The organism is Pseudomonas pergaminensis (assembly GCF_024112395.2).
Classification (GTDB): Bacteria; Pseudomonadota; Gammaproteobacteria; order Pseudomonadales; family Pseudomonadaceae; genus Aquipseudomonas; species Aquipseudomonas pergaminensis.
This window is the reverse complement of sequence record NZ_CP078013.2, coordinates 3,212,864-3,443,549: the sequence shown is the minus strand read 5'-3', so window position 1 is coordinate 3,443,549 and position 230,686 is coordinate 3,212,864. Positions and strand designations below refer to the sequence as shown.

Genomic DNA, 230,686 nt, shown 5'->3' with positions numbered 1-230,686 from the left:
GCATAGAAGCTATCGTCATCGGCGCCTCCGCCGGTGGCGTGGAGGCGCTGCTGACAATATTTGGCCAATTGCCCGCAGACTTCGGCTTGCCGATCATCACCGTATTACACCTGCCGGACGAACGCCGCAGCCAATTGGCCGAGGTATTTGACCGTCGGGTTGCCATGCCGGTGGTGGAGGCGCGGGACAAGGAAGTGCTCAAGCCCGGCACCCTGTACTTTGCCGGCCCCGGTTATCACCTCTCGGTGGAGCAAGACCGCAGCCTGTCCCTGAGCCAGGAAGACCGGGTGCACCATTCGCGGCCGGCGATTGATTTCCTGTTTGAATCCGCCGCCGATGCCTACGGCAAAGGCTTGATGGCGATCCTGCTGACCGGTGCCAACCATGACGGCGCCCGCGGCCTGGCTCACGTCAAGCAGCAGGGTGGTACCACCGTCGTGCAAGAACCCACTGAAGCACGTGTCGCTGTCATGCCACGTGCAGCCCTGGCGCTGCATACACCTGACCACATTCTGACGTTGAGCCACATTGGCTCATTGCTGGCTTCCCTGGAATATTCCCCATGTTAAGTACTGTCCAGGCCAAACTGCTGATCGTCGACGATCTGCCGGAAAACCTGCTGGCCCTCGAAGCGCTGATCAAGCGCGAGGACCGCCAGGTGTTCAAGGCATTGAGCGCCGACGAGGCCTTGTCCCTGTTGCTGGAGCACGAGTTCGCCATGGCGATTCTCGACGTGCAGATGCCCGGCATGAACGGGTTCGAGCTGGCCGAATTGATGCGCGGTACCGAAAAAACCAAGAACATCCCGATTGTGTTCGTCAGCGCCGCCGGCCGCGAACTCAATTACGCCTTCAAGGGCTACGAAAGCGGCGCCGTGGACTTCCTGCACAAGCCGCTGGATATCCACGCGGTGAAGAGCAAGGTCAATGTGTTCGTCGACCTGTACCGCCAAAGCAAGGCCATGAAGCTACAGGTCGAAGCCCTGGAGCGCAGCCGTCGCGAGCAGGAACAGCTGCTGGCACGCCTGCAGGCCACCCAGGCCGAGCTGGAGCAGGCCGTGCGCATGCGTGACGATTTCATGTCGATCGTTGCCCACGAAGTGCGCACGCCCCTCAACGGGCTGATCCTTGAGACCCAGCTGCGCAAGATGCACCTGGCCCGCGACAACGCCGCCGCGTTCACCCTGGACAAAATGCATGCCATGGTCGACCGCGATGAACGCCAGATCCAGAGCCTGATCCGACTGATTGAGGACATGCTCGACGTATCGCGCATCCGCACCGGCAAACTGTCAATACGCCCGGCGCGTTTTAACCTGACACAACTGGTGAGCAACCTGGTGGAAAACTTCGCGCCCCAGGTCGCGGCGGCGGACTCGACCATGACCCTGGTGGCCGATGGGCCGGTGGAAGGCAACTGGGATGAGTTCCGCATCGAGCAGGTGGTCACCAACCTGCTGACCAATGCCCTGCGCTACGGGGCCAAGAGCCCGGTAGAGGTGCGCGTGTACAGCGAACACGGCGAAGCCCGTGTGGAAGTGCGCGACCACGGCATTGGCATCAGCGAAGACAACCAGAAGCGTATTTTCCAGCAGTTCGAACGGGTTTCCGCCAGCCAAGTGGCGGCGGGCCTGGGCCTGGGGCTGTTCATTTCCGAGCAGATCGTTGCGGCCCACGGTGGCGCTATCGAGGTCGAGAGCCAGATAGGCGAGGGCGCCTTGTTTCGGGTGTGCCTGCCCTTGCAGGCGTCGACATGAAATCAATCGTCACCTCGACGCAACCTCTGCGTGACCCCATGGTCGTAATTGCAGCAATTGACCGGACAAAGGCTTCCCATGAGTGAAGATGCACAAGATGTCGTTCTGATCGTCGAGGACGATGAATCCATTATGTTTGTGCTGGGTGAATACCTGGCGGGCCTGGGCTATCGGGTGTTGAAGGCAATCGATGGGGAGCAGGCCTTTGAAATCCTTGCCTCCAAGCCACACCTGGACCTGATGGTCACCGATTACCGTTTGCCCGGCGGGATTTCCGGGGTGCAGATCGCCGAGCCCGCGCTGCTGTTGCGGCCGGAATTGAAAGTGATCTTCATCAGTGGTTACCCGCAGGAAATTCTCGACTGCAACAGCCCGATCACGCGCAACGCGCCGATCCTGGCCAAGCCGTTTGACTTGGATACGCTACAAGAGCACATCCAGCGCTTACTCGCGTGATGTCCTGCGCCTGATACATCCGGTCATGCTTTAACGCGCACTCCGTGGATTCATGACCCTCGTTTTCTTCACTCAGTACGACCACTTTCTGCCTTCAGTGCCCTGAAGGCTCGATGAGTTTATCTGAGGCCGGAAATCGAAATGATCACTGTGAATATGCGCTCACCGGACTTTTCCGTGAGCCCGCCACTCCCAGCGGACGCGCAACCTGTATCGAACACCCCGCCGAGATCGACGCCCGCGCTGCAAACCGCTGTCACTTCCCGCCCCAAACGCGCCATTCAACCCCCTGTGAACGCGTCTTTGCAGGCAAGGGGGCAGGCGGTATCGCCGGACAATAAAAACGTAGAGCATTTTACGCAGGCGGTGCTGACAGGCCTCGACCAGCAACTTCCATTGTTCAGGGAGCAGAAACGCCTGAACCCTCCGGGGATGACGCAAGAGCAGGTGGACCAGCAGTTCAACGAGCGTATCGCGAATCTCCTCCAGGTCCACACAATGGAGGTCGAACCGAGCTCGACCTACGCGCAGTTCAATAGGCTTGGAGCGGGGGATAAGGTCACCCTCAAACAGTTTATCCAGGATCACGGCTGGAACCTGCCCACCGATTTTGACGCGTTGAAGAACCTGTTGAGCTACGTCCGACGAGCCCCCCTCCCGACGCAAACATTGGGTGATTACGGCGGAGCGATGTCCTGGTTGCAACCGCCGTCCCACGAGCAGCTACTGGCGGTGTACTACCACCCGGTGCAAGCACTGGAGCTGCCCGCTGACTCGGAACTGTTTGGTTTGCTGACACGCACGCTGCGACTGAGCGAGGCTGAGGCCGCCGAACCCGGACGCGTGATCAGCGCATTGATCAATTCGCCGGCGGCCCAAGAGGTCGGGCGTGTAATGCGCGCCAAGGTTGACGCGGGTTCAACGCCCGGCAGCGATACCGATTGGCTCCTGGCGGGATTGCAAGTCTCGCTCGACCGAGAGAGCTTGCTGGGCAGCGTACAACCGCCACCGCGCAATCGAGTGGCGGGTTTTGACCTGGACGACAGCCGCTTCTGGGGTCAACCCGCCTCGACGGTCGTTGCCGGTTTGACCGAACATCTCATGACCCGCAGCCGAGCCAGCGAAGCCATGGCACCGGCTGCGGCCCACTTGTTACTCGCGCGCAAGGCCCCGCAGTTCTTGGTCAGGGATATCCCGCCCGGGGTCGTTTATGGCTCCCACAGCTGGGTCAGCCTATGTACGGCAGTCGCGCGCATCGAGGCCCAGTCGCCTGGCAGTGTCGCGACAATGAGCTATGCCCAGGTCATGGCGTTCGATGACATTGCACCGGTCACGCGCGCCGATCAACGCGTTGCCCAACAGGCCCAGGACTTTGCAATCATCGACTGGGCGGTTTGCCGAGGCATCCTTCCTGCCAGCCCGACTGACGACCATTCCCCCGCGCAGATGTCGCGCATACGCAAGGCCTTCGATGAAGAGGTGCTCCGGCTGTCCCGGGCCTCAGTGATCAAGCGTTCCGATATCCCCGATCGTAAACAGATGACACTGGATTGGCTCAAGGAAACTTTTGGCGCCGATACTGACTACGAAAAAAAATGTATTTACCGCAAACCGCGTGACAAAGATGAGCCTGGGCCTTATTCCGTGGTGGACCTGGCGGTTGAGGGCAAGTTGCTGGATGCACCTCAAGTCATTCCCCCAAGGAACGCATTTCGCGCAGCCCCAATACCCCGAGTCGTGACCGCGCAATGGGCGTCGAACGATCCAGGTGTACCCATTGCCCAGATCGTCAATCAAGCGAAAACCCTGAACCTGCCTGACTTCAACCAGCAATTCGAGACGAAGGTCAACGAGCATCTGGATCAACTGGAAATCAGCTCGTTTGACGCCATCGTGTACATGCTCACCCAGTTGCCCTTGAAGGACCGCGAATTCATTGAATATGGCAAGGTCGAGGTCTACCGTGAGGAGTTGATCCACCATCAATCCAAGTCTCTTCCGGATTGGCGCCGTGGCCAGCCGGACGGGCAGAAACCTTTGCTGGTCCGTGCCCAACACGAGGACGAGTTCAGGGTTTACGAAGTCAATCCCAATCAACACAAGATCATCCGCAGGCCTGACCTTGAGAAAGATTTCCCGGTTGGCCATCGGGCCTTCGAATACCGATTCGAGGTGCACCCCAGGCCGCTTGATGATGACAAGATCTCGGTCACGACCTATGCCGACATTCCAGCTGATCGACGTTATATAGAAAAAGTGTCGACCCAGCCGGAGGACGCGCAGCTTTTCGCCGAACAACGCGATACTTCGGGTGTTCCCCAGACCTACCACAGCGACCGAACCTTTCGTATTGCGCAACTGGTGCGGGACAATATGTACGATCAGGTGCGAAAGAAGATCGTCAGGGAGACCAGGGGCCTGACGACCTTTGAAAGTGAAATACCGCCCATTCGAAAGATTCGCGAATTTATAACCGGGCTGATCCCGCTCTATGGGGCCATTACCAAGTTCAATCGCGGCGATGTCGACGGCGGCATTCAAGACCTGTTTTTCGATACGCTGGGCTTTGGCGTTGCCGGCGCTTCGGCGGCGGGACGGGTGGCGCGTGCAGTCAGTGGTGTTGGCTCCACGGCAGCCAAGGCCTGGAGTGTCGGCCGGATCCTTGGGCGTAGCGCTGTCGGGGCGTTGAGCCCGATTCCTGGCGTCGAGGATGCCGTCGCGAGCGTGGGCCGTGCAAGCGCGCACCGCTTCAGGGCGGTGATAAATCAGGTACGCGGCACTGCGGGGCACTATGACGTGTTTAAAGCCAGTCGAGCCTACGACGCCGCCGCGATGGGGGTATATAAGGTCAATGGCGACGTCGTCCAGGGTATTGCCGTGTTGCACAACGGAAAATGGCACGCCTACAGCCCCGCAGGTGGACAGCGCGCGGTGGATGACTTTACGCCCTCATTGCGGGCCACTGACGAGCGATTGCAAAGCTGGCAAGGCGCCGCGCCGGCTCTGTCCGAACCGTCCCGGCGCATTCGCGAAAACTTCAGGGCGCTCGAACAAAAGCTCAGGAACGGGCCGTCCAGCACCGCATTCAATAACGGCTACAACGCGGGTGACCCCTATAGCATCAAGGGCTTTTCCTCCCGGCTGAATGCCGAGCAGGTCATGAAGTTGGCACAGACCGACGGCCTGACGGCGGCGCAGGTTGGCGCCCTGGTACGCCAGCGCGAGCGCCTTGCCGTCCAGCATGCCTTCAGTGGAGTACAGCAGGCGCAGTCGCTCATTGATGCGGCGGGTGGCACATTCACCGCCAATCCCCAGCTGTTTTACCTCAGTCAGGTGGATTCACTGTCCCAAGGCCAATGTGCCGCGCTCTCCAAGATCATGGCCTCGGCGCTCGAGCAGGGCAAAGGTCAAACGCTGATTGAAAACATGTTCAGCGCCGCCGCAAAACCGACTCATCCAGCCTCTGTAACCTTTACCAAGACACTGCAGGACGTACAGAAACAGGTGAGCACCCCGGCCGTGTTCCACGCCGGCAACCCAGTGCGGCAAGTATCCCACGATGAGCTGATCGCCGAGCTGGGCCGCGCCACCACGTCCACGACCCTGATGATCGGTTCACCGGGTCACGCGATGATGGCGGGCGTGAAGGTTGATGGCGTGAACAAGCAGTTCTTTTTTTATGACCCGAACCTGGGCCTTGCCACGTTTCCCACCCAAAGCGCCATGAACGAAGGCCTGCAAGCCCTGTTTACCCAGAAAAAGCCGGCCACCCCTTATCGCACCTACAGCACCCACCCTGACAAGCTCGAGTTCAGGGTCAGTACCCATGACGAAGGGTGGACGAGCAAAGCGAGCGTGCACGACGGCCCCGTCAAGCAGCTGTACGAGGCGCCAATTGATACGTCCACGACGCAGAGTGGCCAGCAGTTGCTCGCGGGTTCACCGTTGGTTCCGGAGAAGGTTTATGTACCGGTCACCGAATCGGCACAACGCCTGGATGCCAATTCGATCCTGTATACCCGGGGAATCAGCGATTGCACGGCATTGGTGGTGCTGACCGACCTGAAGGATGGGATCTACCACAAGCGTACGTTGATCCACCTGCAAGGCGGCGTCGCCGACCCAGCGATGTTGCCACTGTTGAAACAGCTGGACGCGTCGTTGGCCAATGGCGGCAAGGTAATCTTCGTTGGCGGTGATAACGCCCGCAGCGCGCAGGGGTTGGCCAGTTCATTGAAACAAACACTCGGCGATCAACAGCCGCTGTTGAGCATCATCAACAGGCAGCCGCAGTCAACGGTCATTGCCACAGCGTCCGGCATTGATATAAAGCCGGATGGTACATTCGAGCTGATCGAAGGCGGGTATCCGCCCCAAGTGCTGGACGCAGCCATGAAGAAACAGGTCTACGATCGAATCGATTGAACCCAATGAGGGAAGGGGACTTGCGGCGCGAGTCCCCGTTTCAGGCCTTGATCATCTCGCGCACTTTCGCTGTCAGCAGGTCGAAGGTAAATGGCTTGGTGATCAGTTGCATCCCCGGATCAAGAAACCCACCGCGCACTGCCGCATGTTCCGCGTAGCCGGTGATAAACAGCACTTTAAGGTCAGGTCGAATCTGCCTGCCAATTTCCGCCAGCTGGCGTCCGTTCATGCCGGGCAGCCCCACGTCGCTGATCATCAAATCGATACGCTGGTCGGACTCGAGGATCGGCACAGCCGAACTGCCGTCTCCGGCTTCGACATACCCATACCCCAATTCCTTCAACACTGCGCTCACCAGGACGCGTACGGCAGGGTCATCCTCAACGATCAGTACGGTCTCGCCCGCATTGGCAAAGGGCAGCGCCGCAGGGTCGACAGTTGCGGGGGCAACGATGTCACCGACAAACCGAGGCAGGAACAGGCTGACAGTCGTGCCTTTGTCGACTTCGCTGTGGATGGTCACATGGCCATGGGACTGGCGGACAAACCCGTAGATCATCGACAGGCCCAGGCCCGTGCCCTGGCCAATGGGTTTAGTCGTGAAGAAAGGATCGAACACACGGCCCATGACATTCTCTGGGATGCCACAGCCGGTGTCGCTAACGCTGAGTTCCACATAATCGCCCGGTTTCAAGGTTCCATAGGCGGCGGTAAACACGCTGTCGAGGTGGCGGTTGGTGGTTTCTACGGTCAGGCTACCGCCATTGGGCATGGCATCCCGGGCATTGATCACCAGGTTGAGCAGGGCGCTTTCCAATTGATTGGGGTCCGCCTCGGCCGTCCACAGTTGATCGCTCAGGCGCATGTCCAACTTGATGCTTTCGTTGATGCTGCGTTGCAGCAGCTCGCCCATGGAGGTGACCAACTGGTTGATCTCAACCGGTTTGGAATCCAGCGATTGGCGGCGGGAGAACGCCAGCAAGCGATGAGTGAGGCCGGCGGCACGGTTAGCCGAGGTGACGCCCAGGTCGATCAGGCTGTCGAGGTCGTCCAACTTGCCACGGGACACACGCCTTCGCAGCAGCTCCAGGCTGCCGATGATGCCGGTGAGCATGTTGTTGAAGTCGTGGGCGATACCGCCGGTCAACTGACCGACGGCTTCCATTTTCTGGGATTGGCGCAAAGCCTCTTCATTGCTGCGCAGTTGCGCCGTGCGTTCTTCTACCTGCTGCTCAAGCGTCTCCAGGGTGCGTTGCAGGCGCAGTTCACTTTCGCTGAGGTCGATCAGGCGGTCGCGGGCGTCGTATTGCCGGCGGCGGCCGCGCAGGGCGGCGCTCACCTGGCTGATCAGCGTCACCGGGTGGAAGGGGCGCTCCAGGAAGGTTACGTTGCCGAGCAAGCCGCTGAGATGGGATGAGCCATTCTGTTCTCTGCCGCCGTGATGGGTCATCAACACGATGGGCAGGTCCGACCAGGCCGGTTGCTGGTGCAAGTACTCCAACAGCGGTTCCAGATTGACACCACGCAGCGCCTCGGCAGCGATGATCAGCAGCCCGGCGCCATCATCGAGTGCCTCGCACAATGCCTCCAGGTTGCTGGCGACGATGCCGGCATACCCGGCTTCGTTGAGCATCATCAGCGCCAACGAGCCATCGCGGCCCATCGGTGCCAGTACGATCGCCCGCTCGGAGACTGGAAGTAGGCCCGTCACACGCCCTCATCCTTGAGCAAGGGGGAGCCGGCGCCCATGTAGGTCGGGATGCCGCGCAGTACGCCCTGGAAGTTATCCAGCGGCTCGCCCACCGTCATGCCCTTGCTGCCGATGCGGTATTCACGAATCGTGGCTTCGTGGGTACCGGTCCGTTTCTTGATGATCGAGATGGCGCGGCGCACCTTGCCCAGCGCTTCGAAGTAGCGCAGCAGAATGACCGTATCCGCCAGGTAAGTGATATCGACGGGGGCCTGCATATCGCCGACCAGGCCGTGTTGCGCCACCGTCATGAACGTCGCCGCGCCGCGCCGATTCAGGTACAGCAGCAACTCGTGCATGTGCAGGATCAGCGCGTTTTCTTCGGGCATGGCGGCTTGGTAGCCGTTGATGCTGTCGATCACCACTGTCTTGATGCCACGCTCGTCCACGCAACGGCGCACGCGGTGTGAGAACTCACCGGGTGACAGTTCGGCGGCATCGACCTGTTCGATCAGCAGGTTGCCGGTTTCCTGCAGGGCCGCGAGGTCGATCCCCATGTTTTTCATGCGCTCGAACAACAGCCCCAGTTCTTCATCGAAGATAAAGAGCGCTGCTTTCTCACCCCGCGCCACGGCGGCAGCGGCGAAGATCATCGAGATCAGCGACTTGCCGGTACCGGCAGGGCCGAGGATGAGGCTGCTGGAGCCAGTCTCGACACCGCCGCCCATCAGTGCATCCAGCGCGGCAATGCCGCTGCTCAAGGTCTCGCGCTGGTAACCGCCCCGATGCTCGGCCGCTACCAGGCGCGGGAACACATGAACGCCGTCCTGCATGATGGTGAAGTCGTGAAAACCGCCACGGTATTTCTGGCCACGGTACTTCACCACCCGCACACGCCGGCGCTCGGCGCCATAGTTGGGCGTCAGCTCTTCCAGGCGGATCACGCCATGCGCCACGCTGTGCACGGTTTTGTCGAGGGATTCGGTGGTCAAGTCATCCAGCAACAGGACAGTGGCGTCGTAGCGCACGAAGTAGTGCTTGATCGCCAGGATCTGCCGGCGATAGCGCAGCGAGCTTTGGGCCAGCAGGCGGATTTCCGAGAGGCTGTCGATGACCACGCGGGTCGGTTTGACCCGTTCTACCACTTCAAAGATCTGCCGGGTGGCCTCGCCCAGTTCCAAGTCGGAGGAATACAGCAGGCTTTGTTGGTGGTCGGCGTTGAGCAGGCTTTCGGGTGGCGTCAGTTCGAAGATATGAATGTTTTCATCCAGGTCCCAGCCGTGGGACTTGGCGCCTTGTCGCAATTCGCGTTCGGTTTCCGACAGGGTGATGTACAGCGATCGCTCGCCGTTCCTGGCCCCTGCTTGCAGAAAGTGCAGGGCGACCGTGGTCTTGCCGGTGCCGGGCTCACCTTCCAGTAGGAACAGGTGGCTGCGCGAGAGTCCGCCAGCAAGAATGTCATCAAGACCTTCAATGCCAGTGGCCGCTTTTTCGGATAATTGCGCTGTGGATGTAGACAAGAAGTGCCCTCAGGTCACATACGAGTAGAGGATGCACGCCCATTAGGACGCGCCATGTTCTCTTGACCGTAGCGGTTTGCGGCGGTTCAACCTGTTGCGGGAGAAATGAGGCCTGGACCGCGTTTTACAAAAAATTGTAAGCCCGCCTACAAGCCTTGCTGTAAGGCGGGATCGTCCGGGTTCTGCTGTTCAAGTTGCGCCAATAGCACCTGAACGTTCTGCAACTGGCCGCTTTCTTTCCAGTAATTGACCAGCAATACCCGCGCCTTTCGGTTGGCCGGGTGGCGCTGGATGATGTCTTCGAGTTGGCGCTGGGCGGCTTCCAATTCCTGCTGGGCGTGCAGGGTCGTGGCCAGGTCGTAGCGATAATCCTGGTTGTCCGGCTCCAGCTCCACCGCCTTGGACAGGCCAAGCAGCGCGTACGGACGTTCGCCATGGTGCAACAGCCACATGCCCAGGGCGTGTTGCAGGTAGGCCGACTCGGGGTGCGCGGCCAGTTGGCGCGCCAGCAGTTGGCGGGACTCGTCGGTCTTGCCCTGTTTGTCCAGCAGTTCGATCTGCGAGACGACGGCTTGCAGGTTGTCCGGTTGCAGGCGCATGGCCTGTTCCAGGGCGTTTTGTGCGTCTGGCAACAGGGCGCTGTGGATGTACAGGCGCGCCAGTTGAATCCAGCCTTCTGCGGTTTCAGGCTGGGCCTTGAGCTTTTTCACGAACTCATCCAGTACTTGCTGCAACGGCCCGAAGTACAGGCCCAGGGTATCGGGAGACAAGCCAAGCAAGGCATTGGCGGCGGCAAAGCGGACCTCCTGCTCGGGGTCATCCAGCACCGGGCCGAGCAGCAGCGTGCGCTGGCCGGTCGGCACCAGGCCGACAATGCTGTGGATGGCCGCTTCACGCACCCGCGGTGAGTCGCTGGCCAAGTCTTTGTCCGCCAGCTTCAACGCCTGGGGGCTGGGGTAGTTGGGCAATTCGGCATGCAACGCCGCGCGGCGCTCGGGCGACAGGTCCGGCCGGCCCAGTTGCTGATACAGCACGCGCGCTGCGCCGGGCTCACCGTTACGCGCCTGTTTCAAGGCTTTCGAATAGCCATGGGCAATGGCGGGCGCTACGGCCACCGGGGTGGTGCGGGAGAAATACCAGGTGATCAATACGATAAACAACAGGGCGCACAGGCCGATGAGGGAGTAACGGCGTGACTTTGACATGCAGGCGTCCGAAAGCTTGGGCAGCTAATACAAAGCCATCAGCTTCGGCCAGACCACGGCAGGTGTCAAACCCGCGTCAGGTGAGCACGTACTCCACCGGCTCGAGGGGCGGCGGCAGGTCGGTTGCGCCGAGGGCCGCCAAGACCTCGCGTTCCAGGGTACGCAGGATGGCATTGCAGGGCAGGTCGTTCTCGTCGAAACCGAACGGGTCCTCAAGGTCATCGCCGATTTCATCGAGGCCGAAGAACGTGTAGCTGACGATGGCGGTAAACACTGGCGTCAACCAGCCCAGCGGCTCGGCCATGGCAAACGGCAGCAGGATGCAGAACAGGTAAATGGTGCGGTGCAGCAGCAGGGTGTAGGGGAAGGGCAGTGGCGTGCTCTTGATCCGCTCGCAGGAGGCCTGCACTTGGCTGAGGCTGACTAACCGCGCTTCCAGCTGAGTGTAGCGCCATTCGCTGATCACGCCTTGCCCGGCCAGTTCGGAAAACCTGGCGCCCACCCGTTGCAGCAGGTTGTCGGGAAGGTTGGGGTGATTGGCCTGGAAGGTACTCCAGGGCGTTATCGCCTGGGCTTCATCTTCATGGCGCAAACGCGCGATCAGGCCGTGGGCGAAGCCGCACAGGCTGCGCAAAAGGCTCGCGCGTTCGACCGGGTCGCCAAGCACCTGGGTTTCGCGGATGAGCGAGCGAACATCGATGACCATCTGCCCCAATTGCTTGCGACCTTCCCACCATCGGTCATAGCAGGCGTTGTTGCGAAAGCTCATAAAGATCGACAACGACAACCCAAGCAAGGTGAACGGCGTGGCGTTGACCTTGGAGAAATACGCCGGGTGCAGGGTTTCCACCAGCACGATCACTGAGGCCAACAAGGTCACCAGCAGGCTGCGCAGGGCAATGCGTTTGGCGATCGAGCCCTTGAGGGAAAACAGGATACCCAGGAGGTTGGGTTTGGGGCGGACTATCATTCAGGGGCAGGCTTCTTGGGGGGTGCAGCCGCTCAGGTTAGGAGCAAGTATCGCTGGCGTCCAATCGCTTGGGCTGACCGGTTGATCGGCGAGGTCGATGACTGGCCAAAACAGTCAGGCAGGTTGAAGGCTTTGACCATTGCCGCTACCGCGCTGCGGGGCGACTATTTCGACGATTCGGACCGTTCAAGGGAACAACAATGCAGATTGAAAACAAGATTTTCCTGGTCAGCGGTGGCGCATCGGGCCTCGGCGCGGCGACTGCCGAGATGCTGATCGCCGCCGGCGCCAAGGTGATGCTGGTCGACCTGAATGCCGAGGCCGTGGCCGCCAAGGCCAGGCAGCTGGGCGACAACGCGCGCAGTGCCGTCGCGGATATCAGCCAGGAAGCCGCTGCCGAAGCCGCTGTGCAGGCCACGGTCGCAGCTTTTGGCGGCCTGCACGGGCTGGTCAATTGTGCCGGCGTGGTGCGTGGCGAGAAAATCCTCGGCAAGAACGGCCCTCACGCTCTGGCGAGCTTTGCCCAGGTGATCAATGTCAACCTGATCGGCAGCTTCAACCTGTTGCGCCTGGCGGCCGCTGCCATCGCCGAGACCGAGGCAAATGCCGACGGCGAGCGCGGCGTGATCATCAACACCGCCTCGGTGGCGGCGTTCGACGGGCAGATTGGCCAGGCAGCGTATTCCGCGTCCAAGGGCGCCATCGCCAGCCTCACACTGCCGGCCGCGCGCGAGCTGGCCCGCTTTGGTATCCGTGTGATGACCATCGCCCCGGGTATTTTCGAAACGCCGATGATGGCCGGCATGACCCCGCAAGTGCGCGACGCCCTGGCCACCGGCGTGCCATTTCCGCAGCGCCTGGGCAAACCTGCCGAATACGCCGCACTGGTGCGGCACATCATTGAAAACAGCATGCTCAACGGCGAGGTGATCCGTCTCGACGGTGCCTTGCGCATGGCGGCCAAGTAAGGAGGATGACCCATGACTGATCCAATCGTAATTGTCAGCGCGGTGCGCACGCCCATGGGCGGGTTCCAGGGCGACCTCAAGGGCCTGACCGCGCCGCAACTGGGCTCTGCCGCGATTCGCGCCGCCGTCGAGCGTGCCGGCATCGCTACTGACGCCGTGGATGAAGTGCTGTTTGGCTGCGTGCTGCCCGCCGGCCTCGGCCAGGCGCCGGCGCGCCAGGCGGCCTTGGGCGCGGGGCTGGACAAATCCACGCGTTGCACCACCCTCAATAAGATGTGTGGCTCGGGCATGGAAGCGACCATCCTGGCCCATGACTCGCTGTTGGCCGGCAGCGTCGACGTGGTGATCGCCGGGGGCATGGAAAGCATGTCCAACGCTCCGTACCTGCTGGACCGCGCACGCAGCGGTTACCGCATGGGCCACGGCAAGGTGCTCGATCACATGTTCCTCGACGGTCTGGAAGACGCCTACGACAAAGGCCGCCTGATGGGCACCTTTGCCGAGGACTGCGCCCTGCATAACGGCTTTAGCCGTGAAGCCCAGGACGCCTTCGCCATCGCTTCGTTGACCCGTGCGCAAGAGGCGATCACCCATGGCAGCTTTGCCGCGGAAATCGTGCCGGTGCAGGTCACCGTGGGCAAAGAGCAAAAAACCATCCAGCATGACGAACAGCCGCCCAAGGCCAAGCTCGACAAGATCAGCAGCCTGAAGCCGGCCTTCCGCGAAGGTGGCACTGTAACCGCCGCCAACTCCAGCTCGATTTCCGACGGCGCGGCGGCCTTGCTGCTGATGCGTCAGTCCGAGGCGCAAAAACGTGGCCTCAAACCCTTGGCGGTTATCCATGGGCATGCCGCGTTTGCCGATGAACCGGGGCTGTTCCCGGTGGCGCCAGTGGGTGCGATTCGCAAACTGATGACCAAGACCGGCTGGAACCTGGGCGAGGTCGACCTGTTCGAGATCAACGAAGCCTTTGCCGTGGTCAGCCTGGTCACCATGAGCAAGCTGGAAATCCCTCATGCCAAGGTCAATGTCCATGGCGGTGCCTGCGCGCTGGGTCATCCGATCGGCGCCTCCGGTGCGCGGATCCTGGTGACCCTGCTCTCGGCCCTGCGCCAGAAAGGCCTCAAGCGGGGTGTCGCCGCGATTTGCATCGGCGGTGGTGAAGCCACGGCCATGGCCGTCGAATGCCTGTATTAAGGAGCCCAGATGCTGCCCAATGACGAACAACTGCAAATCAGCGACGCGGCCCGGCAATTTGCCCAGGAGCGCCTGAAGCCCTTTGCCGCCGAATGGGACCGCGAGCACCGCTTCCCCAAGGAAGCCATCGGTGAAATGGCCGAGCTGGGCTTTTTCGGCATGCTGGTGCCGGAACAGTGGGGTGGTTGCGACACCGGTTACCTGGCCTACGCCATGGCCCTGGAAGAAATCGCCGCCGGTGACGGTGCGTGCTCGACCATCATGAGCGTACACAACTCGGTGGGTTGCGTGCCGATTCTCACGTTCGGCAGCGACCACCAGAAAGAGCACTTCCTCAAGCCCCTGGCCAGCGGCGCCATGCTCGGCGCCTTCGCGCTCACCGAACCCCAGGCCGGCTCCGATGCCAGCAGCCTGAAAACCCGCGCGCGCCTGGAAGGCGACCATTACGTGTTGAACGGCTGCAAACAATTCATCACCTCCGGGCAGAACGCCGGGATTGTGATTGTGTTTGCCGTGACCGACCCTGCAGCGGGCAAGCGCGGGATCAGCGCGTTTATCGTGCCGACCGACTCGCCGGGCTACAGCGTGGCGCGGGTCGAGGACAAACTCGGCCAGCATGCGTCGGACACCTGTCAGTTGCTGTTTGAAGACGTGAAGGTACCCGTCGCCAATCGGCTGGGGGAGGAGGGCGAAGGCTACAAGATCGCCTTGGCCAACCTCGAAGGCGGCCGCGTGGGCATCGCCTCGCAAGCGGTGGGCATGGCCCGCGCCGCTTTCGAAGCGGCCCGCGACTATGCCCGCGAACGCGAAAGCTTCGGTAAACCTATCATCGAGCACCAGGCCGTGGCCTTCCGCCTGGCCGACATGGCCACGCAAATCGCGGTCGCCCGGCAGATGGTGCATTACGCCGCCGCCCTGCGCGACAGCGGCAAGCCGGCGCTGGTGGAAGCCTCGATGGCCAAGCTGTTTGCCTCGGAAATGGCCGAGAAAGTCTGTTCGGCCGCCTTGCAAACCCTCGGCGGTTACGGTTACCTGAACGACTTTCCCCTGGAGCGGATCTACCGCGACGTGCGGGTCTGCCAGATTTACGAAGGCACCAGCGATATCCAGCGCATGGTCATCTCACGCAATCTCTAAGGAGCCGATACATGAGTTACGACACCATTTTGCTCGACGTGCAGGGCCGTGTCGGGTTGATTACCCTCAATCGCCCGCAAGCCTTGAACGCCCTGAACGCGCAACTGGTCAGTGAGTTGAATCAGGCATTGGACAGCCTGGAAGCCAACCCTGAAATCGGCTGCATCGTGCTGACCGGCTCGAAAAAAGCCTTCGCCGCCGGCGCCGACATCAAGGAAATGGCCGAGCTGACCTACCCGCAGATCTACCTCGACGACCTGTTCAGCGACAGTGACCGCGTGGCCAACCGCCGCAAGCCGATCATTGCCGCCGTCAACGGCTTCGCCTTGGGCGGCGGTTGTGAGCTGGCATTGATGTGCGACTTCATCCTGGCCGGTGACAACGCCAAGTTCGGCCAGCCGGAAATCAACCTCGGCGTCCTGCCAGGCATGGGTGGCACCCAGCGCCTGACCCGCGCAGTGGGCAAGGCCAAGGCCATGGAAATGTGCCTGACCGGGCGCTTTATCGACGCGGTGGAAGCGGAGCGCTGCGGCATCGTCGCGCGTATCGTGCCGGCCGATGAGTTGTTGGAAGAAGCCTTGAAAGTCGCGGCCCTGATCGCCGGCAAATCGGTGCCCATCAGCATGATGGTCAAGGAAAGCGTAAACCGCGCCTTCGAAGTCAGCCTGTCGGAAGGCGTGCGCTTTGAGCGCCGCGTGTTCCATGCAGCGTTCGCCACCCAGGATCAAAAAGAAGGCATGGCCGCCTTCGTCGCCAAGCGCGCCCCCGAGTTCAAGGATAAGTAACGCGGTTGTGTGAACACTAGAGCTCAAATGTGGGAGCGGGCTTGCTCGCGAAGGCGGTGTTTCAGTCGACATCTTCATCACTGATCCACTGCCTTCGCGAGCAAGCCCGCTCCCACATTGATTTTGCACTGTGTCAATTAAAGCTGGTAGTGCTTGAGCTCCCTGGCAATCACCATCCGCTGAATCTCGCTGGTCCCTTCGTAGATTTGCGTGATCCGCGCATCCCGGTAGTAACGCTCCACCGGGTAATCCTCCAGATACCCATACCCGCCGTGAATCTGCATCGCCGACGAGCAAACCTTCTCGGCCATTTCCGAGGCAAACAGCTTGGCCTGGGACGCTTCCGACAAGCACGGCTTGCCGGCACTGCGCAGTCGCGCGGCGTGCAGGATCAGCAAGCGCGCGGCATTCAGTTGGGTTTGCATGTCGGCCAGCAGGTTGGCCACGCTTTGGTGTTCGATGATCGCCTGGTTGAACTGCACACGATCACGGGCATAGACCAGCGCCGCTTCAAACGCTGCACGGGCGATGCCCAATGCCTGGGCGGCAATGCCGATGCGGCCGCCTTCGAGGTTGGACAGCGCAATTGCCAGGCCCTTGCCACGTTCACCCAGCAGGTTGGCCTCGGGCACGGTGCACTGGTTCAACGTCACCGCGCAGGTGTCCGAGGCGCGGATGCCCATCTTGTGTTCGGTGCGATCCACCACAAACCCCGGCGTGGCCGTGGGCACCAGAAACGCGGAAATGCCTTTCTTGCCCAGGTCAGGGTCGGTGACGGCAAACACGATGGCCAGTTTGGCGCGCTTGCCATTGCTGACGAACTGCTTGGCACCATTGAGTACCCACTGGCCGTCGCGCAATTCGGCGCGGGTGCGCAGGTTATGCGCTTCGGAGCCGGCCTGGGGTTCGGTCAGGCAAAAGGAGCCGATTGCTTGGCCGCTGGCGAGGTCTGCCAACCAGGTTTGTTTTTGTTCATCTGAGCCGTAGTTGAGGATTGGCCCGCAACCCACTGAATTATGGATACTCATCAGTGCGCCCGTGGCCCCGTCACCGGCGGAAATTTCTTCCACGGCGAGGGCATAGGCGACGTAATCGACGTAGGTGCCGCCCCATTCTTCCGGCACCACCATGCCCAGCAGGCCCAGTTCACCCATCTTCGCCACCAGGGCGTCATCGATCCAGCCGGCTTTTTCCCAGGCTTGGGCGTGGGGCGCGATTTCTCCACGGGCGAAGTCACGTGCCATGTCGCGGATCATCACTTGTTCTTCTGTGTATTCAATGTCTTGCATGGCTTATCTCGCAACCTTCTCGAAGTGATGAAAGAAGCTCTCCACATGGCTGAGGGCCAGCCCATGCAGGGTCGGCGGGTTCCAGCGCGGGCTCTTGTCTTTATCGATAATCAGCGCGCGGACACCTTCGATCAGGTCACCGCGTTCGAACCATTGGCGGTCCAGGTGCAGCTCCAGGGCAAAACACTGTTCCAGCGGTAGACGGCGGCCACGGCGCAGCATCTCCAGGGTCACGGCCATGGCCAGCGGCGAGCGCGTTTGCATGAGGCTGGCGGTGCTCAGGGCCCATTCGTGGCTGTCGGCGACGGTGACTTGCTGCAATTGCTCGACGATGCTCGGTACATCCGGCAGCGCGAAGAAGTGGTCGATGGCAGGGCGCAAGGCAGCCAGCGGCGCATCGGGCAATTGTTGCACCGCAAGCTTGGCGAGCACGCCTTGCAGGTCCTTGAGCGGCGAGTCGTGCCATTGCAGGCCATCAAGTTTCTGGTCGAGGTCGACGAGCTTGTGGCTGTCGAGGTACCAGTCAGCCAGCCCGCAATACAACGCATCGGCGGCGCGGATCTGCACCCCGGTCACGCCCAGGTAAATCCCCAGTTCGCCGGGAATACGCGGCAGGAAGTAGCTGCCGCCCACATCGGGAAAATAACCGATGGCCACTTCCGGCATCGCCAGGCGGCTGCGCTCGGTCACTACACGCAGATCGGCGCCTTGCACCAGCCCCATGCCGCCGCCCAGGACAAACCCGTCCATCAGTGCCAGGACCGGCTTGCGGTAATGGTGGATGGCCAGGTCCAGCGCGTATTCCTCGACGAAGAAGTCCTGGTGCAGGGTGTCGCCGTTTTTGAAGCTGTCATACAGCGAGCGGATATCGCCGCCGGCACAAAAGGCTTTCTCGCCGGCGCCGCGCAGCACCACGGCGTACACCTGCGGGTCCTCGGCCCAGGCCTGCAACTGGGCAGTCAGGCTGCGGACCATCTGCAGGGTAATGGCATTCAAGCCGGCGGGGCGATTGAGGGTGAGGTGGCCGATATGGTTACGGACCTCGGCGAGGACTTCGTCCTGAAGTGTTCCGGCGTGGCTTGCTTCGGTTGTAACCTGAGCAGTCATCGATAACTCCCTGCTTTTATTGTTCTTTATCAAGATGTTCGCGAACGAACCCTCTCGCGATCGTACCAGTGCAAATTTGCCCAGTACAACCTTCAATCATGCAGGTCGTTTTTGCATTTATGCAGGAGTAGGTGAGGGCCTCAGGGCACCCGACTGGCCAGCACTTCACCAATACTACGGCGCCGGGCATGAGTTTGCGCCGCGTGGATCAATTGCTCCAACTCGGTGGGCGCCACGTCGTAGAACTGCTCCATTTGTGCCAGCGCCAGTTTCAGATCGGCGGCGGTGATTGCAGGGTCTACTGCGGCCGTGGGGGCCAGGGTTGGCGCCGGTGATTCCGCTGCGCCTTTGGGATAGCGCATGCGCGTGGCGTTGTTGTAAGCCAGGGCGCAGCTCAGCAGGGCACCGGCACCAAGCAGCACCGCGCCCAGCTCGTACCAGCCCAGGGCGGCGGAGGCGGGGTCGGCCAGGACCAGCGTCATGGCCAGGCCACCGGCCGGCGGGTGCAGGCAGCGCAACCAGCACATCAGCACCACTGTCATGCCCGCCGCCAGGCACGCGCTGCCCAGGGACGGGCCAAGCACGCGGTTCACCAGCAATGCCACGACGCCCGCGCACAGGTAGCCGCCGATGATCGACCAAGGCTGCGCCAAGGCACCGGATGACACGGCGAACAACAACACCGCCGAAGCGCCGAGGGGGCCGAGCAGGTGCAGGGCCACGTCCATGCCAAAGACGTGGGAGCACAACCAGACACTGAATAGCGTGCCCAGGGCCATACCAATGGCGGCACGGCTCCATTCAGTCGGACGGGTGTTGATAGCAGCGGGGAACCAGCGAGCGAGCATTGAGGGGGATCCATAAACAGCGGGCAAAAAAAAGGCTTGTCTGGTTGCCCGGAAAAGCCCTTTGAAAGTTCCTACATTTGGGGGAAGGAACACGTGCAGTGTGCCCGCCTTGATAACGTCGTGCCAATGCATATTAATGATAGTTGAATGCAAAATTAATGAACTGTGGGGTGGTTTAACCGGAGGGCAAGCAGCGAACCTTACCCAGCACGCGGTTATTGACGTGTTCGTCCAAGAAGCGTCGCTGCAGGTCTTCCTGTAGCCCAGGCTCACTGGCCAATGGCCCTTTCAACGCCACCAGGGCATCGCGCAACCCCATCAACCGATCGAGCGAGGGCATGGGCAGGTATCCGATATGCACCTGATCACTGCGCGAGAGAACCGGGGAATCAAGCGATACATCATCTGGCACGGCATTCTCCTTCAACGTCCTTGTTGTAACCCATCACCTGTGGCGGTACGTGAATACCGCACCGGGGCGAGTTTACAGCCCGGTTTTAAGCGCAGGAAAGCGAAATGGCACCAGTCATTACGTAAAGCTGTGTAGGAGTTTTCCGTGCCGGCAGCGCCGGCACAGGGCTCAAGGTTGCGGGGTTTTGGCCAAGTGCAGCAGCACGTAAGGGTTACGGTCAAACTCCCCGGCCAGGGTCGGGGTGATGGAGCGAAAGCGCGGGTCCTGCAAGCCTTCATAATCGGCTTCGCTCATCACCAGCCAGGCGGGTCCCTGAAGGGGCTTGAGGTCAGCCGCCTTCTGGGTAAACAACGGGACCTGGTCGCAATCGAGGTTGACCATGTATTTGATCGCCTTGGCGTCTTTGCCCAACCCATGCAGCACCACCGGCGCCCGTTCTTGCATGACGTGCTCGTGCACCTCCAAGGTAAAGGTGCGGGTGTCGTAGACACTGCGCTCCAGGGGTTCGACCACGAAGATATAAGTGCCCCACACCGCCAACACGGCCGCAAAAGCAGGCCCGACCAGGCGCACCTGCGACTTGAACAGCGCCAGCACTGCCAAGACCTGCAGCACCCCGAGCACACCGAACACCCACCCCAAATGACTCAATTGCTCCGGGTAACGCGGCCGCGCAATCAGCAGGCCGGCGATCAACAGGGTCGGCAACAGGGTCCAGATGCCCAGCATCAGCCCGCGCAACCAGGCAAAGAGCCGCCCGTGTGCCACCTGGAACGGATACGCGGCAATGATCGCCGCCATGGGTAACATCGGCAGCACGTAGCGTGCCTTTTTCGATTGGGGAATCGACAGCCCCAGTATGACCAGCAACCCGGCCGCCGCGCAGTACCACACCAGTTGCAACGCCGGCCCCGGCGCACGCCGCCCGCTGATTACCATCGCCAGCAGCACCAGCACGGCCAGCGGATACGCCATGGCGTAGTTGCCCAGGGAACTGGTGAAGTAATACAGCACACCGCTGGAGCCCTCGCTGCCATCCATCCGGCCAAGGAACTGCATGCGGATCACGTCCTGCATGAACGCCTCGCCGCCGCTCAGCTTGGCCATCAACAGCAACAGCCCAACACAGGCCACCAGCAGCGCCAGCGCGATCAAGCCGAAGCTGAACAGCTGGCGCCATTGCCGGTTGATCAGGTAATAGCTGCACAGCACGCCGGTCGGAATGACCAGGCCAATCGGCCCACGCACCGCAAAACCGACGATCAGCAGGAGGAACAACCAGGGCAGGCGTTTACCCGCGCCGAAGTGGTCATGGGCATAGCCCAGGTAGAACACCGCCAAAGCGATTGCGGCCAGCATCTGGTCGAGGGACACGGAGCGGGTTTCGCTGATAAAGGTACTGCTCAGCAACAACAGCGCGATGCTCAGCAGGCCCCAGCGCTGGGAGTAGGGTGCCGTGAGGCGGTACACCAGGATGACGATCACCGCCGACGCTATCGCCGTGGGCAACCAGGCCGTGAGGCTGGTGACCTGGCCGGTAGGCAATGACAGCAGCCACGTCAACAGCGTCGAGGTCGCCAGGTAATCCGCATAGGGCTGCCCGTACGTGGTGGGGAAAAAGCCCGGACCATGGCGCAGCATCTCCTGGGCGAACAGCACGAAGCGGGAGTCGAAGCCGATAATCGCCTGGTGCCAGCTGCCGGCGATAAACAGCAACAACGCCAGCAACCCCAGACCGAGGGATTGCCGGCGGATCGTTGGGTTTAACAGGGACGGTTGAGCTTTGTTCACGTCTCAGGCTTCCACGGCCTGTTTTGCCTCTTGAGCCACCCACTGCTGCTGGGGAATCGGCAACTGGCAGGAGTCGCCACGCCCGATCGGGTAGTACTGGAAGCCTTTGCGCGCCAGGCGTTCACCGTCGTAGAGGTTACGGCCATCGAAGATCACTGGGGTTTTCAGGCGCTGGTGGATCAGGTCGAAGTCTGGCGCCTTGAACTGTTGCCATTCGGTGCAGACGATCAGTGCATCGGCGCCACCCAGGGTGGATTCCGGCGTGCCCATCAGCATCAGCCGTGGATCATCGCCATAGATACGCTGGGTTTCCTGCATGGCTTCCGGGTCGAAGGCGCGCACATTGGCGCCGGCGGCCCACAAGGCCTCCATCAGCACACGGCTGGGTGCATCGCGCATGTCGTCGGTGTTGGGCTTGAACGCCAGGCCCCACAAAGCAAAGGTTTTGCCGCGCAGGTTGCCCTTGAAGAACGCATTGATGCGTTCGAACAGTTTGCTCTTCTGGCGCTGGTTGATGGCTTCCACCGCTTCAAGCAAGTCGCTGGAGCAGTTGGCCTGCTTGGCGCTGTGGATCAGGGCGCGCATGTCCTTGGGGAAGCACGAACCGCCATAGCCGCAGCCAGGGTAGATAAAGTGGTAACCGATGCGCGAGTCGGCACCGATGCCCAGGCGTACGGCTTCGATGTCCGCCCCCAGGTGCTCGGCCAACTCGGCGATCTGGTTGATAAAGCTGATCTTGGTCGCCAGCATGCAGTTGGCGGCGTATTTGGTCAGCTCGGCGCTGCGCAGGTCCATGAAGATGATGCGGTCATGGTTGCGGTTGAACGGCGCGTACAGGTCGCGCATCACATCGCGCACTTCTTCGCGCTCGCAGCCGATGATAATGCGGTCCGGGCGGCGGCAATCGGCCACGGCCGAGCCTTCCTTGAGGAATTCCGGGTTGGAGACGATATCGAACTCCAGGTGCCGGCCCGCCAGGTGCAGGGCTTTTTCGATATGGGCGCGCAGGGTGTCGCCGGTGCCGACGGGCACGGTGGACTTCTCCACCAGGATCACCGGCTCCTTGCGGTGACGGGCGACGGCATCGCCCACCGACAGCACGTACTTCAGGTCCGCCGAACCGTCTTCATCCGAAGGCGTGCCCACGGCGATAAACAGCACTTCGCCGTGTTCAACGGCCAGTTTCTCATCAAAGGTGAAGTGCAGGCGCCCGCTCTCCAGGTTCTCCTTCACCATGGCCGCCAGCCCCGGCTCGAAAATGCTCACATGGCCTTGCTGCAGCAGCTTGACCTTGTTCTGATCGACGTCCATGCAGATCACATCGTGACCGACTTCGGCTAATACGGTGGCCTGTACCAGACCGACGTAACCACTACCAAATACACTGATTTTCATGGGACATTCCTGGGACTTGTAGCGCTAGCACGACGAGAGTTGATAACCAGCACACCGAGGATGACCAAAGCCACCCCGAGGGTTTTTGAAACGGAAAAAGCTTCGTTGAACACCGGCAGGCTGGCCGCCAGCAGGTACACCAAGGCGTAGCTGATGCTCAACAGCGAATAGGCACGGCCCAGTGGCAGGTGCTTGAGTGCACCGAGCCAGCAGAGCATCGACAGCGCGTAGGCCAGGATCGCCAGGGCCACCATGCCGAGCGCGCTCAGGTCGATGCTGTTGTGGTTCAGCGCCTCCAGCCAGTCACTGGGCAGCGGCAGGCGCGTCATGCTCCAGCGCATGCCCAGTTGGGCGGCACTCACCAGGCCGACGCTGCCCAGGGCCAGGGCAAAGCCTTGCACCCGGCTCATACGTGGCGCCCCAACAGCACGACACCGCCGATCACCAGCGCCACCCCCAGCCAATGACGGCCGTCGACGGGCTCATGAAAGACAAACCGCGCCACCAGCGTGACCAGCACGAAATTCAGGCTGAGCATGGGGTAGGCAATGCCCACCTCCAGGCGCTGCAGCACCAGTAGCCACACCAGCAAGCCCAGACCCAGGCACACCAGCGCCGACCACAACCACGGCGAGCGCAGTTTCAACGCCCAGCCATCCGGCAGGTCACGCCAGCGTTCCACGGCGAACTTCTGCGACACCTGGCCCATGCAGGTCAGCAGGCACGCGGCCAATAACAGCAGCAGGGTGATCAAGGCGTCACCTGCGGGAAGATCAGGATCACGATATTGCCTTGCTCATAGCGCTTGCCATCGGTGGGCAGCAGCGCCACTTCGGCGATTTCATCGTCGCCTTTGACCCGCATCACCACGCCGACCGCACCGTTTTTACGCGCTTCGCTCATCCACTGCTGGACCTGAGTGGTGTCCACCTTGTGATGGCCGGCGTCCGGGTAGGCCAGGCCGTATTTGACTTCACCGACGGTGTTGTAGAGCGTCACGTCCGGCCGCGCCAGGCGCCACGACAGCGCCGACGCCGCGCCCAGGTCATTGCTGAGCAGGGCGGTCGCGGGTTGCAATTCGGGGAGGTGGTCGATGATGAATGCGTCAGGCGTCTTGTTGTACACCACCGAGTGCGGCAAGGCGGCCGGCAGCAACGCGACCATCAGCCAACTGCCGAGGATCGGCGCCGCCCATAGGCGCAACGGCTGGGCAGCTTGCAGCAGGTTGACCAGGATCCAGCCGAACAGAAAGGTGAACACCAGCACCAGGCTGAAGGTTTCCTGCCCATGTTCATACACCGGCTTCTTCAGCTGGAACCAGCTCAGCGCCAGCAGCACCACCACGCCAATGACCAGGTTCAGCCAGCCGTTGATACGCAATGCGCGGTAGCGGCCCTGGGCCAGTTTGTCGGCCAGGGTATGGCCCATCAGCAAGGCCAGCGGCAACAGGCACGGCATGATGTAGGAGGGCAGCTTGCCCTTGGCCAGGCTGAAAAACGCCAGGGGCATCAGCAGCCACAGCAACACAAAGCCGATTTTTGCACCGCGTTTGTCCTGCCAGGCCTGTTTGAAGGTGGACGGCAACAGCGCCACCCACGGCAGGCAGAACGCGACCAGCAGCGGCAGGTAATACCAGAACGGCTCGGCGTGCTGGGCATCGTCGCCGGCAAAGCGCTGAATGTGCTCGTGCCAGAAGAAGAAGTTCCAGTAGTCGGGCTCTTGCAGGTGCACAGCCAGCGCCCATGGCAAGCTCACGACGATTGCCACGACCACCGCGACGACGCCGTAACCGAGTAATTCACGAAAGCGCTTTTGCCAAATGGCGTAGGGCAGGGCGATCAACACCGGGAGCAGCCAGGCCAGGAACCCCTTGGTCATGAAGCCCATGCCGCAAGCAAACCCCAACAGCGCCCAGGCGCCGAGCCGTCCATTACGGGTGGTGCTGTCAAAGCAAAACCACAGGGCCACGCCGGTCAGGTTGACCCAGAAAGTGAATTGCGGGTCGAGGTTGGCATAGCCACCCAGGGCCGCGACGCTGACAAAGCTCATGTACAGCACGGTGCTGATCAGGCTTTTCTGCGGGTCATTCCAGAGCCGGCGCGACACCAGGTACACCAACAGGATGCTCAGACCGGTGCTCAACGCCGACGCAAACCGCACACCGAACAGGTTCTGCCCGAAGATCGCCTGCCCCAGCGCGATCATCCAGTAGCCCGCTGCGGGTTTCTCAAAGTAGCGGATGCCCATGAAGTGCGGCGACGCCCACTTGCCGGTCAGCAGCATTTCCTGGCTGATCTGCGCGTAACGGGTTTCATCCGGGATCCACAGGCCGTGGGTAGCCAACGGCAGCAGGTAGAACACGCCAAACGCCAACAGGAGCAGGGGCAAGGCCCAACGGCGGATCATGCCTGTTGCACTCCGAGCCAACCCTCACGCCCAGGCAAGGCGCCGCGCACCAGGTGTTGCTGGGGCAGGGTGGTCAGGTCGGCGGGCAACAACTCGCCCATGGGTTTGAAGTCAATGCCGCGCTGCCCCGCCTGGGCAAGCAACTGGCGAAAATCATTGGCCATCAGAATCCCTTCTACTTCTGCGTGGATCGTGTAGACGTTGAGTTTCGACGCGCCAAAGCGGTCGAGGATGAAACCATTGAAGTCTTTGGCAGCCACCACCGGCCCGACGACTTCGTCGAAGGTCGGCAGGTCCACCGGAATCTGTGGGGTGCCCGCGCTGCCATCGGCCAGGGTTGGACGAAACAGGCTGGTGCCCCGGCAATCGCTGTTGTAGCGAAAATTGAAGCCTTGCTTGGCGTGCACCACGCGTTCATCGGCGCGCCAACCGGCGGCCGCTGAACAGTCGATACGTTCGCCAAGGATGTCGCTCAGGGTCTCCACGCCGCGTCGAATCTGCTCGACCAGCTGCGCTTCGCTCCAACGCCCGGTGTTGGCTTGCCAGCCATGGTGATCCCAGGCGTGCAGGCCGACTTCATGCCCGGCCGCCTTGGCCTGGCGCATCAAGTGCCCCAGGTCGCGGCCGATCGGCTTGCCCGGCCAGGCGGTGCCCGCCAGCAGGATATCCAGGCCATACAGGCCCACAGCGTTGGAACGCAGCATCTTCCACAGGAACTGCGGGCGGATCAGGCGCCACAAGTGGCGCCCCATGTTGTCCGGCCCGACGCTGAAGAAGAACGTCGCCTTCACCCCTGCTTCATCCAGAGAATCGAGCAACCGTGGCACACCTTCACGGGTGCCGCGGTAGGTATCGACGTCGATGCGAAGACCTGCCTGCATTACTTCTTATCCGCTATTTCAAGCATGGCTTCGCGCAGGAAGAAGTCGAGCGTATTGCCGATGGTTTCGCTCATTTCCACGGTCGGCTCCCAGTTCAGCAGGCGCTTGGCGTTTTCAATGCTTGGCTTGCGGTGCGCCACGTCCTGGTAACCGGTGCCGTAGAACGCCTTGCTTTCCACGTCGCGGAAACCGGCGAATGGCGGGAAGTTGCCGCGCAGCGGATGCGCTTCGAACTGACGCAGCAGCTCTTCGCCCAACTGGCGGATGCTGGCTTCGTTTTCCGGGTTGCCGATGTTGATGATCTGGCCGTTGCACGCGTCATTGTCGTTATCAATGATGCGCGCCAGGGCTTCGATGCCGTCGGCGATGTCAGTGAAGCAACGCTTCTGCTCGCCGCCGTCGAACAGGCGGATCGGCGTGCCTTCCACCAGGTTCAGGATCAGCTGGGTGATGGCGCGGGAACTGCCGATACGTGCCGAGTCCAGGCGGTCCAGGCGCGGGCCCATCCAGTTGAACGGACGGAACAGGGTGAAGTTCAGGCCCTTGGCGCCGTAGGCCCAGATCACGCGGTCCAGCAGTTGCTTGGAGACGGAGTAGATCCAACGCTGCTTGTTGACCGGGCCGACGACCAGGTTGGAGGTGTCTTCGTCGAAGTACTGGTCCTGGCACATGCCATAGACCTCGGAGGTCGACGGGAAGATCACGCGCTTGTTGTACTTGACGCAGTAGCGCACCAGCTTGAGGTTTTCCTCGAAGTCCAGCTCGAACACGCGCAGCGGGTTACGGGTGTATTCGATCGGCGTGGCAATGGCCACCAGCGGCAGGACCACGTCGCACTTCTTGATGTGGTATTCGATCCACTCGGTGTGGATGCTGATGTCGCCTTCCACGTAATGGAAGTTGGGGTGGCTGCGCAGGCGCTCGATGGCGTCGGAGCCGATGTCCAGGCCGTAGACTTCGTAGCGGTCGTCACGCAGCAGGCGTTCGGACAGGTGGTTACCGATAAAGCCGTTCACGCCGAGGATCAGCACGCGGGTACGGCGTGGCTTGCGCCCGGACTCGGCGCCGCGCAGCACGGAACCGTCGACCAGGCCCAGCTCGTTGGCCAGGGACGGGCCGGCCAGGTACAGGCCGTTGTCGTTGCGCTGGCCAGACTTGATCACCAGGGAGTCTTCACCGCAGGCGATGCGCAGCGGGTTGACGCTGATCACACGGCCCGGCGCCAGGCCTTCGTTGCCCTTGACCACTTCGGCTTGCCACACGATCAGCTTGTGCTCGCCCACGGCGCAGAAGGCACCCGGGTAGGGTTGGGTCACGGCGCGCACCAGGTTGAACAGTTCTTCAGCGGGTTTCTTCCACTCCAGCTTGCCGTCGGCAGCGGTGCGGCGCCCGAAGTAGGTGGCCTGGCTTTCGTCTTGGGCAGTTTCCGCCAGTTTGCCTTGGGCCAATTGCGGCAGGGCATCGCGCAGCAGGTTGCTGGCGGCGTCGCGCAGTTTGGCGTGCAGGGTCAGGCCGGTGTCGCTGCGTTCGATGATGACTTTCTGTTGGGCCAGGATCGCGCCGGCATCCGCGCGCTTGACCATGCGGTGCAGGGTCACGCCGGTTTCGGTTTCGCCGTTGACCAGTACCCAGTTGGCCGGTGCGCGACCACGGTATTTAGGCAGCAACGAGCCATGCAGGTTGAACGCGCCTTTGCGCGCGGTGGCCAGCAGTGGCTCGCTCAGCAGGTTGCGGTAGTAGAACGAGAAAATGTAGTCCGGGCTCAGCTTGGCGATGCGCTCGATCCACAGCGGGTGGTTGGCGTCTTCCGGGGCGTGTACCGCAATACCGTTGCGCGCGCACAGTTGGGCCACGGAACCGTAGAAGTTGTTTTCCTTCGGGTCATCGGCATGGGTGAATACAGCAGCAATTTCGTAACCGGTATTGAGCAGCGCTTCGATGCCTGCACAACCAATATCGTGATACGCGAATACAACAGCTTTTGAACTCATGTTTAGACCTGATCAGCAGAAGTAGAGGTATGGGAGGACACCAGGCCGTCGACAACGACCACGGGAGCCGGTGCTGCCGGTTGGTTGCGCAGCACTTTTTCGATAAAGAAGCGCGGGCGGGCACGCACGTCGCTGTACATGCGGCCAAGGTATTCCCCCAGCAGCCCCATGCCGATGAACTGGCCACCGGTGAACACGAACAGCACCGCGAACAGCACGAACAAGCCATCGCCCGCCCAGTCGGCACCAAAGGCCAGGCGCATGACGATCAACGCCAGGGCGAACAGCATGCCCAGCGCCGCCAGGCTGAAACCGACGATGGACAGCAGGCGCAGCGGGGTGGTGGTCATGCAGGTCAGCAGGTCGAACATCAGGCTGATCAGGCGCATGGCGCTGTATTTGGATTCGCCGTGTTCACGCTCGGCGTGGTGCACCAGGATCTCGGTGGTGTGACGGGCGAAGCCATTGGCCAGGATCGGGATAAAGGTGCTGCGTTCGCGGCAGGCGAGCATCGCGTCGACGATGGTGCGGCGGTAGGCGCGCAGCATGCAGCCGTAGTCGGTCATGGCCACGCCGGTGGAGCGTTGCACGGCGAGGTTGATCAGGCGCGAAGGCCAGCGGCGAAAGGCCGAGTCCTGGCGATTGTTGCGCACGGTGGCAACCACGTCGTAGCCCAGGGCAGCTTGCTCGACCAGGCGCGGGATTTCTTCCGGCGGGTTCTGCAGGTCGGCATCAAGGGTGATCACCACTTCGCCACGGCACTGTTCGAAACCGGCCATGATCGCCGCATGCTGGCCATAGTTGCGGTTGAGGATCACCGCCACCACGTTGCTGCCTTCTTCAGCGGCGGCGTCTTCCAGCAATTGGGCCGAATTGTCGCGGCTACCGTCATCCACCAGGATGATTTCGTATTCGTAGGCCAGTTGCTTGCAGGCTGCCGTCGTACGACGCAGCAATTCAGGCAGGCTCTCTTGTTCGTTGTAGACCGGGATGACGATCGACACACAATGAATAGGGTAGGGTTTCAAAGATTCATGACCTCGGGGTTAGAGCAACTTGGAGCGTGGCAACAGCAGCAATCATTGGGCAAAAGTCCAGGCCGCAGGTTAAAGAACGGCGACAAAGATGAAGCGTAATCAAGAGGTTAGACGATATAGCGCGGTTTGCTATGAAGTGCTGTGTTCAAGATTAAGCGCAAAAATGTGGAACCGATATGAAAGGCAGATGAAAAACTCGTTTATTTGACAGGTAGACAGCTAGGGTTCAGCTAGGCAACTAACGGGCTGCGAACTTTAGTTGGCCAGCGAAATAGGAACGGTCTGCCGGGCATTTGGTTCAACTTGGGCGTACGCGCCGAGCCATCGAATTTTAGTGAAGAATCTTCTCTGCAATGCGCCCCAAGTGCCGGTAAAGTAAGCCGTCTCTTGCCAGGGTGATCGGATGAATAGCGTGCAGCTTTTACGCGGCCAGTTGCGGCCTGCTTTGATGGGATCGTTGATGGGGTTGTTGATGAGCGTGGCGTGTGTCACCACGGCCCAGGCCGATGACGGCGTGGCGCTGACCAGCATCGACCAAGTGCCGGACGGTGTGGAAGTGCGCGGCAAGCAGATCGCGGCCTACACCTGGGACGACAAGCAAGGCAAGAACCTGCTGGTGCTCGCCGAGCAAGTCAGCGAACGCGACGACGACGGCACCCAATCGGCATTCGTGTATGCGGCGCAATACCTGATCGACGGCAACCGCCCCAAACGCGTGTGGATGCTCTACGACGACGTGCAGCATTGCGAATTCGACGCCGCGCTGCGTTTTGACAGGGCTGCGACCAAGGTCACTGACCTCGCCGGCGATGGCATCACCCAGGCTACCGTGGGCTATTCGCGGACCTGCACCAGCGATGTCAGCCCTAATGAATTCAAGCTGATCATGCATGTCGGCAAATCGCAGAAGTACCGCCTGCGCGGGGTCGACCGGTTCGGCGCGGCCTGGTGGGACGAAGAGGCCGGCGCCTTGCGCGGCATGCCGCTGCCCAAGGATTGCAGCGTGGCCGGCCAACAGGCGCTGGTCAGCCAGTACAAGGAACAGGGTACCGAGTTGCCGCTGCCAGGCTGTTATGGGGACGAGAAGGACTTTGCGAAGGCGCCGGACGCGTACCTGACGTTCATGCGCCAGCACTGGTTCGCGCTGATGCAGAAGCAGGACAGCGAGTGGAGCCAGACCCAGGTCCAGCCACAAGAGCCCACCGATGAAGACGACACGGCCCCATGATTTTGTGCGAGGGCCGGTCCTGGGGTAGACTCGGCCTTCGCCAATTCACTAAATAGCTCGATTAAACAAAGGCTTGTTCGAGTTATTTAATCCAAAGGCTGATCTACCTTGACTGAGTCTATCCGCAACCCGCTGACCCTGTACCTCACCCGCCTGGCGCCCTCCAGCCAGCTGACCATGCGCTACGTGCTGCAAGATGCGGCCGACCGCCTGGGCTTTGAAGATATCAACCTCGAAGACATCGACTGGCACCTGCTGCAACCCGAACACGTGATCGCCCTGGTCGCCGCCTTGCGCGAGGACGGCTATGCGCCGAACACCTCTTCGCTGTACGTGAATGCGGTGCGTGGGGTGATGAACGAAGCCTGGCGCCTGAACCTGATCAGCCAGGAACACCTGTTGCGCATGCGCACCGTCAAGGCTGCGCCGGGCACCCGCTTGGGCCAGGGCCGCAACCTGCGACGCAGCTTGATCCGCGAAATGATGGAAGTCTGCGCCGCTGACCCACGGCCCCAGGGCCTGCGGGACGCGGCGGTGATCGGCATTCTCTACGGCTCGGGCATGCGCAAGTCGGAGTCGGTCAACCTCGACCTGGCGCAGATCAATTTCGAAGAGCGCAGCTTGCGGGTGATCGGCAAGGGCAACAAGGAGCTGATCAAATACGCGCCGGACTGGGCGTTCGCCAAGCTGCAGGCGTGGCTGGCGTTTCGGCGCGCGCAACTCAAGGAAGGCGAGGTGGATGACAGCTTCCTGTTCAACCGCATCCGCCGCGGCAGCCACATCACCCGCGAGCGCATCACCAAGCATGCGATCTACTACATCGCCCGCCAGCGCGGTGAGCAGGTGGGCGTGAAGATCATGCCCCATGACTTTCGCCGTTCGTTTATCACGCGGGTGATCGAGGAGCATGACCTGTCGATCGCGCAAAAACTGGCACATCACACCAATATCCAGACCACCGCCAGCTATGACGTGCGCGACGACAATGAGCGGCGCCGGGCGGTGGATCGGTTCGATCTGTAGGATTGGCCAACACAATCCCTGTGAGAGCCGGGCTTGCCCGCGATGCAGCGACCTCGGTAGCTCAGTTGTACCGAGGTGATGCAATCGCCGGCAAGCCAGCTCCCACATTTGGATCGCGCACTTGCAGTTGGGCAGCCGCCTTTACAGGCAAGTCTGCTCCCACAGGGGGGGGCAAGGATTAGAGGATCGGCTTGCCGCCAGTCACCGCATATCGCGAACCCGAGATGTAGCTGGCTTCATCCGAGGCCAACAGCACATAGATCGGCGCCACTTCCACCGGTTGGCCCGGACGCCCCAGCGGGGTTTCGCTGCCGAAGCTCTGCACATCCTCATCCGGCATGGTTGCCACAATCAGCGGCGTCCAGATCGGCCCCGGTGCCACACTGTTGACCCGAATCCCTTTGCTACCGAGCAACTGCGCCAAGCCACCGGTGAAGTTGGCGATCGCACCCTTGGTGGCGGCATAGGCCAGCAGCGTCGGCTTGGGCATGTCGGAGTTGACCGAGCTGGTGTTGATGATCGAACTGCCGGCCTTCATATGTGGCAAGGCCGCTTTGCAGATACGAAACATCGCCGTGATGTTGATATCGAAGGTCTTCACCCATTCCTCGTCCTCGATGTCCTCAAGGGACTCGTGGGTCATCTGGAACGCGGCGTTGTTCACCAGCACGTCGATGCGACCGAACTGCTCGACGGTTTTATCCACCAACGACTGGCACACGCTTTTCTGCGCAATGTCACCGGGCAGCAACAGGCATTGGCGACCGGCCTCTTCGACCCAGCGTGCGGTTTCCTGGGCGTCTTCATGCTCGTCCAGATAAGCGATGGCCACGTCGGCGCCTTCACGGGCAAAGGCGATAGCCACCGCGCGCCCGATGCCGCTGTCGGCACCGGTGATCAGCGCGATCTTGTTGGCGAGTCGGCCGGAGCCCTTGTAGCTTTTCTCGCCGCAGTCGGGGTACGGGTCCATTTTTTTCTGCGCACCTGGAACAGCTTGGGCTTGAGGGGCGAAGGGCGGGCGAGGATAGTCAGTCATATCAATCTCCATAGCAGTGCAAAGGGGCTATGGGGTTAGTAGTTACATGCCGGGCGATAGTTGTAACGGATGCCGCTGAAGCCCGACGAGTGGTTGGCTTTAAGCTTATGCATAAACGGTATTTCCACCGCCGCCATTAGACTTCTTAAGATCACGTCATAACTCGTTATGACAAGTGACCTTGATGAACGATTCCAGCCTCTCTCCACTGTCCAGCATTCCCCTGCATGCCCAACTGCGCGACCTGTTGCGCAGTCGCATTCTCGACGGCGAATACGCGCCCAACACTCAAATGCCCTCAGAAAGCGAGTTGGGCGTGCGCTTCAAAGTCAGCCGCATCACCGTGCGGCAGGCATTGGGCGACCTGCAGAAAGAGGGCTTGATCTACAAGATTCATGGCAAAGGCACGTTTGTGTCCAAGCCCAAGGCCTACCAGAACGTCAGCACCTTGCAGGGGTTGGCCGAGTCGATGACCGAGCGCGGTTATGAAGTGATCAACCGCTTGCGCAGTTTTCGTTTCGTGCCGGCCGACAAGCAGGTGGCCGAGCGCCTGGGCGTGGAGGAGGGCACCGTGGTTGCGCAGATCAAGCGGGTGCGCCTGATCAACCGAGAGCCGGTGTCGCTGGAAATCACCTACCTGCCGCAACCCCTCGGCGAGCGCCTGGAAAAGGCTGACCTGGTCACCCGCGACATCTTCCTGATCCTGGAAAACGACTGCGGCCTGCACTTGGGGCATGCGGATGTGGCCATCGACGCCGTGCTGGCCGACAGCGACCTGACCCAGGCGCTGAACGTGGAACCGGGCTCGCCGATCATGCATATCGAGCGCTTGACCCATACCGCCGACGGCCAGCCGGTGGACTTTGAACACCTGTATTACCGTGGCGACGCCTTCCAGTATCGCCTGCGCATCGACCGTGAACGAGGAAGCCGCCCGTGAGCCGCACAACCCTGGAGCTGGAATACGACATCGTAGTGATCGGCGGCGGCACAGCCGGGCCGATGGCGGCGATCAAGGCCAAGGAAGCCAACCCGGCGCTGCGTGTGTTGCTGGTGGACAAGGCCAACGTCAAGCGCAGCGGTGCGATCAGCATGGGCATGGACGGGCTGAACAACGCGATCATCCCCGGTCACTCGACGCCTGAGCAATACACCAAGGAAATCACCATCGCCAACGACGGCATCGTCAACCAGGCAGCGGTGTACGCCTATGCCACCCACAGTTACGAGACCATCGAGCAGTTGGACCGCTGGGGGGTGAAGTTCGAAAAGGACGAGACCGGCGACTACGCGGTGAAAAAGGTTCACCACATGGGCGCCTACGTGCTGCCGATGCCCGAGGGCCATGACATCAAGAAAGTGCTGTACCGCCAGCTCAAGCGTGCCCGGGTGACTATCACCAACCGCTTGGTGTGCACGCGCTTGCTGACTGACAGCGAAGGCGCGGTCAACGGCGTGATGGGCTTTGACTGCCGCACCGCCGACTTCCAGGTGATCAAGGCCAAGGCTGTGATTCTGTGCTGCGGCGCGGCGGGCCGGCTGGGCTTGCCGTCGTCGGGCTACCTGATGGGCACCTATGAAAACCCTACCAATGCCGGCGACGGCTACGCCATGGCCTACCACGCGGGCGCCGAACTGGCGAACCTGGAGTGCTTCCAGATCAACCCGTTGATCAAGGATTACAACGGCCCGGCCTGCGCCTACGTGACGGGCCCGCTGGGTGGCTACACCGCCAATAACAAGGGTGAGCGCTTTATCGAGTGCGACTACTGGAGCGGCCAGATGATGTGGGAGTTCCATCAGGAACTCGAAAGCGGCAATGGCCCGGTGTTTCTCAAGCTCGACCACCTGGCCGAGGAAACCATCCAGAACATCGAAACCATCCTGCACAGCAACGAGCGCCCGAGCCGTGGCCAGTTCCACGCCAACCGGGGCACCGATTACCGCAGCGACATGGTCGAGATGCACATCTCCGAGATCGGCTTTTGCAGCGGGCATTCGGCCTCCGGCGTGTGGGTGAACGAGCGTGCCGAAACCTCGGTGAAAGGCCTGTATTCGGCCGGCGACATGGCGGCGGTGCCGCATAACTACATGCTGGGCGCGTTTACCTACGGTTGGTTTGCCGGTACCAACGCCGCCCAGTATGTGGTGGAGAAAGAATTCAGCGCGGTAAACACCGAGCAAGTCGCAGCAGAACAGGCCCGCGTCTACGCGCCGCTGGACCGCGAAACCGGCCTGCCGCCGGCGCAGGTCGAGTACAAGCTGCGGCGTTTCGTGAACGATTATCTGCAGCCGCCCAAGGTCACCCGCAAGATGGAAATCGGCCTGCAGCGCTTCAGCGATATCCAGCGCGACCTCGACCAGATGAAAGCCCACAACCCCCACGAACTGATGCGCGCCATGGAAACCAGCGTGATCCGCGACTGCGCTGAAATGGCCGCCCGCGCTTCGCTGTTCCGCGCCGAGAGCCGCTGGGGCCTGTACCACCATCGCGTCGATCACCCGCTGCGCAATGACGCCGACTGGTTCTGCCATTGCCACCTGAAAAAGGGCGATGACGGCCAGATGGTCAGCTTCAAGAAACCCGTGGAGCCCTACGTCATTCCGTTGGACGCCGAAGAAATGCAAGCCTACGACCGCCTGCGCGTGGGGGCTGATGCGGCCTGAAGCTCAATCTCTGGTGAACGGGCTTCCTGTGGTGAGCGGGCTTCTGTGGTGAGCAGGGCAAGCCCACTCACCACAGAAGCCCGCTCACCACAACAATCAGCACAACCACAAAGTGCTAAGGACACCGTGAAATGGCCTACCAACCCCAGGAAATATTTTTTCGCTCCAACGCGCCGGTGACGATCGACGAAGACAAGTGCATTGCCGAAAAAGGCTGCACGGTGTGCGTCGACGTCTGCCCGATGGACCTGCTGGCGATCAATCCCGCAACACAGAAGGCGTATATGGCGTTCGACGAATGCTGGTACTGCATGCCGTGTGAAAAGGATTGCCCCACAGGCGCGGTCAAGGTCGAGATCCCGTACCTGCTGCGCTGAGCGTGTCGACTCCAAGCCATCCGCCAACACCGGACGCCAACGCCGTACCCCCCTCGTTTCCCACCGCGCCAGATCGCGGCGGAGACGATGCCTATAACCATGATTCGAGGGGAAACACCCAATGTTCTTGCGCGCAACTTTGGCCGGCCTGGTGCTGGCTTCCTTGAGCCTGTCGGTACAGGCACAGACCATCCGGGTCGCCATCGGTACCCAGGACACCACCATCAACTGCGTCGCTGGCGGCTTGCTGATCCGCGAGCTGGGCCTGCTGGACAAGTACTTGCCCCATGACGGCAAGTACAAGGACGCCACCTATGATATCCAGTGGAAAAACTTCACCAGTGGCGCACCGCTGACCAACGAAATGGTGGCCGGCAAGCTCGACTTCGGCGCCATGGCCGACTTCCCCGGCGCCTTCAACGGCGTGGCGTTTGAGGGCGCTGGCAAGCACAGCCTGTTTATCAGCGTGCTGTCGGGCAATATCAAAGGCAGTGGCAATGGCATTGTGGTGCCGACCGAGTCCAGCGCCCAGTCGTTGGCCGACCTGAAGGGCAAGACCATTTCGGTGCCGTTCGCGTCCACCGCCCACGGCATGCTGTTGCGGGCGGTCGCGGCGCAAGGCTGGGACCCACTCACGGATGTGAACATCATCGCCCAGGCGCCCGAAGTGGCGGGTTCGGCGCTGCAAGCCAACAAGATCGAGGCGCATGCCGACTTCGTGCCGTTTGCCGAGTTGTTCCCCAACCGGGGTTTCGCCCGCAAGATCTATGACGGTTCGCAGTCCAACACCCCGACCTTCCACGGCGCGCTGGTGGATGAAAGCTACGCCCGCCAGTACCCGGAAGTGGTCGCCGCCTACCTGCGTGCGACTATCGAAGCCAACCAGTTGCTGGCGGCGGAACCGGAGAAATACAGCGAACTGATCGAAAAAGTCACCGGCGTCGAAGCCGAGGTCAGCTACCTGTTCCACGGCCCGCTTGGCGTGCAAACCCGTGACCTGAGCTGGAAGCCGGAATACCGCCAGGCTGTCGGCACCGCCATCGACACCCTCAAGCTGCTGAAAAAAGCCGACCGTGGCCTCGACCTCACTACCTTTATCGATGACCAGTACATCCGCGCTGCCTTCAAGGCGTCCGGCCTGGACTATCAGGCGCAGCTGGGCAATTACGCCCAGGCCCCGCTCAAGGCCAACGACGCCTTGACCGGCAAGCCCATCACCGACTGGAAACACGTGGCGCAAATCTGGGTGAAAGGCGAGCCCAAGGTGCGTGACTACGCGTCTGCCGAATCTGCGTTCAGTGCATTGGCCCGTTTGAAAAAAGACGGCAAGGACGTGCGTGCCGTCTACGCCCAGGCCGAAGACAGCGGCATCAAGCTGCTCGCCAACCAGGCGTGGTTTGCCAGTGATCGCCAAGGCACGTTGAGTGCATTCCTGCTCAAGGGCCAGGCGCAGCAGTTCGCGGATGCCCAGGGCGGCAAGGTGTTTGACTTCACCACGGCCGGCGCGCAGGCCGTGGTCGGTCGCTGAGAGGAATAGGCCCATGTCGACTGCTGCTTATCGCTGGTTGCCGCGCACAGCGTCACTGCTGGTGTGCCTGTTGTTCTGGCAACTTGCTGCCAGCCACCACTGGAACCTGTGGCTGGTGACCTTTGCCAACGTACCCACCCCAGGCGCCGTGCTGGAGGCGGCGCTGGGGTTGGCGGACTCGGGCAAGCTGGCCCGGCATTTAAGCGCGAGCCTGACCCGGGTGTTCGAAGGTTACCTGGCGGCAGTGCTGGTGGGGGTTGGCTTGGGCATCGCTATCGGTCGTTCGAAATGGGCTGAAGATGTGCTGCTGCCACCCCTGGAAGTCATCCGACCGATTCCGGCGGTGGCGTGGATACCGTTGGCGATCCTGATGTTTCCATCGTCGGAGCTGTCGATGGTGTTCATCACCTTTACCGGTGCGCTGTTTCCGATCCTGCTCAATACCGTGCACGGCGTCGAGGGCGTCGATCCACGGTTGATTGCTTCGGCACGCAGCCTGGGGGCAGGGCGGGGCGCGATCCTGCGGGAAGTGGTGGTGCCGGGCGCCGCACCCAGCATCATCACCGGCCTGGCCATTGGCATGGGTACGTCGTGGTTCTGCCTGGTGACGGCGGAGATGATCTCCGGACAGTTCGGCATCGGCTATTACACCTGGGAGTCATACACCATCCAGAACTATGCCGACATTGTGGTTGGCATGCTGTTGATCGGCGTGCTGGGCATGGGCAGCAGTTGGCTGGTCAAGCGCCTGGGCGCCGTGTTCACCCCTTGGCACCGTTCGCGAGGTAAAGCCTGATGGAAGGTCGGATTGAAATCAGCGGTTTGTCCATTGTCCTGGGCGAACAGGCGCAGGCATTCGAGGCAGTCAAGGCACTGGATTGCAGGATCGAGCCGGGGCAATTCGTGTGCATTCTCGGCCCGTCGGGCTGCGGCAAATCGACCTTGCTTGGCGCGTTGGCCGGCCACCTGGTGCCGAGCCAGGGCACGTTGCAAATGGACGGGCAGCCAGTGGTCGGCCCGTCCCAGCAACGCGGCATGGTGTTCCAACAGCACACGTTGTTCCCGTGGCGCAGCGTGCGCGAGAACGTCGCGTTCGGTTTGAAGATGCGCGGCGTGGCCAAGGCTGAGCGGTTGGCCGCAGCCGACGAGATCCTGGCCCTGGTCGGGCTTGAAGGGTTTGCCGAGCGTTGGCCGAACCAGCTGTCGGGCGGCATGCAGCAGCGCGTGGAAATCGCCCGGGTGCTGGTCAATCGCCCACGCCTGTTGCTGATGGACGAGCCGTTCGGCGCGCTGGACGCGCTGACGCGCATGAAGATGCAGGCCTTGCTGCTGGATATCTGGACGCGCATTCGCACCACGGTGGTGTTCGTCACCCACGATATTGATGAGGCGCTGTTCCTGGCCGATCGCATCCTGGTAATGAGCCCGCGCCCGGGGCGCATTATCGAAGACTTCTCGCTGGACTTTGCGCGGCCGCGCCATACCGAACTGATGACCACCCCCGAATTCACTCACCTCAAGCGTCATTGCCTGGAACTGCTGCACCATGAAGATGGCCGCCAGTTGCCACGCCTGAACCCGCTCGGGTTGCCCACCGATCATTCAACACCGCGATTTGCCATATGACCTATAACCTGGAAATAGAAGCCCTGCGCCCGCGCCTGCAAGCCCCGGACGCCGGCATGCGCCGCATTGCCCTGATCGACTTGGCTGACCTTGAAGACCCCGACGGCCTTGAATGGCTGGTGGACAGCCTGCGCAACGATCCCTCTGTGGACGTGCGTGCCCAGGCCGCCACCTTGCTGGAAGCCTGGGAAGAAACCGAGGTGGTGCAGGCGTTGTGCGAGGCGCTCACAGATGCCGAACCGCCCGTGCGCGAGGCGGCCGCCCAGAGCCTGAGCGTATTGAAAACCGCCGAGGCGGGGGCATTGCTGTTGCCCTGGACCGAGCATGCCGATGTGAGCGTGCGCACCGCGATATTCCGCGCATTGCGCGAGCTGCGCCTGGCAGCGGCGGCGCCGGCGGCCTTGCTGGCATTGGCGGACGCCGACGCGGGTATCCGGCGTGAAGCGGTGGGCGTGCTGGGGTGGCTCAAGCACCTGCCTGCGCTTGAAGCCCTGGCGACCTTGGCCAGCAGCGATCCCGACACAGAGGTCCGCCGCGCTGCCACCGGCGCCCTGGGGTTGGCGAACGATGACCAGGTTCTACCGGCGCTGCACCAGGCGTTGCTGGACCCGGCCTGGCAAGTACGGGAGGAAGCCGCAACCACCTTGGGCAAAGTCGGCAGCCTCAATGCGGGGGATGCGCTGGTCGAAGCGCTGACGGACGAGTACTGGCAGGTTCGCTTGCGGGCGACGCGCAGCCTTGGCCGCCTGCGTTATCTCCCGGCGCTAGGGGCGTTGATCCAGACCCTGGGCCACAGCATCAGCAACCTGCGCAAGGAGGCCGCCCTGGCACTCGGCGAATTGGGCGATCGCCAGGCGTTGGCGGCGTTACGTGATGCAGCCGACGATGGCGACCCGGAAGTGCGCAAGGCCGTGCGGATAGCCTTGGCGCAGCTGCAATGACCGCCGCGCCGAACGCCATTGGCAAAGGCCGCGACGGCCGTCTGCGCCTGGAGTGGGCCGACGGTGCCCAATGGATCGAGCATGCACGCCTGCGCCGTGCATGCCCCTGCTCGCAGTGCCGGGCGTTTCGGCTACGGGGCAGCCCACCGATGGTGTCGGACGCGGTGAGGGTGGTGGAGGTCCACCCTCAGGGTTATGGCGTGCAACTGGTGTTCAGCGATGGCCACCAGCGCGGGATTTATCCGTGGGCGTACCTGGCGCAATTGGGCAGCGATCAGGAGGAGGGCGGGGCGCTCGCCAAGTGAGCCGGTAGACGGCGCAGCGTCCACAGCGTGGTGAGCATCGCCGCGACAGCGCACAGTGCGATGCCGATTAACATCGGCGCGGGTGTGTGATCGGCGAACACACCGACCAGCGTCATGGACACGGCGGCGGTGATCATCTGGATCGCTCCGAGCAAGGCCGAGGCAGAACCCGCCGCCGCGCCATGATCCTCCAACGACAACACGCCCGCTGCGGGCAGCAACAGCCCGAGAAAACCGAAGCCGATAAACAGCAGCGTCATGGTCAAGGCCAGGCTGTCGACCCACAGCGTGGTGGCCGCCAGCACGGTCATGACCGCCGCCACGGCTACCACCGACCAACGAATCAGCGGCGCGAGGCCAAAGCGCGCACTGAGGCGTGCAGTGAGTTGGCTCATGGCGAAAAACGAGGCGGCATTCAGCGCAAACCCCAGGCTGAATTGCGTTGGCGTCAGGCCGTAATGCTCGATGTACACGAACGGCGCACTGCCGATAAACACGAAGAAGGTCGCCAGGCCAAAACCGCATACCACTGACAACCCGATGAATACCGGGTCACGCAGCAACGCGCCGTAGCTGCTGAACGCGTTGCCCAGGGTCTTGCCCAGGCGGCGCTCGGCCGGATGGGTTTCGGGCAGTTGCACGATGGTCATCACCAGGCACGCCACGGCCACCACCGCCAACACGGCAAACACTTCACGCCAGCTCCACAACGAGATCACCAGGCTGCCGGCGAGCGGCGCCAGGATCGGTGAGACACTCATCACCAACATCAGCAAGGCCATGAGTTTCGCGGCTTCATGCCCGGTGTAGAGGTCCCGCACGATGGCGCGCGGAATCACCATGCCCGCGCACGCGCCAAACGCCTGCAGGGCACGAAAGGCGATCAGGGTTTCGATGGTCGGCGCCAGGGCGCAGCCAACACTGGCCAGCGCAAAAATCACCAAGCCGGCGTAGATCGGCGGCTTGCGCCCGAACACATCACTGATCGGCCCGTAGAACAGCTGGCACACGCCAACGATGACGAAGAACACCGTGAGGCTCATCTGCACCAGTGCCGGCGAGGCGTGCAGGCTCGCGCCCAGGGTCGGCAAGGCGGGCAGATAGATATCGATGGCAAAGGGGCCGACGGCGGTGATCAAGCCCAGGAGGAGGGCGAGGTGGGCGATGCTTCGAGACATGGAATTTCCGGCGCCATCAAGGGATCGGCCAGCTTAGTGAGCCGACCGTGGGTATACAAGGTGACGATTACACAGTTGTTACATTTTCGTTCGGCGTAGCCTTGGCAACCGTTTCCCTTGCGTGCCCGCGCAAGGGAAACGCGCAGATCCCCTGACTTGGGCTTCACTAATAGCCAACTGTTGCCGATAACGGTAATAGACGCTCAAGCGGTTGGGTTCCCAGCCGCCTGTCCAGGCCATGGGGATACCTGCATGACGATCAAATTGCGCTTGATGTTGTTGATTGCGACCGGATTGCTGACCGCCTTGATCATGAGCCTGGCCGGCTACCTGGGAAACACCCGGATGGGCACTGCGGTGTATGGCAGCGAACTCAGCATGACCGTGCTGCGTAACCATATGGAAGCCGACATGATGCACGACGCCCTGCGCGCGGACGTGCTGTCGGCGATGCTGGTGGGCTTGGGCAAGAGCACCAGCAGCAAAGCGGAGGTCAACAGCTCGTTGCAGGAACACGCCGAGCATTTTCGCCAGGTGCTCGCGGACAATCTCAAGTTGCCGCTGGACGATGCGCTCAAGGCCAGCCTGGAAAAAATCCGCCCCAGTCTGGATAACTACATCGCCACCGGCGAGCGCATCGTCGCCCTGGCACTCGACAATCCCGACGCCGCCCGCGGTGAACTGGGGACGTTCAACGCGGCGTTCAGCCAGCTTGAAGACCAAATGGCGTCGCTCAGTGAGCAGATCGAGAACAACACCCAGCAGGCCAGTGCCGGCACTCGGCAGAGCATCAGCAATGCCAACCTCACCTTGGGCGTGGTGCTGATCGCCAGTCTGCTATTACTGTTGGCACAGGGGCGGTGGGTCATGCTCAGCATCATGGGGCCGCTGCACACGGCCAGCCGCATTGCCGAGAGTATCGCCCATGGCAACTTGAGCGAAACCATTGTCGAACCCCGCCGCAAGGATGAAGCCAGCGCGTTGATTCGCAGCCTCGCCACCATGCAACGCGACCTGCGCGGCATGATCGAAGTGGTGCGCAGCAACGCCCACGGCGTTAACGGCATGAGCGAACAACTGAGCCACGGCTGCCATGAAGTCGCCGGCAGCAGCCAGCAACAAAGCGCCGCAGCCAGTACCATGGCCGCTGCCGCGAGTGAAATGACCGCCAGCATCGAGGAAATCACTCGGCATGCCGGGCGCGCCTCAGAGATGGCCAACCAGGCACAAATCCTGGCCAAGGACGGCGGCCGGGTGATTCATCAAGTGGTCAGCGACATGGATGGCATCGCCCGTTCCGCGCAGCAATCGGCCCAGGTGATCCGTACGCTGGACAAAGAGTCTGAGGCAATTTTCAGCATTATCCAGGTGATCAAAGGGATTGCCGACCAGACCAACCTGCTGGCCTTGAACGCCGCCATCGAGGCCGCCCGCGCTGGCGAGCAGGGGCGCGGTTTTGCGGTAGTCGCCGATGAAGTGCGCAGCCTTGCCGGGCGCACCAGTGCTTCGACCCAGGAGATTGCCAGCATGGTGGGGCGCATCCAGCAAAGCACGCGGGAAGCGGTCACCAGCATGGAGGAGGGCGTAGCACAGGTCGATAAGGGCATGGCGGTGACCGCCGAGGTGGAGCGAGCAATTCGCGAGATTCTCCAAGCCACGTTGAATACCACCGAGATGGTCAACGATATCTCCCGCACCATCGGGGAGCAGAGCCTGGCCAGCAATGAAATTGCTCACCAGGTGGAGATGATTGCGGGGATGTCGGAGAGTAATAGCCGGGTCATTGGCCAGACAGCGTCGACAACAGACGAGTTGTCCAGCCTGGCAGGCCAGCTGTCACGGTCCGTCGATCGCTTTAGGCTGTAACCTATTGATTTAACTCAACTAAATAGTCATTTAGTTGAGTTGGCAATCAGGGCAGGGGGCTCAGGACTGGGAGAGGGCAGACGTACGTCGTTCGGCGATACGCTCAACCGTTTGCATATGCTGCGTGCCCCACTGGCACAACGCGCCCAGCGCCGTGGCAAGGGACTGCCCGAAGGGTGTCAGGGAGTACTCGACCTTCGGCGGTATCTCGTGGAAGTCCACACGGGCAATGATCTCGTCGCGCTCCAACTCTTTGAGCTGCTGGATCAGCACCTTATCGGTCACACCGCCAATTGCGCGTCTTAATTCACCATATCGATGAACATTCTGGGCCAGGTTGAACAGCACCAGGGGCTTCCATTTGCCGCCAATCACCGCCAGGGCAGCTTCCAGACCACAGTTGAATGAGTTATTGGCCATGATGGCTTGGCTCCAATGGGGGTACTTACTTAAAGGTGCATACTATTCAAAAGAATAGCGCAGATCTAGAGTTAGGCCTCAACCTAATTCATTGGAGTTCAGTATGAGCAGGCTCAACGGGAAAATCGCAGTGGTGACCGGTGGCAACAGCGGCATCGGCTTGGCAACCGCCATTCGCTTTGCAGCAGAAGGCGCGCAGGTGGTCATCGTAGGGCGTCGCCAGGAAGAACTGGATAAGGCGCTGCAACTGATCGGCCCTGAAGCCATCGCCATCCAGGGCGACATTTCAAACCTGGACGACCTGGAGCGCATCTTTACCCAGGTCAAGGCCGCCAAGGGCCGGGTTGACGTATTGTTCGCCAACGCAGGCCTGGGAGATTTCCAGCCGATCGGATCGATCACAGAGGAATCGTTCGACCGTACCTTTGGTATCAACGTCAAAGGCACATTGTTCACCGTACAAAAAGCGTTGCCCCTGATGAGCGCTGGCAGCTCAGTGATCCTCACCGGTTCGACCACCGGCACAATGGGCACACCGGCATTCAGCGTGTACAGCGCTACCAAGGCCGCGCTACGAAATTTCGCCAGGAGCTGGGCGCTGGACCTGAAAGGCACCGGCGTTCGCGTCAACGTACTTTCACCAGGCCCGATCTCGACACCGGGTCTGGACTTGGCGTTGTCGGGTACGGGCCAGAAGGACGCAATCATCGACGACATGACGGCGCAGGTTCCTCTGGGTCGTATCGGCAAACCTGAAGAAGTTGCCGCAGCCGCGTTGTTCCTGGCATCGGATGAGAGCAGCTTCATGACCGGCAGTGAAATGTTTGTCGACGGAGGCTTTGCTCAGGTTTGAGCCAGACAGGGGTTTTGCCTGTTGAAATCTGACGGGCACTGCCCCTGATTGCGCGTAGCGAACCCTTTAGCACTTCTCGTTTTATCCTTTACGCTAGTGCGGGTACAGTCGCGACACTTCACATTGGGCTTCATAAAGGGACGATCTATATGCTGGGACGGCTTAAATCAGGTCTGTGGGTGGCATGTTTCATGACCAGTGCTACAGCGCTGGCAGATGAACTACCGCGTAGCGAGCAGTTAAAAGCATTCCGCGCTGCTGGATTTAACCAAGAGACGTCGGAGTGCGAAATCGAGACAACTGCTAGCTATACGCCGGCAACCATGGAGCTGGTTAAGGACCTGAACGGTGACGGCCGGCCGGATGCGTTGATTACCGAAGGCAGCACTGACTGCTATGGGCAAGCGGGCACTGGATTTTATCTAGTCAGCCAGCAGTCTGACGGTCATTGGAAACTCATGCTCGAAGAAAACGGTGTCGCTCAGTTTCTCGCCAGCAAAGGCAATGATGGTTGGCCTGATATCGAGGTCGGCGGCCCAGGCTTTTGTTTTCCAGTAATACGTTACGACGGGCAACGTTATCGATTTCACCACAGTGTTGGTGAACGGTGCGCTGACTAGTCGTAAATGTCCGACTGCCCAGAGGTCGAACGAAGACAGATCAACGAGGGCGACGGTGGCTGCTTTTGAATCTGCGGGTGGTGGTTGCAGGCCGCTTAGTGAAATGTGTCGTACAGAGCTGCTAACGGACAGTTCGGATGGTTCGCATAATGTATATTATGTTAAACCAGGTGCTATGTCAGATATGTTCATAAGCCACGTAAGGGTACCCGGAAGTGAAGATCGAAATTTCAGAGAAGTAAAAATCTAAATTGCGGAATTGTTCCTGCATTTGGATATTTCCTTCCATCTTAGTGCTACTCGAACGTCCTGAGATTCAGATGGGCGAGCTACCGGCCTGCTCAATCTGAGTCAACCCGACCTTCAGCTTTGATTCGACGAATTGGCTTTAGCACTATCGATCCGTCGACCAACTCGATGCTTAAGAAATCACCCAAACCGACGTCCATTGCCGCTAGTATATTCGGTGGGAGATCTATGACGATGTCCCCGCTGCTATCACCTGGATCCCGGCATATCAAAGTAGTTGGCAATGCATCACTCATTGGGTGCTAGCTCCGTTCTCGACCGAAATATTTTAGACGATATCGTACACCTACATGTGCGAAGGAGTGCTTGCTCTACCTACTGCTGCTAGACCACCGCCACGTCAGTCGCTCGAAGCTGGTCAGCTGAGGATCAATGGCTGCCCTCCTCCTTATGCCCGATTTCCGCCTTTGAGGATTGTCGGAAATTGCTGAGGATGCTTTGAGAGCTGGGCTTTACGGTCCGGCGTCCTAGTCTCAGTTTGGCTCCATCCTACGGCTGAATCGTCCGCGCTTTAACCATGGACCCCGTCGCCATGCTGTTTGATGAGCCTACCTCGGCTCCGGACCCGGAAATGGTCGGTGAAGTTTTGGACGTGATGGTCAAACTCGCTAATGACGGCATGACGATGGTGTGCGTGACCCATGAGATGGGTTTCGCTAGAAAGGTGAGTGATCGGGTGATCTTCTTGGACGAAGGGCGAATCATCGAAGACTGCTCAACGGAGTCCTTTTTGGTGACGTCGAAAATCGATCTCCCAGAGCTCGGAAGTTTTTCGCTCAAGTCCTCAGTCACTAAAAACATATCATTTTGGAAGGACAAGGATGGCTATTCAGAGCAACGTTCGCTGTCGGACAAGGGGAGCTGATCAGAAGCTTCAGAAAAAGAGGTGGAACTCATTAAAATAACCGGGCGGTATAGTTGAACACCGCATCAGATATATTAGGCGTTGATACAACTGTAAGTGACTATGACCTAGCCAACTTTCCAGCTAGGCTAGTCTGCCAAATCTTGTCAATCACCGCTAACATACGGATCTGCCTCCATCGAAGTATACGGCGTCGACGTTGAGCCCGAACTGGCCCAGCCTGAAGGGTCGAGCCAATGAAAGCACATCTGACCCTGAGCGCTGCGGAGTTAGCTATGCTTCCGCCGACCGGTCGCAAGCGCAGATCGACGACAGTAACAAGCAGCACGTAGCCATTAACGTATCGCTGACTCAGATCCTGGCTGTTAAGGCTGAGTCGCTGGCCTGTAGAGGGTGTAGGCCAAGATCCAAATGGAAAGCCACAACCAGCAGGTCCATAGCAATGACCTACAGATAGAGCAGCCTAATGATAACGCTCGGCTTGCGCGCCCAAAGGCTCGCTGGCGGGTGCCAACTAGGGCGACAAGTCACGCTGATCGACACCAGGTCCACGAACCACAGAAAAGTCTAAAGTATTTCAATTATTGCGCTGGAGCCCCTCATGGCGGATGCAAAGATCACCAACCCCCATCACGGGATATTGTTGCAGGATCGTATTGTTCCCTTCCCTATTTCGATCAGCCCCCAGGCAAAGGCCAAATTACAAAATTTGGTTACTGCACAGGGCACGCCAGTTAATGCCCTCTACCAACTGCCAGCGGCGGATGATACCGCCGCATGGCAAACACTTCAGGAGTATGTGAATAGTCAATACGAGTTAGCCGTGAAAGGCTCAACTGAGCAACTACACGCAGATGTCCAGACTTTGATAATCGGGAACGCCGAAATTCACGTCGCAACCCCTAAAGGCGAGATTCGCCCGAAGCATGCCTGTATCGATCTGCACGGCGGTGCCCTCCTCTTCGGCAGCGGCGAAGCATGCCGCGTGAGCGCGCAGCAGCAAGCGGACCGATACGGCATCTCCTGCTATGGCGTTGATTATAGGTTGCCGCCCAGACATCCCTATCCTGCCGCACTGGATGATTGCCTCGAGGCGTATCGGTATGTGCTGAGCCAGCATTCGCCAAATGAAATTGTCCTCATCGGGCGTTCTGCTGGCGGCAATCTCGCTTTGGCGATGCTGCTACGCGGGCGCGATGAGGGCCTGCCTATGCCCGCAGGGCTAGTACTGCTATCGCCAGAAGTCGATCTGACTGAATCTGGGGATAGCTTTCATACCAACCGCTATATTGATGTGGTGCTTCCTCTACCGCTTATGCAGATTAATCAGCTCTACGCTGCGGGGGCTGACCTAGCCGATCCTTATCTCTCGCCTCTGTTTGGCAACTTTGAAGGACTACCGCCAACTTTCCTGCAAACTGGTACTCGTGATCTTTTCCTATCTAACGCAGCGCGCCTACATCGTGGATTGCGCCGGGCAGGGGTACCGGTAGAGTTCTATCTTGGAGAAGGCATGCCGCATGGCGGATTTATGGGGGGCACGGCAGAGGACGAAGAACTCCTACAAGAAGTCCAAGTATTCATCACAGCATGTTGTTTAAACCGAAGCTAACCGAGCCGATATTGGTTTGACGCTGATTAAAGGTTGGTAAGCGACCGTTGTTACGCTAAGCCTAACCATCAAGGGCGGCTATTTTGATCCGATCCGGGCGTGCACCAAGTTCGGGGAACACCGCCTGCAGACCGCTCACTGGCGCTAGCGTTTGTAAATCGCATCAAGCTGATCACGAGCTACCCGGCGCGGATTGACCTAACCCGTCGCCTATCGCTGCGATGGTGTGGTAATCGAGTGGCCACTATCACCAAACCGCGGTTTGTCGCTGAGCCAGTCGAAGTATTCCTAATTAAACTGAAACAGTGAGGGAAAAATCCGCTCGGTTGCACCTCGAACCCTGGTCTCAAAATCAGAATAGGGTCTGTCGTAAAAGGTTGCAATCCGTGCATTGAAACGAATTGGAAAATCTAGGCCGTTCTACCGTTTTCTTGAGATTTGCTGTAGCGCATTATCCAATCATAAAAGCCATGCGTTGACACGTCGAGACGAGCCCCTATATCAGCGACACATAGTTTCTTTTAGGTCAAATGCGACAGCACCATGATTCAATTAATCATGAAACGCTAAGCACGCACTCAGTGACGAATTTAAATTTTAAACTGCCTCATAAGATCCTCTAGAGCTTTGCTAAGTTGGGTAAGTTTGTGGGCGGTCTGAGTTCCAGTGCGTGCTTCTTGAGCGACGCGCCCTCCGCTTTCCGCAATTTTCTGTACGCTGCGATTTATGTCCTCAACTACGGACTGCTGTTTTTTTGCAGTACTGGTGATTTGCGCGGTCAGGGAGCTCACCGCGGTTATTAAATTTGCAATAGAGTCTAACGAAGTGTCGATATTATTGGCGTATTCGCCTGCAAGATCACCAGCACCACTTGATTTACGCATAGCAATAACAGCTTCTTGTGTGCCGGCTTGCAACCGACCAATTAGTTCACCTATTTCGTTCGCGCTTAGCTGGGTACGATCAGATAAAGCGCGAACCTCTTCGGCGACCACTGCAAAGCCGCGACCAGCCTCTCCCGCGCGAGCGGCTTCAATTGCAGCATTAAGCGCAAGTAGGTTTGTTCTTTTAGCGAGAAAATCTATTACGACTAATGCCTTAACTATACTATTAACATCCTGCTGGAGAACGTCCAGCTTTGTACTACTTGAGCGAATATCTCCTACCAGAGAAATGATTTGGCTAAGGCTTGCACTAACCACAATTTTTGCCGACACTCCTAACTCGTTAGCGTCATATGCAGCGTCAGCAGAGCTTTCCGCACTGCCTGCAACTTCATTTGCAGCTATAGACATCTCGTTCATAGCTAAGGCAACTAAATCGGTTTCACTCTGTTGCTGTGCCATAGACTTCTCAGACCCAGCAGCTTGTGTTGTAATCTCAGATGCAAGGCACGAAAGTGAAACCGTCATTTCAACAGTTTGTCTGACAAGGCCGTGAATTTTTTCTACGAAACTATTGAAAGAGTGAGCTAGTTCACCCAGTTCATCGCGACTATGCACCCTCAGACGCTGAGTCAGGTCTCCTTCACCTGCTGCTATGTCATCAAAATTCTCCTTAATTTTTTGCAACGGACGAAGAAAGTTGCCGACCAAAATAGTACTAATGGCGCTAAATAGCAGAACTGAAATAATAGAAATTATAGCGATGCCTAAAATTGCGTAATCAATTCGAGCTTCTATTTCGCGGCGAATTGTAGACACCTCTCTATCAACGTCGTCAAGATTGATCGCAGTACCTAGAGCCAGATCCCATTTTGAAAGGTAAGTGCTAAATGCGAGCTTTGGTATCAATATTTTGTCATCGCCTGGAACAGGCGCAGAATAAAATATGTAGTTACTACCGTCTTTAGCCGCTCGTACCAACTCACGGTTCACATAGATTCCGTGAGTATCTTTCTCATCACGAAAATTTTTTCCGACAACAGCTGTGCTATTACTACGAAATAGAGTATTATATTAGAGTCTTGGCCAAAAAAATAACTACCATTACCATATTTGATATTTGACAGGATCTCAATAGCCTTGGCTCTGCTGTCAAAATCACCATCAATGGAATTTTCGTAGATATTTCTAATTGCACCAGTGGCTATCGCCATATAGTTTCTTAACTCTTTCCGCTTATCCTCTAACATTCGCTCTCGAGTTGCACTCACCTCTTCATCACCCAGTACATGTAAGCTTTTAATTATTACGCCTCCGGCCATCACTGCAAACGCTAATAAAGGCAACGTCACCAATAATATTACTTTAAATTTTAGAGTCATTGATATTTCTCGCCGAAATCTACGGACTTGATATCGTTAGAGCCTCAGCCCGCTAACATCAGCCGCTGATAGCTTTCTTGTGATTGAAAAAAACATGAGCCCGTAGTTAAAGGCTGGCTTCTAGACCTACGGAACCCTTAAGTTCTTGTAACGGGGACAAGAGGCCAATTGGATCATTGCAACAACTACGTTATAGCATATCATTTATATTTAAGCCTCTCATCTCAAATTCAGCCACGGATCGGGCAAGTGATTTACCCTCCATACCTGGATTAGTTATGGGTATCCCAACAGTCATGACTAACTTTCTGATTGCAGATTCAATCCGGCGCTATTACTTACTCACTAATCAATCATAAAAACACGCTACAACTGTGCTATTGAATACAGCAACAAAGTCGACCATAAGAAAAGCTAGTGGCGATGCTTTTCAATCTCGAAATCCCCCGTTTGATGAAACATCAACACGCAGATGCACTAGGCAAAGGAGTCAGCATGGCGATTGATAAGATAGAGCTAACCTATCCTGTCTTTAACACTCCTAAAGCTTAGATTGCCCAGCATCACTCGCATGTTTCGCGAGGATAGCGTCAAAAATAACGGCGTATTTGTGGTTGTATATGGCGCGTGCTGTAGCCGATCCGGTATCGACCTCCTCCTCAACTGCCCTCTTCTCCTCAAGGACTCGTGTCAGCGTATCATTATTATTACGATTTACTCGCGTATGAAGTTCTATCACTGCCATCTCCTCGACTACTTACAGTTGTCATTAATCGCTACCTACTAAAGATAATAGCCGCCAAGTAGCTAGCGAGATGTGAAAAATCGTAAATGTTTACACTATTTGTGCTGGCTTTACTGAAGATCGGTGACGTCCTGGGCCCGACTTTCGAAACTCAGCTGCGCCTTAGCAATATCGCTCACAACTTCAGCGAGCCGATAGGTATATGAGTCCTGCGAGGACTCAAAGTAATACAAATTCAGAGGTACTGATAATATAGAGCCTCCTACTAAATCTTTATAATAAACATTTTCACAATAAAACGCTTCCATATATTTCGGTACAAGCGCAATCCCGTTTCCAGCAGCTACGATTGCTAAAACAGAGAGTAATTGTGATACGTCTTCAAAAGTGCGAGGTAATAATCTTAGATTTTTCGAATCTGCAAAAAAAACTTGCACCCGCGCACCGCATATATTTCTGTCAAAATAGAGATCCTGATCTTTAATTTCAAATGTATTGATGGCTTTACTATCAATCCAAGCCGAATTTTCTTTAGGTATAGCTAAAACCATTCGTTCTTCGCTAACCGCTCTGCTTTTGAGCATATGAAAACTCGCTGCTGTGGACCAGGTAAATAACGCATCTAAACAATTAGATGTGACAGCCTCAAACGCATTTGAGGCTGATACCTCTTCCAGCACGACTATGATGTCTGGGAATTTCTGGTTAAATATTTTTACGATGTCGGGTATTTTACCGTGCAGACCAATAGCGCTTGTGTATCCAACAACGATTCGCCCACGCTCACCGCGCGCGATTTGGCGAACTCGAACAATGGCTTGCTCCGCGTCCTCAAGTATCGCTTGCGCATCATATAAGAAAGAGCGCCCTATTTCATTTAACTGAACTTTACGAGGTGAACGGTCAAATAGTTCAACTTCCAGTTCGCGCTCTAAATTGCGAATCTGGATACTTAGTGGTGGCTGTTGAATTCCTAGGCGACGCGCAGCTCTAGTCATGCTTTGTTCTTCAGCAACAACGACAAAATAACGTAAATGTCTGAGCTCCATCCTAGGCACCTCTACGATGTTTTTAAATTAAATAAGAAAAAATATATCAATCCCACCGCTCAATTCTTTCTACTAGTAAAGTTGCCTCTCTCTTATGGCAGACCAAGACAGCTCTATAGGGCTGAAGATCAATTCCAGACAAAAATATTTTTTAATGCGCCAGGCAGCTCTACTTCCACCTCCAAGAAATGATAACTACTCGCATTACTTTTAAGTGAATACCCTAAATGGTTGTTATGCTCATCATTATGGACCTCGCACCCTCCAACATAATCTTAATAAGCGGTTGACACCCCAGCAAATGGTACTATATAACATAACCGTTCCAGTTGGAATAGATAACCTAGATTCGCATATGCCTACAGCTAACAGGTTGATGCCTCCCAAACCATCGTTGGCATTCAGCCCCGTGGATTAGCTGGGCTCAAATCGAAATTAGGAACGCCGGTGGCTAAACTTCATCCATAAGCGAGACACTATGACCTGTCCATATGAAATCATTAAAGAACTTGAGCTTGTTCGCCACCCCGAGGGAGGTTGGTATCGAGAAACTTGGCGAGCCGATAGTTACGGAGGACAACGTAGTACCGCGTCAATAATTTACTTTCTGCTTGAGCATCAGCAGCAATCACACTGGCACCGCGTAGATGCTGCGGAAATCTGGCTTTGGCATGCAGGGCATCCGATTGAATTGAAGACTGCAATCACAGAGGCGGGACCAGTAACAAGTCGGATGTTGGGTCCTAGCGTATTACAAGGTGAAACGCCACAACTTCTTATCCTACCAAATGAATGGCAGGCAGCAGAGGCAAATGCAGGCTGGGCCTTAGTGTCATGTGTTGTATCACCAGCATTTAATTTCGAAGGTTTTACGTTAGCACCGGAAAATTGGGCGCCAAGATCATAATAGTGACCGGCACTGAATAAGATTCACATCTGTCTCTAAAATTACAAAGCGTCAAATGAAACGTTTAGGCGCTTTGTAATTTTGGGGCAGATCCGAAGTCGTTTATACCTGATGCAGAAGGTGAATCACTCTGCTTTCACACATAACGTTAACTTATCGAGATTTTCTGTAGACACGCCTATAAATCAGCCACTCTTCCGTGGTTATCCAGGATAACTGCCGAAAGATAGAAATAATTTTCCATTGATCCATTTTGATTCGTCAGAGACAAGAAATACCGCGGTCGATAAAATATCATCATTTGGATAATTTGTTGACTTTACCCGCTCCGCTGATAATTGCACCCTTCCTTTTATGTGCTCGCTGAGACATGCATGTCTACCGAGCTCGCTCGGCTCCTTATTAAAAAAAATTTTTGCCTTAATCATGTTTACTCGAATCGAGCGCGCAGCCAATTCGCTAGATAGTGCTAACGTAAGCCTCTCTACTGTTCGGCTAACTGGTTCCAAAAGAGAAGAATTTGATGATGGAGAAAAAGTTTCTAATGAAGAGATATTCAACACACTCCCTCCCCTAACCATATACTTCGCAGCTTTATCTATAGCAATAAGGTAAGTATAAGTGCTGAACTCCATATGCGCAGAAAAAGAAATATCTGATTTTTCTTCTGCAGGCAGAGGGTTATAAATTTCTGAGTTATTTACCAATACATCTAATCTTTCGTAAAGCTGGATTACTGTTTTAAATAGGTCCTCGATCTCTGTAGCATTGCTTGTAACTCCACGAATTGCAACAGCCTCCCCTCCTTTACTTGATATATCTGCAACCAAACTCTCCGCAAACGTTCTATTCACAGAATAATTTACCACTACGATCGCTGCCTCTGACGCAAAAACGCGCGCCAATACCCCTCCTAGCCCCTTGTCGGCACCTATTATAACGATGACCTTATCTTCCAATCGATTATTCATATGTGAATCGTCCTCGACAGCCGCATGACAAATCTACACAAACGTATAGCTGCTTGATCAAACTAATATTTTGCATATTGAAAGGAATAAGGAGGTACAGCACGCGTACATAAACGTCATTATGGGCGGAACAAAAATTACGTATATTAATGCTTGCTGTTAAGCCAGCTAAGTAAGCCCTAAAACATATAACATAGATTTTTCTGCGAAGTAAATTTGATTTTATCGTGCTTCTACAATCAGCAGCACTCCGGTATTTTTAGCTTAACAAAAACTTTTCTTAAATTCTTTAAATTTATTAGATATGAGAGTGATTGCTTTGGAGTATGGCAAGTCATCGCCGAACAGTTTTCAATGCGGGCATAATTTACTAATATACTTTTAACCACTAAACCCTATACTTTTTTGCAATCGACTAGAAGCAAGTTCACAAGCCCCCCCAACTATAAAGGTCGCCGCGCACTACCTTCTGCTCCCACTTGGAGCCTTATGGCTTACCTCGAACTTCAGCACAGCGAGGTCTCCGCGGCTTACCCCCTTTGCTTTTCCGCCTATGTGTGACTTTACCAATCAGACGCATACTCTCGGCTAGCCCTAGTTTTCCCGCAGCGCGCAGCTATTTGCTGACGTAGCATACGATGGCTGTGTACCGGGTCGCTTCGCATCGGCAAACGAGCGGCGGAGATTATGAGCTTGACCAGTGAGCACGGGTGAATGGTCATGGTCGATACGCGCATCGAAAGAAAGTTCCCCCCCCGCCTGCCGACGCGGCGGGCGAATGAGATACCGACATACTGCGGCAAAGGTGGATGCCCATCTGACTGTGCAACCACTGATAGGGCACCATATTTTATATAGACTAGTCGCCAAGATTGCGGCATTACATGCAATCAGAACATATCGCTCTAAATTCAGAAATTTTCGAAGTGTGGTCGCCGTCCGCTTACATTCACTTCGCTTAGGCTGCTTTTGACCAATTCTACGCTAAGCAAACCGTCGAGCTTTTCGACTATAAGCGTCCCTGCGTTAGACAAAAAGAGAAGATGCCAATGGGTGTACGTATGATGGGCGGCTCCGCAGCAAGCCGCTCGGTAGACTACTTCCTATCTCATTTAATCAACTCAAAGCTTGCAGACGAGCAGCAGCCCGCTCTGCTGCGTTACGTCGCTTGAGCATAAACTCGCGGTTACGAACGCTCAGCTTATCCAGCAATTCCCGACTCGCGCCTTCTGGCGAACCACACGAAAAAGGCGGTGCTGGGTCGTACTCAATCTGAAGCTGAATTTCTTCTGCAATTTCACGCCCGTGAGTATCCGCAATGACTGTCAGTGCAAATTCAATACCTGACGTCACGCCTGCACCGGTTACTCTGTCACGATCCCAAACAACCCGCTCCGCGACGGGCGTCGCACCGAATAGAGATAGCTGATCCAAGGAGGACCAATGCGATGTAGCTCGATATCCCTCAAGTAAGCCGGCGGCACCTAATACTAGAGATCCTGTACATACGGAGGTAATGAGTTTCGTATCTTTTGTAGTGCGCCGCAGATAGTCAAGCGTCTCCTGATCATCCATTAATGCAATTTGTCCAGGGCCACCCGGAACGCAAATTATGTCAAGTTTGGGGTGTGCTTCAAAACTCGCGTTAGGCATGATTTCCAATCCCAGATCTGACTTGACTAAAGTTTGGGTCTTCCAGATCAAGTGGACATCGACATTAGGGGCCCTGGCAAATACCTCGTACGTCGCTGTTAAATCAAGTTGCGTAAGCTCGGGATAGAGCAAAAAACCTACTGATAACGATGCAGACGACATTAGGAACCTCCAGAGATGAAAAGCCTACTTGAATATCTCGACAGGATGACAACAAAAAAATTCAGTCATGTGTTATTGATGGCGTTACTGACAGACAGGAGTTATTGCTCATTGCTACTTGCGATTCTTAATAGGCTCGATCTTGCACGTTGGCGCCGCCGAATATGAGCTGCTGGACCATCGGTGTGGCAACAAACCGACTCGGGAAAATTGGCTCCGGCGCACTTGCGTGATCCAAGCGGGCAATATGAGATTCTGCCAGCTCTATGCTCAGTGCCTTCAAGTTGTCCTCGGCTTGTCGTAACGTTCGCGCGCCGATAATGGGCGCCACCACGGCCGGATTTCGCAACGTCCACGCAAGCGCAACTTGGGAAGGCGTTGCGCCGATTTCCTCAGCAATATCTACCACCACACTGGCGATTTGCAATGAACGCTCGGTCAAGTGCCCCGATGAACTGATAACGCCCTTGCGTTGTGACGCTACGCCGGCTTCGTTGCTTGGGCTAAGGTCGTTACGCCCGTATTTACCGGTCAGAATGCCGCCGCCCAAGGGTGACCACGGTATTACGCCCAGCCCCATTTCTTGAGCCATTGGCAGCAGCTCATGTTCCACCGTGCGCTCCACTAGGCTGTATTCAATTTGTAAGGCCACCAGGGGCGACCAACCGCGCAGCTCTGAGAGCGCTTGCAACTGCACTACCTTCCACGCGGGGGTGTTGCAGATTCCCAGATACAGAACCTTGCCGCTGCGTACGAGGTCATCCAAACCTCGCATCACCTCTTCCGCGCTTGTGGTGAAGTCCCATGCATGCAGGTACAGCAGTTCTATACGGTCGGTGTCTAGCTGACTAAGGCTGGTTTCAACCGAACGCATCAAGTTAAGCCGATGATTGCCGCCTGAGTTGGGATCACCGGGGTCACGGGCCATGGTGTACTTTGTAGAAATAACCAGGCGATCACGGCGACCCTTCATGAGCTGGCCAAGAATCCGTTCGGAAGCCCCGTTCGTATAATTGACAGCGGTATCGATAAAGTTTCCGCCAGCCTCGACATAGGCGTTGAATATTTGCCGGGCTCCTGCATCGTCCGTCCCCCAGCCCCAATCAGAGCCAAATGTCATCGTGCCCAATGCGAGAGGGGAAACACGAATGCCGGAACGGCCGAGCAGACGATAGTTATCTAGTGCTGAATGGCTAAACATTGTGACTCCTCACGAAACAAAGGTTGACTTCTGTTGGGAGGGATTTTGCGTGGGAACGACGACTTGCACCTAGCCGGATCGTCCTGCATCCTTGCATCATCGTCCGAACTATTGCGCGTTCTGTCGTAGAGCGTTTTGAGGTACACCATGAATCCGCGGCAAAAGCTGATCGATATCATCAGCCGTCATGCACCTTCAAATGGCTTTCACTCGACGCCATTGACAGGCGTTACTCTGGTGCGTTCCGACAGCCCAACAGTGCCCATGCCCGTAGTATATGAGCCTACTCTCTGCTACATCGTGCAAGGCCGTAAGCAGGTGTTGGTGGGCACCACAACCTACGTTTACGACGCGGCCAACTATCTAGTGGCCTCAGTGGACATTCCGGTGATGGGCTCGGTCATCGAAGCCAGCGAGTCAAAACCCTATTTGTGCCTGGTGCTTGACCTCGACATGCAGGTGCTGAGCGAATTAGCCCTGCGTGATACGCCGAGCCGTTGCGAGAAAGCCTCCCCGGTATCGACCGGCATAGAGCTCCATGGTAATACACCGGAGCTACTCGACGCCGTGACCAGGCTGGCTGGCTTACTGGACACTCCACAAGACGCAGTTGAACTGGCTCCGCTGGTGGTGCGCGAGGTGCTCTATCGGCTCCTCACCCGCCGGGGCAATTACATGCTGTTGCAAATGGCTAAGGCCGATAGCCGCCTATCCCAGATTGCCAAAGCGATTACCTGGCTCCGCGCTCACTACCAAAAACCGTTACGCATTGACGATATTGCCGACATCGCCGGCATGAGCCGCTCCACCTTTCACGCTCATTTCAAAGCGGTAACGTCGATGAGTCCGCTCGAGTTTCGCTGCCTTCTGCGGCTGCAGGAAGCCCGGCGCCTGATGGTCGCCGAGGCGCTGGACGCTGCCGCAGCCGGTTACCGCGTGGGCTACGAGAGTCCGTCTCAATTCAGCCGTGACTATGCGCGAATGTTTGGCCTGCCCCCTGCCCGGGATGCCGTGCGCTTGCGCAGCGGTGTTTTGACCTAGCTGAAAAACCTCAGGACTCGTGGACATCTCTTTACCTTAAATTGCAACAATCAAATCCGATGAATGCCGATCGGCGCAAAGCAAGGAGTTTTACGAAAGCCTCGTTTCCTTTGGTTTTACTCGTTCTTCTTTGTAGCAATAAGTCGTAAAAAAAAGAACATCACGTGGAAGTGCGTCGCCACATCCGTGTTGGCGAAAAGACTCATCCGCGCGGTGCACGGGTTTGCTAGCTCTGCCCCCCGGCGCTGTGCGGCGAGTTACCGTCCACTACCAATTTAGTTGACCGGGCTTTCAGGCCGTTATCGAACAGATAGCGGCCCGGTTACTGCCACGCGCGCTCATTGCTCATTGTGTGACGACTGACAGGACTCCGTAACTGGCCGCTCCAGCCGGTAACGTGGCCGCTTTGGTGCGTTGTGATCCTTGTCCGGGTGCTCACTCATCAGGCCGCGCACTGAGGCAAGTGCCGCTACGCACCTGTTGACGGCGGAGCGCCTGCAAATAGCCCAACAACGTATTTTCTAGCATGCTGGCTAACTGCACTACGATCTCCCTGAGCAATACGGTCGCCCACTCCGGCGCTTCCCTGCGCAACGCGCCTAAGCGCACCTCATAGACAGGCGTGACGGGTAAAGGCATGGCGGCAATTTCTTTCGAACACGTGACGCTGTTGCTTAAAAACCACTGGTTTGCGTGGCGGTACATATATATGGGGGAATTGGTGCTGCCACCTTGTCGCGGTAAGTCTGCGGCTACTTGCGGATGATGCTGACATTGATATCGGGACGGATTAATCCACTAGAAATTCAGGTGCTAGGTCGCAGGCGTTCCCGTACGACCCAAGATATAAAAGTCGATGGGTAGAGTTACGTTGGTGCGTGCAAATCCTAGCAATTAGCGTGATCGCGCCCGCTCAAACTGATGGACTGTGTATGCATATATATCGATATCCAAAAGTATTATCAGTCGACCCTAACTAATACGAAATTTATATAAGCCTCACTAAATATTTCATCCCGGTGCAGTTATATTTGTTTTTTATGTGCAACAAGCTTGACGATGAGTTCTGGCTATGCGAGATTTCAACGGCCCGAGGGAGCTCCACTAGTGGTTACGAAAATTTTGCTTTTACTAAAAAATACCGTTGCATTTGCAAGACAAAAAATTCGCACGCATTCGCCAATATTGTAGGCACAACGATCATCTCACAATCAGGGAGTAATTATGAGCATCATTAATGACGCGTCATCTACACCCCTATCTTTAAGGCCGGTTGTAAAGCTAGGACCTCTCGAAGTTCACAATGAGAATTCTAAAAAAACTACAACTGCCTACTCTTCATCGCCTGAAAGTGTCTCAGTGGTATTATCACCTGAAGGAAAAGTAAAATCCGACAATGAGAAGAGTACGCATCCCGATATTGATGCTGCTAAACTCCCAAAGTCAATAAAAAATTATCTGAAAGCAATTCGAGATCTTCAAGAAAAGATTGATAAAAAAATTCAAGAACTTGAAAGTGTCGCAAGAGACCAGTCACTTAGCGAAAATATACGAAATCTCAAATCCCAAAATATACAAATCCAAATCTCTGTCTTCAGCAACACGTTAAGTTCGGTTATAACTAATATGCTTCAGGAAGAGTCAGCGCTAAAACTTGATGGTGCTGATCGCACACTCGCGGCCTCGTTGATGGCGCCGAAATAGTTTTCAGCAATTAAGAAATACAATTATCTTGGATTGGCGATACGTCGTAGCAATTATCGAGGTTCGAAGGGTGCTAATGATGGAGTTCGGCATACAATATTTATACGCAACATATCTCGACAAGTTTTCTGCGGCAGCCATAAGTTTGGTTTGAATGCGTCATTCCGATATACACGGTTGAGCCTAAATCATTAGGTTTTATGTTTTTTAAAATTTCTAGATGCGAAAGCTAGGCAGCGTGTGGGACTCGCAGTATACATGGCTTCCTCCTCGCGACGTCGCTCTCCCTGCAGTCGCGGCGACGGCGAAAGGCTAACCGCCTTAGCCGATTGCAGATTTTCAAGCCGGTTGTCGTGCTGCAGCGCCAGAACAAAACTGCGGCTATCGAATTAAGCGACTCAAACATTGAACTTCATCTTGGCCGTAAATATTGGTATTAGTTGATGTTGCATTAGTGGGATTGCAACGCCCAATGAGTGGATGCGGTCCGACACACAACCTATACCTGGAAAGTAGGAGGACTTAATTTATGCAAACGACCTTCGACATCCCCGCCTTGCGCTCAGGCCAAAAGCGTGGCGCAGACTTGTTCGTGGAGGTACTAGAAAGTGAAGGCGTCCGTCATATATTTGGAAATCCCGGAACCACCGAGTTGCCGCTGCTTGATGCGCTTTCCGACTGCGCGACAATTGATTACATACTTTGCTTGCAAGAAGCTAGCGTAGTCGCCATGGCCGACGGCTATGCTCAAGCGTGCGGTCGCCCTGGCTTCGTTAATTTGCATACCGCCGGCGGCCTAGGTAATGCCATGGGTGCAATTCTCAACGCCAAAATGGCAAACACCCCCATGGTGATCACCGCTGGCCAGCAAGATACCCGCCATGGCGTCACCGACCCGTTGTTACATGGCGACCTGGTGAGTATTGCTCGGCCAAATGTCAAATGGGCGGAGGAAATCCTACATCCTGAACATATCCCTATGTTGCTGCGCCGTGCGTTCCAAGACTGTCGTACAGCTCCGGCAGGTCCTGTTTTTCTTTCATTACCCATCGATGTAATGGAACGCTACACCATGATGGAAGCAGGCCAGCCGTCTCGTATTGAGCGAGGTTACATCGCCAGGCTAGATGACTTAGCCGAGGCATTGGCTGACGTTATACCCGGCCGTCTAGCGCTGGTGGTGGGTGACGAAGTATTTACCGCAGGTGCTGGCCTAGATGTTGTTGCGCTTGCGGAAGTGCTCGGCACGCCTGTATTTGGTTCTTCTTGGCCAGGACACATTCCATTTCCGACCTCACATCCTTACTGGCAAGGCACCTTGCCGCCGAGGGCTTCTGATATCCATAGGACGCTTGCACCATTTGACGCAGTGTTTGTGTTGGGCGGCCATTCGTTGATCAGTTATCCTTATTCCGAGGGGCCAGCTATCCCACGTCAGTGCAAGCTTTATCAATTGACCCTTGACGGAAATCAACTTGGCCGGGTTCATGAAGTTGCCCTTGGCGTAGTAGGAGAGCTGCGGCAGTCACTTCAAGCTCTGCTACCATTAGTTCGGCTCAAATACCTGCGTCATAAAAATAAGATAGCCACTTTATACACCCAGGCGATAGAAGCGCGCGAAGCACGTCGTGTAGAAATCAATACTCGTGCGAACAAGGAAATAGATGCACTTGTGACAACACCTTTCGTCGCTGCAAGAGAGACGCTGCGGGCAATTGGGCCGTCCATCCCAATTATTGACGAGGCACCAGCTACCATTGCGCATGTGAGGGCATGCTTGGACTCACCATCTACTTGCCAATATCTTTTTACACGCAGTGCGATTCTAGGCTGGGGTATGCCCGCGGCAGTTGGTACCTCCCTAGGGCTAAGAGGAACTCCCGTAGTGTGCCTAGTAGGCGACGGCTCAGCAATGTATTCCCCGCAAGCCTTGTGGACTGCCGTTCATAAACGTTTGCCAGTAACATTTGTGGTGATGAACAATTGCGAATACAACATATTAAAAAACTATACTCGTGCGCAAGCTCACTTCCGCAGCGCCAGAACAAACCGTTTCATTGGCATGGACATAACTGATCCCACTATTGATTTCATGGCATTGGCCGCTTGTTACGGTTTACCTGCGCAGCGAGTAACAGAGGCTCAGGATATCATGACAGCAGTCGAAAAAGGCATAAGATCCGCAATGCCAAACCTCGTCGAAATAGTGATTTCTAATAGACCTCTAACCGGCTGACCAAATTTATAATTTTATGACAGCATGGAAAAGTATTTGGTCATGTGCGTAAGGAGTTGAACATGGATGCATTAGATCAATGCTGCGAGATATCACAAAGATCTACAATACAACAAATGTGTTTACAGCCTTAAAATACACTCCTCATAGACGTTTGACAGCTAGTAAACAGCTCACAGTCCAGAGGTTGACGGCGATAAGAATAATTGACATCGAAAAACAAGCAAAAAACTAAAGCATTAATTTTATGCGAGAACTTATAGAGGTATAAATTTTTGAAAAATGCAAATAATCCGCACATCTGAAGCGCAAAAAAAATTAAGTAAAAGATCAACCTAAAAATTGACAGCGCACAGATTCAGTTCTGTCTCACCAACAGCAAAATCTAATGAATTAACAATTGGGCAGCCATTATGATAAAAACAACCCAAACTACAGAATTTGCAAAACCGAATGCAACGGATAGCTCTAACCCAGGATCAAAGCCTGGATACTAATCATTCATTCAAAATGGTGTGCTTATGAAAAAAATAATCCCAATAGCATTTATGGGTATATCGAATATTTGCCTTGGTTCGATTGGAGCCAACCTTAATGAAGTCGTTATATATGCGACGGAGCAATCCAGAGGGTCCATATCAATAGGGAGTGAGTCGGCATATACCAAAATCTTTTTAGTTACCATTGCCAATCTATCTGGTAAAGATATTGACTTGTCAACATTATGTTTACTCGCTTACGCTCCAGATGGCGATAAATTTGATCTAGACACAATTGATAAGGAACTGATCACAGGCCGCTTGGAATCCAAAGCAATAATAAAAGGAGTTGCCGCATTTGCCTCGCAAAATGAAAAGGTGTTCAGTGCAACTTTGGTTAAAGAGTCACAAAATTGCAACTAATAAAGCACTCGGCTAAAAAACTGCCACTTCACATTGATAAGTTCTCAAAAGTAAATATTGATAATTTTTTAAGCTGCATCTACTAGAGAAAGTATCTCGCTTATCCTAATGATGCGATAAGTATGCGCAATCAAATTTATTGATTGTACGTTAGACGTAAGGGGATTTACGATGTGCAGCGATGTTATTTGCTACCTGATTCGATCTGATATTTTCGAGTATGTCGTTTTCGGAGCTCTCTTCATTCATCTGCTGCTCAAGCTGTATCAGAACTACATCGAGCCAATAGATGACGTCTGATTGCAACGTTCTATGTATAAGACCTGGGCGCTGCCGCGCAGATGCACGGCCGAATCGCTCGATTTTTAGGAAAGCTCATCAGCCTACTATGGAGGTCTGCGCAACGTGTACTTTGTCCTTCATTCCTCACTCTACTTACTTCAGAGCTCGATTTATCTCCCACATCCTTGGCCTAGCTCGCGAATCGCTTGAGCCGTTATGAACAGCGATCGATGAACAGGCGCGTTAATTTCTAGAGCGGTTAGCCAGTAATTTCAGGCTCATGAGCCGCTTATGAACATCTGACATCGCCCACTTGTTCAATGATGTATTACGCTATACGTGTCACCCAGCGACTTTGTAGATCTCAGCAACCACCTGCTTCACTGCGTCTTCGATCGCACCTTCATTCCGGCACATCACCCAGCCATGCTCCGCAACGGCCTGCTCGAACATCTCTGTGCATGCAACATGCTCTGCATACTTCTGGATTACCGTACCGCCCAATCCTCGCGACCGTGCAACTGCCCTTGCCCACGAAATATCCGGCGCGGTGACAACGCCGACATGCACATCCGGCACTCGCACGTCCCGCTCCCGGTTCAACTGGAGAATCTCTGCAAACGAGATGGTGTGTCGAAACGCAGCATCGGACGGATACCAGCGATCAATCAGGATAACGCTGTCCAACGGCTGCTGAGTCAGTACGTTCCGGGATATCCAGCTGCGACTCTCGGCAAAACGCTCGCACACAGCCCATTCCAGATCCCGCGAGGGATTTCTGGCAAGTTCGTTAACCAGGGCCATGGTTTCCCTTCTGTAGGGATCGCTTTTTCTCTCGCAAAGTCGGATGACTTTCTTGTTGTGCGCCCTCAGCGTTGCCGTTACAGCCTCCAACAGCGTAGTTTTGCCGGTGCCTTTGGGCCCATCCAGGGAAACAAAAAACGGAATATTCATTTGTCACACAGTGATCAGGATAATGATAACCACGCCTCTTCTTGTCGACGTGATTGAGTGATCGACCCAGCCGGTAGTTATATCTGTGAAAAAGAGTGAGCTTCCAGTAAAAACCTGCGTGACCTGTGGACTTCCCTTCACGTGGAGGAAGAAATGGGCACGCTGCTGGGATGAAGTGCGCTACTGCTCGGAGCGTTGCCGGCGCAGCAAAAGCTGACCCTGCTCCAGCAGCTGACTAATCATCTGCCAAGAGCTTTTTGACTTCGGCGATGATCAAGTCGATGTTGAAGGGTTTGGCCAATACAGCATCAAAAAGATCCGATCTCTCTATTCCGATATGCGCCTGAGCACCGCTTATCAAGATGATCGGCAATTTATTTGCCGAAGGCAGCGCTCGAATGGCGGTGGCGAATTCCTCGCCGCTCATGACCGGCATCATATAGTCGGTAATGATCAAAGCAGGCCGTTCTCTCTCGAGAACCTCGAGTCCTTTTCGACCATTGCTCGCCGTTACGACCATGTACCCCTCATCCTCCAGCGCGAAGCTAAGGATGTCAGCGATCAAATACTCGTCGTCGACGACCAGGATGGTGGTCATGTTAATTCAACCCACACAAAAGCTTAAGAAATTGAACCGGGCGATGACTCAGCGGGGACCGATGGTTCATGTCTTGAAGCCTTTTTCAGGAAAACATCATGATCACGGATGATGACCTCAAATCGTGAGGGATCGTAAGAGCTGTCTCTTACCTTAAGAATGGATAGCGTCCGGCTTAGTTCAGAGTGATTCTCAGAAAACCGCATCAGCATCAGGTTGTCGACGATGCTAGACAGGTCAGAGTTTGGTGCGCTGACCTCGGAACCAAATAGATCGCGCATTTCCCAGGAGGCAAATACCGTAACGCCCCTGGATCGCAGCTCGTTCATCAGTGCACTGAAGAAGTCAGTAATCCGTGCGGGATTCGTCGAGACTCGCGTCATACCGCTAAGGCTATCGAGAAACACGCGCTTGATGCCCTTCTCTTCTACGAGACTCAGTAGTCGTGTGCCCAACCCATCCAGCAACCCCTCAGTAGTAGGCTGCCAGGCAATGCTCAAGGCGCCGCTGCCTTCCATGCCCTTTATATCGATACCGAGTGATTGGCCTTTGAGTCGCAACCGTTCCGGGCTTTCGTAGAAGCCAAAATGCAGGCCAGGCGCTTCCACGGTCGACTCAGCCAGAAATTTGAGGCCAAGGGTGGTTTTACCAATACCGGAGGGGCCGATTACCAGAGTCACGCTGGAACTGTGCAGACCCCCGCCCAGGATGTCGTCCAGTGATTCAATCCCACTGGCGATACGGGTCATGTCGGCGCTGTCGGGAGACGACGGGTGGCTGTAGAGACTTTCGAGTCGCGGGTAAACCACCAAGCCATTTTCGGTAATTTCACACTCGTGAAGACCGGTCATTGCTGAGCTGCCGCGAGTTTTACGAAGCTGAATTCGACGCACTGACCGAGTGCCGAACAGCTCCTCGCCCATCTCAATCACCCCATCAACCATGGTGTGCTCAGGGCTGCCGTCGTCCAGACGGGAACTGGTGAGAAACAGCACTGTGCAGCCTGCGAAAGCGGCGTGCCCTTGCAACTCGGAAATGAATTTCTTGGTATCGATGTGCGAATCTGCTTTGGAGCGCGCATTGAGCAAGCCGTCTACTACCATCACTGTGGCTTTTTGACGGCTTATCTCGCGCCGCAGCAGTTTCACCACCTCGTCCAGTCCGTCGTTTTCCAACGTGTCAAACGCACTGACAAATTGGATTTCGGCGCCAACCTTGGAAGCGTCGAAGAAGCTCAGAGTCGAAAGGAATTGAAAGAGTCGGTCGTGTGATTCGGCCAGCAGCGTGGCGACCAGAACCCTTCCTCCATTGTTCGCATGATGGAACCCAAGCTGGTTGGCAAGGATCGTTTTTCCAGACCCTGGGCGCCCTTGGATGATGTATGAAGCGCCTGCTACCAGCCCACCCTTGAGCAGAGCGTCTAGCCCTTCGATTCCACTTTGAAGGCGTTTTAGCTTTTCCACGATACGACCCTGATCTGAAAAACAGGCTGTTTAAGCCGAGTGAGGCGGAATGCTAACCCCATTTTTGCTCTGGAGCCATTCCCGCCTCTCCATAACCCTAATGCTGAAACGTCATCATCCCCCGCTCTTCTGCATGTTAATCTCGCCCCACCACGAATAGACATTGATCGTCACAAGACGATGACCAGAATCAGGAAAGCCCATGCCAAAGATTTCTCACTCAGCCCTGCGCCGCAAATTCCGTGAATTGCTTGCTACCCCAACCTGCGTTGAAACCGCGTCCGTCTTTGACCCGATGTCCGCGCGTATTGCCGCTGACCTGGGTTTCGAAGTCGGCATCCTCGGTGGCTCCGTTGCTTCGTTGCAGGTACTGGCCGCGCCCGATTTCGCGTTGATCACCCTGAGTGAGTTCGTTGAGCAAGCCACCCGTATTGGCCGTGTTGCCCAGTTGCCGTTCATCGCCGATGCCGACCATGGCTACGGTAACGCGCTGAACGTGATGCGCACTGTCGAAGAGCTTGAGCGTGCCGGTGTGGCCGCGTTGACCATTGAAGACACGTTGCTGCCGGCGCAATTCGGGCGCAAGTCCACCGACCTGATTTCCATTGAAGAAGGCATCGGCAAGGTCCGCGCGGCGCTGGAAGCCCGTGTTGATCCAGAGTTGTCGATCATTGCCCGCACCAACGCTGGTGTGTTGCCGACCGAGGCTGTGATCGAGCGCACCCTGGCGTATCAGAAAGCCGGTGCCGATGGGATTTGCATGGTGGGTGTGGCGGATTTCGAGCATCTGGAGAAGATCGCCGAGAACCTGACCGTGCCGCTGATGCTGGTGACGTATGGCAATCCCAAGCTCAATGACGCCAAGCGTCTGGCCAGCCTCGGTGTGCGTGTGGTGGTTGCCGGCCATGGTGCCTACTTTGCCGCGATCAAGGCGACCTACGACAGCCTGCGTGCCCAGCGCCAGTTGACCCACAGCACCGATAACCTCAGTGCTACCGAGTTGACGCACACCTATACCTTGCCTGAAAACTACGTGGCCTGGGCTGAAGAGTTCATGGACGTCAAAGAGTAATACGCAAGCCGGGACGAGGGGTGCAACACCCCTCCTTTCCCGCTCCGGTAAAAAACCGATTCACCGGCCGAGCCAACCCCAGGTTCTCGCGCAAGGTCGTACCCTCATACTTGCGACGGAAAATCCCGCGTGCCTGCAGCGCTGGAACCACCTTGTCGACAACGTCATTCAAGCCTCCCGGCAGCCACGGGAACATCACGTTGAAACTATCACTGCCCTCCTCCTCCAGCCATTATGTGTCGTTGAGCACTGTGAACCCATAGCACATAACTCGTGTGTATTTGCGTGGATTATCAGGGGTAATCACGCGATGTAACCTGTGCTCCAAAGCGCAAGCACACCGCCTTGCGCAGCACACAAACGGAGCTTCCCATGACCCTTTCCAACTCCCGTCAACTCGAAGGCAAAGTCGCGCTGATCACCGGCGCCAGTTCCGGCATTGGTCGCGCGGCCGCTGTCGTCCTGGCCCAGCGCGGCGCGAAGATCGTGGCTGCTGCCCGCCGGCAGAGCGAGCTGGACGACGTGGTTGCCGAGATCACTGCCAATGGCGGCACCGCGTCCTCCATCGTCGTCGACGTGACCCGCGAAGCCGACATCATCGCCATGGTCACATTTGCCGTGGACACCTATGGCAAGCTGGACATCGCCTTCAACAATGCCGGCACCGAAGGCGTGTTCGCGCCGCTGGTCGAACAGGACAATGCACGCTTCGACCTGGTGTTCGAGCCGAATGTGCGCGGGGTTTTCAACTGCATGAAGTACCAAGCCAAGGTCATGCTCGAACAGGGTTTTGGCAGCATCATCAATAACGCGTCCATGGGTGGCGTGATCGGTTTCGAGAATGCCGCGCTGTATATCGGCACCAAGCACGCCATTGTCGGTATGACCAAGACCGCGTCCATCGAATGGTTCAAGCGGGGCGTGCGGGTCAACGCGCTGTGCCCGGGCCTGATCGAGACGCCGTTCCACCATCGCGGGATCTGGCCGTCGGTGGATGCCCAGCACGCTTTCGCCGCCAGCACACCGGCCAGCCGGTTTGGCACGGCCGAAGAGATGGCGACGGTGGTGGCGTTCCTAGGGTCGGAAGATGCCAGCTACGTGTCCGGCCATGCCTTGCTGGCAGATGGCGGCTACTCGGTGGCCTGACGGTTACGGGTCTGGAAGAAGTCGATAAATGCCCGGAGCTTTCCGGGCATTTGCGCACGGTTGGCGTAATACAGGTGGAAGGTCTCGGCGGGCGCCGCGTAATGTTCCAGCAACGCCACCAGTGCACCGCTGGCGATATCCGCCTGGGCAAACGGGCGGAACACCAGGGCCACGCCGCAACCCAGGCGCGCAGCCGACAAGGTGGTGCGCATTTCATCCAGCACCAGGCGCCCCTTCACCTCGATCGCGACAGTGGCCTTGCCGATGCGAAACGTCCAATCCATGTACGGCCCGCGGCTGCTCAGGCGCTGGTGGATGCAGTCGTGGGCCAGCAGGTCTTCGGGTGTGTCCAGCGGTGCCGAGCACGCCAGGTACGCGGGCGCCGCCACGGCCACCATCGGCTGCGACGTGCCCAGCGGCACGGCGATCATGTCGCGCTGCAAGGCCTGGCCCAGGCGAATGCCGGCATCGAAACCTTCGCCAATGATGTCGCTCAAGCCATTATCGAGGGCGATATCCAAGGTGATATCCGGGTACTGCGTGAGGAATGCCGCCACGTGCGGCTCGATCAGCGAGGCATAGGCCACGTAGGAACTGTTGATCTTCAACGCGCCGTAAGGGCGGCTGGCGGTGTCGTGCACTTGCTGCACCGAGAAGCGAATCTGCTCCAGTGCCGGTGCCAGGGTGTCGAGCAGCTGGCTGCCGGACTCGGTCAGCGCCACGCTGCGGGTGGTGCGGTTGAACAGGCGCACACCCAATTGCGCTTCAAGCTGCTTGATGGTCTTGGACATGGCCGTCGGCGTGACCTCCATCTCGGCTGCCGCCCGCGCGAAATTCAGATGACGGGCCACACATTCGAACGCGATCAGCGCCGGCAAGTGGGTGGATTTCAGGCTCATGCGGCGTCTCGACGGGTTAAGCCAACAGTGTTGCGCAGCATAAGTGAGTTCAACTAAGACGCCCACTGAAAATACTGCCCACGCAAAAAAAATCCGCCGCAGAGTCTGCGGCGGCAACCAAAGGATTTTGTCGAAGCAGAGCGGCTAAGACAGGCCCAACGCTACACCCGCGGCAGGTTAAATACCGTGAAGTTTAATTAATCGAGTTTCATCCGGAACACCGCTACAGGCCGCGCAGACTGGGCTTAGAATCAACCTCGGCAACCATGCCGAACACAATAAAAAACCGTAACAGCTCACCTGCAAACATCTGCCCATACCACGTTATGCACCATCCAATAAGTGCGGTGTTTCTGTGCGCGCGTTCATTATTCCGGGGAAGTCACAACATGATTAAACAGTCGAGCCTGTTAGCACTGGCGGTGTGTGCCGGTATCAGCCAAATGGCCTTTGCAGAGTCCGTCAGCGACCAGGCAGATGCCAAGGGGTTTATCGAGGGCAGCAGCATCACCGGGCTGCTGCGCAACTACTACATGAACCGCAACCGTGAAGGCGGTCGGGCTGACAACCGCGACTGGACCCAAGGCGCAATGCTCAACTACGCCTCGGGCTTTACCCAAGGCACCATTGGTTTCGGGGTGGATGCCTATGCCTACGGCGGGCTGAAACTGGATGCCACCCATGAATACGCGGGCACCGGCAACCTGCCGACCGACCGGCACGGCGATCCCGAAGACGCCTACGGCTCGGTCGGCGCCGCCGTGAAAATCAAAGTGTCCAAGACCCAACTCAAATTCGGTGACATGCAGCCCACCGCGCCCGTCTTCGCCACCGGTGGCACGCGCCTGTTGCCGCAGACCGCCACCGGTTTCGACCTGACCAGCAGCGAAATCGCCGGCCTGGACCTGGAAGCCGGGCACTTCACCAGCACCAACAGCGGCATGACCAGCAACCATGACCACGATATCTATGCGACCTACGCCAACATCGCCGCCAACAGCGCAAGCTTTGTCGGCGGCAAATACACCTTTACCCCGTCCCTGAGCGCCACGCTGTATGCCGGCGAGCTGGAAGACATCTGGCGCCAGTACTACACCAACCTCAACTACGTGATTGCGCTGGCGCATGACCAGTCCCTGGCGCTGGACGGCAACCTGTACCGTACCCTCGACACGGGCAGCGCCAAGGCCGGGGCGATCAATAACACCACCTACTCGGTGGCGGCAGCCTACTCGTTCCTGCAAGCGCACACGCTGACGCTGTCGTTCCAGAAAGTGCATGGCGACACGCCGTTCGACTACATCGGCACTGGCAACAACGGTGCGGGCGAAGGCGGTGATTCGGTGTACCTGGCCAACTCGGTGCAATGGGGCGACTTCAACGGCCCGGGCGAGCAGTCGTGGGGTATCCGTTATGACCTCAACGTGGCCAGTTATGGCGTGCCGGGGCTGAGTTTCATGGCGCGCTACATCAACGGTTCGGACATCAATGGCACCCACACCCCGAGCCACAGCGCCTACGTAGGCGACTACGGTGCCGATGGCGCCCACCACGAGACGGATGTGGAAGCCAAGTACGTGATCCAGAGCGGTCCGGCGAAAAACCTGTCGTTGCGCCTGCGTGATGCGATCGTGGCCTCAAACGCCGACCAGCGCGATGGTGATCTCAATGAGCTGCGGTTGATCGTCGACTATCCGTTTACCCTGCTGTAAGTGGCCTTTGTGGTGAGGGGGCAAGCTCCCTCACCACTGGGCTACATCAGCCCACCCAACCCACTGCGGTCTTGGGAATGACTTCCGACTCATCCAGCTTCGACGCAAACATGCTCACTGCCTCCACCGCGTCACTGGTGCTGGTGCGAATCTGCAGGATCACCGAACCGGCCTGATCAGCCAGGCTGACGCCGCGTTGCGCGCCTTCCTGGGTGGCGTTCATGCTGGTCACCGCGTCACGGGTTTCCGAGAGGATCATGCCGATCATCTCGGCAATTTCCGCCGTCGAGCGGCTGGTGCGCCCGGCCAGTTGCCGGACCTCATCGGCCACCACCGCAAAGCCCCGCCCTTGATCCCCCGCGCGCGCTGCCTCGATCGCCGCATTGAGCGCCAACAGGTTGGTCTGGTCGGCGATCCCGCGAATGGTGTTGACGATGGCGGTGATCTGCTCGGAACGATCGCCCAGTTGCCCCACCAGCCGTGCAGAAGCGCCGATGTTGTCGGCGATGCGGCGCATTTCGCTGGCAGTTTCCTGGATCACCTGGGTGCCATGTTCGGCAAAACGCTCGGTTTCAGAGGAGATATGGTAGGCCCGCGACGCACCACGGGAATCCTCTTCGAACTTTTCCACGCGCTCGGTGATGTCGCTGGCGAATTTGACGATCTTGACCAGCTTGCCTTCGCCGTCATACACCGGGTTGTAGCTCGCCTCCAGCCACACCACATGCCCATGCTTGCCCAGGCGCTTGAATTGGCCCGTGAAGAATTCGCCGTTGTTCAAACGCCGCCAGAAGTCGGCGTATTCATGGCTGTTGATCAGCGCCGGCTCGCAAAACAGGCGGTGCTGTTTGCCTTTGATTTCCGCCAGGCTGTAGCCCATCACGTTGAGGAAGTTCGCGTTGGCGTCGAGTACCTGGCCGCTCAAATCGAACTCAATCACCGCCATCGCCCGGTCCACGGCCGTGAGTTTGCTGCGGGTGGCGGCCTCCTGCTCGACCTTGCTGGTCACGTCCAGCGCGTATTTGACCACCTTCAATACCTGGCCGCGCTCATCCAGCACCGGGTTATAACTGGCCTCCAGCCAGATCGTATTGCCGTTGCTGTCTACGCGCTTGAAGGTGCCGGACACAAACTTGCCGGCCTTCAAATCACTCCAGAACTGGCTGTAGGCCGGGCTGCCGGTCAGCGCCGACGGGCAAAAATCGCGGTGGGATTTACCGGCCAATTGACTGGCGTTGTAACCCAGGGTCTTGAGGAAGTTGTCGTTGGCCCGCAATACCTTGCCGTTCAGGTCGAATTCGACCACGGCCATGGAGCGTTCGAGTGCGGCGATCAGTCCTTTGTACTCGGTGACTTCGGCCGTCCTGGCCGACAGTGCTGTCTTGAGTGCTGTGTTGAACATGGACGTACCCTCAGCCGTGCGGAGAACCCTGTGTCTCACCTCGCTATCGGCTGGGAAATACGCGACTTTACGCGCCGCCTCAGGATTATTTTCTGGCGTCAAATACTTGCGTGATCAGCGCTTTGCATCAAGCAACGCCAGGCGTTCGCGCATGCCGGCACTCGCCGCCGGGCCGGCCTGCAACACGCACTGATCAAGCGGTACTTGCTGGCCGTCGGCACGCGCCAACATCGGCTGCACGGGCGTGCCTGTCGCACGCTCTACCAACTCCACACTGGTGCCCTCCTCGGCGTAATGCCGGTTGCCCCAGGCCACCAGCGACATCAGCACCATGCGGAAATCCTCGCCCTTTGCCGTCGGCACATATTCATAGCGCGGTGGCCGCTCACTGTAGGCCTGGCGCTCCAGCATGCCGGCCTCCACCAACGCGTTCAGGCGGCGTGTGAGCATATTGGGCGCGATGCCCAGGCTGCGGGAAAACTCATCGAAGCGGCGCAGGCCCTGCAGCGCGTCGCGCATGATCAGGATGCTCCACCACTCCCCTACCCGGTCGAGGCTGCGGGCGATGGGGCATTCGTCGCGGGTGAGGGACTTGCGTTGCATGGGCGTTTCCTTGGGCCGGTGCCTATTTACGTGATGCCATGTTACTTTCATGATGATAGTGACGTCCATAGGGTCTGTTCCCTCAACGCAACCGGAGTCGATTGATCATGAGTAAACGCATCGTTGTGACAGGCATGGGCGCGCTGACGCCGCTCGGCGCTGACGTGGAGTCAACCTGGCAACGCCTGCTGGCCGGGCAGTCGGGCATTCGTCGCCTGCCGGAAGAACTGATCGGAGACCTGGCCGTGAGCATCGGCGGCCAGGTGCAAAGCGTGCAGCAGGATCCGCAAGCCGGGTTCGATCCCGACCGGCTGTTGGCGGCCAAGGAGCAGCGCAAGATGGACCGCTTCATCCTGTTCGCCCTGGCGGCGGCAGATGAAGCCTTGAAACAGGCCGGCTGGGCACCCGTTACCGCCGAAGCGCAGGAACGCACCGCAACCATCATCGCCTCGGGCGTCGGCGGCTTCCCGGCAATTGCCGATGCGGTGCGCACCACCGACAGCAAGGGCCCGCGGCGGTTGTCACCGTTCACCATCCCCTCCTTCCTGAGCAACATGGCCGCCGGGCATGTGTCGATCAACTACGGTTTGAAGGGGCCGCTGGGCGCGCCGGTGACCGCGTGTGCGGCAGGCGTGCAGGCGATTGGTGACGCGGCACGGATGATTCGGGCAGGTGAAGTCGATGTGGCGGTGTGTGGGGGCGCCGAAGCGGCGATCCATCGCGTCAGCCTGGCCGGGTTTGCGGCGGCGCGGGCGTTGTCCAGTGACTTCAATGACCGCCCGGCGCAAGCTTCGCGGCCATTCGACCAGGCACGTGACGGGTTTGTCATGGGCGAAGGCGCCGGCATCCTGGTGATCGAAGACCTGGAGCACGCCCTGGCGCGCGGCGCACAGCCGATTGCCGAATTGGTGGGTTACGGCACCAGCGCCGACGCCTATCACATGACCGCCGGCCCGGAAGACGGCGACGGCGCACGACGTGCCATGCAGCAAGCCTTGCGCCAGGCAGGAATCGAGGCGGCCCAGGTGCAGTACTTGAACGCTCACGCTACTTCCACACCAGTGGGCGATAAAGGCGAACTGGCGGCGATCAGGACGGTATTTGGCGCTAACGGCAGCCCGGCGATCAGCTCGACCAAATCCGCCACCGGTCACCTGTTGGGCGCTGCGGGCGGTATCGAAGCCATCTTCACCGTACTCGCCCTGCGCGATCAGGTCGCCCCGGTCACCCTCAACCTGGAAGTCCCCGACGCGCTTGCGGATGGCCTGGACCTGCTGCGCGGTGCAGCCCGGCCGATGCCGATTGAATACGCGCTGTCCAACGGCTTCGGCTTTGGCGGCGTGAATGCCAGCGTGCTGTTCCGCCGCTGGGCGTAGTTTGCCCCTGCGGTATTTTTCGGGGACCATGGGCGCCTTTGTGAACCTGCCAACGAGAGGCGCCCATGGCAAACCACGACCTGCACTACACCCCGGACCCCGATGCCGACTCGATCTCTTCGGACGTGATCGGCTTCAACGGCATCCTGGTGTCCACCCAGATTCCGACCCGCGCCGATGGCAGCCTGGAACTGGGCGACATCACCCTGCAAAGCGAATGCACCCTGCAAGCCCTGAAAGTCGCCCTGGAAAAGGCCGGCAGCTCCATGGACCGGGTGATGCACCTGACCATTTATCTGACCGACATGGCCGACCGCGCTGCCTTTAACGAGGTCTACAAACGCTTCTTCGCCAAGCCCTGGCCCGTGCGCGCGGCAGTTGGCGTGGCGGCGTTGGCGGTCGATGGCATGCGCGTGGAAGTCACCGCGATGGCCGCTCAGGCCTGAGTGGGTGCCGGTCAGGCATTTCACAGCTACAATGCGCGCCTCAACCGTGACAAGCCTGACTAAAAAAACTATGTCCTTGCCCAAGCATCACCTGGAATTGCTCAGCCCTGCCCGCGATGTCGCCATCGCGCGCGAGGCTATCCTGCATGGCGCCGACGCCGTGTACATCGGCGGCCCGAGCTTCGGCGCGCGCCATAACGCCTGCAACGATGTGAGCGACATCGCTCAACTGGTGGAATTCGCCCGCCGTTACCACGCGCGCGTGTTCACCACGATCAACACCATCTTGCATGACAACGAACTGGAACCCGCGCGCAAGCTGATCCATCAGCTCTACGATGCCGGCGTCGACGCGTTGATCGTGCAGGACCTGGGCGTGATGGAACTGGATATCCCGCCCATCGAGCTGCACGCCAGCACCCAGACCGACATTCGTACCCTGGGCCGCGCCAAGTTTCTCGACCAGGCCGGTTTCTCGCAGTTGGTATTGGCCCGTGAGCTGAACCTGCAAGAGATCCGTGCCATCGCCGACGAAACCGATGCCGCCATCGAATTCTTCATCCACGGCGCCCTGTGCGTGGCGTTCTCGGGGCAGTGCAACATCTCCCACGCGCAGAACGGCCGCAGCGCCAACCGTGGCGACTGCTCCCAGGCCTGCCGCCTGCCGTACACGCTCAAAGACGATCAAGGTCGCGTCGTGGCCTTTGAGAAGCACCTGCTGTCGATGAAAGACAACAACCAGAGCGCCAACATTCGCGCGCTGGTCGAAGCCGGGGTGCGTTCGTTCAAGATCGAAGGCCGCTACAAGGACATGGGCTATGTGAAGAACATCACCGCCTATTACCGCCAGCGCCTCGACGAGATCCTTGAAGACCGCCCGGACCTGGCCCGCGCTTCCAGCGGCCGCACCGCGCACTTCTTCCTGCCCGACCCGGAAAAGACCTTCCATCGTGGCAGCACCGATTATTTCGTGACTGACCGCAAGGTCGACATCGGCGCCTTCGACACCCCGACCTTCACCGGCCTGCCGGTGGGTGTGGTGGAAAAAGCCGGCAAGCGCGACCTGCAGGTGGTCACCCATGAGCCGCTGTCCAACGGCGATGGCCTCAACGTGCTGGTCAAGCGTGAAGTGGTGGGTTTCCGCGCCAATATCGCCGAGCCTAAAGGCGAGTTCGAGGAAGACGGCGAGAAGCGCTACCGCTACCGCGTCGAGCCGAATGAAATGCCGGCGGGCTTGCATCAACTGCGCCCGAACCACCCGCTGAACCGTAACCTGGACCACAACTGGCAACAGGCGCTGCTCAAGACCTCATCCGAGCGCCGTATCGGCCTGACCTGGAAAGCACGTCTGCGCGAAGCGCAGTTGGACGTCACCGCCACCAGCGAAGAAGGCATCAGCGCCAGCATCACCCTGCCCGGCCCGTTCGGCGTGGCCAACAAGCCGGAACAGGCGCTGGACACCCTGCGCGACCTGCTCGGCCAACTGGGCACCACCGAGTACCACGCGACCAATATCCAGCTGGATGCGCCACAGGCGTTCTTCATCCCCAACTCACAGCTCAAGGCCCTGCGCCGCGAAGTGATCGAGGCGCTGACCGCTGCCCGCGTCGCCGCTCACCCACGCGGTGGCCGCAAGGCCGAGACCTCGCCGCCGCCGGTCTACCCGGACGCGCACCTGTCGTTCCTGGCCAACGTCTACAACCAGAAAGCCCGCGACTTCTACCATCGCCACGGGGTGAAGCTGATCGACGCTGCCTTCGAAGCCCACGAAGAAACCGGCGAAGTCCCGGTGATGATCACCAAGCACTGCCTGCGCTTCTCGTTCAACCTGTGCCCTAAACAGGCCAAGGGGGTCACGGGCGTGAAGACCAAGGTCGCGCCGATGCAGTTGATCCACGGCGATGAAGTGCTGACCCTGAAGTTCGACTGCAAACCCTGCGAGATGCACGTGGTGGGCAAAATCAAGGGGCATATCCTCGGCCTGCCGCAGCCGGGCAGCGTGGTGGAGCATTTCAACCCGGAAAACATCATTTTCCAGGGTACGCACTGACACGCTGGGAGCGGGGCCACCACCAGCCCCGCTGCAACCCGGCGGCCGCCAGCAGGATCGCCACCACCCCCAGCCATTGCAGCCAGCCCAGGCGATGCCCGAAGGCGATCCAATCGACGAAGATCGCCGCAATCGGGTAGATAAACGACAGCGCGCCGGTCAGGGCTGTCGGCAACTTCTGGATCGCGCCGTACAGCAAGACATACATCAGGCCGGTATGCACCACGCCGAGCGTCACCAGTGCCGCCCAGGCATTGGTCGTGACCGGCAGGCTATTCCACGGCACCAGCGGCGCCAGTAACAGTGCGCCGGTGGTCACCTGGATCAACGCCATCAAATGTGGCGGCACTGCTTTCAGACGCTTGATGATCAGCGCCGCAATCGCATACAGGAAGGCTGCGCCCAACGCCAACGCGATGCCTGTGAGGTAATCGTCGCCGGTCTGTTGATCGCCGTGGGCAGTCACAATCGCCAACATTCCCAGGAACGCCACGCTCAGCCACGCCAGTTTCTGCACGGTGATCTTTTCACCCAGGAACACCGCCGCCAGCATCACCAGCATGAACGGCTGCACGTTGTACACCGCCGTGCTGATAGCAATAGATGCGCGCGAATAGGATTCGAACAGCAGCAACCAGTTGCCGACAATCGCCACGCCACTGAGCATCGCCAGGCCAAGCTTGACCCAACTGAGCAGGTCCAGGCGCAGGTAACCGAGCAACGCGCAGACCAGCAACAGCGTCAGCCCGCCGATCACGCAGCGCCAGAACACCACTTCGATCACCGACACGCCTGACACCAGTACAAACCAGCCAATGGTGCCTGAGATCAGCATAGCGGCGATCATTTCCCACGACCCGCGACGGATGGATGTGTCCATGTATGAGGCTCCTCAAGTGAGGCTCAATTATGGCAATCTGCTTGGGACCGGCTCCAGCGACTAAAAAAGGCCAAAGGCCAGGGTTGCCTTTACTTATTAGGTGAACACCATGATTGACACCATCGACCAGCAACTGATCGCGGCTTTGATGGACGACTCGCGCCTGTCCCTGAAGGCCTTGGCCGGGATTACCGGGCTGTCCTCACCCAGTGTCGGCGAACGCCTGCGCCGCCTTGAAGAGCGCGGCGTGTTGACCCATTACACCGTCGACATCGACCCCAAGCATTTCGGCTATCTGCTCCAGGCCATTGTGCGCATCCGCCCATTGCCCGGCAAATTGCATGAGGTGGAGCGGCAGATCCAGGCGATCCCGGAATTCACTGAGTGCGACAAGGTCACCGGTGACGACTGCTTTATCGCGCGCCTGCATGTGCGCACCATGGATCACCTGGACAGCCTGCTCGATAAACTGAACGCCTATGCCGAAACCAACACGGCCATCGTCAAGAAAACCCCGGTGAAACGGCGTTTGCCGCCCCTGGGGGATTCGTGATTTCGAGTCATCAGCGCAATGCCTGAATAGGTATTCTGTCATCACTGGGCGGTCTTTATCCTGGCTCCACTCTTTGGACCAACAGGTGAGCAGCTCATGTATGTCATTACCGGAATCACAGGCAAAGTCGGCGGCGCCCTGGCGCACAATCTGATCAAGGCAGGCCAGCCCGTTCGCGCCGTGGTGCGCGATGCGGGCAAGGCGGCCTACTGGGCTGACCAGGGTTGCGAAGTGGTATTCGCCCACATGGAAGACGCCCAGGCGCTGACCGCCGCGTTCAAGGGTGCGACCGGGGTATTCATCTTGCCGCCACCCGGCTTCGACCCGCAGCCCGGCTTTCCCGAAGCCCGCGCTGTGATCAGTGCGGTCACCCAGGCCCTGCAGGCCGCCGCGCCGCAGAAGGTGCTGTGCCTGTCGACCATCGGTGCCCAGGCCGAGCCGCTCAACCTGCTGACCCAGCGGACCTTGATGGAACACGCCCTGGGCGCCCTCGACATCCCCGTGACCTTCCTGCGCCCGGCCTGGTTCATGGAGAACGCGCTGTACGACGTGACAACCGCCCGTGAAAACGGGGTGATCCACAGCTTCCTGCAACCGCTGGACAAGGCTGTGCCCATGGTCGCCACGGCGGATATCGGCACGGTGGCTGCGCAGTTATTGCAACAGGATTGGGCCGGTCACCGTGTGGTGGAGCTTGAGGGCCAATGGGTGAGCCCGAACGATATCGCGTTTACCCTGGCGCAATTGCTGGGCCGCGACGTTCGCGCCGAGGTGGTCGCGCGTGATAGCTGGGAAACCCTGCTGCGTTCGCAAGGTGCGCAGAACCCGATGCCACGTATGCGCATGGTGGATGGGTTCAATGAGGGGTGGATTTGTTTTGAGCATGGCCAGGTGCTCAAGGGCAATACGACGCTGTTGACTGTCTTGGGTGGACTGGTGTCTGGATAGTTCTGGGTAGGGTGTTGGAATTACGCCCGCTGGCGGCCTGACAGCCGCCACAATCTAACTGTCACCCCCGCAATCCAAAAATGTGGGAGCTGGCTTGCCTGCGAAAGCGGCCTGACAGCCGCCACAATCTAACTGTCACCCCCGCAATCCAAAATGTGGGAGCTGGCTTGCCTGCGAAAGCGGCCTGTCAGCCACCACAATCTAACTGTCACCCCCGCGATCCAAAATGTGGGAGCTGGCTTGCCTGCGAAAGCGGCCTGTCAGCCACCACAATCTAACTGTCACCCCCCACGATCCAAAAATGTGGGAGCTGGCTTGCCTGCGAAGGCGGTGGTGCGGTGTACATATCCGTTATTTGGGTAACGGCTGCTTATGGTTCCGCTCTTACAGCGGCTCACTTTTGAAAAGCCCAAAAGTAAGCAAAAGGCTCTTGCCCCAACACTCGGCACCTCGCCTAGGCTCGGTGTGCCCGTAATCCGACAGGTATTTGGGGGGCCGCCGCCACGCGCCATCCATGGCGCGGGGCGGCTAAACCGGCATCCCTGCCGGTTTACCCCCCAAATCCCTGTCAGATTCCGGCCAGCGTGTTTGATGGGGCGCTTTAGATCAAAAGCACATCAAAAGCAGATCAAGAGCAACATCAAGAGCGGCTCGCTTCGCATCGTGGTTTCGTTGTGGAGATGCCATCGCAGGCAAGCCTGCCTGTAAAGCCTCGTTGCTCAGTCGTGCAGTGCCTTGGCCGCGGCCAGCAGCCCTTGGAATTTGCGGTAGCGCGCTTCCAACACGGCTTGCTGCCTGGCATCCGGCAGGTACCGCGCCTTCACTGGCATCCCCGCTTGCACCAGCGCCTCTCCTTGGTCAATCGCTAAAAACCCGAGCTTCGCGGCGCCAATGCAGGCGCTCAGTTCACTGCCGTGCAGGGTGAAGATTTCGCGTTGCAGGATATTCGCCAGCAACTGCGCCCAATACCCGCTGCGCGCACCACCGCCCACGAGAGCGCACGCGCCCACGTCGGCGCCGGCCGATTGCACGGCGCGCAATGCGTCCAGCAGGCCGAACCCCACGCCTTCCATGACGGCATAACCGAGCATCGCGGGTGTGCAGTCGTGGCCCAGGCCCATGAAGCCACCGCGCAGCAGCGGGTCGTTATGGGGTGTGCGTTCACCGGCCAGGTACGGCAGGAACAAGGGTGTACTGAGCGGCACGGTCTGTTCGATCGGTAATTGCGTCTGCACCTGGTCCAGCAATGTCTGCTCGTCCAGGGTGCCTGTGAGCCGCGTGACCCAGCGTAGGCAACTGGCGCCGGCCAGCATGGCGCCCATGGTGTACCAGCGGTTGGGCAAGGCATGGCAGAAGCTGTGCACCGCACTCGCCGGGTTGCCGGCAGCGTGGTCGGTGATGGCCACAATGGCCGCGCTGGTGCCGAGGGTGATAAATCCATCCCCCGCATTGATCGCACCGATACCGACCGCCGCCACCGGGTTATCACCACCGCCGCCAGCGATGACCACCGAGGGCGACAAGCCTAACCCCTGCGCCGTCAGCACGGCACTTGCGGCACCGCCTTCGACCAGCCGGGGCATCTGCGCGGGCGAGAGGCCCGTGGCGCGCAACAGGGGGGCGAACCATTCACGCCGGGCCACATCCAGCCACAAGGTGCCGGCTGCATCGGACATCTCGCTGATGCGCTCGCCACTCAGGCACAACCGCAGATAGTCCTTGGGTGACAGCACGCAATCGATGGCCTTGAACACCTCTGGCTCATGCTGTTGCAGCCATAGCAGCTTCGGCGCGGTCAGGCCGGCCATGGGCAGGCTGCCGGTGACGTCGGCAAAGCCTGCGCCCAACTGCTCGGCCTCGGCGATGGCACGGGAGTCGTCCCACAAGATGGCCGGGTATAACACGCGGTTATCCGCGTCCAACAATACTGCGCCGTGCATCTGCCCGGACAGGCCAATACAGGCCACGCGGGTAAACGCCTCATGCCCGCGCAATTCGGCCAGCGCCTGCACGCACGCCTGCCACCAGTCTTGCGGCGCCTGCTCGGACCAGCCGCTGTGGCGCCGCGATACATTCAGGCGCACGCCGGCATGGGCCAACACCGTACCGTCGAGGTCCATGAGGATGGCCTTGAGTTCCGAGGTGCCGAGGTCGATGCCGAGGGATACGGGGTTGCTCATACGTGGGTCATTCCAATCCAATACAGCCACATGAATTACGCACTTGCAGGCTCGGCGCCAGGCGCACGCTGTGGGTCGGCGCGCCGGGCAAGGCCATGCGCTGCAACAGCAGGTTCACGGCCTGGGCGCCAAGGGCCTGGACCGGCTGCGCGATCAAGGTCAGGCGCGGCACGAAAAAGTCCGCCCAGTCAAAATCATCAAACCCCACCAGCGCCATCTGCGCCGGCACGTCTATCCGCGCATCGCGCAGGGCATGCATGGCGCCAAGTGTCATCAGGTTATTGCCCGCCATGATCGCCGTGGGCGGCGCCGTCAAGGCCAGCAACTGCCGCGTAGCCGCATGTGCCGGCTCACTGCTGGAGCCACCGTTGACCAGCAACTGCGGGTCAAACGCCAGGCCCGCCGCCGCTAATGCTGCACGGTAACCGGCGACGCGCTCATCGGTAGTCCCCAGCCCCGCTCGCCCGGCAATAAAGCCAATGCGCCGGTGCCCGTGTTCAATCAGGTGCGTGACCAGGGCCTGGGTGGACTGTGTGTTCTCCACCCCGACCTGATCGAATTGCTCGCTCATCATGCGGTCCACCAGCACCGTGGGCACCTCGTTGGCCCGCAGGTACTCCAGCGCGCTGGAGCCGGTGGACGGTGCGAGCAAGATTCCGTCCACCCGCCGATGGTGCAGCGCCGTGACCACCCGCAGCTCCTGCACCGGGTCGTCGTGGGTGTCGACAAACAGCATCATGTAGCCGTGCTTGGCGCACTCGGTTTCAATCGCGTGCACCGTCTCGCTGAAGTAATGGTTGGACAGCGCCGAAATCGCCACGCCAATCGTGCTGGTGCTCGAACGGGCCAGCGAGCGCGCCAGGGTGTTGGGGATGTAGCCCAATGCCTGGATCGCTTGCTGCACCGCTTGCACCGTGGCCGGGCTGACCTTGCGGGTGCCATTCAACACGTGGGACACCGTCGACGTCGACACCCCCGCCCTGCTTGCCACGTCATCCATGGTGACCACGACGCTGTTCCTCTGGCTAGATCAATGTTTACTCGACCAACCGCTGTACGTCGCAACGTTGTCACGGGTAATCAATTTTGGCGTAAGCAGGGTAACCGCTTCGGCCGGGGCTTTGTCGTTGAGAATGTCATTGCCCACATTCACTGCGGTCTGCGCCATGGCCCACGGGTCCTGGCTGGAGGATGCCTGGATCTGCGAGTCGGTTTTCAGCGCGTTCTCGATGTCCGGTGCGCCGTCCACCGAGGTGATGATGATGCCGCTGCGCTTAAGCTGCTTGGCCGCCAGGTCGCTGCCGATGGCTTGCGGGTCGTTGATCGCGAACAGGCCGTCGATTTTCGGGAAGCGCGTGAGGTAGCCCTGCATCACGTTCAAGCCGCCTTCGCGGGAGCCTTTGCCGTCCTGGTCATCGGACAGCACCTTGATATCCGGCGCGGCGGCCAGCGCGGCCTTGCAGCCTTTGACGCGGTCGGTCACGGCGGTGACTTGCGGGCCGTTCTGGATGATCACATTGCCCTTGCCGGAAAGCTTGTCCACCAGGTACTGGCACGCCAGCTTGCCGGCCTCGACGTTGTCGGTCTGCACGGTGGCGTTGACGCCCTTGGCGTCCACATCCACGGCCACCACGACGATGCCGGCGTCACGGGCTTTCTTGATCGCCGAGGCCATGGCAGAGGGGTCGACGGCGTTGATCAGGATCAGGTCGACCTTGGACGAGATGAAGTTATCGATCTGCGAAAACTGCTTGCTCAGGTCATAGTCGGCCGACACCGAGGTGACCTTGACGCTGGGGTTCAACTCTTTGGCGCGGGCGGTGGCGCCGTCGGCCAGGGTTACGAAATACGGGTTGCCCAGCGAGCCCATGCTGATGCCGAGGGCCTTCAACTCACGGGCTTCGACGGCTTGGGACATCAAGGCAGCCAAGGCAATGACGGGAAACATGCGTTTAAGGTTCATGCGGGTCTCTCTTGTGATTGTTGTAGGAGTGAACTCAGGTCCGCGCACCGGACTGGCGATAACGATCCAGCGCCACTGCGCCAATGATCACGATGCCCTTGATGATGTATTGCCAGATATCCGACACACCCAACAGCACCAGGCCGTTGGTCAGCACTGCGATGATCAGCGCACCAATCAACGTGCCACCGATGGTGCCGACGCCGCCGGTAAAACTGGTGCCGCCAAGGATCACCGCGGCAATCGCATCCAGCTCGTAGGATTGCCCCAGTTGCAGGCCATTGGCAGCAAACAGCCGCGACGCGCTCATCACGGCGCCCAACCCGGCCAGCGCACCGGACATGGCATAGACGAACAGCAGCACTTTCCACACCTTGATCCCAGACAAGCGCGCCGCTTCCGGGTTGCCGCCCACCGAGTAGATCTGCACGCCCATCACTGTTCGGCGCAGGATGAACCACGACAGCGCCACCACCGCCACGGCAATGATCACCAGCCAGGGCACGCCGAGTACCGAGTCATTGCCGATAAAGGCAAACGGCAGGTCCGGGTTGAATACGGTTTTGTCATCCGCCAATAGCCGCGCCAGACCACGCATGGCCGTCAGCGCGCCGAGGGTGACAATAAACGGCGGCAGGCGCATGAAAGCGATCAACCCACCATTAACCAAGCCCAGCAGCAAGCCAAAGCCAATACCGGCAGCAATCCCGAACATGCCGAACTGCGGCGACATCGAGGCCTGCAGCGCGACCACGGCCGAGGCCGCGAGGATCGCGCCCACCGACAGGTCGATACCCGCCGTGAGGATCACAAAAGTCATCCCGGCCGCCAGCACCACGTTCACCGAGGCCTGCTGGGTGATGATCGACAGGTTTTGCACCGTCAGGAAGTTCTCGCTGGCCAGGGCAAAGCCCACCAGCAGCAGGATCAGCACCGGCAGCATGCCCACCGTGCGCATCAACTCGCGTGCGCGCTCAGCCTTACCTGTTGTTGCAATAGTCAACTCAGCCATGGGCAACCACCTGATCGCCACCGGTGGCGAGGTCAATAATGCGTTCCTGGGAAATAACCTGGCCTGACGCGCCGCCGACTTCAGCCACCAACTGGCCTTCGCGCATGATCAGCACGCGGTCGCAGGTGCCGATGATCTCCGGCAGCTCGCTGGAGATCACCACGATACCGACGCCGGCCTGGGCCAGTTGATTGATGATGCGGTAGATCTCGGACTTGGAGCCGATGTCGACGCCGCGTGTGGGCTCGTCGAGGATCAACACGTGCGGCTTGACCTCCAGCAGCCGGGCCAACAGCACCTTCTGCTGGTTGCCACCGGACAAGGCACCCACATTGACCTTGCCCGAGGCCACCCGAATCGACAGCGACTTGATCGCGTCGGTGGCGCGCTGCGCGGCATGCCCGCGATCCAGCACACCGCCGGCATAAGCATCCGGTACACAGGCGCAGACATTGATGTTGTCCGCCACGCTCATGTCCAGGAACAGGCCTTGGGCCTTGCGGTCTTCGGTGAGGTAGACGACGCCGGCGCGAATCGCATCTGCCGGCGTGCGCAAGTGCGTGACGTGCTTGCCGACCACTTCCAGGCTGCCCGAGGTGCGCGGGTCGGCGGCAAAGATCAGGCGCGCGAGCTCGGTGCGCCCTGCCCCGACCAGCCCGGCAATGCCCAACACTTCACCGGCATGTAAATCGAAACTGCAGTGTCGTACGCGCTTGCCATCGGCCATGTCGCGCACGCGCATTACCACGTTGCCGGGGTTATAGGCGGCGTGTTCCTTCTTGTAGAAACCGGACAGGTCGCGGCCCACCATCATTTTCACCAGCACTTCCGCCGACAGCGCCTCGCGGGTCAGTTCGCCGATGTATTGGCCGTCACGCAGCACCGACACACGGTCGGACAACTCATAGATCTCGGCCATGCGATGGCTGATATAGATGATCGCCAGGCCCTGGCTGCGCAACTGCTTGATCAACGCGAACAAACGGTCGGTCTCGCGGGATGACAAGGGCGTGGTGGGTTCGTCCATCACCAGGATCTTGGCGTGGGCATGCAAGGCGCGGGCGATTTCCACCAGTTGGCGCTCGGCGATCGACAGGCTGCTGACCCGCGTTGCCGGGGTGAACTCCGCACCCAGGCGCTGCAGCACTTCGACGCAACCGGCTTCCATGCCCTTGCGGTCGATGGTCCAGCCGCGCCGCAGTTCGCGGCCCAGGTAGATGTTCTCGGCCACGCTCAGGTTCGGGCACAGGCTCAATTCCTGGTAGATCACGGCAATGCCGAGGGCTTTGGCGGTGGCGGGGTCGAAGGTGGGGATGAGCTGGCCGGCAATGCGGATTTCACCACCGGGGTCGGCTTGGTAGGCGCCGGAGAGGATCTTCATCAACGTCGATTTGCCGGCGCCGTTCTCCCCCATCAAGGCGTGGATTTCGCCGGGGTAGACCTTCAGGCCGACAGTCTTGAGCACGCGCAAACCGTTGAAGGTTTTGCTGATGCCCTGCATCTCAAGCAAGGGTTCAAGGCTCATGAATGAGCTCCTGGTTTTATTATTTTTGTCATTGCGTGGCCCGACTCTAATGTAGAAACATTTCCTTACGCAAGCGCTTGCGATGACCATTTATCGCTAGATGAAACGTTTCATCCAGCGTAACTCCGAAAAACATGATTATTTGCACGCAGATATCCGTTCGGAGGGAAATAACCCGCACCCCGCCATCAAAACGCCACAATCTCTGCTATTGTCCAAGCACCTCATCTCCTCCTCATCGCCCCCAAGCGATCTTCTGTGAGCATGCTCTGCGCCCTCGCCCAATGACGACGGCGGGCCTGAACGTCACGGAACGCCCAAGCGATGGACACACCGTTACCCGAACCGCAGTCGCGTGCTGAAAAAATCGTCGAATTCAAACGGCAGAAAACCCTGCTCAAGACCGGCGCCCTGCAAGACGCGATTTTCAACAGCGCCTACTTCTCCAGCATCGCCACCGACGAGAAAGGCGTGATCCAGATTTTCAACGTCGGCGCCGAACGCATGCTCGGCTATGCCGCCGCCGACGTGGTCAACCGCATCACCCCTGCCGACATCTCCGACCCTGTCGAACTGATCACCCGCGCCGCTGCCCTCAGCCTGGAGCTGGACACGCCGATCACGCCGGGTTTCGAGGCATTGGTATTCAAGGCCTCCCGGGGCATTGAAGACATCTACGAGCTGACCTACATCCGCAAGGACGGCAGTCGCCTGTCGGCGATGGTTTCGGTGACCGCCCTGCGCAACCGGCATGACACCATCATCGGCTACCTGCTGATCGGCACCGACAATACCGCGCGCAAGCAGGAGGAAGCCGAGCGCAAGGGCTTCGAGCGCGCGCTGGAAGAAAAGAACCTGGAGCTGGAGCACGCCAGCCACATGAAGTCCGAGTTCCTCGCGACCATGTCCCACGAGCTGCGCACCCCCTTGAATGCGGTGATCGGTTTTTCCGAGGCGCTCAAGGACGGCCTGGTTGGCGACATGAGCGAGACCCAGCGCGAATACATCGGCGACATCTTCACCAGTGGCCAGCACCTGCTGTCGTTGATCAATGACATCCTCGACCTGTCCAAGGTCGAGGCCGGGATGATGGCGCTGGAGTTGGAAGCGGTGGAACTGGCGGGATTATTGGCCAACAGCCTGCTGATCGTGCGCGAAAAGGCAGCCCTGCAACGCATCCAATTGAAGCTGGAAAGCCCCGAGGACCTCGGTTGCCTGGCGCTGGACCTGCGCAAGACCAAGCAGATCGTCTACAACCTGCTGGCCAACGCCGTGAAGTTCAGCGAGCACGGCAGCTCAGTGACCCTGACCGTGCGCCAGGTAACCCGCGAACAGGTCGGGCAGATCCCCGGCGACTGGCCGGTGTACACCTTTGAGTTGCCCGCCAGCCCCCATCGACAATTCCTTGAGCTGAGCGTCAGCGACACCGGGATCGGCATTGCCGAAGACGATATGGACAAGCTGTTCAAGGCGTTCAGCCAAATCGACAGCAGCCTGGCACGCAAATTCGAAGGCACGGGCCTGGGGCTGGCAATGGTCAAGCGCCTGACCGACCTGCATGGCGGCAGCGTCGCCGTGGCCAGCCGCGAAGGCCAGGGCGCGCGGTTTGTGGTCTGGCTTCCGCTGCACCGCGCCCTGGAGGCCGAATGGCCAACATCCTGATCGTTGAAGACAATGAAGCCAACATGCGCCTGGCGCGCCTGTTGCTGGTGAATGCGGGTCACAGCGTACTGTGGGCGCCCGATGCCGAGACCGGCCTGACCCTGGCCCGCGAACAGCAACCGGCGCTGATCCTGATGGACATCCAGCTGCCGGGCATGGACGGCCTGGCCGCCACCGCCCTGCTCAAGCGCGACCCACTCACCGCGCACATCCCGGTCATCGCCCTGACGGCCATGGCGATGAAAGAAGACCGCGAAAAAACCCGGCTCGCCGGTTGCGACGCGTACATCATCAAGCCACTGCGCTACAAAGAGCTGTATCAGGTGATCGATACCTTGCTGCAACAGTCCATCCGCCCTCTCCTATGAGTCCTCTCCATGGCCAGCCAACCCGCAACGCTGTTGATCGTTGATGATGAACCCCAGGTGCGCAAGCTGCTGGAAACCCTGCTGCAACACGAGGGCTACCAGACCCTGACCGCCGGCAGTGGTGAAGAGGCCCTGCAGTTGGTGGCGCAGCGGCCACCCGACCTGATCCTGCTGGACATCATGATGCCGGGCATGGACGGCTACGAAGTCGCCAGCCAGCTCAAAGGCGATGAAACCACGGCGGGCATACCGATCATCATGCTGTCGGCCCTCAGTGAACCGAGCGCCAGGGTCAGCGGGCTGGAGGCCGGTGCCGAGGAATTCATCAGCAAACCGGTGGAGCGTGTCGAGTTGTGGCTGCGGGTGCGCAACCTGTTACGGCTCAAGGCGCGCGGCGATCGCGCGGACCCTTCACGCGAACTCAAGCCACAGCAAACCGGCATGAATGTGCATGACCTGGCCCGCCAGGACCTGGAAAACGCCTTGCGCCTGGCGGTCGAGCGTGAGGAATTCACCGTGCATTACCAGCCCAAGGTCGAGGTTGCCACTGGCCGCATATGCGCGCTGGAGGCGCTGCTGCGCTGGGAAAGGCCGGACTACGGCGCGGTGTCCCCGGCGGTGTTTGTGCCGATCCTGGAAAACATCGGCTTGATCGTGCCCGTGGGGCGCTGGGTGATCGAACAGGTCTGCCAGCAGATTGCCGAATGGCAACGCGGCGCCATCGGTGCGGTGGAAGTCTCGGTGAACGTCTCCGGCCATCAATTGATCGAAGGCGACCTGATTGCCGATATCGCCCACACCCTGGCGCAAACCGGGGTCGAGCCGCATTGGCTGGAAGTGGAACTGACCGAAGGCTCGCTGATGGAAAACACCCAGCACACCATCGCCAGCCTGCAACGCCTGCACGCCATGGGTGTGAAGATCTCCATCGATGACTTCGGCACCGGCTATTCGAGCCTGGCGTACCTGCGGCGGTTTCCCATCGACACGTTGAAGATCGACATCGCGTTTATCCGCGAGGTCACCAGCAACCCCCAGGACGCGGCGATTACCCGCACCATCATAGAACTGGCCCACAGCCTCAACCTGCGGGTGGTGGCCGAAGGCGTGGAAACCCAGGCACAACTGGCGTTCTTGAAAGAGGCCGGCTGTGATCAGATCCAGGGGTATCTGTTCAGTCGGCCGTTGCCGGCGGACACCTTGGAGCGCCTGTTGCTGGAGCGCTTAGAGAGTCTTTGAAATGTCTTCGCGCAAACACTCGATCAACCCTCGGTGGGTCGCACTCAACCGCTCCGCACCGCTGACCAGCGCCAATTCCGAGGGCAGTACCGGCGGCAGCTCCGTGCAGATCCGGTGGCTGGGCAGCACGGCGCTTTTCGGCAGGATGCTGATCCCCAATCCGGACGTCACCGCGGCCTGGATGCCGGTGAGGCTATGGCTGCCAAACGCCAGGCGCCAACTGCGCCGGGCCTTGTCGAGGGTGCGGATGGCACGCTGGCGGTAGATGCAGCCTTGGGGGAACAGTGCCAGGGGCAAGGTTTCGGCCTGCAGGTCCTGGCTTTGGCCGCACACCCACACCAGCGGCTCCGGCCAACTGGCATGGCATTCGCCGCTGCCGGCTTCGCGCTTGACCAAAGCGATGTCGATTTCACCACTGTCCAACTGCCGGCGCAGGTCGGTGCTCATGCCGCTGACCGTCTCCAGGCGCGCTTCGGGGCGTGCGCGGACAAAGCCCGAGAGCACCGACGCCATGCGCGTCGCATCAAAATCTTCGGGCACGCCCAGGCGTACCGGCACCACGCTGGCCTCGGTGTTCAGGGCGTCGCGGGCTTCCCGGGACAGGTTCAACAGGCGCCGCGCGTAATGGGTCAGCAACTCGCCGTGCTCGGTGGCGCTGACTTGCTGGCCCGAGCGGTCGCGCACCAACAGCACTTGCCCGACGCTTTCTTCGAGCTTGCGAATCTGCTGGCTCACGGTGGATTGGGTGCGGTGTACGCGCTCGGCGGCACGCGTGAAACTGCCTTCATCCACCACGCAGACCAGGGTGTGCAGGAGTTCGAGATCAAACATGGCGGCGACCTACATATCGATAATTCAACTGTGATACAGAGGTTAATTTAATTTCCAACTGACCACCAGGTTTCCTATGCTCAAGCGCTCGCCCACTCTTTGCTAGAGGTGCCCCATGCCGCTCGAACACTCCCCTCGCCCGCTGTGGCTGACGTTTGATTGCTACGGCACCCTGATCCAATGGGATGAAGGCCTGCGTGCCGCCGTCGACCGGATCCTCGATGAAAAAGGCGCGCATCAGGTCGACCCTGAAACCCTGATCAGCGTCTACGACCACCACGAACACGCCCTGGAGCAAACCCCACCGCACCGTAATTTCCGCACCCTCGCCGGCCTGGGCTTGCAGTTGGCCTTGGAGGAACTGGGCCTGCCGGCCAACGCGCAGGACGGTGCGATCCTCACCGACAGCATCAGTGCCATGCCTCCGTTTCCAGAGGTGGTGGATACCCTGAAGCAGCTCAAGGCGCTGGGCTACAAGCTGTGCATTGTCTCCAACACCGACGATGACGTGATCGCCGGCAATGTGGCGCAATTGGGTGGCCATATCGACCGGGTCATCACCGCCCAGCAGGCGGGGGCCTACAAGCCCGACCGTCGCCTGTTCGACCATGCCCATGGGCAGCTCGGTGTGAGCCTCGACCAGGTGGTGCACATCTGCGCCAGCCCGCACCTGGACCACGCCGCCGCGCGGGACATGGGGTTTCGCTGCGTGTGGATCGACCGGGGCACCGGCCGGCAACTGCTCGCCGATTACACCCCGGATGCCATCTTGCCGACCCTCGACGGCGTGCCCGAACTGTTCAAGTCCCTGGGGTGGTGAATCATGGCCCATACGTTCACGCCCTCCTCCCTGGGCCCGCGTGCCGGGCGCTTCAACCTCGACACGCCTGCCGCCATCGACGCGCGGGTGGAGCTTGCCGCGTGCCTGCAACTGGCGGCGCTGCATGGCATGGAAGAAGGTATCTGCAATCACTTTTCGGCGACGGTGCCGGGTCATGACGACTTGTTTTTCGTCAACCCGTTCGGCTATGCGTTCGAGGAAATCACGGCATCCCATCTGTTGGTGTGTGATTTTGCCGGCAATGTGATCGACGGCGATGGCACGCCGGAAGCCACGGCGTTTTATATCCATGCCCCGTTGCATCAATGCCAGCCGCGCATCAAGGCCGCCTTTCATACCCATATGCCCAACGCCACCGCGCTGTGCCTGCTGCAAGGGCCGCCTTTGCTGTGGCTGGGGCAGACGGCGTTGAAGTTTTATGGGCGCACGGCAGTGGATGAGGCCTACAACGGCTTGGCCCTGGATAACCGCGAGGGCCAGCGCATTGCGGCGGCGTTGGGCGATGCCGATATTCTGTTCTTGAAGAATCATGGGGTGATGGTGGCTGCGCCGAATATTGCCGAGGCTTGGGATGATTTGTACTACCTGGAGCGCGCGGCTGAAGTGCAATTGAAGGCCATGGCCAGTGGGCAGGCGCTCAAGCCGATTGACCCGGCGGTGGCGCAGGTGGCGTATGAGCAGATGCGTGAGGGTGATCCGGCGAGTGCGCGGGCGCATTTGGACAGTGCCATGCGGCGGTTGAGGGGGATGGGGTCGCGGTTTGATCAGTGACCTGGGTACCTATCCGTTAGGCAGCAACCGATATGGCAAGCCGTTCTCGGTTCAAATGTAGGCGCTGGCTGGCCTGCGATGGCATCGACTCGGTCTGCCTGTTGCACCGTGCCGCCTGCATCACCGGCAAGCCAGCGCCTACCGTGATGGGTTATTGCGCGTTAGCCTTGGCCGCGTCGTTAATGATCGCTACCACCCGCGCCGGGTTCGAGACCATCACCACGTGCGACGCACCTTTCACATCCACGGTTTCCTTGGAGCCCGCGCGGTCGGCCATGAATTTAAGCGCGGCCTCGGGAATATTTTTGTCGGCTGAACCGTATATGAAGTAGGACGGTACGGTTTTCCAGGCCGGGTCGCCGGACGGTTCCTTGAGGGCAGCCTCGGTGATCGGGCGTTGGCCGGCGGCCATCAGTTGGGCGTCCTTGGCTGCCACGTCGGCGGCGAACTGGCTATTGAATTTGTCTTGCTGGATGTACAGGTCGGTCACGCCGTCCTTGGAGACCACGGGTTTGTCCAGGGTCGGGCCCAGGGTGCCGCCGGGGTAGCGGCCGGACAGTTCGAACGCGGTCTCACCTTTTTCAGGGGCGAAGGCGGCCACGTAGACCAGGGCCTTGACCTTGTTGCTGCCATGCACGGCGTTGGTGATGACCGAGCCACCGTAGGAGTGGCCGACCAGAATCACCGGGCCCGGGGTGTGTTCGACGATGTCGGCCACATAGTCCGAGTCGGTCTTGACGCTGCGCAGCGGGTTGGCCACAGCGACTACCGGGTAGCCCTCGGCCTTGAGACCGGCGATCACGCCGTTCCAGCTGGATGCATCGGCGAACGCGCCGTGCACCAGCACCACCGTGGCTTTTTGCGGGGCGGCGAAGCTGGCGGTGCTGGCACCCAGGGCGAGTGCACCGGTGATCAGGGCGGCGGCGACGCGGGAGAACTTGAAGGTTTTCATGGACGTTTGCTCCGTTGGGGTTGGCGCTCAAGGCGTTGAACGTGAGGCCATGATGCCGAAGCAAGTTTTACAAATGGAGGCTAATAGTCGACGATATAGCGCAGATCGTCTAAACAAGGTCGCTTTTTCAATTCAGGTGAGTCATGGATCGTTTGTCCACACTGCTGGAGCACTTCGGCATCGGTGCCGATACCTTTCATAGTGGGCCCCTGCACGGCGCCCTCGACACCCGCGACGTGCAGCAGCGGGGCCGGGTCTATCTGCTCAAGGACGGCCAGGCCAGCCTGGAAATGCCCGACGCCACCCTGCGTATTCCCGAGCCCAGCCTGGTGCTGGTGCCGCGTCCCCTGCCCCATCGCCTGCTGGCGACCAAGGCTGACCGTGCCCAGGTGGTGGCGGCGTCCCTGCGTTTTGACGGTGGGTTGGATAACCCGTTGTCCGTAGCGCTGACCGACACCATCGTGATGCCGCTCAAGCAGATCCCGATGATCGCCGGTACGCTGGACTGGCTGTTCAGTGAAGCCTTTGCCGAACACTGTGGCCGCGAGGCGGTGATGAACCGCTTGTTCGAGCTGATGGTGATCCAGTTCCTGCGCCACATGATGGCCTATCACAGCATGACCACCGGCATGATGTCGGGCCTGGCGGACCTGCGCCTGGCGCGGGCCATGACCCTGCTGCACAACCATCCCGAACGCCCGTGGACCGTGCAGGAAATGGCAGTGGAATCGAACATGTCCCGCGCCAGTTTTGCCGCGCATTTCCATAAGGTAGTCGGCCAGACCCCAGCCGACTATGTACTGAGCTGGCGCGTGAGCCTGGCGCAGAAACGCCTGCGTGAAGGCCGGCCCATCGCCCTGATTGCCGATGAAGTCGGCTACGAAAGCCCCTCGGCGCTGGCCCGTGCGTTTCGGCGCAAGATCGGCACCAGCCCGCGTGAATGGCTGCATTCGCAGGCGCCGCTACGGGTCGAGCACGCCGCCGCTGTAGCTGTCGGATAAGCGCGTGCCGGTGAACTTGGCGACCACCGCACCCTGGGCTACCAGGCGTTCGCGGTGGGCAGTGACCATGCGCCCGGCCTGGGCTGCGTGCAGGGTCACTTCCGAAGCGGGGTCACCGGGGCGGCCAATGATGCGCGCAAAACGCTGGCCTTCTTCGACGTAATCACCCAAGCCTTTCTCGAACACCAGCACCCCGGCACAGGGCGCGAGAAGGGTTTCCATGCAGCCCATGTCGACCACGTCGCCTGGCCATTCGGCGATACTCGCCACCTCATCGATCACGCCATTGATGCACAACCAGGCCCACAGGCCAGCGGCGTCCTGTTGCGCCAGGGCGTCGCTGACGTCTGCTTGCCCGCGCAGCTCAAGGGTGGCCGCCAGTTGCGGCGATGCGTGGTTGATGATGGTTTCTTCAAAGGAGCCATCGCCGCCCTCGTCCCAGACAATCACCAGGTCCACCTGCAACGCCGCCGCCAGCGCCAGGCCTTGGTCGGGCCAGAAGCTGCGATGGATGTAGAGGTACGGCAACGCCTCGTCATCGGTGTGCAGGTCCAGCACCAGGTCGGCCTCGGCGGCCAGTTGCACCAGGCGTTTCTGCCACTGCGCCAGGTTGCTCGCTGGGCGTTCCATGGCCAGGGAATGGTCGAAGGCACGGTTGAAATTCTGCCCGGTGGCTTCATGGAAACGCCCAAGCAAACGGCCCTGGCGGAACTGGCCGATACCAAATGGGTTGGCCTGGGGCACCACCGTGACGCTGCCCTTCAGGCGGCCTTGGTCCTGACACGCCTGCAAGCGCGGCAACAACTGATGCAGGACCAACATGCCGGCGATTTCATCCGCATGCACACCCGCTTGCAGGTGCACCCTGGGCCCGCTGCCGTCACCGTCGAAACGCCAGGCGCCGACGTGCAGCGCATTGCCGGCGTCGCCGGTTTCCTGCCACGAAAGGTCTTTTGCCATGCCTTGCCCTCCTCTCATCAATTAATCGGTAGAGATTGAACACGTGTTCAACTAACCTGAGCGCTGTGGTGTTTCTTCAAAGGCCTGTCCATGACTGTCGAACCTTCCAAACTGCGCCGTGCCGACCCCGACGAGCGCCGCGACCTGCTGATTGCCGCCACCCTCACCTGCCTGGCCCGTGACGGGCACGCCGGGATTTCCGTGCGGCGTATCGCTTCCGAAGCAGGGGTTTCGGTGGGGTTGCTCAACCACCATTTCGGCAGCATCGACGCGCTGATCGCCGAGACCTACCAAAAGCTCGCCAACGAGCTGACCACCGCCCTGTGGGAACAGGTCGAGCTGGCGGATGGCGCCGCCGCACGGCTCGACGCCTTCCTCACCGCCTCGTTTTCGCCCAGGGTCATGGACCCCGACCTGCTCGGCGTGTGGGTGGTGTTCTGGAGCCTGATCCGCCACTCGCCCCACGTGAACCAGTCCCACGAAAACAGCTACCACGCCTACCTGGCATTGATCCAACAACTGCTGGACGACCTGGCCCGCAGCGAACGCCTGGTGATCCACGACAGCCACCTGGCGGCCATTGGCCTATCGGCGATGCTCGATGGACTCTGGCTCGAGGGGTGCCTCAACCCCGGCACCTTCAGCCCCGCCAACGGCCTGCACATCTGCCGCTGCTGGGTACAGGGGTTGCGTCACGGCGCATTCGGCGCCGACCACATCCTGTGACACCGGGTGCCGCGCACTGAGCATGGCCAAGGTGCCGCTGATGGCGATCAACACCGCGCCGACGATCAGCGAACCTTCCATGAGCGTGCCCCACACCAGGCTTGAGAGCAGGAACGCCCAGATCAATCCGGTGTATTCGAACGGCGCCAGCAACGTCGCGGTGGCACGACGAAAACTCGCAAACAACAGGAACTGGCCGATACCGCCCACCAAGCCCGCCGCCAGCATGCCGAGCCACGCCGGCGTGGGCGATGGCGAATGGGTCCAGGGCAAGGTCACCGCCATGCACAGCACAAACACGACGTTGGTGATCAGCATCTGCTCCAATACCGAGGTGCTCGGGTCGACCTGGCGCAACTGGATATAGGTAAACGCCCAGCACAAGGCGGCGGCCAATGTCAGCGCGATGGGCACCGGATCGAGCAGATGGCTGGGGCGACAGGCGATCACCACGCCGACAAAACCGATGATCAGCGCGATCCACTGGCCGCGACTGGCGCGCTCCTTGAGGATCAGCGCCGCCAGCAGCGTGACCATGATCGGCGCGGAGAAATACAGCGTGGTCATTTCCGCCAGGCTCAGGTCCTTGGCGGCGGTGTAGTACAGCAACCACGCCAGCAACGACAACAGCCCGCGAATGATCAGCAAGCGGCGGCTGACCGACGTCCACGCGCGCCGCAACAGCCCCATGCGCCCCGCCATCACGCAGGCGAACACCACCACGAGGCTGCGCCAGAACAGAATGGTGAACACCGAGTAATCGGCCACCAGCCATTTGATCACCGCATCCTGCAGCGCCAGGAATGCGTAGGCCAGGGAACACAGGGCAATCCCTTGCAGCGAGCGGTCCTGTTTCATCCGGCCGACCTGCGCAGTGGCGTGCCGCGCCGTTCGGCAATCGCATAGACGGCTTCAATCAGGAAGGTCAGGCACAGGTAGACCCCCGCCACCAGCAGCAATGGCTGGTAGATCTGCAGGGTCTGCGCGCGCACCACGTTGGCCGCACCCAGCAGGTCGACCACGGCAATGGTCGAGGCCAGCGCGGTGGACTTGAGCAGCATCACCGTTTCCCCGGCCAGGGTCGGCAGCAACAGGCGCATCGCCCGTGGCAGCCGTACCCGTAGCAGCGCCTGGCGTGGGGTCATGCCGAAGGCCGAGGCGGCTTCCATTTCCCCCTTGGGCACGGCCAGCAGACCGCCGCGAATCACCTCGCCCACATAGGCGCCGACCGACAGCACCAGGGCAAACACGATGTACCAGTAACCGTCGCGCAGGTACGGCCACAGGAAGCTGCCGCGAATCATCGGGAACTGCGCGAACAGGCTGCCCAGGCCGTAGTAGAAAATGTAGATCTGGATCAGCAGCGGCGTGCCGCGCAGCACGCTGGTGTAGGCCAGCGCCCCGCGCGCCAGCCACTTGCGCCGCGACAACCGCGCCAGCGCGACCAGCACCGCCAGGGCAAATCCGAGCACCGCCGATACCGCCAGCAACGACAAGGTGGTCTGCAACCCCTTGGCGATCAAGCCGGCGTAATAACTTATCCATTCAGGCATGGGCCGCTCACTCGACAACCGGCATCCAGCGACGGATACGTCGCTCCAGGCGCCCGGACAGGTAGTTGGAAGCCAGCGTCACCAGGTAATACAAGGCGGCGGCCGTGAGGTAGAACAGCAGGTACTGGCGCGTGGAGCCGGCCGCCTGCTTGGCGGTATAGAGCAATTCGTTGGTGCCGACCACGCTGATCAAGGCGCTGTCCTTGATCAGGTTGATCCACAGGTTGGACATGCCCGCCAGGGCGAACGGCGCCATGATCGGCAGCGTCACCCGCCGGAACAGGCCCAGCCCGCTGAGGCCGAAGGCCCGCGCCGCTTCGATCTGGCCGTGGGGAATCGCCAGGATCGCCGCGCGGAAAATCTCCGAGGCATAGGCGCCCTGTACCAGGCCCAGCACCAGGATCGCCACCAGCGGGCCGCTGATATTCACTTGCTCGAAGCCCATCCACAGCATCAACGCGTTAAGGCCCATGGAGCCTGCGTAATACAGCAGCAGGATCAGCAGCAACTCCGGCACCGCGCGAAACACTGTGGTGTAGCCGCGCATCAGCAGCGCGATGGGGCGCGGCGCACTGAGCTTGGCGCACGCCACCACCAGGCCAATCAGCAAGCCGACCGCGAAGGCGCCGGCGGAGATCTGCAGGGTCATCCATAACCCCTTGAGCAGCGCATTGCCCCACCCTTGTTCGCCAAAGCTGAGAAGGTCGAACATCATTCGCTCTTCTGGGCGACTTGTTGGTACGGGCTGTCACAGGTCTTGCTCACAAACGCCGGAGTATCGCTGCGTTTGCACGGGCTCACCGACAAACCGAAGTAGTGCTGCGACAGGTCGTCATAGTCCTTGCTCACCAGCAACTCGCCGATGGCTTTGTCCAGCCGGGCCTTGAGCGCGGTGTCTTCCTTGCGCAAACCGGCGCCGACGCCGCGCCCGATGATCGGGTCGTAGGGCACGCTGGCAATGTGCGCCAGGCCGCTGGCTTCGGGGGTCTTGACCATCATGGCGATGGCGGTGTCGTCGGCCATCATGTAGTCGATACGCCCGGCGATCAGGTCGGCGTTGGCCGATTCCTGGGTGTCGTAGTACTTAAGGTCGGCGATGTTTTCGTAGTACTTCTTCAGGTAATTGGCACTGACGGTGGAGATCTGCACGCCGATCAACTTGCCCTTGAGGCCCGCCGGGGAGATCTCGACTTCGCTGCCCTTGGGCCCGGCGACACCCAGCAGGGAGTCGTAGTAGGCACGGCTGAAGGCGATCTGTTTTTCGCGCTCGTCGGTCACTGACATCGAGGAGAAAATCACGTCGATTTTCTTCGCCAGCAGCGAGGGAATGATGCCGTCCCACGCCACTTCCTTGATCTGACACTCGGCTTTCATGCCTTCGCAGAGCTTGTGGATCAGGTCCACCTCAAAGCCGGACCACTGGCCATTGCCGCCCTTCACGGTAAAGGGCGGATAGGGTTCGGCCGCCACCGCAAACACGATGGGCTTGTCTGCCGCCCAGGTGAAACCTGCGACCACCATCAACACTGCACTGCTCAGCCACGTTGCCATACGCTTGGATTTCATGATTTTTGCCCCGTCTTTTTCTGGAGTTAGCGAGTTTGATGCGCGTTGACGAACTGCCGGCAACGCTCACTGCGTGGGTCAATAAACACCGCATCCGGCGAGCCGGTTTCTTCGATCATGCCTTGGTGCAGGAACGCCACTTTCGACGACACATCCCGGGCGAACGCCATTTCATGGGTGACCAGGATCATGGTGCGGCCTTCCTCGGCCAGGGAGCGGATCACCCGCAGTACTTCGCCCACAAGTTCCGGGTCGAGGGCCGAGGTGGGTTCGTCGAACAGCATGACTTTGGGCCGCATGGCCAGCGCGCGGGCAATCGCCACACGCTGTTGCTGGCCACCGGAAAGGAACGCCGGGTACTCATTGCGCTTGGCGGCCAGGCCGACGCGGTCGAGCAAGGCTTCGGCGCGTTCGATGGCTTCGGCGCGGCTTTCGCGCAGCACCTGGGTGGGGGCTTCGATAAGGTTTTCCAGCACGGTGCGGTGTGGCCACAGGTTGAAGTTCTGGAACACCATGCCCAGGGTCGAACGGATGCGCACCAGTTGCTTGGCGTCCGCCACCAGCGGTGCGCCAGGGCGGCCGTAGTTGAGCTTGATGCTCTCGCCGTCTACATGAATGCTGCCCTGGTCCGGCACTTCAAGCATGTTGATGCAGCGCAGCAGGGTACTTTTGCCCGATCCACTGGCGCCGATCAGCGAGATCACATCGCCTTCGTGGGCCGTGAGCGAAATGCCCTTGAGCACCTCGATATTGCCGAAGCGTTTATGCAGGTCGATGACCTCGATCATCTTCTTTGCTTGCGCCGGTTGCACCACCTCGATTCTGGGTGCTGCGGCGATACGCGGCTCACCGGCCAGCTTGGCGACGAACTGCGCGATGCGCTGGCAGGCTTCGGCCAAACGCGCTTCCCCGAGGGTGAACGACAACCGCACGAAACCCTGGGCGGGCTCGCCGAACGCGGCGGCGTCCAGCACCGACACCCCAGCTTCGCGAAACAAACGCCAGGCGAAATCCAGCGAGCCCAGGCCGGTATCACGCACATCCACCAGCACAAACATCCCGGCTTGCGGCGCTTGCACCTTGATGCCTGGGCAAGCACTGAGCCCCGTCACCACCAGGTCGCGCCGGCGCCGATAAATCTCGCGCATGCCCTGGGTCACTTGGTCATGGGCCAGCACTGCAGCAGTCGCAGCCTCCATTACAAAGCCGGGCAGCCCGTAGAGCATGCTCAACACCAGGGTTTCAGCATGGGTGACCATTTGCGGCGCAGCGATGATCCAGCCGATGCGCCAACCGGTCATGGCGTGGGACTTGGACAAACTGCCGATCACCACGCAGCGCTCGGCCATGCCCGGCAGTGCGGCGAGGCTGTGGTATTCGCCATCGAACACCAGGCTTTCATAGACCTCATCCACCACCACCCACAGGTCGTGGGCGACGGCCAGGTCGGCGATGGCTTGCAACTCCTGCGGGTTCAGCACCACGCCGGTCGGGTTGTTCGGGTTGGAGAAGAAAATCGCCCGTGTGCGGGGTGTGATCGCCGCAGCCAGCAACTGCGCGTCCAGACGAAAGCCCGACTCCGGCGAGCACGGCACACGCACCAGCGTTGCGCCGCTGGCCTTGAGCGTGGCCTCGTAGGTGACGTACATCGGGTCGAGCACCAGCACCTCGTCACCGGCCTGCAACAGGCACAGCGATGTCACGAACAATGCATTCTGCGCACCGGCGACGGTGATGACGTTGGCGGCATCCAGTGGGCGTTGCAGGGTCTTGCTGTAGCGCGCGGCAATGGCGTCGCGCAGTGCCGGGCGGCCAGGGATCTCGGTGTAGTGAGTGTCGCCTTCGCGCAGGGCACTTACGGCGGCCTCGGTTATGAAACCTGGCGTGGCGAAGTCCGGGTCGCCGACGCTGAGGATGATGATGTCTTCGCCCCGGCTGGCGGCCTGGTAGGCCGCGTGGTGGATGTCCCAGGCGGCGACGCCCTGCCCTGCAATTCGATCGACGAAGGGGGAAAACCGCATGCCAGAGCCTCTTGTTCAAGAAGAAACAGCGCGAACCCGTCGAGTGGCAAACGGGCGGATGCGGTCAACATAGTTCAAACTGAACAGTCGTTCAATGGGTAAGTTTGCGGCCGTGTCGTTTATGGTCCAAAGAGGTCGTTAACGCTTGGGCGGGGCCATAAATTCCGGGCCGATCGGATCTTTTATCGTGCTGGCCAGAATACGGTCGATATGCGTCAGGTCTTCAGGGGTCAGGTGCCAGCCGAAGGCCTCCTGGTAGCCTTTTAACTGCTCCGGCCGCCGGGCGCCCCACAGCGCGATGGTTGGGCCCTGGTCGAGCACCCAGCGCAGGGCCAGGGCGAGCACCGACTTGCCGTGGCACTCACGGGCATACAGGTCCAGCGCGGCAACAGCGGCCAGGTACTGGTCGAAGCGTGGCGCCTTGAACTTGGGGTCGAGCTTGCGCACGTCATCACCGGCAAAGCGCGTGGCCGAGTGCATGCTGCCAGTGAGCAAACCCCGGCACAGCGGGCCGTAGGCAAGCACCACCAGGGCATGCTGCTTGGCGTACGGCAGAATCTCGCTGTCGATGGCGCGTTCGAACAGGTTGTAGGGCGGCTGCACCGTGGCCAGCGCAGTGTGCTGGCTGAAATCGTCCATTTGCGCAGAGGAATAGTTGCTCACACCGACGGCCAGAATCTTGCCTTCGCGGCGCAAGCGCTCCAGTTCATCGGCGGTTTCTTCCTGGGCGACCAAGGGGTCGGGCCAGTGGATCTGGTACAGGTCGATGTAGTCGGTTTCCAGGCGCTTCAGGGAGTCTTCGACTTCTTTGCGAATGCGCTGGGCCGTGGCGTTGCGCCGGGCGCTGCCGCTGTCCCATTGCAGGCCGGCCTTGGTTGCGATCACCGCACTGTGGCGCACGCCGCGCAGGGCCTTGCCGATCAGTTCCTCAGAGAGGCCAAACCCGTAGACAGGTGCGGTGTCGATCAAATTGATGCCGATGGCCAGCGCATGCCGCAGGGTGCGGATGGCCTGCTCGTTATCGGCCCCGCCCCACAGGTGCCCGCCCATGGACCAAGTGCCGAGGGCGATGCGCGAGACCGCTTGGTCAATGCCGGCAATTCTGATGGTCTCAACGTGCATAAAAAAATCCTGTGGGCGGCAATAATGCTTAGAAAAACAATTACTCTAAGTCATCCACGGTTGAATCGGGCTCAACGCCGCATGCAGCCGAACTCCTGCATTAGAGACTTGAAATGGCTGCCTTCAATCGTTCCGAACTGGCTGATCTCAACGTGTTCATGGCCATCATCCGCCGCCGCAGCTTCCGCCATGCCGCCCACGAACTGGGCGTGACCACTTCGGCGTTGAGCCACACCATGCGCAACCTGGAAACCCGCCTGGGGGTGAAGCTGCTGTATCGCACCAGCCGGGCCGTGGAACCCACCGATGCCGGCTCGCTGCTGGCAGAAAAACTCACCCAGGGTTTTGCCACTATCAAGGACGGCCTCGACACCCTGGAGCTGTACCGCGAAGCCCCCATCGGCCGCCTGCGCCTCAACGTGCCACGGGATGCTTCGGTGTTGCTGCTGGCGCCAATCCTCGGGGATTTCTGCGCCGCCTACCCGCAACTGCGCCTGGACCTGATCGTGCAAGACCAGATGATCGACATCATCGCCGAGGGCTACGACGCCGGTATCCGCTACGGCGCCACCGTGCCCCAGGACATGGTCGCGGTGCCGCTGACCGGTGAGTTGCGCTGGATCATGGTCGCCTCCCCCGCCTACCTGGCTCGCCGTGGCATGCCCCAGGTGCCCAAAGACCTGTTGCAACACGCCTGCATCCGCATGTACCTGGGCGACAAGACCACCTTCAAGTGGGAGCTGGGCAACGGCGCGCGTCAGCAGCGTATCGATGTGCCCGGCCACTTCAGCGCGGCCGACACCGAGACCATCGTCAACGCTGCGCTGCAAGGCGTGGGCATTGCTTACTGCCTGTCCAACCGCGTCGAGCGGGAACTCAAGGATGGGCGCTTGGTGGAGGTGCTGCCCGACTGGGCCTGCCTGGGTGCCCCCCTGTGCATGTACTACCCGAGCCGGCGCCAGTCGCAGCCGGGGTTGCGGCAGTTGATGGACATGATTCGCCTGAAAACCATTGGCTCACAACTGATGACATCCACTTAAGCGCTGTCGCGCTGGTGCCGGTGAAATGTCAGACATGTTTTGTGGACTTTGCTCAAGGAATTGTTTCTGGAGGGAATACAACTAAAAGGCTGCCGTCATTTATACCGAATGAATGATGGCGATCTCCTATTTCCCCGTGGATAGCCTTTATGAACCGAATTTCTGCTCATGTCGCTGCGCAGCCTTTACCGCCACAATCCTCCTCGGCAGCGCACCCAATGAGCTCATCCCCACTACCCGCCGCCAACGGTGTGATCGAAAGCTCGCGGGCCGAAGGAGATCGCGCGTTGGCCACGGAGTATCGCGCTGCCTTACTGACCGCTGCCCGGGGCACGGCTGACGTCAAGATCAGCGACATCCCGCCCCACTCCACGTTCGGCCAGTGGTGGGCACAGCTGCGCGATGCTTTTCAATCACCCGAGGTACGTCAGTGGATTCGGGACAAGGGCATCAGCCTGACCTCTATCAGGCTCAATCCCGTCTCGGGTCAACTTTCGTTTACCCTCAAGAGAGACTTGGACCCCAAGCAGGTGCGGCACACCGTCGGGCAAGAGGACAGCCGCTGGGCCGCCATCAGTGAACCTATCCTCCAAGCGGGGCGTGTCATTACAGCGGGTCGTCCCGAGACAACGTTCGAGCCCCCGGCAACGCTGATTGACGAACCGGTTTCGCTAAGTATTGTGGGGCGTTTCTATAACGAGCCGCAGGACCTCTCGGTGCTTGCGATGCGCAATCGTGCGCAGGACATTCATCGGAACCAGGGCTTCACTGCACTGGATCCAGCAACCTCCGCCGACCTGATCCAATCGCGCAGCCAGGACGCACTGCAGGAGCAGAAAGAGCTGTTGGGCGATCTTATCAATCGGCATCAGGCCGCCGGTGAACTGCAACATTTGGCGAATTCTGTAAAAAATGGCGTTGAATATGACGGGCAGATACTCGATGAATTGAAGACGATGAAGATCTTCCTCTCCAGCGACAGCACCTACCCGCTGTCCGATGAGGCTAAATCGGGCGGGGTCAGCCTGCTGGAATTCCTGAAGAGTCATGACTGGGATATTCCGACCGATCACGCGCAGTTGACGAACCTGGCAACCGTACTTTCAAGCCCTGCACCCAAGGCTGCACGCCATGGTGACCTAGGGGGTGCCTTGTCCTGGCCTGAACCGCTGGACGCGCAAAGCCAGCTGCAACTGAGGGCGGATGTACTGTCGGGCAAGATCGGCGACGTCGACTTCGACGACCACGCCAATATTCTGGAATACCTGTTGAATAACAGGCCGATTACGCCAGACGAATTGAAGAACCCGCGCCAGCTGATCGAAACCTTGATTGATTCGCCTAGGGGCAAGGCACTGGGTGAAGCGATCCAGGCCCGATTCGACGCTCGCTTAGTCAAAGGCAGTGCCACCGATTGGTTAATGGCAGCCTTGAACGTGGACCTTGGCGGTCAACTCAGCGGCCCTCTCGTGGACCTCGTGACCGTGGATGACAGCGGTAAAAAACCCACGGAAATCGTCAAGCAGATGAGCGATTGGTTGCACGCTCACGGGTATGCGTCAGACCCTGCGAGTGCGTCGATTCAAACGCATATTTTTTTGGCAAATCGAGCCCCTGAGTTCCTAGTCAAGAACCTTCCCGAGCAACTCCGTGTCGGCTCCCACAGTTGGGTCAGCTTTACCACTGCGGTAGCCCGCATCGAAGCCAAAGCCCCTGGGGCCACCGCCACGATGGACTATGCGCAAATAATGCAAGAGGCCGACAAGGCGGAGATATCCGCCCCAGAGCGATTTATCGAGTACGCGGCGCAGCATAAGGCGATCAAGCAGTGGGCTGTCTTGAACGGTATCACGGTCAGCGATCCTGACATGAAGACCGCACGCGATGCGTTTACTGAGCAGGTTCGCGAGTTGAAGGAAGCGGCCGAGACGCAACTCACCGATCTACCAACCACCAAGGCCATTGCCTTGGAGCAATTGAAGAACGCCTTCCCGGATATAAAGCCGGCACAGTTCGACGAAAAAAACATCACCCTGCAACCGTCCAACCGGTTTTTCCCAGGGCCCTACTCGATACTGGACCTGTACATCGACGGTCGAGCACTGCTCGGAACACCTGATTCGGCCAATAACTTTGGGTCAGCCGGCCGTGATGTTGTTAACTTCGTCACTTTTGGAGTCGGTGAAATTCCACCTGATGGGCAGCCCGCTACCTGGGTATCTGCGTCAAAAGCCATAGATATAAAAAACGTGTTGGAAACACTCAAGGCACTGCCGCGCCCACAGCAAGCCTTTGCAGAACACATCTTTGATTACACGCAGTCAGTCAAAACAATCGCAACGGCACAACTCAAGCTGCTGATCTCAAATCAGCCACTGGCAGACCGGCAAAACCTCGAGTTCGGAAAGCTGACAATTCGTAGGGAATCCACTTACCACAGGCCTGATTTTCCGGAGCGAGTGAATGAGGGCGCCCTCCTGGTTGAAACCGAGCGAGACGGTAAGTTCGTAACCTATGAAATTGATCGCTTGAAGGGCACTATCACCAAGCTGCCAGGCAAAAGCTATAAGGAATACCCGCCGACTAACGGCACGATCCCGCAACCCGGCAAAAAGTTCGACGTGATCACGCCCAAGGGACCACACAAGAGCGACATTGCAGATGAACACAAGGGTGCGCAAGGCACCCCGTATAGCTTCAACAGTGACAGGACCCGATACATTGTCGATGCGATGATCCAGGACATGGATCTACCCGCCGTGGAAGCGTACGCCAAGGGCAACACAACCTTTGATACGGAAGTTCTTGCACATGAGGTCGCCGAGAAAGTCGGGTTGGCGCTTGTCCCGTTCAGAGCAGCGTTCATCAATTTTGGCCAGGGTAATACGGCTGCAGGTGTTGTCGACGTGCTTTTCGATACCTTTGGCTTTGGCGTAGGTCTGGCAGCGGGTGTACTCGCCAAGGGTGCCTTGGTATTCGCAGCGGGTGCCTCGGGGTTTTCAAGAGCGGCTCAGGTCGTCAAGATTATTGGGCGCGCAGCGATAGGTGCGATCAACCCATTGAGCGGGGTTGATGACCTCAGTCGACTAGCACTCAAAAGCACGCGTAAGCTCGTCGGGGCCGCCTACACTGGTGTCAACCATCTGCGCGGTGCGCATCGCAGCTTGAATCTGCTCAAGCTGACAAAAAAAGCCGATATCGCCGAAGGAACCTACAAAGCGGCGAGTGGTGCGGCCGATACCAAAGCACTTGCCAAATTCAATGAAGCTGACCAGAAGTGGTATCGCGTCAACCCAAAGACTCAAGAAATCTATGGAAAATCAGTGGATTTTACGGCGGACACCTCCAGGCTCACTCATTCGGCTAACGAGGCGGGCAGCGCAACGAGCCTGCTGGACAGGGGGTTGGCGCAGGACAATGTCATTCAGCTAGGGGGCGCCATGAAGGATTTCAAGCTCATTGATTCCGAGGTGCATGTTTTCTACGACACCTATAAGGGAACGGACCGCCTCAATATAGTTGCCCATGGTAAGCCTTATGTTTCCAACAAGAAGGTATTCGCGCGAAACAATGCAGATATCATTATTAATGACAAACCCTATTCTGCGGAGCAATTGGTAGCGCTGCTGAAATCGAAAGGTGTAGATCCGCAGAAATTTGACAATGTCAGGTTACTTATATGCCACTCCGCCGAGGGGGGCAGTCGATCTTTCGGCAGTCGGATGCAAAAAGTTATCAAGAAGCCCGTCAAGGCCTTCGAAGGCACCGTCACCATCACTCATAACTCCACAGCTGTCACAACACTACGAAATGAATACCTGGCTGCATTGAAAAAAACAAACCCAGAAATAGCTGACACTTATGCGCACTACCTTGCCAATGACAAGGTTCGATCAGGCCTTGTCGGTGACGCCGTAGTGAACGTAGAAAAGCATCATGGTTCGGTTATTAAAATCAATATTGCCGACGTTAATCAAAAACCACAGTTGGTCGATCTACCGATCAGTTACCGGCCTAGGAAGTTCGGTTGAACACCGTCAGCCATCTACGAGAAGTCCGGTTTAACTAGATTGAACCTGTTCCCGGCCGTGGTTCTCCAACAGGCATAGACCACGGCCTCGGTACACGCTCGATGACTTTTATTCTATGGATGGCCGTTCTGGGCGCCGTATTGCTCACCCTTGCCCTCACCTCCTCCTACCTGCGCTGGATGCCAGTCACCACTTCGGCAGTGTGCCTGCTGCTGGGTGTGGGGATCGGCCCGCTGGGCGTCGACCTGCTGCACTTGGATATCAAGAACTCCGCACGCTGGATGGAACACCTGACGGAAGTCGCGGTGTTGTTTTCGCTGTTCGTCAGCGGGTTGAAACTGCGCCTGCCGCTCAAGCACCGGACCTGGCGCATTGCATTTGGCATGGCCGGGCCGGTGATGCTGCTGACCATCCTCGGCATCTGCCTGGCGCTGCATTACCTGTTTGCGTTGTCGTGGGGCGTGTCGCTGCTGGTGGGCGCAATCCTGGCGCCGACTGATCCGGTACTGGCAGGCCTGGTGCAGGTCAATAACGCCCAAGACTATGACGCGCTGCGTTTTGGCCTGTCCGGTGAGGCCGGTTTGAACGACGGCACGGCCTTCCCCTTTGTGATCTTTGCCCTGCTGTTCATGCAGCACGGCGGTTTCGACGGGGACTGGCTGGGCGGCTGGGTGCTGAAGAATCTGCTTTGGGCTGTGCCGGCCGGGTTACTGATCGGCTACTGGATGGGCCGCGGCATTGGCCGTGTGACACTGTGGATGCGCATCACCAACAGTGACAGCACGCTCTCGCCCAATGACTACCTGACGCTGGCACTGATCGCGTTGGCCTACGTCGTCGCCGAGGCGGTGGGCGGTTATGGCTTCCTGTCGGTGTTTGCGGCGGGGCTTGGCCTGCGCCAGGCGGAGTTCCGCTCCACCGGGAATTCGCAGACACCGTCGGAGCATTTGGCGCTGCCGGTGGTGGGCCACCTGGAGGTCGAGCCAGAGCGCGCACTGCAAGGCGATGTCAGCGAACTGAAAGACACACAGATCGCCGCCGGCGTGATGATGGGCGACATGCTCTCGTTCGGCAGCCTGGTGGAGCGTTCAATGGAGGTGTTCCTGGTGACGGTGCTGGGCATCGTGCTGGCGAGCCATTGGGATTGGCGTGCACTGCCGGTGGCGGCGTTGCTGTTCTGCGTCATCCGCCCGCTGGGCGTGCTGGCAATGCCCTGGGGCCGCCTGATCGATCTGCGGCAGCGCGGGCTGATGGGGTGGTTTGGTATTCGCGGGATCGGCAGCATTTACTACCTGTTCTACGCGCTCAACCACGGTTTGATCGGCACCAGCAGCGCGGTGGCGGTCAACCTGACCTTGTCAGTGATTGCCCTGAGCATCGTCGTTCATGGCCTGAGTACCCAGCCGATGCTGGTGTGGTATGAACGACGAGCCAAGGCGAACGCTCAGTCTTGACGCTCGGTATTGCCAACGTCTGCCGCTTCATCCAGGTCGTTGAGCGGCACTTCTGCATCATCCATCAGCGAACCCGGGTCTTCATTGCCCGGATCGTTGAGTTCGTCGTCGAGTTCTTTGGACATGACCGTCTCCTCTAGCCGCCTTGGGTGTCGATATCAGCATCGGTTTCAGGCTTGGGCTCGCGCTCGGGCTTGAAGTCTGGACTGTAGTCGTTTTCCTTGGCCTTGGGGTCTTTGGCTGGAACCGGGTCCTTGGGCGCTTCTGCAGCGGTACCCGGGGCCGGTTCGCCGCCGTCGATGGCCGGATCGTTACGGTTATCGAGTTGGGGGTCTTTGCTTGTGCTCATGGGTCACCTCAATTTAGGCCGGTGGGAAATCAGCAGGGCCTGAAGGTAAGGCGCCGGGCTGACCGGCGAAGTTCCGTCCGATTGCTCACCGGATCGGATTGTCGACCTGGATATAGAACGCGTAGATCCCCAGCACCAGCCAGAACACCATGAACAGCCAAGGCGCCCGCATGGAGAACAGCAGCGACTTGCGGTAGCCCTTGTGGGACGACTCCATTTCGGAGAACAGCGGCGATTCATCGTAGGCCATGCCCATCACCGGCTCGCTGCGCAGCAGTTCGCTCTGCTTGTAGTGCCAGTGGTCGATGATTTCATACGCGGCCCGGATGCCCGGCCAGGCATTGAGGGAACTGAGAATGCCCAGCGAGACCAGGAACACCGGCACCACCAGGGTGAACAGCTTGCCCCACTCCGGGTTGAGGTTGCCCATGCCGGACACAAAGGCGATCACCAGGAATGACTGCGCCGTGAGGTAGGCGTCAGTGCGGTTGGCGAGGATGGTGGTTTCGTACTGGATTTCACGCCGGTAGAAATCGAGGCGGTCCTTGGGCGAGCCGAAGATCTTGGCGTTGTGTTCGCTGTGGTCGGTCAGGGCCGACTCCGGCGTGTTGGGCGAGATGATTCTGGGCACGACAGTGCTCCACACAGGTTCGAGTCCCGTTAGAAGAATCGGGGGTAGGTGAAGTTCAAGTTTGTTCATGCACCAAGTCGGGGCGCCTGCCAGGCGCTGCCCCTTGTGGTGAGCGGGCTTGCCCCGCGTTGGAGTGCGCAGCGCTCCCTCGCTTTCTGGGGCCGCTGCGCAGCCCAGCGCGGGGCAAGCCCGCTCAATACAAGGAATGTACGGTTCCGGCACAGGCATTGCTTTATCCTTTCATCTGCCCGGATACAGGAGCATTCGTTACCCCCCGACCCAGAGCCGACCCCATAAGAAAGTAAGGACCAGGCCCGTTGGCACCCTTAGCCACGGCCCTTATAAAAATGCGTTTTTTGAAACGGCAGTGCCACCCAAGCGTCCCTCGGCACTGACAAGGTACTGGAATGGCTCGATCTTTCTTCGATGAAATGAATGACGCAGATGGCGTGTGCCGTGCGCATTATCAGGATTTCTCCCGCTGGCTGGCGAATACGCCGCCGGAACTGCTGGCCCAGCGTCGCCGTGAAGCCGATTTGCTGTTCCACCGCGCCGGAATCACCTTCACCCTCTATGGCGACGAGCAAGACACCGAGCGCCTGATCCCCTTCGACATCATCCCCCGCAGCATCCCCGCCAGTGAATGGAGCGTGATCGAACGCGGCTGTATCCAGCGCGTCAACGCACTGAACATGTTCCTCGCCGACATCTACCACGACCAGCGCATCATCAAGGCCGGGATCATTCCGGCGGACCAGGTGCTGGGCAACGAGGGTTACCAGAAGGCGATGGTCGGCCTGGACCTGCACCGCGACATCTACTCGCATATTTCGGGCGTGGACCTGGTGCGCGATGGCGACGGCACCTACTACGTGCTCGAAGACAACCTGCGCACCCCCAGCGGCGTGAGCTACATGCTCGAAGACCGCAAGATGATGATGCGCCTGTTTCCCGAGGTGTTCGCCAAGCAGCGCATCGCGCCGGTGGACCACTACCCCAACCTGCTGCTCAAGACCCTCAAGAGCTCCAGCCGCCTGGACAACCCCAATGTGGTGGTGCTGACGCCGGGCCGCTTCAACAGCGCGTTCTTCGAACATGCGTTCCTGGCCCGGGAAATGGGCGTGGAACTGGTGGAAGGTGCCGACCTGTTCGTCCACGACCTCAAGGTGTTCATGCGCACCACCGATGGGCCCAAGCCGGTGGACGTGATTTACCGGCGCATCGACGACGCCTTCCTTGACCCCAAGGCCTTCAACCCCGAATCGATGCTCGGCGTGCCCGGCCTGGTCGCCGCCTATTGCGCTGGCAATGTGGTGCTGGCCAATGCGATCGGCACCGGCGTGGCCGACGACAAGTCGATCTACCCCTATGTGCCGGAAATGATCCGCTTCTACCTGGATGAAGAACCGGTGCTACAAAACGTACCGACCTTCCAGTGCCGCAAGCCCGATGAGCTGTCCCACGTCCTGGCCAACCTGCCGGAACTGGTGGTCAAGGAAACCCAGGGCTCCGGCGGCTACGGCATGCTGGTCGGTCCGGCCTCTTGCGCCGCCGAGATCGAGGACTTCCGCCAGCGCATCAAGGCCAGGCCCCACGCCTACATCGCCCAGCCGACCTTGAGCCTGTCCACGTGCCCCACCTTTGTCGAAAACGGCATCGCTCCACGGCATATCGACCTGCGGCCGTTTGTACTCTCGGGCAAGGAAACCCGCCTGGTGCCCGGCGGCCTTACCCGCGTGGCGCTTAAGGAAGGCTCGTTGATCGTCAACTCGTCGCAGGGCGGCGGAACCAAGGACACCTGGGTGGTGGAGGGCTGAGTATGTTGAGTAGAACCGCCGCAGATCTGTACTGGATGTCCCGTTACCTGGAGCGTGCCGAGAACCTGGCGCGCATGCTGGAAGTCAGTTACTCGTTGTCGTTGATGCCCCAGGCCGGACGCAGCGATGGCCTGGACGAACTGGCCATGTCGTTGCTCAGCAGCGGCACACTCGACAGTTACCTTGAACGTCATAAACAGTTGGACGCCGAGCGCATGCTGCACTTCTTCGCCCTCGACGAAGAAAACCCGGCGAGCATCTACAACTGCCTGCGCGCCGCCCGTGGCAATGCCCACGCGGTACGTGGGCGCATAACCGCCGACATGTGGGAAAACCTCAACGCCACCTGGCTGGAAATGCGCAGCATCGCCGCCGGCGGCCTGGCGCGGCATGGCATCAGCCACTTCTGTGACTGGGTCAAGCAGCGTTCGCACCTGTTCCGTGGGGCGACCTCCGGGACGATCATGCGCAATGACGCCTATCGGTTTATCCGCCTGGGCACCTTTGTCGAGCGCGCGGACAACACCCTGCGTTTGCTGGATGCGCGTTATGAAATGTTCGGCGAGGAATCGGAAGAAGTCAGCGACTTGTCGGCACGCGGTTATTACCAGTGGAGCGCCCTGCTCCGTGCGCTGTCGTCATTCGAGGCGTACACCGAGCTGTACCCGAACGCACTGAATGCGCGGTCGGTGTCGGAACTGCTGTTGTTGCGCAGCGATGTACCGCGCTCGCTGCATGCGTGCATTGAAGAATTGAGCCTTATCCTCGCGGACCTGCCCGGCAGTTATGGGCGCACGGCGCAGCGGTTGGCGGCGGAGTTCGAGGCGCGGCTAAGGTACACGGGGATTGATGAGATTCTGGAGGACGGGTTGCACAGCCGGCTCACCGAGTTCATCGACACCGTGCGCGAGTTGGCGCGGGCGATTCATAGCTCGTACCTGGAAGTGGTCTGACCCTGTTCATTGCGATCACTTAACTGTCAATTCGGGTGATTGACCCTGCTTTGGTACCGCTCTTATGTTGGGCAGGTGAACTGCCTTCCCATCATAAGAACAGGTACCGCGCATGTCCGAACTCAACCTCACCCCTGCCGCCGCCCAGACCCTGCAACGCTGGCACGCCATGCTGGCGGATCGTAACCTCAACGCACTGCCCGAACTGCTGGCGCCGGACGCCGTATTCCGCTCGCCCATGGCTCACACCCCCTACCCTGGCGCGCCGGTGGTGTCGATGATCCTCAACACCGTCATCAAGGTATTCGAAGACTTCACCTATCACCGCGAACTGGCCAGTGGCGACGGCCACAGTGTCGTGCTGGAGTTCAGTGCGCGCGTCGGTGACAAGCAGCTCAAGGGCATTGACCTGATCCGCTTCAATGAACAAGGGCAGATCATCGAGTTTGAAGTGATGGTCCGTCCGTTGAGTGGGCTGCAGGCCCTGGGTGAAGAAATGGGCCGGCGCCTGGCGCCGTACCTGGCCAAGGCCAAGGGCTGATTACTGGTTTTTCACCAGCACCGGCTCGGCGCGGTATTGGTCGGGGAACAGCTTTTTGAGTTGCGCCACTTTGGGCAGGTCATTGATCACGATATAGGGGTAGGACGGATTTTCGGTGAGGAAGTCCTGGTGGTAGGACTCCGCCGGGTAGAACGTCTTGCCCGTCTCGATGTGGGTGACGATGGGTTTGTCGAAGGACTTGGCTGCGTCCAGTTGGGCGATGTAGGCCTGGGCGATTTTTTGCTGTTCGGCGTTCTGCGCAAAGATCGCCGAGCGGTACTGGGTACCGGTGTCGGGGCCCTGGCGGTTGAGTTCGGTGGGGTTGTGGGCTACCGAGAAATAGATCTGCAGCAACTTGCCGTAGCTGACTTTGCTCGGGTCGTAGGTCACGGAAACCGCTTCGGCGTGGCCAGTGTTGCCGTCGCTGACGGACTCATATTGCGCGGTGCTCGCGGCGCCGCCGTCGTAGCCGGAAACGGCGTTTGTTACGCCTTGCACATGCTGGAACACGCCTTGTACACCCCAGAAACAGCCGCCGGCGAACACGGCGGTTTGCAGGTTGCTGTTGTCTGCGGGCAGGTCGAGGGCGGGTGGCGCAATGGCGACGGCATCGTCGGAGGCACCGAAGGACAAGGCTGGGGTTTGCCCGATGAAAGCGGCAAAGGCAAGCACCGGCAGGTAGCTGAAGATCTTCATAGCGTTCACTCCTGAGCACAGTCCACTGTAGGAGCCGGCAAGCGGCTCCTACGGGGGTGGGTTTTCATATCACCGAGGTGACGGTTTTCGGGTCAGCCGAAGGTGAAGGCGTAGGCCGATACGTTCGGGTCGAGGAATTCGATGGTGAAGGTTCGGTCCTTGACGGCGCCTGGCTGGCGTACCAGTTGGTACAGGCGCTGCTCGGTAACGGTGCCGCTGCCATCCGGCGCGACGTCGGTGCCGTGGGCGGCGCCTGGGGCTTGGCCGTCGACCGTGACGTTGAAGCGTACCGGCTTGCCATCGGCGCCAGGGCCGAGCACCAGGTGCAGGTCACGGGCGTGGAAACGGTAGACGATGCGCCCACCGGCCTGGCCGAGGGTGGCTTGCTGGCCGCCGACGTTCCATTGGCCTTCCAGGGTCCAGTTGTTCAGGGCCAGGTTACCGGCGGCCGGGTAGTTCACCACTTGGTTGGTGGCCAGGGTGCCGGTGGTGACGAAGTTTTCGGCGCGCTGGAAGCCCAGGTAGGTTTCCGGCGACTGCACTTCGTGGGTGTCCGGTGCCAGTTGCACGCCCTTGGCGTCGGCCTCGATCAAACCACCCGCAACGTTCTTGACCCCGGCTTCACGCAGCAACTGCTGGATCACCCGCTCGGACTCGGCATAGTCGCCCTCGCCAAAGTGATGGTAGCGAATCTGGCCCTTGGCATCGGCAAAGTAATGGGCCGGCCAGTACTGGTTGTTGAATGCGCGCCAGATCTTGTAGTTGTTGTCGATCGCCACCGGGTAAGTGATACCCAGGTCCTTCATGGCCTTGGTGACATTGCTCACATCGCGTTCAAAGGCGAATTCCGGCGCGTGCACACCGATCACCACCAGGCCCTGGTCGCGGTATTTCTCGGCCCACGCCTTCACGTACGGCAAGGTGCGCAGGCAGTTGATGCAGGAGTAGGTCCAGAAATCCACCAGCACCACTTTGCCCTTGAGTGCTTCAGCCGTGAGTGGCGGGCTGTTGAGCCATTGCACGGCGCCCTCCAGAGGCGGCAGCACACCTTCGATCGGCAGGGTGTCGCTGTGGTTGGCGGCGGCCATCATCGCGCCCCCGGCCATCATCGCCCCGCCCTTTTGTTCCGGTTTGGCGTTGAGCTTGTCCACCAGGCTTTGTTCCAGGCCACCGGTGGATGCGGTCGACACCCGCGCCAATACGCCAGTATCCAGGCCTAGCGCAATGGCGGCCACACCGGCCAGCATCAGCGCACCCAGGCCACGGCGCAGCCATTCACCGGCGCCGAGGGATTGCTTCATGAAGCCAAAGACTTTACCGCCGACCAGCAATGCCAGCGCGAGGGAGGTGGCAGCACCGGCGGCGTAGGCCAGCAACAGCAAGGTAGTGCCGATGCTGGCGCCCTGCAGCGCGGCGCCGGTGAGCACCAGCCCCAGGATCGGTCCGGCGCAGGGTGCCCACAACAGCCCGGTGGCCACGCCGATCAGGAACGACGCTCCTGGGCGCGGCCTGGCATCGGCCCCGGCGGCTTCCGACAAGCGACTGCCGGCGGCTACCAAGGGGCGCGTCAGGCGCTCCGACAGTTGCGGCAGCAACAGTGTTAGTCCGAACAGGGCAACGCACAGCAACGCGAGCCAGCGCCCGTATTGATTGACTTGCACCACCCAACCGCCGCCCACTGCCGCCAGCGAGGCCACCAGGGCGAATGTCACCGCCATCCCCGCTAACAGCGGCAAGCCACTGCGCAAAAACGGCTGCCCGGTGCGAGCGAAGACAAAAGGCAGAACTGGCAGGATGCACGGGCTGACGATTGTCAGCACGCCGCCCAGGTACGCGAGAACCAGAAGCCACATGGGATCTTCCCTTATACGATTGAAATAACATTGGCCTAAGCCGCCGTGAACGTCATGGCGGCGCCATTCATGCAGTAACGCAGCCCGGTCGGTGCCGGGCCGTCATCGAACACGTGCCCCTGGTGGCCGCCGCAGCGACGGCAGTGGATTTCCTTGCGCACCACGCCATAAGAGGTGTCGGTATGGCTGGCCACGGCGTTGTCCAGTGGTTGCCAGAAGCTGGGCCAGCCGGTATGGCTGTCGAACTTGGTGGTTGAGGAGAACAGCGCCAGCGCGCAACCGGCACAGGCGAAGGTGCCGGCGCGGTGTTCATCGTTGAGGGCGCTGGTGTAGGGACGTTCGGTGCCCGCTTCGCGCAGGATGTTGTATTGCTCGGCGGTCAGCAGGCTGCGCCATTCGGCGTCGGTGTGGGTGACGTCGAAGGTTTCGGCGGCTTCGGCTTCGGTGACCATGTTGAGCTGTTTGATCAGGCCGCCGGCCAGGACGGCGACGCCGAGGCCGCCACTGGCCAGTAATAGTTGTCGGCGTGAGTACATGATGTTCTCCAATTTATGACTGGCGCAGCGCCTGTGGTGAGCGAGCTTGCTCGCTCACCACATGAGAGGTGCTTACCGTTACCAATGAGGCGATCATGCTCGTAAGACGGTCGCGGAATCCTCACGCAGAGTTAAACAATTCGTGATAACTACACGGTGGCAAAACCCGCACAATGCGCGGACTACAAGCGAAGGTTTATCTACATGGATCAGCCCAAACGTGTCCTGGTGGTCGAGGACGATGCCCATATTGCCGACCTCATCTGCCTGCACTTGCGTGATGAACAGTTCGAGGTGGTGCACAGTGCCGACGGCAACGAAGGCCTGCGCCTGCTGGAGCAAGGTGGCTGGGATGCGCTGATCCTCGACCTGATGCTGCCCGGCGTCGATGGCCTGGAAATCTGCCGACGCGCCCGCGCCATGACGCGCTACACGCCGATCATCATCACCAGTGCACGCTCCAGCGAATTGCACCGCATCCTCGGCCTGGAGCTGGGCGCGGATGATTACCTGGCCAAGCCATTCTCCATGCCGGAACTGGTGGCCCGCGTGAAGGCGCTGTTGCGCCGTGTGGACGCCATGGCACGCAACCTGAAAATGGACGCCGGCAGCCTCGACCTCGGCCCATTGTTCATCAACCCGCTGACCCGCGACGCCACCCTGCAAGGCCAGCGCCTGGACCTCACCCCACGGGAATTCGACCTGCTGTACTTCTTCGCGCGGCAGCCGGGCAAAGTGTTTTCGCGCATGGACCTGCTCAACGCGGTGTGGGGCTACAGCCACGAAGGGTATGAACACACGGTCAACACCCACATCAACCGCCTGCGCGCCAAGGTTGAAATTGACCCGGCCAACCCGGCACGCATCCTCACGGTGTGGGGCCGTGGCTACAAGTTTGCCGAGAGCCCGCCATGAAACTCAGCCTGACCCAGCGCCTGTCGGTGGTGTTCGCCGTATTACTGCTGATTTGCTGCGGCACCTCGGCCTGGCTGCAAGTGCGCTCCAACCACATGCACGAACTGGAAGTGGTGCAAGGCCTGTCCCGCGACCTGGCAGCGCATATTGCCCGCGACACCCAACTGATGGACGCCGACGGCCTCAAGCCCGACGCGGTGCGCAACCTGTTCAGCCAGCTGATGCTGGTCAACCCCAGCGTCGAGGTGTACCTGCTCGACATCGACGGCCGTGTGGTCGGCAACGCCGCACCCAAGGGGCATGTGCTGCGTGACCAGGTGGACCTGACGCCGATTCGGCGCTTTCTCAGCGGCGCGATGCTACCGATCCTCGGTGACGACCCGCGCAGCGTCGATGGGCGCAAGGTCTTCAGCGCGGCACCGCTCAAGGTCGGCGGCCAGCAGGCCGGCTTTCTGTATGTGGTGCTGCTCGGTGAAGCCCATGACGTGTATGACGCCAAGGATGCCACCGGCATGGCGTTGAAGATTGCACTCTGGTCCATCGGCCTGGTCGCCCTGCTCTGCCTGATGGCCGGCCTGATCGCATTTGCCTGGATCACCCGGCCGTTGCGCCAGCTCACCGACAAAGTCGGCCAGTTCGACATCAACGGCGCGCCCAAACCGGCCGAGCCGATTGCGACCGAACTGAACAGCGGCGATGAAATTGCCGTACTCGACCACGCCTTCGTGCAGATGGAGAACCGCCTGGGCGAGCAATGGCGCGCCATCACCCACCAGGATCAGGAACGTCGGGAAATGGTCGCGAATATCTCCCATGACCTGCGCACACCGTTGGCCTCGTTGCATGGCTACCTGGAAACCCTGTCACTCAAGGACGCGAGCCTGAGCCCAGAGGAACGTCGCCGCTACCTCGGCATCGCTCTCGACCAGAGCCGCAAAGTCGGCGGCCTCGCCCAGTCGTTGCTGGAGTTGGTGCGCCTGGAGCATGGCTTTGTACAGCCGGTGATCGAAGGCTTTTCATTGCCGGACCTGGTGCAAGACATCTTCCAGAAATTCGAATTGACCGCCGAAGCACGCGCCATCTCGCTCACCGCCACCCTGCCACCGCAGGTGCCCACCGTGTTCGCTGACCTGGGCCTGATCGAGCGGGTGCTCACCAACCTGCTGGATAATGCGCTGCGTCATACGCCGGTCAACGGCGAAATCGAAGTCATCCTGTCGCCCGAAACCAACGCCGTGGCCGTCACGGTCAGCGACAGCGGCCCGGGCATCGACGCGGAACTGCGCGAAGGCCTGTTCCTGCGCGCGTTCACTATCGGCGGCGCCCGCCGTGACGGCGGCCTGGGCTTGCGCATCGTGCACCGTATCCTGCAACTGCACGGGCGCAGCATTCGCCTGGTGGATCAACCGGGTCGGGGGGCAACCTTCAAGTTTTCCCTAGAAACCCGAGCATCAGCGCGTTGACCCGCTGCCCCTGCTCGTTCTGGATCCAGTGCCCGCAGTTGGGCAGCACGTGCTGCTCAAGCTTGGGCACTGAGTCAGGCATGCGCTTGAGCGTGTGGGCTTCGAAAACCCCCACCGGGTCGCGGTCGCCGATCAGGAACAGCGTGGGTTGCAGCACCTGCCTGCCCGCCAGGCGTTCGCTGCGTTGCCAGTTGCGCTCGAAGTTGCGGTACCAGTTCAGCGGGCCGCGAAACCCATGCTCGGCGAAGGTTTGCACGTAGATATCCAAATCCGCCTGGGAACACCACTGCGGCAAGGCGCCGGGGGCTGCGACGCCTTCAAGCAGCCTGGCGTTCGCCGGTTTGCTTTGCAGGAACACATCCTGGTCCTGCATGAACAGGCGCAAGGTACGCTCGACATCGGCGTTCAATTCCTGTTCGGCTACGCCCGGTTCCTGGAAATACAGGATGTAGTTGAAGCGGTCGGCGTACAGCTCGCGCATGATTTCAATCACCGGCCGCCGTGCGCGCCCGGCGAAAGGCACCGACATTGTGATCAAGCGCGTGACCCGCTCAGGTTCGAGCAACGCCAGGTGCCAGGCCACGACCGCGCCCCAGTCGTGGCCGACCATCACCACCTGCGCATGGCCAAAATGGTCCATGGCCTGCTGGATATCGCCACACAGCGTCAGCAAATCATAGTCGGCAACTTCTGCCGGCGAACTTGACTGGCCGTAGCCGCGCATTTCCGGGGCAAACACCCGATAGCCTGCCGCCGCCAGGGCAGGAATCTGCTCGCGCCAGGAATGCCAGCACTCCGGAAAACCGTGCAGCAGCCAAATCGGCGAGCCGTGTTCGGGGCCCGCTATGTGGACGCTTAACTCAATACCGTTGACGAGGATTAATTGCGGGCTCATGGGCATAACCTTTTCGAAGGTTTTGCCCAGCGTGCGGCATTGCTCACAGGGCCACCAGCATCATTGATGGCGGGAATAACTCATGCAACCGCCCACCAGCGTGGCAACAACTGGCGTACCCGCGCTTCGCCGAAGCGGTCATCGATCAACATCACCACGCCACGGTCCTGCTGGCTGCGGATCACCCTGCCCGCGGCCTGTACCACCTTCTGAATGCCGGGGTACAGGTAGGTGTAGTCGTAGCCTGCACCGAATATCGCGCCCATGCGCAGTTTCATCTGCTCATTGACCGGGTTGAGTTGGGGCAAACCGAGGGTGGCGATGAAGGCGCCGATCAAGCGGGCGCCGGGCAGGTCGATGCCTTCGCCGAAGGCGCCGCCGAGCACAGCAAAACCAATGCCCTGGCTGTGTTCGGTGAATTGGTCGAGAAACGCCTGGCGCTCGGCTTCGGCCATGCCGCGTGACTGCTGCCACCGTGTGATCTGCGGATGTCGCTCGGCCAGCAACTGCGCCACTTGTTGCAGGTAATCAAAGCTTGAGAAGAACGCCAGGTAGTTGCCAGGCTGCCCGGTGTACTGGCGGGCGATCAGCTCAACGATGGGTTCCAGGGAGGCATGGCGATGCACGAAACGCGTGGAGATTTCATCGACGATACGCACCTGCAATTGCTCGGCCTTGAACGGTGACTCCACATCGACCCATGCCGTGTCGGCCGGCAAGCCCAGCAAGTCGGCGTAGTAATGCCGCGGGCTCAGGGTTGCGGAAAACAGCACGCTGCTGCGGGCAGCGGTCAATCGTGGGCGGATGAATTCGGCAGGCACCACGTTGCGCAGGCACAGGGTCGAGCTGCTGCGCTTGCCACTGAGCTGACGCTTGCTGATATCGAAGATGAAGTGTTCATTGAACAGCTCGGCGACTTTGGCAAATTGCAGCACGTCGAAATAGAAGGCTTGCAGGTCGCCACTCAGTGACTCGGGATGGTCATTGAAATATTCGCCCATGCTGCTGGCGCACAGGCTCAAGGCCTGCAGCAGTTTTTCCGGGCGGGCAGCATAGGCCTGGTAGGGCGCGAGCTGGTCCTTGTGCAGGGCGTTCCACTCACGGTTGAGGCGCTGCAAGGGTTTCTTCAACGGCTCGGGGGCGGCGTCGCGCAGAGTCTTGAGGTGGTACTGGTCAAGACTGGCGCTGTACATCGCGCGGGCCCGTTCGACCAGGTTGTGTGCCTCGTCCACCAGCACCGCCGCCCGCCATTGATTGAGCTGGGCCAGGCCGAACAGCATGGCGCCAAAGTCGAAATAGTAGTTGTAGTCGGCGACCACCAGATCGGCCCAGCGCGCCATTTCCTGGCTCAGGTAATAGGGGCAGACGTCATGGGCCAGGGCGACGTCGCGCAGGTTGCGCTGGTCGAGCAGGCGCACCTTGGACGCGGCGATACGTGCGGCGGGCAAACGGTCGTAGAAACCCTTGGCCAAGGGGCAGGAGTCACCGTGACAGGCTTTGTCGAGGTGTTCGCAGGCTTTGTCCCGCGCCACCAACTCCAGCACGCGCAGTGGCAGGTTGGGGCTGCTGGCATACAGCACGTCGGCAGCATCCAGGGCGAGTTTGCGGCCGGGGGTCTTGGCGGTGAGGAAGAACAGCTTGTCCAGTTGCTGGGGCGTCAGGGCCTTGAGCAAGGGGAAAATCGTGCCGATGGTCTTGCCGATGCCGGTAGGCGCCTGGGCCATCAGGCAGCGGCCGGTGCTGACGGCCTTGTACACCGTTTCGGCAAGCGAGCGCTGGCCAGGGCGGAAGCCGGCATGGGGGAACGACAGGGTCTGCGCGGCGCTGTTGCGCGCTTCGCGGTGCGCCATTTCCTGCTGGGCCCAACCGAGGAACAGCGCGCATTGCTGATTGAAGAACGGCTCCAGTTCACTGGCGTGGAAGCGTTGGTTGAGCAGCGTCTCGCCTTCGCCGACGATATCGAAGTACACCAGCGCCAGGTCGATCTCGGAAAGACCGAGTTTCTGGCACATCAACCAGCCATACACTTTGACCTGGGCCCAATGCAGTTGCCGATGGTTGGCGGGCTGGGCGTCGAGGTCGCCGCGATAGGTCTTCACTTCTTCCAGGCGGTTGGCGTCCGGGTCGTAGCCGTCTGCCCTGCCCCGCACCGTCAACTGCTGATACACACCCTCGAGCGCCACTTCATTCTGGTAGTGCTGGCTGCGCCGTGAGGCGACGGTGCGATGGCCGACAATGCCTTCCTGGGCGCTGGGCGACGGCGTGAAGCGCAGGTCGAGGTCACCGACCTTGGCCGTGAATTCACACAGCGCACGCACGGCAACGCTGTAGCTCAAGCGGACGCTGCCCAGCGCACATAGCAGACGGTCACCGGCATCTGGTATTCGCCACAGAACTCCAGCCAGCGCAATTGGTTGTCTTGCAGGCGATCGCCGGGGCCCTTGACCTCGATCATGCGGTAGGTCTTTTGTGCCGGCCAGAACTGGATCAAATCCGGCATGCCGGCGCGGTTGGCGCGGATGTCCAGCAGCAGCCGTTCAAACCAGTAGCGCAGGTGTTCGGCGGGCAGACAGGCCAGGGCCTGTTCCAGCAGGTCTTCGCTGAGCAAGTTCCAGAACACGAAGGGCGACTGGATCCCCCACTTTTCGCTGTAGCGCTGGCGGATGGTGGCTTTGTAGCGCTCGTCCTGCAGTTGCTCGAAACAGGCGGCGAACAGTGGCGCGCGGCGCGGGTGGAAGTCTTCGCTGTGCAAATCCGCCGGCCCGCGTTGGAACGGGTGAAAAAACGATCCCGGCAAGGGGGCAAAGATCACGTCCCAGCACAGCAGGCCGAACAGCGAATTGATCAGCCCATTTTCAACGTAGTGCACCGGCCCATCGGGCTCGCTGAGGTGCGCCTGCACGCAGTATTCCACCGACATTAAAGGTTCCGGGAGCGCGAGGTCCAGGTCCAGGCGCGTGACGGGCCGGGGCTTGACCTTGGGCAAGGCCGGCTCGCCCAGTTTGCGTCGCAGGCGTGGCATCACGCGCAGCAGGTGCTGCTGTTCGGCGGCGCTTTCCGGGGCTTGTTGGGCGGTGTTCGCCAGGGCCATGGCTTGCACGTAGTCCTCCTGGCGTTCCAGCACGCGGATCAACCGTGAGCGGGCGCCGGGGTGGGCACAGGTGCGATAGATGCGTTCCGCCAGCGCCAATTCGGCCGTGCGCTCGCAATATTGGCCCACCTGGAACAATAGCTTGGCCCGGCGTTTTTCCAGCCAAGGGTTATCAGTTTGCAGCGTTGCAACCTGGGCCAATACCGCCTCCAGTGCGTCACCGGTTTCAAAGGCCTGCTGGCACTGGTGCAGGAACAGAAAGCCCAGCACGTCGTCACGGCTGCGCAAACCCCGGGATTCGGCGCAGAACTCGACTTTTTCGTAGGTGTAGATGCCCAGGTCCGCCAGCACGAATTCGGACCAGTCCTGATGCAGGTTGCCAAAGAACATCAAGCGCAGGCGATCGCACAGTTCCATCACGGTGAGGCTGTACAACGTGTCGGCCAGATCAGGGCACCAGTTGGCAAAGCAGCGGCTGTCGGTGAAGTGCGCCGACAACCCTGCCAGCCAATCGGCTTTCTTACCCTTGGGCTGGTCGATCCAGGGCTTGAACGCTGCGAGCAGCTCGCCTTTTTGCAGCAAGGCGAACAGCTCTTCAAAGGCCAGCAGGCATTCGTTATCCACCCAGCCCAGGGCCAGCAGTGGCTCAGCTGCCGCATGGGGGCAACCGATCTCCAGGTAATTGAGCTTGCCCGCACGAAAATGCACACCTTTGCGCATCACCATGCGCACCAACAACGCCTGTGACGCTTGCGGCAACCTGTCAAATTGCTGAATGAAATGCGCTTCGTCAGCATCGAGCAAGTCTGCATAGCGCTGCCCCAGCCATTGCAGGACCTGGCGGAAGTTATGCAGGTAATAGAGCGGTTCTTCGAGGGGATTGGCCATGGTGCGCAGCGATCAAATACTGGTTATGCATACAGAGTGCCGTCGCCAATGCCAGGTTGCAATCGGTAACAGATAAATGGCGCCTGCAACTTTTTGCATAAAAGTGATCAGATGGGGGAGTTGATGGCGTAACATTTGTTGCCCGCGGCCTCTGGCGTGGGACTTTTCAAGGTTAAGGTAAGGGTTATGAACATGAAGAATTTGGGGCTGCCACTGGTTGCACTCACTTTTCTGGTATTGGCCGGTTGCGCAACGCAAACCGTAGTGACACTGCAAAACGGCACGCAGTATTTGACCAAGGACACCCCAAAAACCAAGACCGCCGACGGCTTTTACGAATTCACCGATATCGCCGGCAAGCGTGTACGGGTCAAGGCCGACGACGTGGCCACCGTGCGCCAGGAAAACTGATCCCCCCGAAGCGGGCTTGCTGTGGTGAGCGGGCTTGCCCCGCGCTGGGCTGCGCAGCAGCCCCATCAAAATCGCCCCACCGCCGCAGAAAGCCCGCCCATTCCAGCCCTACACGATCACCACCTCGCCCAACCCTCCACTCACGCCCACCAACGTCACCGAATCCCCCCCAACACTGATCACCGTATCCCCGCCGTACTCACGGTAATCCAAACTCCCCTCCACCCCTTTGAACACCAACGTGTCCGTCGACTGGTACCCGATCACTCGGTCCTGGCCAAAGTGCCCGCTGAACAAAAAGGTGTTATGCCCGCTGTTATCACGGATCGTGTCATTGCCCTTGCCGCCTTCGATAAAGTCCGCGCCCTTCCCGCCCTGGATCAAGTCATTGCCGTCACTGCCAATGATGAAGGTATTGCCTTTGTGCGGCTCGGCGTTGCGGTTGAGGTCCTGCACCCAGGTGTTGGCCCGCGCCGGGTCTGACAGGTTGGCGACGATCACCGTGGAGTCACGGGTCATCTGCTCATAAAAGCCCGATTCGAGAATGCGCGTCATGCCATCGCCATAGCCGGTGGGCAGGTGCGAGACCCAGGTCGGCAGGTTGACGATGGAAAACGGCAGCACATTCCACAGCGTCGAGGCGTAGTGGTCGTTGAAGCTGACGATATTGTCGGTGGTCGACTCATGGGGTTTGTCGTGCACGCCCAGTGACGACAGGTTGAACGATGAGCCATCCAGCGCACGGAATACCGGGTCGTTCTCGTAGCCGATATTGAGCACCTTGTCGCCGGCGCTCTGGGTGGGCGATGCGTAGGCCACGTAGTTGGCATCCTTGTAGAAGCCGGCCCACTTATCGGTACTCAGGTCCGCCATGCTATTGACCGCGAGGCCGCCCAGGCTATGGCCGCTGACCACCACATCCTTGCCGCTCAAGCCATGGGCGCTGGCGTAGTCAGCCACGTTCTTGAGCAAGCCGCCAAAGGCCTCGCCCACGTAATTCTTCGCATAGTCCTTGGGCCCTAGCGCCGCGAGCAAGTCGCTGACCAGGTCGCCGATGGAGTCGCTGATCAAGGTCTCCCGAGGCCCGGATGTGCCGCGAAATCCGATGCCGACTCCCAGCAATTTGCCAGCGTCATCGTACTTGCCCAGCACCTCGACCTGGGCGGTGGTGTAGCCCGCCTTCTCGCCGAAAAACGTACCCCGCGCATCGACCTTGCCGCCATAGCCCAGGGCACTGGCGCTGATCGGCGTCCAGCCGGCCTTTTGCACCGCGTCCAATGCCGCTTTTTCCGAATCCGGGTTCCACGGGATGCCCGGGATCACGCCCTGGGAATCCGTGCTGCCCAGCAATGCCCCGACCAACGTGGCCGGCAATCCCAGCCCCAGGCCATTGTGCTGATAACCCACGGCAAAACCGTTATCCAGGTTGTGATAGCTGTACAACGTGATCGCCATCGCATCCGCAAACAAGGCCTTAGAGCCCTCGCTGCCGAGGTTTTTATAGTCAAATACACCCATATCGATCCCTCTCTTATTGTTGTCAAACCCCACAATCAACGCCCAAACGCCTCATCCACCTTGGCCAAATCGGTATCGCGCAGGTTGCCCGCGTAGTAATGCAACTTGGTCCACGCCATCAAGTAGTCATACCGCGCCTGCGCGAGATCACGTCGAGTGCTGTACAACTGCTGCTCGGCGTTCAGTGCATCAAGGTTGACCCGCTCCCCGCCCAGGATGCTTTGCTTGGTCGACACCACCAGCGCCTCCGCCGACACCAGGGCCTTCTGATACGCCCTCAGCTTGCTCACCCCCGACAGACACGCGCTGAACTGTCGACGCAGCTCGATCAGGGTTTCGCGGGTCTTGCCTTCAAGCTCGTACTCGGCCTGCTCCATGGCACGGCTGGCCTGGCGGGTCGACGCCGAGATGCCGCCCCCGGCATACAGCGGCAGGCTGACTTCGACGCCGATGGTGTTGGTGTCATAGCGCTGGTTGTAGGTGTTGCCGCTGTCCGACTCCTGCTGACGCGAGCTGGCATATGCGGTGACCTTGGGCAAGTGCCCGGCGCGGTTGCGCTCCACTTCATAGCGCGCCACTTCCAGGGCCTGGCGCTGGGACGCCAGCGTGGGGTTGTTGCTGATCGCCAGTTCATGCCAGGTGTCGTAGTTGGCCGGGGTCAGGGCGAACGCGGCAAAACCCTGGTTCAGCGGTGCCAGGTCATCGATGTTGACGCTTTGCACGCCGATCAAGGCGCCCAGTTCGCGCAAAGACGCATCCTGCTCATCCAGCGCCTGGATCTCTTCGGCGGTGGCCAGTTCGTAGCGCGATTCGGCTTCGAGAATGTCCGTGCGGGTCCCCTCGCCTTGCTGGAACAAATGCCGGTTCTGCTGGAACTGTTGCTCGAACGCCTTTTTCTTGGCGCGAGCGATATCGATCTGGTCCTGGGCAAACAGCGCCTGGGTGTAATAGCTCAACACCCGCACCAGCAGCGCCTGGCTCTTGTCGCGAAAGCTCTCATCGGCAAACAGCGCCTGGGCCACGCCCTTGCGGTAGTTGGCGTAAGCCTCGTAGTCGAACAGCGGCTGTTGCAGGCTGAACGTGGAACCGTAGCTGTTGTAGTTGCGGTCGTCGTGATAAGTGCCTCCGCGCCCGTCCGGCAAGGTGGCCTGGGAGTTGTTGCGACCCTTGTTGTAGTTGTAGGACAGCTTGGGCAGCAGGCCGGCGCGGCCAATGGCGCGGTTTTCCAGGCCGGCGTCGCGCTCCTTGATGGCGCCGAGGAATACCGGGTCATTACGCAAGGCCTGTTCGTACACATCGAACGGGCCCATGGCCGCCTGGGCGGTGGAGCAGCTCAACAACAAGGCGATAAACACAGGTTTCATGTCTATTCCTCGGTCAACGCGGAGCCGGCGCGGTCGAGCAGCGGCTTGAACAGATAGTTGAGCAACGAGCGCTCGCCGGTGCGCACGAACATCTCGGCGGGCATACCGGGCTTGATCACCAGGCCGTGGAGTTTTTCCAGCGCGGCGTCGCTGACCGTGGTGCGCAGCACGTAATAGGGCGCGCCGGTCTTTTCGTCGAGCATCTGGTCGGCGGAAATCAGGCTGACCTCCCCCGGTACCCGAGGGGTGCGGCTCTGGTTGAAGGCGGTGAACAGGATGTCGACTGGCAGGTGCGTGCCAACCTTGTCCACCAAGTGCACCGGCAAGTGCCCTTCCACCTCCAGGCGTGTGCCCTGGGGCACGATTTCCAGCAAGGTTTCACCGGCGCGCACCACGGCGCCCTCGGTGTGCACACTGAGATTGACCGCGATGCCGTCTGCCGGGGCATTGATTTCGCTGTGTTGCAGGTCGAACCCGGCGGAGGTGAGTTGCTGTTCCAGGGTCAGGCTGCGCAGTTGCGCGTCGGCCAGTTGGCTGCGCACTTCCTTCTGGTATTCCTCGCTGTGCTGTTGCAATTTCAGACGCGATTCAAGAATGCCCTGCTCGACGCGGCCACTTTCCCCGGTGTTTTGCGCCAAGTCCTGCTGCACCTGGGACAACTGGCGCTGGTACTCCATCAGCCGGTTACGCGGGATGTAGCCGTTGTCCGCCAAGGGCTGCAGGTTGCTCAGTTGGTCGCGCAGGGATTGCGCCTGGGCGGTGAGGTCACTGCGGGCACGGCGCATGCCGCCCAGCTGCGCCGTGGCGCCGTCGATATTCGCGCGGATGCCGGCCTGCTCGCGGGCAAAGGCTTCGCGACGGCTGCTGAACAACTGGCGCTGGCCTTCAAGCACCAACGCCAGGGCCGGGTCGGGATTGGCGCTCAGTTCAGCGGGAAAGCGGATGCTGGTGTGGTTATCCCGTTCGCTTTGCCAGCGTGCCACGCTGGCCCAGGCCATGCGGTACTGGGCCTGCAGGGACTGCACGTCGGCCTGGTGCTGGGTCTGGTCGAGACGAAACAGCGGCTGGCCCTGTTTCACATGCTCGCCCTCCTTCACCAGAATCCGGCTGACCACGCCAGGGCTCAAGGTCTGCACAGCCTTGCGCTTGCCCGACACCACCACCGTGCCCTGGACCGGAATGCCTTGGTCCAAGGGCGCCAGGCTGGCCCACAGGAAAAACCCACCGGCACCGACCAGCGTCAGCAGCCAACCCATGCGCGCAAAAAACCGGGCGTCGCGCTCTTTGAAGCGTGGTTCAACAGTGATGCTGCTCATGCGCCTGGATTCCTTCCGGCCTGGTACTGACGACTGAAACTCACGCCGGGTTTTTCCTTCGGCGCCTCCTGCTGACCGGACAATGCCCGCAGTACTTCCTGGCTGGGCCCGAACGCCTGCAGATGCCCGTCGCTGAGCACCAGCAGCTTGTCGGCCTGGGCCAGCGCCGAGGAGCGATGGGTCACCAGCACCACGCTGCTGCCCTGGGCTTTCATCTGCACGATGGCGCTGGCCAGGGCGGCCTCGCCGACGGTGTCGAGGTTCGAATTGGGCTCATCCAGCACGATCAGGCGTGGCCCGCCATACAGCGCGCGGGCCAGGGCTACGCGTTGTTTCTGGCCGCCGGACAGGCCGCCGCCGTTGTCGCCAAGCACCGTGTCGTAGCCCTGGGGCAGGCGCAGGATCAGTTCATGCACGCCGGCCTGCTGCGCGGCACGCACCACCTGCTCGGGGTCGGCATCGCGAAAGCGCGCGATATTGTCGGCAATGCTTCCGCTGAACAGCTCGATGTCCTGGGGCAGGTAGCCGATATGCGGGCCAAGGTCGTCGCGATCCCAGCGGTGAATGTCGGCACCGTCCAGGCGCACGGTGCCGGCCAGCGTCGGCCATACCCCCACCAGCACACGGGCCAGGGTCGATTTGCCGGAGCCCGACGCGCCGAGCACACCCAGTACTTCACCAGCACCCAGGTTGAAGCTGACCTGGTGCAATGTCGCCATACGCCGCCCCGGCGGGCCGGCACTGACCTGCTCGAAACTGACCTGGCCCTTGGGCGCCGGCAGCTTCATCTGCTCGACTTCCGGGGGAAACTCACGCAGCAAGTCATCCAGGCGTTGATAGGCCAGCTTCGCCGAACTCCATTGCTTCCACACCGCAATCAACTGGTCGATGGGGCTCAACACCCGGCCCATCAGGATGGAGCCGGCGATCATCATCCCGGCAGTCATGTCGCCCCTGATCACCAGCAGTGCGCCCAGGCCCAGCACCAACGACTGCAGGCACAGGCGCAGGGACTTGCTCAGGGAAGTGATCACCGAACCGGTATCGCTGGCCGCGTTCTGCAGGCCGAGGAACTGCGAGTGCACGGCAAACCAGCGGCTGCGCAGCGCGCCGAGCATGCCCATGGCCTGGATGGTTTCGGCGTTGTGCAAGTGGCTGGTGGCCAATTGCGTGGATTGCTGGGAGTAACCGCTGGCTTCGCCCAACGGTTTTTTGGTCAGGTATTCATTCAGGCACGCCAGCCCGATCAGCAGCACGGCACCCGCCGTGGCCAACACGCCCAGCCATACGTTGAACAGGAAAATCACAAACAGGTAGATGGGAAACCACGGCGCGTCGAAAAACGCGAACAGCGCAGGCCCCGTGATGAACTGGCGGATGTGGGTCAAGTCGCCCAGGGACTGTCCGGCGTGCCCCTGGCCGCGTTGCAGGTTGCGTTCAAACGCGGCTTTGTAGACGCGCAAGTTGAAGCGCCGCTCCAACTGGCTGCCAATACGGATCACGATAAAACTGCGGATCACTTCCAACAGGCCTATAAAGGCAAAGAAGCCCACGACCATCAGCGTCAACATCACCAGGGTGGTTTCATTCTGGGAGGACAGCACGCGGTCGTACACTTGCAGCATGTAAATCGACGGCACCAGCATCAGCAGGTTAATCAATGCAGTGAAACAGCCCACACTGATCAAAATACCTTTGTATTCACCCAGCGCCTTGAATAACGGCGCGACGGCATGGGACTTCGCCATGGCTTTTTATCTTCCCTGAAGCAAATTACGCGCAATAGTTGCCCCAGCCCCGATGCACGGAGCGGTCAACTAATAAAATCAAGTGATCGGCTTATAACCGCAACTAAGGTGTACGTTGCAATACAACTTCCAGGCCAGTGGGCGTGCGCCCTTTATATTCGCCTTCCTTCTGCCGGTTGAGGTGGGTAATGCCACTGCCTTCGGCGTTCATCAACCAGATCCCGTCCGGTGTTGGGGTCCAGGTCAGGGGCTTGTCGCCCAACCATTGCGCGACGCACGCCACATCACCGCCCAAGGCATTGGCCTGCTCCAACAGGTCCAGCGCGCACACTTGGCCCTGCTGGTGCAACTGCCAATGCCCGGCCAACTGGGCGGTGGTGGGTAATACGAGACTGCTCGCCATTGCGTGGGCTCCTGCCGACACGAACATCACCTGCACGATGCAAATGATCAAAGTGAAAAAACGCTGCATCTTGCTGCTCCAGCCGTAAAGCGCGGCGCCGAAGCGCCGCGCCCGTGCATCACGCCACGATGTCGCTGACCGCTGCCTGGCCGACGGTAGTGACGAGGAAATCCGCCACGCCGTGACCGGAGAAGTCCACTGCCAAGGTGCCCAGGTTGGTACCTGCGGCGTAGGTCAGCACAGCATCGCCGGCATGCCCGGTGAAGGCATTGACGAAGGTCAGGCCTGCACCCTTGGTGATACCGGACAGGTCGATCTTGTCCGAACCCGAGGTAAAGTCAAAGATCTTGTCCGCAGCCCCAGGCTTGGAATCGGAGCTGGCACCGAACACAAAGGTGTCGTTGCCCGCGCCGCCCCACAGTTGGTCCGCCCCGCCGCCGCCGTAGATCAGGTCGTTGCCGGCCCCACCCTTGATGACGTTGGCCGCGTTGTTGCCAATGATCAAGTCATTGCCCGCGCCGCCGAAGGCGTTCTCGATGGTCACGCCCTTGGCAATGGACACGTTGCCCACCAGGCCGCCAACGTCGGAGAACGACGCTTCATTGAGGTTGATCTTCTGGTTCTGGGTGAAGCCGGAGAAGTCCAGGGTGTCGTTGCCACCACCGTCCCACACCGAGAACACCAGCTTGTCGGCATTGGAGGTGGCGCTGAGGAAATCACGCCCGGTGTTGGAGTTGAAGCCGTAGGTGGTGTCGCCAGCGCGGGTGTTGTAGTTGGCGCCGTAGAGCTTCTGGATCGCCGCGATGTCGTCGATCAGCGGGCCGGACGCGTAAGCCTCGACCCCGCCTTTGCTGAAGTTCTGGTTGGTGTTGCTCTCGCTCCAGTAGCTCATCAGGCTGTAGCCGCGCGTGTCCTGTCCATAGGTCGCGTCGTTGTAGGTCGGGTTGCCATTCCCGGCGTTGTAGTCGCCAGGGTGGGCCAGGCCCAGGGTGTGGCCGATTTCGTGGGTCAGGGTTTGCCGGCCGTAGTTGTTCAGGTCCGGGGTCTTGTTTGGCGTGTAGCTGTTGTTGGTCAGGTACCACGACGTGCCGTCGTAGCCTGCGCCGGTGCCGGGCAGGTAGGCGAAGGCGGCCGCGCCGTCCTGGCCGCTGCTGTAGTTGCCAAAGGTCATGTGGCCGTCACCGCCGGTGGCTTTCTCGGTGAAGGTGACGTTGGCCACGTCCGCCCAGGATTGCATGGCCAGTACGGCCTGTGCTTTTTGCTGTGCGTTGAACTGGCTGAAGCCTGCGATGCCATGTTTGTTCATGGTGCTCGAAGAGGCCGACGTCAGGAAGGTGTAGGTCAGGTCGATCTTGCCGTTGCCGTCAAAGTCCCGGTACGCGGCGCCGTCACGCAGCAGCTGGGTGGCCGCCTGGTCAACGGTATAGGAGGGTTTGCCATTGATCGTGAGGTTGCCGCCACGGTCATACAGATGGCTGAAGCTATCGATTTGCGAGTAAGCGGTGCTGGCTTGCGCCGCCGACACGATAGCCTTGTCTTTTACTTTTGACATAAACGTACTTCCTTGTTTGCAAGTGCATCAGTCTTTGATCGATAGGAACCCCGCGGGCGAGATCGTCCTATCACTCGCCTCTTTTGAAGGCGTAAGAAAACTGACACAACTTGAAATCTTTCGTCTACATCTTTTCCAGCACTAAAAACCGCCGAACCTACAACTTGGGGAAGTTACAGGCCGTGTTTGTTGGGCAGCGTGGCGTTTGTCCGACAAAAAACAACGCCCAGTTATTTAAATATTAAATAGCACTAACGCCGATCAAGTTGACCGGCGCTGTTAGTTATTGGATCCATTATATTGCCAGGGTGTCATTGGCAACATTAAACAGCCACTACTTGTATTAATAACTTCAAGTGGCCCCTATTACCGGGACACACTCCAACCCGTCTTGCCAAGTGCCGACAGTAACGTGTCACCCTTGAGGCCAGGCACCAGGACGCCGTGATCGGTGAGCATGTCCTCCCCGGCCAGGATTGCATTGATAATGGCTTCTTCCACCGCGTCCGCCGCAGCGCTGAACAACGGCGAGATATGGTCGTTGTTGACCATCTGCAACGCTGTGCTGAAGGGCAGCTGCCTGCGCCCGTAGTCCGCCGGCGGCAAATTCTGGTTGCCCGTGGCAAACGCCAGGAACAGGTCGCCGCTGGAGTCCTCAGTGCCGCCACCGGTCCGGGCGATGCCGATCGATGCGCGTTGCGCCAGGCGTTGGCATTGGTGCGGCAACAACGGCGCATCGGTGGCCAGGATCACCACGATCGAGCCCATGCCCGGTGTGCCTTGCTCGGCAAATGGCGAGGGAATCTCCATCAGCCGGCGCCCCACCGGGTAGCCATCCACCCGCAGTTCCTGGCGCTTGCCATGGTTGGCTTGCACCAGCACGCCGACGGTCCAGCCGCCCTGCTCCGCCGGCAAGCGCCGCGAGGCCGTGCCGATGCCGCCCTTGAACTCATGGCAGATCATGCCGGTGCCGCCACCGACCGCGCCTTCCTGCACGGGTCCCGTTTCGGCGTTGTGCACCGCTTCACGCACGTGCTCGGGGCCGACGTGCTGGCCCCAGATATCGTTGAGCAGGCCGTCATAGGTTTCCATCACCACCGGCATGCACCAGTACACCGCCGGGTCCGCCAGGCGCTCGCGCTCCAGGGCGATCAGGCTGTCGCGTACCGTGCCGATGCTGTGGGTGTTGGTGATGGCCAGCGGCGTGGTCAACAGCCCCGCTTCGCTGATCCACTCAAGGCCGGTGGCGTCGCCATTACCATTGAGCACGTGATAGCCGGCAAAGCACGGTTGCTGGCGTGCCTCGCCAGCACGCGGTTGGATCACGCTGACGCCAGTACGCACCTGCTTGCCGTCGATAAGCGTCTTGATCGTGCTGTGCCCGACCCGGACACCTGGCACGTCGGTGATGGCGTTCCACTCACCGGGCGTGCCCAGGCCCAACGTAATGCCCAATTGACGTGCGCGCATAACCACTCCTTATAATTTCTGGAAGACCGGACTCAACCGGCCACTGATGCAATACAGGATCACCGACACTGCCAGCAGGCCGATGATAATCATGATGTCCCGCACCGACGCGGCGGCCACCAGGGTGACCAACAGGTACCCCGCGCCCAGTACTGCGAGCAATGCCGGTAGCGGCCACAGCGGCATGCGATAGGGATGCTCGCGATCACGCAGCAACACCCGGCTCATCAGCGCGCTCAACGCCACCACCAGGTACACCAGCATGATCAGCAGCACGCTGAACGAGGTCAGGTCGGCCAGGTTGGAGCTGAAACTCAGCAGCGCCGAAGGAATCGCCAGGAACAGCGTAGCCAACCACGGCGAATCCCAGCGCGGATGAATACGCGTGAACAGCTTGTTGACGGTCGGCGTCCACAGCGCATCGCGCCCGCTGCTGAACACCACGCGGCCGATCTGGATCACGATGACGACGATCGCATTGAACACCGACAGGAAAATCCCGGCGCTGACCAGGCGCGACAAGGTTTCATTGCCGTGGCTGGTCAACAGGTAGCCGATAGGGTCCGGGCTGCTGATCATCTCGCTCAGGGACGGCGCGCCGATCAACAGTGCGGTGATTGGCACCAGTTCGATGACCACCACAAGGCCAAGGGACCACAGCACCGCCTTGTGCACGCCTTTGCCGCCGCATTTCATGTCCTCGGCGAGCAACACCGCCGGGCCGTAGCCGTTGTAGGAAAACAGGCCGATGCCCACGGCACCGATCACCAGGGCCCAGGGCGCCAGGTGCAGCACGCCGTTTTCGACGATCTGCGGTTGGAACAGCACGCTGGCCGGTTGCACCGGGTTGCCGAAACCAATCACCACGATCACCAGCAAGGCCGCCACTTCCAGCAACAGGCAGGTGCCGGTGATCCAGGCATTGAGCTTGATGTTGAGGATGCCCAGGGCGTAACTGCACACCACGATCACCAGGGCGACGGTCTGGGAGTCGAATGTCGTGCCGAGGGCGTTATTCAGGTAGGTCGCCGCGCCCGTGGCCAGTACCGGCGGGATAAACAGCAACATCACCAGCACGGTGAGAAACGTCGCATAGCCGGCCATGCCACCGAACACACGCTTGGCGTACACGTACTCACCGCCGGCGCTGTTGTGGGCGCGGCCGAGTTCGGCGTAGCAAAAGGCAAACATCAGTGCGAGTAAACCGGCCATCACAAACGCGAGGAACACGCCGCTGCCTGCCTGCTGGATGGCGAAAGGCGCAATGACGAATACAGAACTGGCCGGCGTCACCGCCGACACGGTAATGGCGACCACATCGAAGACACTCAAGGTGGGTTTCAGCACGCCGTCGGGCGTGGGGGAAGTGCTCATATCGTTATCCTCTGTCGTTGTTCTTGGTGTGAGGCAGAAACGAAAAATCTGATCATCGCGGGATATGTTTCCCGCTGAATGATGAGGACAATAAACACGACGTTTATGTCAGCCAATTCCCCTATTGGCGTACTCCCCTTGACGCCACCCGGCAAAAGCCGAACCCTTGGCCGATCTTTTGCTGGCGGGAGCCTGTCATATGAGCCTGTTTCGGGAGGTTGGCATGCACGCCGGCCTGGGCCGCACCGTCGCGCACATCGGCACCGAGCGTTTCTGGAAACAGCTTGTCTTGTTGCTGCATCAGTGCATGCCCTTTGATAACGCCCTGGCGATCTACTACCCGGTGGATGGCCCGCCCCAGGCCCTCGAAGAATACGACGCCCAACCCAGCAGCAAACCAGCGTCGATGCTGGTGTACCTCAATGGTTTGTATCTGCTCGACCCGTTTTTCCAGGCCTGTCGCGAGGGCTATGCCAGCGGCGTGTACCGCCTGGAGGAAGTGGCGCCGGATCATTTTCGCCAGAGTGAATACTTCCTCAATTACTTCCATGACAACGTGCTGGAAGACGAGGTGCAATTCATTCTGCAATTGCCGGGCGCGGGGACCTTGTCGCTGTCATTAGGCATGCAACGACGCTTCAGCTTTGAAGAGACCGGGCTGATGACCACCGTGGCCGCCTGGGTGTTACCGCTGATGCAACAGCACTGGCAGCAAAGCACCCAGCGTGCGCCGGCGATGGACAGTCAGATCAGGGATGCGTTGAGTCAGTTCGGCTGCGGCGTGCTCTCGGACCGCGAGCTGGAGATCGCCCGACTGGTACTGCGCGGGTTCTCCTCCAAGGCCATGGCCGAACGGCTGAACATCTCGCCGGATACAGTGAAGGTGCATCGTCGGCATTTGTACGCGAAGCTGGATATCTCGTCACAGCCGGAGCTGTTTTCGTTGTTTATCCAGTCGTTGGGGCATGACCTGGAAAACCCATGAGCCCGAGGTTGTACTCGGTTTAAATGTGGGAGCGGGCTTGCCCGCGAATGCAGTACACCAGTCGCCAGATTTATTGACCGACACTCCGTATTCGCGGGCAAGCCCGCTCCCACAGGGGGGCGGGCGTCGCACTTACTTACCGGTGCGGATGGTGTTCCACACTCGCGTACGCACCCGGTCGATATTCAACGGCATCGCTTCCAACGCGAACAATTTGCCCATCATTTCCGGGCTCGGATAGACCTTGGTGTCAGACTTGATGGCCGGGTCCACCAGGCTGTCGGCGGCTTGGTTGCCGTTGGCGTAGTGCACGTAGTTGGTGATGCTGGCCATCACTTCCGGGCGCAACAGGTAGTTCATGAATGCGTAGCCGGCTTTTTCGTTGGGCGCATCGGCGGGCATGGCGACCATGTCGAACCAGATCGCAGCGCCTTCCTTGGGAATGTTGTAGCCGATGTTCACGCCGTTCTTGGCTTCCTTGGCACGGCTTTCCGCCTGCAGGATGTCGCCAGAGAAGCCCACTGCTACGCAGATGTCGCCGTTGGCCAGGTCCGCGGTGTATTTCGAGGAATGAAAGTACGCCACATAAGGTCGCACTTTCATCAGTAGATCTTCAGCCTTTTTGTAGTCCTCGGGCTTCTTGCTGTGATGTGGCAAACCCAGGTAGTTGAGCGCGGCCGGCAGCAACTCCGGGCCATTATCCAGAATCGCCACCCCGCATTTCTGCAGCTTGGCCATGTTCTCGGGCTTGAAGATCAGGTCCCAGGAATCGACCGGCGCGTTGTCGCCCAGTACCGCCTTGACCTTGTCGATGTTGTAGCCGATGCCGGTACTGCCCCACAGGTACGGAAAGCCATGGGCATTGCCGGGGTCGTTGTTTTCCAGGGCCTTGAGCAGCACAGGGTTGAGGTTTTTCCAGTTGGGCAACTGGCTCTTGTCGAGTTTCTTCAAAGCGCCGCCCTGGATTTGCCGAGCCATGAAATGGTTGGACGGAAACACCACGTCGTAGCCGGATTTACCGGTCATCAACTTGCCGTCGAGGGTTTCATTGCTGTCGTACACGTCGTAGGTGAAACCGATACCGGTTTCTTTCTGGAAGTTCTTGGTGGTGTCCGGCGCAATGTAGTCCGACCAGTTGTAGATTTTCACCGTCTCGGCGGCCTGGCTGATAGAGGCCACCAACATCAAGGGCAACAGGGCAATGGCTTTCATGGTTCGATTTCCTGGCGGTTTTAGGGCTGTTTTTATGGCAGGCGATCAAGGATCAAAGCGTTACAGAATCAATACGTAGGTCTTGCGCACGGTCTCCTGGATATCCCAGATACCGGTGCTGTTGGCCGGCAACATCAGTGCATCGCCGGCTTCTATGTGGACGATTTCACCGTTGTCCGGGGTGAAGGTGCAGCGGCCCTGGACAAAGTGGCAAAACTCCTGGGATTTGATCTGTCGACGCCAGCGCCCGGGGGTGCACTCCCAGATGCCGGTCTCGACGCCGTCGTTGCGCTCGACGCTCAGGGTCGAGGCCACGGCAATGGGCTCACCCAGCGGCGCGACGACGGGCGACGAGTCCGGCAGGTGGGCGTTCAGCGTGTCTTTGAATTGAGTGATGCTCATGGGTTTTCCCGTGTGAGTGAAACGGCTTAGTGCATGAAACCTTCCATGAACCCGGCCACGCCGGTCGCCAGCTTGCGGCGCCACGGGGCGGTATTGGGGTTGGCCAACACCTGGTCTTCATGGACAAAACTGCGAATGATCGCGTTGTAGCCGAGCCAGCGGCAGGGTTCGGGCTCCCAGGGCTTGAGTGCCTCCAGGCCACGCTCGCGGATGACCCAGGGCTGGTGGGTCAGCGGGGTGTCGTGGCCCAGGATCAGGTCGGCCAGGGTGCGGCCGCCCAGGTTGGTGGCACCGACGCCCTCCCCGCCATACCCGCCAGACAGCGCGATGCCGGTCTTGTGGTCGCAGAGCATGTGCGGGCGGAAATTGCGCGACATGCCCAGGTTGCCACCCCAGGAATGGCTGATCCTTACGTGCTTGAGCTGCGGGAACAGCTCACCGAACAGATAGCGACGCAGCTCCACCTCACTGTCGGTCAAGTCGAAGTTGTGGCGCAGCTTGCCGGCAAACTGGTAGCCACCGCGGGCACCGAACACCAGGCGGTTGTCCGCCGTGCGCTGGCCGTAGGTGACCTGGCGACTGCTTTCGCCAAAGGCTTGGCCGTGGCTGAGGCCGATCTCATCCCAGGTACTGGCCGGCAATGGCTCCGTGGCGACGATCAGGCTCTGCACCGGCAATTGGTAACGGCCCAGCAGCGGCAACGTGTTCGCGTAGCCCTCCACCGCCGGCACCACCCAGGCTGCGCGCACACTGGCCTTGGCGGTGCGCAGGCGGCCGGATTGCCAGTGGGTAACCGGGCTGTTCTCGTAGATCGTTACACCCATGTTCTCCACCACTCGCGCCAGGCCGCGCACCAGCTTGGCGGGGTTGATGGTCGCGACGTGGGGTGCATAAATGCCGCCATACGGCTTGGCAATGCGGATCTGCTCGGCCAGTTGCTGCGGGCCGAGCCAGCGGTAGTCGGCTTCGGTCAGGCCCTGGGCATAGAGTTTGTCGAGGTAGCGGCGCAGGCTGCCTTCCTGCTCGGGATAGCGTGCGGCGCAGTACAAGGCGCCGCCCTTGCGGTAGTCACAGTCGATGCCTTCACGCGCCAGCACCTGGGCCACTTCGTCAGGGATGGCGTGCAACAGGTCAAACGAGGCGCGGCGTTGTTCGGGGTTCAGGCCGGCAAGCAAGCGGTCCTCCCCCAGCAGGTTGCCCATCAGCCAGCCGCCATTGCGACCGGAGGCGCCGAAGCCGGCGGTCTGTGCCTCGACGATGGCAATTTTCAGCTCGGGGGCCTGGCGTTTCAGGTAATACGCGGTCCACAGCCCGGTGTAACCGGCGCCGATGATGGCCACGTTGACATCCAAGTCATGCGCCAGCGCCGGCCGCGCTTGCAGCGGGTCGTCCAGCTGGTCCATCCATAAACTGATCGTGCGCCATGCCGGCATGCCAGGTTCCCCCACCTCGTTTCGATAGGGTCGATCCTAGAGCGGGCTGTCAGGGGCTGTCTTGCGCGCGTGCACGCAGGGAAATTTGTTTGACGTAGGCCTTGGGCGACTGGCCCGTGTGCTGGCGAAACGCACTGTAGAACGCCGACAGCGAATTAAAGCCTGCGGCAAACGCCAGGTCGTCGATCTTTATCGGGAGGACGGCCTTGTCCAGCGCGGCCAGCAGATGCTGGAGCCTTGCCTGGTTGACATAGCGATAGAAACTTTGGCCCAGCACTTGGTTGAGCAGGTAGGAAATCTGGTTGCGGCTATAGCCACACTCCTTGGCAACCCGCTGCAGGTCCAGCTCTGGGTCCAGGTAGGGTTGCTTGCATTCGAAATACTGCTGCAGGTCATTGGCCATGTGCCCCAATTGCTGGGGCGACAGCCCCAGGCGGCTGACCGAGGGCCGCGCGGCCTGGGCCGGCTGTTCATGCACCAGGGAGGCGTACTCGTTGACCCGCCAGATCAACCCGTCGCGCACCGTGATGGCCTCGCTGGTGCGGAACGACACCAAGCCCTGCCCGCCGCGCAAGGTAATGCGGTACTGGATGAACGCAGTGTCGCCATCGGCGCGGATGCGATCGGTGTGCTCGATCGCCTCGTCGGCCTCGCGTGGCATGCTGGCTTGCAGGTAGTCGCGCAAGTCGGCGAAACCGACGACACGGTTCTGGAAGAAGTCGTGGTACTGGATATCCGGGTGGTAGTAGGACATCACGCCCTCCAGGTCCCGGTGGCGCCAACACAGGTGATGGCGCAGCACCAGCTCGCGTGTGGCGTGGGAGTGCTGGGAGTCATCGTCCAGGGCGATGTCGGGCATGGGCGGCTCTATGGCGGGTAAACCGTGGAGATTGCCGAATTTTGCCAAGGCCATCAATGGCCAATTGGAACTTCTGACTAATGGCCTTTTGCCCAATTTCAAGTAGGACATGATCTACATCAAACTTATCGAAAACAACCGCCGAACGGGGGCAAAAAACTCACCTTGCGGCTGCGCACGGATGCTATTTTTAAGCTCTTCGATGCCAAGACCAGTGAAGGTCATGGCCCCCTGCCGCGAGCTAAAGGAAGCGCTCAATGAACAAGGTGGGCAACATGAACAAAGTGACGTTCCCCAACGCCTGCCAACTGATGCGCTGGCATTTTCATCCGATGGGCTTCGAGGGCAGCATGGATGCGCCCGGCAGCATGATCGTCCGCCTGTTCGACCGTGCCAGCGGTGAAACCCTGATCGCCATCGCCGGCATCCCCTGCGCCACCGTGATGAACGCCGCCGATGTAGAGCGGATTATCGAGGCGGTGGAGGATGAATTGGAGTCGTTTGTGCCGCCGCAGTCCCTGCGGGCCTGAGCCGACCTCCGTAGGCGCTGGCTTCGGAGGAGCACCACGTCTTTCCAGGACCTCATGGCCGGCAAGTCGGCTCCTACACTGGGGTTCGTTGGTCGTCGAAGAAGGCTTTCCTGCCATCCACCCGCTCTGACGCTTTCGGCACATTCACCGCCTGGCCTTCGGGCTTTTCCACGTACCAATAGCAATGGCTCACCGCCCGGGTAATGCCCACGTAGGCCAGGCGCAACACTTCGTCCTTTTGCGCAGTGTCGTACGGCTCGCTGTCACCGTCCTTGCCCAGGCCGGCCATGCGGTACACCTGGTTCTTGTACGGTGAGCTGGTCACGTGCTGGCAATCCCCAAGCAGAAATACTGCGTCCGCCTGCAGCCCCTTGGCACTGTGATAGGTCAGTTGCTTTAGCCTGCGTGCCTGGGGTGGCAAGCTAGAATCCACATTAACTAAAGACTGAATATGCTCTTGAATCAGTAACTTATCGCTACTTTTTCGATAAAGCATTAACACTGATTCGCCGCGCTGGTAGTGCGCCTGCAACTGCCGCCCCAATGCGGCATCATCGCGCTCCAGAACCTTGACGGGCACCAAATCCTTGGGCGCCCCGCTGGCCTTGGCCTTCTTGCCGGGGATGGCGGGTGCCGCCCGCACAATGTGCTCGGCGGCGTCGATGATGTGTTGATGGCTGCGGTAGTTCTCCCCAAGCATCACGCGAGTGGTGGCGGGTGACGGGAATTCCTGGTTGAACGCCATGAAGTACTTGGGCGAACTCCCGCGCCAGCCGTAGATCGACTGCCAGTCATCCCCCACGCACAACAGCGACGAGCGCTGGGCACCGCGCCCGACGTGCATGGCCGGGCCGCGACTGCGGATCTCGCGCAGGCTGGCGCGGATCCACGAGACAATCTGCGGCGAGACATCCTGGAACTCGTCGATCATCAAATGCGACAGCGGCCGCAACAGCGGATCACTGAGCAGCTTGAGGTTTTCCGGGGTGTTTTCGCCGAACAGCGAAAACATGCGGTTGTAGGTCATGATTGGTGGCGACTGGTCCAACAGGTGATCTTCCAGGGCCTTCCAGAAGATGCTCAGCGCTTCGAAGAAGAACCGGTCCGGGTCGTCCTTGGCAAAGCTCATCTGCCCAACCGCAGTGGGCACGTCCAGCCCCAGGTTTTCGATAAACCCGGCCGCCATCACAAAGCTGTCCAGCAACGGCGCAGAGGCGAGTTCGCCCTTAACCTTGTAATCAAAGCCTGGCCCGGCGCTGGCATCACCGGCCAAACTGCTTAAGAGCCGCTTTGAAGATTCATAACTATCGAGCCATATCAGTGGCTTACGGCAGAAAGCTTGAAACAGGGTGCGCTTTACCGCCCATTCTGCCCGTACGGACAATTTCGAATTTGGCCGGCTGATCTGGGCGTTTTCCCTTGAGTCAAAGCCCAGCACCACCCAGGCGTCCAGCTCCGGTATATAGCCATGGCAGTGAAACTGCGCGCCGTTGATCTCTAGGGTCTGGCGATTGGGCTCGATACCCTTGATCGGCCACGCACCCGCGCGGAACCACAGGTCTTCGATCAGATCGCACAGTTCTTCATCGCGCTTGGCCGCCAGTTCGGTCACGGCCACGCGCTTTTGCACATCGGGATGCTCGCGCTCCAGCTCCTTGAGCTGCAGGCCCTGGCGTGCCAGCGGCGCTATCAGCTCGCGAAAGCGCGCATGCTGGCCGTGCAGGCGGTGGTAACAGGCGTTCATCTGTTGGCGTTGGGCGTCGTTGATGCGCAGGTCAAAGGGGTTGCTGTCGACGTCCTCAAAGCCTGCACTGAGGTTTTCGAACGCTTGCAGGCGCTCAAAGCCCGGCAGGCTGCGCACCATCGGCAGGATGCGCGAGTGAAAGGTTCGCACCACGGCCTGCGCTTCTTTCATGCCAAGGGGTTGGCCCCACAGGCTGAGAATTTCCATGAGCTTGTTGATGAAGTCTTTGCGCGACTCACGGGTAAAGGTCACCACCGTCATTGAGCTCAGCTCGAAGCCCAGGTAATGGGTAAGGAGCAAAATACGCAGCACCAGGGAGGTGGATTTGCCCGCACCGGCGCCGGCTATCACTGAGGTTGAAGGCGTATCGCTGAAGATCATCTTCCACTGTGCAGCGCTTGGCTGCGCGTGGGCCGGCAGCAACCGCGCAACGTCAGCCTTGATGCGTTTCTTCAACTCGGCCGTCAGCGGCAGGCGCCAATCATCGAAGAGGCTGTCATCCACACCCGGCGCTCGGTGCTCATCCGGGCGGAAGTCGCGAATCAGCAGGACTTGCCGGCCTTCCTCGATGCCATCGGCCTTGCCCTCGCGGTAGCCGTACTCCACACCTGCCTCATGCCCACTGCGAAAACCGTCGGCCTGCCCGTGCAACCAGGAAAACCGGTGCTGAGCGCGCAAACGTGTCAAGCCATGGCCAAACAGGCGCGCGGCCAGGCGTTTCAATAGCGGCATTTCGGCCAAGGGGCGCAGTTCGGGAGGAAGATCAGGCTTTTGTTGCGACACGCGGACTCCTGCGATGAGCTGGGTTCAGACAAGTGCGCCATGGTCGCCGGAATCGACGTTGAGTTCCAGCCAATTGCTTTGCTGTCATGCAGTTAGGCGATGAACTGAAAGTCAAAACGCCACCAACTCATCTAATCGACTGATAGGAATCAGGCATATTTCCGGCTTTTTATCGATCATGAGCTGCAGGATCATAGGCGCCATCCACAGGAGACGATCATGCTTGAACTTCGACCTTTCAATTCCCTGGGCGGCGCCCACCATGGCTGGCTTGACGCCCATCACCACTTCTCATTCGCTGAATACCACGACCCCAAGCGCATGCACTGGGGCAACCTACGGGTATGGAACGACGACATCATTGCGCCGGGCACCGGCTTCCCGCAGCATCCGCACCGCGATATGGAGATCATCACCTACGTGCGCGAAGGGGCGATCAGCCACGCCGACAACCTCGGCAACAGAGGCCGCACCGAAGCCGGTGACGTGCAGGTGATGAGCGCCGGCACCGGGATCGCCCACAGCGAGTACAACCTGGAAGAGACGCCAACCAAGATCTTCCAGATCTGGATCATTCCGAATGAAGCCGGTCTGCCGCCTTCGTGGGGCGCCAAGCCGTTTCCCAAGGGGGATCGCGAAGGTTTTGTGACGCTGGCCAGTGGCAAGGCCGGGGACAGCGAAAGCCTGCGCATTCGTGCGGATGCACGCCTGGTGGCCGCGAACCTGAAGGCCGGGGAAAGTGCTGAATACCGGCTGGACAGCGGACGCCGTGCGTACCTGGTACCGGCGACGGGCGTGATTGAAGTCAACGGCGTGCGTGCGCAAGCGCGAGACGGTGTAGCGATTGAAGATGAGCAGGTGTTGCGGGTGACGGCGGTTGAAGACAGCGAAATCGTCTTGGTTGACCTCGCTTAACTTTGTAGGAGCCCGGCTTGCCGGCGGTGGCGTTCGTAAGATCGCTATCGCCGGCAAGCCGGGCTCCTACAATGGGTTACTGGCTGATAGCGCCGTCTACCAGCACCTGCGCCTCTTCCACCAATTGCTTGAGGTGATCTTCGCCAATAAAGCTCTCGGCGTAGATCTTGTAGATATCCTCGGTGCCCGATGGCCGTGCAGCGAACCAGCCGTTTTCGGTCATCACCTTCAACCCGCCGATTGCCTGGTTGTTACCCGGCGCATGGCTGAGGATCTGCTGGATGCTTTCCCCGGCCAACTCGGTGGACGTCACCTGATCCGGCGACAGCTTGCCCAGCAAGGCTTTCTGCGCCGGTGTGGCCTTGGCGTCGACACGAATCGCGAACGGTTCGCCCAGGGCGTCGGTCAGGCCACGGTAAATCTGGCTCGGGTCCTGGCCTTTGCGCGAGGTCATTTCTGCAGCCAGCAGTGCCGGGATCAGGCCGTCCTTGTCCGTGCTCCAGACGGTGCCATCCTTGCGCAGGAACGAGGCGCCGGCGCTTTCTTCGCCGCCAAAGCCCAACGAGCCTTCGAAGAGGCCGTCGGCGAACCACTTGAAGCCGACCGGCACTTCGTACAGGCGACGGCCAATGCGCGCAGCGACGCGATCGATCAAGCCGCTGCTGACCACGGTCTTGCCCACGGCTGCATCGGCGCGCCAGTCAGGACGGTTCTGGAACAGGTAGTCGATGGACACAGCCAGGTAGTTGTTCGGTGCCAACAGGCCACCGGACGGCGTGACGATGCCGTGGCGGTCGTGGTCCGGGTCGCAGGCGAATGCCACGTCGAAGCGTTCCTTGAGACCGATCAGGCCCTGCATGGCGTAGCTGGAGGACGGGTCCATGCGGATCTGGCCGTCCCAGTCGACGCTCATGAAGCGGAAGGTGGCGTCGACTTCGGTGTTCACCACGTCCAGATTCAGGCGGTAATGCTCGGCGATCGCCGACCAGTAGCGCACCCCCGCTCCACCCAGCGGGTCTACGCCCAGGCGCAGGTCGGCACTGCGGATGGCGTCCATGTCGATCACATTGACCAGATCAGCCACATAGCTGTTGAGGTAGTCATGGCGATGGGTGGTATCGGCCTTGAGTGCCTGGGCGTGGGTGATGCGCTTGACCCCCGCCAGTTTATTGGCCAGCAGCTCATTGGCCTTGGCTTCGATCCACTTGGTGACGTGGGTGTCGGCCGGGCCGCCATTGGGCGGGTTGTACTTGTAGCCGCCACTCTGCGGCGGGTTGTGCGACGGCGTGATGACGATGCCGTCGGCCAGGCCGCTGGTGCGGCCACGGTTGTAGCAGATGATGGCGTGGGAAATCGCCGGAGTCGGCGTGTATTCATCGCCTTGCGCCAGCATCACGTGCACGCCATTGGCGGCCAACACTTCCAGGGCGCTGGCACCGGCAGGTGTCGACAACGCGTGAGTATCCAGGCCGACAAACAGCGGGCCATTGATGCCCTGGGCTTCGCGATACAGGCAGATAGCTTGGCTGATAGCGAGTACATGCCATTCGTTGAAGCTCAGTTCAAACGAGCTGCCACGGTGACCGGAGGTACCGAACGCCACGCGCTGGGTGGAGATTGCTGCATCAGGCTGGCCGGTGTAGTAGGCCGTAACCAGTCGCGGGATATCCACCAGCAACTGGGCTGGCGCCGGCTTGCCCGCAAAAGGACTGATTGTCATGCATAAACCTCGGAAAGAAGGATTCGGGAAAAAAACGGCAGTTTACTGAGAGTTGGACTCCTGTGCGACGGTATCGATCCTACAACAGTGAGAGAAACTTCACGCAATCATCCCATCCGGGCCTGATGCAGCGCCTCGCCGATGGCCGCCAAGGCAGCATCGAGGTCCGGCTGCCCATGAAAGGTCAGGCTCAGGCGAAAATCCTGTTGATGCAGGCCGCTGACGCTGAACAGTTCACCGGGCGCAATCACCACCTGCTGGCCGAGCAGCCGCTGGAATACCTGGCGCATGTCCACCGGGTGCGTTGAGTGCAACCAGAACGTCGCCCCGGCAGCGGGTGCACTGAAGCTCACCTGTCCCTCCAGATGCTGGTCCAACCGTTGGCTCATCGCCTGCGCCTGCTCATGTAAGTCTCGGCGCAATGCACGCAGGTGCTGGTCGATTCGCCCGCTTTGATACAGGCGCGCAATCGCGCGCTGGCGGATCGACGACAAACGAAAGGCGCGCAGCAGGAACTGGCGCTGTAATTCACTGCTCATGCGCCGGGACAGCAGATAACCATAAGGCGCTTCCGAACCCAGGACCTTCTCGAACGAAGAAAACACCATGAGCCGCTCAGGGTTCACCAGTTCCCGGAGTGCTGGCTGTTGATGATTGAATCCCAGTTCGCCAAAGGTGTCGTTCTCCAGCAGCCAGCAACCGTAGTGATCCAGCATTTGTGCAACAGCCAGGCGGTCGTGGTGCGGCATCACCCCCCCTGCCGGCAGGCTGACCTTTGATGACAGCAGCACCAGGTGCACCGGTTCGTTGGCTAACACGCGGTCAAGGCTGACCAGGTCCAGGCGACCGTCCGGCATCCAGGGCAATTCGATGATGCGCACCCCCGCATCCTGGAGCAGGCGCAGAACCAGCCAGTCGCAGGGTGATTCGACAATCACCGTGGTCCCCCTCAGGCCCAGTACATCGATGAGAATGTGCAACACACCGCGCAGGTCGGCACCGATGTACACGTCATCGGCATGCCAACAACGCGTCGGCGACGAGGTATAGCGTGCAGCCAGCACCGCGCGCAGTTCCCACACACCGCAAGGCTGGGACCAGGGTTGCAGATGCTGTGGGTACTGGCGCACCAACTCTCGCTCGAGGCGCAACAGGCTGCTGTCCAGCGAAGCCAGCAACGCGGGTTCATCGCCACTGAGCACCACCATGCCCGGCCTGCGCGCTGCGGCGTAGAGCCGGTCGAGCAGATCTCCACCAGCCCACGCCTGTGGGTTTGAAGACAGCGGCCAGGCGTAATAGCCCGACTTGGCCACCGAGTAGACCCGGCCCTCCTTTTCCAGCAGTGAGTATGCGTACTGTACCGTGGAGATCGACACATTCAGGCGCCCCGCCAACTGCCGCAGGGAGGGCAGCTTTACCCGGGCATTGGTGCTCACTTCGTTGATCAGCGTGATCATGTAGCGATAAACCGCCTGGTACGCGAAGTCCGCCTGCCGTTCGCCGCGCAGTGTCATCGCCCGGACAATTGACAGGCCTGCGCGCTGCCGCGAGTCATGGCCCCCGCACTGTGGGTTGTTTGGCCGCTCCCAGCGATCAGCGGCCGCTTGCGGTACAGGTGTTGCACCAGCGGCATCGGCAAGCCGCTGGTATCGATGACCCACTGCTGCAACATCTCGGCGGACGGCTTGCCCTGCAGGACCTTGTGCAGTTCTGGCAGGGCCACGAGCATGCCCGGGTGGCATTGGCGCAGATAGCCTTCCAGCCGCTCACCATGATGGATAAACGGAGAAAACAGCAGGCAGATCAGCTGTGTTTCATCCAGGCCAAAGTAGTGCTGCGCGTAGGTTCTGGATTGGATGCGCCCTTCACTGCTCTGAGCCCGCGCGAGCAACTCTTCGGGCACCTGCACGCTGCGCATGCGTTGGGAAGCCTGATGGACAAAACCTCGCACGCCTTCCTCATAGTCAAGATCGCGCAAGCATTGAGCCTGCAAGCCTCGCAGGTGCGCCATCAGCTGTGGGTTGGAGTAGCTCGGATGGCTGAAATGAAAGCCCAATGGATCGGGTGCATAGGCCATGAACTCGTTGAGCATCGGCGACTGTTGTGTGTCGACATCCGCCAGCAGATCGGCAATGCCGATGTAGGCCAAGTGACGATGGCCGGCCCTGCTGGGGTTGTCACTCGCAACATAATGCTCGCCATACACATCGCGGTAATAGCCAGCGCTCCATTCCTCCATGCGCGCAAACAGACCCGTGAGCGACACCGGCCAATTGGGTGGGATGGCAAGCCCCGCGCCTTGGGCGGTTTTTTTCAGCCACGCCAGAAACTGACTTTGCTTGCGCAATGAGTCGCCGTTGACCACGGCATGCACCCCACCATTGCAGGTGGTAACGCGCTGATAGAAATCGCCGAGTGCCAAGTAGGTGTCATTGCACAAGGTTGCGCGGCAATCACCCGAAGTCACGTGGCCGATCATCAGCATGTTGCGCTGGCTGATCTCCCGCCCGACGGCAGAGGCGGGCCGCAGGTGATTGAAGGGCAATACTTCCTGGTTTTCCACCATCAGTAACTCAACCCTGGGATCATCGTGGAGAAACAAGCGGCCATAGCCCAGGTTGAGGCTGTCGAGCCGGCCTTCGGTCATCCCGGCATGGCGCAGCGTCGCGACCCGCAAGTGAAAGGTGCGGGGGGCGCGGCCGGCGATGGTCAGTTGCGCGGCACGCAACAACGCCAGGGTGTAGGTGCTCGCTTCACCTCCCCCATGGGCCACCAGCACCTTGTAATCCCCGACCTGTTCCATACCGCCCGCCGCCACAACGATTCGTTGGACCAGCAACTGGAGTGCCGTTCGCTCTGCGCGATTAAAGTAGCCAATCAAACGTTGCAGAACTTGCTGGTAAACATAGTTCATAGCCTGTTCGTGAATAGTGCTCATCGTTCTACTACCTGAGTTTAAATATCCGTTCCAAGCAACTGCTGACAGTACTTGCTCGACCTATTACGCGTGTAAGAAAACTGCACACAGACTTGTGCGCCGATGACTAGACATTAGCACCGCGCAACAAAACAACACCGATGCCGTCGGGACCCCCCCAAAGACATGGACGCGCCAGAGCGCCGGATTTACGGGATAAAAATGCATTCAGCCACGACCCTAGGATCTTTCCGACAGGTCCTTGCAGATTCTTAACCCACCATTAAAGGAAATGTCCGACACATAAACCCAGCAACTTTCCCTTTTCCTGGATTGCAGCTTTATACGCCCATTGTTAATTCTCTGAGGCCACAGGGAAGCTGCGTCTTTAGTGTCGGCCTCTCGCGACAGTAGTGCCGGATATTCATTCATTGCTCATTCCTTGAGATGAAGGTGAAGGCGTAATTATCAGTGCTGGGATAATGATTAATAGATACAGAACAACGCCGAAAACCAGTGCAGATGAATGACAGCCGGCACGTAAAAAACCCACACACAAAGACGCCGCGCTGGAATTCAGGGCGGCGTCAGGGAAAAAGGCGAGGTCCAGGGGCTAAGGGGCCAGACAGGCACCTGATGGTCGGTGCAGGATCAGTCCTGCCAAATGGCGCATTTGCCTCATGCGCCATCGTCGTTTGCGAATCTTCCTACGGCTTAAACAGCTTCAACCTGCAACGCAACCCGCTCGCGGCAAGGGCATTCATCCATATAACGGTGTGCTTCCACAAACTGACTGAACGGAAACACCGTGGTTTTAAGCGGTACCAGCACACGGTCGGCGGTCAATTGGTTGATATCCCGCAGGGCCCGCTGCAAGGCCACCTGGTCCTGGATAATGCCCAGCTCAGGCTTGCCAGTGAAGTTGCCGATGCAATGCACAAAGAACTGAATGTTCTTTTGAAACGCTGCACACGCCGGGAATGGCGTCTGGTTACCGCCCTGCAAGCCATACAGCACCAGGCTGCCACGCGGTGCCAGCACATCGCCGAGCAGCGACATCTGCGGGCCGCCCAGGCCGTCGAACACCACGTCGACGCCACGGTTATCAGTGAACTTGTTGACTTGCATCAGCAGGTCCTGCTCTTCGGTGACGATGACCTTCTCTGCCCCGAGGGACAGTAGGTACTCGCGCTCTTCGCTGTCCTTGGTGGCGGCAATCACCCGTACGCCCAGGGCCTTGCCCAGCTGTACGAAAGATGGGCCGGCGCAGTGGCTGGCGTCAGTCACCAGTGCAAACTGCCCAGGCTTGACCCGCGCCAGATCCACATAGGCAAAGTAGGCAATCAGCAGCGGCGTGTAGTGCACACTGGCTTCAATCGGGCTCAGGACATCCGGATAGCGGGTCAGGGCCGAACGGGGCAGGACGATCTGTTCGCCATACACCGGGTAATCATTGGGGCTTTCGGCCGGAAAACTGGCCACTTTATCGCCCGCTGCCAAATCATCCACGCCGTCGCCGACGGCGACCACAACCCCGGCCATCTCATGGCCCAGGCCGGATGGCAAGCGTGCATGGGAAGACGCCAGGTTCTGGCGCCACAGAATGTCATACCAGCTGATGCCAATCGCTTCGACACGCACCTGCACTTCGCCCGGTGCGGGCTGCGCGGCTGCATGCTCTTCGCATTTGAGCACCTCGGCCGGACCAAACTTGTGAAAACGGATCGTGCGGGACATCGCAAACCTCGTCAAAGTAACCTCTAATGCCATGAACTCTATCTGGGCTTTCCGGGTAAGACCACCGGTCGCCATTAATAGTCGACATGCCTGTCATTGATTCCGCAACTGAGGAATAGGCCTCAGAGCTTGTAAGAAAACTCAATTTTCCTGTGCAGAGTAACAGCCTTTACCCGTAAGATTCATGCCGGTCATTCTTCTTATATGGCTGCTCTCGTCAAGTTTGCTGACTCTTCCAGGACACAAGATGAACCGTAACGACCTGCGTCGTGTCGACCTTAACCTCTTGATCGTATTCGAAACCTTGATGCATGAGCGCAGCGTGACCCGCGCCGCCGAGAAACTGTTCCTCGGCCAGCCGGCCATCAGCGCGGCGTTGTCACGCCTGCGCGGGTTGTTTGACGACCCCCTGTTCGTGCGCACCGGCCGCAGCATGGAACCGTCGGCCCGAGCGGTCGAAATCTTCGCCCTGCTCTCCCCGGCCCTGGACTCGATTTCCACCGCCGTCAGCCGCGCCGCCGAGTTCGACCCGGCCACCAGCACAGCCGTGTTCCGCATCGGCCTGTCCGACGACGTCGAATTCGCCCTGCTGCCGCAACTGCTCAAACGCCTGCGCGCCGAAGCCCCCGGCATCGTCCTGGTAGTACGCCGCGTCAACTACATCCTGATGCCCGGCCTGCTGGCCTCCGGCGAGATCTCCATCGGCGTCAGCTACACCGCCGACCTGCCGGCCAACGCCAAGCGCAAAGTACTGCGCCGCAGCCTGCCGAAACTGCTGCGCGCCGACAGCGTACCGGGTTCCCTGAGCCTCGACGACTTCTGCGCCCGCCCCCACGCCCTGGTGTCCTTCGCAGGCGACCTGAGCGGCTTCATCGATGAAGAACTGGAAAAACTCGACCGCAAACGCCACGTGGTACTGGCCGTGCCGCAATTCAACGGCCTCGGCACATTGCTGGCGGGCACGGATATCCTGGCGACCGTGCCAGACTACGCGGCCGAGGCCTTGACCTCGGCGGGCGGCTTACGCGCGGAAGACCCGCCGCTGCCGGTGCGCAGCTTTGAACTGCACATGGCGTGGCGTGGTTCGCAGGATAATGATCCAGGGGAGCGGTGGTTGCGGTCGCGGATTCAGATGTTTTTTGGGGACCCCGATAGCCTGTAATGGAATTCCATTAAATTCCATAAAACGTTTTATAACAACAAGTTACTGGTTATTTAAGTCCATTGCCGCCTGTCTAAATCCAATGGATTCCACGACTCATGGGGGCATAATTGGGGGCAAATTTCGGTTCCTTAAAAAGGATGCCCCCACCGATGCCCCCAGACAATGTGGTTGTTTTCAAACGAAAACTCAGCGATGCCTTGATCCGCTCTCTGACCGAACCAGGTAAACACGCCGATGGCGAAGTTCCTGGCCTTTATTTGGAGGTCAGAGCGTCGAGCAAGGTCGGCAAATCCCCTTCCAAGGTTTGGCGATTGAAGTATCGGCTGCATGGGAAGGAAAACCGCTTCTCCATCGGCGCTTACCCCGACATTGGCCTCAAGGAGGCGCGCGACATTGCCCGCGGCGCACGCCGCGACGTGGCTAACCACACCGCTCCGCTCAAGGCCAAGACCGCCAAGATCGAGGCACAGTTGCTCAATGAAGAGCGCACCTTCGCTTACGTGGCCGAGCAATGGTTGGCATTCAAGTCAGCCGACCTGGTGACCAAATCCATCTCGGGCTTTACCGGAGCGCTGAACAACCACATCTTGCCTGCCATTGGCAAAAAACCGATCAGCGAGATCAAGTTGGAGCACATCACTACGATCATCACCGAGTTGCGCCGCCAGCGCACCATGGCCATGGCCCGACGCGTGCGCACCATCATACGTGCCGTTCTGGGCTTTGCCGAAGGTCGCGGCTGGGTGGAGCGCAACGTGGCTCTCAGCAACATTGAGGAGTTGAAGATTCGCCACATCGTGACCAGCAACCCGGCGATCGAAAGGCCATCCGACCTAGGCAGGTTTCTTATACGCCTTGATGACTGCAATGACGGCAGCGTTGCTACCGCAATGCGCCTGCTGGTCATGTTGCCGGTCCGCCCAGGCGAACTGGTGCAGATGCGCTGGGAAGATGTCGACTTGGTGGGCGCCGATTGGCGTTATGTGGTGAGCAAGACCAAGCATCTGGACAAGAGCAAACACATCGTGCCGTTGCCTGAACAAGCGTTGGTTCTGTTACGCGAGCTACGTAAAACCCGCGTGGTGGATGAAGAAGGCAAAGGCTGGGTGTTCGTCTCGCCGGTCTATCCAGGACGTCCCATAAACCCAACCTCCATGCTCAAGTCCTTCCAGCGCATCTGGCCGGAGTACGACATCACTGCTCACGGCTTTCGCGCCACCTACCGGACCATCGCTCACGAGCACCTGGGTATTGACCCAATCGTGCTCGAACTCTCGCTATCTCACCGTATGCCAGGTGCGCTGGGGGCTGTGTATGCACGCGCTCAACTGCTAGTGCAACGCAGGGAGGCGGCTCAGCAATGGGCGAACTACTTAGACCAGTTGCGGCAAAACGCGGCGCGAGCCACCACCGATTGATGATGCAGAGAAACCATTAAAAAAATTGGAGAGGGAAACGAGACAGGCATTGGGTGGGTTAATCGTTGATTTATATGGATTTTATTTTATTACGCTGATGCAAGAATACTTGATGATGTACTTGTTTTCTGGGGCTTTCAAACGTGAAAATACCAACGGTGAGTGCGCCGATTGGCAGCCTTTGACCACTCATCTGCGGCGCGCAAAATCGAACCAATAGTATGATATTTCGCACCACTTCTGACCTATCAGAGAGCATCCCATGGCAGCGGTACGAAAAACCATCACCGTTACGGACCAGCAGGACACTTGGATCAAGGGCCAGATTGAGGCTGGCCATTACACCAATGACAGCGAGTATATTCGCGACTTGATTCGTCGCGAGCAGGAGCGCACTGCAGAGGTAGACGCCATCCGTGCTGCCTTGCTTGAGGGCGAGGCCAGCGGCAAACCTCGCGCGTTTAATGCTGAAGCGTTTAACAGCTGATGCTGAACACCCATGGCTGAATACCGCCTTACCCCTGCGGGCGAACGTGACCTCGAAGGGATTTTGATCATTCGTACCCTGCATGACCGGATAGACCCGCCGCGTAGTCAATGATCGCTCCTGCCGCTCAATCCGAGTCCCGGGTCCGAGCATCAAGCCTCCACTTAGCACGGGCAAAAATGACCGCGCTCGTAATTGCTCACCCGTTTCTGCTGTTGAAGCAAAAACGTAAAAAGATTTGTATTATCAATAGATTGGAATTTTTTATCGGTCAATATTTTGAGGGTTTCACGTCAAAAGTTTTAATAGCGCGGTCATTTGACGCACCCTAAACTCCCCAATAGAAACATTCTGAATCACCTCGCTCGTTCATCTTGCGCCGCCCATGTTCGTGTGATTGCCGCTGGCCCCAAGCCCTGCGGGCGCTGCCGTGCGCGCATGGGAAACGTGCCTGATCCTCTAAGGAACCCCCATGCAGCGCAGAGACTTCTTATCATCGGCCATCGCGCTGGCGGCTGCGTCGACATTACCCGTTGCACGCACCGAGGAAATTACCGGTGGCCAACCCTGGGAACCGGCCACGGCCAGCCTGCCAGCGTTGCCCAGCGTACGTCAGGGCGGCCTGGCGTTCTTCAATCAACATGAATTTCAAACCACCGAAGCGATTGCCGAACGGTTGATTCCAACGGACGAGCTGTCGATCGGAGGCAAGGAAGCCGGTTGCGCGACGTTTATCGACCGCCAATTGGCCGGTGACTACGGCAAGGGCGCCACGTTGTATCGGCTGGGACGTTTCGTCAAAGGTACGTTCGAGCAAGGCACGCAGTCCGCACTCACCCCCGCCGACCGCTGGCGCAAGGGGCTGGTAGCGATTGACGAATACAGCCAGGGGCAGTTCGGCAAACCCTTCTTGCAACTGCAAGGCGAGCAACAGGACCTGGTGCTGCACAGCTTCGAAAAAAACGCGGTCAAGGTTGGTTCCGAGTTTGACGACGGCGCCAAGGAGATCTTCGAACAGGTGCTGGCCAACGTGCGTGAAGGCTTCTTGTCTGACCCGATCTACGGCGGCAACAAAGGCATGGCGAGCTGGAAAATGCTTGGTTTCCCCGGCGCACGCTATGACTTCCGTGACGTTATCGCCAAGAAGGGCCAGAAGCTCAACATCATCCCCACCAGCCTGATCGATAACACGCTCTGATCCCCTAGAACACTTGAGTGATGAGGCCTTGCCATCATCGCCGACTGACCGTGATTCGCTGTAACGAAGAGGAATTCCTGAATGTCCAATGTACGCCCCAAAGTCGACGCAGTGATTGTCGGCCTCGGCTGGTGCGGCTCGCTGATTGCCGAAGAACTGACCCGCGCCGGGCTGAATGTCATCGCGATCGAGCGTGGTCCGTGGTTTGAAACCACCACTGATTTTCCGCCCTCGGTAGACACCGACGAGCTGCGCTGGGACACCCGCCGCAGCATGCTGCTACCGCCGGCCATCGAGACCACCACGTTCCGCAACAACCGTTCGCAAACTGCCCTGCCGACCCGCGACTGGAGCATGAACGAGTTGGGCTACAACGTCGGCGGCTCAGGTACGCACTGGGCCGGCATGGCGTGGCGCTTCCTGCCGTTCGACTTCGAGCCTTACAGCTTTACCCTTAAGCGCTACGGCAAGCAGCAGATTGAAAAGGGCCTGATCGTGCAGGACTGGGGCGTCACCTATGACGACCTGGAGCCCTTCTATGAGCGCTTCGAACGGATCGCCGGCGTATCGGGAAAGGCCGGTGTGTTGAAGGGCGAGAAGATCGACGGCGCGAATATCTTTGAAGGCAACCGCAAGAGTGAATTCCCGCTGCCGCCACTGGCGACCACTCGGCTGACCGACCTGTTCACTGACGGCACCAAAAAACTTGGCCTGCACCCGTTCATGGTACCCGCCGGCCAGGCGTCGCAGGCCTACACCAACCCGCTGGGAGTGCGCATGGGGCCTTGCACCTACTGCGGTTACTGCCTGTATTACGGCTGCGGCAACTTTTCCAAGTCCAGCCCCAATGCCTGCGTGATCCCAGCATTGATGCAACGCAGCAACTTTACCGTACTGACTGAGTCGGCCGTGCTGCGCGCCAACCTCGCCGCAGACGGAAAAACCGCCACCGGTGTGAGCTACCTGGACCGTAATAAGATGGAGTGGGAGCAACCGGCAGACATCGTCATTTTCTCTGCCTTCCAGATGCAAAACGTACGCTTGCTGTTGCTCTCGAAAATCGGCAAACCCTACAACCCCGAAACGCGCACCGGGGTCGTGGGCCGAGCCTACAGCTTCCAGACCGTGTCCGGTGCCAATCTGTTTTTCGAGGACGAACAACTCAATCAGTACATTGGCGCAGGCGCCCTCTCCGCCCAGGTCGACGACTATAACGGCGACAACTTCGACCACACCGGCAAGGACTTTATCGGCGGGGCCGGAATCCTCGTGGTCGCCCGTGGCGCACGCCCCATCGGTAACGCCGATGCCGTGCCGCCAGGCACGCCACGCTGGGGCAGCGAATGGAAAAAGGCCTATAACCATGCCTTCCAGAACGGCACATTCATCTTCAACCAGGGCACCAGTTTTTCCCACAACGAGTGCTATCTAGATCTGGATCCGGAGTACCACGACGCCCACGGTGACCCGTTGATTCGCGTGACCTTTGACTACAACGAAAACGATCGGCGCATGGCCCGTTTCACCGAAGAAAAAGCTGTAGAAATCGGCAAGGCCATGGGCGCGAAAATCGTTAACGGCTTTGATGCCGCCGCAGTCAACTACGGGCCGTACTTACCGTCCAGCGACCACACCATCGGTGGCGCGGTCATGGGCCTGGACCCGAAAACCAGCGTACTCAACCGCTATCAGCAGAGCTGGGATGTGCACAACGTATTCGTGCTGGGCGCCTCGTCGTTCCCCAACAACGCCGGCTATAACCCCACCTCGACCATCGGGGCCCTGAGCCTGTGGACCGCCAAGGCGATCATCGATCAATACCTGGCCAAACCCGGTCCACTGGTGGAGATGCCAGCATGAACCCGCGTCTTCGCATGGCCTTGACAGCCACCGCCGCATTGTCCCTGGGCTCGGCCATCGGCCTGTACGGTGCATTCAGCGTTGCCGATGCGGCGGACAGCATTGCACAGCCAGGGCAACAGGCCGACCACAGCGCCGGGATAAAGGCGCCCAGCACTCAGCCACAGGAAGACCCCGCCGTAACGCGCGGCCGTTACGTTGCCATAGCCGGTGACTGCGCGGCCTGCCATACCGACCCCCATCGTGGAAAACCCTTTGCCGGTGGCTATGCACTGGAAACGCCGTTCGGCAAGCTGCTCGCCAGCAACATCACCTCCGACAAAAACACCGGCATTGGTGCCTGGACTGAGCAGGAGTTCACCCGAGCGGTGCGTGAAGGCAAAGGCCGGCATGGCGAGAACCTTTACCCGGCGATGCCCTATAACGCCTACGTAAAAGTCAGCAACCAGGATATGCACGACCTCTGGGCGTACATGCAAACGGTTCCGGCGGTAAATAACGAAGTCGTGTCCAATCAACTGCCCTTCCCGTTCAACATCCGCCTGATGATGACGGGCTGGAACCTGCTGTTCTTTGATAACACGCCGTTCAAACCGGTGGCAGGTGCTACCGAACAGATCAACCGCGGCGCCTACCTGGTCGACGGCCTCGGGCACTGTGCGGCTTGCCATACGCCGAAGAATTTCCTCGGTGGTGACAAGAAGGGCGCGTACCTGCAAGGCGGCGAACTGGCGGGCTGGCATGCACCGGAAATTACCGCCAACCCCTACGTCGGTATCGGCGGCTGGAGCGATATGCAAGTGGTGCAATATCTCAAGACCGGCAGTAACCACGTGGCCGTAGCGTCCGGGCCGATGGCCGAAGCGGTCACAAACTCGACCCAGCATATGCGCGATGAAGACCTGTTCGCCATAGCGGCCTACCTCAAAACTCTGCCGGGCTCGGACGTTCGCAGCCCTCGCCCGCTCCACGCCAGCGACAAGACCATGCAACAAGGCGCCAACGTGTACTCGGCCAATTGCTCGGCGTGCCACAACAGTGATGGCAAGGGGATCAATCAACTGGCGTCGAGCCTGGCTGGCAACCCCGGAATCCAGGCTGAAAATGCGCAAAGCTTGATCACCACGGCGCTGGAAGGCGGGCGCGGCGCGGTGACCCTCGACAATCCCACCAGCGGCGCAATGCCCAGCTTTGCGTGGAAGCTATCGGACCAGCAGATTGCGGCAACACTCTCCTACATCCGCAACAGCTGGGGTAATGCCGCGCCGCAGGTGACCGCCCAACAGGTTGCAGAGGTACGCGAGGCACGCAAATTGCCAGCGCAATTGAGCGCGGACGGCACATCTCGCTGACACCATATCGGGCCTGCCGGTACACTCACAGGCCCACCCTCTCACAGGAAGCGTGCTTGGCATGAGCAGCACAGTCAAACGTCACGGTCTGTTGAAGGTCGCAGAATTGGCGGGGGTCAGCCTGAGCACCGTGGACCGTGTGCTCAATGACCGTGGCAAGGTGTCTGATGTTAAACGGCGCAAGGTGCTGACCGTGGCACGCGCCCTGGGCATCCGCCCGGGCCTGCCTGCGCCATTTACCGGCCCAATGATTGTCGATGTGTTGCTGAGCGACAGCGCCACCGACCACTTCAAGCGGCTGGTTGCAGCCTTCGAACGCCAAGCCCAACGCCTCAGCGCCCACCTTACGCTGCGCCATCAACGCTGGGCGGAGGGCGCACCGCAGCAACTGCTCGACGCCCTGCGCAAACCGCGCTCGCGTCGCCACGGCATGATTGTGGTCGCCCCCGATACGCCCACCGTGCAGCAGGCGTTGAACGCAATCGTGCAGGGCGGCACGCCCACCGTTTTACTCACCAGCAACCTCACCGATGTACAAGGTGCTGTGTATGTCGGCATCGACAACCACGCCGCGGGGCGCAGCGCCGGACGGTTGATGAGCCAGTGGGTCGGGCCGCAGCCGGGGCTGGTTCTGCTGGTGGTCAACTCACTGGCCTTTTTTGCTCACCAGGAGCGGGCCAAGGGCTTTATCGACGTGATGACGCAGCATGCCCCCGACACACGCGTTATCGGCCCGATCGAGTGCTTCGACGACGATGAACTCACCCGCGCAGTCGTCGCGCAATGCCTTGCAGATCAACCTTTGGCAGGGCTATACGACACCGGCAGCGGATCGCTGGGTATTCAAGCGGCCCTTGCCCAGGCAGATGCACACCCCGTGTGGATCGGTCACGAGGCCAGCGCATTGCATGCAAGCCTGCTACGCCAGGGCGTGATGTCGCTGGTACTGGACCAAGACCCGGAAGGCCAGGTGCAAGCCTGTATCGATTACCTGCTGCATCAGCAGGGAATAGTCGATGCGCCCCCCGTACTGCCGCTGGCGATGAAGATCGTTATCGACGAAAACCTCTGACCTCCCAAGACGCGTTCTGCCATTCAGTTTCGATCAATAAGTCACAGCACAACCTATCAATAATATTGACACATTGTAATACAATTAATTAGAGTGATTTTCGCACTCACTACCTACGCGCGTCGTTTGCTTTTACGAGTTGATTGACTCCATTCATCCACACAACGGCGACCCGCATTGCGATAAGTGCGAAATCATTCACCTTAAAAACAAGAAGACCATGATGAAAAATGAGCGCATTACAATCGGCAAAAAGGCACTTGGGTTGGGCTTGTGCATGGCGGCTGCGCTATGCGGCGCAGGGTGGGTCAACGCCCAAACACTTCCCTCTTCACCCACCCAGCATCGGCCTGCAATGGCCCCGCTGCCGATCGTTAAAACCTTGCGCGTCTACGTGCTCGATTGTGGACAGCTGATATACAACCACCCGGAGTCTTACAACCTGACGCGTGAGGAAGTGGTTGATACCAACATGCCGGTCACCTGCTATCTGGTCATGCACCCCAAAGGCGTTTTGTTGTTCGACACCGGACTGTCTGACCGTTTGATTGGTCGTCCGGTGTATGAAAATGCCATCGATGGGTACGGGCAAATCGTTACCAAGACACTGCTCAGCCAGTTGGCCGACATCGGAGTCGCACCCTCGGACATTAACTACCTCGCGCTTTCACATTCGCATTTCGATCACGTGGGTAACATCAGCGAATTCCCCGCCTCAACGTGGCTGACTTCCAAAGCCGAGCAGGACTTTATGTTCAGCGCACAGGCCACTCCGGAGAACGCGGCCTCTTTTGCCTCACTCAAACACAACCCACAGCAGTTGTTTAAGGGCGACCACGATGTTTTTGGCGATGGCTCAGTCATTTTGAAACAAACCCCTGGCCATACCCCCGGCCACCAATCGCTGTACGTGAAGCTCAAGCAATACGGCGGGGTCTTGATTTCCGGCGACCTTTACCACTATCCCGAAGAACGTACGAAGAACCGTATGCCTGACAAAGAAAAGCATGCCGGCACGCCAGAATCGCGACAGGCCATGGAAGATTTCCTCATGCAGACCCACTCGCAATTGTGGATCGGTCACAGCACTGAGTTCGTGCGTAACGCGCTGAAATCGCCTGCCTGGTACGACTAAGCATTAGCGCCACACAACGGGGGCCAATGTCGGAAGTGGCCCTCGTCCAGCGCGCTCGTCAGGTACGGAAACGCCGGACCAGACTGTCCAGCTCCGCAGATAACCCGGCCAAGCCTGATGACTTCAAACGCGCCGATTCAGCCAACTCTGCGACACGTTGCGCATCGCCATGGATCTGGCTGATATGCAGATTGATGCCTTCGGCGACCTGATGCTGCTCCTCTGCTGCCGTGGCGATTTGAGTGTTCATGTCTCGAATCACATCCACTGAATCGCGGATCAGGCCAAAGCTGGTGCGCGCCACGCCGATACGACTAACCGACTGTTGCGAGACATCCAGGCTGGCACGCATCTGGTGTGTAACAAGCCCCGTACGCTTGGCCAAGGTGCCCAGCAGGCCGTCGATCTCGGCGGTGGAGTCGGCCGTGCGTTTGGCCAACGCCCGAACCTCGTCTGCGACCACGGCAAACCCACGACCCTGTTCGCCAGCGCGTGCAGCTTCGATGGCGGCGTTCAGCGCGAGCAGGTTGGTTTGCTCGGCGATTGAACGAATGGTGCCAAGGATCGACTGGATATCGTTGCTGTCACGCTCCAGTTGTTGCATCGACTCGGCGGACTTCTCGATTTCATGACTCAACTGATCAACGCTGCTGACCGCCGCATCAATCTGCTGCTGACCCTCGCGCGCTTTGCTCCAGCCGCTGTCCGCTGACTCCGCAGCCTGACTGCAGGCACGCGCAATCTCGTTGGCGGTGGCCACCATTTCATGGAACGCAGTGGACACCATATCCACGGCCTCACGCTGGCGCCCTGCAACCTCAGCCATGTCGCTGGACACCTGCGTGGCGGCGTTGGATGTGGTCAGAATATTATGCGCTGCTTGGCCGATGCTGCTGATCATGCTGCGGATCGCGGTGAGGAATTGGTTGAACCAGCTGGCCAACTGCGCCGTTTCATCGTTACCGCGTATTTGAAGGCTTTGGGTCAGATCGCCGTCGCCTTCAGCAATGCCTTGCAGGCCGCTGGCGACGCTGCGGATCGGTCTTACGATCAAGCCTGCGAAGCTCGCCCCCACCAGCGCAAACACCAGCGCCAGCACGCCGGCAATGGTCGCAATCACCCACGCCAAGTGGGTCGCCGAGCTCATCACTTCCTGTTGTTTGATCAGGCCCACAAAACTCCAACCCAATTGGTCGGAAGGCCAGACGTTGGCCATATACCGTTCACCGTTGAGCTCAACTTCAAACGCACCTTTGCCGGAGCTGGCCAACTGTTCATAGCCGCTGCCGATCTCTGAAAGCGTCTTGAAGTTATGCGCAGGTTGCTGAGGGTCAACCAACACCTTGCCGTCGCGTTCGACAAGCATCAGGTAGCCGCTCTCGCCGAGTTTGATGTGCTTGATGATTTCGGTGAGTTGTTGCAACGACACATCGATGCTGATCACGCCGCTGTTGCTGCCCAACTGGGTATCGATGCTGCGAACGACACTGACATACACCGCATCCTTAGGCGCGTAGTAGTAAACGTCAGTGCGCAGGGTCTTGCCCGGGCTGCTCATCGCAGATTTATACCAAGGCCGCTCACGAGGGTCGTAATTGGCCCGGTTCGGATTATCAGGCCAGGACACAAAACCGCCCGCGCTGTTACCGAAGATGATGTTGGAATACGCCGAATGGCTTTTGGCCAAGTGCGCATAAAACTCAAAGATCTGCTTATCCAAGGCGCCCTGCGCAATGCTGGGAGCATTGGCGCCGCTATAGTTTTTCAGGCTGCCGTCAACGTTGCGCAATAACGGCTGAGAGGCAAGGTAATCCACGTTCTGGCGAATACTTTCGAAGTACAACTGCATGGCAGTGTCGACCTGGCGTATTTCGCGGTTACTGCCCTCGATAAAATCATCGCGGGCGTCATTGCGCAAATCCATGACCACCAGTGTCGCAATCAGGCACACAGGCAAGCAGGCGATCACCACAAACGCCCAGGTCAATTTCTGTTTGACGTTCATCTGCACTCCGGAATGTTATCGAGTCATTTTTATAAGAGGGTTGCGTAGAACGAGGTGGCCCTGAGGTTGTGGCTTGGTTACGCGCGGAATGGACAGTAGCGGGCGGCCGCAAAAAATAAAAACAATAAGATTTAAGTTTTCATACAAATAATATTGATCAGTAACCAACAGTCGAGAGCGTCTGGAATCAACGGTATATCGGGGGCTCATGGAGCACGCAGATTGAGCCTTCCGACGCGCCAGGAAAGGGTGGATAGCGATTCATCACCAAGGGATCGTGCCCTGGGACAATGTGATGTTCGGAGTCGGCTAATGATCTGATTCGGGCCCAGCCACTGCGCATATCGTCCACATTGAAGACGATCGGGAATGGACGGTCCTCAATGAAGTTGCGGTAGTAGTGGCTGGCGTCTGAGGCCAGAACCATCCAGCCTCGGCGGGTAAAAATGCGCACGACTTGCAAGCCCATGGTGTGCCCGCCCACCAGGTGCACCGACACGCCGGGAGCCAATGTGGCGTCGCCTTCATGGAACTGCACACGCCCGCGGTAGACCTCGCGGACCATCCCGACTACATTTTCGACGTCATAGGCCTCGTGCGCGCATTTGTGAGCCATGTGCCGCCCAGTCGCAAACAGCATCTCGTTGTCTTGAAGGTGATAGGTAGCCGCAGGGAACAGATCGAAGTTGCCCACATGGTCGTAATGCAGGTGGGTAATGATCACGTTGTCGACGGCGGCCGCATCAATACCGAGCATCCGCAATGATTCAGCCGGGCAACGAATCAAGTCTCGCCCACGCTGGCGGGCCGTGGCCTGGTTGAAGCCGGTATCAATCACCCAGGTGCCGGTACTGTTGGTCGCGACCCAGATAAAGTAATCCATGGGCATTGGCCCATCGTGCGGGTCGCCGCCCAGGAAGTTCGAGGAGGCGGTGCGCCGATGCTCGGCATATTTCACCGCGAACACGTCAAAAGGCTCAATCGTGGGGGCGATGTTCATGGTTTTAATACCCAGGAGTTGGAAGAAGAGCCGGGGCGTAGCAATGACGCCCCGGACGGTAGCGCGCAGCTTGTCGACTAGCCGTGGCCGTCGATGATGCGGTACATCTCGGTGTGATCGGTCTGAGGCGTGGTGCTTTGCGCCGCCTCCTGCCAGACCGCCAGGCACTCATGGCCGAGCTTCATCTGCTGCCCCATCTGCTCCGCAAGGGTGACAGCGATTTTCAGGTCTTTGACCATCAGTTGCAACGCGAAGCCTGAGGCGTAAGTGCCGCTGAGCATGAACTGGTTGACCTTGTTGGCCGTGGTGAAGTTACCGCCGGAAGCATTATTGAGCACGCTGGTCATCACTGCCGGATCTACGCCGAATTTCTCACCCACATGCAGCGCCTCAACGGTGGCCAACAACCCGGTGGCAGACACAAAGTTGTTCAGCGCCTTGACCGCATGACCTGCGCCATTTGGGCCAACATGGGTGGAGTTACCCATGACGTCCAGCAGCTCGCGGTGTTGCTGGAGCACGTTGGCGTCGCCACCCACCATGATTTGCAGCGTCCCGGAAATAGCGCGTTTCACACCGCCTGAAACCGGGGCATCCAGAAAGCTCAGCGAGAACTCACTTAACTGTTCAGCCAACGCCTGGGTTTCGAGGGGCTCGGAGGAGCTCATGTCGATGATGCATGCCCCCGGCGCCAGTCGCTTGGCGACGCCGTAATCGCCCACCAGCACCTGATTCACGATGCGGGAGTTAGGCAACATGGTGATAACGATACGGACGTCGGCCAGTGACTGTGCGTTTTCCAGGCGATGGGCGCCCACTTCGGCACACAACTCGCCGACAGCCTGATCGTTGGTGTCGCTCACCAATAAGGGGTAACCGGCCTTGGCAATGAGACTTGCCATCGGGCGCCCCATCATCCCCAATCCGATGAACAGAACTGTAGGACGCATGCCTTGGTTGACGTCGTTCATAGTGTTTCTCGCTTGTAGAATTATTCTCTAGCCACTTTGCACACAAACTGTGGCCTGCTTTGTGAGAACACCCTAAGCATTGTAATACAATCTGTCAATATTACATCTAAGCCATTAATCGCTATCTTCCAGCATGCCTAGCGCAGCATTTTCGGCGTTCTTGATATGCAGTTGCGCAACCTCGCGAGCGCCTTCCGCATCGCGGGCCTTGATGCGAGCCACCATTTCGTCAATTTCCGCCAGACTCTCCGCCAAACGTTCAGGGCGGGAGAACGAGGTAGCGCGTAGCAGGTTGATACGCGACAGGAGGCCCTGGAGCACCTCGTTGATCAGGCGGTTACCGCTACCACCCAGCAGTACGTCGTAAATTTTTGTCTTGGCGACCAGCAGAGCTCGACGATTGGGAATCTTCGCCTGCGCGTGCAACTCCTTCACAGTTCGCTCCAGCGCTTTGATCTGCGCCGCATCCGCCAAGCGCGCAAATTCGTGCACCGCAAAGCCTTCAAGCAAGGCGCGCAATGCATAGAGTTCCTTGGCCTCGCGAATATCCAGGCTGGCGACCACGGGCCCTTTGTGCGGCACGATCACCAGTAGTTTTTCCGCTTCCAGTCGACGCAGTGCCTCACGCAACGGCGGCCGACTCACCTGCAACAACTCGCACAGTTCACGCTCGACAAGCCTTTCGCCTGGCGCGAAGCGGCCATTCATGATCGCCTCACGCAGAAAGGTCTCGACTTGGCCGCGCAAGGTTTCCGGCCGGCCCATCACCGGCATTTCTTCGTTTTCCATTCCCGTCTCCGTGGCCTTTGGTGACATTAGGCACACCTACGATCTGATTGATTGACCGGCTTATTGTATTGCAATTTTTTCCTATCCGCTGTGCAACAACCGTGTTGTTGATGCTGTAAGATTGTAATACAGTGATACGAATCGAGTGATAACTTCACTACACAAAAACAATCGATTCAGAGGAGATCCCCTATGCAAATCAGAGCCGCCGTGCTGGACCAGATGGGTTTGCCGACTCCATTTGCCCAAAGCCGACCTTTGCGCATCGAGACGATTGAGCTACGAGACCCGGGACCCGGCGAGGTATTGATCAAGATCGCCGCAGCCGGCATCTGCCATTCCGATCTGTCCGTGATCGAAGGCGTGCGGCCACGTCCGCTGCCGATGGTAATCGGGCATGAAGCCGCGGGTGTGGTCATGGCGGTCGGTCCTTATGTCGACGACTTGGTTCTGGGTGATCATGTCGTGACTGTGTTCGTCGCCTCCTGTGGCCATTGTGTTGAATGTTCGGGCGGGCGCCCTGCTCTTTGCGGCCCCGGTGCGGTGGCGGGCGCGGCCGGCACGCTGCTGCGCGGTGATCGACGCCTGCAGCGCGGGGAACAAGTCCTCAATCATCACTCGGGCATCTCCGCATTCGCTGAATACGCCGTGGTTTCGACACGCTCTCTGGTGCGCGTGGCCCGAGATATTCCCTTGGAGCATGCGGCACTGTTCGGCTGCGCCGTCTTGACCGGCGTTGGCGCAGCGACCAATACCGCCAGTATCAAACTGGGCTCGACCGTCGCAATCGTCGGCATGGGTGGCGTAGGCCTGGCGGCGCAGCTAGGCGCGCTAGCGGCGGGCGCCAGCCAAGTGATCGCTATCGATACCAATGCGGAAAAACTGGCGATGGCCAAATCGTTGGGGGCGCAGCATGTGTTTAATGCGGCCGACCCGGACCTGGTCGAAGCCATCCGCGACCTGACCGGCGGCGGTGTGGATGTGGCACTGGAATTCGCGGGGGCATCCGCCGCGTTGCAAACGGCCTGGAAAGTCGGCAAGCGCGGCAGCGAGGTAGTCACCGCCGGCCTGGCTCGACCGGACGCGACATTCGAGGTGCCGATGGTCGGCCTGGTGGCTGACGAGCGCACCTTGCGCGGCAGCTACATGGGCAGCAGCGTGCCCAGCCGTGACATCCCACGCTACCTGGAATTATTCCGTCTCGGTCGCCTGCCAATCGAGAAGCTGGTGACGCACCGATTGACCCTGGATGAGATCAACGTCGGCATGGATCGGCTGCGTGACGGTGAAGCCGTTCGCCAGATCATCACGTTCGATTGAGCAGGAGTGTCGCCATGTACCCTACAGACAAGTTCTACATTGATGGGCAATGGGTCGAGCCGATGGGCAAGGCCACGTTTACCCTGATCAACCCGGCTGACGAGCAAGCCTACGGCGAACTGGCCATGGGCAACGCCGACGATGTGGAGCGCGCAGTACACGCTGCACGCCGCGCGTTCGCGGACTATTCACGCTGGACGCCTGGGCAGCGCCTCGATTTGCTTGAGAGGGTATTGAGCATCTATAAGCGCCGATACGAAGAGTTTGCCCAGGCGATGACCCTGGAAATGGGCGCGCCAATTGCATTTTCCCGGGCGGCCCAGGCGGCACGGGGCTCGCTGCATATCGAGGAAATCATTCGTGTTCTGCGCAACTTCGAGTTCGACGAGCAGCATGGCACGACCCGGATACGTCGCGAAGCGATCGGTGTATGTGGGTTGATCACTCCGTGGAATTGGCCGATCAACCAGATCGTGGTGAAGATCGCACCGACGCTGGCGGCCGGCTGCACGATCGTCCTCAAGCCCAGCGAATTCTCTGCGCTCTCAGCCTTGCTGTTTGCCGAGGTGCTGGACGAAGCGGGCGTACCGCCAGGGGTCTTCAACCTGGTCAATGGCGACGGACCCAGCGTGGGCCACGCTATCAGTGCACACCCGGATATCGACATGGTGTCGTTCACCGGCTCTACCCAGGCCGGCGTCCGCGTGGCGAAAACCGCGGCCGACACGGTAAAACGCGTCGCTCAGGAGTTGGGGGGCAAGTCGGCCAATATTGTGCTGGGCGATGCTGATTTCAGCCAGGCAGTCGCCAAGGGTATCGCCGCGTGCTTTACCAATAGCGGGCAATCCTGCTCGATCCCGACCCGCATGCTGGTACCGGCAGAACGTATGGCCGACGTGGTGCGAATCGCTCGCGCGGAGGTCGCGAAGTACCGTGTCGGTGATCCACAGGATGAAACCACTCAGCTGGGGCCGTTGGTCAACAGGGCTCAGTTCGAGCGCGTACAAACCCTTGTGCAGCAAGGCATTGATGAAGGCGCCGAGTTGATCTGCGGTGGCGTCGGCCGTCCCGAGGGCCTGCAGCAAGGCTATTACGCCCAGCCCACGGTGTTCGCCAACGTAACCCCGCACATGACCATCGCCCAAGAAGAAATCTTCGGCCCCGTGCTGTCGATCATTGCCTATCACAGCGAAACAGAAGCGATTGAAATTGCGAACGGCACGCCCTACGGCTTGGCGGCCTACGTGCAATCCGCCGATTTGAACCACGCCCGCGACATAGCCGGTCGCCTGCGTGCTGGCCAAGTCCACCTGAACTATCCGCCGGCCGATATCGGCGCGCCATTCGGCGGCTTCAAACAGTCCGGCAATGGTCGAGAGTGGGGGGCACACGGGCTGATGGAATACCTGGAAACCAAGGCCATCGTAGGCTTTGCACCTGCAAACTGAACACGCCAATAAAAACAATACAGGTTGTGAAAAAATGAAAACGACTGCTGAGTCGGTGGACTTGAAATCCACCCAAGGTGTAGACCGCTCTACGCTCAAGGTAATCGCTGCCGCGTCCCTGGGCACCGTGTTCGAATGGTACGAATTCACCCTGTATGGCGCGCTTGCGTCGGTGATCGCGCTTAATTTCTTCTCCGGCCTGGATACCGCCACCGGGTTTATCTTCGCATTGCTGACCTTTGCGGTCGGCTTTGTGATGCGACCGGTTGGCGCCATTGTATTCGGACGTATCGGCGACCGCATCGGGCGCAAGAAAACCTTCCTCATCACCATTGTGATCATGGGTATTTCTACGGTGGCGGTGGGGTTGTTGCCGACCTATGAATACGCCGGGATCCTTGCGCCCAGTCTGTTGATCGCACTGCGGATGCTCCAGGGTCTAGCGCTTGGCGGCGAATATGGCGGAGCGGCGACATACGTCTCCGAGCACTCAACCAATCGCCAGCGCGGCCTCAACACGGCGTGGATCTCGGCCACCGGCACCCTGGGGCTGCTGCTGGCTTTCGGTGTGATCCTGACGTGCCGGTACATCAGCGGCGACGACTTCAACACCTGGGGCTGGCGCATCCCATTCCTGTTCTCGCTGGTGTTGCTGGGTATCTCGATATCCGTGCGGATGGGCATGGAAGAATCGCCGGCGTTCAAGAAAATGAAAGCCGAGAAACGCCTGTCAAAATCACCGCTGCGCGAAACCTTTCTGGACAAGGCCAACCTGCGCCGCCTGATAATCGCCTTGTTTGGCATTTGTGGCGGCATGACCTGCGCTTACTACATCGCAGTGCTGTACCCCACGTTCTTCATGACCCAGAATCTCAAGGTCGATCCTCAACAAGCCAACACCACGCTGACGCTGGCGTTAATGACGGCACTGCCAATGTTTTTGCTGGCGGGCTGGCTGTGTGATCGCCTCGGACGCAAACCCGTCCTGTTGGCGGGGTTCCTGATGTCGGCACTGTCCATCTTCCCCATCTACAAAGGCGTTGCGCTCTACGCCAACCCTGACTTGATGGCCGCAGAACAGCGCACGCCGGTGACGTTGGTCACTGACACGTCTCAATGCTCGTTCATGTTCAATCCGACCGGTACCCGCACCTTCAGCAGCCCGTGCGACGTTGCCAAACAAGCCCTGTCCGCAACCGGCATCAGCTACGAAACCCAGTCGCTTCCTGGGCAAGCCCACGCGGTGATCAAGGTGGGTTCGGCACAGTTGATCTCTGAAGGCACGGTAGGCCTCGATGCGGCGGTCGCCAAGGATCGCATGGGTGCGCTGAAAACCTCGTTGCAGAGCCAATTGGACCAGGCGGGATACCCCCTCAAAGCCGACCCGGAGAAGTTCCAGCGCGGCAAGGTGTTCCTGCTGTTGATGGCGCTGGTGTTCTGCGGCGTGATCTCGCTGACGCCGGTTGCTCCCATGCTGGTGGAAATGTTCCCGGCGCGTATTCGTTATACGTCCATGTCGTTCCCCTACCACTTTGCCAGTGGCTGGATCGGGGGGCTGCTGCCCACCATCGCCTTCGCCCTTTCGGCACAGATGGGCAATATCTACTTCGGCCTTTGGTATCCGGTGGCGTGGATCGGCGTGTCGTTTGTAGTTGGTCTGTTTTTCCTGCGCGAAACGCGCGATATCGACATCAATCTCTAACCTCCCCTCCCCTGAGCCAGGTGAAACCATGAGCAATAACGAGCTGTTTGATAAAGGCTTCGAGAATCGCAAAGCCGTACTAGGTGCCGCCCACGTCGAAAAGTCCTGGTCGTCGGCAGACGACTTCAATAAACCCATGCAAGCGCTGGTGACCGAGTATTGCTGGGGCGCTGTGTGGGGTGACGAGACCTTGCCGTTCAAAACCCGCAGCCTGCTCAACATCGGCATGCTGACGGCCATGAACCAGCACCATGAACTGGGCGTGCATGTGAAGGGCGCGCTGACCAATGGCGTGTCCGTCGAGGAGATTCGCGCCGCGTTGATGCAGGCTGCAATCTACGCGGGTGTGCCGAGCGCATTGGCGGCGTTCCGAGTCGCCACGGAAGCCATCAAGGCCTGGGACACCGAACATCGCCGTTAAGCCTGGAAACCAAAACGCAGCCCTCGGGCTGCGTTTTGCGTTGTGATTACAGTGCCGCGATTTGCCGACAGCCATCAAACGACATCAATAACCACCTTCCCAACCATCTTGCCCGACTCCTGCAACCTATGCGCTGCGTATGCGTCGGCCAGTGAGAAGCGCTGCTCGTCCAGCAATGGAACGAGCCTGCCTTCCTCGGCAAGGCGTGTGGCATGCCGCAGAATCTCACCGTGATGGGCACGCCCCTCCCCGCTCAACATCGGCAACAATACGAAAATCCCGGACACCGTCACGCACCGCAGCGAGCTTGGCGCCAGGTTGTGAGTGCCGAACGCAAAGCAACTCAATACATGACCATAGGCGCGAGCGGCGACCAGCGAATCATCAAGGGTCTGACCGCCAACGGTATCGTAAACCAGATCGAAACCTGCCCCACCCGTATGCTGTTTTACATACTGCTCAACGGTACTGCTGCGGTAGTCGATGGCCGTTGCACCATAGGACTCAACAATTCCGCGCTTTTGGGATGATGCTGTGGCGAACACCTTGGCGCCATGAGCAACCGCGATTTGCACCGCCATGTGCCCTACTCCGCCGGCGCCGCCTTGCACCAGCACAGACTGACCCGCTTGCAGGCCAGCACGATCGATCAGCCCCTCCCACGCGGTCAGAAATACCAAAGGTATTGACGCGGCTTCGCGCATGCTGAGGTTGTTCGGCTTGAGGGCCAGTAGGTCGGCGTCTACGGCGGCGTACTCCGCCATGGAACCTTGCAGACCACGCACGCCACCTGTCAGCCCATACACTTCGTCCCCAACCTTGAAGCGGGTGACGCCCTCGCCCACGGCTTCCACCACGCCGGCGAGATCAGTGCCGAGGATCGCGGGAAGCTCAGGCATCGCATAGGGCGCCTGCCCCTTGCGGATCATGAAATCAATCGGGTTGACCCCGCTCGCCGCTATCTTGACAAGCACCTGGCCTACTCCAGCCAAAGGGCGATCAACCTGGGTCAGGGTGAATGTACCTTCGGCATAATCGCTCAACACCTGAGCCTGCATCTGTGTCTGTATGCTCATGACGCTCTCCTGTTTACAGCCTGGTAAAACGACCGTCTTTACCTTTGAGTAACAATGGTTGGCGCAGTTTGGAGACCTCGTGTCAGCGCGGGAAATTGCGGCACGATGAACTCGGCCAATTCGTCCAGAACCTCCTGGGCCGAGCGCTGCCCATATTTGAGCTGGATCATCACATGGTTAACCCCAAAGGATTGCAGAGTGTGCAGCATCTCCAGCAGCGCATTACGGCCTAACCTGAAGCGTTGGTGAATAGGTGTAGGGGCGGTATCGGGGTCGTGGGTCAGGTCGATAAAGAGGGACTGACTGAATGGCTTGAAGGCATCACCTGCCTGCTCGCGCACAGTCTCGTGCCAGAGGCGAACAATATCCCTTTGCTTATCCAAGGCGCGCGGATAAGAGATCCAACCGTCAGCCTCCCTGGCAATCCACTGCAACGTCTGACGGCTGCTGCCGGTAATGAATAATGGAATGGACTGGCCTGAGGGTTTGGGCACCAGGTCTGCATGCCTCAGCTCGCCTTCGCTCCAGCGAATCGGCTCGAACTGAGTGCTGAGGGATTTGCGCATAACCTCCAAATGCTCGACGAATCGCTCCCCACGGCTGTGGGACTCCACATTGAAAGCCGGGTATTCAACCGGACGGTCGCCAGAGGCCACGCCGAGCAACAACCTGCCGCCGCTGAGTTGATCGATGCTCGCTGCAGCCTTGGCCAAATGGAGCGGATGACGAATGGGGACAACGATTGCGGCGGTTCCCAGTGCGATATCGCGGGTTTGCCCGGCAAGATAGCCCAGGTAAGTCCAAGGGTCGTAGACTTGCCCAACATCGCCAAATGTCGGATCGCGCAGCGGGACGTCGCGAAACCATAAGGAGGCAAAACCGGCCCTTTCCGCCTGCAGAGCCAACGCTACCTGGTTGCGCATTGTGGGCATATCGCCCTCGTAGGCTTCTATTGGAAAAAACAAACCGAGGGTCAGTTTCCCAGGCTGGAAGCTCCGACGAAAACCCGGTAACGCCTGGTACGGTGTACTGGACAACGAAAACATAAAAACTCCTTATTGATGATCGACGTGGCGGGCCCAATGCGGGAATTTGCGCACGCGCTCGTCCATGCAGCGAAGCGCCTGCAGCGACTTGCGCAGCTTGGTAAAGGCATCGCCGCTTTCATCCCATCCTTGCCAACCGATAAAGCCGTCGTAACCCAAACGCGTCAACAGCGCCATGACCGCAAAATTGTCCATTTCGCCTTGGTCGAGGGTTTCAATGGTCGCGGTCTGGCCCCAGCCCAGAGGGCTGCGGCGTGAACCTGAAAGATTCACTTGCTTGAGAAAGGGCAGCGCACGCCTGAGCGTGGCGCCCAGCCGCTCGCCGTTGCCGGCGTACCAGTGGTAGCCGCAGAAAACGATACCCAGATTGGGGTGATTGAGTCGCTCACAAATGCGCAGGGCGTCGTCGTGCTTTTCGCTCCAGTGCAGCAAATGCGAGTAGATCAGGATGCGGATATTGCGCTGCTGCGCGATAGACAAGGCTTCGGCCAACCAGCGCACCACAGGCTCATCGCCCGCAGGGTCCGAACGCGGGAAGTCCCCCGCGGTTTTAATCGCCAATTCAACGGTGGAGCCTGGCGGCGCCACTTTCAGCATTTGATAGATGCCCGCGTTTTGCTCCGCCTCTACGCCCAGGCGCAGGTTGAGTACCACGTAGATGCCCGCTACCTCCAGGTCGTAACGCTCCTTGACGCTGCTCAATTGCTGGACAGCTGCCCAGTTGCGTCCATCCCAGATTGAAAGATAGGTGGCGTCATAACCCACCTCCTTAGTCATCTCGCACCTGTCCTCAAAACTTTAGGTGCCCATGGAGCTGTAGAAACAGGTGTCCTGCGCGTAAAACTTTTGCGTCATGGTGCTCTCCCGCAGGCCGTCAGGCATTGGTCGCAAAGCACCGCCAAACGTCCGCTTCGCCTTCACCAACACCGACAGCAAATGTCTTGACACTAACTGTAGTGATCGCTATAGAATACACACACAATACGTAGCGATCACTATTTAATTGGCTGTCAATGATGCGCTGGACCGCAAGCACCCCCACCGACCGAGAGAATGGAATAGGCGAAGTGATAGACCTGGCCGTACACAACATTGCGCACTGGATCGAGGTTGTTCGCTCGCTCGACGCCGTCGGGATTGCGCTCTATGCCGCAATATTTGTGCTGGCCACTATCGCTTTTGTGCCCGCCTCGATGCTCACCGCGCTTGCGGGTTTTTTGTACGGCCCGATTTGGGGAACGCTGCTTATCTCGCCCGCTGGCTTGCTGTCCGCAGCAGTCGCGTTCGCCTTGGGCAGATCGCTTATGCGCCCTTGGGTCAAACGACGCCTGGCGAACAGCTCCAAATCGGCAGCGGTCGACCTCGCTATCGAATCAGGCGGTTTTCGGATTGTTTTTCTCTTGCGCCTGGCGTCCATCGTGCCGTTCGCTCCGCTGAGCTATGGCCTCGGAGCCAGTCGAATCGTCCGTCGTGATTTCCTGCTGGCTACCTGGATCGGCCTGCTTCCTGGAACATTTCTGTATGCGTACCTGGGCTCTCTGGCGGCTGATGTCGCACAGATAATCAGTGGCGAGGTAACGACCAATCGCTCGACTCAAGTGATGACTTGGGCGGGTTTGGTCGTTGCATTGATCGCCTTACTGACCATCGCTCGATATGCACGCAAAGCAATCAACCAAGCCCTTCTTCAACCCTCTTCAAACTAGGAGTAACACCATGAGCAACCCAACTTACGTCGAAGACTACAACGCCATCGTCGCGGTGCTGAACCTTTACAACGAAGGCGGAAAGCAAGCCAAAAGCAGCGTGATGAAGCCTGCCTTCAGCGAGCAGGCCACCATCTTTGGTGTCGATGGCGAAGGCAAGCTGACCGGTGGGCCGATCCAGGGTCTGTTCGACATCATCGACAGCGCTTTCCGCCCGTCTCCGCAAGCCAAAGGTGCCATCGTCAACGTCGATATTGTGGGCACCGCTGCCAGCGCTCGTATTGATACCAATGACATCTCCGGCTTCTGCTTCACCGATTTCTTCAACCTGCTGAAGGTCGATGGAAAGTGGACCGTCATCAGCAAGATTTACCACACCCACGTTGCTCCTTAACCCACCCGCCTGAACCGCGCCCCATTGGCGCCAAAACCATGCAAAGGAGTTTGACCATGAGCAAAAACATCAAAGCAGTACCGACCCAGGACTACAACGCCGTTATCGCTGTAGCCCAGCAATACGCAGACGGCCTGCGTGCCGGTAGCCCCGAAGTTCTGGAGCAGGCCTTCCACAAGGAAGCTGTGATGTACGGCTTCACCAACGGCAAATTGTTGGGCGGTCCGATCAGCAACCTGTTCGACTTCGTCCGCACCAATGGCAAGGCCCCGGATATCAGCACACGCCTGGACGTGCTGGCGATCACCCCGACCACCGCCGTGGTACGTGTGGATATGGAAAAGGACTCGATTGGCGCCGACTACAACGACTACCTGACGCTGATCAAAATCGACGGCAGCTGGAAGGTAATCGCCAAGGTTTATCACCAGTTCGAAGGCTGATCCGAGCGGCCTGAACGCAATGCTGTTTCTTAAGGTGGTAAATCATGGCAAAAGTTGAATACAGCGCCGTTGTAGACGGCGGCGCCGAGCGCGTTTGGGATGTACTCAAGCGCTTCGGGAAGATCAGCCAGTGGCACCCGGCGATCCCACAGAGCGTCATCGAAGACGGTCAGCCTGACGGTCTGGTTGGCTGCATCCGTCGGCTGACATTGCAGGACGGCGCCATTTTGCGCGAGCAGTTGTTGTCGGTAGACGCGGTGAATCTGCAGTTCTCCTACCGCTTCGTTGAAGCGCCACTGCCCGTGGATAACTACGTGTTGACCGTGCGATTGATCCCGCTGACCGGCGAGCAGAAAACCGTGATTCTGTGGTCTGCGACCTTCGATACACGCGAGCCTGATCCCCAGGGCCAATGGACCTCGACCATCGAGTCGCTCATTGTCGGTGGTCATGAAAGCCTGCAGGTTTACCTGAACCAAACCGCCACAGCGTGAATGTGCCCTACCCCGCCCCAGTAATGGGTGCGGGGTTTAATTTTTCTGGAGTTACGATGCACGACCACATTGAGCAAGTGCCGCTTGAAAAAGCCTATCGGCTGATCAACCACGGCCCCACCGTGCTGGTCTCTGCTCAACACGGGGAGACTCGCAATGTGATGGCTGCGGCATGGGCCTGTGCATTGGATTTTTCACCGCCAAAAGTCACTGTGGTGCTGGACAAGATCGCCAAAACCCGCGAACTGGTAGAGCGTAGCGGCCTGTTTGTGATTCAGGTGCCTACCGTGGCACAGCTGCAATTGACCCGCGATGTCGGCAGCGCCAGCCTGCAGGAAGACCCAGAGAAGCTGGCTCATAGCGGCGTCGAGTTGTTCAGTATCAGCGGCCATGACGTGCCATTCGTGGCGGGCTGCTCGGCTTGGCTGGTGTGCAAGCTGCTGCCCGAACCGCACAACCAATCGACGTACGACCTGTTTATCGGTGAGGTCGTCGCTGCCTGGGCCGACACACGGGTATTCACCGACGGTCATTGGCACTTTGAGCGTGCGCACCCGGATTTTCGTAGCCTGCACTACATCGCAGGCGGCCATTTTTATGCGATCGGAGAAGCGTTGGACGTCGCGACAAAGGAGGACACGTAGTGAACTCCATCGAGAAACGCCCGCTCGGTCAATCCAGCGTGGCACTCAGTGCCGTCGGCTTGGGCACGGTGCAGATCGGCTATAACGCCTACATCGATTACGACCAGGCGCTGGCCATCGTGCGGTCAGCTTATGAAGCGGGTATCCGCTATTTCGACACGGCACCGATGTATGGCACTGGCCGCGCGGAATACACCTTGGGTCGTGCGTTACGCGAACTGAATATACGCAACGATGTGGTCGTCAGTACCAAGGTAGGCCGCGTACTCGACACTGGCGACATCCTGGCTGCCCACCGCCCGGCGGACTCAAGGTGGTTCCTGCACAACCCTCACTATCAGTACGACTATACCTATGACGGATTCATGCGCTCGGTGGACCACAGCCTTGAGCGCTCCGGCCTGGATCGTATCGACGTACTCCTGGTGCACGATCTGGGACGTGCCTGGCATGGTCGACGGGCTGAGGTTTACTGGAAACAGATCCGTGAAGGTGGATTCAAGGCGCTCGACGAACTACGCAGCACAGGGGTGGTGTCTGCCGTCGGTTTGGGTGTCAATGAAACCGAAGTGGTCGTGGAGGTTGCGCGGGAGTTTGCCATCGACTGCGCAATGATTGCCGGCCGTTATACGCTGCTCAACCATGCGCCACTCAACGGGCATTTTGATGAATTGCAACGTCGCGACGTATCGATCATCGCTGCGGGCGCCTTCAATTCAGGCGTGCTGGCGATGGGTGCACGCCCCGACGCAATGTTTGATTATCGCGCCGTGCCGGACGACATCGCAGCGCGCGTGGCTGTCATACAGTCGATCTGCGCCGTCCATGGTGTGGCAATGTCGGCTGCAGCGTTGCAGTTTTGCGCCTGCCACCCAGCTGTACGGGCGCTGGTGTTCGGCGCTCAGTCGGTGGCGGAGGTTCAGCAGAACGTCGCAGCGTTTTCGACACGGATTCCCGGCGCATTTTGGGCACAGCTCAAGCAGCAGAAACTTATTCCCGAACACGCACCGGTGCCTGGCGAAACCTCGCGCTGACGCGCCAAGAGCGCAGCCCACCAGGCGCTGCGCGCTCCCAGTCAATGATCTAGTGCAGTTTCAACCGAGGCTCGGTGCCTCGTCCCAGGCGGTTACCCAACATCAGCAATGCGGTACGCACCGGTCCATAGAGCGCGACCTGGTGCATGCGGTACAGCGATGCATAGAACACCCGCGCCAACCATCCTTCCAGCGTCACACTGCCCGTCAGTTTACCCATCAGGTTACCCACCGCCGAAAAACGTGACAGCGAAACCAGCGAGCCATAGTCCTTGTAGACATAAGTCGGCAGGGCTTTACCTTCAAGCCTGGCCTGCAGGCTCTTGACCAGCATTGACGCTTGCTGGTGGGCGGCCTGAGCACGCGGCGGCACATTCTGCTCACTCCCCGGCTGAGGACACGCGGCACAGTCACCGAACGCAAAAACATTGTCGTCCAGCGTGGTTTGCAACGTGGGTCGCACCTTCAGCTGGTTGATGGGGTTAGTCTCCAGGCCATCAATATCCTTGAGGAAGGACGGGGCACGAATACCGGCTGCCCAAACCTTGAGGCTGGCCTCGATCAACTGTCCGGTGCGGGTTTTAAGGTGCTCGGCGGTAACCTCACTGACGGCGGCGTTTGTCATCACCGTCACCCCCAGTTTTTCCAGCGTGCGGTGCACGGGATCACTGATGCGCTTGGGCAGCGCTGGCAGCACACGGGCGCCTGCTTCTATCAAGGTGATGTGCATGTCATGCGGCTGAATGCGATCCAGCCCGTAGGCGGCCAGCTCATGGGCAGCGTTGTGCAACTCGGCAGCCAGCTCCACGCCCGTTGCGCCGGCACCGACGATCGCCACACGGATTTTCTCACCCGCAACGCCGAGCGCCTGTGCACGCAGGTAGTGGTTGAGCAACTGCTGATGGAAGCGTTCAGCTTGCTGGCGGGTGTCGAGGAACAGACAGTGCTGTGCGGCTCCTGGAGTGCCGAAATCATTGGTGGTGCTGCCGACGGCGATGACCAGGCTGTCATAGTTCAAAACACGTTCAGGCACCAACTGCCGGCCGGCGCCATCCAGGGTAGGTGCAAGCCGAATGGACCTGGCGACGCGGTCCAGGCCGCTCATGCGGCCGAGCTGGAAGTGAAAGTGGTTCCACTTGGCCTGGGCCACGTAGTTCAATTCGTCATCGTGGGCATTCAGTGAGCCGGCCGCGACTTCATGCAACAGTGGCTTCCAGATATGCGTGAGGTTGGCGTCAACGAGGGTGATATGAGCGGTGCCGCGCTTGCCAAGGGTCTTGCCCAAACGCGTCGCAAGTTCCAGACCGCCAGCACCACCGCCGACAATCAAAATACGGTGTGTCATTCAAGGGTCTCATTGCTTTTACAGGAGAGACAGGACGGAGCCTGTAGCGCCCAGGCACACGACGTTGCGCCGGTGCCTGGGCTGGGGGATTTCAACGCTTATGACTTACCAATCCTGGCGGGTCGGCGAAATGATCAGGTCGTTGACGGTGACGTTTTCAGGCTGATTCAGTGCATACACCACCGCGCGACCAATATCGTCCGGCGAGATCGCGATTTTATTCAGCTCTTGAGCCGCTTTACGGCCAGCCGGGTCGGTGACTTTATCAGCCCAACCGGTGTTGATCACGCCCGGGCTGACCGTGTTGACACGGATGCCGTGCTGCACGCCCAGCTCTTTGCGCATCGACTCAGTCATGGCCTGCACGAAGAATTTGGTGGAGCTGTAGATACCCGCGGCAGGCCCAACCTGGTGACCGGCGACTGAATCCATATTCAGGATCTGGCCCGACTTCTGTTTCAGCATGAACGGCAACACCGCGGCGATACCATGCAGGTAGCCTTTGATGTTCACGTTGATCATCTTTTCCCAATCATCGGTGGCCAGGTCGACCCAGTTGGAAAACAGCATCAAGCCTGCGTTGTTGATCAGGATATCCACCGAACCGAAAGAGTCCTGGGCGAATTGCGCGAGCGCTTTCATATCCTCAGGATTGGTCACGTCGCTGACGCGACCTACCGCTTCACCGCCTTTGCCTTTCAACTCGCTGACGATGGCGTCCAGGCCTTGCTGGTCCAGGGCTGCGGCGACAATTCGAACGCCTTTCTCGGACAAGGCACGTGCCGATGCAGCACCCAGGCCGGACGATGCGCCAGTGATGATCGCGGTTTTATTCTGCAGATAGTTCATGGGCGTTCCTCTCGTTAGTGACTGCCCGTCAGTGCGGGCAGTTTTTTGGGGTTATCGCGGATATACGGGGATCAGTAGTTGCCGACCGGCCAATCGGTGTAGCCCTTGGCGCCGCCGCCGTAATACGACTCGCGCGGTGCGATGGTCAGTTCGGCCCCACGACGAAGGCGCTCGACCAGGTCCGGGTTGGAGATAAACAGACGACCAAACGCTACGGCGTCGATCTTGCCTTGGGCACGGCGCTCGATAGCCATGTCCAGGTCGTAGTTGTTGTTGCCGATGAAGGGACCGTTGAACTGCGCGCTCAATGTGTCCATGTCGACGCCTTCCGGCACTTCTCGCGAGGTGGCGGTAGCGCCTTCTACGAAGTGCAGGTAAGCCAGGTCGAAGGCGTTCAACTGCTGGATCAGGTAGCCGTACATCGCCATTACGTTGCTGTCGGGCGGCGTGTTGCCGGCGTCGGGCGTAACCGGCGACAGGCGGATGCCAACCCGGTCGTTGCCCCAGATCTTGACGATTGCTTCGGTCACTTCCAGGGTCAGCCGTGCACGGTTCTCGATGGAACCTCCGTACTGGTCGGTGCGATGGTTGGTCGAGTCCCGCAGGAACTGGTCCAGCAGGTAGCTGTTGGCCGAGTGAACCTCTACCCCGTCAAAACCAGCACGCTTGGCATTCTCGGCAGCACGTTTGTACTGCTCGATGATCCCCGGGATCTCATCGGTTTCGAGCGCCCGTGGCATCGACACCGGGACGAAGCCGTTGGTGGTATAGGTGTCGCCTTCGGCCTTGATCGCGGAAGGCGCGACCGGTGAGGCACCGTCGGGGTGCAACTCGACACTGGAGAACCGCCCCACATGCCACAGCTGGCTGACGATCTTGCCACCGGCGGCATGCACGGCGTCCGTGACTTTCTTCCAGCCCGCAACCTGCTCCTCGCTCCAGATGCCGGGGGTGGCCGCGTAACCGCGACCTTGGGCGGAAATGTTGGTGGCTTCAGCGACGATCAAGCCGGCCGTGGCGCGTTGAGCGTAATACTCGGCGTGCAGCTCGTTGGGGATGCCATCTTCGGCGTAACGGCTACGGGTTACCGGCGCCATCAGAATACGGTTGGCGAGTTGCATCGCGCCCAGGTTGATGGGGGTGAATAAGTCAGTACGGGTGGTGTTATCTGTCATGATAGACCTCAATTAAATAGACCGGTCGTCTAGTAAGTTGATAAAAAATAATTACGCCAAAAGTCGCTTTGCCAGAGTCAGAGACGTTTCAAAGGCGTCATCGCGCTTGCCGATCTTCATCATCAACGAAGCGCCGAGCCAAACCTGATAGAGCGACTGCGCGAGTGTCGCGCTGGGTGCCGTGGACGTGATCGAACCATCGACAAGCCCCTGCTCAATACAGCGCTCGAGCTTTGCGTGAATGCTCTGCGTACCGCGGTCGAGCACCAGGCGCATGCCTTCCGAGAGGTCACAGACCTCGGCGCCTAATTTGACCACCAAGCACTTGTCGGTGGGCAAATCAGAGCACTGGGTTTGCGCCCAATACTGGAAGTAACTCAGCAACCTTTGCGCAGCAGGTGCAGAACCCATAAGCAACGTGTCGACCGTTGCGAGGTAGTCGGAAAAATACTGTTCAAGCAATGCCTGACCAAACTCTTCCTTGGATTTGAAGTAGTGGTAGAACGAACCTTTAGGCACGCTCGCAGCCGCTACCACCTCAGCTAATCCTACGCTGGTGTAGCCTTTGTGAGTCATCAACGTCCTGGCGACATCCAGGATGTGTTGGCGTGTTTCAGAATGATGCTTTTTCATAATGCAGCCACTCTAATTAAAACTAGACCGGTCGTCTAGTAAATTTTAGAATGGCCTCACGTTCTACGACCAACGGCGAACGAAGACAAATGACAGGGTCAAGCTCATGAACACCCCTCCCCCCACGTCAACGTTCAATACCGAGTGCCTTGCGCAATTCAACCTCAATTGCCTGGTGATCTTCGCTGCGCTTTATCAGGAAAAAAGCGTCACCAGGGCGTCCGAGCGCTTGAATATTGGGCAGCCCGCGGTCAGCAACAGCCTGTCCAAACTCAGGCTGATTTTTCAGGACCCACTGTTTTTTCGCCGAAACGCAGAGATGGTGCCCACCGCAGTCGCAGATGATATTGCTAAGCATGTGATACCGCTATTGAGCGGTATTGGCCAGGTACTAGAGCGACACACCGTACCGCCCTTTGGACACGCGTCACGGTCGACCTGAAAGCTCAGAATGACGCTACGCAACCGAAAATTTCATTTTGTGTATCATTGGGCAGAACTTTATTCCAGGCATGCTCGTCTGGCGATACGCCCCAAAGGTGCTGCACTCAATGACCAACGCCACCCCAATCCCTGTTCCACGCGCAAAAGGCCGCCCGCGCGCGTTCGACCGCGACCAGGCTCTCCTGCATGCGCTGGCAGTGTTTTGGAAGCGTGGCTACGAGCCGGCCTCTGTGGCGGAATTATGTTCAGCCATGAACATCAGCCCTCCCAGCCTGTATGCGGCGTTTGGCAACAAAGCCAAGTTGTTTCTGGAAGCGGTTGCCTACTACGAAGCGACCTTCTGGGATGCCACGTGGGAGCGCATGGACACCGAGCCAGACATCGTGCGCGCCATCAGCGACTTCTTCCACACCTCTGCGTCGATCCTGACCGAACCCGAGGCCCCCTGCGGCTGCATGGTCGTGCTCGCGGCCGTCAATGTCTCCGACGATGCCGGTGAAGTCACCGCCACGCTCAAGGCTTTACGCCAGGAAGGCCGTGACTATTTACAGCAGCGCCTGGATCGCGCGGTGGAACAAGGTCAGCTCAAACCGGACACCAACACCCGCCTGCTCGCCGCCGCCCTGAATACATTGCTTGAAGGCATGTCCCTGCAAGCACATGACGCTGCCAGCCGCGAAGATCTGCAAGGCATCGGCGCAACCGCCATCGCGATGCTGAGCCCTTCCCTCTCAGCTTGACGGAAATCGAAGCCGCCATACCCGGCTTTGTGTTCAGGCAAGCTGTTCACATGCAGCCTTGATGCGCGCGCACGCCTGCTCCAGCAGCGCTGTAGAGGTTGCAAAGGAGATGCGGAAATAACCTTCCAATCCAAACGCACTCCCCGGCACTACCGCCACCTGCGCGGCCTCGAGCAGGTATTGGCAAACCTCCACGTCATTGGTCAGCACTACGCCCGAAGGGGTTTTGCGGCCGAACAGCGCCGGCAGGCAGGGAAGAGATAGAACGCGCCCTCCGGACGGCGACACTCCAGACCGGGTGTGTTGTTGAAAGCCTCCAGGCAAAGGTCTCTGCGCTGACGAAACACTTCATTGCGCTCAGCCAGAAAATCTATAGGCCCGTCCAGCGCAGCCACCGCAGCGGCCTGGGATATCGCGCAGGGGTTGCTGGTGGTCTGAGATTGAATGGTGGCCATGGCAGCAATCAGCGCTTTAGGACCGCCCGCATAACCAATGCGCCAGCCCGTCATTGAATACGCCTTTGAAACACCATTCACGGTCAGCACGCGACCATGTAACGCCGGCACCTGCGAAGCCAGCGTGGAAAACACCCAACCGTCGTAACTCAGGTGCTCGTACATGTCGTCCGTCAGAACGTAAACCTGCGGATGCTCCAACAATACGGCGCCCAATCGATCAAGCTCAGTCGCGCTATAACCCGCACCCGTCGGGTTGCTTGGCGAATTCAAAATCAGCCACTTGGTACGCGGAGTGATTGCCTGCTTGAGTTGCTCGGCAGTGATCTTGAAAAGCTGATGGGCCGCACAAGGGACCTCAACTGGGGTGCCCCCTGCCAGGCGCACCATGTCCGGATAAGACACCCAGTAAGGCGCGGGAATGATGACTTCATCCCCAGGGTTAAGGGTGGCCTGCAGCGCATTGATCAGTACTTGCTTGCCGCCGGTGCCGACGCTGATTTCGTCGGTCGTGTAGGTGATGCCGTTTTCACGCTGAAACTTGCGAACGATCGCCGCTTTGAGCTCCGGAGTTCCATCTACATTGGTATAGCGGGTCTGGCCTGCATCAATCGCCGCTTTGGCAGCTGCATTGATGTGATCAGGGGTGGGAAAGTCCGGCTCACCGGTCGACAAACTGATGATATCTACCCCCATTACGGCGCAGCTCCGCGGCCTTGCGTGTGATTGCCAACGTTGGCGAGGGTTTAACCGCTTTAAGCAGATTTCCGAGCAATTGCATGGGGCTACTCTTTCAGCTTTTGTTGATAGTGCCTCAATGCTAACGGCCTCCGGCAGACAATTAAAACAATATATATGGATGCAAAAAATCAATTTTATTTGTTTATTCCCAGCCGATTTTGGGTCCATTCCGCCGATTGAAAAGCACACACGTGGCCGGGGATAAATCCCCCAGTCGCTTGACAAATTCTGTAGTGATCAATATAGAATAACCCTCGCCGTGCACTCGCCAAGGGCGTTTGCAGGTTCGCTTGAGCGGGCCATTTATGAAACATCGCCTGATCTGGAGGAGCTATGCACTCAGTTTTTATCATCGGTGGTTCGGGTAAAGTGGCCCGAAGCCTTGCTCAACAGCTGGCCGAACGAGGCCATCAACCACATTCGTTATACCGTCATGCGGAACAAGCCGAGGGCCTTAAATCGCTCGGCGCCAACCCAGTTGCCGGTAACTTGCTTGAGCTTGACACAGAGGCACTGGCCAAGCTGATGGCAGGCAGTGATACCGTGGTATTCGCGGCCGGTGCCGGCGGCAAAGGTGGCGCACAGATGACGGACGCCATTGACGGTAAAGGCCTGGAGCTGTCTGTAGCCGCGGCTCGGTTAGCAGGCATTCAACGATTCATTCTAGTCTCGGCGTTTCCAGAAGCGTCGCGTGGAAAATCCGTTTCCGAGACCTTCGAAAACTACATGGCCGTGAAAAAACGCGCCGACGTGCACTTGGCCGCGAGCGATCTAGACTGGGTCATTCTGCGCCCCGGTACCTTGCTGGACTCACCCGGCACTGGCAAGGTCCACGCGGGCCCGGCTATCCCCTATGGTGACGTGCCGCGCGACGATGTCGCCGCAGCCTTGTTGCAGATCATCGAACAGCCTGACGTGAGTCGCGTCATTATCGAACTGACCCAAGGCACCACGCCGGTCAACGAGGCCATCCATAACTTTTCGCGGGATTGCCCTCAGGCATGAACGAGCCAAAAATATTCAAGCTGCTGCTGGTCGGCGCAAGCGGGCTGGTTGGCAGCCATGTATTGGATCTGGCGCTGGCGGATCCACGGATCGGCAAAGTCTACGCGCCAACACGCAAGGCTTTGGCGGCGCACCCTAAACTCATTGCCACACCCATCGATTTTGATCACTTGGACGAACAGGCTGATCTCTGGCAAGCAGATGCTGTGATCTGCACGCTGGGTACCACGCTCAAAACAGCCGGCTCGAAAGCAGCCTTCGAGCGAGTCGACCACACCTATCCATTGGCAGTGGCCAAGCTCGCGCGCGCTCACGGAACGTCGACCTATGTGCTCAATTCGGCTATCGGCGCCGATGCGGGGTCTGCGTTTTTCTATAACCAGGTCAAAGGCCGCCTGGAACAGGATCTGGCGAAGTTGGGGTTTGAATCGCTGACATATGTAAGGCCGGGTGTCATCGGGGGCAAGCGTGAAGAGGTGCGCCCTGCCGAGCGTGCGCTGATCTTGATGCTCAAGCTTGCGTCGCCGCTGTTACCTGACAGCTGGCGTCTCAACCCACCGATGCTAATCGCACGGGCGTTGCTGGAAGCCGCGATCAGTCAGGTACCTGGCATTCATGTGGTGCCATCAAGCAGCATGACCAAGCCCGCCGATCAAGCCTAAGCCAACAAGCGCCGGCTCATATCAAGCGCAGCGTCAAAAGGCTCGCGTGTTCTGTTGACCTTGACCAGCAACGAGGCGCCCAACCACATCTGGTAGAGCGCTTCAGCCAGCATCGGAGCGTCAACGGACGCGGCGATGGATCCATCCGCCTTACCCTGCTCAACACAACGAATCATCCGCTCGATGATCAGGGCAGTCCCCTTCTCAAGCACTCCGCGCATGTTTTCGGACAGATCACACACTTCCGCACCCAATTTGACCACCAGGCATTTTTGATCGGTGTGATCAAACGCCTGTGTCTCGGCCCAATAGCGTAGATAGCTCAGCAGACGTTCAGCGCCGGAGCCCTCGCAGGCCAATTGCACATCGACCCGGGTGAGGTACTCTTCAAAGTACTCTTCGAGCAGCGCCTGGCCAAACTCATCCTTGGAGCGGAAGTAGTGGTAGAACGACCCTTTCGGTACACCCGCGGCCGCGAGCAGCTCGGTAAGGCCGACTGCGGTGTAACCTTTCTGGGTCATCAGCGACCGGGCGACATCAATGATGTGCTGGCGCATATCTTGGGTGGGTTTCTTCATAATGCGGCGCATGCTAGCAAAAAAACGCTCAAGCGTCAGGCGCCCGGCTGAGCGCCTGCCGTTGTTCACATGTGCAGCAAGAAAGAGGAAGGAAACTCAACCCACCTGTTTCAACAGCGCAAATCTCGCCGGGCTCATCACCTTCATCATCAAGGCAGCGGCACAGCCCACGACAAACGAGATCATCACGATCATTTCCATGATAGAGGCTGCCAGCCCGGCATTTTCACCGCCAACTAATGCCGGCAGATTCTGGACCGCCACGATCAAACACGCGACCAATCCGAGGAACCCGCCAGTGGGCGCCACAACCGTGTTCCAAAATGGATGCGGAGTGTCGCTTCGGCGGAAATACACCAGTACCGAAACACACGTCAGGGACAGGATCACCATGTAACCCAGTGTTCCCGCGGTCGCACCCCACGCATAGATCTGGGTGACCGGGTCCATCCCGATCAGTGCGCAAATGGCGACCGCCAGCAGCGACAACGTCGTTTGCAATACCGAGGACACAAAGGGTGATCCGTGTTTCTGATGCACACTCCCCAGCTTTGAATGCAGCACACCAAAGCGTCCCAGCACGTATTGATAGCGAACCACGATGTTATGCAGCGACAACACACACGCAAATAGACTGGTCACCAGCAAAACCTGCATTACATCCACAAAGGCTTTGTTGGTGTATCGCTCCACCATGTTCAGATACATATCACCCGGGTGATCGGTCGCTTGCTGGACCACTTGCGATAATCCCACCCCGTTCACCTGGCACCACATCGACACGGCGTAGAACACGCCAATCACAAATACCGCAATGTAAGTGGCCTTAGGGATGGTCACATTCGGGTTCACCGCTTCTTCGCGATAGACCACCGTCGACTCAAACCCGGTGAAGCAATAGATAGCAAACATGATCCCAAGGCCCGGCGACCCCGACAGAATGGTGGCCGACGAAAACGGCTCCAGCGCATCCGGGCCAATACTGCCGCTGCCGATAATGGCGGCATCCACCACCAACACGATGAGGATTTCCAGCACCAACGCCACACCCAGGAACTTGCTGCTCAGTTCAATCTTCTGATAGCCCAGGATCCCAACCAACGTGGTAATAACCAATGCCAGAAGCCACCAGGAAATGGTGATACCAAGCGTGGTCAGCAACAGCTGTGACAAGGCGAAGCCGATATAAGCCTCCAACGCCACCAGAATCATGAAATACGAGATCACTGCCAGGGTCGCGGATCCCAACCCAATGGACCGGCCCATGCCTTTCTGGATATAGGAATAGAACGCCCCTGCGTTGGTGATGTACCTCGACATGTAGATGAAACCCACACTGAAGAGAAACATGATCACTGTTGCAATCATTGCGTCAAAGGGCGCTGCGGCGCCATTGCCCATGGAAATAATCAGCGGCGTATTGGCAACCATCACGGTTAATGGCGCGGCCGTTGCGATCACCATCAACACAATCGAGGTAACACCTAAAGATCCGGACAAGCCCGGTTTGTTATCAGTAATGCCTGGCTCTGCAGTTTGCATATTCGCCCCTATGGATATTGTTTTTCCAGCAAGAGATCACTGATCCATCTTCGACATCCCTGCCCTGAAGTTTTCAGTAAGTTCGCAGTTGTTTGACCCGCAACTAGAGTTACAAGGGTTTAAAGGGAATATCCCTGATACGCCGACCCACCCCAGCGACAACATGCGTCGTGGTCATTGTTGCGCCCGCGCAAAATTCGCCGCTATCCAATATCGGCGCGTCATGCACGCCACACACGACTGTTCTCCCGTACGCACCAAAAGGAAAATCCTCTGCGTCGTTACAGTGCATTTAGCGATCAATTCTTTTACCTGAAGCGCTGAATACAGGCGGCAATCTGGAACGAACATTGCTGCTTCAACGGCAGACTTCGGAGACTGTCGTGATTCAACTCAATCCAGATACTGCACACCCGCCCTGCGCACTTCCAAGAGTTGCCTGTGAGCGGTCAAATGATCCGTTCCTTCAATCGAGAATTCTTCCTGACTGGATGCAGGACTACACCCAGCTCTCCTGCGGCAACTTTGAAGGCGGCGTCGCGCGTGCGTCTCTTGGACGAGTCCAAGTGTTCAGGGAATGGATCAATCAAGCCGTCGATCAACGCTCGGTCGCTGACACCGATGTCGTGATGATTGGTGTCACCTTGCATGAAGGAACATGCTCCTGGCAGAACAGGGAAATGCAGGCCGACTCGTTATTCATCATGCGCCAAGGTGAAGAAGCCCGTTTCTGTGCGACAACCAAGTCCGACATCCTTGCGGCGACCATTGACGTGTCATTCCTGAACACGCTGTCCCAGGGCCTTTACGGGGTGAGCGCCGACCGCCTGGTCAACGGCGCCTGCCTGCTCAAAGGCGATACACAGGGGATCGCTCGATACAAATCCTTGCTGCTATCAGGCCTGGGTTCAGCCGTGGCGTGCCCGGACTCGATCGACAGTGAGGCCACGCGCCTGCAACTCTGCGAGGATGTCGCCGTCGCGGCACTGGAAGCGATGGGCAGTTTGTCCCATACCTCATCCTCTTCACCGCGCGATCATCGGGTTCATCGAGCGATGGTAGACAGGGCACGCGCTTTTATTTTGAGCCAGCCCGCTGCCAACCATTCAGTGGAGGCCTTGTGCGAACACTTGCACATGAGCAGGCGTGGGTTGCATAGCGCATTCATCCAGGTGGTGGGTGTCAATCCTTGCACCTATATCCGCCAGGTTCGCTTGCACGGCGCCCGCAAAGACATTTTAAGTAGCGTGCCCACGGTGTCCGAAGCAGCCATGCGCTGGGGGTTTTGGCACTTTGGAATGTTCTCCCATTACTACAAAAACCAGTTTGGAGAGTTACCTTCGGAAACGTACCGTAACCCGCCCAGTGTAGGAATGGGGACCTGGCCCACACTGAGTTGATCGAGCAGCCCAGCGACAAAAATATGAATATATTTCCAAGCGAAACATAACTATTATTTGCGCATGATCAAAGAACTGAAAACCCTTATCGCCGTAGCGAGGGAAGGCACGTTTGCAGCCGCGGGCAGCAAAATCGGCCTGACTCAAGCAGCGGTGAGCGCGCAGATGCAACGCCTTGAGGCCGAGCTCGGGGTCGAGTTGTTCGACCGTAAAGGGCGTTCGGCGCAACTCAATCAGATGGGGCATCAAGTACTGGCGCAAGGCCAGGAACTGGTACTTCAGTTTAAAAATCTGGGCACCAGCTCGGTGGGCCTGCCGGCCAGCGTTCCGGTGACTATCGGCGCGATTGCATCGGTTCAACGCTCTTATCTGCCGGAAGCGCTGGCTGAATTTCACCAGCGCTCCCCGGCCTGCAGAACACGCGTCATACCGGGCCTTTCGATGGAGTTGGTGAATCAGGTCGACTCGGGTGAGATCGACATGGCCGCAATCATCCGCCCACCCTTTTCTCTTCAAAGCGATCTGCGCTGGACCACCTTGGCGCGCGAACCGTATCGACTGATTGTCCCGGTCGATATGCCAGGAGACGATTGGGCCGAGTTGGTCTCGACCCAGCCCTTTATCCGCTACGACCGTTCATCTTTTGGCGGGCGCCAGGTTGATCGGTTCTTGCGACAGACCCATTTTTCATTGCATGAAGTCTGCGAACTCGATGAGCTCGATGCGATCATCAAGCTGGTCGCAAACGGCGTCGGTGTGGCCCTGGTACCGGAAACGGCCACCCGCAAGGAGTGGCCTGCTGAAGTGCGCGCGATCGACCTGAAACAACGTACGTTCCATCGCGATATCGGCCTGGTGCATCGCGCGCGCCGCAGCCTGAGCGAACCAGTGAAGTTACTGGCGCAACTGATTACCGAGCAAGCGGTGAAAAAACACTAGAGGGGTCGCGAGGCTTAGTCTTTGACCTTGCGCGCGCGGACCAGCGTCCACCGCCCACGCTCATCCAGGAACTTGCGCCCCGAATGGTTGATGAACCCCAACAGCACGCCCAGGCAAAGCGTGACCATGATGTAAAACCACTTGTCCGGCCCGACAAAGAACGTACACGCCACGGCACCAAACATCATCGGAATATTTGAAAACAGCCCCCATGGGGTGAACAGCAGGTGCGTCGCGCACAGCGCTATGGTGACCAGGCCAACCGAAAGTGCAGACGCCACCAGCGGGTGCAATCCCTCATGTGCGAACAGCGAATCCAGGTAAATAAAAACGAGCCCCCATACCACTCCCGCCACCGCACTCAGGCAGGCGTCCGCGAGTTTGTCGGCTCTGGCGCCACCGCTCAGGTAGATGGGCAGCGCAACAAAGGTGCACGGCAGCGCGCCCAATAAACCGAGCGGGCTCATCAGGTACAACAGCACGTAAAGCCCTACGGTAATACCGATCCACATACTCAAATTCAATGAGAATCTTGTCGACATCCTATTCACTCCTGCAACGCGTTTATTGTTATTTGTCGTGCATCAGGCGCTTCTGGAAAACATCGATTTGTGTATCTTTATCGCGTGCGAACGTCAGCCAGGCCTCATTGATCATGAGGCCTGGCTTTGTTGGCTCAACACTCAGCGACGCAGGCCTGCCTGCTTCAGCAATGGCATTACCCGCTCATTAAAAAACGGCAGTTCTTCGTTGTAATCAACCATGGTCAATAACGTACCGTCGACCCCGGTTTTCTTCAGGTCGATCAGGCCTTGTGCCACTTGCTCAGGCGAACCAATCAGTGGATAACCGCCCCAGCCCGCGATGAAGCGTTCCTTGAACTTCGCGTACATCTCTGCGGAGTGGTTCTGCGATTGAACTTGCAGCACATCGGCCAGGTTGTCGCACGCCACGCGGTCGCCCTTTTCTTTGACGTAGTAGCCGTAGTATTCGCGCGCTTCTTTTTCCGTTTCTCGCACAATCACCGGACACGAGGTAAAGGTCCCCAGTTCGCGGCCAAACTTGGAGCGGGCCAGGTCCTTGACGTGCTTGACCCAGGCTGCGCCTTTCTCCATGTCCTGCATGAAGCCGAAGTTGAAATCACAGTGCTTGGCCGTGAAATCCAGACCTTTACCCGACGACCCGGCGCAGATCATCACCGGGCGCCCCGCCTTGTTGTAAGGTTTGGGCTCCATGACGGCGTCTTTGGTCCTGTGGAAGTCACCGTTGTAATCCACACCATTACGCGCCCACAACGCAGCAACGATATCCATCCATTCATCCGCGTATTCGTAGCGCTGGTCGTGCTCCATCATCTCGCGACCAAACATCTCCATTTCCGGGGTAAACCAGCCGGTCACCAGGTTCAAGCCAAAACGGCCCTTGGAAATATGGTCGATGGTGGTCGCCATTTTAGCCGCGACGATTGGGTGAATAGTGGGCACGTGGGTGGTGGAGAAAAACTGCAGCTTGGTGGTAACTGCAGCCATCGCAGCGGCCCAGGTGAACGTCTCCATGTTGGTGCCGTTGAAGTTGGTCTCACCACCGAAACCACGCCAACGCGCGATAGGCACCATGCACTCCCAACCCGCCGCTTCCAGCTGCTGAGCGATCTTTACGTTGTGCTCGAAGGTCGGCTCAAACGTGGATTCAGCCGTGGTGATTGCGCAGGCGTTCGAGCAGTTGGTTCCGAACACACCCAATTTCAGCGCGTTGTCGTTGAACATAGGATTGCCGGTTTCGTGAAAGCGTTCTTGCATGTCCATTTCACATTCCTCTTTTTATTGTTGTTGATGCTTACGGAGCGCTGGGTCAGACGCCCATATCGTCAAACACTTCCTGCGCCAGGCGGAAGCCATCAATCGAAGCCGGAACACCACAATAAATCGCCACCTGGAGCAGTACTTCGCGAATTTCTTCTTTGCTCAAACCATTATTGATCGCGCCGCGCACATGCAACTTCAACTCATGGGGGCGGTTCAGTGCCGAAATCATGCCCAGGTTCAGGAACGAGCGTGTACGACGATCCAGACCCGGACGATTCCAAATAGCGTCCCAGCAATACTCGGTCACCAACTCCTGCACCGGCCAGTTAAAATCCGTGGCCTTTGCAATGGAACCATCCACATAAGCTTCACCCAGCACTTCACGGCGGGTCTTGAGGCCATCATGGAAACGCTCGGAAAGTTGGTTGCCATCGGGCGAAGTAATTTTTGCTTGGCTGTTCATTTCATCTTCCTCGGGGTGAGTTAATACCTTGGCGACCGAATGACTGCCTACACAGCCATCGCGCCAAAGTGTTACGGTTAAAAATTCTGGGTTGGAGCTATGCCACCAAACTGGGCCTTACTTGTTTAGTGCTAACAGCATTCGCTGCTTTCCACACAATCAACTCTGCAATCGAAATAATAATGAGTTCATGCTGTTGTGCGAAAACGTCCAGATCAGCACGACGCGCCATGCTGCCGTCGTCCTTGAGGATCTCGCAGATCACACCTACCGGTGACAACCCTGCCAGCTCAGCAAGGTCCACAGCCGCCTCGGTGTGACCAGCGCGCTCTTCAACGCCACCATTGCGGGCGATCAGCGGAAAAATATGCCCTGGCCTTGAAAGTGCCTGCGCCGTCGTGTCATCCGCAGCGAGCGCTCGAAGCGTTAACGCGCGCTCCGCCGCTGAAACGCCGGTGGTGACGCCTGCTATCAAATCGACAGAAACGGTGAACGCGGTTTTCATGGAGTCGGTGTTGCGCTCCACCATCAGCGGTAATTCCAGGCGCCGAGCAATGCGTTCAGGCATCGGCGCACAGACGATCCCACGGCATCGGCTGACCATAAACGTCAACGCCTGCGTGGTGGCGAACTCGGCAGCCATCACGACATCACCTTCGTTTTCGCGGTTCTCGTCATCCACCACGATCACCATCCCGCCGGTGGCGATGACTTCCAGTGCTTTCTCAATCGTTGCAAAGCCCATAACAACCTCTACGGTCTCAAGTCTCAGGAGATATCACTTGATCGCGGCGGATCTGGCGAAGCGTCCGTCTTCGTACAAAAGGGGCGAAATATCCGGCCGAGTGTCGACCCACAGCACTCGGCCGAAAATCACATCGTGAGAGCCGATGGTCGCAACTTCACACACCTCGCACACCAGCGCCGCCTGCGCGTCGGCCAGCACCGGCACGCCGTGCTCCTCGACCCACTGGCCATGCTCAAAGCGCTCCTGCCCTTTGAGCTGGCCGCTGAAAATCGGCACCAGATCGACGTGGGAGAGGTGCAGCATATTCACCGCAAAGCGACCGCTCACCTCCAGCGCGGTACTGATGGAGGCCGAGCGATTGACGCAGACGAGGATGGTGGCGGGATCGGCAGTGACCGACTGCACCGCCGTCGCAGCCATACCGAACGGCTGGCCCAGGTGGCGCGTGGTGATCAGCGAGATGGTCGATGTCAATCGACGCATCGCCAGTTTGAAGTCGTTAACGAGTTCTTTTTCTTGTTGTTGTTCTTTCATGTCTGCCTCTTCCAAGGAGTCCCATGGGGTGTTGGAATGAAAACCTACAGATCGTCAGACAATCTGTCAAAATATTTTGCATGATTGACAGATTGTCTGACGACTTTTATAAGTGATCGAGAATTTAATTCAACGAGGGACACACCCATGCCACGCACGCTGTATGGCCATATGAAATCCAGCAACGTCATGAAAGTCGTCTGGCTGATGGACGAGCTGGGGCTCGACTACGAGAGGATCGACTTGGGCAATGTCTTCGGCGGGCTTGAAGAGGACGATTACCGCGGGATGAACCCCACCAGTCTGGTTCCAACCCTGGTCGACGGTGACTTTACGATCTGGGAAAGCAACGCAGTGATGCGCTACCTGTGCAACGCTTATGCACCGACCAGCCCCCTCTACCCGGCGGCGCCCAAGCTACGTGCGTTGGTCGACCAGTGGCTCGATTGCCAACAGACACAGCTCACCCGACCACAGACCGTGGTGTTCTTCCAGTTGATTCGCACCGCCCCGGAAAAACGCGATACATCCGCGTTGGAAACCGCGATTGGCGAAGCCGGCAAGGTCTGGGGCTGGATCGAACAGCGCCTGGCCACACATGAGTACGTCTGCGGGCAAACGATGACCATCGCCGACATTGCCTGGGCCGTGCACGCACACCGGTGGCTGAACATGGACTTCGACCGAGCGGAGCTGCCCAACCTCAAGGCCTGGTACGCAAGGATGCTCAAGCATGAATCCTACCGTCAGAAATGGGCCGGCCCGGTGGTTTGAACAGAGAGATGAGCGCTATGGAATTAAACAATAAGGTCTGCATCGTCACGGGCGCCGCCAGCGGCATTGGTAAAGCGGTTGCCACTTTGTTCGCAGAAAACGGTGCCTCGGTGATTGTCGCCGATGTGAACATTGAAGCCGCGCGCGCTACCGCAGAGGAGATCGGTGCCTTTGCCGTCGCTTGCAATGTGGCGGTTAATGCTGACGTAGAATCGATGGTGGAAACGGTGTTAGAGCGTTTTAGCCGTATCGATGTATTGGTCAACAATGCCGGCTTCGGCATGACCGGCAACGTGGTCACCATTGAAGAAGAGGATTGGGACCGCCTGATGTCGGTCAACCTCAAAGGCATGTTTCTGTGCGCCAAGCATGTCGTGCCCGTGATGGCTGCGCAAAAGTCCGGTTCCATCATCAATACCACGTCTTATACGGCCACCAGCGCCATTGCCAACCGTACTGCTTATGTTGCCTCCAAGGGCGGCGTGTCCGCGCTCACACGTGCGATGGCACTGGACCATGCGGCCGATGGCATTCGCGTGAACGCCGTCGCGCCGGGCACCATCGACAGCCCCTACTTCGACCGGATTTTCGCCCAGTCAGATAATCCGCAGGCGCTGCGTGCAGCTTTCGATGCACGCGCCGTATTGAATCGAATGGGTAAACCGCAGGAAATCGCCGAAGCCTTCCTGTTTCTCGCCTCCGACCGCTCACGTTTTGCGACCGGCAGCATCCTGACCGTGGATGGCGGCTCTTCGATCGGCAACCACCTGGTTGACTGACCTATACCTGTGACCTTTGCCCGGTGAATGCCGGGCTTTTTTTGCACACGAATAAACCAAAGCCGCCGGCCACACGAAAGGTACGACCGACGGCTTGTTCACGCTTAATCAGGCGTTTTTCAGCCCTTTTTGCTGTGCAACATGGGCTAGCCCCTGGATCAGATAAGACCGAAAATGATCCGGATGTTCAGTCATCGGGAAATGCCCCAGCCCATCCATCACCAGGTGTAACGAACCCGGTATCAACTCAGCCAGTTTGGCACCGTCCGCCGGCGTCGCCGAGTAATCATAAGTGCCCGAAAGCAGCGCCACCGGTGTACGACCAGCATCGATCCGCGGCGCGGTCACGGCCCCGTCGAACTCGTCGCTGTAGAACGCCAAGTCACCGGGGTAGACACCTGGCCCGCCCTGGGAGTAAATCCAGCTGGCACGGCGCCGATCCTCGACAGGGCTGGTCGGGCTCATCAAGCCTCGCACATACGCGCCATTGTGCAGCCCACCGTGAACCTGCACATGATTCTGGTAAGGGTTGCGACGGCCGCGCGACTGAAAGGGCGGCTCCAACGCCACCACACCGATCAGTTGCTCCGGGTGTTCGGCCGCCAACACCAGGGACATTGCCGCGCCCATGGAGCCACCGACCACGATAGCCGGCGTGCCGATCACCTGTTCAATAAAGGCCGTGCACCATTGTTGATAACGTTCGCTGGTCAGCAGGTACGGTGCCCCATCCCACGTTCGCGGTGGCATCGACTTACCATGGAACGGCAAATCAATCGCATACATACGAAATTGCTGCGCCATCTGGACGTCCGCCATCTGCGCGAAATACTGCCGCCCATCAGCACCTGCAGTGTGCAGGAACAGCAAGGGGACGCCCTCCCCGGCCACTTCGTAATACATCTCGTAAGCCTGCCCCGCCGCGTGTACCTCGGCATACCGGCCTTGAATCTGGGAAAGGGACCGCTCGACGGCGCCGGCCGGGGTAGCAGGGGTCAGGGTGACCAGCTCGAACAAACGCTCGAGAAACGGTCGCGCCTGGGCAATCAGTTGTGCATCGCCGCTCACCTCAAATGCCGGGTTGGCAATCTGCAGCGCTGTAAAGCTGTGGTAAGTGGCAGCCGGCGGAGTAGACAACACGCTCGCCCACTCAGGTTCATCGGCCTCGATGCGGATTGTTGGCTCACCTGTAAAGCCTTTGAATAGTCGCCCGTCGACAACACTCAGACCAATGGATTGCCCGCCCACTCTGAACTCGACAGCCACCGATAACCCGGGCGCAAGTCGACGCAACTCGGGGTCCGGGTAAGCGTCAACCAGCCGCTCATTCAAACTGATGAAAGTCATTATTTTTCTCCTGCGTCACTGTTGCAGTGCCGCGTCATCACGTCAGTGTCCTACCGCCCAAAGTGGGCTGCATAGAGTGCAAACCGGTGCGCATTTATCAACTGCCAGGCGACAGGATAAAGGCGACACCACGCCGTGATGAATATCTAGATTTGCAGACAATCTGTCAATCGGACAAAGTTATGCTTCCTCCTCGACACTCTCCAGATAGCTGATAGCAACATTGGCCGAAAGCTGGATATGCTTGCGACAGGCCTCCCCCGCCCTGGCGCCGTCTCTGGCTTTGATCGCCGCCACAATCTCTTTGATCTCCTCAACCGAGTGCTGGAGCCTACCCGGTTGAGTCATGGACATCGCCCGCAACAGCGTGATGCGGTTGTGCAGGGTCGTCAGCATCTGCACGATAAAGACGTTGTTACTGCCTTCCATCAAGCACACGTAGAACTGGGTCTTCGCTTCGATCAGGGCATCACGTGCAACGCGTGTGCTATCCAGGTCGCGATCAGGATATTGCCAGTACTGTTGGGCGCGAAACTCGAACATCGCAGCGGCTTCCTCCAGTCGTCGGATCTGCGCATCTGTACCGAGCAAGGCGAATTCTTGGCCGGAAAAACTCTCCAGCAGACCGCGCACGGCATAGAGCTGACGCGTTTCATCCAGGGAGATTTTATTTACCGACGGCCCTTTGTGAGGGTTGCAGGTAATCAAGCCTTCCGCCTCGAGTTGGCGCAGTGCCTCGCGAATGGAGGTACGCCCCACCCCTGTCATCTCACACAGTTCACGTTCGACCAAGCGCTGCCCAGGGCGCAAAACTCCGGTGGAGATAGCTTCCCGAATCTTGTCTTCCACCAACAAACGCAGGGTCGCGCCACGCTTGGGCACTTGAAGGCTTGATTCACTCATCGACGCACTCTCCTCATACGAATCTTCTTTCTCAGGGCTGCTCACGGGTCAGCAGGCGAGCTCGGCGACATCGGGTGTCGAAACTCGCTGCTCCCGGAACCTGAGATTGTCTGATTGTATGTGAACTACGCAACCTACAGCTACAAAAAGGCAGCTTTGCAGGCACGACCATGCCCTCAGCCAAGTAGCAGCAGAGACGATCGATGAACGCTGATGTGTGATAAGCGTACTTTTAAGGGGCGTATAGCGCGCCCCTTGCTTCGCTATTTAGCAATCGAGGTCACGCCCCTCCCCCTGGGATCGGACACGGGTTCAGGTACGCCGTGTTCCACCTTGATCGCCTGGATATCACCATTGAAGCCCTGGTTTGCGAGGTTATACCCTGCGGCCTCAACATCCGGTGCCAGTTGCCCGGAAATCGGCGCATAGGGTTCCCAGAAGATCGTATTGGCAGGCAGCAGTTGGTGGTGAAAACGCATGGCACCCACCGCGTCTTTCAGCCCCATGTGGAAGTCATATACGTTACTGACGACTTGGAAGATGGACGTGAAAATCCGCGAGCCGCCCGGTGTACCAATGACCAGGGCGACCTTGCCGTCCTTCAGGAAAATCGTTGGAGTCATCGAGGACAATGGCCGCTTTCCAGGTTCAATGGCATTGGTGTCGGTGCCGACGACGCCCATCTGATTGGGCACCCCTGCCAGCGCTGAAAAGTCATCCATCTCATCATTGAGCAAAATGCCGGTTTTTTCCGCGACGACGCCGGAGCCGAAAAAGCCATTGAGCGTGTACGTGTTGGAAACGGCATTGCCCCATTTATCGACGATTGAGAAGTGCGTCGTCTGGGGTTTTTCCGGCGATTCGATATTCAGACCGGCGACGACCTTATTGGTGTCCGAAGGGACCGACAAATTGACCTGCGACGCCCGGCCAGCCAGGTAGTGTTCATCGATCAATTCATGCACCGGCACGGTGTAAAAATCCGGATCACCCAGGTACTGCGCCCGATCGGCAAACACCCGCTTTTCGATCTCCGCCACCAGGTGCATATAGCGCGCGGAATTGAGCGGCACGCCCTTGAAATCATCGCGGCGCATCTCTTTCATCTTCAACAGTTGCACCAGCGCGACCCCGCCGGAGCTGGGTGGTGGAGCGGTGACGATTTGAAAGCCATTCCAATTGGCCTGTATGGGCTCTCGCCAAACGGCTCTGTAGTCGGCGAGATCCTGCGCGCTGATCAGGCCGCCATTGGCACTCATATCGGTCACGATCAACGCAGCGGTTTTACCGGCGTAAAAGCCTTTCGGTCCCTGCGCGGCGATGCGCTTGAGAACCGCCTCAAGTTCGGGCTGCTTGAAGGTGGTACCGGCCTGCAGTTTGCCGAAATGTTCAGCGAAGTTGGTTTTACCGGCGAAGCGTTTAGCGTTTTCGCTTGCAGCAATACTGGCCAGTGCGTCATCGACGACGAAGCCATGGTGCGAATAGCCAATGGCCGGCTCGATCAGCTGCGCCCATTTGAGCTTGCCAAAGCGCTTGTGAGCCTCCCACAGTCCGGCGACCGTTCCCGGCACGCCCACCGACCGGTGGCCGATCACACTGCCTTGCGGTTGGTCGGCAGCAATCACTTTTTTACCCGAGCTGTCGACGAACATGTCTCGCGTCGCTTTCAGCGGCGCACGCTCGCGGTAATCGAGAAAGTAGGGTTTGCCCTTGAAGTAGACGGTCATGAAACCGCCGCCGCCGATATTCCCGGCTTCGGGGTACGTCACGGCCAGCGAAAAGGCAACGGCGACGGCCGCATCTACGGCATTCCCGCCTTTGGCAAAAATTTCGTTGGCGGTGTCCGCAGCCAATTGGTCAGGTACGGCCACGGCAGAATGCGTCAACGCGGTGCGTGGGCTGGCGACCGCCAGTTGATAAGTTCCCATAAATAGCAACACCATCCCTAGTGCGACGCAGCAACGCGTCCGATAGAACACTGATTTCTTGCACATAGACCACCTGTTTTTTTTATAAATAATGGCAGCACAGTGGCAACTAACAGGGCGCGATTCTTTATCTGAACCGAGCACCCCGGCGCCTTAAAAGAATGAATACGCAATAACTTCTTATTGGTTTTTCAGCCAAAAAAAGAGCCCTCGACGCGGCTAACGTGGAAGGCTCTTGTGTGTCGCTGATTAAGCGTTCTGCTCGACCCCTACTGAGCTTTTTCGCTCCAGTGGGGCTTTCTCCCACTTGGCGATAACCAGAGGTGCAATTGCATTACCCAGCACGTTCAAGGTGGTGGTGCCGCTGTCGATGATCCGGAAGATCCCGGCAATCAACGCGACCCCTTCCAGCGGCAGCCCCGCAGAAGCCAAGGTGGCCGACAGGATGATGATGGCGAACCCAGGTACACCCGCAGCGCCCTTGGACGTCAGCACCATCGTGACCACCAGCAAAATTTGCTGAGTCAGTGACAGGTCGATGCCATAGAGTTGGGCAATAAAGATCGTCGCCACACCGAGGAAGATCGAAGCACCGTCCAGGTTGAACGCATAACCCACCGGCACCACGAAGCTGACGATTCGCCGAGGTACGCCGTAGGCTTCCAGCTTGGTCATCAACTGCGGCATGACGGCCGCAGACGCCGCACTGGAGAAGGCCAGAATCAGCTCATCACGGAAGTACTTGATCAACTTGAAGACGTTTTCGCCGATCAGGTAGCAGATGCCGCCGAGCATCACTAGCGCAAAGGTAATCAGCGCCAGGTACACCACACCGATCAACATGAGCAGCGGCAGCAACGACGCAAATCCGAAGGTCGCTACAGTGGCGCCGATCATGCCGAATACACCGATCGGTGCGTAGGCCATGACAAACGACACAACTTTGAACATTGCATCGGAGAAGCCCTGCACCACCGCAATAACCGGTGCGCTTTTCTCTTTAGGCAAGGTGTTCAACGCCATACCCAGCAGCACGGCAAAGAACAGCACCGACAACAACTTGGCTTCCGACATCGCGACAATCACGTTATCGGGCACGATGTTTTGCAGGATGATCAGCGCGCCTTTCGACGGTTCCATGTGCACGGCTGCCGCGTTGTGGGCGATCCCTGCGATTTCGGTGCCTTTGCCCGGCTCGAACAGGTTGGCGAAGCACAAGCCAAGCACGATGGCGAGGCTGGTGATTGCAAAGAAGTAGATCAACGACTTTGCGCCCATGCGCCCAAACGATTTGTTATCACCGCCCCCGGCAATGCCAAGGATCATGCAGCAGAAAACAATTGGCACGACGACCATCTTCATCATCTTGATGAAGATATCCCCGAGCGGTTTAAGGATTTCGGTACTTACCCATACTTGATTTTCCGGGTGGGTATTGAAATACCAACCCACGAGCACGCCAAGCAACAGCCCGGCAACGATTTGCCAAACTAAGGGGATACGTTTCATGTCTAGCCTTTTTGTTGGAATGAAAGGACTGCTTTAAGCAGTAGCTAGATTCATGAGCTTCCAGCTCATTTATGTGTTCCTGGCGCACTCTTTGATGTGCGCCAGGTTTTTATTATTTAGCGAAGAGCTGGCTCATATCCTTGAACGCCTTGAACTCCAACGCATTGCCGCACGGGTCGAACAGGAACATGGTGGCCTGTTCGCCGACCTGGCCCTGGAAGCGGATGTAGGGTTCGATCACAAACTGGGTCTCACGCGCTTTCAAACGTTCGGCCAGGGCCTCCCATTGCGCCCACTCCAGGATGATGCCGAAGTGCGGAACCGGCACGTCGTGGCCGTCTACGGGGTTGCTGTGCACGCTTTCCTGCGAAGCAGTTTTTGGGTGCTCATGGATGACCAACTGATGGCCGTAGAAATCGAAGTCGACCCACTGGTTGCTGGAGCGACCTTCGGAAAGACCGAACACCTCACCGTAGAAGTGACGTGTGGCGGCCAAGTCATACACAGGGATTGCGAGGTGGAAAGGAGAAAGACTCATCAGGACTCCGATAACAACTTTTTATTGGTTTGTGGTGCCGGACACCGTGGTCGCTGCCCGGCGGCTTTTTGAAGGTGGATTTATGCTAAGGCCGCTCCACCTTAAAAAAAATCAATATAAATTTTTCACAAACACAATTTTATTTTGTTAATTGGCAATCTCTGCTTACTGTTCCCAACCCGCTTGAATCGCATGTGTAATTTGATCGACAAACACCCTTGTCTTCGTCGGAACCAGCCGCCCCGGAGGCATCACGGCGTAGATGCCTCCCGCTTCGGCCCCCTCCCATTGGGTCAGTACTTGCACAAGCTTGCCATCGCGCACCGCCGCGCCAGCCAGCCAATCAGGCGTGAGAATGATCCCAACACCTTCTACCGCCGCCTGTAAAAGCGACTCCGAACTGTCGGATATCAGCGGCCCCGTCGGTCGAAAAGTCTTTTGCTGGCTGCCGTTTTTCAGCACCCAATCCGGCCAGCTGGAGAGGCTGCAGAATCCCAGGCACGCATGCTCGGCCAACCCTTCAAGGGTTTGGGGCAGGCCATGGGACGCGATGTAGCTGGGCGCGGCATATAGCCGATTGCGAAAAGGCGCGATCTGTTTGGCTACCAGCGTGCTGTCGCGCAGAACGCCGACGCGAATCGCCACATCGAAGCCTTCCGCCACGACATCCACGAACCGATCAGCAAAGCGTGCATCCACACGGATTTTCGGGTGCTGGGCAATAAACGCAGGCAGCAGCGGCGCAACCCATCGACGGCCAAAGGTGATGGGCAGTGACACCCTGAGCAAACCCTGAGGGCTGGTGGCGAAGTTACTCGCCTCCTGGGTAGCGCCGTCCAACTCATCCAGCAATGCGCGAACCCGTTGGTAATACAGCGTCCCCACCTCGGTCAGCGCCACGCGCCGCGTGGTCCTGGAGAGCAAACGTATACCAAGGCGCTCCTCCAACTGCCCGACCCGACGCGAGACAATCGTAGCGTCGCGCCCTATCACTTTGGCCGCTTCAGTGAAGCTGAGCGCTTCCACCACTGCCACAAACGCCGCCAACTCATCCAGCGTCACGCGGCCCAACAACTCGTGCATTTTTTGCATGATAGTTATTCACCGTCCAATGATTATCTCCAATTATGCAACTGTTAGCCTGCGTGCAACATCCAAACCTGATAGAGAGATAACCGTTATGAAGACTTTTCTAAGCATCGGCACCGGGCCTGGCATTGGCTATGAAACTGCTGCACTTTTCGCCCGTGAAGGCTTCCGGGTCGTACTCAGCGCGCGCAACCTGGACAACACCCAGGCACTGGTAAAGCGCCTGCAGGATGCGGGCTATGAGGCTTACGCCGAGCAGGTCGATGCCGCAGATCCGCAGGCTATCGCACAGTTGGTCGAACACACGCACGCACGCTTTGGCGGTCTCGATGAAACGCACTACAACGCCGCGATCATTCGCCAAGCAACCCTTGCCGAGCAGCCGCTCGACACCTTCAACCACGACCTTAACGTCAACATCGGTGGCGCACTGGCCGCAGCGCAGGTCAGCCTCAACCTTATGTACGCGCGCAAGAGCGGCACACTCCTGCTGACGGGTGGCTTCTTCGGCATCGAACCGAATGCAGATTATCTTTCGTTGAGTCTGGGAAAGGCCGGTATTCGTGCATTGACGGCAGGCCTCTTCGAGTCGGCCAAAACCCACAACGTGCATGTGGCCACGGTCACTGTGGCCGCGTTCGTCGAACCGGAATCCGAGGAGGCGGTTGGCATTGCAAAGGCGTTCTGGGACCTGCACAACCAGAAACCGTCGAACTGGACCGCAGAAGTCACCTACTCGCGTTAATTCCTGACGTAACACCGCACAGCCTTCCAGTGAGCACCGCCAAAAGCCGTGCTCACTTTGCGTTTCAACGCCTGTGTTCTCAACGCTGAAGCCTCGCAGCGACCCGCGGCGATGTTAAATATTGTTAAATCAAAAAAATAACTTCACATAATCTGATCATTGGTGGATTATCTATTCAACCCGCATGACACCCTGACAAAAAAACAAAACAGGATGGCAACGATGATCGACACCTCCCCGAATAAGCTTCCCGCCCCTTACCTGTATCTGGACGATCGCCTGCACCTCTGCGGCGCCCACGTACCCACAGCCTTGCTACGGAGCCTCCATGAATAACAAGAATGTTGGTGTTATCGGCTTAGGCGCGATGGGGCTGGGCATTGCCCGCTCGTTGTTGCGCAGCGGCTTCAACGTGCATGCCTGTGATGTGCGAGAAACCGTCACGCAGCAGTTCGCCAGTGAAGGGGGCGTTGCCTGCAGCTCGCCTGTCCAGATGGCCGCCGCGTGCGATGTGATCATCACCGTCGTGGTCAATGCCGAACAAACCGAGACGGTCCTGTTTGGTGAACATGGCGCCGTCGCCGCCTTGCGCCCTGGCAGCCTGGTGATTGGTTGCGCCACGGTGGCCCCTACCTACGCGGTAGACCTGGGCCAGCGCTTGATCAACGCAGGGTTGCTGTACCTGGATGCACCGATCTCCGGTGGTGCAGCCAAAGCGGCGGCCGGTGAGATGACCATGATGACTTCCGGCCCAGCCGAGGCTTATGCAAAAGCCGATGACGTGCTCACGGGCATGGCCGGCAAGGTCTATCGTCTGGGCGATGCCCATGGCCTGGGCTCAAAGGTAAAGATCATCAACCAACTGCTGGCCGGCGTGCATATCGCCGCTGCCGCAGAAGCCATGGCACTGGGGCTGCGTGAAGGCGTCGAGGCCGATGCACTGTATGAAGTGATCACCCACAGCGCGGGCAATTCCTGGATGTTCGAGAACCGCGTGCCACACATTCTCAAGGCTGATTACACGCCGCTCTCGGCCGTCGATATTTTCGTCAAGGACCTGGGCCTGGTGCTGGATACCGCACGGGCCAGCAAGTTTCCGCTGCCATTGTCAGCCACCGCTCACCAGATGTTCATGCAGGCCTCCAGTGCCGGGTTCGGGCGTGAGGACGATTCGGCGGTGATCAAGATTTTCCCTGGCATTGAGCTCCCGACTGCCAAGACCGAAACCGAATAAGGATTGCCCATGAACCTACCTAGCGCACGCCCGTTGCTGGGCTGCATCGCCGACGACTTCACCGGGGCCACAGACCTGGCCAATATGCTGGTGCGCGGCGGCATGCGTACTGTGCAGAGCATCGGTATCCCCAGCGATGAAGTCGCTGCGACGCTGGATGCCGATGCGATCGTGATTGCGCTGAAGTCGCGTACTGTCCCGGCGGCGCAGGCGGTAGCCGACTCCCTGGCAGCCCTTGAATGGCTGCGCGCACAAGGGTGCGAGCAGATTTTCTTCAAGTACTGCTCCACCTTCGACTCGACGGCCGCCGGCAATATCGGCCAGGTCAGCGAGGCCCTGCTCAAGGCGCTGGACAGTGATTTCACCCTGGCCTGCCCGGCGTTTCCGGAAAATGGCCGGACCATTTTCCGCGGTCATTTGTTTGTGCAGGATCAACTGCTCAATGAGTCAGGCATGCAGCACCACCCGCTGACCGCGATGACCGACGCCAATCTGGTCCGCGTACTGCAATCACAAACCACACAAAAGGTTGGCCTGCTGCGCTACGACACCATCGCCCAAGGTGTGTCACACGTGCGCGAACGGATTGCAGAGCTGCGCGCCCAAGGCATAGGCATGGCCATCGCGGATGCCCTCAGTGACCAAGACCTGCACACCCTCGGCAGCGCCTGCAGTGATCTGCCGCTGTTAACCGGCGGTTCCGGCCTGGCCTTGGGCCTTCCCGACAACTTCCGCCGGGCCGGCAAACTTCGCGACTTCGATCCAGCCTCCTTACCTACCGTACCCGGTGGCGAGGTGGTGCTGGCAGGGAGCGCGTCGATTGCCACCAACGGCCAAGTCGCCGCGTGGATCGAAGCCGGACGACCGGCGCTGCGCATCGACCCTCTAGCCCTGGCGGCGGGTGAGTCGGTAGTGGCGGATGCCGTGGCGTTTGCCCTGAGCAACCCACACACCGTACTGATCTATGCCACCAGCCCTGCGGATGAACTCAAGGCGGTGCAACAGCAACTAGGCGCCGAACGCGCAGGCGAATTGGTAGAGAACGCCCTGGGAGAAATTGCCCAAGCCCTACGTCAGGCCGGCGTAAGACGCTTCGTGGTCGCCGGCGGTGAAACCTCTGGCGCCGTAGTCACCGCCCTGGGCGTGCGCCTACTGCAGATTGGCACGCAGATTGATCCTGGTGTTCCCGCGACCCTCAGCAACACTGCCGAACCGCTGGCGCTGGCCCTCAAGTCGGGCAATTTCGGCGGTAGAGACTTTTTCGACAAAGCACTTAAGCAACTGGCAGGAGGTGCGCAATGAGCAACGAAAACGCCTTGCGCGAAGAGATCTGCATCGTCGGTCACAGTCTTTATCAGCGAGGGTACACAGTCGGCAGCGCTGGCAACATCAGCGCGCGCCTGGATGACGGCTGGCTGATCACGCCAACCGATGCGTGCCTGGGCCGCCTTGACCCTGCGTTGATCGCCAAGGTCGACCTTACGGGCAAATGGGTCTCTGGCGACAAACCGTCAAAAACCCTGGCCTTGCATCGCCAGGTTTACGATCGCAACCCTGGCGTCGGTGGTGTGGTGCATACCCATTCCACACATTTGGTGGCCCTGACGCTTGCCGGTGTTTGGGGCCAGGATGACATCCTGCCCCCGCTGACGCCGTACCAGGTGATGAAGGTCGGGCATATCCCGCTGATCAACTATCAACGCCCCGGCGCGCCCGATGTGGCGGACCAGGTCGCACGCCTCGCCAACAGTGTGCGTGGCGTAATGCTCGAGCGCTTGGGCCCGGTGGTCTGGGAAAGCTCAGTTTCCAAGGCCAGTTACGCCCTCGAAGAACTCGAAGAAACCGCACGCCTGTGGCTGATGAGCAACCCGCGTCCGGCGCCGCTGGATGCTGCAGCGCTGGCCGAGCTTAAAAGCGTTTTCGGCGCGCACTGGTAGGCACCGTTTCCACCCGCAACACCCTTAACAATAAAAACAACAGGACCTTCCAGCATGACCACTATCAAGTTTCGTGTTGATGTTTGCAGCGACAAAAAACCATCCTGCGTTTTCCATGAAGGGCCGCGCTCATGAGCCCGCTTATCCTGATGGCGACCGCAGGCCTAGGCATCGCCTTGCTGCTGTTCCTAGTGCTCAAATACAAATTCCAGCCGTTCGTGGCGCTGATGTTGGTCAGCATTATGGTGGCCCTGGTGGCGGGAGTTAAACCTGCCGATCTGGTCGCCACCATTGAAGGCGGCATGGGCAAGACCCTCGGCCACATTGCGATCATCATTGCCTTGGGCGCGATGATCGGCCGCATCATTGAGTTGTCGGGCGGTGCCGAGGCGCTGGCCAAGACCCTGATTGAACGCTTCGGTAATCGACGCACGCCCCTTGCCTTGACGATTGCCGGTTTCATTATCGGCGTGCCGGTGTTCTTCGAGGTGGGGGTGATCATCCTCATGCCGCTGGCCTACGGTGTGGCTCGTCGCGCTCGCAAGCCGTTGCTGATGTTCGCGTTGCCGATGTGCGCAGCGCTGCTTACGGTGCATGCATTTCTGCCACCGCACCCAGGTGCGGTCGCCGCCGCCAGCCAACTGGGTGCGGACCTGGGCCGGGTGCTGATGTTCGGGCTGCCGCTGACGGCGTTCCTGTGCTACGTCGGCTATCGCGTGGCGGGGCGCATGACGCGCCGCTTCTACCCGATGTCCGATGATATCCGCGCCGAAGTCTACGGCCCGCACGTCACCAACGACGACCTGCGCGCCTGGCAAGACGGCAAAACCCAAGAGGCGCAACAAGGTGCAGAGACCGTCTCGCACATGGGCCTGGAGGAATCCACCAGCAGTATCGTGGCCAAGCTGCCACCCGCCCCTGCGCCGGGTTTCGGCTTGATCGTCAGTTTGATCCTATTGCCGATCGTGTTGATTTTGCTGGGTACGCTGGCGACGTCACTGCTGCCTGTCGAATCAACCCTGCGCGGCATCATGACCGTGCTCGGTGCGCCCCTGGTGGCGCTGCTGCTCGACACCTTGCTGTGTGCCTGGCTGCTCGGTTCCCGTCGCGGCTGGAGCCGTACCCAGGTCTCCGATGTAATTGGCTCGGCGCTGCCGGGTGTGGCCATGGTGATTTTGATTGCGGGTGCCGGTGGCGTATTCGGCAAGGTACTGGTGGATACCGGCATCGGCGCGGTGGTCTCCGACCTGCTGCGTACCACCGGGCTGCCGGTGCTGGCCCTGGGCTTTTTGCTGACCATGTTGCTGCGCGCCGTGCAAGGCTCCACCACCGTGGCGCTGGTAACCACCGCAGGTATCATCAGTCCGTTGATCGCCACGCTTAACCTGACGCCCAACCACATGGCCCTGCTGTGCCTGGCTATGGGCGGTGGCGGGCTGGCGATGTCGCACATCAACGACGCCGGCTACTGGATTTTCACCAAGCTGGCCGGCCTCAACGTGGCAGACGGCCTGCGGACCTGGACGGTGATCACCACCCTCCTCGGCACGCTCGGCTTCCTTATCACCCTGTTGATCTGGCCTTTTGTCTGATCGTTTTTCATCAGGAGTTCACATGCCTCGCTTTGCTGCCAACCTAAGCATGCTTTACCCCGAACACGCTTTTCTGGAGCGCTTCGCAGCGGCTGCGGCCGATGGTTTTGATGCCGTGGAGTATCTGTTCCCCTACGAATACAGCGCCCAGGTACTCAAACAGCACCTGAGCGACAACGGCCTGGTTCAAGCCCTGTTCAACGCGCCGCCCGGCGACTGGGCGGCGGGCGAACGCGGCATCGCCACCCTGCCGGGCCGCGAAAGCGAATTTCGCGCCGGCTTCGACCGTGCCCTGGAATACGCCGCCGTGCTAGGCAATACCCGCATCCACGTGATGGCCGGCCTGCTGCCCTCGGAGCAGCACCGTGAGCGCCATCACGCGGTGTACCTCGAGAACCTGGCTTACGCCACCGCCCAAGCACGTCAGGCTGGCGTGACGGTGTTGCTGGAACCGATCAACACTCGCGACATGCCGGGGTTTTTCCTCAACCGACAGGACCAGGCACACGCGATCTGCAAGGAGGTCGGCGCAAGCAATTTGAAGGTGCAGTTTGACTGCTATCACTGCCAGATCGTCGAAGGTGATTTGGCGGTCAAACTGCTTCGCGACATCAACGGCATTGGCCATATTCAGATTGCCGGCGTACCCGACCGACACGAACCGAACCTGGGTGAATTGAACTACCCCTACCTGTTCGAGCTGATTGACGAGTTGGGCTACGACGGCTGGGTCGGTTGCGAATACCGCCCCAAGAGCGATACCTCGGCAGGGCTGCAATGGTTGCGGGACTGGAAAGCGCGCTAAGTGATCAAGCCCCTGCATACCTTGGTGCGCACGGGCTCCTAAAACAAAAACAATAGGAAATACCCATGCATAGATTCAGTCCACGGCCCGCGGTCGGGCTGTTGTTGTCCCTGGCGTTGATCAGTTCCGCCGTCGGCGCCGCGTCGTTACCGGCCGCGACCGAGGGCGATTGGATCGCCCCGCAGTTCACCTTTCACACCGGTGAAAAACTCGCCAACCTCAAACTGCACTACATCACCCTCGGCAACCCCAAGAACCCCGCCATCCTCTACCTGCATGGCACCTACCGGCCCGGCAGCGATGTGCTGAGCAAGGATTTTGGCGGCGAACTGTTCGGCTCCGGGCAGCCGCTGGACGCCAGCAAGTACTACATCATCTCCACCGACGGCATCGGCGTGGGCCAGTCCAGCAAACCCTCCGACGGCCTGCGCGCAAAGTTTCCCGAGTACAACTACACCGACCTGGTTCAAGCCCAGTATCGATTGGTTACCGAAGGCCTGGGGATCAAGCACCTGCGGCTGATCATCGGCAACTCCATGGGCGGTATGCAAACCTGGATGTGGGGCCAGACCTGGCCGCAGATGATGGACGCGCTGGTGCCCATGGCGTCCCAACCCACCGAGATGTCATCGCGCAACTGGATGATGCGCCGTTTGCTGGTGGAGTCGATCAAGCAAGACCCGGCCTGGAACAACGGTAACTACAGCGCGCAACCGCCGTCCCTGCGCCTGGCAAACGCGATGTTCAGCGTTGGCACCAGCGGCGGCACCCTCGCCTATCAGGCGGCGGCACCGACCCGAGCGCTGGCCGACAAGTTGGTGGATGAGCGCTTGAATGCCGCGCAAACCGCAGACGCCAATGACTTCATCTACCAATGGCAATCTTCCGCCGACTACAACGCAGCCCTCGGTCTGAACAAGATCCAGGCGCCGGTGCTGGTCATCAACTCGGCGGACGATGAGCGCAACCCTCCGGAAACCGGACGGTTGGAAGCGTCGATGAAAGAGCTCAAGCACGCACGGCTGCTGCTCATCCCTGCCAGTGCCGACACCCGTGGCCATGGCACCACGAGCATGGCGAAGTTTTACAGCAAGGAGCTGGGGCAATTCATGCAAGAGACTGAAAAGGCGCGTTAGGCTGGCTGGGGGTCGGACGGCAACATCAATTCGACCCCTTGCTTGCGAATCCCATCCGCCGCCGCAGGCGCCAATGCGTCATCACTGATGATCACATCGAACTGCTCCAACCCGGCAATTTTGTACATGCTGAACGTGCCGTACTTGGAGCTGCTGGCCACCAGCACCACTTGGGACGCCGATTGCATGGCCACCTGCTTGACCTCCACCTTCAGCGCCGACGGTGTGGTGATGCCGCGTCGCAGGTCCCAGGAGCTGGTCGAGATAAACGCGATATCCGTCACCACCTGACGCAGTGTCGTCACCGCCAGGCCGCCGACACAGGAATGATTGGAATGGTCGAGCTGCCCACCGGTATGAATCACCGTCACGTGGGGTGCATCCATCAACGCCTGAACCACGCCGAAGTCATTGGTCACCACCGTCATGCCACTGAGCAGTTTGATATAGGGCACGATCTCCAGGGTGCTGGTGCCGGCATCCAAATAAATAGTCATGTCCGCCAACAGGAGACGGGCCGCGAGTTTGGCCATCGCTTGCTTCTGCGGCAACTCAACCACGGCCTTGACCTGGTGGCTGGGCTCACTGTGAAGCTGGCTGGCAATGCGCACACCGCCCGTCACCGAATACGCCAGGCCTTCCTGCTCAAGCAACGCGATATCGCGGCGCACCGTCATGTGTGAGCAGTCGAACATCTCCATCAACTGGTGAACACTCAGCACATGCTGTTTGCGCAACTGACGCAAGATCAACTCGCGACGCTGTTCAGGAATCATCGGCGCGCCGCTTTCGGCGGCCACGTTCTTCTGGCTTGGCATTCGGTGCTCCAAAGGCTTGGATCGGGTGGCGGTGATTGGCGTACATAGTAGCGAATCCACCCGCCGATCTGTAACTCACTGCACCTAATTCAGCTCGCTGTCCTTGATGTGGGCAATCGGCGCAAGCAACGACGGATCGAAGGGTTCCGGCGCGCGTCCCTCCAGCAACCGTTGTACAAGGTCCGGATTGGCCAAGGCAGCCTTGCCGACAGCGACAATATCTGCGCCAGCCTGCAGGGTTTGTTCAATGCTGCTCAAGTCCTGCACTCCGCCATTCGCAATCAACGCGACACCAGGCGCATAACGGCGAGCCAGCGTTACCAGGCTTGCCTCGTTACCGCTGAAGGCCGGCTGCCAGGCTTGATGCTCCGTCACATGGATGAAGTCGACCCCAGCGTCAGCCAAGCTGCCGAAGATCGTCTGTGCGTCATGTTCCCCACCCGCCCATTTGTGCTGAAAGTCATTGACCTTGCCCTGGGATATACGCACACCGACCGGCGAGTGCCCGACCACCTTCTTCACCGCTGCAATGACCTCAAGCGTCAGGCTCAAGCGCTGGCGAACATCACCGCCCCATCGATCTTCGCGTTGATTGGAGTAGCCTGTCATGAACTGATCCAGCAAGTAGCCGTTGGCACCATGGATCTCAACGCCGTCAAAGCCCGCGATTCCAACAGCCCGTTTAGCCGCCTGGGCAAACCCCTCAATGGCATCCGCGATAGCTTCATCGCTCATGGCCTGGGGCACTCGATACGCCCCCTCGCCGTAATAGAACTTCATCTGTTCGCCTTTAGGGCGAATGGCCGAAGGGCCAGCAGATTGCTCAACAAAACGGTTCGCCTGGCTCAATGCGCCGGCGTGCATGATCTGCGCGATTGCTGCGCTCTCATGGCGATGAATCGCCTCGACTACCTCGCGCCAGGCAAGCGCCTGTTCGCTGTCCGTGATACCGGGCTGGTTCAGGTAGCCCTGGGCATACTGCCGATCGGTGTAGATCCCCTCCGTGATGACCAAGCCAAAACCGCCACGGGCAAAACGCTCGTAGTATCGCGCCATCGCAGGTGTGGCATTGCCGCTCTCGCTCGCACTGACGCGTGTCATGGGAGCAAGCGCCATGCGATTGTTCAGCTTAAGAGCGCCCATATCGAATGGAGTTACAATGCGCGAGTTTAGTGCTGTCATGATTTGCCCTCAATTATTCGCCAGCCACGACGATAAGCGTGGCAATCGCCCATTAGAAGCGCACGCTTGCAATAAGGCGCCTTAACGCAAACGGTTATAACCATGCAGATTCCCGAGATAGAGGTGTTCGCTAACGTCGCCATCAGCAGCAGTTTGTCCGAGGCTGCGCGGCGGCTTGGGCTGTCGGCGATGACCGTCTCACGGCGTCTGGCGGCCCTGGAAAAAGAGCTGGGTGTGCGCCTGGTACACCGCACCACACGCTCCGTCGCACTCACGCCGGAAGGCGAAATGTACCTGCCTTACGCAAAGACCATGCTTGAGGCCAACGAAGCTGCGCGGGCCACGTTGAAAACCAGTGCGGGCAGTGCCAGCGGCACATTGAGGGTCACCGCGCCCAGCGTCTTCGGCCAAACCGTTATCATGCCGCTGCTGCCAGCCCTGCTGGCTGACAACCCAACGCTCAAGGTCGACCTGACATTATCGGACAGCATCATCGACATCGCCGGGCTCGGCATTGATGTGGCCATCCGCATCGCCACACTGCGCGACTCAACGTTGGTGGCCACACCCCTGGCACCAAATCCGCGTGTAGTCTGCGCAAGCCCAGCCTACCTGACGCAATGGGGCACACCGACGGTGCTGGATGACCTCAACCATCATCAGTGCATCGCGTTGCACAGCATGCCCTACTGGCCATTCACCAGCGGCGAGAACGCCGTGGCCATTCGGGCTCAGGGCGCGTTTTGCGCCAACAGTGTTGAGGCGGTGCGCACCGCAAGCAAACAAGGTCTGGGGCTGGCCATGCTGACCTATTGGGATATCCGCAATGAGCTTGCAGAAGGCTCACTCGTAATGGTGAACCTTGAGGATGTGCTGCCCGAGCAGCTGTCGATCACGGCGGTGCTGCCGACGCGTCAGCAAGTTCCGTACAGGGTGCGCGTGTTCGTTGAGCACTTAGAAGCGGAACTCAAGAAAGACCAATGAAGGGGTAGCATCCACCAGCCTCTCGAAGCTGGGCAACATGGTTCACCACCATCGCTTATGTGCGCGTCAGGATAACGGTTGCATTTAGTGAGTCCTGATAGATTTCAGCATCATTTCATCGCCAGCAAGAATCCCGGCGCAGATTGCTTGCAAACTTCTCGGGTGCGGGGAACGCCTCCTTCTCCACACCAGCGTCGGCGGCAAAAAAAGCGCTGCACACTGATGCAGGAAAACAGTCGTGCTGGTTGTAAACGGTTTCCCATGATCAAGCGATTGGCCGCTTGATCATGGTGGGCGGTGGGAAGTTAGATCGCTAAGGGTGTTACGTTCTCAAAACCACTGTGTCGCAACAGCGCTTGCAAGTCAGGTTCGCGTTGACGGAAGTCGACAAAAAGCTCCATCGCGCTCCGTGAACTACCTGAAGCCAGGATGGTTTCACGAAATGATTGGCCGACACTCCTATCAATTCCGCCTGCTTCCTCGAAGCGCGAATAAGCGTCAGCAGAAAGCACTTCAGCCCATTTATAGCTGTAGTAACCCGCAGCATAACCGCCAGCGAATACATGTGAGAACGTGTTCGCGAAGCGATTGTAGTGAGGTGGAGGCATGACGGACACGCGACTGCGTACCGAATCGAGGACGCTTTGAACACTACGTCCATCGCCATGGGTGGCATGCAGTTCGAAATCAAATAGCGCCAGTTCGACCTGGCGGAGCGTCGCAAGCCCTGACTGGAAGTTTTTGCCCGCAAGCATCCTTTCCAGAAGCTCAGGAGACAACGGCTCGCCGGTCTCGAAATGCGCGGAAATGAGCTTGAGCCCTAGCTCTTCCCAACACCAGTTCTCCATGAATTGGCTAGGAAGCTCGACCGCGTCCCATGCAACGCCATTGATGCCTGATACCCCAGCTTCCTCAACGCGTGTCAACAAATGGTGCAAACCGTGGCCAAACTCATGGAATAAAGTCGTAACTTCGTCATGAGTCAACAAGGCCGGATGGCCTTCGCCGGCGGGTGTGAAATTGCACACCAACTGAGCCACAGGCTGATGCAGTTCGCCGTGAGCGTCACGACGACGCGTGGTGACGACATCCATCCACGCACCACCGCGTTTATTGGCGCGAGCATACAGGTCCAGGTAGAAACGGCCGATAGACGCGCCCTCTTCTACGACTTCAAAAAGTCTTACATCGGGATGGCACCGATCAAAGTCACTGAGTTCACGCACCTCAATGCCGAACAGCAACCGAGAGATATCAAACAACCCATTAAGCACGTGATCAACCGGGAAATACTGGCGGATGTCTTCCTGAGACAGATCAAGCAATTCTTTACGCATTTTCTCGCTGTAGAAACCCATGTCCCATGGTTTGAGATCGCTGCTGCCCTGAGCTGCAGCATATATTTTTAGCGCGCTCAAATCGCGGCGTGCAGGCTCCTGGCCATGGCGATTCAGCGCGTCTAGAAACTCCAGCACCTGCTCAGTGGTGTCGGCCATCTTTGTTGCCAGACTCAATTGGGCATAGTTCGAATACCCCAGCAAAGCCGCCATTTCGGCGCGCAACGCGAGTGTTTCCGTAATGATTTGGGTGTTGTCTTCCATGCCTGCGCGAGGCCCCTGATCCGAGGCGCGCGTCGTATTAGCAACGTAAACCTCTTCACGTAATGCCCGGTCCTTTGCATAGGTCAGGATGGCCTGGATGCTGGGTTGTTCGAGGGTTATCAACCACCCTGCGCTACCGCGCGCCGATGCCGCGGCTGCAAGTTGTGCTTTGGCGTCGGCTGGCAGGCCATCCAGATCTGCTTCGTCAGTGATTGCTTTTGTCCAGCCTTGAGTCGCGTCCAACGCCTGATTCGCAAAGTGGCTGGAGAGTTCGGAAAGTCGAGCGCTGATAATTTTGAACCGCGCTTGTTCATGAGGTGGCAGGTCGATGCCCGATAAACGAAGGGCACGAAGCTCTTGCTCTAGCACACTCTTCTGCGCCGGGTTGAAATGCTGGCTCTCAGCACTGATAGAGAGTGCGTACAGCGCATCGAAAAGGTCACGGTTCTGACCGAGCTCCGTGGAATACTCACTTAATGCAGGCAGACAGGACTCATACGCCTCGCGAATTTCGGGCGTATTACAAACGGCGTTCAGGTGGGAAACTGGTACCCACGCGCGCTGCAGTCGGGCACTGAGTTCATCAAGCTGCAGAATCAGACCCTTCCAGGTCGGCGCTATTTTCTGCTGCTTCAGGAGCTTCGCGATTGCATTACGGTTGTCTGCGAGAATCAAGTCGATCGCGGGCTTAAGATGCTCTGGACGGATGATGGAGAACGGGGCCAGATCGTAAGGTTGCAATAGTGGGTTATTCATTGCGTGGCAGATCCTTGAAGTTCAAGCAAAGTAATTAATGTTGGGTTGAATGCGCGCGAGTGATGAGAAACTCAGTCAACAACCTGACGGGACGCCCGGTTGCGCCCTTCTGCGGGCCGCTTCGCCACGCGGTGCCGGCAACATCCAAGTGCGCCCATGGGTAGCTCGTTGCGAAATGCGAGAGAAAGCAGGCTGCAGTGACACTCCCCGCGCCCTTCGTACCGATGTTTGGGAGATCGGCGAAATTGGATTTGAGTTGTTCTTGATAAGCCTCATCCAGAGGCATTCTCCAGGCGCTGTCTCCTGAAGCATGAGCTGCCTGCAGCACCTCCTTGCCCAGCGCCTCATCATTCGCGTACAGCCCACTGTGAACGTGACCGAGTGCAACGATGCAAGCTCCAGTCAGCGTGGCTACGTCGATCACGCAGGCCGGTTCAAATCGCTCGGAATAGGTCAGAGCGTCACAAAGAATGAGGCGACCCTCTGCGTCGGTGTTGAGCACTTCGATGGTCTTGCCGAGCATGCTGGTGATTACGTCACCGGGCTTAACAGCGTTAGGGCCTGGCATGTTCTCGCATGCGGCAATGACGCCGATGACGTTCAGCGCCAGCTTCATCTGCGCGGCTGCACGCAGGGTTCCTATGACCGCAGCTGCGCCGCACATGTCATATTTCATCTCGTCCATGGCTTCACCCGGCTTTAGCGATATGCCGCCGGAGTCAAAGGTGATGCCTTTGCCTACCAGCACCACCGGTGCCTGCGCTGCTTGTGCGCCGTTGTGTTTGATCACGATAAATCGGGGCGGCTGCGTTGAACCTTGAGCCACTGCCAGGAAAGCGTTCATTCCCAATGCGGCGATTTGCTCTTGGTCCATGACCTGCACTTCAACCGGAAACTGATCAGCCATCGTCAGTGCAGACTCTGCCAGATAGGTCGGCGTGCAAATATTCGGCGGAAGGTTCCCAAGATCACGACACAGATCGAGACCATCAGCGATGGCAACCCCGCGAAGTACCGAAGCCTCTGCTGCGTCGTGCGGCCCCTTGATCAGTAAGCGGACATGATCCAGCGGGCGACGTTTTTCACTTCGGCTGCTCTTGAGCGCACCGAACGTATAGTAAGCGTCCCGAAGCGCGAGCACCGATGCAAGCACCTGACACTCATCTGCGACAGTCATCGTGGTTGCGCTCAGGCACCATACCGCATCAGCGCAGCCACTGACTTTGAGCGCCTCAGCGCCTGCACAAAGCGCTTTTTGCAGGTTTTGTTGCGTGAGACTGGCGCTCTTGCCGAAGCTAACCAACAACACTCGACGCGCATTCAGGCCGCGCGGTGCGTGTAGCAGAAGCGTCTTGCCTGTTTCGTTCTCCAGTTCGTCTGCTTCAATCACGCGGGTGAGCAAGCCATCGGTCAAGTCGTCGAATGCCTTCGCGGTGCCTGACAAATCATTGCGGTTGATTCCCAGCACGAGGCATTCGGTCTGTACCTCTGCCAAGTAGCGCGCATCTGGAATATCTTGAGTTAGAACGAAGTTCATGTTCGTATTTACCTAAGAATTAAGTTAAGCCTCTCTCGAGGTCTTTATGCATTGACGCAGGGGACGTTCAGGCGACAGCAAACTGCGTCGGTGCGAAGGCCAGATGCAGTGCGCGGTGGAAGTCTTCAAGTAAATCGTCGATATGTTCAAGACCTGCGTGAACCCGCACCAAATAACCTTCTGCCGCCGGCTTGACGCTTCGCTCAGGTATTCCTACGGGCACCACAAGGCTTTCGAATCCACCCCAGGACAGTCCGATACCAAATAGTTTGAGGTTGTTGAAAAATGTACTGAGCTGCTGTGGGTTTTGCGCGACCAAACGTATGCCGAACAAACCGCTAGCACCTGTGAAGTCGCGCTTCCAGGTGTCGTGACCCGGATCGTTTTGGAGGGCTGGATGCAGTACTCGGGCTACCGCACTATTGCTCTGTAGGCTTTGCGCCAGCATCAGGCCGTTTTCCCAATGCTGGCGCAGCCGCACGGGCATGCTTCGCAGACCACGCAGGGCCAGGAAGATGTCATCAGGGCCCGCGGTTTCACCGAAATCATGGGCGCTTGCTTTCAGTTGGGGCCAGGCACGAGCGTTAGCTGTTGCTGTCCCCAACAGAGCATCGGAGTGCCCCACGATGTACTTGGTAGCCGCTTGAATCGAAACGTCTGCGCCGTGTTCGAAAGCTTTGAAGTAAAGGGGCGACGCCCAAGTGTTATCGATAATCACGATAGCGCCTACTGCGTGAGCCGCGGCGCTGATCGCGGGGATATCCGCTACCTCAAACGTCAGTGAACCAGGCGATTCCGTGAATACTACCTTGGTGTTTGCGCGCAGCATTGACTCAATTCCGGCTCCGCACAAAGGGTCGAAGTATTCAACATCGACACCCAGACGCTTGAGCACACGATCGGCAAACATCCGCGTCGGACCATAGATATTATCTGTAATGAGAATATGGTCACCCGCAGCTACAAACGCCAAAAGCGAATGGGTGCAGGCTGATAGTCCTGAAGGGAATACGAGCGAATGTTGTCCACCTTCCAGCTCTGCAATCGCGCTTTCAAACGAATGAGTTGTTGGGGTGCCAAAGCGGCCGTAATAGGCGTATGGATTGCCATCCTTTTTATGCGCCTGCCACGATTCGAAATTCTCAGCAAGCACTGTCGAGCCTCGAAACACCGGGGTGTTCACCAGCCCAGAGAACTTTTCTGGGGTTCGTCCTGCATGAATGCAATGTGTTTCGATGTTACGCATTTCAGAGCACCTGAGGATTTAAGGTGATGAAATATTACATGCGATCAAGCCGAATTATTTTGCATAATATACTTATAGAAGAACTATAATACGAATATAATTCTAATATGTTGGCCGGGAGGCGAAATGGATAAATTTGACTTGGCGATACTGGGAATTCTTCAAGCGGACAGCACCCAAGCGGTAGGAGCCATTGCTGATCAGATTGGCTTGGGCACTACTGCCTGCTGGAGGCGTATTCAAAAGCTTGAGGACGAAGGCTTCGTTCGTAAGCGGGTTGCGCTTCTCGACAGCGCAAAACTGAACGTTGCCGTAACCGTTTTCGTCTCTATCAAAACCAACCAGCACAGTGCTTCCTGGCTACACACATTCCATGAGCGCGTGGCGGCTATCACCGAGGTGATGGAGCTGTATCGAATGGCCGGTGATACCGATTATCTGGTGCGCATTGCGGTGCCCGACATTGCAGCCTACGACGCGGTTTACAAACAGTTGATTGAGATTCCCGGCCTATCGGACATCAGCTCGAGTTTTGCCATGGAGCAAATCAAATACACCACTGAGTACCCGCTCAAATACGCCCCCTGACAAACCTTCCTGAACGTCAGGTGGCCATTAGGTCAACCAAGTCAAAACAACAAAAAGGGGCCTACCCCCTGAACAGGAGTCACTAGATGTCTGAAGTCAAACACGCCAGGGTCATTATTCTGGGCTCTGGCCCTGCCGGTTACAGTGCTGCGGTCTATGCAGCCCGCGCCAATCTGAGTCCATTGTTGATCACTGGCATGCAGGCCGGCGGCCAGCTGACCACCACGACCGAAGTCGACAACTGGCCCGGCGACCCGCATGGATTGACCGGCCCCATGTTGATGGAGCGCATGCGAGAACACGCAGAGCGTTTTGAGACTGAAATCGTGTTTGATCACATTAATGCGGTCGATCTGGCCAGCAAACCGCTAACGCTTACGGGTGACGACGGAACGTACACCTGCGATGCGCTGATTATCGCCACTGGTGCCAGTGCGCGTTATCTCGGGTTGCCCTCCGAAGAAGCTTTTATGGGCAAAGGTGTTTCGGCGTGTGCGACCTGCGACGGTTTCTTTTATCGCAACCGCGAAGTTGCCGTCGTAGGGGGCGGAAACACGGCAGTCGAAGAAGCGCTTTACCTGGCCAACATCGCCAGCAAAGTTACGTTGATCCATCGCCGCGAGACTTTCCGAGCCGAAAAAATCCTGATCGACAAGCTGCACGCACGCGTTGCCGAAGGCAAGATCGAGCTTAAGCTCAATGCCACACTGGAAGAGGTATTGGGTGATGCGATGGGCGTAACTGGCGCACGCCTGAAGAATAACGATGGCAGCAGCAGCGAGCTAAAGCTGGCCGGCGTGTTCATCGCTATCGGCCATACGCCGAATACATCGCTGTTCGAAGGCCAACTGGCACTAAAAGACGGTTATATGGTGGTGCAAGGCGGTCGTGAAGGCAATGCGACAGCGACCAGTATTGAAGGTGTATTCGCGGCCGGTGACGTAGCGGACCACGTCTATCGTCAGGCGATCACTTCTGCTGGCGCAGGTTGCATGGCGGCCCTGGACTCCGAACGTTACTTGGATGGCCTGGCAAGTGCTTCGCTCTGATCGGCGCGCCGAGTTGAAACGCCAACGCTAGAGGTTGTGCAAAGATATAAAAGTCTGCGCGGCGATCAAAGCAAACGCTCCCTACAGGAATGTAGGGAGCGTTTTTCGTTATGGCTAAAATCCCAACTCGCCGGCACTTAGCGCTACTCTGGGTCAATAGGCGAAAAAATTTCAGGCGAGAAGTAATATTTGTCTCACAACATGTGACTTGGCTCAATGCGCTATCGGTGGGCGCATAAGCAAAGGCTAGGGCAACCCATAAATAGGAGTTGCCCCTTTCCCTGTGCCGGCTAAAGCGTGAAACGCGCAACGACAGTTCGCAGTTCTCCTGCCAGCAGCGAGAGCTCCTGCGCAGTCACCGCGTTGTCCTCTATGCCGTCCATCAGCGCCACACTGCCGTTACGAATCTCGGTCACATTGCGATTGATATCCTCCGAGACCGCGTGCTGCTGAACCGCCGCGCTGGCTATCTGGGTGTTCATGCCGACGATTTGCTCAACGCCGTCATTGATTGCATCCAGGCTGGCCGAGGCCTGATCAGCGGACTCGATGCACTCCTGCGCGCGCAGCTTGCCCGCTTTCATTTGCTCGACGGCGTCGCCTGTCGCCAGTTGCAGCTCCTGGATAATCCGGCGGATCTCTTCGGTGGAGTTTTGTGTGCGCGAGGCCAGCGTTCTGACCTCGTCGGCGACCACCGCGAATCCTCGACCCTGCTCGCCGGCGCGGGCCGCCTCAATGGCCGCGTTCAACGCCAGCAGGTTTGTTTGATCAGCAATGTTACGGATCACCTCAATAACGCCGCCGATCTGCTGGCTGTGTTGCGCAAGCGCCGAAACCTTTTGCGCACTGCGCTCCACCTCATCGGCCAAGGCTTCAATAGTCACGCGGGTTTCCTGCATCTTCGCCAGGCCGGTGTTGGAGGACTGGCTGGCGTGCTCCGCGGCGTGGGCGGCGCCCTCGGTGTTTTGCGCCACGTCCGCAACGCTGGTGGTCATCTCGTTGATAGCCGTAGCGACTTGTTCGGTTTCGCTTTGCTGTGCGCTCATCGCGCGCTTAGCCCGGTCAATCGACACCCCAATGCGCTGCGCCGCATCGGCGACCGATTGTGAACTGCGCTCGACCTGAGCCAGCGAAGAGCTAAACGCCTGCACCATATGGTTAAGGCCGTTGCCCACATCGGCCATTTCGTCTTTGCCACGCACTTGAATGCGCACGCTCAGGTCGCCCTGAGCAATGAGTTGGGTGGCAATCAACACATCGTTGATAGTGCGACGCATGGCGCTGTAGATGCCGCTGAACACATACACCAGCAACAGGCCAAGAACGATAAACATGCCGAGAATGAATAGGCGTTCCGACGTTTTTTCCTGAACTCGGCGTTCAAGCGTATTCAGCAGTGCGGCTTGCAGCGTGTCTTGCGCTTTGTACAACTCAGCCACTACCGCATTGCCCTTGGCGGGCAGGTTCTGCACGCCACTGATGATGTCGCTTGGCGCGCCAATCAATACTTCGAGGTCGGCGCGGAAGCTGTCGAGGCTGGCAAAAGCACGGGTGATCGGCGCCTGAATACTATCGGCAAGCGCGGGTTCTCTGCGACGCAAAAGTGCCAGACTTTGCTGCAGTTCATTATGGATGAGCAACTCGTTTTTAAGCATCGACTTGATGACGCTGCGCGCACCCGGAGTCAACGATTGCCCGTCATGCAACCCGCTGGCCAGCCCACGCAATTGGCCGACGATATTGATTTGTCGTGGCAGCCTCAAGGTACTCTGATCGATCATGAATAACGATGCGTAATCTTCATCCAGCACCATGCCCGACGTGGCCGATACGTAGTACACGAAGTTCAACGTTTCGGTGAGCTGATCGTTCCAGTCATCGAAGATCGCGCTCTGGTTGGCATCCGCTTTCGCCAGCTCAATCAAACGCTGCGCCCCAGCGTGCAGGCGGTGCACTCGATCACCGGTTTCCAGCTGTGTGTTGAGCTGCCCGTCGGTTGCGGCCAGTTTCGAAAATGCGTCCTCCAACTTCAACTGGTTGGCCGATAGATCGGCTTGAGCGGTGCTGTCACCGCCGAGCAAGCGGTTGGTGAGTGCGCGTTGCAACATCGATAAACGCAGTACAGGCGTTATCTCCAATAGGTAACGCTGGCCTAGTTGTTCCGAGCGAATGACCTCAAGGCTTGCGTTGATCTGATGGATGACGCGCGTACCAAGCAGAACCAAAGGGATTAGGACGATGATGGCGAGCACACCGAATTTCGCGGAGAAGCGTAACCGTTCGGCCAGGTGTACGGCAGGAGCAAGGATGTTCATGGAGTTCTCACAGCCCGGAATGGGACGGTTTGTAGTAGATGTGTGGTTGAGAACACTCCATTTTCTCGAATGCCTGGCTCTATCTGGCTCATTCGGCTAATGACGTTTTATGTAATTAAACGTTTCAGACATCGTGTCGGCATTGAGATTGCAAACTTTATGAAGAGTTGTACATTTATTTATTTTTGTACAACCTTGGAACGCTTTGAAAGCAATGATGTCGCTGAGCCATCACTACTACAGGGAAAAGTTTGAAAGGGAAGCGCTGGGGTAGCTGGTGGATTGACCTGTGCTGGAGGTAGTTTGTCTCCCATCAATACACCAGCAGCGAAGCAAGGTAAGCGACGGCGCCCGTATCTGGATCATAGGTCAAGCATCTTGATCGCTCGTATACAGCTATTCTTGATGAAATTGGCGCAGATCCTATGCATGCAACCTTCCAGTAAAGAGGGCTATCTCTACATTTGAAATTGCTTGACCAACCTGTTTAATTCAACCGCGAGCTTCGTGAGTTCGGATGTTGCAATAGCCGTTTGACTGGAGCCCTCTGCCGCTTGATTTGAAAGGTCACGGATACTCACCAAGCTGCGATCTACCTCCCTGGCAACCTGAGCTTGCTCTTCCGATGCGGTCGCAATCAGGACGTTGCGCTCAGTAATATTGTCGATAGATTCGGTAATTTCCACCAACGCGGAACCGGCACTTTGAGCAGTATCCAACGTTTTCTGAGCTTGGGTGTTCGTGTGAGCCATTGCCGATACAGCAGATCCCGTGCCTTTTTGAATTGAACTGATCATCTGCTCAATTTCACTGGTTGATTGCTGTGTACGATGAGCCAGAGCTCTGACTTCATCAGCGACTACTGCGAAGCCTCGACCAGCCTCTCCGGCACGCGCAGCTTCGATAGCCGCATTCAACGCAAGAAGATTAGTCTGTTCTGCGATAGCGCGTATCACGTCCAAAACCTTGCTAATGTCTGTGGCCATGACGGCGAGCCCTTGTACCTCTTGCGATGCATCTTCAACATTTGCGACCATCAGACTAATGGCATGCACGGTTTCATCGACGCGGGCACGACCAGCCAATGCGGCGGAGTTGGATCGATTGGCTGCCTCAGAGGCTGAGGATGCATTTCTAGCCACCTCTTCCACAGCGGCACTCATCTCGGTTACGGCAGTAGCCGCCATTTCTACTTCATTATTCTGACGCAGCATGCCTTTATTTGCGTCTTCGGTGACAGCATGCATTTCTTCAGAAGTTGAGGCCAACTGGTTGGAAGAATCAGATATTAAAGTAAGCGTATTCCGCAACCCCTGCTGCATTGCACCTAACGCCCGCATAAGCCTAGCCACTTCATCGTGCCCTTGAGCGTCGATAACCCCAGTGAGATCGTTTTCAGCGATACGCTCCGCGATGGCAAGTGACTGGTTGATCGGGCCAGTAATACTTCGAGTGTACATTAGAGCTATTGCAATAGCGGCCATCGTGCTAACCAATATGAAACCGCCAACGATAAACTTAGCTTGCTCATAAATCAGGCTCGCCTCTTCTCCGGCATTTTTAGCTTTATTATTGTTAACACCTATCAGATCTTTAATGTCGATTTCAACAGCATCAGCAGATTGTTTCATCGACTCACCGGAAAGCTTAACCGCTTCGTCTAAATTGCCCGAAGAAACAAAAAACAAGTATTGATCTTGTACTATCTGATAGCTGGCGAGGCTTTTTGAAAGCTCATCAATTTTCTGTTTACCCAGTGGCGTTACGATGAAAGGCTGCAAGCTCGACAAAGAGTTCTGGATATTAACTCTAGCCCTCTTCAATTCTTCAAGAGCTTGGGCTTTACGGCTTTCTGGCTCTACGGGGTTACGCAAACGTGCATTGCTACCTCTGATGCTTACGAACTCTCTGTCAATTACTCCGAGTATAGATATGCTGGGTACGACATTATTTTCCACAAAGCTTTCGGACGCCTTCAAACTAGACGCCTGCTTGAGGGCAACTATCCCCAACGCAATAATCATAAGGCAAAAAAAACCGAAACACAGAGCTGAACGTGGAGCAAGGTTGAATTTACGCAGCATCATAATTGTAGCCTCGTCTATATTTCCAGCTATGTCGTCACTCAAGACGTGATCTTAAGTACCGTTCGTCGAACAATGCCAGGCGACCTGAAAAAGTTAACCTTTCGCTTAAGCAATTATGTTTCTAGATGTAACCACCAAAATATTATCCGGAACCATTCGGTGATTTAGAGCCCATAACATTTATCGATACAAACTTTACTACCTTGCACAGCGTCCATTCAGTGTCATATACCGGGTTGTAGGTGGCTTCCAGCCAGATGGGCTGACCGCTTTTAAGAAATGGTTGTTTACTTTGATTACATACCAGGAGAGGACGAGATCGATTACCCAGCGAACAAAGTAATACATAGAGGAATGACGCTTTCTCCAAAGCTTGATATTAAATAGCTCCGGTTGAAGGCCATAGTAGCCGGGTGGTGACGAAAGATTGTGCTTGTGGCTCGTATAAACGAAAATACCCCTATCATATCGGGGCATTTTCGGGATAGGGCTTCATCAAGTGTTCGTGTAGGGTGATCGGTATCTCATTTCCTACTCGTGCTGCTTAGAAGTCATAACTGAGGGTCAGGCGTGTATTTCGTTCAGGGCGCACACCGATGTACAACGGAGTACTAGAGTACGAGTACAACGTGCGATCAAAGATATTTTTCACCCCAAGCGTCAACGACCAGTCTTTCTGACGATAGAAAACCGATGCATCTGTTTGTGCGCCTCCAGGCAGATCAAAGTAGTTGAAATTATTCGGGCTGCCGTTAACCGTAGCACTGAAAGCGTTAACACCAATACCGGCGCCCAACCCTTTCAACTGACCTTCGAGCAGTTCATAGGACGTCCAGACACTGGCCGAGTGCTTGGGTTGGCCAATGGTTTTAGGGGTGTCAGAAAACGTAGGGTCAAAACCCTCTGATGGAGGTGGCTCAGCAAAATGGGTGTAGGTGTAGCTAGCGGCGACCGCCCATCCCGGTACGATCTCACCACTCAAATCAAAGTCAATGCCTTTAGACTTGAGCCCCTGAGAACCTGTTGTACGGCCGAATCCATCGGTAATGGGTACGCCTGTTTCTTCCATCTGAAAAATGGCACTCGTGAAGGTCAGCGCATCGTCGTTCAGCTTGATCTTGACGCCCAGTTCTTTTGAATCACTTTCTAGTGGCGGCAGCGGCGTATTGGTTGACGAGTCCAGCGTGTTGTTAGCCTGGAATCCCTTGGTGCGGTTTACATAAACTGTAACGTCAGGCGTTACGTCGTAGCTGACACCATAACTTGGAACCCATTTCGCACTTTTGAAAGAATCTTTTGTGCTTGTCCCCAACAACTCGGCAGGGATTTCATCCGGGTTGTTCGGAAGGTAGTTTGTTGACTGTCCATCGTACAACGTGCGGCGCGCTGCGAGCATTACGTGGGTCCGATCTCCCAGTTTAATCAAATCCTGAAGCAACAAGCCCTTCTGAACCTGCAGATAGTTAGTGGTGTGATAATAATTAGGCGATTTATAGCCGAACTTGGGAAAATCAAAGTCGGTGCCGTCATTGATGTTTCCTGAAGCCACTATCCTTACATCTGTGTCGAACGAGTTTGTGGTGTAGCGTTGGTAATCCACCCCGGCCAGTAACTTTTGCTCAATGAACCCGGTATTCAGGGTGTAAATAATGTTGTTCTGCGTGCTTGCCGAATAAGTGATGGCGCCCGCCTGAAGCCCCGTCGATTTAACCTCTCCGTTAGGTCCATATCCCGGCGCGCCTCCAACACCGCCATTGGGCTCCCACACATTAAGCTGGAACTCATTTCGGGAATAGGTCGCCTTGCTTTCGAACGTTAAGTTGTCATTAAACGAATGACTGAACTCGTAATAGCCAATCTTGGAATCCGACGCAATACGGTCGTCCTTGCCCGTAACGCGGTAGTTGGAAAGTTTCTGTACATTCCCTTCAAATCGATAGGTCGCAGGCCCAAGCGCTCGGCGTTGACCCTGGAACTCTGCACCCACAGTAAAACTGGTGCTGTCGTCCTTCCAACGCAAGACCGGAGCAATATAGTCGCGACGGGTGCCATTGTAGTCTGGCTCACTCTCCGGCGCACGCATGTGAACGATATTGAGTCGGTAGCTGAACGCTTTGTCCGCAGTAATAGCATCGCCCAAGTCTAAAGCTTGCTGAAACTCACCCTTGTCGGTGACATCGAGCCGGAGCTGATGCAGCGGGACAGTGACAGGGGCCTTGCGAACAAGATTGATAGCACCTGACGATCCCGCGGTCCCAGTCATGATGGAATCGGGACCTTTAATAACCTCAACACGATCAATACCTTCTATGGGGGTAGAACCGGTGCCCACGTCTGGAACACCGTTGGTACTGGTATTGGGGATAGCAAAACCACGAATGTAGAACTGCTTTGTACCCCGGTTGGTGTCCCAAGTAGTCACACTGCCTGAGCTGCGCAAGGCATCCTCGAGGGATGAGGCTTGGCGATCTGTCAGCAATTTCTGGCTGATGACCTGCACTGACCGAGGGGTTTCCTGAATCGACGTGTTGCCTCGCATAGCGCCAGTGGCATTACCAGGGTTGTAGACTTCGCGGTCTTCATACTCCGCGGCACTGCTGACGGTGATGTCGGGAAGCTGTGCATCAGTGTTCGCCACCGGCGGCGCAGATGTAATCGCAGGCCTGATGGGTGCCTGCTCAATGGTCAGCGTCCCATTGCCGGTGATGCCTAACCGCAGACTGCTGTTTTTCAAGGCTTGAGCAATCGCCTGTTCAGTCGTGAGCTGGCCACTGATTACCGGCGCCTGGAAGGCTTTTGCGAGCGCTGGATCGAAAGAAATCACCCTCCCACTCTGGCGAGCAATCATTAAGAGCGATTGATCCAGTGGACCGGCCGGAATATTGAACTGCATTCGCTGCACCACTGCGTTTGCCGACGCAGAGTTCGCAAAGCTAGTCGGTGCAACTGCGTAAACTAAGGCTACGCTCAACGCCAGTCTTGCCAGATTGAAAGGTGACACCTTACGTTTCAAGCTCATCTTGCTCTCCCCGAACACACTCAATAAGTACTTGCAATTAATCTGTGCGACGAGAGAGAAAAAGTGACAGCCCGACCACCGAAAAACTTTTTGTACTGCTGCGCGGACTGCGACTTTGCGGCTTTAACGCCGGTGGTTATGGGTGCAATGCAAGACCGTGCGATGAAACGTTTTTCGATGCCTACCTCGGGTATTCGGCAGGTTGCTAGAACTTCTTGAGCGACGCGTCGAAAAATAGTAAGCCCGCTATACGTAAAATGAGTATGACGGCCCATTGGTGTCTGCCAAGCGTTCGCGGACGCGCAAAGTCGATGTCCGCCCAGAAAACACAGATTGGGTATTTTTGGCACATTGAATCCTATTTGCACAGATTCGCGAGAAATTAGGTAACGAAACCGACAGACACATACAAATTAGAATTTTATTCCGGGCATACAGTTTTTTGGTGACGTTCTTCGCGCTTAATTGGTGCTGGCCTTCATTTAGAGCCTCAATTGAGAGCACTAAGCCTGGCAGACTCACATGACGATGGCTGCGCGGGCGCTGAATCGCGAGATTGGCTTGAAATTTGCTGGGTGATTGCCGCTGACACATTTTTATTACAAATGTGTGAGTCCTCAATTTTTCACCGTTGACCAGGTGCTTTCATGGCCGCAAGTGACGCAGTGCTTCGATCTGACTTTTTGACCGTCGTCTTCCGCAGCGACTATAGCTGGCTGGCAGCACGTTTGCGTTACAAGCTGGGATGCCGACACAATGCCGAAGATGTGGCGTGCGAAACCTTCACTCAACTGGCAGCGATGCCCACTCCGCAAGATGTAAAAGAGCCTCGCGCGATGTTGACCACTATCGCGAACAGGGTCATGTATGAGCTTTCACGTCGGCGTGATCTTGAACGCGCCTACATGGAGGCTTTGGCGCTGATGCCAGCGGCGACCCATCCATCGCCCGAGGATCAGCATCTTTTGATGGAATCTCTGTTGGCTGTGGACAAGGCACTCGAAGGATTACCCGTGAAAGCGCGAATGGCTTTTTTATATAGTCAGATCGATGGTTTGACTTATGCCGAGATCGGGTCCCGCCTCGGCGTCTCCGCAAGCATGGTGAGGCAGTATATGGCTAAGGCACTTAAATGCTGCTACCTGGCAGCGTCTGAATGAAAAAAAGCGTCGACACAATCGATAGTATCGCCGAGCAGGCTATCGAATGGATGGTGTACCTGCGCTCAGGTGAGGCAACGGCGGAAGACGAATCTGCTTTTTTGACGTGGCGCGCGCAAAGACCCGAACATGAACAAGCGTGCACGCGAATTGAATCAACCCTCGGAAAAATGCCGTCGCATTTATCCGCAGTATCGTCGCAGAGCGTCCGCAGCGTTTTGCTGGCACCATCTCGAAGAAGAGAGTTTTTGCGCACTGCTCTTAGTGTGGCGGTAGTAGGAACCATGGGGGGGTGGTTGGTCAATCGAACTTATCCCGTCGGCGACATGTTAGCCGACGTGACTACCCGCACCTCTCAGCGCCGTACATTGCAGTTGTCCGATGGCAGTTCGCTGACGCTCAACGCACGCAGTGCAGCGAATATCAACATTGATATGCAGTCGGGAAGCAGAAAAATTCGACTGGTGTCAGGTGAAATGATTTTGAACGTCGCCCCCTCCCAGCAGCCATTTCTTGTTCAGATTGGGCGAGCCATTATTGAGGTCAAAGATGGCAGATTCTCGTTGCGCGAAGTGAGCGACGGTTTCAGGGTTGTGGCCTTGAATGGAGGCGTTCGCGCGACAGCGAGGGGTGACACCAAACTACTCTCGGTCGGCCAGGGGGCCACATTCGGGCCTGAAGGCTTCAGAGTATTTCCTGTCTCCATTGGGGCCGAATCGAGCTGGCTACGAGGAGTGCTTGAAGTCAATGACCAGCCTCTTTCCGTCGTCATTGATGCTCTGCGAAATTACCGCACAGGCATTGTCCGCCTCGACCCGGCTGCTGCCTCACTGCGAGTCAGCGGCCTGTTTCCATTGGACGATACAGATTTTGCTATAGAGGCACTCGCGCAGACGATGCCTATCGTCGTACGTCGCACTACCGGTTACTGGGTAAACATCAGCGGCGCTTAATCCGCTCTTTGCGTCGTTCGCCGCCCCCCTCCTCCCTCCTACCTCCTCCCCGACGCACTTTCGCGTCTTTCTCATAAAAAATATCTGCTGACCACTGTCACTTTTCCTTTCTCGTCGCACATAACTAATAAGAATAACTTTTAGAGCGGTTGCCATCTTGCTTAAAGCATCGTTTTACAAGCTTGGGTCGAGTCCTTTGGTAGCCGTTGGACTGGTTATGCTCTTCGCGGGCAACAGCATCGAGGCATTGGCCTGTGATCTTGATACTCATCGCAACTATGCAATTGATGCTGGCTTGTTGAGCAATACGCTGCTGGATATCGGACGTATCAATGGCTGCGTAATCGTTTTTGAACCTGGCTTGATTGTTGAAAAGCGCAGTAAGAGCGTCCGGGGCCAGCTCACAGGTTATGAAGCTGCGCGCCAGGCGCTGGATGCCTCGGGGTTTGAGCTGTCGCGGACCGCCAATGGCACGCTCAAGCTGCTTCCCAGCAATATAAAGATAAGAAATGCAAAAGCGGAGACAGGCGTGTGAGCAATCTCAATTTACCGGGCAGCCATTTTCCTCATGCGCGAGGCTGGGAGTCATGCGCCAATATCGAAGCGGCAGAGCCAAAGAAAAATCGGCTGCCCATTATCGCAGCCTTCTCTGTGGCGCTTCTAGTCCATGTGGGCGGGCTGGCTATATTGGTCACACAGGTGACCAAGCGTGAGCTGACTATGGAGCAAGCTGCTTCCGTAAGCAGTGTACGTGTGAGTCTGGTCGCCATGCCGCCTCCGACTCCGGTCGTGATTCAGCCGCCAGTTGAGGAAGTACCGGTCCAGGCGCCGCCGACGCCTGCCGTGCTCACCAGCGACGCCTCGGCCCGCACCATTGAACAGGAGCCACCGAAGCCTAAGCCAGTGGAAAAACCCAAGGAAGTCAAACCTGTGCCTAAGCCCAAGCCTGTGATCAAACCTGCTCCAAAAAAACCGGCTCTGGTGCAGGAGCAAAAACCAGTCGAGCCCACGCCACCCAGTGAAGCCAAGCCTGACCCTGCCTCTACCCAAGCGCAATCTGCACCCGTCGCGCCGAAGATGATGGATTTGCCAACTGCCGCGCCCAAGGATGTGCCGTCTGTAGGGTGCCGCGTTCCAGCACCGGCTTATCCGCGCAGGGCAAGACGTTTACACGCCGAAGGTCAAGTGTTGGTGCGTCTTGAGATCAACCCGAAAGGGCTGGTGCAGCGAGCCGACGTGGTCCGCAGCAGTGGTAATGAAGAACTTGATGAATCGGCTGTCGCGGCTGTCCGCGGCGCGGTTTGCAACCCTTATGTAGAAGGCGGACAGGCCATCTCGGTTCGCGCTGTGCAAACCGTTGACTTCCGTCTGAGCAACTAACCACTCGATCGTAATCGAGCGCTAATGAGAGAGGATTGACCATGCAAGAATTAGGGTTGGCCTACGCCTGGCAAACAGGGGATATGGTTTCAAAGACCATTGCCATAGTGCTGTTGATCATGTCTGTGCTGAGTTGGGGCGTGATGATCATCAAAACCGTACAGTTACTTAAGTTGCGAGGAATGACGCGCCGTGCAGTCACATCGTTCTGGAGAGCGGAGAACTTCGACGCGGGCGTCGAACAGTTGAACACTGGCCCAGGCAATCCATTCGTGCATTTGGCCCAAGTAGGTGTTGCTGCCAATGCACACCAACAGCAGCAAAGCTCGCAGCTCCACAGTCGTTTTGACTTGAGTGATTGGCTGGGGCGATGCCTGAAAGACGTTCTGGAGGAGCATCTGTCGCGATTGCAGATGGGGCTGGCGATTCTTGCTTCGATCGGCAGTACGGCGCCGTTCGTAGGCCTGTTCGGGACGGTATGGGGTATCTACCACGCGCTCAAGGTGATCGGAACCACCGGCGACGCGTCGCTGGCGCAGGTCGCTGGCCCGGTTGGCGAATCGCTGATCATGACGGCGTTCGGTCTGTTTGTAGCGATCCCCGCAGTGCTCGGTTACAACGCAATCTCGCGTCGCAACAAAGGTGTCAGTCACGCGCTGGCACGCTTTGCACACGATCTGCACGCGTACTTTTTGACCGGTGCGCGGGTCAATGTTGAAGAAGCCTCCCCTGGAGTGCCTAGCAATGCGGCAGATAAGCGCTTCACCAACGCGACGGTCGCGAGGACTACGTCATGAGCATGGGGTCGCAGTTCGAAGCCGATGATGTGATGGCGGACATCAACATGACCCCATTGATTGACGTGATGTTGGTGCTGCTGATTATCTTCATCATCACATTGCCGGTGATTAATCACGCGGTGAAGTTGGAGCTGCCCAAAGCCGATAGTCATACGATGGAGAAGCAGCCCGACGCCATCGACGTTTCTATCACGCCCGATGGCTCCATTTTATGGAACAAGGAGCCGGTCAGCGATGATCAGCTCAAACAGCGAATCGCTGTGGCGGCCGTTCAAGATCCAGTCCCCAATGTGCGGCTGTTTGCTGACAAGGAAGTGCGCTACGAGCGCGTTGCTACTCTTTTGTCGGCGGCCCAGGGCGGAGGCTTGAGCAAGATCGATTTTGTAACCGAAGCCAAACCCACTACGCCCTGAACTTACCGGAACGTCTATGACCAGCGCCACCCTCGCCGCTGCACGGCCATCGCTCGCCCAGCTTTTGTTGCCCTATTGGGTATCCAAAGATCGCTACTGGGCCTGGGGGCTGCTGGCAACATGCCTGTCGATTAGCTTTGGTGGGATTTATGTGTCACTGCTAGCGACTGAGGTGGTTGCCAAGACAACAGACGCCTTAGTCGCGCGTGATTGGCCGACACTATGGTCGACATTGATCTTTGGCTTTGTTCTTGGGTTGCTGATGGCTGGCCTGGCAATCGTGTCTTATGCGGCTCAGGAATACTTGCAACTCCGCTGGCGTGCCTGGCTTAGCCACAGATTGATCGACCGATGGACCGCAAACCAGCGTTTCTATCCGGTAGAGCGAGATGGCCTGGTGACCAACAGTGATCAGCGAATTTCTGAAGACATCAATATATTCGTACAGCGCTCGCTTCTGCTTACTCTGGGCGTGATTACCGTGCCCGTCAGTGCCGTGACTTTTGGTGGGGTCCTATGGGGGTTGTCTGGGGTGCTGAGCCTGGAGTTAGGCGGGCATACTTTTGAGATCCCGGGTTACCTCCTGTATGCAGCGATCATTTACTCATTGCTCGGATTATTGATCGCTCATTGGGTGGGCAAACCCTTGATTGCTTTGAATATTCGCAAGCAAACGGTAGAAGCTGATTTCCGCGCACTGGGAATGAACTTGCGTGAGAACGCTGAGCAGATTGCGTTCTATCGCGGGGGCCCGAGGGAGGGGCACCGGATGATGCAACAGTTCCGGCAGGTGCAGCTCAATTTCATCGCGCTGCTGATACGAATCTGCAAATCGTCTGTGGCCAATTCGGCTTATCTTCAAGTTGGGAGCCTTGTGCCTACTGCGCTATCGATGCCTCGCTATTTATCAGGGGCTGTCAGCTTGGGCGGTCTCACTCAAGTGACCGCAGCGTTCAACCAGGTCAGTTCATCACTGAACTTCTTTAGCTCCAGCTACGTAGACTTCAGTATTTGGCTCGCCTCGGCGAATCGGTTGCGTGATCTACAAGGTGCGTTGCTTAGCCTCGAGACGCAAGTGCCTGGGATTACACTACGTTTTACAGATAAGCCAGTCATCGCAGCCTCGGCCTTGACGCTGACCAGCCCACTCGGAGAGACACTGAGTCATACACCCGCGGTGTACATTGAGCAGGGTCAGAAGTGGGTCGTGCGCGGCCCATCCGGCGCCGGCAAAAGTACCCTGATGCGAGCGCTGTCCGGCCTGTGGCCGCATGGCAGTGGCTGGGTGCAAGTGCCGGACAGCAGTGTCTCGCAGCTGTTTGTACCTCAGAAAAGCTACATCCCTCAGGGCACGCTCAAAGCAGCGCTGTGTTATCCGGATGGTGATTCCCGCTTTGATGACGACCAATGCCGCCAAGCCTTGATCGATGTGCGGTTGGAGGCGCGTGTCGAATCGCTGACACA

Annotated in this window: 196 protein-coding genes and 15 pseudogenes (2 of these 211 cut by a window edge); 100 read left to right on the top strand and 111 right to left on the bottom strand. The window is 58.7% G+C overall.

The annotated features are described in order from the left end of the window. From KUA23_RS15485 to KUA23_RS15470, 4 genes are all read left to right on the top strand, one after another. Window positions 1–569, top strand: partial view of a chemotaxis protein CheB gene (locus KUA23_RS15485; RefSeq protein ID WP_078048506.1) — the 3' portion only. 37 nt of this gene lie to the left of the window's left edge; 569 of the gene's 606 nt are visible here — the last part of the coding sequence; its start codon lies off the left edge, out of view; its stop codon occupies window positions 567–569. Next, window positions 563–1,756 carry a hybrid sensor histidine kinase/response regulator gene (locus KUA23_RS15480; RefSeq protein WP_078048505.1) on the top strand — a complete coding sequence of 398 codons (1,194 nt, stop codon included), beginning with the start codon at window positions 563–565 and terminating at the stop codon, window positions 1,754–1,756. The genes KUA23_RS15485 and KUA23_RS15480 overlap by 7 nt, the downstream gene beginning before the upstream one ends. A gap of 78 nt (window positions 1,757–1,834) precedes the next feature. Continuing rightward, window positions 1,835–2,212: a response regulator gene (locus KUA23_RS15475; RefSeq protein ID WP_078048504.1), complete on the top strand. Its 378-nt coding sequence runs from the start codon at window positions 1,835–1,837 to the stop codon at window positions 2,210–2,212. Window positions 2,213–2,353: 141 nt separating this feature from the next. After that, window positions 2,354–6,637: a hypothetical protein gene (locus tag KUA23_RS15470; protein ID WP_252992343.1), complete on the top strand. Its 4,284-nt coding sequence runs from the start codon at window positions 2,354–2,356 to the stop codon at window positions 6,635–6,637. Between the two features lie 40 nt (window positions 6,638–6,677). On the opposite strand, the gene KUA23_RS15465 is transcribed toward KUA23_RS15470, so the two are convergent. The 4 genes from KUA23_RS15465 to KUA23_RS15450 form a co-directional block, all read right to left on the bottom strand. Continuing rightward, window positions 6,678–8,348, bottom strand: a complete 1,671-nt coding sequence (locus KUA23_RS15465; RefSeq protein ID WP_214496995.1) for an ATP-binding protein — start codon at window positions 8,346–8,348, stop codon at window positions 6,678–6,680. Next, window positions 8,345–9,847, bottom strand: coding sequence for an ATPase domain-containing protein (locus KUA23_RS15460; RefSeq protein WP_100490630.1), 1,503 nt, complete (start codon window positions 9,845–9,847; stop codon window positions 8,345–8,347). The genes KUA23_RS15465 and KUA23_RS15460 overlap by 4 nt, the downstream gene beginning before the upstream one ends. 146 nt (window positions 9,848–9,993) lie before the next feature. Continuing rightward, window positions 9,994–11,052, bottom strand: a complete 1,059-nt coding sequence (locus KUA23_RS15455; RefSeq protein ID WP_099492078.1) for a tetratricopeptide repeat protein — start codon at window positions 11,050–11,052, stop codon at window positions 9,994–9,996. Window positions 11,053–11,128: 76 nt separating this feature from the next. After that, the gene (locus tag KUA23_RS15450) at window positions 11,129–12,022 is read right to left on the bottom strand and encodes a bestrophin family protein (protein WP_078048499.1); all 894 of its coding nucleotides are present in this window, start codon (window positions 12,020–12,022) and stop codon (window positions 11,129–11,131) included. Between the two features lie 200 nt (window positions 12,023–12,222). Between KUA23_RS15450 and KUA23_RS15445 the strand changes: the two genes are divergently transcribed. Genes KUA23_RS15445 through KUA23_RS15430 form a run of 4 tightly spaced genes read left to right on the top strand, consistent with a single transcriptional unit; the run spans window position 12,223 to window position 16,109 of the window. Beyond that, window positions 12,223–12,990: an SDR family NAD(P)-dependent oxidoreductase gene (locus tag KUA23_RS15445; RefSeq protein ID WP_252992342.1), complete on the top strand. Its 768-nt coding sequence runs from the start codon at window positions 12,223–12,225 to the stop codon at window positions 12,988–12,990. A gap of 12 nt (window positions 12,991–13,002) precedes the next feature. After that, window positions 13,003–14,187: an acetyl-CoA C-acyltransferase gene (locus tag KUA23_RS15440; RefSeq protein ID WP_078048497.1), complete on the top strand. Its 1,185-nt coding sequence runs from the start codon at window positions 13,003–13,005 to the stop codon at window positions 14,185–14,187. A gap of 9 nt (window positions 14,188–14,196) precedes the next feature. Next, window positions 14,197–15,324 (top strand): acyl-CoA dehydrogenase, encoded by a 1,128-nt coding sequence (locus KUA23_RS15435; RefSeq protein WP_100490631.1) that lies wholly within the window; start codon window positions 14,197–14,199, stop codon window positions 15,322–15,324. A gap of 11 nt (window positions 15,325–15,335) precedes the next feature. Beyond that, window positions 15,336–16,109 (top strand): enoyl-CoA hydratase, encoded by a 774-nt coding sequence (locus tag KUA23_RS15430; protein ID WP_078048495.1) that lies wholly within the window; start codon window positions 15,336–15,338, stop codon window positions 16,107–16,109. 137 nt (window positions 16,110–16,246) lie between these two features. Here the strand turns inward: KUA23_RS15430 and KUA23_RS15425 are convergent, their stop codons facing one another. The 12 genes from KUA23_RS15425 to arnC form a co-directional block, all read right to left on the bottom strand. Continuing rightward, complete coding sequence (locus tag KUA23_RS15425) at window positions 16,247–17,398, bottom strand: acyl-CoA dehydrogenase family protein (protein WP_252992341.1); 1,152 nt, start codon at window positions 17,396–17,398, stop codon at window positions 16,247–16,249. 3 nt (window positions 17,399–17,401) lie between these two features. Beyond that, window positions 17,402–18,505: an enoyl-CoA hydratase/isomerase family protein gene (locus tag KUA23_RS15420; RefSeq protein WP_252992340.1), complete on the bottom strand. Its 1,104-nt coding sequence runs from the start codon at window positions 18,503–18,505 to the stop codon at window positions 17,402–17,404. Between the two features lie 140 nt (window positions 18,506–18,645). Continuing rightward, complete coding sequence (locus tag KUA23_RS15415) at window positions 18,646–19,353, bottom strand: HPP family protein (RefSeq protein WP_252992339.1); 708 nt, start codon at window positions 19,351–19,353, stop codon at window positions 18,646–18,648. Between the two features lie 175 nt (window positions 19,354–19,528). Then, a complete protein-coding gene (locus tag KUA23_RS15410; protein ID WP_157806769.1) occupies window positions 19,529–19,693 on the bottom strand; it encodes a type VI secretion system contractile sheath small subunit in 165 nt (54 codons plus the stop codon). A gap of 240 nt (window positions 19,694–19,933) precedes the next feature. Continuing rightward, window positions 19,934–21,556: an ArnT family glycosyltransferase gene (locus KUA23_RS15405; protein WP_252992338.1), complete on the bottom strand. Its 1,623-nt coding sequence runs from the start codon at window positions 21,554–21,556 to the stop codon at window positions 19,934–19,936. A 3-nt stretch (window positions 21,557–21,559) separates the two neighbouring features. Next, a complete protein-coding gene (locus KUA23_RS15400; protein ID WP_078048489.1) occupies window positions 21,560–22,951 on the bottom strand; it encodes a UDP-glucose dehydrogenase family protein in 1,392 nt (463 codons plus the stop codon). Continuing rightward, complete coding sequence (gene arnF / locus KUA23_RS15395; RefSeq protein ID WP_252992337.1) at window positions 22,948–23,361, bottom strand: 4-amino-4-deoxy-L-arabinose-phosphoundecaprenol flippase subunit ArnF; 414 nt, start codon at window positions 23,359–23,361, stop codon at window positions 22,948–22,950. The genes KUA23_RS15400 and arnF overlap by 4 nt, the downstream gene beginning before the upstream one ends. Beyond that, window positions 23,358–23,705 (bottom strand): 4-amino-4-deoxy-L-arabinose-phosphoundecaprenol flippase subunit ArnE, encoded by a 348-nt coding sequence (arnE, locus tag KUA23_RS15390; protein WP_078048487.1) that lies wholly within the window; start codon window positions 23,703–23,705, stop codon window positions 23,358–23,360. Before arnE ends, arnF begins: the two co-directional genes overlap by 4 nt. Then, window positions 23,702–25,357 (bottom strand): lipid IV(A) 4-amino-4-deoxy-L-arabinosyltransferase, encoded by a 1,656-nt coding sequence (gene arnT / locus KUA23_RS15385; protein WP_252992336.1) that lies wholly within the window; start codon window positions 25,355–25,357, stop codon window positions 23,702–23,704. The genes arnE and arnT overlap by 4 nt, the downstream gene beginning before the upstream one ends. Then, window positions 25,354–26,238, bottom strand: a complete 885-nt coding sequence (gene arnD / locus KUA23_RS15380; RefSeq protein ID WP_252992335.1) for a 4-deoxy-4-formamido-L-arabinose-phosphoundecaprenol deformylase — start codon at window positions 26,236–26,238, stop codon at window positions 25,354–25,356. The genes arnT and arnD overlap by 4 nt, the downstream gene beginning before the upstream one ends. Further along, the gene (gene arnA, locus KUA23_RS15375; RefSeq protein ID WP_252992334.1) at window positions 26,238–28,229 is read right to left on the bottom strand and encodes a bifunctional UDP-4-amino-4-deoxy-L-arabinose formyltransferase/UDP-glucuronic acid oxidase ArnA; all 1,992 of its coding nucleotides are present in this window, start codon (window positions 28,227–28,229) and stop codon (window positions 26,238–26,240) included. The genes arnD and arnA overlap by 1 nt, the downstream gene beginning before the upstream one ends. 2 nt (window positions 28,230–28,231) lie before the next feature. Further along, complete coding sequence (gene arnC / locus KUA23_RS15370; protein ID WP_252992333.1) at window positions 28,232–29,257, bottom strand: undecaprenyl-phosphate 4-deoxy-4-formamido-L-arabinose transferase; 1,026 nt, start codon at window positions 29,255–29,257, stop codon at window positions 28,232–28,234. 412 nt (window positions 29,258–29,669) lie between these two features. On the opposite strand from arnC, the gene KUA23_RS15365 reads away from it, so the two are divergent. After that, complete coding sequence (locus KUA23_RS15365) at window positions 29,670–30,494, top strand: M949_RS01915 family surface polysaccharide biosynthesis protein (RefSeq protein ID WP_100490636.1); 825 nt, start codon at window positions 29,670–29,672, stop codon at window positions 30,492–30,494. 108 nt (window positions 30,495–30,602) lie between these two features. Beyond that, a complete protein-coding gene (locus KUA23_RS15360; RefSeq protein WP_252992332.1) occupies window positions 30,603–31,517 on the top strand; it encodes a site-specific integrase in 915 nt (304 codons plus the stop codon). A gap of 178 nt (window positions 31,518–31,695) precedes the next feature. On the opposite strand, the gene KUA23_RS15355 is transcribed toward KUA23_RS15360, so the two are convergent. After that, window positions 31,696–32,553 (bottom strand): SDR family oxidoreductase, encoded by an 858-nt coding sequence (locus tag KUA23_RS15355; RefSeq protein WP_078048481.1) that lies wholly within the window; start codon window positions 32,551–32,553, stop codon window positions 31,696–31,698. A 184-nt stretch (window positions 32,554–32,737) separates the two neighbouring features. On the opposite strand from KUA23_RS15355, the gene KUA23_RS15350 reads away from it, so the two are divergent. The 8 genes from KUA23_RS15350 to KUA23_RS15315 all read left to right on the top strand — a co-directional run bounded on the left by KUA23_RS15350 (window position 32,738) and on the right by KUA23_RS15315 (window position 39,997). Next, complete coding sequence (locus KUA23_RS15350) at window positions 32,738–33,493, top strand: GntR family transcriptional regulator (protein ID WP_078048480.1); 756 nt, start codon at window positions 32,738–32,740, stop codon at window positions 33,491–33,493. Beyond that, a complete protein-coding gene (locus KUA23_RS15345; protein WP_214497004.1) occupies window positions 33,490–35,220 on the top strand; it encodes a fumarate reductase/succinate dehydrogenase flavoprotein subunit in 1,731 nt (576 codons plus the stop codon). Before KUA23_RS15350 ends, KUA23_RS15345 begins: the two co-directional genes overlap by 4 nt. Window positions 35,221–35,351: 131 nt before the next feature. Beyond that, window positions 35,352–35,597 (top strand): 4Fe-4S dicluster domain-containing protein, encoded by a 246-nt coding sequence (locus tag KUA23_RS15340; RefSeq protein WP_028616162.1) that lies wholly within the window; start codon window positions 35,352–35,354, stop codon window positions 35,595–35,597. A gap of 121 nt (window positions 35,598–35,718) precedes the next feature. Continuing rightward, entirely contained in the window at window positions 35,719–37,125 is a 1,407-nt protein-coding gene (locus tag KUA23_RS15335; protein WP_252992331.1) for an ABC transporter substrate-binding protein, read from the top strand. Between the two features lie 13 nt (window positions 37,126–37,138). Next, window positions 37,139–37,921 carry an ABC transporter permease gene (locus tag KUA23_RS15330; RefSeq protein ID WP_078048477.1) on the top strand — a complete coding sequence of 261 codons (783 nt, stop codon included), beginning with the start codon at window positions 37,139–37,141 and terminating at the stop codon, window positions 37,919–37,921. Further along, a complete protein-coding gene (locus KUA23_RS15325; RefSeq protein WP_078048476.1) occupies window positions 37,921–38,751 on the top strand; it encodes an ABC transporter ATP-binding protein in 831 nt (276 codons plus the stop codon). Before KUA23_RS15330 ends, KUA23_RS15325 begins: the two co-directional genes overlap by 1 nt. Then, complete coding sequence (locus tag KUA23_RS15320; RefSeq protein WP_252992330.1) at window positions 38,748–39,692, top strand: HEAT repeat domain-containing protein; 945 nt, start codon at window positions 38,748–38,750, stop codon at window positions 39,690–39,692. Before KUA23_RS15325 ends, KUA23_RS15320 begins: the two co-directional genes overlap by 4 nt. Next, the gene (locus KUA23_RS15315; RefSeq protein ID WP_078048474.1) at window positions 39,689–39,997 is read left to right on the top strand and encodes a DUF971 domain-containing protein; all 309 of its coding nucleotides are present in this window, start codon (window positions 39,689–39,691) and stop codon (window positions 39,995–39,997) included. Before KUA23_RS15320 ends, KUA23_RS15315 begins: the two co-directional genes overlap by 4 nt. Here the strand turns inward: KUA23_RS15315 and KUA23_RS15310 are convergent. After that, the gene (locus KUA23_RS15310) at window positions 39,967–41,175 is read right to left on the bottom strand and encodes a multidrug effflux MFS transporter (RefSeq protein ID WP_252992329.1); all 1,209 of its coding nucleotides are present in this window, start codon (window positions 41,173–41,175) and stop codon (window positions 39,967–39,969) included. The two genes, KUA23_RS15315 and KUA23_RS15310, sit on opposite strands and share 31 nt — an antisense overlap. A gap of 252 nt (window positions 41,176–41,427) precedes the next feature. Between KUA23_RS15310 and KUA23_RS30385 the strand changes: the two are divergent. Then, a pseudogene (locus KUA23_RS30385) lies at window positions 41,428–42,183 on the top strand (MCP four helix bundle domain-containing protein); the annotation flags it as partial. Beyond that, complete coding sequence (locus KUA23_RS30380; protein WP_428847462.1) at window positions 42,178–43,041, top strand: methyl-accepting chemotaxis protein; 864 nt, start codon at window positions 42,178–42,180, stop codon at window positions 43,039–43,041. The pseudogene KUA23_RS30385 and the gene KUA23_RS30380, both read left to right, overlap by 6 nt. A 60-nt stretch (window positions 43,042–43,101) precedes the next feature. On the opposite strand, the gene KUA23_RS15300 is transcribed toward KUA23_RS30380, so the two are convergent. After that, complete coding sequence (locus tag KUA23_RS15300) at window positions 43,102–43,461, bottom strand: winged helix-turn-helix transcriptional regulator (RefSeq protein WP_078048471.1); 360 nt, start codon at window positions 43,459–43,461, stop codon at window positions 43,102–43,104. Window positions 43,462–43,564: 103 nt separating this feature from the next. Here KUA23_RS15300 and KUA23_RS15295 point away from each other — a divergent pair, with 103 nt between their 5' ends. From KUA23_RS15295 to KUA23_RS15280, 4 genes and pseudogenes are all read left to right on the top strand, one after another. Beyond that, on the top strand, window positions 43,565–44,314 hold the full coding sequence (locus KUA23_RS15295) for an SDR family NAD(P)-dependent oxidoreductase (RefSeq protein WP_100490641.1): 750 nt from the start codon (window positions 43,565–43,567) through the stop codon (window positions 44,312–44,314). Window positions 44,315–44,505: 191 nt separating this feature from the next. Further along, window positions 44,506–44,934 carry a hypothetical protein gene (locus tag KUA23_RS15290; protein WP_252992327.1) on the top strand — a complete coding sequence of 143 codons (429 nt, stop codon included), beginning with the start codon at window positions 44,506–44,508 and terminating at the stop codon, window positions 44,932–44,934. Between the two features lie 808 nt (window positions 44,935–45,742). Continuing rightward, window positions 45,743–46,038 (top strand): annotated as a pseudogene (locus KUA23_RS15285) (ATP-binding cassette domain-containing protein); the annotation flags it as partial. Between the two features lie 671 nt (window positions 46,039–46,709). Continuing rightward, window positions 46,710–47,720, top strand: coding sequence for an alpha/beta hydrolase (locus tag KUA23_RS15280; RefSeq protein ID WP_099492055.1), 1,011 nt, complete (start codon window positions 46,710–46,712; stop codon window positions 47,718–47,720). Between the two features lie 590 nt (window positions 47,721–48,310). Here the strand turns inward: KUA23_RS15280 and KUA23_RS15275 are convergent. The 3 genes and pseudogenes from KUA23_RS15275 to KUA23_RS15270 all read right to left on the bottom strand — a co-directional run. Next, window positions 48,311–49,612: pseudogene (locus tag KUA23_RS15275) on the bottom strand (methyl-accepting chemotaxis protein); the annotation flags it as partial. Continuing rightward, complete coding sequence (locus KUA23_RS30375) at window positions 49,594–49,986, bottom strand: hypothetical protein (RefSeq protein WP_428847315.1); 393 nt, start codon at window positions 49,984–49,986, stop codon at window positions 49,594–49,596. The pseudogene KUA23_RS15275 and the gene KUA23_RS30375, both read right to left, overlap by 19 nt. A gap of 855 nt (window positions 49,987–50,841) precedes the next feature. Then, window positions 50,842–51,780, bottom strand: a complete 939-nt coding sequence (locus tag KUA23_RS15270; protein WP_252992325.1) for a LysR family transcriptional regulator — start codon at window positions 51,778–51,780, stop codon at window positions 50,842–50,844. Window positions 51,781–52,258: 478 nt separating this feature from the next. Here KUA23_RS15270 and KUA23_RS30370 point away from each other — a divergent pair, with 478 nt between their 5' ends. Further along, entirely contained in the window at window positions 52,259–52,687 is a 429-nt protein-coding gene (locus tag KUA23_RS30370; RefSeq protein WP_428847314.1) for a cupin domain-containing protein, read from the top strand. Between the two features lie 203 nt (window positions 52,688–52,890). On the opposite strand, the gene KUA23_RS15265 is transcribed toward KUA23_RS30370, so the two are convergent. From KUA23_RS15265 to KUA23_RS15255, 3 genes are all read right to left on the bottom strand, one after another. Beyond that, complete coding sequence (locus KUA23_RS15265; protein WP_252992324.1) at window positions 52,891–53,658, bottom strand: SDR family oxidoreductase; 768 nt, start codon at window positions 53,656–53,658, stop codon at window positions 52,891–52,893. Between the two features lie 1,116 nt (window positions 53,659–54,774). Continuing rightward, window positions 54,775–55,473, bottom strand: coding sequence for a DJ-1/PfpI family protein (locus tag KUA23_RS15260; protein WP_252992323.1), 699 nt, complete (start codon window positions 55,471–55,473; stop codon window positions 54,775–54,777). Between the two features lie 127 nt (window positions 55,474–55,600). Continuing rightward, window positions 55,601–56,674, bottom strand: a complete 1,074-nt coding sequence (locus KUA23_RS15255) for an aldo/keto reductase (RefSeq protein ID WP_252992322.1) — start codon at window positions 56,672–56,674, stop codon at window positions 55,601–55,603. A 147-nt stretch (window positions 56,675–56,821) separates the two neighbouring features. On the opposite strand from KUA23_RS15255, the gene KUA23_RS15250 reads away from it, so the two are divergent. The 4 genes from KUA23_RS15250 to KUA23_RS15235 all read left to right on the top strand — a co-directional run bounded on the left by KUA23_RS15250 (window position 56,822) and on the right by KUA23_RS15235 (window position 62,557). Continuing rightward, window positions 56,822–57,715 carry an AraC family transcriptional regulator gene (locus KUA23_RS15250; protein ID WP_214497016.1) on the top strand — a complete coding sequence of 298 codons (894 nt, stop codon included), beginning with the start codon at window positions 56,822–56,824 and terminating at the stop codon, window positions 57,713–57,715. A 1,224-nt stretch (window positions 57,716–58,939) separates the two neighbouring features. Further along, window positions 58,940–59,419, top strand: a complete 480-nt coding sequence (locus KUA23_RS15245; protein WP_252992321.1) for a hypothetical protein — start codon at window positions 58,940–58,942, stop codon at window positions 59,417–59,419. Between the two features lie 529 nt (window positions 59,420–59,948). Next, window positions 59,949–61,655 (top strand): thiamine pyrophosphate-binding protein, encoded by a 1,707-nt coding sequence (locus KUA23_RS15240; RefSeq protein ID WP_252992320.1) that lies wholly within the window; start codon window positions 59,949–59,951, stop codon window positions 61,653–61,655. Window positions 61,656–62,176: 521 nt separating this feature from the next. Continuing rightward, complete coding sequence (locus KUA23_RS15235) at window positions 62,177–62,557, top strand: DUF4354 family protein (protein WP_214497019.1); 381 nt, start codon at window positions 62,177–62,179, stop codon at window positions 62,555–62,557. A 624-nt stretch (window positions 62,558–63,181) separates the two neighbouring features. Here the strand turns inward: KUA23_RS15235 and KUA23_RS15230 are convergent. Then, window positions 63,182–63,793, bottom strand: coding sequence for a dTMP kinase (locus tag KUA23_RS15230; protein ID WP_252992319.1), 612 nt, complete (start codon window positions 63,791–63,793; stop codon window positions 63,182–63,184). A gap of 85 nt (window positions 63,794–63,878) precedes the next feature. Between KUA23_RS15230 and KUA23_RS15225 the strand changes: the two genes are divergently transcribed. Further along, entirely contained in the window at window positions 63,879–64,010 is a 132-nt protein-coding gene (locus KUA23_RS15225) for a DUF2256 domain-containing protein (RefSeq protein WP_078048468.1), read from the top strand. Between the two features lie 18 nt (window positions 64,011–64,028). Here KUA23_RS15225 and KUA23_RS15220 read toward each other — a convergent pair whose 3' ends face one another. Continuing rightward, entirely contained in the window at window positions 64,029–64,391 is a 363-nt protein-coding gene (locus KUA23_RS15220; RefSeq protein ID WP_252992318.1) for a response regulator, read from the bottom strand. A gap of 23 nt (window positions 64,392–64,414) precedes the next feature. Then, on the bottom strand, window positions 64,415–65,854 hold the full coding sequence (locus KUA23_RS15215; protein WP_252992317.1) for an ATPase domain-containing protein: 1,440 nt from the start codon (window positions 65,852–65,854) through the stop codon (window positions 64,415–64,417). 202 nt (window positions 65,855–66,056) lie between these two features. Here KUA23_RS15215 and KUA23_RS15210 point away from each other — a divergent pair, with 202 nt between their 5' ends. Next, the gene (locus KUA23_RS15210; protein WP_028616149.1) at window positions 66,057–66,926 is read left to right on the top strand and encodes an isocitrate lyase/PEP mutase family protein; all 870 of its coding nucleotides are present in this window, start codon (window positions 66,057–66,059) and stop codon (window positions 66,924–66,926) included. Here the strand turns inward: KUA23_RS15210 and KUA23_RS15205 are convergent. After that, window positions 66,916–67,158: pseudogene (locus KUA23_RS15205) on the bottom strand (hypothetical protein); the annotation flags it as partial. The gene KUA23_RS15210 and the pseudogene KUA23_RS15205 sit on opposite strands and share 11 nt — an antisense overlap. A 140-nt stretch (window positions 67,159–67,298) precedes the next feature. Between KUA23_RS15205 and KUA23_RS15200 the strand changes: the two are divergent. Then, window positions 67,299–68,072, top strand: a complete 774-nt coding sequence (locus KUA23_RS15200) for an SDR family NAD(P)-dependent oxidoreductase (protein WP_252992316.1) — start codon at window positions 67,299–67,301, stop codon at window positions 68,070–68,072. Here KUA23_RS15200 and KUA23_RS15195 read toward each other — a convergent pair. Next, window positions 68,057–68,971 (bottom strand): LysR family transcriptional regulator, encoded by a 915-nt coding sequence (locus KUA23_RS15195; RefSeq protein ID WP_214497021.1) that lies wholly within the window; start codon window positions 68,969–68,971, stop codon window positions 68,057–68,059. The genes KUA23_RS15200 and KUA23_RS15195 overlap by 16 nt on opposite strands. 389 nt (window positions 68,972–69,360) lie before the next feature. Between KUA23_RS15195 and KUA23_RS15190 the strand changes: the two genes are divergently transcribed. Continuing rightward, window positions 69,361–70,683 (top strand): OprD family porin, encoded by a 1,323-nt coding sequence (locus KUA23_RS15190; RefSeq protein WP_252992315.1) that lies wholly within the window; start codon window positions 69,361–69,363, stop codon window positions 70,681–70,683. 46 nt (window positions 70,684–70,729) lie between these two features. Here the strand turns inward: KUA23_RS15190 and KUA23_RS30365 are convergent. The 3 genes and pseudogenes from KUA23_RS30365 to KUA23_RS15180 form a co-directional block, all read right to left on the bottom strand. After that, window positions 70,730–71,206, bottom strand: a pseudogene (locus KUA23_RS30365) (methyl-accepting chemotaxis protein); the annotation flags it as partial. Between the two features lie 111 nt (window positions 71,207–71,317). Then, window positions 71,318–72,085: pseudogene (locus KUA23_RS30360) on the bottom strand (PAS domain-containing protein); the annotation flags it as partial. A 114-nt stretch (window positions 72,086–72,199) separates the two neighbouring features. Continuing rightward, the gene (locus KUA23_RS15180; RefSeq protein WP_099492046.1) at window positions 72,200–72,688 is read right to left on the bottom strand and encodes a winged helix-turn-helix transcriptional regulator; all 489 of its coding nucleotides are present in this window, start codon (window positions 72,686–72,688) and stop codon (window positions 72,200–72,202) included. Window positions 72,689–72,795: 107 nt separating this feature from the next. Between KUA23_RS15180 and fabF the strand changes: the two genes are divergently transcribed. From fabF to KUA23_RS15165, 3 genes are all read left to right on the top strand, one after another. After that, entirely contained in the window at window positions 72,796–74,064 is a 1,269-nt protein-coding gene (gene fabF / locus KUA23_RS15175) for a beta-ketoacyl-ACP synthase II (RefSeq protein ID WP_078048460.1), read from the top strand. Window positions 74,065–74,129: 65 nt separating this feature from the next. Then, on the top strand, window positions 74,130–74,510 hold the full coding sequence (locus KUA23_RS15170) for a RidA family protein (RefSeq protein ID WP_028616142.1): 381 nt from the start codon (window positions 74,130–74,132) through the stop codon (window positions 74,508–74,510). Between the two features lie 70 nt (window positions 74,511–74,580). Beyond that, window positions 74,581–76,560 (top strand): peptidase U32 family protein, encoded by a 1,980-nt coding sequence (locus tag KUA23_RS15165; protein ID WP_252992313.1) that lies wholly within the window; start codon window positions 74,581–74,583, stop codon window positions 76,558–76,560. Here KUA23_RS15165 and KUA23_RS15160 read toward each other — a convergent pair. Then, the gene (locus KUA23_RS15160) at window positions 76,538–77,440 is read right to left on the bottom strand and encodes a DMT family transporter (protein ID WP_252992312.1); all 903 of its coding nucleotides are present in this window, start codon (window positions 77,438–77,440) and stop codon (window positions 76,538–76,540) included. The genes KUA23_RS15165 and KUA23_RS15160 overlap by 23 nt on opposite strands. 109 nt (window positions 77,441–77,549) lie before the next feature. On the opposite strand from KUA23_RS15160, the gene KUA23_RS15155 reads away from it, so the two are divergent. Next, entirely contained in the window at window positions 77,550–77,993 is a 444-nt protein-coding gene (locus tag KUA23_RS15155; protein ID WP_078048456.1) for an Lrp/AsnC family transcriptional regulator, read from the top strand. Between the two features lie 96 nt (window positions 77,994–78,089). Next, window positions 78,090–78,941, top strand: coding sequence for an NmrA family NAD(P)-binding protein (locus tag KUA23_RS15150; protein ID WP_252992311.1), 852 nt, complete (start codon window positions 78,090–78,092; stop codon window positions 78,939–78,941). Window positions 78,942–79,660: 719 nt separating this feature from the next. Here the strand turns inward: KUA23_RS15150 and xylB are convergent. From xylB to KUA23_RS15125, 5 genes are read right to left on the bottom strand one after another with little or no spacing between them, the layout of a single operon-like run. Then, window positions 79,661–81,121 carry a xylulokinase gene (xylB, locus tag KUA23_RS15145; RefSeq protein WP_252992310.1) on the bottom strand — a complete coding sequence of 487 codons (1,461 nt, stop codon included), beginning with the start codon at window positions 81,119–81,121 and terminating at the stop codon, window positions 79,661–79,663. Between the two features lie 7 nt (window positions 81,122–81,128). Further along, window positions 81,129–82,130 carry a LacI family DNA-binding transcriptional regulator gene (locus tag KUA23_RS15140; protein ID WP_078048453.1) on the bottom strand — a complete coding sequence of 334 codons (1,002 nt, stop codon included), beginning with the start codon at window positions 82,128–82,130 and terminating at the stop codon, window positions 81,129–81,131. Between the two features lie 21 nt (window positions 82,131–82,151). Continuing rightward, complete coding sequence (locus KUA23_RS15135; protein ID WP_078048452.1) at window positions 82,152–83,084, bottom strand: ABC transporter substrate-binding protein; 933 nt, start codon at window positions 83,082–83,084, stop codon at window positions 82,152–82,154. Between the two features lie 34 nt (window positions 83,085–83,118). Next, complete coding sequence (locus KUA23_RS15130; RefSeq protein ID WP_095016223.1) at window positions 83,119–84,096, bottom strand: ABC transporter permease subunit; 978 nt, start codon at window positions 84,094–84,096, stop codon at window positions 83,119–83,121. Next, entirely contained in the window at window positions 84,089–85,621 is a 1,533-nt protein-coding gene (locus KUA23_RS15125; protein ID WP_078048450.1) for a sugar ABC transporter ATP-binding protein, read from the bottom strand. The genes KUA23_RS15130 and KUA23_RS15125 overlap by 8 nt, the downstream gene beginning before the upstream one ends. Window positions 85,622–85,945: 324 nt before the next feature. Here KUA23_RS15125 and KUA23_RS15120 point away from each other — a divergent pair, with 324 nt between their 5' ends. From KUA23_RS15120 to KUA23_RS15110, 3 genes are read left to right on the top strand one after another with little or no spacing between them, the layout of a single operon-like run. Next, window positions 85,946–87,283 carry a sensor histidine kinase gene (locus tag KUA23_RS15120; protein WP_099492037.1) on the top strand — a complete coding sequence of 446 codons (1,338 nt, stop codon included), beginning with the start codon at window positions 85,946–85,948 and terminating at the stop codon, window positions 87,281–87,283. Then, window positions 87,268–87,651 carry a response regulator gene (locus KUA23_RS15115; RefSeq protein WP_078048448.1) on the top strand — a complete coding sequence of 128 codons (384 nt, stop codon included), beginning with the start codon at window positions 87,268–87,270 and terminating at the stop codon, window positions 87,649–87,651. The genes KUA23_RS15120 and KUA23_RS15115 overlap by 16 nt, the downstream gene beginning before the upstream one ends. A 9-nt stretch (window positions 87,652–87,660) precedes the next feature. Continuing rightward, a complete protein-coding gene (locus KUA23_RS15110; RefSeq protein WP_100490668.1) occupies window positions 87,661–88,890 on the top strand; it encodes an EAL domain-containing response regulator in 1,230 nt (409 codons plus the stop codon). Here the strand turns inward: KUA23_RS15110 and KUA23_RS15105 are convergent. Beyond that, window positions 88,876–89,721 carry a LysR family transcriptional regulator gene (locus KUA23_RS15105; protein ID WP_252992309.1) on the bottom strand — a complete coding sequence of 282 codons (846 nt, stop codon included), beginning with the start codon at window positions 89,719–89,721 and terminating at the stop codon, window positions 88,876–88,878. The two genes, KUA23_RS15110 and KUA23_RS15105, sit on opposite strands and share 15 nt — an antisense overlap. Window positions 89,722–89,836: 115 nt before the next feature. On the opposite strand from KUA23_RS15105, the gene KUA23_RS15100 reads away from it, so the two are divergent. Beyond that, window positions 89,837–90,541 (top strand): HAD-IA family hydrolase, encoded by a 705-nt coding sequence (locus KUA23_RS15100; RefSeq protein ID WP_099492033.1) that lies wholly within the window; start codon window positions 89,837–89,839, stop codon window positions 90,539–90,541. Between the two features lie 3 nt (window positions 90,542–90,544). Next, complete coding sequence (locus KUA23_RS15095; protein ID WP_078048444.1) at window positions 90,545–91,333, top strand: aldolase; 789 nt, start codon at window positions 90,545–90,547, stop codon at window positions 91,331–91,333. Window positions 91,334–91,484: 151 nt separating this feature from the next. On the opposite strand, the gene KUA23_RS15090 is transcribed toward KUA23_RS15095, so the two are convergent. Next, window positions 91,485–92,285: an alpha/beta fold hydrolase gene (locus KUA23_RS15090; RefSeq protein ID WP_078048443.1), complete on the bottom strand. Its 801-nt coding sequence runs from the start codon at window positions 92,283–92,285 to the stop codon at window positions 91,485–91,487. Between the two features lie 143 nt (window positions 92,286–92,428). On the opposite strand from KUA23_RS15090, the gene KUA23_RS15085 reads away from it, so the two are divergent. Beyond that, on the top strand, window positions 92,429–93,286 hold the full coding sequence (locus tag KUA23_RS15085; protein ID WP_252992308.1) for an AraC family transcriptional regulator: 858 nt from the start codon (window positions 92,429–92,431) through the stop codon (window positions 93,284–93,286). Here KUA23_RS15085 and KUA23_RS15080 read toward each other — a convergent pair. Then, the gene (locus tag KUA23_RS15080) at window positions 93,248–94,246 is read right to left on the bottom strand and encodes a M14 family metallopeptidase (protein ID WP_252992307.1); all 999 of its coding nucleotides are present in this window, start codon (window positions 94,244–94,246) and stop codon (window positions 93,248–93,250) included. The two genes, KUA23_RS15085 and KUA23_RS15080, sit on opposite strands and share 39 nt — an antisense overlap. A gap of 90 nt (window positions 94,247–94,336) precedes the next feature. On the opposite strand from KUA23_RS15080, the pseudogene KUA23_RS15075 reads away from it, so the two are divergent. Further along, a pseudogene (locus KUA23_RS15075) lies at window positions 94,337–94,876 on the top strand (TetR/AcrR family transcriptional regulator); the annotation flags it as partial. Here KUA23_RS15075 and KUA23_RS15070 read toward each other — a convergent pair. The 6 genes from KUA23_RS15070 to KUA23_RS15045 all read right to left on the bottom strand — a co-directional run bounded on the left by KUA23_RS15070 (window position 94,832) and on the right by KUA23_RS15045 (window position 101,234). After that, window positions 94,832–95,830, bottom strand: coding sequence for a DMT family transporter (locus tag KUA23_RS15070; protein WP_252992306.1), 999 nt, complete (start codon window positions 95,828–95,830; stop codon window positions 94,832–94,834). The pseudogene KUA23_RS15075 and the gene KUA23_RS15070 sit on opposite strands and share 45 nt — an antisense overlap. After that, on the bottom strand, window positions 95,827–96,525 hold the full coding sequence (locus KUA23_RS15065; RefSeq protein ID WP_252992305.1) for an ABC transporter permease: 699 nt from the start codon (window positions 96,523–96,525) through the stop codon (window positions 95,827–95,829). Before KUA23_RS15065 ends, KUA23_RS15070 begins: the two co-directional genes overlap by 4 nt. 7 nt (window positions 96,526–96,532) lie before the next feature. Continuing rightward, window positions 96,533–97,237 (bottom strand): ABC transporter permease, encoded by a 705-nt coding sequence (locus KUA23_RS15060; RefSeq protein ID WP_078048437.1) that lies wholly within the window; start codon window positions 97,235–97,237, stop codon window positions 96,533–96,535. Beyond that, a complete protein-coding gene (locus KUA23_RS15055) occupies window positions 97,237–98,091 on the bottom strand; it encodes a transporter substrate-binding domain-containing protein (protein WP_078048436.1) in 855 nt (284 codons plus the stop codon). Before KUA23_RS15055 ends, KUA23_RS15060 begins: the two co-directional genes overlap by 1 nt. A 26-nt stretch (window positions 98,092–98,117) precedes the next feature. Continuing rightward, complete coding sequence (locus KUA23_RS15050) at window positions 98,118–100,112, bottom strand: aminotransferase class I/II-fold pyridoxal phosphate-dependent enzyme (protein ID WP_306428738.1); 1,995 nt, start codon at window positions 100,110–100,112, stop codon at window positions 98,118–98,120. Between the two features lie 138 nt (window positions 100,113–100,250). Further along, window positions 100,251–101,234, bottom strand: a complete 984-nt coding sequence (locus KUA23_RS15045) for an aldo/keto reductase (RefSeq protein ID WP_078048434.1) — start codon at window positions 101,232–101,234, stop codon at window positions 100,251–100,253. 113 nt (window positions 101,235–101,347) lie between these two features. Between KUA23_RS15045 and KUA23_RS15040 the strand changes: the two genes are divergently transcribed. The 3 genes from KUA23_RS15040 (at window position 101,348) to KUA23_RS15030 (ending at window position 107,759) form a co-directional block, all read left to right on the top strand. Further along, window positions 101,348–102,274, top strand: coding sequence for a LysR family transcriptional regulator (locus KUA23_RS15040; RefSeq protein WP_252992304.1), 927 nt, complete (start codon window positions 101,348–101,350; stop codon window positions 102,272–102,274). A gap of 149 nt (window positions 102,275–102,423) precedes the next feature. Further along, a complete protein-coding gene (locus KUA23_RS15035) occupies window positions 102,424–106,305 on the top strand; it encodes a hypothetical protein (RefSeq protein WP_252992303.1) in 3,882 nt (1,293 codons plus the stop codon). A gap of 101 nt (window positions 106,306–106,406) precedes the next feature. Then, window positions 106,407–107,759, top strand: a complete 1,353-nt coding sequence (locus KUA23_RS15030; RefSeq protein WP_214497035.1) for a cation:proton antiporter — start codon at window positions 106,407–106,409, stop codon at window positions 107,757–107,759. On the opposite strand, the gene KUA23_RS15025 is transcribed toward KUA23_RS15030, so the two are convergent. The 3 genes from KUA23_RS15025 to KUA23_RS15015 all read right to left on the bottom strand — a co-directional run bounded on the left by KUA23_RS15025 (window position 107,750) and on the right by KUA23_RS15015 (window position 108,739). Then, window positions 107,750–107,884 (bottom strand): hypothetical protein, encoded by a 135-nt coding sequence (locus KUA23_RS15025; RefSeq protein ID WP_256578575.1) that lies wholly within the window; start codon window positions 107,882–107,884, stop codon window positions 107,750–107,752. The two genes, KUA23_RS15030 and KUA23_RS15025, sit on opposite strands and share 10 nt — an antisense overlap. Before the next feature lie 11 nt (window positions 107,885–107,895). Further along, window positions 107,896–108,108: a hypothetical protein gene (locus KUA23_RS15020; RefSeq protein WP_078048431.1), complete on the bottom strand. Its 213-nt coding sequence runs from the start codon at window positions 108,106–108,108 to the stop codon at window positions 107,896–107,898. 85 nt (window positions 108,109–108,193) lie between these two features. Further along, complete coding sequence (locus KUA23_RS15015; protein WP_078048430.1) at window positions 108,194–108,739, bottom strand: hypothetical protein; 546 nt, start codon at window positions 108,737–108,739, stop codon at window positions 108,194–108,196. Between the two features lie 407 nt (window positions 108,740–109,146). Between KUA23_RS15015 and KUA23_RS15010 the strand changes: the two genes are divergently transcribed. The 3 genes from KUA23_RS15010 (at window position 109,147) to KUA23_RS15000 (ending at window position 112,050) form a co-directional block, all read left to right on the top strand. Continuing rightward, window positions 109,147–110,556 (top strand): circularly permuted type 2 ATP-grasp protein, encoded by a 1,410-nt coding sequence (locus KUA23_RS15010; RefSeq protein ID WP_078048429.1) that lies wholly within the window; start codon window positions 109,147–109,149, stop codon window positions 110,554–110,556. Window positions 110,557–110,558: 2 nt separating this feature from the next. Continuing rightward, window positions 110,559–111,509, top strand: coding sequence for an alpha-E domain-containing protein (locus KUA23_RS15005; protein ID WP_252992302.1), 951 nt, complete (start codon window positions 110,559–110,561; stop codon window positions 111,507–111,509). Window positions 111,510–111,621: 112 nt separating this feature from the next. Continuing rightward, complete coding sequence (locus KUA23_RS15000; protein ID WP_099492023.1) at window positions 111,622–112,050, top strand: nuclear transport factor 2 family protein; 429 nt, start codon at window positions 111,622–111,624, stop codon at window positions 112,048–112,050. On the opposite strand, the gene msrA is transcribed toward KUA23_RS15000, so the two are convergent. The 3 genes from msrA to msrB all read right to left on the bottom strand — a co-directional run bounded on the left by msrA (window position 112,051) and on the right by msrB (window position 115,135). Beyond that, entirely contained in the window at window positions 112,051–112,746 is a 696-nt protein-coding gene (gene msrA / locus KUA23_RS14995; protein ID WP_099492022.1) for a peptide-methionine (S)-S-oxide reductase MsrA, read from the bottom strand. Between the two features lie 92 nt (window positions 112,747–112,838). Then, window positions 112,839–114,599, bottom strand: a complete 1,761-nt coding sequence (locus KUA23_RS14990) for a cytochrome c biogenesis protein DipZ (RefSeq protein WP_252992301.1) — start codon at window positions 114,597–114,599, stop codon at window positions 112,839–112,841. Window positions 114,600–114,634: 35 nt separating this feature from the next. Then, window positions 114,635–115,135 carry a peptide-methionine (R)-S-oxide reductase MsrB gene (gene msrB / locus KUA23_RS14985; protein ID WP_078048425.1) on the bottom strand — a complete coding sequence of 167 codons (501 nt, stop codon included), beginning with the start codon at window positions 115,133–115,135 and terminating at the stop codon, window positions 114,635–114,637. Between the two features lie 204 nt (window positions 115,136–115,339). On the opposite strand from msrB, the gene KUA23_RS14980 reads away from it, so the two are divergent. Next, complete coding sequence (locus tag KUA23_RS14980) at window positions 115,340–116,050, top strand: response regulator transcription factor (protein ID WP_252992300.1); 711 nt, start codon at window positions 115,340–115,342, stop codon at window positions 116,048–116,050. Beyond that, window positions 116,047–117,513, top strand: coding sequence for a sensor histidine kinase (locus KUA23_RS14975; protein ID WP_252992299.1), 1,467 nt, complete (start codon window positions 116,047–116,049; stop codon window positions 117,511–117,513). The genes KUA23_RS14980 and KUA23_RS14975 overlap by 4 nt, the downstream gene beginning before the upstream one ends. On the opposite strand, the gene KUA23_RS14970 is transcribed toward KUA23_RS14975, so the two are convergent. The 3 genes from KUA23_RS14970 to KUA23_RS14960 all read right to left on the bottom strand — a co-directional run bounded on the left by KUA23_RS14970 (window position 117,476) and on the right by KUA23_RS14960 (window position 122,387). Further along, entirely contained in the window at window positions 117,476–118,408 is a 933-nt protein-coding gene (locus KUA23_RS14970; protein ID WP_252992298.1) for an alpha/beta fold hydrolase, read from the bottom strand. The two genes, KUA23_RS14975 and KUA23_RS14970, sit on opposite strands and share 38 nt — an antisense overlap. An 80-nt stretch (window positions 118,409–118,488) precedes the next feature. After that, complete coding sequence (locus KUA23_RS14965) at window positions 118,489–120,744, bottom strand: ATP-dependent DNA helicase (RefSeq protein ID WP_252992297.1); 2,256 nt, start codon at window positions 120,742–120,744, stop codon at window positions 118,489–118,491. Continuing rightward, window positions 120,741–122,387, bottom strand: coding sequence for a VRR-NUC domain-containing protein (locus KUA23_RS14960; RefSeq protein ID WP_252992296.1), 1,647 nt, complete (start codon window positions 122,385–122,387; stop codon window positions 120,741–120,743). The genes KUA23_RS14965 and KUA23_RS14960 overlap by 4 nt, the downstream gene beginning before the upstream one ends. 186 nt (window positions 122,388–122,573) lie before the next feature. On the opposite strand from KUA23_RS14960, the gene KUA23_RS14955 reads away from it, so the two are divergent. Next, a complete protein-coding gene (locus KUA23_RS14955) occupies window positions 122,574–122,798 on the top strand; it encodes a YgdI/YgdR family lipoprotein (RefSeq protein ID WP_078048419.1) in 225 nt (74 codons plus the stop codon). A gap of 108 nt (window positions 122,799–122,906) precedes the next feature. Here the strand turns inward: KUA23_RS14955 and KUA23_RS14950 are convergent, their stop codons facing one another. From KUA23_RS14950 to KUA23_RS14915, 8 genes are all read right to left on the bottom strand, one after another. After that, a complete protein-coding gene (locus tag KUA23_RS14950; RefSeq protein ID WP_346356336.1) occupies window positions 122,907–124,316 on the bottom strand; it encodes a polyurethane esterase in 1,410 nt (469 codons plus the stop codon). Between the two features lie 35 nt (window positions 124,317–124,351). Beyond that, complete coding sequence (locus KUA23_RS14945; protein ID WP_099492015.1) at window positions 124,352–125,680, bottom strand: TolC family outer membrane protein; 1,329 nt, start codon at window positions 125,678–125,680, stop codon at window positions 124,352–124,354. Window positions 125,681–125,682: 2 nt separating this feature from the next. Further along, the gene (locus KUA23_RS14940; protein WP_078048416.1) at window positions 125,683–126,996 is read right to left on the bottom strand and encodes an HlyD family type I secretion periplasmic adaptor subunit; all 1,314 of its coding nucleotides are present in this window, start codon (window positions 126,994–126,996) and stop codon (window positions 125,683–125,685) included. Next, window positions 126,993–128,744 (bottom strand): type I secretion system permease/ATPase, encoded by a 1,752-nt coding sequence (locus KUA23_RS14935; RefSeq protein ID WP_078048415.1) that lies wholly within the window; start codon window positions 128,742–128,744, stop codon window positions 126,993–126,995. Before KUA23_RS14935 ends, KUA23_RS14940 begins: the two co-directional genes overlap by 4 nt. Before the next feature lie 103 nt (window positions 128,745–128,847). Beyond that, a complete protein-coding gene (locus KUA23_RS14930; RefSeq protein ID WP_078048414.1) occupies window positions 128,848–129,216 on the bottom strand; it encodes a protease inhibitor Inh/omp19 family protein in 369 nt (122 codons plus the stop codon). Between the two features lie 49 nt (window positions 129,217–129,265). Next, window positions 129,266–130,699, bottom strand: coding sequence for a serralysin family metalloprotease (locus KUA23_RS14925; RefSeq protein WP_078048413.1), 1,434 nt, complete (start codon window positions 130,697–130,699; stop codon window positions 129,266–129,268). Window positions 130,700–131,065: 366 nt separating this feature from the next. After that, a complete protein-coding gene (locus KUA23_RS14920) occupies window positions 131,066–132,169 on the bottom strand; it encodes a DmpA family aminopeptidase (RefSeq protein ID WP_100490687.1) in 1,104 nt (367 codons plus the stop codon). A 9-nt stretch (window positions 132,170–132,178) separates the two neighbouring features. Next, a complete protein-coding gene (locus KUA23_RS14915; protein ID WP_252992295.1) occupies window positions 132,179–133,543 on the bottom strand; it encodes an APC family permease in 1,365 nt (454 codons plus the stop codon). Between the two features lie 199 nt (window positions 133,544–133,742). On the opposite strand from KUA23_RS14915, the gene KUA23_RS14910 reads away from it, so the two are divergent. Next, window positions 133,743–134,528, top strand: coding sequence for a helix-turn-helix transcriptional regulator (locus tag KUA23_RS14910; RefSeq protein WP_100490689.1), 786 nt, complete (start codon window positions 133,743–133,745; stop codon window positions 134,526–134,528). Window positions 134,529–134,660: 132 nt separating this feature from the next. Here KUA23_RS14910 and KUA23_RS14905 read toward each other — a convergent pair whose 3' ends face one another. The 4 genes from KUA23_RS14905 to KUA23_RS14890 are packed head-to-tail and all read right to left on the bottom strand — an operon-like array spanning window position 134,661 to window position 138,434. After that, the gene (locus tag KUA23_RS14905) at window positions 134,661–135,740 is read right to left on the bottom strand and encodes a polyamine ABC transporter substrate-binding protein (RefSeq protein ID WP_078048410.1); all 1,080 of its coding nucleotides are present in this window, start codon (window positions 135,738–135,740) and stop codon (window positions 134,661–134,663) included. A gap of 60 nt (window positions 135,741–135,800) precedes the next feature. Then, window positions 135,801–136,142: a cupin domain-containing protein gene (locus tag KUA23_RS14900; RefSeq protein ID WP_100490690.1), complete on the bottom strand. Its 342-nt coding sequence runs from the start codon at window positions 136,140–136,142 to the stop codon at window positions 135,801–135,803. A 26-nt stretch (window positions 136,143–136,168) separates the two neighbouring features. Then, on the bottom strand, window positions 136,169–137,575 hold the full coding sequence (locus KUA23_RS14895) for an NAD(P)/FAD-dependent oxidoreductase (protein WP_252992294.1): 1,407 nt from the start codon (window positions 137,573–137,575) through the stop codon (window positions 136,169–136,171). A 49-nt stretch (window positions 137,576–137,624) separates the two neighbouring features. After that, window positions 137,625–138,434, bottom strand: a complete 810-nt coding sequence (locus tag KUA23_RS14890) for a helix-turn-helix transcriptional regulator (protein WP_214497048.1) — start codon at window positions 138,432–138,434, stop codon at window positions 137,625–137,627. 257 nt (window positions 138,435–138,691) lie between these two features. Between KUA23_RS14890 and KUA23_RS14885 the strand changes: the two genes are divergently transcribed. Then, window positions 138,692–138,964 carry a DUF1652 domain-containing protein gene (locus KUA23_RS14885; protein ID WP_049708382.1) on the top strand — a complete coding sequence of 91 codons (273 nt, stop codon included), beginning with the start codon at window positions 138,692–138,694 and terminating at the stop codon, window positions 138,962–138,964. Window positions 138,965–139,037: 73 nt separating this feature from the next. Here KUA23_RS14885 and KUA23_RS14880 read toward each other — a convergent pair whose 3' ends face one another. Next, window positions 139,038–141,491 (bottom strand): UvrD-helicase domain-containing protein, encoded by a 2,454-nt coding sequence (locus KUA23_RS14880; protein WP_252994248.1) that lies wholly within the window; start codon window positions 141,489–141,491, stop codon window positions 139,038–139,040. Window positions 141,492–141,710: 219 nt separating this feature from the next. On the opposite strand from KUA23_RS14880, the gene KUA23_RS14875 reads away from it, so the two are divergent. Continuing rightward, window positions 141,711–142,406: a pirin family protein gene (locus tag KUA23_RS14875; protein ID WP_252994247.1), complete on the top strand. Its 696-nt coding sequence runs from the start codon at window positions 141,711–141,713 to the stop codon at window positions 142,404–142,406. A gap of 76 nt (window positions 142,407–142,482) precedes the next feature. On the opposite strand, the gene pgm is transcribed toward KUA23_RS14875, so the two are convergent. From pgm to KUA23_RS14855, 4 genes are all read right to left on the bottom strand, one after another. After that, the gene (gene pgm / locus KUA23_RS14870) at window positions 142,483–144,126 is read right to left on the bottom strand and encodes a phosphoglucomutase (alpha-D-glucose-1,6-bisphosphate-dependent) (RefSeq protein WP_099492005.1); all 1,644 of its coding nucleotides are present in this window, start codon (window positions 144,124–144,126) and stop codon (window positions 142,483–142,485) included. A gap of 107 nt (window positions 144,127–144,233) precedes the next feature. Then, the gene (locus KUA23_RS14865; protein WP_252994246.1) at window positions 144,234–145,640 is read right to left on the bottom strand and encodes an aminotransferase-like domain-containing protein; all 1,407 of its coding nucleotides are present in this window, start codon (window positions 145,638–145,640) and stop codon (window positions 144,234–144,236) included. Next, window positions 145,637–147,064 carry a hypothetical protein gene (locus KUA23_RS14860; protein ID WP_078048402.1) on the bottom strand — a complete coding sequence of 476 codons (1,428 nt, stop codon included), beginning with the start codon at window positions 147,062–147,064 and terminating at the stop codon, window positions 145,637–145,639. The genes KUA23_RS14865 and KUA23_RS14860 overlap by 4 nt, the downstream gene beginning before the upstream one ends. Window positions 147,065–147,757: 693 nt before the next feature. After that, the gene (locus tag KUA23_RS14855; RefSeq protein WP_252994245.1) at window positions 147,758–148,780 is read right to left on the bottom strand and encodes a zinc-dependent alcohol dehydrogenase family protein; all 1,023 of its coding nucleotides are present in this window, start codon (window positions 148,778–148,780) and stop codon (window positions 147,758–147,760) included. 247 nt (window positions 148,781–149,027) lie between these two features. Between KUA23_RS14855 and KUA23_RS14850 the strand changes: the two genes are divergently transcribed. The 8 genes and pseudogenes from KUA23_RS14850 to KUA23_RS14815 all read left to right on the top strand — a co-directional run bounded on the left by KUA23_RS14850 (window position 149,028) and on the right by KUA23_RS14815 (window position 158,467). Continuing rightward, window positions 149,028–149,942, top strand: a complete 915-nt coding sequence (locus KUA23_RS14850) for a LysR family transcriptional regulator (RefSeq protein ID WP_028616088.1) — start codon at window positions 149,028–149,030, stop codon at window positions 149,940–149,942. A gap of 152 nt (window positions 149,943–150,094) precedes the next feature. After that, window positions 150,095–151,363: a tyrosine-type recombinase/integrase gene (locus KUA23_RS14845; protein WP_034105418.1), complete on the top strand. Its 1,269-nt coding sequence runs from the start codon at window positions 150,095–150,097 to the stop codon at window positions 151,361–151,363. A 262-nt stretch (window positions 151,364–151,625) separates the two neighbouring features. Beyond that, window positions 151,626–151,870 (top strand): annotated as a pseudogene (locus KUA23_RS14840) (type II toxin-antitoxin system ParD family antitoxin). A 452-nt stretch (window positions 151,871–152,322) separates the two neighbouring features. Continuing rightward, complete coding sequence (locus KUA23_RS14835; RefSeq protein ID WP_034105421.1) at window positions 152,323–153,048, top strand: gluconate 2-dehydrogenase subunit 3 family protein; 726 nt, start codon at window positions 152,323–152,325, stop codon at window positions 153,046–153,048. An 81-nt stretch (window positions 153,049–153,129) separates the two neighbouring features. Next, on the top strand, window positions 153,130–154,908 hold the full coding sequence (locus KUA23_RS14830) for a GMC family oxidoreductase (RefSeq protein ID WP_252994244.1): 1,779 nt from the start codon (window positions 153,130–153,132) through the stop codon (window positions 154,906–154,908). Beyond that, complete coding sequence (locus KUA23_RS14825) at window positions 154,905–156,260, top strand: c-type cytochrome (RefSeq protein ID WP_252994243.1); 1,356 nt, start codon at window positions 154,905–154,907, stop codon at window positions 156,258–156,260. Before KUA23_RS14830 ends, KUA23_RS14825 begins: the two co-directional genes overlap by 4 nt. A gap of 61 nt (window positions 156,261–156,321) precedes the next feature. Continuing rightward, window positions 156,322–157,332, top strand: coding sequence for a LacI family DNA-binding transcriptional regulator (locus KUA23_RS14820; protein WP_034105426.1), 1,011 nt, complete (start codon window positions 156,322–156,324; stop codon window positions 157,330–157,332). A gap of 223 nt (window positions 157,333–157,555) precedes the next feature. Next, a complete protein-coding gene (locus KUA23_RS14815; protein WP_252994242.1) occupies window positions 157,556–158,467 on the top strand; it encodes an N-acyl homoserine lactonase family protein in 912 nt (303 codons plus the stop codon). Between the two features lie 58 nt (window positions 158,468–158,525). Here the strand turns inward: KUA23_RS14815 and KUA23_RS30355 are convergent. The 5 genes and pseudogenes from KUA23_RS30355 to KUA23_RS14795 all read right to left on the bottom strand — a co-directional run. Continuing rightward, a pseudogene (locus KUA23_RS30355) lies at window positions 158,526–159,122 on the bottom strand (methyl-accepting chemotaxis protein); the annotation flags it as partial. Window positions 159,123–159,383: 261 nt separating this feature from the next. Continuing rightward, window positions 159,384–160,391, bottom strand: a pseudogene (locus KUA23_RS30350) (cache domain-containing protein); the annotation flags it as partial. A gap of 268 nt (window positions 160,392–160,659) precedes the next feature. After that, window positions 160,660–161,472 (bottom strand): N-acyl homoserine lactonase family protein, encoded by an 813-nt coding sequence (locus KUA23_RS14805; protein ID WP_052211102.1) that lies wholly within the window; start codon window positions 161,470–161,472, stop codon window positions 160,660–160,662. 77 nt (window positions 161,473–161,549) lie between these two features. Then, complete coding sequence (locus KUA23_RS14800) at window positions 161,550–162,443, bottom strand: NAD(P)-dependent oxidoreductase (protein ID WP_080758278.1); 894 nt, start codon at window positions 162,441–162,443, stop codon at window positions 161,550–161,552. 114 nt (window positions 162,444–162,557) lie between these two features. Next, complete coding sequence (locus KUA23_RS14795) at window positions 162,558–163,232, bottom strand: GntR family transcriptional regulator (protein WP_052211103.1); 675 nt, start codon at window positions 163,230–163,232, stop codon at window positions 162,558–162,560. Between the two features lie 192 nt (window positions 163,233–163,424). Here KUA23_RS14795 and KUA23_RS14790 point away from each other — a divergent pair, with 192 nt between their 5' ends. From KUA23_RS14790 to KUA23_RS14775, 4 genes are read left to right on the top strand one after another with little or no spacing between them, the layout of a single operon-like run. Then, window positions 163,425–164,552, top strand: a complete 1,128-nt coding sequence (locus KUA23_RS14790) for a zinc-dependent alcohol dehydrogenase family protein (protein WP_252994240.1) — start codon at window positions 163,425–163,427, stop codon at window positions 164,550–164,552. Between the two features lie 14 nt (window positions 164,553–164,566). Continuing rightward, on the top strand, window positions 164,567–166,000 hold the full coding sequence (locus KUA23_RS14785) for an aldehyde dehydrogenase family protein (protein WP_252994239.1): 1,434 nt from the start codon (window positions 164,567–164,569) through the stop codon (window positions 165,998–166,000). Between the two features lie 34 nt (window positions 166,001–166,034). Beyond that, window positions 166,035–167,702: an MFS transporter gene (locus KUA23_RS14780; protein ID WP_252994238.1), complete on the top strand. Its 1,668-nt coding sequence runs from the start codon at window positions 166,035–166,037 to the stop codon at window positions 167,700–167,702. A gap of 28 nt (window positions 167,703–167,730) precedes the next feature. Beyond that, window positions 167,731–168,123: a carboxymuconolactone decarboxylase family protein gene (locus KUA23_RS14775; RefSeq protein ID WP_034105434.1), complete on the top strand. Its 393-nt coding sequence runs from the start codon at window positions 167,731–167,733 to the stop codon at window positions 168,121–168,123. Between the two features lie 74 nt (window positions 168,124–168,197). Here KUA23_RS14775 and KUA23_RS14770 read toward each other — a convergent pair whose 3' ends face one another. From KUA23_RS14770 to KUA23_RS14760, 3 genes are read right to left on the bottom strand one after another with little or no spacing between them, the layout of a single operon-like run. Continuing rightward, window positions 168,198–169,199, bottom strand: a complete 1,002-nt coding sequence (locus tag KUA23_RS14770; protein WP_252994237.1) for a zinc-dependent alcohol dehydrogenase family protein — start codon at window positions 169,197–169,199, stop codon at window positions 168,198–168,200. Between the two features lie 38 nt (window positions 169,200–169,237). Further along, entirely contained in the window at window positions 169,238–170,245 is a 1,008-nt protein-coding gene (locus KUA23_RS14765) for an LLM class oxidoreductase (RefSeq protein WP_252994236.1), read from the bottom strand. Between the two features lie 9 nt (window positions 170,246–170,254). Continuing rightward, window positions 170,255–171,022 carry a sugar phosphate isomerase/epimerase family protein gene (locus tag KUA23_RS14760; protein WP_252994235.1) on the bottom strand — a complete coding sequence of 256 codons (768 nt, stop codon included), beginning with the start codon at window positions 171,020–171,022 and terminating at the stop codon, window positions 170,255–170,257. A gap of 290 nt (window positions 171,023–171,312) precedes the next feature. Between KUA23_RS14760 and KUA23_RS14755 the strand changes: the two genes are divergently transcribed. The 6 genes from KUA23_RS14755 to KUA23_RS14730 are packed head-to-tail and all read left to right on the top strand — an operon-like array spanning window position 171,313 to window position 174,960. Beyond that, a complete protein-coding gene (locus KUA23_RS14755; RefSeq protein WP_252994234.1) occupies window positions 171,313–171,951 on the top strand; it encodes a TVP38/TMEM64 family protein in 639 nt (212 codons plus the stop codon). A 10-nt stretch (window positions 171,952–171,961) separates the two neighbouring features. Beyond that, a complete protein-coding gene (locus KUA23_RS14750; protein ID WP_034105442.1) occupies window positions 171,962–172,345 on the top strand; it encodes a nuclear transport factor 2 family protein in 384 nt (127 codons plus the stop codon). Window positions 172,346–172,401: 56 nt separating this feature from the next. Next, window positions 172,402–172,788: a nuclear transport factor 2 family protein gene (locus KUA23_RS14745; RefSeq protein ID WP_252994233.1), complete on the top strand. Its 387-nt coding sequence runs from the start codon at window positions 172,402–172,404 to the stop codon at window positions 172,786–172,788. Between the two features lie 44 nt (window positions 172,789–172,832). After that, window positions 172,833–173,282 carry an SRPBCC family protein gene (locus tag KUA23_RS14740; protein WP_034105446.1) on the top strand — a complete coding sequence of 150 codons (450 nt, stop codon included), beginning with the start codon at window positions 172,833–172,835 and terminating at the stop codon, window positions 173,280–173,282. Between the two features lie 56 nt (window positions 173,283–173,338). Beyond that, the gene (locus KUA23_RS14735; protein ID WP_252994232.1) at window positions 173,339–173,926 is read left to right on the top strand and encodes a flavin reductase family protein; all 588 of its coding nucleotides are present in this window, start codon (window positions 173,339–173,341) and stop codon (window positions 173,924–173,926) included. Further along, window positions 173,926–174,960 carry an aldo/keto reductase gene (locus tag KUA23_RS14730; protein ID WP_252994231.1) on the top strand — a complete coding sequence of 345 codons (1,035 nt, stop codon included), beginning with the start codon at window positions 173,926–173,928 and terminating at the stop codon, window positions 174,958–174,960. Before KUA23_RS14735 ends, KUA23_RS14730 begins: the two co-directional genes overlap by 1 nt. Before the next feature lie 49 nt (window positions 174,961–175,009). On the opposite strand, the gene KUA23_RS14725 is transcribed toward KUA23_RS14730, so the two are convergent. The 4 genes from KUA23_RS14725 to KUA23_RS14710 all read right to left on the bottom strand — a co-directional run bounded on the left by KUA23_RS14725 (window position 175,010) and on the right by KUA23_RS14710 (window position 178,962). Further along, window positions 175,010–176,305, bottom strand: coding sequence for an NAD(P)/FAD-dependent oxidoreductase (locus KUA23_RS14725; protein ID WP_252994230.1), 1,296 nt, complete (start codon window positions 176,303–176,305; stop codon window positions 175,010–175,012). A gap of 105 nt (window positions 176,306–176,410) precedes the next feature. After that, a complete protein-coding gene (locus KUA23_RS14720; protein ID WP_034105454.1) occupies window positions 176,411–177,154 on the bottom strand; it encodes an SDR family oxidoreductase in 744 nt (247 codons plus the stop codon). Between the two features lie 71 nt (window positions 177,155–177,225). Further along, a complete protein-coding gene (locus tag KUA23_RS14715) occupies window positions 177,226–178,329 on the bottom strand; it encodes an alkene reductase (protein ID WP_252994229.1) in 1,104 nt (367 codons plus the stop codon). 51 nt (window positions 178,330–178,380) lie between these two features. Beyond that, window positions 178,381–178,962 carry a TetR/AcrR family transcriptional regulator gene (locus tag KUA23_RS14710; RefSeq protein WP_034105458.1) on the bottom strand — a complete coding sequence of 194 codons (582 nt, stop codon included), beginning with the start codon at window positions 178,960–178,962 and terminating at the stop codon, window positions 178,381–178,383. Between the two features lie 106 nt (window positions 178,963–179,068). Here KUA23_RS14710 and KUA23_RS14705 point away from each other — a divergent pair, with 106 nt between their 5' ends. Continuing rightward, window positions 179,069–179,404: a helix-turn-helix domain-containing protein gene (locus tag KUA23_RS14705; protein WP_034105460.1), complete on the top strand. Its 336-nt coding sequence runs from the start codon at window positions 179,069–179,071 to the stop codon at window positions 179,402–179,404. A gap of 109 nt (window positions 179,405–179,513) precedes the next feature. Continuing rightward, a complete protein-coding gene (locus KUA23_RS14700; protein ID WP_252994228.1) occupies window positions 179,514–180,146 on the top strand; it encodes a TetR/AcrR family transcriptional regulator in 633 nt (210 codons plus the stop codon). Between the two features lie 33 nt (window positions 180,147–180,179). Here the strand turns inward: KUA23_RS14700 and KUA23_RS14695 are convergent. Beyond that, window positions 180,180–181,382 (bottom strand): annotated as a pseudogene (locus KUA23_RS14695) (pyridoxal phosphate-dependent aminotransferase). Between the two features lie 293 nt (window positions 181,383–181,675). Between KUA23_RS14695 and KUA23_RS14690 the strand changes: the two are divergent. Both KUA23_RS14690 and KUA23_RS14685 read left to right on the top strand, forming a co-directional pair. Next, on the top strand, window positions 181,676–182,347 hold the full coding sequence (locus KUA23_RS14690) for an SDR family oxidoreductase (protein ID WP_034105466.1): 672 nt from the start codon (window positions 181,676–181,678) through the stop codon (window positions 182,345–182,347). After that, on the top strand, window positions 182,344–183,009 hold the full coding sequence (locus KUA23_RS14685) for an NAD-dependent epimerase/dehydratase family protein (protein ID WP_252994227.1): 666 nt from the start codon (window positions 182,344–182,346) through the stop codon (window positions 183,007–183,009). Before KUA23_RS14690 ends, KUA23_RS14685 begins: the two co-directional genes overlap by 4 nt. Here KUA23_RS14685 and KUA23_RS14680 read toward each other — a convergent pair. Together KUA23_RS14680 and KUA23_RS14675 are read right to left on the bottom strand one after the other, a co-directional pair. Next, window positions 183,006–183,587 (bottom strand): TetR/AcrR family transcriptional regulator, encoded by a 582-nt coding sequence (locus tag KUA23_RS14680; protein ID WP_034105470.1) that lies wholly within the window; start codon window positions 183,585–183,587, stop codon window positions 183,006–183,008. The genes KUA23_RS14685 and KUA23_RS14680 overlap by 4 nt on opposite strands. Before the next feature lie 96 nt (window positions 183,588–183,683). Continuing rightward, complete coding sequence (locus tag KUA23_RS14675; RefSeq protein ID WP_252994226.1) at window positions 183,684–185,129, bottom strand: APC family permease; 1,446 nt, start codon at window positions 185,127–185,129, stop codon at window positions 183,684–183,686. A 383-nt stretch (window positions 185,130–185,512) separates the two neighbouring features. On the opposite strand from KUA23_RS14675, the gene KUA23_RS14670 reads away from it, so the two are divergent. Beyond that, a complete protein-coding gene (locus KUA23_RS14670) occupies window positions 185,513–186,529 on the top strand; it encodes a helix-turn-helix domain-containing protein (RefSeq protein WP_252994225.1) in 1,017 nt (338 codons plus the stop codon). A gap of 63 nt (window positions 186,530–186,592) precedes the next feature. Continuing rightward, window positions 186,593–187,468: a LysR family transcriptional regulator gene (locus KUA23_RS14665; RefSeq protein WP_034105475.1), complete on the top strand. Its 876-nt coding sequence runs from the start codon at window positions 186,593–186,595 to the stop codon at window positions 187,466–187,468. Window positions 187,469–187,482: 14 nt separating this feature from the next. Here KUA23_RS14665 and KUA23_RS14660 read toward each other — a convergent pair whose 3' ends face one another. From KUA23_RS14660 to KUA23_RS14640, 5 genes are all read right to left on the bottom strand, one after another. Continuing rightward, window positions 187,483–188,010: a DUF1097 domain-containing protein gene (locus KUA23_RS14660; RefSeq protein ID WP_252994224.1), complete on the bottom strand. Its 528-nt coding sequence runs from the start codon at window positions 188,008–188,010 to the stop codon at window positions 187,483–187,485. 141 nt (window positions 188,011–188,151) lie between these two features. Continuing rightward, window positions 188,152–189,273 carry an LLM class flavin-dependent oxidoreductase gene (locus KUA23_RS14655; RefSeq protein WP_252994223.1) on the bottom strand — a complete coding sequence of 374 codons (1,122 nt, stop codon included), beginning with the start codon at window positions 189,271–189,273 and terminating at the stop codon, window positions 188,152–188,154. A gap of 46 nt (window positions 189,274–189,319) precedes the next feature. Next, the gene (locus tag KUA23_RS14650) at window positions 189,320–189,736 is read right to left on the bottom strand and encodes a carboxymuconolactone decarboxylase family protein (protein ID WP_034105481.1); all 417 of its coding nucleotides are present in this window, start codon (window positions 189,734–189,736) and stop codon (window positions 189,320–189,322) included. 97 nt (window positions 189,737–189,833) lie between these two features. Next, a complete protein-coding gene (gene ribB / locus KUA23_RS14645; protein ID WP_052211106.1) occupies window positions 189,834–190,481 on the bottom strand; it encodes a 3,4-dihydroxy-2-butanone-4-phosphate synthase in 648 nt (215 codons plus the stop codon). Window positions 190,482–190,514: 33 nt separating this feature from the next. Next, window positions 190,515–191,018 carry a flavin reductase family protein gene (locus KUA23_RS14640; protein WP_034105483.1) on the bottom strand — a complete coding sequence of 168 codons (504 nt, stop codon included), beginning with the start codon at window positions 191,016–191,018 and terminating at the stop codon, window positions 190,515–190,517. Window positions 191,019–191,165: 147 nt separating this feature from the next. Between KUA23_RS14640 and KUA23_RS14635 the strand changes: the two genes are divergently transcribed. Beyond that, window positions 191,166–191,792: a glutathione S-transferase family protein gene (locus KUA23_RS14635; protein ID WP_252994222.1), complete on the top strand. Its 627-nt coding sequence runs from the start codon at window positions 191,166–191,168 to the stop codon at window positions 191,790–191,792. A 17-nt stretch (window positions 191,793–191,809) separates the two neighbouring features. Beyond that, entirely contained in the window at window positions 191,810–192,571 is a 762-nt protein-coding gene (locus KUA23_RS14630) for an SDR family oxidoreductase (protein ID WP_034105487.1), read from the top strand. 108 nt (window positions 192,572–192,679) lie between these two features. Here KUA23_RS14630 and KUA23_RS14625 read toward each other — a convergent pair whose 3' ends face one another. The 6 genes from KUA23_RS14625 to KUA23_RS14600 all read right to left on the bottom strand — a co-directional run bounded on the left by KUA23_RS14625 (window position 192,680) and on the right by KUA23_RS14600 (window position 199,888). After that, window positions 192,680–193,918: an alpha/beta fold hydrolase gene (locus KUA23_RS14625; RefSeq protein ID WP_034105489.1), complete on the bottom strand. Its 1,239-nt coding sequence runs from the start codon at window positions 193,916–193,918 to the stop codon at window positions 192,680–192,682. A 180-nt stretch (window positions 193,919–194,098) separates the two neighbouring features. Next, entirely contained in the window at window positions 194,099–194,821 is a 723-nt protein-coding gene (locus KUA23_RS14620; RefSeq protein ID WP_034105491.1) for a GntR family transcriptional regulator, read from the bottom strand. A gap of 263 nt (window positions 194,822–195,084) precedes the next feature. Continuing rightward, window positions 195,085–196,749, bottom strand: a complete 1,665-nt coding sequence (gene ggt / locus KUA23_RS14615) for a gamma-glutamyltransferase (protein WP_252994221.1) — start codon at window positions 196,747–196,749, stop codon at window positions 195,085–195,087. A 249-nt stretch (window positions 196,750–196,998) separates the two neighbouring features. Continuing rightward, window positions 196,999–198,258 carry a cation:dicarboxylate symporter family transporter gene (locus KUA23_RS14610; protein ID WP_252994220.1) on the bottom strand — a complete coding sequence of 420 codons (1,260 nt, stop codon included), beginning with the start codon at window positions 198,256–198,258 and terminating at the stop codon, window positions 196,999–197,001. A 112-nt stretch (window positions 198,259–198,370) separates the two neighbouring features. Beyond that, window positions 198,371–198,796 carry a VOC family protein gene (locus tag KUA23_RS14605; protein WP_034105497.1) on the bottom strand — a complete coding sequence of 142 codons (426 nt, stop codon included), beginning with the start codon at window positions 198,794–198,796 and terminating at the stop codon, window positions 198,371–198,373. A gap of 165 nt (window positions 198,797–198,961) precedes the next feature. Beyond that, window positions 198,962–199,888 carry a LysR family transcriptional regulator gene (locus tag KUA23_RS14600; RefSeq protein ID WP_034105499.1) on the bottom strand — a complete coding sequence of 309 codons (927 nt, stop codon included), beginning with the start codon at window positions 199,886–199,888 and terminating at the stop codon, window positions 198,962–198,964. Window positions 199,889–199,976: 88 nt separating this feature from the next. On the opposite strand from KUA23_RS14600, the gene KUA23_RS14595 reads away from it, so the two are divergent. The 7 genes from KUA23_RS14595 to KUA23_RS14565 all read left to right on the top strand — a co-directional run bounded on the left by KUA23_RS14595 (window position 199,977) and on the right by KUA23_RS14565 (window position 207,334). Then, on the top strand, window positions 199,977–200,630 hold the full coding sequence (locus KUA23_RS14595) for an SDR family oxidoreductase (RefSeq protein WP_252994219.1): 654 nt from the start codon (window positions 199,977–199,979) through the stop codon (window positions 200,628–200,630). Between the two features lie 274 nt (window positions 200,631–200,904). Further along, window positions 200,905–201,864: an L-threonate dehydrogenase gene (gene ltnD, locus KUA23_RS14590; RefSeq protein WP_256997329.1), complete on the top strand. Its 960-nt coding sequence runs from the start codon at window positions 200,905–200,907 to the stop codon at window positions 201,862–201,864. A 9-nt stretch (window positions 201,865–201,873) separates the two neighbouring features. Continuing rightward, the gene (gene otnK, locus KUA23_RS14585; protein ID WP_032885516.1) at window positions 201,874–203,166 is read left to right on the top strand and encodes a 3-oxo-tetronate kinase; all 1,293 of its coding nucleotides are present in this window, start codon (window positions 201,874–201,876) and stop codon (window positions 203,164–203,166) included. Next, window positions 203,163–203,801: a 3-oxo-tetronate 4-phosphate decarboxylase gene (otnC, locus tag KUA23_RS14580; protein WP_122681350.1), complete on the top strand. Its 639-nt coding sequence runs from the start codon at window positions 203,163–203,165 to the stop codon at window positions 203,799–203,801. The genes otnK and otnC overlap by 4 nt, the downstream gene beginning before the upstream one ends. Before the next feature lie 131 nt (window positions 203,802–203,932). After that, window positions 203,933–205,393, top strand: coding sequence for a GntT/GntP/DsdX family permease (locus KUA23_RS14575; protein WP_032885519.1), 1,461 nt, complete (start codon window positions 203,933–203,935; stop codon window positions 205,391–205,393). Window positions 205,394–205,415: 22 nt separating this feature from the next. Then, window positions 205,416–206,198 (top strand): 2-oxo-tetronate isomerase, encoded by a 783-nt coding sequence (otnI, locus tag KUA23_RS14570; protein WP_122753774.1) that lies wholly within the window; start codon window positions 205,416–205,418, stop codon window positions 206,196–206,198. A gap of 65 nt (window positions 206,199–206,263) precedes the next feature. Then, window positions 206,264–207,334, top strand: a complete 1,071-nt coding sequence (locus tag KUA23_RS14565) for an alpha/beta fold hydrolase (protein ID WP_252994218.1) — start codon at window positions 206,264–206,266, stop codon at window positions 207,332–207,334. Here KUA23_RS14565 and KUA23_RS14560 read toward each other — a convergent pair. Together KUA23_RS14560 and KUA23_RS14555 are read right to left on the bottom strand one after the other, a co-directional pair. Then, a complete protein-coding gene (locus KUA23_RS14560; RefSeq protein ID WP_252994217.1) occupies window positions 207,331–208,152 on the bottom strand; it encodes a DeoR/GlpR family DNA-binding transcription regulator in 822 nt (273 codons plus the stop codon). The genes KUA23_RS14565 and KUA23_RS14560 overlap by 4 nt on opposite strands. A gap of 84 nt (window positions 208,153–208,236) precedes the next feature. After that, window positions 208,237–209,334: an oxidoreductase gene (locus tag KUA23_RS14555; RefSeq protein ID WP_252994216.1), complete on the bottom strand. Its 1,098-nt coding sequence runs from the start codon at window positions 209,332–209,334 to the stop codon at window positions 208,237–208,239. Between the two features lie 102 nt (window positions 209,335–209,436). Here KUA23_RS14555 and KUA23_RS14550 point away from each other — a divergent pair, with 102 nt between their 5' ends. Further along, window positions 209,437–210,318, top strand: coding sequence for a LysR family transcriptional regulator (locus KUA23_RS14550; protein WP_252994215.1), 882 nt, complete (start codon window positions 209,437–209,439; stop codon window positions 210,316–210,318). 305 nt (window positions 210,319–210,623) lie between these two features. On the opposite strand, the gene KUA23_RS14545 is transcribed toward KUA23_RS14550, so the two are convergent. From KUA23_RS14545 to metC, 3 genes are all read right to left on the bottom strand, one after another. Further along, window positions 210,624–212,675 carry a M3 family metallopeptidase gene (locus KUA23_RS14545; protein ID WP_252994214.1) on the bottom strand — a complete coding sequence of 684 codons (2,052 nt, stop codon included), beginning with the start codon at window positions 212,673–212,675 and terminating at the stop codon, window positions 210,624–210,626. A 34-nt stretch (window positions 212,676–212,709) separates the two neighbouring features. Continuing rightward, window positions 212,710–214,212: a leucyl aminopeptidase gene (locus KUA23_RS14540; protein ID WP_252994213.1), complete on the bottom strand. Its 1,503-nt coding sequence runs from the start codon at window positions 214,210–214,212 to the stop codon at window positions 212,710–212,712. 67 nt (window positions 214,213–214,279) lie between these two features. Further along, on the bottom strand, window positions 214,280–215,458 hold the full coding sequence (metC, locus tag KUA23_RS14535; protein ID WP_034105520.1) for a cystathionine beta-lyase: 1,179 nt from the start codon (window positions 215,456–215,458) through the stop codon (window positions 214,280–214,282). A 126-nt stretch (window positions 215,459–215,584) separates the two neighbouring features. On the opposite strand from metC, the gene KUA23_RS14530 reads away from it, so the two are divergent. Continuing rightward, complete coding sequence (locus KUA23_RS14530) at window positions 215,585–216,046, top strand: Lrp/AsnC family transcriptional regulator (RefSeq protein ID WP_034105522.1); 462 nt, start codon at window positions 215,585–215,587, stop codon at window positions 216,044–216,046. A gap of 86 nt (window positions 216,047–216,132) precedes the next feature. Continuing rightward, on the top strand, window positions 216,133–217,095 hold the full coding sequence (gene trxB / locus KUA23_RS14525; protein ID WP_034105525.1) for a thioredoxin-disulfide reductase: 963 nt from the start codon (window positions 216,133–216,135) through the stop codon (window positions 217,093–217,095). Between the two features lie 290 nt (window positions 217,096–217,385). On the opposite strand, the gene KUA23_RS30345 is transcribed toward trxB, so the two are convergent. From KUA23_RS30345 to KUA23_RS14510, 6 genes and pseudogenes are all read right to left on the bottom strand, one after another. Then, window positions 217,386–218,090 (bottom strand): methyl-accepting chemotaxis protein, encoded by a 705-nt coding sequence (locus tag KUA23_RS30345; protein WP_428847461.1) that lies wholly within the window; start codon window positions 218,088–218,090, stop codon window positions 217,386–217,388. A gap of 159 nt (window positions 218,091–218,249) precedes the next feature. Continuing rightward, window positions 218,250–218,372 (bottom strand): annotated as a pseudogene (locus tag KUA23_RS30340) (HAMP domain-containing protein); the annotation flags it as partial. A gap of 1,496 nt (window positions 218,373–219,868) precedes the next feature. Then, window positions 219,869–220,468: pseudogene (locus tag KUA23_RS30335) on the bottom strand (methyl-accepting chemotaxis protein); the annotation flags it as partial. A 306-nt stretch (window positions 220,469–220,774) separates the two neighbouring features. Beyond that, window positions 220,775–221,434 (bottom strand): annotated as a pseudogene (locus tag KUA23_RS30330) (MCP four helix bundle domain-containing protein); the annotation flags it as partial. Between the two features lie 247 nt (window positions 221,435–221,681). Further along, window positions 221,682–221,771 (bottom strand): annotated as a pseudogene (locus tag KUA23_RS30325) (hypothetical protein); the annotation flags it as partial. Window positions 221,772–222,041: 270 nt separating this feature from the next. Then, a complete protein-coding gene (locus KUA23_RS14510; protein ID WP_252994210.1) occupies window positions 222,042–224,516 on the bottom strand; it encodes a TonB-dependent siderophore receptor in 2,475 nt (824 codons plus the stop codon). Between the two features lie 647 nt (window positions 224,517–225,163). On the opposite strand from KUA23_RS14510, the gene KUA23_RS14505 reads away from it, so the two are divergent. From KUA23_RS14505 to KUA23_RS14475, 7 genes are all read left to right on the top strand, one after another. Then, window positions 225,164–225,676 carry a sigma-70 family RNA polymerase sigma factor gene (locus tag KUA23_RS14505; protein ID WP_052211108.1) on the top strand — a complete coding sequence of 171 codons (513 nt, stop codon included), beginning with the start codon at window positions 225,164–225,166 and terminating at the stop codon, window positions 225,674–225,676. Continuing rightward, a complete protein-coding gene (locus KUA23_RS14500) occupies window positions 225,673–226,629 on the top strand; it encodes a FecR domain-containing protein (protein WP_034105534.1) in 957 nt (318 codons plus the stop codon). The genes KUA23_RS14505 and KUA23_RS14500 overlap by 4 nt, the downstream gene beginning before the upstream one ends. Window positions 226,630–226,846: 217 nt before the next feature. Then, a complete protein-coding gene (locus tag KUA23_RS14495) occupies window positions 226,847–227,164 on the top strand; it encodes an STN domain-containing protein (protein ID WP_252994208.1) in 318 nt (105 codons plus the stop codon). Further along, window positions 227,161–228,009 carry an energy transducer TonB gene (locus KUA23_RS14490; RefSeq protein ID WP_252994207.1) on the top strand — a complete coding sequence of 283 codons (849 nt, stop codon included), beginning with the start codon at window positions 227,161–227,163 and terminating at the stop codon, window positions 228,007–228,009. Before KUA23_RS14495 ends, KUA23_RS14490 begins: the two co-directional genes overlap by 4 nt. 41 nt (window positions 228,010–228,050) lie before the next feature. After that, entirely contained in the window at window positions 228,051–228,806 is a 756-nt protein-coding gene (locus KUA23_RS14485) for a MotA/TolQ/ExbB proton channel family protein (protein WP_052211114.1), read from the top strand. After that, window positions 228,803–229,222 (top strand): ExbD/TolR family protein, encoded by a 420-nt coding sequence (locus KUA23_RS14480; RefSeq protein ID WP_034105538.1) that lies wholly within the window; start codon window positions 228,803–228,805, stop codon window positions 229,220–229,222. Before KUA23_RS14485 ends, KUA23_RS14480 begins: the two co-directional genes overlap by 4 nt. 16 nt (window positions 229,223–229,238) lie before the next feature. Continuing rightward, window positions 229,239–230,686 carry the 5' portion of an ABC transporter ATP-binding protein/permease gene (locus tag KUA23_RS14475; protein WP_052211109.1) on the top strand. Its footprint extends 298 nt past the window's final position, so only the first 1,448 of its 1,746 coding nucleotides appear in the window; it begins with the start codon at window positions 229,239–229,241; the stop codon falls past the right edge of the window.

Excerpts from the sequence above, each read along its gene's own strand:
- KUA23_RS14595 (WP_252994219.1), top strand. The coding sequence starts at position 199,977 with ATGAAGACTTTTCTAAGCATCGGCACCGGGCCTGGCATTGGCTATGAA.
- KUA23_RS15445 (WP_252992342.1), top strand. The coding sequence starts at position 12,223 with ATGCAGATTGAAAACAAGATTTTCCTGGTCAGCGGTGGCGCATCGGGC.
- KUA23_RS14680 (WP_034105470.1), bottom strand. The coding sequence starts at position 183,587 with ATGAAGAAACCCACCCAAGATATGCGCCAGCACATCATTGATGTCGCC.
- arnT (WP_252992336.1), bottom strand. The coding sequence starts at position 25,357 with ATGATCCGCCGTTGGGCCTTGCCCCTGCTCCTGTTGGCGTTTGGCGTG.
- KUA23_RS30345 (WP_428847461.1), bottom strand. The coding sequence starts at position 218,090 with ATGACCACCAGCGTTGCGGACGTGGCGCAAAACACCGAGGGCGCCGCC.
- trxB (WP_034105525.1), top strand. The coding sequence starts at position 216,133 with ATGTCTGAAGTCAAACACGCCAGGGTCATTATTCTGGGCTCTGGCCCT.
- KUA23_RS14735 (WP_252994232.1), top strand. The coding sequence starts at position 173,339 with ATGCACGACCACATTGAGCAAGTGCCGCTTGAAAAAGCCTATCGGCTG.
- KUA23_RS14555 (WP_252994216.1), bottom strand. The coding sequence starts at position 209,334 with ATGACAGCACTAAACTCGCGCATTGTAACTCCATTCGATATGGGCGCT.
- KUA23_RS14820 (WP_034105426.1), top strand. The coding sequence starts at position 156,322 with ATGAGCAGCACAGTCAAACGTCACGGTCTGTTGAAGGTCGCAGAATTG.
- KUA23_RS15355 (WP_078048481.1), bottom strand. The coding sequence starts at position 32,553 with ATGACTGACTATCCTCGCCCGCCCTTCGCCCCTCAAGCCCAAGCTGTT.
- KUA23_RS15125 (WP_078048450.1), bottom strand. The coding sequence starts at position 85,621 with ATGAGCCTTGAACCCTTGCTTGAGATGCAGGGCATCAGCAAAACCTTC.
- KUA23_RS14610 (WP_252994220.1), bottom strand. The coding sequence starts at position 198,258 with ATGAAACGTATCCCCTTAGTTTGGCAAATCGTTGCCGGGCTGTTGCTT.
- KUA23_RS15130 (WP_095016223.1), bottom strand. The coding sequence starts at position 84,096 with ATGGCTGAGTTGACTATTGCAACAACAGGTAAGGCTGAGCGCGCACGC.
- KUA23_RS15310 (WP_252992329.1), bottom strand. The coding sequence starts at position 41,175 with ATGTCTCGAAGCATCGCCCACCTCGCCCTCCTCCTGGGCTTGATCACC.
- KUA23_RS14740 (WP_034105446.1), top strand. The coding sequence starts at position 172,833 with ATGGCAAAAGTTGAATACAGCGCCGTTGTAGACGGCGGCGCCGAGCGC.
- KUA23_RS30375 (WP_428847315.1), bottom strand. The coding sequence starts at position 49,986 with ATGACTCTAAAATTTAAAGTAATATTATTGGTGACGTTGCCTTTATTA.
- otnI (WP_122753774.1), top strand. The coding sequence starts at position 205,416 with ATGCCTCGCTTTGCTGCCAACCTAAGCATGCTTTACCCCGAACACGCT.
- KUA23_RS14795 (WP_052211103.1), bottom strand. The coding sequence starts at position 163,232 with ATGGAAAACGAAGAAATGCCGGTGATGGGCCGGCCGGAAACCTTGCGC.
- xylB (WP_252992310.1), bottom strand. The coding sequence starts at position 81,121 with ATGAGCAACCCCGTATCCCTCGGCATCGACCTCGGCACCTCGGAACTC.
- KUA23_RS14790 (WP_252994240.1), top strand. The coding sequence starts at position 163,425 with ATGCAAATCAGAGCCGCCGTGCTGGACCAGATGGGTTTGCCGACTCCA.
- KUA23_RS15100 (WP_099492033.1), top strand. The coding sequence starts at position 89,837 with ATGCCGCTCGAACACTCCCCTCGCCCGCTGTGGCTGACGTTTGATTGC.
- KUA23_RS30370 (WP_428847314.1), top strand. The coding sequence starts at position 52,259 with ATGACCTGTCCATATGAAATCATTAAAGAACTTGAGCTTGTTCGCCAC.
- KUA23_RS14785 (WP_252994239.1), top strand. The coding sequence starts at position 164,567 with ATGTACCCTACAGACAAGTTCTACATTGATGGGCAATGGGTCGAGCCG.
- KUA23_RS15135 (WP_078048452.1), bottom strand. The coding sequence starts at position 83,084 with ATGAACCTTAAACGCATGTTTCCCGTCATTGCCTTGGCTGCCTTGATG.
- KUA23_RS14700 (WP_252994228.1), top strand. The coding sequence starts at position 179,514 with ATGACCAACGCCACCCCAATCCCTGTTCCACGCGCAAAAGGCCGCCCG.
- KUA23_RS14510 (WP_252994210.1), bottom strand. The coding sequence starts at position 224,516 with ATGAGCTTGAAACGTAAGGTGTCACCTTTCAATCTGGCAAGACTGGCG.
- KUA23_RS14915 (WP_252992295.1), bottom strand. The coding sequence starts at position 133,543 with ATGAGCACTTCCCCCACGCCCGACGGCGTGCTGAAACCCACCTTGAGT.
- KUA23_RS14855 (WP_252994245.1), bottom strand. The coding sequence starts at position 148,780 with ATGTCCCGCACGATCCGTTTTCACAAGTTTGGTCCGGCCGAGGTGCTC.
- KUA23_RS30380 (WP_428847462.1), top strand. The coding sequence starts at position 42,178 with ATGCAACGCGACCTGCGCGGCATGATCGAAGTGGTGCGCAGCAACGCC.
- KUA23_RS15050 (WP_306428738.1), bottom strand. The coding sequence starts at position 100,112 with ATGCGGTTTTCCCCCTTCGTCGATCGAATTGCAGGGCAGGGCGTCGCC.
- KUA23_RS15210 (WP_028616149.1), top strand. The coding sequence starts at position 66,057 with ATGCCAAAGATTTCTCACTCAGCCCTGCGCCGCAAATTCCGTGAATTG.
- KUA23_RS14640 (WP_034105483.1), bottom strand. The coding sequence starts at position 191,018 with ATGAAAGAACAACAACAAGAAAAAGAACTCGTTAACGACTTCAAACTG.
- KUA23_RS14725 (WP_252994230.1), bottom strand. The coding sequence starts at position 176,305 with ATGACACACCGTATTTTGATTGTCGGCGGTGGTGCTGGCGGTCTGGAA.
- KUA23_RS15245 (WP_252992321.1), top strand. The coding sequence starts at position 58,940 with ATGAGCATCATTAATGACGCGTCATCTACACCCCTATCTTTAAGGCCG.
- otnC (WP_122681350.1), top strand. The coding sequence starts at position 203,163 with ATGAGCAACGAAAACGCCTTGCGCGAAGAGATCTGCATCGTCGGTCAC.
- KUA23_RS14710 (WP_034105458.1), bottom strand. The coding sequence starts at position 178,962 with ATGAAAAAGCATCATTCTGAAACACGCCAACACATCCTGGATGTCGCC.
- KUA23_RS15280 (WP_099492055.1), top strand. The coding sequence starts at position 46,710 with ATGGCGGATGCAAAGATCACCAACCCCCATCACGGGATATTGTTGCAG.
- KUA23_RS15120 (WP_099492037.1), top strand. The coding sequence starts at position 85,946 with ATGGACACACCGTTACCCGAACCGCAGTCGCGTGCTGAAAAAATCGTC.
- KUA23_RS14970 (WP_252992298.1), bottom strand. The coding sequence starts at position 118,408 with ATGAGCCCGCAATTAATCCTCGTCAACGGTATTGAGTTAAGCGTCCAC.
- KUA23_RS14720 (WP_034105454.1), bottom strand. The coding sequence starts at position 177,154 with ATGAACTATCTGCAGAATAAAACCGCGATCATCACTGGCGCATCGTCC.
- KUA23_RS14770 (WP_252994237.1), bottom strand. The coding sequence starts at position 169,199 with ATGAGCATACAGACACAGATGCAGGCTCAGGTGTTGAGCGATTATGCC.
- KUA23_RS15365 (WP_100490636.1), top strand. The coding sequence starts at position 29,670 with ATGAATAGCGTGCAGCTTTTACGCGGCCAGTTGCGGCCTGCTTTGATG.
- KUA23_RS15470 (WP_252992343.1), top strand. The coding sequence starts at position 2,354 with ATGATCACTGTGAATATGCGCTCACCGGACTTTTCCGTGAGCCCGCCA.
- KUA23_RS15005 (WP_252992302.1), top strand. The coding sequence starts at position 110,559 with ATGTTGAGTAGAACCGCCGCAGATCTGTACTGGATGTCCCGTTACCTG.
- KUA23_RS15410 (WP_157806769.1), bottom strand. The coding sequence starts at position 19,693 with ATGCCCTCGCTCGATCGGTTGATGGGGTTGCGCGATGCCCTGGTGGCG.
- KUA23_RS15480 (WP_078048505.1), top strand. The coding sequence starts at position 563 with ATGTTAAGTACTGTCCAGGCCAAACTGCTGATCGTCGACGATCTGCCG.
- KUA23_RS15020 (WP_078048431.1), bottom strand. The coding sequence starts at position 108,108 with ATGAGCACAAGCAAAGACCCCCAACTCGATAACCGTAACGATCCGGCC.
- KUA23_RS15080 (WP_252992307.1), bottom strand. The coding sequence starts at position 94,246 with ATGGCAAAAGACCTTTCGTGGCAGGAAACCGGCGACGCCGGCAATGCG.
- KUA23_RS15030 (WP_214497035.1), top strand. The coding sequence starts at position 106,407 with ATGACTTTTATTCTATGGATGGCCGTTCTGGGCGCCGTATTGCTCACC.
- KUA23_RS14860 (WP_078048402.1), bottom strand. The coding sequence starts at position 147,064 with ATGAGCACTATTCACGAACAGGCTATGAACTATGTTTACCAGCAAGTT.
- KUA23_RS15435 (WP_100490631.1), top strand. The coding sequence starts at position 14,197 with ATGCTGCCCAATGACGAACAACTGCAAATCAGCGACGCGGCCCGGCAA.
- KUA23_RS14600 (WP_034105499.1), bottom strand. The coding sequence starts at position 199,888 with ATGCAAAAAATGCACGAGTTGTTGGGCCGCGTGACGCTGGATGAGTTG.
- KUA23_RS14845 (WP_034105418.1), top strand. The coding sequence starts at position 150,095 with ATGCCCCCAGACAATGTGGTTGTTTTCAAACGAAAACTCAGCGATGCC.
- KUA23_RS15025 (WP_256578575.1), bottom strand. The coding sequence starts at position 107,884 with ATGTCCAAAGAACTCGACGACGAACTCAACGATCCGGGCAATGAAGAC.
- KUA23_RS14650 (WP_034105481.1), bottom strand. The coding sequence starts at position 189,736 with ATGAACAGCCAAGCAAAAATTACTTCGCCCGATGGCAACCAACTTTCC.
- KUA23_RS14605 (WP_034105497.1), bottom strand. The coding sequence starts at position 198,796 with ATGAGTCTTTCTCCTTTCCACCTCGCAATCCCTGTGTATGACTTGGCC.
- KUA23_RS14905 (WP_078048410.1), bottom strand. The coding sequence starts at position 135,740 with ATGAAAGCCATTGCCCTGTTGCCCTTGATGTTGGTGGCCTCTATCAGC.
- KUA23_RS14760 (WP_252994235.1), bottom strand. The coding sequence starts at position 171,022 with ATGACTAAGGAGGTGGGTTATGACGCCACCTATCTTTCAATCTGGGAT.
- KUA23_RS14560 (WP_252994217.1), bottom strand. The coding sequence starts at position 208,152 with ATGCCAAGCCAGAAGAACGTGGCCGCCGAAAGCGGCGCGCCGATGATT.
- KUA23_RS14920 (WP_100490687.1), bottom strand. The coding sequence starts at position 132,169 with ATGCGCGCACGTCAATTGGGCATTACGTTGGGCCTGGGCACGCCCGGT.
- KUA23_RS14685 (WP_252994227.1), top strand. The coding sequence starts at position 182,344 with ATGAACGAGCCAAAAATATTCAAGCTGCTGCTGGTCGGCGCAAGCGGG.
- KUA23_RS14900 (WP_100490690.1), bottom strand. The coding sequence starts at position 136,142 with ATGAGCATCACTCAATTCAAAGACACGCTGAACGCCCACCTGCCGGAC.
- KUA23_RS15110 (WP_100490668.1), top strand. The coding sequence starts at position 87,661 with ATGGCCAGCCAACCCGCAACGCTGTTGATCGTTGATGATGAACCCCAG.
- KUA23_RS14805 (WP_052211102.1), bottom strand. The coding sequence starts at position 161,472 with ATGAACATCGCCCCCACGATTGAGCCTTTTGACGTGTTCGCGGTGAAA.
- KUA23_RS14775 (WP_034105434.1), top strand. The coding sequence starts at position 167,731 with ATGAGCAATAACGAGCTGTTTGATAAAGGCTTCGAGAATCGCAAAGCC.
- KUA23_RS14635 (WP_252994222.1), top strand. The coding sequence starts at position 191,166 with ATGCCACGCACGCTGTATGGCCATATGAAATCCAGCAACGTCATGAAA.
- msrA (WP_099492022.1), bottom strand. The coding sequence starts at position 112,746 with ATGAAGATCTTCAGCTACCTGCCGGTGCTTGCCTTTGCCGCTTTCATC.
- KUA23_RS14630 (WP_034105487.1), top strand. The coding sequence starts at position 191,810 with ATGGAATTAAACAATAAGGTCTGCATCGTCACGGGCGCCGCCAGCGGC.
- KUA23_RS15160 (WP_252992312.1), bottom strand. The coding sequence starts at position 77,440 with ATGGACACATCCATCCGTCGCGGGTCGTGGGAAATGATCGCCGCTATG.
- KUA23_RS14830 (WP_252994244.1), top strand. The coding sequence starts at position 153,130 with ATGTCCAATGTACGCCCCAAAGTCGACGCAGTGATTGTCGGCCTCGGC.
- KUA23_RS15315 (WP_078048474.1), top strand. The coding sequence starts at position 39,689 with ATGACCGCCGCGCCGAACGCCATTGGCAAAGGCCGCGACGGCCGTCTG.
- KUA23_RS14715 (WP_252994229.1), bottom strand. The coding sequence starts at position 178,329 with ATGACAGATAACACCACCCGTACTGACTTATTCACCCCCATCAACCTG.
- KUA23_RS15150 (WP_252992311.1), top strand. The coding sequence starts at position 78,090 with ATGTATGTCATTACCGGAATCACAGGCAAAGTCGGCGGCGCCCTGGCG.
- KUA23_RS14620 (WP_034105491.1), bottom strand. The coding sequence starts at position 194,821 with ATGAGTGAATCAAGCCTTCAAGTGCCCAAGCGTGGCGCGACCCTGCGT.
- KUA23_RS14690 (WP_034105466.1), top strand. The coding sequence starts at position 181,676 with ATGCACTCAGTTTTTATCATCGGTGGTTCGGGTAAAGTGGCCCGAAGC.
- KUA23_RS15270 (WP_252992325.1), bottom strand. The coding sequence starts at position 51,780 with ATGGAGCTCAGACATTTACGTTATTTTGTCGTTGTTGCTGAAGAACAA.
- KUA23_RS15425 (WP_252992341.1), bottom strand. The coding sequence starts at position 17,398 with ATGCAAGACATTGAATACACAGAAGAACAAGTGATGATCCGCGACATG.
- arnD (WP_252992335.1), bottom strand. The coding sequence starts at position 26,238 with ATGCAGGCAGGTCTTCGCATCGACGTCGATACCTACCGCGGCACCCGT.
- KUA23_RS15450 (WP_078048499.1), bottom strand. The coding sequence starts at position 12,022 with ATGATAGTCCGCCCCAAACCCAACCTCCTGGGTATCCTGTTTTCCCTC.
- KUA23_RS15240 (WP_252992320.1), top strand. The coding sequence starts at position 59,949 with ATGCAAACGACCTTCGACATCCCCGCCTTGCGCTCAGGCCAAAAGCGT.
- KUA23_RS15260 (WP_252992323.1), bottom strand. The coding sequence starts at position 55,473 with ATGTCGTCTGCATCGTTATCAGTAGGTTTTTTGCTCTATCCCGAGCTT.
- KUA23_RS14815 (WP_252994242.1), top strand. The coding sequence starts at position 157,556 with ATGAAAAATGAGCGCATTACAATCGGCAAAAAGGCACTTGGGTTGGGC.
- KUA23_RS14895 (WP_252992294.1), bottom strand. The coding sequence starts at position 137,575 with ATGCCGGCATGGCGCACGATCAGTTTATGGATGGACCAGCTGGACGAC.
- KUA23_RS15055 (WP_078048436.1), bottom strand. The coding sequence starts at position 98,091 with ATGAAATCCAAGCGTATGGCAACGTGGCTGAGCAGTGCAGTGTTGATG.
- KUA23_RS15010 (WP_078048429.1), top strand. The coding sequence starts at position 109,147 with ATGGCTCGATCTTTCTTCGATGAAATGAATGACGCAGATGGCGTGTGC.
- msrB (WP_078048425.1), bottom strand. The coding sequence starts at position 115,135 with ATGTACTCACGCCGACAACTATTACTGGCCAGTGGCGGCCTCGGCGTC.
- ribB (WP_052211106.1), bottom strand. The coding sequence starts at position 190,481 with ATGGGCTTTGCAACGATTGAGAAAGCACTGGAAGTCATCGCCACCGGC.
- KUA23_RS15000 (WP_099492023.1), top strand. The coding sequence starts at position 111,622 with ATGTCCGAACTCAACCTCACCCCTGCCGCCGCCCAGACCCTGCAACGC.
- KUA23_RS14660 (WP_252994224.1), bottom strand. The coding sequence starts at position 188,010 with ATGTCGACAAGATTCTCATTGAATTTGAGTATGTGGATCGGTATTACC.
- KUA23_RS15220 (WP_252992318.1), bottom strand. The coding sequence starts at position 64,391 with ATGACCACCATCCTGGTCGTCGACGACGAGTATTTGATCGCTGACATC.
- KUA23_RS15165 (WP_252992313.1), top strand. The coding sequence starts at position 74,581 with ATGTCCTTGCCCAAGCATCACCTGGAATTGCTCAGCCCTGCCCGCGAT.
- KUA23_RS15335 (WP_252992331.1), top strand. The coding sequence starts at position 35,719 with ATGTTCTTGCGCGCAACTTTGGCCGGCCTGGTGCTGGCTTCCTTGAGC.
- KUA23_RS15440 (WP_078048497.1), top strand. The coding sequence starts at position 13,003 with ATGACTGATCCAATCGTAATTGTCAGCGCGGTGCGCACGCCCATGGGC.
- KUA23_RS15065 (WP_252992305.1), bottom strand. The coding sequence starts at position 96,525 with ATGCCTGAATGGATAAGTTATTACGCCGGCTTGATCGCCAAGGGGTTG.
- KUA23_RS15230 (WP_252992319.1), bottom strand. The coding sequence starts at position 63,793 with ATGAATATTCCGTTTTTTGTTTCCCTGGATGGGCCCAAAGGCACCGGC.
- KUA23_RS15045 (WP_078048434.1), bottom strand. The coding sequence starts at position 101,234 with ATGCACGTTGAGACCATCAGAATTGCCGGCATTGACCAAGCGGTCTCG.
- KUA23_RS14835 (WP_034105421.1), top strand. The coding sequence starts at position 152,323 with ATGCAGCGCAGAGACTTCTTATCATCGGCCATCGCGCTGGCGGCTGCG.
- KUA23_RS15265 (WP_252992324.1), bottom strand. The coding sequence starts at position 53,658 with ATGAATAATCGATTGGAAGATAAGGTCATCGTTATAATAGGTGCCGAC.
- arnA (WP_252992334.1), bottom strand. The coding sequence starts at position 28,229 with ATGAGTTCAAAAGCTGTTGTATTCGCGTATCACGATATTGGTTGTGCA.
- KUA23_RS14575 (WP_032885519.1), top strand. The coding sequence starts at position 203,933 with ATGAGCCCGCTTATCCTGATGGCGACCGCAGGCCTAGGCATCGCCTTG.
- KUA23_RS15200 (WP_252992316.1), top strand. The coding sequence starts at position 67,299 with ATGACCCTTTCCAACTCCCGTCAACTCGAAGGCAAAGTCGCGCTGATC.
- KUA23_RS14975 (WP_252992299.1), top strand. The coding sequence starts at position 116,047 with ATGAAACTCAGCCTGACCCAGCGCCTGTCGGTGGTGTTCGCCGTATTA.
- KUA23_RS15105 (WP_252992309.1), bottom strand. The coding sequence starts at position 89,721 with ATGTTTGATCTCGAACTCCTGCACACCCTGGTCTGCGTGGTGGATGAA.
- KUA23_RS14955 (WP_078048419.1), top strand. The coding sequence starts at position 122,574 with ATGAACATGAAGAATTTGGGGCTGCCACTGGTTGCACTCACTTTTCTG.
- KUA23_RS14675 (WP_252994226.1), bottom strand. The coding sequence starts at position 185,129 with ATGCAAACTGCAGAGCCAGGCATTACTGATAACAAACCGGGCTTGTCC.
- KUA23_RS14495 (WP_252994208.1), top strand. The coding sequence starts at position 226,847 with ATGCTCTTCGCGGGCAACAGCATCGAGGCATTGGCCTGTGATCTTGAT.
- KUA23_RS15320 (WP_252992330.1), top strand. The coding sequence starts at position 38,748 with ATGACCTATAACCTGGAAATAGAAGCCCTGCGCCCGCGCCTGCAAGCC.
- KUA23_RS15300 (WP_078048471.1), bottom strand. The coding sequence starts at position 43,461 with ATGGCCAATAACTCATTCAACTGTGGTCTGGAAGCTGCCCTGGCGGTG.
- KUA23_RS14940 (WP_078048416.1), bottom strand. The coding sequence starts at position 126,996 with ATGAGCAGCATCACTGTTGAACCACGCTTCAAAGAGCGCGACGCCCGG.
- KUA23_RS15170 (WP_028616142.1), top strand. The coding sequence starts at position 74,130 with ATGGCAAACCACGACCTGCACTACACCCCGGACCCCGATGCCGACTCG.
- KUA23_RS14545 (WP_252994214.1), bottom strand. The coding sequence starts at position 212,675 with ATGAATAACCCACTATTGCAACCTTACGATCTGGCCCCGTTCTCCATC.
- KUA23_RS15400 (WP_078048489.1), bottom strand. The coding sequence starts at position 22,951 with ATGAAAATCAGTGTATTTGGTAGTGGTTACGTCGGTCTGGTACAGGCC.
- KUA23_RS14705 (WP_034105460.1), top strand. The coding sequence starts at position 179,069 with ATGAACACCCCTCCCCCCACGTCAACGTTCAATACCGAGTGCCTTGCG.
- KUA23_RS15070 (WP_252992306.1), bottom strand. The coding sequence starts at position 95,830 with ATGAAACAGGACCGCTCGCTGCAAGGGATTGCCCTGTGTTCCCTGGCC.
- KUA23_RS15095 (WP_078048444.1), top strand. The coding sequence starts at position 90,545 with ATGGCCCATACGTTCACGCCCTCCTCCCTGGGCCCGCGTGCCGGGCGC.
- KUA23_RS14750 (WP_034105442.1), top strand. The coding sequence starts at position 171,962 with ATGAGCAACCCAACTTACGTCGAAGACTACAACGCCATCGTCGCGGTG.
- KUA23_RS14885 (WP_049708382.1), top strand. The coding sequence starts at position 138,692 with ATGAACAAGGTGGGCAACATGAACAAAGTGACGTTCCCCAACGCCTGC.
- fabF (WP_078048460.1), top strand. The coding sequence starts at position 72,796 with ATGAGTAAACGCATCGTTGTGACAGGCATGGGCGCGCTGACGCCGCTC.
- KUA23_RS15330 (WP_078048477.1), top strand. The coding sequence starts at position 37,139 with ATGTCGACTGCTGCTTATCGCTGGTTGCCGCGCACAGCGTCACTGCTG.
- KUA23_RS14825 (WP_252994243.1), top strand. The coding sequence starts at position 154,905 with ATGAACCCGCGTCTTCGCATGGCCTTGACAGCCACCGCCGCATTGTCC.
- KUA23_RS14945 (WP_099492015.1), bottom strand. The coding sequence starts at position 125,680 with ATGAAACCTGTGTTTATCGCCTTGTTGTTGAGCTGCTCCACCGCCCAG.
- KUA23_RS14890 (WP_214497048.1), bottom strand. The coding sequence starts at position 138,434 with ATGCCCGACATCGCCCTGGACGATGACTCCCAGCACTCCCACGCCACA.
- otnK (WP_032885516.1), top strand. The coding sequence starts at position 201,874 with ATGAACCTACCTAGCGCACGCCCGTTGCTGGGCTGCATCGCCGACGAC.
- KUA23_RS14550 (WP_252994215.1), top strand. The coding sequence starts at position 209,437 with ATGCAGATTCCCGAGATAGAGGTGTTCGCTAACGTCGCCATCAGCAGC.
- KUA23_RS14875 (WP_252994247.1), top strand. The coding sequence starts at position 141,711 with ATGCTTGAACTTCGACCTTTCAATTCCCTGGGCGGCGCCCACCATGGC.
- arnF (WP_252992337.1), bottom strand. The coding sequence starts at position 23,361 with ATGAGCCGGGTGCAAGGCTTTGCCCTGGCCCTGGGCAGCGTCGGCCTG.
- KUA23_RS14935 (WP_078048415.1), bottom strand. The coding sequence starts at position 128,744 with ATGGCGAAGTCCCATGCCGTCGCGCCGTTATTCAAGGCGCTGGGTGAA.
- KUA23_RS14485 (WP_052211114.1), top strand. The coding sequence starts at position 228,051 with ATGCAAGAATTAGGGTTGGCCTACGCCTGGCAAACAGGGGATATGGTT.
- KUA23_RS15350 (WP_078048480.1), top strand. The coding sequence starts at position 32,738 with ATGAACGATTCCAGCCTCTCTCCACTGTCCAGCATTCCCCTGCATGCC.
- KUA23_RS14960 (WP_252992296.1), bottom strand. The coding sequence starts at position 122,387 with ATGGCCAATCCCCTCGAAGAACCGCTCTATTACCTGCATAACTTCCGC.
- KUA23_RS14990 (WP_252992301.1), bottom strand. The coding sequence starts at position 114,599 with ATGTGGCTTCTGGTTCTCGCGTACCTGGGCGGCGTGCTGACAATCGTC.
- KUA23_RS14980 (WP_252992300.1), top strand. The coding sequence starts at position 115,340 with ATGGATCAGCCCAAACGTGTCCTGGTGGTCGAGGACGATGCCCATATT.
- pgm (WP_099492005.1), bottom strand. The coding sequence starts at position 144,126 with ATGACAATCAGTCCTTTTGCGGGCAAGCCGGCGCCAGCCCAGTTGCTG.
- KUA23_RS15290 (WP_252992327.1), top strand. The coding sequence starts at position 44,506 with ATGACCAGTGCTACAGCGCTGGCAGATGAACTACCGCGTAGCGAGCAG.
- KUA23_RS14565 (WP_252994218.1), top strand. The coding sequence starts at position 206,264 with ATGCATAGATTCAGTCCACGGCCCGCGGTCGGGCTGTTGTTGTCCCTG.
- KUA23_RS14850 (WP_028616088.1), top strand. The coding sequence starts at position 149,028 with ATGAACCGTAACGACCTGCGTCGTGTCGACCTTAACCTCTTGATCGTA.
- KUA23_RS14765 (WP_252994236.1), bottom strand. The coding sequence starts at position 170,245 with ATGTTTTCGTTGTCCAGTACACCGTACCAGGCGTTACCGGGTTTTCGT.
- metC (WP_034105520.1), bottom strand. The coding sequence starts at position 215,458 with ATGCGTAACATCGAAACACATTGCATTCATGCAGGACGAACCCCAGAA.
- KUA23_RS15455 (WP_099492078.1), bottom strand. The coding sequence starts at position 11,052 with ATGTCAAAGTCACGCCGTTACTCCCTCATCGGCCTGTGCGCCCTGTTG.
- KUA23_RS14665 (WP_034105475.1), top strand. The coding sequence starts at position 186,593 with ATGATCAAAGAACTGAAAACCCTTATCGCCGTAGCGAGGGAAGGCACG.
- KUA23_RS15475 (WP_078048504.1), top strand. The coding sequence starts at position 1,835 with ATGAGTGAAGATGCACAAGATGTCGTTCTGATCGTCGAGGACGATGAA.
- KUA23_RS15255 (WP_252992322.1), bottom strand. The coding sequence starts at position 56,674 with ATGTTTAGCCATTCAGCACTAGATAACTATCGTCTGCTCGGCCGTTCC.
- KUA23_RS14505 (WP_052211108.1), top strand. The coding sequence starts at position 225,164 with ATGGCCGCAAGTGACGCAGTGCTTCGATCTGACTTTTTGACCGTCGTC.
- KUA23_RS14925 (WP_078048413.1), bottom strand. The coding sequence starts at position 130,699 with ATGTCAAAAGTAAAAGACAAGGCTATCGTGTCGGCGGCGCAAGCCAGC.
- KUA23_RS15060 (WP_078048437.1), bottom strand. The coding sequence starts at position 97,237 with ATGTTCGACCTTCTCAGCTTTGGCGAACAAGGGTGGGGCAATGCGCTG.
- KUA23_RS15155 (WP_078048456.1), top strand. The coding sequence starts at position 77,550 with ATGATTGACACCATCGACCAGCAACTGATCGCGGCTTTGATGGACGAC.
- KUA23_RS14655 (WP_252994223.1), bottom strand. The coding sequence starts at position 189,273 with ATGGACATGCAAGAACGCTTTCACGAAACCGGCAATCCTATGTTCAAC.
- KUA23_RS15340 (WP_028616162.1), top strand. The coding sequence starts at position 35,352 with ATGGCCTACCAACCCCAGGAAATATTTTTTCGCTCCAACGCGCCGGTG.
- KUA23_RS15190 (WP_252992315.1), top strand. The coding sequence starts at position 69,361 with ATGATTAAACAGTCGAGCCTGTTAGCACTGGCGGTGTGTGCCGGTATC.
- KUA23_RS15090 (WP_078048443.1), bottom strand. The coding sequence starts at position 92,285 with ATGAAAACCTTCAAGTTCTCCCGCGTCGCCGCCGCCCTGATCACCGGT.
- KUA23_RS15040 (WP_252992304.1), top strand. The coding sequence starts at position 101,348 with ATGGCTGCCTTCAATCGTTCCGAACTGGCTGATCTCAACGTGTTCATG.
- KUA23_RS15180 (WP_099492046.1), bottom strand. The coding sequence starts at position 72,688 with ATGCAACGCAAGTCCCTCACCCGCGACGAATGCCCCATCGCCCGCAGC.
- KUA23_RS14865 (WP_252994246.1), bottom strand. The coding sequence starts at position 145,640 with ATGACACTGCGCGGCGAACGGCAGGCGGACTTCGCGTACCAGGCGGTT.
- ggt (WP_252994221.1), bottom strand. The coding sequence starts at position 196,749 with ATGGGAACTTATCAACTGGCGGTCGCCAGCCCACGCACCGCGTTGACG.
- KUA23_RS14480 (WP_034105538.1), top strand. The coding sequence starts at position 228,803 with ATGAGCATGGGGTCGCAGTTCGAAGCCGATGATGTGATGGCGGACATC.
- KUA23_RS14780 (WP_252994238.1), top strand. The coding sequence starts at position 166,035 with ATGAAAACGACTGCTGAGTCGGTGGACTTGAAATCCACCCAAGGTGTA.
- KUA23_RS14540 (WP_252994213.1), bottom strand. The coding sequence starts at position 214,212 with ATGAACTTCGTTCTAACTCAAGATATTCCAGATGCGCGCTACTTGGCA.
- KUA23_RS14950 (WP_346356336.1), bottom strand. The coding sequence starts at position 124,316 with ATGGGTGTATTTGACTATAAAAACCTCGGCAGCGAGGGCTCTAAGGCC.
- KUA23_RS15295 (WP_100490641.1), top strand. The coding sequence starts at position 43,565 with ATGAGCAGGCTCAACGGGAAAATCGCAGTGGTGACCGGTGGCAACAGC.
- KUA23_RS14500 (WP_034105534.1), top strand. The coding sequence starts at position 225,673 with ATGAAAAAAAGCGTCGACACAATCGATAGTATCGCCGAGCAGGCTATC.
- KUA23_RS15115 (WP_078048448.1), top strand. The coding sequence starts at position 87,268 with ATGGCCAACATCCTGATCGTTGAAGACAATGAAGCCAACATGCGCCTG.
- KUA23_RS14910 (WP_100490689.1), top strand. The coding sequence starts at position 133,743 with ATGAGCCTGTTTCGGGAGGTTGGCATGCACGCCGGCCTGGGCCGCACC.
- KUA23_RS14530 (WP_034105522.1), top strand. The coding sequence starts at position 215,585 with ATGGATAAATTTGACTTGGCGATACTGGGAATTCTTCAAGCGGACAGC.
- KUA23_RS14800 (WP_080758278.1), bottom strand. The coding sequence starts at position 162,443 with ATGAACGACGTCAACCAAGGCATGCGTCCTACAGTTCTGTTCATCGGA.
- KUA23_RS15430 (WP_078048495.1), top strand. The coding sequence starts at position 15,336 with ATGAGTTACGACACCATTTTGCTCGACGTGCAGGGCCGTGTCGGGTTG.
- KUA23_RS15195 (WP_214497021.1), bottom strand. The coding sequence starts at position 68,971 with ATGAGCCTGAAATCCACCCACTTGCCGGCGCTGATCGCGTTCGAATGT.
- KUA23_RS15035 (WP_252992303.1), top strand. The coding sequence starts at position 102,424 with ATGAACCGAATTTCTGCTCATGTCGCTGCGCAGCCTTTACCGCCACAA.
- KUA23_RS15250 (WP_214497016.1), top strand. The coding sequence starts at position 56,822 with ATGAATCCGCGGCAAAAGCTGATCGATATCATCAGCCGTCATGCACCT.
- KUA23_RS15085 (WP_252992308.1), top strand. The coding sequence starts at position 92,429 with ATGGATCGTTTGTCCACACTGCTGGAGCACTTCGGCATCGGTGCCGAT.
- KUA23_RS14930 (WP_078048414.1), bottom strand. The coding sequence starts at position 129,216 with ATGCAGCGTTTTTTCACTTTGATCATTTGCATCGTGCAGGTGATGTTC.
- KUA23_RS14745 (WP_252994233.1), top strand. The coding sequence starts at position 172,402 with ATGAGCAAAAACATCAAAGCAGTACCGACCCAGGACTACAACGCCGTT.
- KUA23_RS15415 (WP_252992339.1), bottom strand. The coding sequence starts at position 19,353 with ATGCTCGCTCGCTGGTTCCCCGCTGCTATCAACACCCGTCCGACTGAA.
- KUA23_RS15235 (WP_214497019.1), top strand. The coding sequence starts at position 62,177 with ATGAAAAAAATAATCCCAATAGCATTTATGGGTATATCGAATATTTGC.
- KUA23_RS15420 (WP_252992340.1), bottom strand. The coding sequence starts at position 18,505 with ATGACTGCTCAGGTTACAACCGAAGCAAGCCACGCCGGAACACTTCAG.
- KUA23_RS15325 (WP_078048476.1), top strand. The coding sequence starts at position 37,921 with ATGGAAGGTCGGATTGAAATCAGCGGTTTGTCCATTGTCCTGGGCGAA.
- KUA23_RS14625 (WP_034105489.1), bottom strand. The coding sequence starts at position 193,918 with ATGACTTTCATCAGTTTGAATGAGCGGCTGGTTGACGCTTACCCGGAC.